Consider the following 227,077-nt stretch of genomic DNA (forward strand, 5'->3'; position numbering starts at 1 on the left):
ACACTTCCCCACCCCCCCGCACTCCCTACCTGGCCCCGCGACCACGGTCGCGGGGCCCTTCTGAGCGGGAAGGCCGTCATGACGCCCTCATGGGCCCGTCATGAGGGCATCATGACGGGCCCATGAGGGCCGTCACGACGGCGCCGCGTGGTCGGCCGGGACGGGACGGCGGGACGTCAGCGCCTTACGCGCCCGGGTGGCCAGCGCGGCCAGCCCTCTGGGCTCGTAGAACAGGATGACCACGATCAGCCCGCCGTACATGATCTGCGCGACGTAGGCGGGCCCGAAGTCGGACACCGCGCCGCCCATGCCCGGGATCGCGTCGCTGTAGCGCTGCAGGAGCAGCGGCAGCGAGGACACGAACGCCGCGCCCGCGATGGCTCCCGCCACCGACGCCTGCCCGCCGATCACGACCATCGCCAGGTACTCCAGCGACAGGAACAGGTCCCAGTACTCGGGCACCACCCGCTGGAACAGCAGGGCCAGCAGCACGCCGGCGAGTCCCGCGTACACACTCGACAGGGTGAAGGCGACCGACCGGTACCACGCCACCCGCACGCCGAGCGCCGCCGCGTGCACCTCGCCGTCGCGGACCGCGGCGAACGCCCTGCCCACCCGGCTGCGCAGTACCAGCACGGCGAACACCGTGGTCAGCACCAGGATGATCAGGGTGACGTACCACCCGCGCTCGGCCTGGCGCAGCGGCACCCCGAGCAGCGAGAGCTCGGGCTCGGCGCCGAGCACCTGGAACGAGCCGACGGTCAGCTCGGGCACGTTACGCCCGTTGTAACCACCGGTGAGCGGCTCGGCGGTGAACAGCACGTGCTGGCCGATGAACACCAGCGCCAGCGACGCGACCCCCAGGTAGATGCCCTTCAGCCGGCCGGCCAGCGGGCTGAAGGCCAGCCCCGCCAGTCCTGCCAGCGCCACCGCGATCACCGCGGCGGGCAGGCTGGGCAGGCCGAGCCCCCAGGAGCCCTCCTTCGCCGGTGAGCCGAGCCAGATGTACCCGTAGGCGCCCACGGCCAGGAAGAACGAGTGCGCGAGGGAGAGCTGACCGACCCGGCCGACCAGGATCATCAGCCCGACCGCGCCGATGGCGGCGGCGAAGGCGAAGGAGCCCAGATTGAGCCAGAACCGGTCGGCGTACAGCGGGATGGCGAGCAGGACGACGCCCGCCACGACCGCGACCGGAGCCCGCCACCGGACCCCCGCGAGCGCACCGCGCCGTGTCTCCTCTGATGTGTTCGCCGGCTTAAACACGGACGGCCTCCCGTATCCCGAACAGCCCGGCGGGCCTGATCAGCAGCACCACCAGCATCAACACGTACGGCGCGGCCTCCTCGAACCCCTGGCCGAGGAACGTCAGGTACTCTCCGTACCCGCGGACCAGGACCTCGCTCAGCCCGACCAGCAGCCCTCCGGCGATGGCGCCGGTGGTGGAGTCCAGGCCGCCGATGATCGCGGCGGGCAGCGCGCGCAGCGCCACGGCCTCGACCGAGGTGTCCAGACCCGGGCTCGGATAGGCCACGATGAACAGCCCCGCGCACACGGCCAGGGCACCGGCCACGGCCCACGCCGTGGCCGAGACCCGGCCGAGCCGGATGCCCATCAGGGACGCCGTCTCCGGGTCCTCGGCGGTGGCCCGCATCGCCACGCCGAAGTCGCTGCGGTGCAGCCACAGCTGGAAGAGCACCAGCAGCAGCGCGCCGACGACCAGCGCGGCGATCCGCGCCTCGGCGACGCCGATGCCCAGGAACCGCACCACGGCGTTGCCCCACGGGTCACCGGTGGTGAGGATCTGCGAGCCGATCCGCCGGTCGGTCTCGGTCAGCAGCACCACGTCGAGGCCGATGGTCATGATGCTCGCCGCGACCACCGCGTGCGTCTTGCGGAACCTGCTGACCAGCAGGCGGTCGATCAGCACGGCCAGGACCGCGGCCGCGGCCACGCCCAGCGGGAGCGCCACCCAGAACGACAGCCCGTGCAGGGTGTACGCGCTGGCCAGCACGTACGTGCCGAACATCAGCAGGCTCGGCTGGGCGAAGTTGACCACGCTGGAGGACTTGTAGACGACGACGATGCCCAGGGCGACGAGCGCGTACACGGCACCGAGTGACGCGCCCTCCACCAGCATCGAGAGAAGTTGTGCCATGAAACCGGCTCCTAGGATGGCGGCTCGGACTCGGAACGTTCCTTTTCTGCGGCCCTGCCGAGGTAGGCGGCGATGACCGCCTCGTGCGCGGTCACCTGGTCGGGCGGCCCGGTGAGCACGACCTGACCGAAGTCGAGCACGGTGACCTGCTCGGAGATGCCCATCACCAGCCCCATGTCGTGCTCGACCAGCAGGACCGTGATCCGCTGTTCGGCGGCGATCCTGCGGATGGTGTCGCGGACGGCGATCTTCTCGTGCGTGTGCATGCCGGCCGCCGGTTCGTCGAGCAGCAGCAGCCGCGGCTCGGTGGCCAGGGCGCGTGCGATGTCCACCCGCTTGGCCTCGCCGTAGGGGAGTTCGGCCGCGGGCAGCGCGAGCAGGTGGTCGACCCCGAGGAACTCGGCGACCTCGCGTACCTTGGCCCTGGCCTCCCGCTCGGAGCGGCGGGCATGGGGAAGGCGCAGCCCGGCGCCGAACACCCCGCCCCTGCCCAGCCGGTGCCGGCCGAGCAGCAGGTTCTCCTCCACGGTCAGCCCCGCGAACATGGACGCGTTCTGGAACGCCCGGCCGACTCCCAGGCCGGTGACCCGATGCGGGGCGAGCCCGACCAGTTCGCCGCCGTCCACGAGCACGCTGCCCCGGGCGGGTTTGTAGATCCCGGACAGCACGTTGAACAGGGACGACTTGCCCGCTCCGTTCGGACCGATCACCGCGTGGATCGTGCCGGGTTCGGCGGTGAAGGTGACCCCGTCGAGCGCCGTCACCCCGGCGAACCTGATGGTGACGTCGCTGACCTGCAGGCGGGCTCCGGGTGCCGTCATGCCGTCCCTCCCTGTGCTTCGGCGGGAATCGTGGCCGCGTCCTCCTCGTCGGGCTCTCCTCCCAGGTACAGGCGGCGCACCCGGTCGTCGCCGCGCAGGCGTTCGGCCGGGCCCTCGATCGCCACCTCGCCCACGGCGAGCACGTACGCGTGGTCGGCGAGCTCCAGTGCCACCGCCGCGTTCTGCTCGACGACGAGCATCGCCGTGCCCTGCCTGTGGATCTCGCGCAGCAGGTCCACGATCCTGTCGATGATCTTGGGCGCGAGTCCCAGGGACGGCTCGTCCAGGAGCAGCAGCCGGGGCTCGGCCATCAGGGCCCGCCCGATGGCCAGCATCTGCTGCTCGCCGCCGGACAGCAGGCCCGCGGTCTGCCCCCTGCGCTCGCCGAGCACGGGGAACAGCTCGTACACCCGTTCCAGGTCGCCGGGCCGCCTGCCCTTCGGGTTGCCGTACCTGCCCGCCCGCAGGTTCTCCTCGACGGTCAGGCGGCCGAACACACGACGTCCTTCGGGGACCTGCACGATGCCGGACTTGACCCGGCGCTCGGCGCCCACACCGTCGATGCGGGCGCCGGCGAACGTGATCTCACCGCCGGTCATCCGGCCTGCCTGGCCTGCCAGCACTCCGGAGACGGCGCGCAGCAGCGTGGACTTTCCCGCGCCGTTGCTGCCGAGCACCGCCACGATGCCGCCGTGCGGGACGTCCACGCTGACGTCCCGCAGGGCGGTCACCGCGTCCCCGTAGCGGACCCCGAGGCCGCGCACCGAGAGCAGCGGATCGTCTGTGGCCCGAGCGGTCATCGCGCCTGGAACTTCGCCGTGTCCGGACCGGTGTAGCCGCTCTGGACCAGTTCCAGCCCGCCCTCGGCGCTCTTGGACGGCTTCATGACGAAGGTCTTGGTGGACGGCGAGACGCCCGGCTTGGAGAAGTCCAGCGGCACGGTGGTCTGCTGGGTGTCGTAGACGCCCTTCTGCCGGAAGGCCTTGGCCAGGCCCTCCCTGGTGAGGTCCTTGTTCTCGCACGCCTGGGTGATGGCCTGGTCCATCACGCTCGACGCCGCGTAGCCGAGCGTCACCCACAGGCTGGGCGTGATCGACTTCTCGCCGGACTTCGCGTACAGGTTCCTGACCTGCTCGGGGCCGGTGCCCTCGCCGGCGAACGGCGCGGCGGAGCTGACCACGAGCATGTTCTTCTCCATGGCCGCTCCCGCACCGGTGGTCAGCGACTCGGGGGAGAAGCCGGGGGAGGCCGCCACGATCGGCACGTCCAGGCCCTCCACGTCGGCGACGGCCACCGCGGAGGAGACCTGCCGTCCTGACGCGCTCAGGAACAGCGCCTTGACACCCTCCCCGGCCATCTGCTTGACCTGCCCGGAGAGGTCGCTGACCGTCGGGTCGATCTGCTGGCTGACCACGGAGATGCCGTTGGCCTCGGCGGCGAAGGTGGCCCCCGCCAGGCCGGGCTCGCCGTAGTCGCCCTTGAGGTGGATGTAACCGATCTTGTCGCCCTTGGCGAGCTTCTTCTGCTCGATCAGGTAGTCGACCGCGTTCACCATCTCGATGTCGTACGTGGTGCCGGGGATGATGATCGATTCGCTGTCCTTGACGCTGGGGGACCAGCCCATGGACACCGCGAGCATGCGGTCCTGCTCCAGCTTGGGCAGTACGGCGAGCGTGGTGGGCGAGCCGACGGTGATCTGCAGGGCGAGGACCTGCTGCGACAGGTCGGAGTACAGGGACACCGCCTTCTGCGGGTCGTATCCGTGGTCCCGGGTCACCAGGTTGACCTTGCGGCCGTCACAGACGCCGCCCGCGGCGTTCTTGGCGTCCCAGTAGAGTTTCACGCCCAGGTTCTGCTGCTTGTCGATCGCGGCGAACGGGCCGGTGACGTCGGTGAGCAGACCCAGGTTGATCGTGGAGCCGTCCACACCAGGCCCCGTGGGCATGCCACCGGAGGTGTCGGAACTGGTCTGCGCCTTGGTGGAACAGGCGGTCACGGTGGTGATGGCGAGAGCCGCGGCGCCCAGCGCGGCGGCCATGCGGAGCGTGTGGGATGGCATGCGTCCCCTTTCGTGCCGGTACGGGTCCGCGTCCGTCGGAAACGCGTGGCCGCAGGCAGTAGAGATCACGTTGTGGTCGATGGGGAGAGAACGGCCCGCAACCGATATTCGGTTAAACCGTTCGACTATCGTGCTGTGGCCCATCTGGTGTGTCAAGAGGGTGGCCGAACGGCAACAGGAATGATGCGGGGCGGTGAAACGGCCGTCTCACCGCCCCGGGGGAGGGGAGGTGATCAGCCGGCGGACGCGCGGATCTCGCGCACGGCCCGCAGGGCGTCGGCGGGCTCCATCCGTGTCCGGTAGTTCATCGTCACGTGCCGGGCCCGCACCACGCCGGAGGGGTCGAGCACGAACGTCGCGGGCACGGGAAGGCTCCAGCGGCCGTCGGGCTGCTGACGGGCCAGTGCCGCCGCGGTGACGTCCAGCAGATGCGGTTTGATCTCCTCGGGCAGCTCGAACCGCACCCGGTAGGCGGCCATGACCTCCTGGTCGGCGTCGGAGAGCACGTCGTAGGCCAGGTCGTGCCTCTCCTGCATCGACAGCGCGTCGTCGGGCAGCTGCGGGCTCACCGCCACCAGCCGTGCCCCCGCCTCACGGAACTCGGGCAGGGCCGCCTGGTAGGCGGCCAGCTCAAGGTTGCAGTACGGGCACCATGAACCGCGATAGAAGATCAGGACGACCGGTCCCTCGGCGAGCCGGTCGCGGAGTCGTACCTTGGCTCCCACCGCGTTGGGCAGCGTGAAGTCGGGCGCCTGCTCTCCGACCTTCACCCCGGGGACGAGGCCGGCGGCCTCGATCTCGGCGAACGCCTCGTTGATGGCGCGTTTGGCCTCCTCGGGCCGTTGGACCGATGCGGCCTTGGCCGCGAGGATCTCGTTGAGCGATTGCACCGGCGCCAACTCCTTGACCGTTATTCGGTTGCGATGTTCGTTTTTTGTGCACTTCGGTTACGTGCATCCTCGGAACCCGGTCGCGCCCCTGTCAAGACGTGAGGGTGTGCGCTAGGGTGAGCGATACCGATATATGGTGACAGTAACCGTTAATCGAACGCGGGTGAGGTGGTCAGGACATGGCTGAGCGGGAGCTGCTCACCGTTCCCATCGGGACGGCGGCCGCGGCCTCGGAGGTCTACTCGGGCGTGGCCCGGATGGCGGGAGTGCTGTGGTGCTCCCGGGTCCGCGCGAACCCCGGCCGGCGCGCCGACACCGCCGTGGTGGTGGTCCACCCCTCCTCCAACTTCCTCGGGCACTACGCGCTCGGGGCGTGGGCCGAGCGCGGGGTCGACGCGGTGGCCATGACGACCCGCTACCTCGGCAACGACTCGGTGCTGCTGCTGGAGAACTGCGTACTCGACATCGCCTCCGTCGTCGGCCACCTGCGCGCCGAGGGGTACGAGAAGGTCGTCCTCGTCGGCAACTCCGGCGGCGGCGGGCTCGTCGCCCTCTACCAGGAGCAGGCGCGCAACGCCACCATCACCTCCGCGCCCTACGGCGGCGGCCCCGACCTGACCAAGGCCCACCTGCCGCCCGCCGACGCCCTGGTCATGCTGATGGCCCACCCCGGCCGGGCCAACCTTCTCGTCGAATGGCTCGACCCCGCGGTACGCGACGAGGACGACCCCTTCGACCGCGACCCCGAACTCGACATGTTCGCCGCGCACAACGGCCCGCCGTACCGGGAGGAGTGGCTGGCCCGCTACCGCGAGGCGCAGCGGGCACGCAACGAGCGGATCACCGACGCGGTCGTCGCCCGGCTCGGCGCACTCACCGAGCGAGCCGGAGGCAGGGTCACCGACCTGCCCATCAGGATCCACGCCACCTGCGCCGACCCGCGTAACGTGGACCTGTCCATCGACCCGTCCGACCGCGCGCCGGGCACCCTGTGGGGGGAGCCCTACGAGGCGAACCTGCGGCCCACCACCCTCGGCCACCTGACCAGCCTGCGCTCATGGCTGTCGCAGTGGTCCATCCGCACCTCCAACGGCGACGGCCCCGCCCGGCTCGCCACCGTGGACGTCCCCGTGCACGTCATCTACGGCACCGCCGACCAGGCGTGCTTCCCCTCCCACGCCCGCCAGCTGTACGAGGCGGTGCCGCACGACAACAAGACACTCACCGCGGTGGAGGGCGGCCGTCACTACCTCAACGGCCAGCCCGAGCTCACCGCGGTCATGGCCGACGCCCTGATCGGCTGGATTGGAAAGGTCCTGTGAACCGTCCGACGATCGCCGACCTGAGCACGGCCTGGGTGCGCGTCCCGCTCGGCGCGGGACGCGGCGGCTCCGGCGCCACCCGGGTCGACCTGCTCCACGTCACCCTCACCGACGACGAGGGCGCCACGGGCACCGGCTTCACCTACGCGCTGACCGGCGGCGCCGAAGCCCTGTACGCCCTGCTCACCGGCCTGGTCAAGGAGATGGCCGAGGGCACCCCCCTCGACGCCTGGCCGCGCCGCTGGCACGAGATCACCGCCGCGACCCGCAGACTGGGCAGGGGCGTCGCGCTGCCCGCGCTTTCGGCCGCCGACATCGCCGTGTGGGACCTGCGCGCCCGCCGCGCCGAGCTGCCCCTCTACCGTTACATCGGCGCGCACACCGACACCGTCCCGGTGTACGGCAGCGGCCGCTCAACCCACGCGATGACGGTGGACGAGCTGATCGAGGGCTCCCGCCGGTACGTCGCCGAAGGTTACGACGCGGTGAAGCTGCGCGTGGGCGCCCGCCGCGCCGAGGAGGACGTGGCGCGGGTGCGCGCCGTACGCGAGGCGCTCGGCGACGACCTGCGGATCATGGTCGACTGCAACGAGCGGCTCGACCTGCCCACCGCGGTGTGGCTCGGCCGCCGCCTCGACGACCTCGGCGTCTACTGGATCGAGGAGCCGCTGCCCTCCGACGACCTGGCGGGGCACGCCCAGCTCGCCGCCCGTCAGGGCGTCCCCGTCGCGGTCGGCGAGCACCTGCACGGCCGGCACGAGTTCGCGAACTACCTGCGCGAGGGCGCCGCGTCCGTGCTCCAGCCCGACGTGCCGCTGTGCGGGGGCGTCACCGAATGGCTGCGGATCAGCGCGGTGGCCGAGGTGTTCGGCGCCGTGCTCACCCCCCACTTCCTGCCGGAGCTGCACATCAACCTGGCGGCGGCCGTACCCAACTGCGCCTACGTCGAGCACTTCCCGCTGATCGACGAGGTGCTCGCCGAGACCCTGCCGGTCAGCGGTGGTGTGGCGGCTCCGCCGGACCGTCCCGGCCACGGGATGTTGTGGGACGGCGCCGCGCTGGACCGCCTCCGGCACGCCTGACGAACCACCACGACAAGAAGGAGCACACCGTGTCCAAGCCATTCGCCTCCACCGGCGACACCGAGGAGAAGCCCGAGATCCTGGAGGTCCTCGCCGACGGCGTGTACGCCCTGACCACGGGCGGCGACCCGAACGTGGGCGCCATCGAGGGCGAGGACTTCCTGGTCTGTTTCGAGGCCCGTGCCACCCCCGTGATGGCCAGGCGCTGGCTCGCGCAGCTGCGTCAGCACACCGACAAGCCGGTCAGGTACCTGGTCCTGTCGCACTACCACGCGGTACGCGTGCTCGGTGCCGCCGGGTTCGACGCGCAGGAGATCATCACGCACACCGAGACCAGGCGGCTCATCGTCGAGCGCGGCAAGGAGGACTGGGACGTCGAGTTCGGCCGGATGCCGAGGCTGTTCGCCGGTCACGAGACCATCCCCGGCCTGACCTGGCCGACCCTCACCTTCGACGACCACATGTCGATCGAACTGGGCGGCGATCGCGGCACCGTCGAACTGGCCTGGGCGGGCAACGCGCACACCTCCGGTGACATCTACGCCTACGTGCCCAAGTCGAAGGTCCTTTTCGCGGGTGACCTGGTGGAGAACGGCTCGGCCGTCTACACCGGCGACGCCTACCACCGGGAGTGGATGACCACCACGCTCGACCGGGTCAAGGCGCTCGACGTGGAGATCCTGGTGGGCGGACGCGGCGAGATCGCCCATGACCGTGCCGCCTCCCAGCGTGCCGTCGAGCTGACCCGTGACTTCCTCAGCACGCTGATGACCGCCGTGGAGAAGGTCAAGGAGGGTGGCGGCACGGTCGAACAGGCGTACGTGGCGGCCCGCGAGGCCCTGCTGCCCGTATACGGCGGCATGCCGGTCTTCGAGCACGCCATGGTCTTCGACACCTGGCGCGCCTGGGAGGAGCTCGACGGACAGGCCCCCGGCATCTGGACCCCGGAGCGTGACCGCCAGGTCTGGGACCGCCTCACGGGCTGAGCGCCGCCCGGCCGGTCGGACTCCGGCACCCCGCCCGGTCACGACCTGGGACGTGGCCCGTGAGGGTGCCGGTACGCCCGGTCTCAGGAGACGGCGGTCCGCCGCGGACCGCCGTCTGAAGAAGCACACCGCGTGGCCGGGTTCCGGAGGTTTCAGGAGGCGACGGCGGGTAGGGGCGGAACCGGTTGAGGCGATCAAGAAAGCCGATCGCCGGGTGTCCGCCAGGGCCCGTTCCTGAGACCGAGGAGACGAACATGCCCCAGAACGTCATCGAGCTGATCATGGCCGACCACCGCGACGTCGAGACGATCTTCGAGAGGCTGAGGAGCCAGCCGGAGAACCGGCCCGCCCTGGTGGCGGAGCTGGCCGCGAAGTTCGTCGCGCACGCCCGAGCCGAGGAGACCCGGGTCTACCCCGAACTGGCCAAGGCAGATCCCGGTGAGCGCGGCGAGGTCCGCCACGGGATCGGGGAACACCACGAGGCCGAGGAACTCCTGGCCGCCCTCATGGAGGCCGACCCCGACCGGCCGGAGTTCACGACCGCGCTGGAGCGGCTGGTCAAGGCGGTCGAGCACCACGTCGAGGAGGAGGAGAGCGACATCCTCCCCGCCATGGCCAAGGCCCTCTCCGCCGACAGGCTGGCCGCGATGGGCCGGGCCTTCAGCCAGGCCAAGGCCGAGGAACTCGCCAAGCCGCCCAGGCCGAAGGGCCGCACCAAGGAGGAACTGGTCGAACAGGCCAGGAAGAAGGGCGTCGAGGGCTACGGCTCCATGACCAAGGACGAACTGCTCGCCGCCCTCGGAGGCTGAGGCGTCGGCGAACGGTCCGTGCCCCCTACGGCTTCCCGACGGCCGCGGGCCGTACGGCGCGCGGACGTCCTCGTGGGTCCGGTCCCGGGAGGCCGCCTCAGGGGGTGAGCTGGAGGAAGTGGGAGAGCACGAGCCCGGCGGCGCCGAGGAGGGTGGAGTCGTCGTGCAGGGCGGAGAACGCGATCTGCGGCTGGCTGCCCGGATGGGCGGCGGTGCGCTGACGTACCTGCCGCTCGATCTTGCCGCGCAGCGCCTCGCCGCCCGCGACCACGTCGCCGTGCAGGATGAACAGGCCGGGGGCGAGGATCTGCTGGATGTTCGTGATACCGACGGCGAGGTTGTCGACGTACCGGTCGAACAGCTGCGCCGCCCCGGGGTGGCCCTTGGCGGCGAGGCGGGTCAGCGGCCCGACCGTCAACGTGGGCGCCGAGGGCAGATTGAGCCGGGCCGCCTCCTCGCGTAACCAGCGGTGTGTGGCGATGGTCTCCCAGCAGCCGCGCTGACCGCAGTGGCAGGGGAGGCCGTCGACCTGCACGATGCTGTGCCCGATCTCGCCGCCCGCGCCGCCGGGCCCGCGGTGTACCGAACCGTTCAGCACCAGTCCCACGCCGAGCGCCTCTCCGGCGTAGAGCGAGGCGAAGGTGGACAGGCCGCGTCCCTGCCCGAACCAGCGGTCACCGAGAGCCTGGACGCGCGGGTGCAGGTCGACGTAGACGGGCAGGCCGGTGCGGTCGGCGATGAGCGGGCCGAGCGGCAGGCCCGCCAGACCGGGAGCCAGGTTGACCTGCACGATGGTGCCGCTGTCGGTGTTGACCATGCCGCCGACCGCGATGCCCACGCCGAGGGCGGCCGGCCGGTTCGGGGCGAACAGTTCCTCCAGCGCGTCGGCGACCGCGCCGACGACCAGGCCGGTGTCGTGGGTGTCCGCCGGATACTCGCGTCTCGCCGTGGTCAGGATCGTGCCGCCCGCGCTGACGAGCGCGGTCTCGACGTGTCCGGGCAGCAGGTGGACGGCGGCGATGGGCGGGCTGTTGGGAGAGAACCACAGCGGGCGCGACGGTTTGCCGCCGGCCGCGCTGCTGGGCTGGGGGTCGCCCTCGGCCAGCATCTCGCTGTCGATCATCGGCTGCACGATGGAGCCGATCGTCGCCCGGCTGACCTCGGTGAGCCGCGCCAGGTCGGCGCGGGACAGCGGGCCGACGTCGTAGAGCGCCTGCAGTACCCGGGCGCGGTTCACCTGGCTGACCGTGTTCGGGGAGATCAGTGGTGAGTAAGGCCGGGGCGGCGGAGCAGGTGTCTCCGGGCGCGTCCAATCCGACGGCACGCTACAGCCCCTCTCGATCCAGACGGAATACCCAATGCGGCGCGCCCAGGCAGGGCGTGGTCGTGCGTGATCTTTCCCCCGCCTCAATATACGGCTCGCGCCGGTGACCGTTGTGACGCGTGATCGCTGACATGTGCTCCTCCTCCGGGCGCGGGTTCAGCCGACGAGCGGGAAGGATCGGGACAGCACCAGACCGGCTGCGCCGAGCAGGGTGGTGCGGTCATGAGCGGGGCCGAAGGTGATCTGCGGTCCGGCCGCCGACCGCGCGGGAAGGCGGCTGCGTGCCTGCCGCTCGACGCGGCCGCGCAGCGCCTCGCCACCGGCGGTCACGTCGCCGTGCAGGATGAACAGGCCCGGGGCGAGGATCTGCTGCAGGTTCACCACACCGAGGGCGATGTTGTGGGCGTACCGCTCGAACAACTCCCTGGCGTCGGCGTCGCCCGCGGCCGACAGGCCGGCCAGCAGCGCCGTGGTCATCGCCCGCGCGGCCGGTAGGCGCAGCCGGGCGGCCTCTTCACGCAGCCAGTCGCGTGTGGCGACGGTCTCCCAGCAGCCGCGCTGGCCGCATCGGCAGGTTCGTCCACGGATGTCCACGACGGTGTGCCCGACCTCGCCGCCGGCCCCGGCGGGTCCGCAGTGGATGGCGCCGTTGAGGAACAGGCCCGCGCCGATCGCCTCACCGATGTAGATGGAGGCGAAGGACTGTTCGCCTCGGCCTGGACCGGACCAGCGGTCGCCTATGGCCTGGGCCCGGGGGTGCAGATCGAGGTGGACCGGCAGGCCGATCCGCTCGGAGACCAGAGGACCGAGCGGAAGGCCGGAGAGCTCCGGCATCAGGTTGCAGGCGACGATGGTTCCGCTGGTCGACTCGACGATGCCGCCGACCGCGATGCCCACGCCGAGGGCCCGGGCCGTGCTCCCCGCGAGGACCGCGTTGAGCTGGTCGACCACGCAGTCGACCACCGTGGCGGCGGGGGCGGTGGCCCGGAAGCGCCCGCTGGCGACGGCCAGGATCCCGCCGTCCGCCCTCACCAGCGCGGCCTCCACCCAGCCGGGCACCAGGTGCACCGCGGCCAGGGGCGGGCTGTCCGGAGCGAACCACAGCGGACGGGCAGGCTTGCCGCCGGGGGCGGCGCCGCGTTGTGGTTCGCCCTCCACGAGCAGCCCTCCCTCAAGGAGGGGCTGCACGATCGATCCGATGGTGGCCCGGCTGACTCCGGTCAACCGGGCCAGATCGGCCCGGGACAGCGGACCGAGGTCGTGAAGCGCCTGCAGTACCCGGCCCTGGTTGACGCGCCCGGCCTTGACCGCGGTCATCAGGACGGTCGGCTGCCCGAACCGGGGGGTCTCGCTAGGTGGCCACACCGCACTACCGCTCTCACTAGGTATGTACGGGATTCTGACATACCGGTTCGGGTGAGGGCGACATGGATCCGTAACTCAAACGATCTACCTGATGTGTTGACACCTAAACCATCTAATACGGCAGACCGAAACCTATTGACAGGGGTGGGTATGTAGTTACCCTTAACTAACCTCGCGACTCTGATCCACCCCCGGCGAGGTAGAGCTTCAAGCAGGAAACGGTGTGACATGAGAGTAAGGCGCAGGGCTCAGCTGTTCTCGCTGGTGAGTGCGTGCACGGTGCTGGCAGCCACGGGTTGTGCGGCGGGTGGCCCCTCCGCCTCGGGGGCCGCCCTCGACCAGGCGAGCTGCGACAAGATCACGAGTGGGGCGGCGGCCGGCGCCGGCGCGTCGCCGAAGCGGCCGGGCGGAGACGGCCGGAGCCTCCACGTCCAGCAGGCCTCGCTCAGAACCGGGCTGCCCAAGACCGCGGCGAGCGGCAAGACCATCAACTTCGTCGGCGGCGCCTACACCGGGACCACCGAGGCGTACTGGAAGGACCTCGCGGGCAAGTTCGAGGCGGCCAACCCGGGATACAAGGTCAACATCCGGATCATCGACTGGAACAACATCGACCAGCAGGTCAGCACGATGATCCAGACCAAGCAGTATCCGGACGTCCTCAACCAGAACAAGTTCTCCGGATGGGCCGCGAACGGACTGCTCCAGCCGATCGACTCACTGGTCTCCCCGGAGGTCGGGAACGACTTCATCCCGTCGTTCAAGGAGAACAGCTTCTACAAGGGCAGCCAGTACGGCCTGCCTCTGATCGCCAGCACCCGCGCGCTGTTCTACAACAAGGACATCTTCGCCAAGGCCGGGATCGACAAGCCCCCGGCCACCTGGGCCGAGTTGGTGGTCGCGGCGCAGAAGATCAAGGCGGCCGGGTACACCGGGTACGGCCTGCCACTGGGCGGCGAGGAGAACCAGGGCGAGTGGTCCCTGTGGATGTGGTCCAACGGCGGCGACTGGAAGTCGAACGACCAGTGGAGCGTCAGCAGCGATCGGAACGTCGAGAGCCTGAACTTCCTCAGCTGCCTCGCCAACGTCTACCAGGTGACACAGCCGAACCCGGGTCAGACGAACCGCACCGACGGGGTCTTCCGGCCGTTCGCCAACGGCCAGACGGGCATGATCATGGGTGCGAGCTTCGCCCCCAGCCTGTTCAAGCAGTGGAACTCCACCGTCGACTACGGCATCGCCCCCATCCCGGTGAACAAGGGCACCAAGCCGTTCACCCTGGGGGTGCAGGACTATCTGGTGTCGTTCAAGAACCCGGGCAACACGGAGGCCGTGTCGAAGTTCCTGAACTTCTTCTACCAGACCGACAACTACGTGCGCTTCCTGACGAGCCAGGGCTTCCTGCCGACCACAAAGACGGCGTCCGCCGCCCTGAAGGACGAGCCCGATTTCGCGCCGTACCTGGATCTGCTGCCGATCGCGAAGTTCTACCCGTCGACCGACCCCGGTTTCCCGAAGGCGCAGGGCACCCTTGAGGCGCAGCTCGGCACCGCGCTGACCCCCGGTGCGGACACCAAGTCGGTTCTGGACCAGGTCCAGACCGCGGCGACGCAGGGCAACGGCGGCTGAGCCGTGACACCGAGGATGCGGCACCGCACATGGCGGTCGCTGGCCTGGATCTCGCCGAGCGTTCTGCTCATCATCGCGGTGATCACGCTGCCCGCACTGCGCATGGTGTGGACGTCGCTGCAGCTCACCGACGAGACCGGGGTGAGCCACGGGTTCGCCGGGCTGGCCAACTACCGCCGCCTGCTCGCCGAACCGGCGCTGGTCAACGTCCTGAGCAACACGGTGGTGTGGGTGCTGCTCGTGGTCGGCGTGTCCATCGTCGCCGCGCTCGGCCTGGCACAGCTGCTGAACAAGCGGTTCTTCGGGCGGCGCCTGGTGCGCTGGGCGCTGATCGTGCCGTGGGCGACCTCGCTGGTGATGACCTCGACGGTGTGGCGGTACATGCTCGAAGGCGGCAACGGGATCGTCAACCGGTTCCTGATGGACCTCGGCGTGATCAGCGCGCCGATCGGCTGGTACCAGGATCCCCGGTACGCCTTCTGGTCGGTGGTCGGGGTGGGAATCGTGGTGACCATCCCGTTCACCACCTATGTTCTGCTGGCCGGGTTGCAGGCGATCGATCCGCAGGTGTACGAGGCCGGAAAGCTGGACGGCGCGGGGCCGTGGAAGACATACCGATACATCACCCTGCCGCTGCTCCGCCCGGCCCTGGTGATCGCCACGATCCTGGTCACCATCTACGTGTTCAACTCGTTCCCGGTGATCTGGGTCATCACCGGGAGCAACCCGGGGAACTTCTCGGACATCACCCTCACCTGGGCGTACAAGATCGCTTTCCGGCAGCAGCTGAACACCGGAGAGGGAGCCGCGCTTTCGGTGTTCAACGTCCTGATACTCATCGTCGTGGTGCTGCTGTACCTGCGTGCGGTCAACGGTGACAAGGAACGGCAGACGTGGCTGGGCCGCGCCTGGGCGGCGCTGACCGAACGGCTGGGCCGGCGATGGAGCCGGCGGCCTCCGGCGGGCCCCGTCCCGGTGGTGGCCTCCGGCCGGGCGGACCGGGGGGTGTGGCGGCGGGTGCGCCCGGTGGCGCTGCCGCTTGCCGGGCTGGTCGTCGCGGCGTTCTTCCTGGCCCCGTACGCGGTGATGTTCCTGGCCTCGTTCAAGGACGGCGCCGACCTCTACGCGGTGCCCGCCACCTACCTGCCGCAGCACTGGGAGTGGAGCAACTGGGTGAAGGTGTGGGACGTGCTGCCGCTCACCATGTTGCTGCGCAACAGCCTGATCATCGCGGCCGCCTCGACCGCGCTGGTCATGGTGATCGCGGTGCCGGCCGCGTACTACACCGCTCGCAACCGGTTCACCGGCAGGACCGGTTTCCTGAACCTTGTGCTGATCACGCAGGTCCTCGCCCCGGTCGCCCTGGTCGTCGGCATCTACCAGGAGGTCGTCTACGTCGACGGGGTCAACCAGTACTGGGCGATCGTCGTGGTCAACGCGGCGTTCAACCTCGCCTTCGTCACCTGGATCATGAACGGCCAGTTCGCCGGCGTCGACTTCGCGATCGAGGAGGCGGCCATGATGGAGGGGCTCGGGCCGATGCGCCGGATGCTGCGCATCATGCTGCCGGTGGTGCGCCCGGGGCTGGTGACCGCGCTGGTCTTCACCTTCATCCAGGTGTGGAACGAGTTCGTCATCTCGCTGACCGTCTTCAACGACCCGACCCATGAGCGGGTCACCCTGCCGGTCGGCATCCAGCAACTGGTCGGCCTCAACCAGACCAACTACCAATACCTCTTCGTCGCCTCGCTGATAGCGACGGTGCCCGTCGTGGTGCTGTTCATCACCGTCGAGCGGCATCTGGTGGGAGGACTGACCGCGGGGAGCGTCAAATGATCGAACTGACCGCCGGGGCCGCCGCCGTCCGGATGGACCCCGAAGACGGCGGCCGCCTGACCTCCCTGCGAGTGGGCGGCGCGGAGCTGCTGGGCGCCGGTGGCGCGGGCCCCGCCGGCCTGGACCGGATCATGTACGGCAGTTTCCTGATGGCGCCGTTCGTCGGCCGGTTGGAAGGGGCCCGGTTCACCTTCGCCGGGCGGGAGTGGACGGTACCGGCGAACCTCGCCCCGCACGCCCTGCACGGTCTCGTCTTCGACCGCCCCTGGACCGTCGACGGCACCGCGACCCTCGGCGCGGCCGTCGGCGCGGCCATCGGCATCGAGCTGGACGGGCGATGGCCGTTCGGCGGCGCCGTACGGCAGGAGTTCGAGCTGACGCCGGACGCGCTGACGGTACGCGCCACGGTGACCAACGAACGCCGCGCCATGCCGGCGATCGTCGGTTTCCACCCGTGGTTCGCGCGCAGGATCGACGGCGGGCCGGAGCTCGCCTACCGCTTCGAACCCGGTCTGCGCTATGTCTGTGACGAGGACGGCATCCCGCGGCATCTGTCCGCCTCCACCGGTCCGCGGCCGTGGGACGACTCCTTCACCGCCGTCGCGAGCCCGCCGGTCCTTCGCTGGCCCACGCTTGACCTGACCGTCGCCAGTGCGGCCGGTCACTGGATCGTCTGTGAGACCAAAGCCGACGCCGTCTGCGTCGAACCACTGTCCGGGCCGGTCAACGGCCTGAACACCAACCACTACCAGATCGTCGAGCCCGGAGCACCGTTGCGTTTCTCGATGACGCTGCACTGGGCCGCACGACAGCCAACCGACAGGAAGACGACATGACCGTCTTGGATTCGTTCTCGTTGCAGGGCAAGGTGGCCGTGGTCACCGGAGCCAGCCGTGGCATCGGCCGAGCCCTGGCCCAGGCACTGGGTGAGGCGGGGGCGGCGGTCGCGGTGACCGCCCGCACCGTCGAGGCCGCCGAGCGAGCGGCCGGTGAGCTTCAGGCGTCCGGGATCACCGCGTTGCCCGTCGGCCTTGAGGTGACCGATCCGGTCCAGGTCGATCGGATGGTCGAGCTGGTCGGCGAGCGGCTCGGCCCGATCGACGTACTGGTCAACAACGCCGGCATCAGCATCGGCCGGGCGGCCCTGGACACCCCCGACGAGCTCTGGCGCGAGGTGCTGGCCACCAACCTGGACGGGGTCTGGTACTGCAGCAAGGCGGTCGGCGCGCGGATGGCCGAGCGGGGCGGCGGGAGCATCGTCAACATCGGCTCCATGTCGGCCATGATCGTCAACCGGCCCCGGTGGCAGCCCGCGTATCTGGCCTCCAAGGCGGCGGTGCACCAGCTGACCAAGGCCCTGGCCGCCGAGTGGGCACCGTACGGGATACGGGTCAACGCGCTCGCCCCCGGTTACATCCTCACCGAGGCGTCCCCCGTGGACCAGCCGGAGTACCGCGAGTGGTGCGTCGAGCCCGCCGCGATGAAGCGGTACGGCCTGCCTGAGGAACTCGGCCCGGCGGTGGTCTTCCTGGCAGGCCAGGCCTCCAGCTTCATGACGGGCTCGGTGGTGGTGATCGACGGCGGATTCACCCTCTTCTAGGAGCGGCGGAGGCTTTCCAGGAGCGGCGGAGGCGAGCGGACAACGAGAGGCATGGCGCAGGCGGCGCCGGGGACGCGGATCCGGGAGCCACGGGCGCCGCGTACGCCCCCGGCGGCGCGGCGTCACCGCGACGGAAGACGCAGGGCGAACGTCGTGCGGACGCCCGGCACGCTGGCGACCGTGGCCGTGCCGCCGTGCGCCTCGGCCAGGTTGCGCACGATGGCCAGTCCGAGCCCGCTGCCGCCGGTCTGGCGGTTACGGGACTTCTCCGCCCGCCAGAACCGGTCGAAGACATGGGGGAGGTGCTCGGCGCCGATCCCGATCCCCGTGTCGGTCACCTCGACGACGACCTGGTCGCCGTCCTGACGGGCGCCCAGCGTGATGTGCCCGCCGCGTGGGGTGTAGCGCAGGGAGTTGGTCACCAGGTTGCCGACGGCCTGGCGGAGCCGTACCGGATCCGCCGTCAGCGGGGGGTCGCCGGTGACCGTCGTGGTCAGCGTGAGCCCGGCGGCCTCGGCCCGGCCACGGTGGGCGGTGGCCACCTGGTCGAGAAGGTCGCCGAGGTGGACGGGTTCGACGTGCAGACGGAGTTTGCCCGCGTCGGCGAGGGCGAGCTCCTGGAGGTCGTCGACGATGTGCTGCAACAGCAGGGTCTCCTCGACCAGTGAGGCGATCAGCGCGGGGTCCAGCTCGGCGACGCCGTCCTGGGCGGCCTCCAGCCAGCCTCTGAGGTTGCTCAGCGGTGTGCGCAACTCGTGGGAGACGTCGCTGACCATGGCCTTGCGCTGCTCCTCCATGCGCTGGAGGTGTTCCGACATCTCGTTGAACGCCGTGGCGAGCTCGCTGATCTCGCCGGTGGTCCTGACCGTGACGCGGGCGGAGCTGTCCCCGTCGCGCATCCGCTGCGCGGCGTGGGTGAGCGCGTTGACCGGTCTGACCAGGCGTCTGGCAGCCATGACGCTCACGCCCACGGTCAGCACGAGCACGAGGAGGGCGGCACCGGCGATCGAGGGCAGCGGGATGCGCTGGCCGGAGCCCTCGGCGGGGGAGCCGATGTACAGGTACGCCGCGGGGGCGACGTAGGGATCGAGCTGTTGCCTGCGGGCGGTGACGACGCAGGAGGAGATCGTCTGGTCGGGTTCGGCGGCCGGCTGTCTCTCCTGGGAGACCCAGGTGAGGTCGAGGCCGACCGAGCCCTTTTCCCCGCTCTTGCCCTTGAGACACCTGCCGACCAGGAGGTTGAGCTGTTTCAGCGCGGCCTTCTCGCTGCGCGTCGGCCTGCTGAGGGCGGTGGCGTCGCAGGGGCCCATCACGGTGGGGGCCTCGGTCGGGGCCGGTCTCGGCGCCGGGGTCGGCTCCCGACCGCCCCCCTGGCCGAGCGGCGTGACGACGGGCCTGCCGGAGTTCGAGACGTCCACCCGTACGGCCTGCCCGGTGCGGCCCGCGCAGGCGGCGTAGGCGTCGGCGGCCTTCCTCAGCCGGGCGCGATCACGGGCCGACAGCAGGAAAGGACCCACCGCGCGTGGATCGATACGGTCCCCGGCCGCCCCCGGGACCAGGGTCACGTCCACGGCCAGCGGGTCGACGACGGCCGACACCCTGGTGGGCAGCGGGGTCCCGGTGGCCGCCGAGTCCGCGATGAGGGTGCCGTTCTCGGCGACCAGCGCGATGCGGCGGCCGTTCCCGGCGGCGAGGTCGCGCACGGTCGAGGCGACGCCCGACCAGTCCGAGTGACGGGAGGCGTAACCGAGCAGGCTGTTGTTGATCCGGGCGTCGCTGGCCAGCGTCTGGCCCTGTTCCTGCCGGATGGCCCCGGAGGTGCTGTTGGCGGCCAGCCACGCGGTCGCCGTGATCGAGCAGACCGCGACGACGGCCGAACTCGTGAGCAGCCTGGCGAACAACGACCTCATACGCGGGTCAGTTTGTAGCCGACGCCGTACACGGTCAGCAGCCGGACCGGGCGGCGCGGATCAGGCTCGATCTTCTTGCGCAGGTTCATCACGTGCACGTCGACCGTGCGTTCGGTGATGAACCCGTCGAAGCCGTGGACGCGCTCAAGCAGCTGCTTCCTGGTGAACACCCGCTCCGGCTCGGCGGCCAGCGTCTCGATGATCCGGAACTCGACGGGTGTGCAGTCCACCGGCGTGTCCGCCGAGGTGACGACGTGCCTGACCGGGTCCACGAGGAGGTCGCCCGCCTGGAACACCTGCCGGTCGGCGCCGTGGGACCTCCCGGTGCGGCGCAGCAGGGTCCGCACGCGGGCCATCAGCTCACGCGGGCTGTACGGCTTGGCGACGTAGTCGTCGGCGCCGAGGTCGAGTCCCAGCAGCAGGTCGTCCTCGGTCGACCTGGCGGTCAGCATCAGGATCGGCAGGTCGGACTCGGCACGCAGCACCCGGCAGACGTCCAGCCCGTCGACCTTCGGCATCATCACGTCGAGCACCACGAGGCCGGGATCCGTCCGCCGTGCCTCGTCGATGGCGGAACGACCGTCGTGCACGACGAGGACCTCGTGGCCCTCCTGCTCCAGATACCGGCTGAGCAGTTCGGCCTGCTTGGGGTCGTCCTCGGCGACCAGCACGTACGCGCACATGGGCTGAGGTTATGCCCCTGCCGGGGGTGCATATGGGATTCGCATGACAACCAAACAGGTTTCACACATTCTCTCGCCAAGCTGCGGCAGGTGAGAAACAACCTGCTTCGCACGGCCGCCGCGGCGGCACTCGCCTTCCTGCTGACCGGCTGCGCGGGCGACACGAGCAGCGCCGTACGGCCGGAAACGGCGGGCGGAGTGAACCGTGCCACACGGTCCGAGCCGATGGGCGACGTGAGCCGTGCCACACGGCCCGGACCGGCGGGCGGCGTCAGCTCGAAGATCGCGAGCGTCAGGGGATCCCGGATCACGGTCTACGGAGCCAAGGAGGGGGCGCGGAAGAGGACGATCACGAGCCCCAACGACTACGGCGCGACGCGTGTCTTCCTGGTGGAACGTGACGAGGGCGAGTGGCTCCAGGTACTGCTGCCGATCCGGCCGAACGGCAGCAAGGGCTGGATCAGGGCCGCCGACGTGACGCTCGCGGAGACCGCCCACCGGGTGGAGATCGATCGCGGGACGTTCAGGTTCACGGTCTACGACGGGGACAGGGCCGTCAGGACGGGCAGGGTCGCGACGGGCGAAGCGGGCACACCGACGCCGCCGGGCCGGTACTTCCTCACCGAACTGGTGAGGCCCGTCGACCAGGACGGGGCCTACGGCGCCTACGCCTTCGGGCTGAGCGGCTTCTCACCGGTGCTGAGGAGCTTCGCGGGCGGCCCGGGGCAGCTCGCGATCCACGGGACGAACAAGCCTTCGGCCATCGGCACGCGGGCCAGTCACGGCTGCGTCCGGGTCAGCGACGACGACATCACCTGGATGGCGAAGAACCTGGCGATCGGTACTCCGGTCGTCGTACGGGGCTGAGGCCCGACTCGAAATGAACAGGGGAAACCTATGAAGATCAAAGCCATGCTCGTCGGCATCAGCGCGGCGCTGGCCCTGACCGCGGGTCTCGGGGGCCTCGCGGGCACGGCCGCGGCCGACCAGAAGCCGTCCGTCACGTCCGCCCCGGCACCGGCCGAGGACCGGCCCACGGCGGCTCCGGTGCCCGCCGACGGACGGCCCTCGGTCAAGAAGGCCGGCCCGCAGGAGCCCGTCGTCGTCAGGCCGTCCTACACCGGCTGACCGAAGCGCGGCGCCGCGGCCACCGGGCCGGCGGCGCCGCGCCCCGGCGTCCGCGGGTCCCGCCGCTGACCCGGCGGCGCCGCCGTACCCTCCCCGGCAGGCCCGGCGCGGGCCCTCGCCGTCCGGTCATGCCCCGCCGGCATGCAACTTTTCTCCAGGAATGCGCGTCTCACCCTTATGGGATTGTTGTTTCGCGGCACCGCTGCAGTCGTCGCCCTCTTCGTCGCCGCGGAGTCGGCCGCCGCCCACGCCGTGGCGCCGGCCGGACAGTGGAGTGTCGTCCACGACGACCGCCGCGCCTCCTACGACGCGGTGACGGTGACGCCGGGCGGGGCGGTCTGGGTCGCCGGGACGAGGGGCTCGGAGCAGCTCCTGCTGAAGGGCGGCCGGTCCGCCTTCAAACGTGTCACCGGGCCGGGCTTCCGGGTGAAGCGGCTGGCGTCGGCCTCCGACACCAGGGTCTGGGCGTTCGGCGCGTCGCGATACGCCCGGTGGGACGGCAGGCGCTGGCAGGTCAGGCCATGGAGCCACGGCCGGGTGGACCGGGCCTACTCCATCGGGGAGAACCTGTGGGTCGTCGAGAACGCCAACGTGTTCCCGAAGGCCGGCGCCGCCGGGTGGAAGGCGCGGTCCACACTGCGGCGCCTGGCCGGGTCGGTGTGGCGTAAGGTCCCCACGCCGATCGTGGTCAAGGGACTCGACGGCTCGTGGGCGGCGGGCTCGGCGCGGGGCACGGCGGCTCTGGCCCACTGGACCGGTAAGACCTGGCGCGCGGTCGAGCTTCCTGCGCTCCCGTCCGCGCGTCCGGGCCAGATCTCGGAGCTGACGGATGTCGCGATGGACGGCGAGACCGGCCGGGTGATGGCCGTCGGCTGGGCCGCCTGGCCGTGCGGCGGTGCGAAGTTCTGCGGGGAGACCCTGCTGCTGTCCGGCTATCCGGGCAGCTGGAACTTCGAGGTCCGTGGCGAACCGGGTATCCAGCCGCGCGCCCAGGCGGAGCCCGACGGCAGAGGCGGGGCCTGGGTTGTCTACGACGACAAGGGCGGAGGCAGCGCGTTCCTGCACATCGGCGTCGACGGCGTCGAGCCGGGCGTCTTCCCGGCGCCGCCGAACCGGAACGCGTCCGTCCGCGACCTCGCGATCCAACTGGAGAGCGGCGGTTCCGGCTGGGCGGTCGGCGCGGCGCCCTCCGGCCGTGACGGCCTGATCTGGGCCTACCGCCGCTGAGCTTCTCGTACCGGCCGATGGCCCGGAGGGGACTCCGGGCCATCGGTCACCTCGCCGACTCCGCCGCGAGCAGGGCCGCCCCGAGCTGTACGGCGACCAGCGCGCGGATCGGAATCGGGGTGGCCGTCGCGTCGGCTTCGGCCTCGGTGAACCAGGCGTCGAAGAGCGCCTTCACGCGGGCGCGCTCGGCCCGGATGGCAGGGGTCACGTTTCCCGCGGCGATCTCGGCGTCCAGCAGGCGCAGGCATGTTCCGCCGTACCTCAGCCGCATGCTGTGCGCGACCTGCCGGTTGCCGACCACCTCGGCCACCGTGGCGGGCCGGTCCGCGCCGGGCAAGGAGTCCCACTCGGAGAGGAAGTCGTCGTAGGTGTCGAGGAAGTCCTGCAGGGCGCGGCGGAACGGTGAGTGCACCGTCAGGTCCGCCCTGACCGCCGACATGGACCGCGCCAGCTCGGTGATCAGTGCGCGCTGCGCGGTGAGACCGGCCTGGATCGTCTCGCCGTACCTCTGGCCGGCCGGGGTCTCGTCGGCGACGCGAGGGTCGGCCCAGTAGGGCAGCTCGGTCACCAGGTGCAGGGCGCCGAAGCGTTCGGCGTAGTCGACGCTTCCGCCGCCGATGCCGTAGACCGGCCCCAGCTCGGCGCCTCTGGGGGTCCGGTAGGCGGCGGGGCCGATCGGGACGGCACTCGGCACCTCGGGCGGCCCCATGTGCAGGGGCAGTCCCTGGGCGGTCGCGATGGCGGTCAGGCGGGCGGCGAGCGCGGGGTCGTCCTTGCTGAGGTAGTAGAACGCGCCCTGGAGCTCACCGTTGTGCAGGGAGTAGACGAAGGTGGGCCTGACCTCGTCCATCAGCCGCATCAGCGCCTCGGTCTCGGGCAGCGTGCGGTCGAAGAAGTAGTCCTCGCCGGTCAGCGGGAAGGTCCACTCGACCTGGTCGGCCTCGGCGGGGCGGTAGAAGTGCTCGGCGTAGGCGCGGCGGTCGCTCGGCCGGGTGTACCAGCCCTCGTTGAGCCGGGCCCCGTCGGGGTCGACGCACGGGATGAGGTGCCAGCGGTAGCCGAGGCCCTCGCGCAGTGAGGCGTCCTCGACGAGCTGGCGCAGCAGGTTGCTGACGGTGAGCGAGCCGATGGGCTCGTTGGGGTGGGGGCCGCCGATGATCACGGCATCGTGGGGGCCGGAGCCGACGGTCGCCACACGCAGCGGTTCACCCAGGCGGGAGGTGCCGATGCGGCGCAGCCGTACCAGGTCGGGGTGGGCGGCGGCGAGCTCGTCGAGTTCGGCGTGCATCCGGTCCACGGTCGGGAACGCGGTGTAGTCGGGCACCCGGCTCATGTACAGGTCGACGTTCATCTTCGGCCTCCTGATAATCTGGATTATTCTAGTAAACCAGATTATTGTTTGCCGGACAGCAGACGAGGAGAGGTCGACGCCATGCGGCTGACCAGGGCGGAGAGCAAGGCGGCAAACAGGCGCGCGCTGATCGACGCGGCGCGTGAGGTCGTCGGGAAGGAGGGCTCACAGGCGAAGCTGGAGCACATCGCCGAGCTGGCCGGCCTGACGACGGGGGCGGTCTACTCGCTGTTCGGCGGCAAGAACGACCTGATGGTCGCCATGGTCGAGGACTACACCGGCCCGCTCGACCTGCGGCAGATCGAGGCCTGCGGCCCGGGGCTGTCACTGGAGGAGGTCGTGGCGGAGGTCGCCCGCCGGTTCCAGCGGATGTCGGCCGATCCGGACGCCGTGGGAAAGCTGCTGTTCGAGACGCGCGTGCTCGACCTCGTGCTCAACGATCCGGAGCTGCTGGGCAAACTCAACGCCTCGATCAGGTCGACCGAGGTCGGCCTCGCCGCGCTGTTCACCGGCCGCGGGCACGACGGGGCACCTGTCACGGAGAAGCAGGCCGTGCGCCTGGCCCGTGCGCTCAAGGGCCTGCTGTCCGGGCTCGGGCAGAGCGTCGTGCTCGGTGTCCACGAAGGCTCCGAGGAGTTCTTCGTCGACGTCGCGCACGCCCTGATCACGCCGAAGGTGCTCGGGCCCGCCTAGCCGGGCCGCGGGTCGGGGAGCGCGCGGCCGTACACCAACCCCCCCCACCCGAAAGGCACGAGCATGTCCCGATCCGGCTTTGGCATCATCGGCGCGCCGGTGTTGTTCATCGGCGTCTTCCAGTTGCTGGAGATGATGCTGTCGCCGGCCCTCCCGCTCATCCAGCGGGAGCTGGCCGCCTCACCCACCGAGATCGCGTGGATCTTCACGGGCGGGCTGATCAGCTCGGCGATCAGCACCCCGATCGTCGGCCGCCTGGCCGACACCTACGACAAACGCGCCCTGCTGCTCACCCTGATGGCGGTCACCGGTGCCGGAGCCCTCATCTCCGCGCTGGCGCCCAACGCGCTCGTGCTGATCTGCGGCCAGGCGGTGCAGGGCGTCTGGCTCGGCGTGCTGCCGCTGACCGTCGGCCTGTTCCGCGACACCCTCGCACCCGAGCAGGGCGCCACCGGCAACGGCCTGGTCATCGGCGTCGGAGCCCTGGCCAGCGCGCTCGGCCTCGTCCTCGCCGGGCCGCTCACCTCGGCACTGGGCTACCGGTGGCTGTTCCTGCTGACCCTGGCCGGTGCGCTGGTGGCGGTGCTGTGGGCCTGGCGTACGGTACCCGCCACACCCCGCGCGGCCTCCGGGGGCGTCGACTGGGCGGGCGGGTTGCTGCTCGGCGGCGGGCTCGCCCTGCTCATGCTGGGCCTCACCACCTCCGCGAGCTGGGGCTGGGCGGCCCCCGCCACCATTGCCCTGCTCGCGGCCGCGGTGCTGACGCTGGGCCTGTGGGCGGCCGTCGAGCTCCGCTCCGGCGACCCGCTCGTGGATCTGAGGCTGCTGGCCGGGCGTTCCCCGGCCGGGGTGACCGCGATGGGGTTCGTGTTCGGCTTCTCCTCCTTCGGGCTGGCGGTCGCGCTGCCGATGATGTTGTCGCTGCCCGTGGAGACCGGCTACGGCCTGGGCGCCGACACCCTGCGGATCGGTCTGTACATGTTCCCGCTGGGCGTCGCGGGCACCCTGGTCGCGCCGCTGGTCGGGCCGATGACCAGGTTGCTCGGGCGGCGCGCCGTGCTGGTGCTCGGAAGCGGGCTCGTCCCGGCGGGCACCGCCATGCTCGCCTTCTGGCACGCCTCCCCGTGGCAGATCGTGGCCGGGGTGACGGTCGTGGGACTGGGCGTCTCCATCGGTCTCACCTCCGCGCTCAACGTCGTGGCCGCCGACGTGCCCGCCGACCGGGCGGCCGGGGTCAGCGGCGTGGTCTTCGTCGCCAAGAGCGTCGGCGGCACCTTCGGGGCGCAGCTCGGCGGCATGGTGCTGGCGTCAGGCGCCGTCGCGGGGGTCCCCGCGGAGAGCGGCTTCCTCAAGACCTACCTGCTCTCCGCGGTGCTCGGCCTGCTCGCCGTCGGCGCGGCCCTGGTGATCCCCGCCGCCGCGCGGCACACCCGGGACGGCCACCCGGATCCGGGTCCGACGGCGAAGGCCGCCGCCCCCCGGGGATGAGAACCTCGCAACGGCCGCCTGCGGGCTGACGAAGACGAAGACGGCGCCCGGGACTCGGATGGTGAGTCCCGGGCGCCGTCTCGCGTGAAAGGTCAGCCCTGGTGCGGGTAACGGTGGTCGGTCGGGGGGACGAAGGTCTCCTTGATCGTGCGGGCGTTCACCCAGCGGATCAGGTTGAAGATCGACCCGGCCTTGTCGTTGGTGCCCGAGGCGCGGGCGCCGCCGAAGGGCTGCTGGCCGACGACCGCCCCGGTCGGCTTGTCGTTGACGTAGAAGTTGCCCGCCGCGAAGCGCAGGCGCTCGGAGGCCGAGGCGATCGCGTAGCGGTCCTGGGCGATGACCGAACCGGTCAGCGCGTACGGCGAGACGCTCTCCATCTGGTCGAGGACCGTGTCGAAGTCGGCGTCGTCGTAGACGTGCACGCCGAGGATCGGCCCGAAGTACTCCTTGACGAAGATCTCGTCGGTCGGGTCACCGGAGACCAGGACGGTCGGCTTGACGAAGTAGCCGGTCGAGTCGTCGTAGGAGCCGGTCAGCACCTCGATCGAGTCGAGTTCGCGGGCCCGGTCGATCGCGGCCTTGTGCTTGGCGAAGGCCCGCTCGTCGATGACCGCGCCCATGAAGGTGGACAGGTCGGCGGCCACGTCGCCGATGGTCAGCGACTCGGCCCTGCCGACGAGGTCGTCACGGATCGCCGCCCAGACGGACCGGGGGACGTAGGCGCGCGAGGCCGCCGAGCACTTCTGCCCCTGATACTCGAAGGCGCCCCTGACCAGCGCGGTGGTCAGCACCGCCGGGTCGGCGGAGGGGTGCGCGAGCACGAAGTCCTTGCCGCCGGTCTCGCCGACCAGCCGGGGGTAGGACCGGTAGGAGGCGATGTTGGTGCCGACCGTCGCCCACAGGTGCTGGAAGGTCGCGGTCGAGCCGGTGAAGTGGATGCCCGCCAGCTGCGGGTGGGTGGTCGCGACCTCGGAGACGGCGGAGCCGTTGCCGGTCACCATGTTGATGACACCGGGCGGCAGGCCCGCCTCCTCCAGCAGGCGCATGGTGAAGTGCGCGGCGAACTGCTGGGTGGGGGAGGGCTTCCAGACGACGACGTTGCCCATCAGGGCGGCCGACGTCGGCAGGTTCCCGGCGATGGCGGTGAAGTTGAACGGCGTGATGGCCAGGACGAAGCCCTCAAGCGGGCGGTACTCCATCCGGTTCCACACCCCGGGCGAGGAGGCGGGCTGGTCGCTGTAGAGCTGACGCGCGTAGGCCACGTTGAAGCGCAGGAAGTCGATCAGCTCGCACGCCGAGTCGATCTCGGCCTGCTGGACCGACTTCGACTGGCCGAGGATCGTGGCGCCGTTGAGCGTCTTGCGGTACGGCCCGGCCAGCAGGTCGGCCGCCTTGAGGAAGATCGCGGCCCGCTCGTCGAACGACAGGGCCCGCCAGGCGGGAGCGGCGGCCAGCGCGGCGTCGATCGCGGCCCGCACGTCGTCGGCGGTCGCCTCAGCCGTACGGCCGAGCACCGAGGCGTGGTTGTGCGGCTGGACCACGTCGAGGAGGGCGCCACCGCCCATCCGCTGCTCGCCGCCGATCGTCATGGTCAGGTCGAGCTGGGCCCCGGTCAGCTCCTTGAGGCGGTTCTCCAGTGCGGAGCGTTCCGGGCTGCCCGGGGCGTAGCCCAGGACGGGCTCGTTGACCGGTGCCGGGACGTTGGAGATGGCATCCATCATTTGCCTCCAAGGGCGCGAAGGAAGAAGGCGATGTTGGCCGGGCGTTCGGCGAGGCGGCGCATGAAGTAGCCGTACCAGTCGTCGCCGTAGGGAACGTAGACGCGCATGGTGTGACCGGCGCCGGCCAGGGCCTGCTGCTTGTCGGTGCGGATGCCGTAGAGCATCTGGTACTCGTAGCCGCCCCGTGAGCGGCCGAAGCGGTCGGCGAGCGTCTCGGTGATCGAGATCAGCCGGTCGTCGTGCGTGGCCACCATGGGGTATCCCTGCCCGGCCATCAGGATCCGAAGACAGCGGACGTAGGCCTTGTCGACCTCGCCCTTGTCCTGGTGGGCCACCGAGGCGGGCTCGGCGTAGGCGCCCTTGACCAGACGGACCCGCGACCCCTCGTGGGACAGGTCGCGGCAGTCGTCCTCGGTGCGGAACAGGTAGGCCTGCAGGGCGACCCCCGTGGACGGGAAGTCCCCGCGCACCGCCCGCAGGATGGAGAGGGTCGAGTCGACCGTGGTGTGGTCCTCCATGTCGAAGGTCACGCTCGACCCCACGCCCGCCGCGGCCTCACAGATGCGGCGGGCGTTCTCCAGGGCGATCTTGTCACCGTCGGCGCCGAGCGCCTGGCCGACGGCGGAGAGTTTCACGGAGACCTCGGCGCGGGAGCCGAGATCGAGTTCACGCAGCGCGTCGAGCAGCACGACATAGGCGTTGGCGGTCGCGGCCGCGGCGTCGGCGTCCCGGGTCTCCTCGCCGAGATGGTCGATGGTGACGGCGAGATCGGCGTCGGTCAGCCGCCGGATGGCCTTGACGGCCTGCTGGACGTCCTCACCCGCCACGAAGCGGTCGACGACCTTGCGGGTCAGCGGAACGCCGGAGACCGCGCGCCGTACCAGCGGCATCCGCGACCCGGCGAGAAGAAGGGAACCGAGCATGCTTCTAGACTAAAACGGACGTTCCGTCAACCCCATGTGCATCTGCCACGACCGGTGTGATCGTATTTCATACAGATGTACAACAATGGGGGAGTGCTACAGGAGACAGTCGACGAGATCGCCGACCGGGTCGGGGCCTCGGCCACCATCGAGGACCGCTCGCTGCAGCTTCTCGCCTACGCCGCGCAGAGCGGTGACATCGACACGGTCCGCCAGGAGTCGATCCTGCGCCGCCGCGCGACCTCGGAGGTGCGTGCCTACTTCGAGGGGTACGGCATCGCGGGCGCGAAGGGGCCGGTGCGCATCCCCGCCGACGCCGAGCTCGGCGTGCTGGCCAGGGTCTGCGTGCCGCTGCGCTACCACGGTGTGACCTACGGCTACCTGTGGCTGCTCGACGACGGCACCCTCGACGACGGCACGCTCGCCTCGATCTCCGGCCTCGTGGCACAGGCCGCCGCCACGCTCGCCCAGGACGCCCGCCGCCGTCAGCACCTGGGCAGGAGTCTGCGGGAGCTGTTCTCCTCCGACGCCGAGGAGCGCGCGCAGGCGCTGGCGCGGCTCGACGTGACGGGCCCGGTGACGGCGGTCGCGGTCAGGACCTCGCCCGACCGGGTGGCCGCCCTCTGGACGCTGCCGAGGACCGTGCTCGCCGACCCGGGGCCGCTCACCTCGGGGGAACCCGCCGCCGCCCTGCTCGTCCCCTCGGGCCAGGCGATCGAGCTGGCGTCGAGGGTCCAGGGCATGTACGGCACGGCCGCCGGGGTGGGCGGTTCGCGGGAGGACCCGGCCCAGGCCTGGCGGAGCTGGCAGGAGGCCGTACGGGCGCTCAGGGTCGCCGGGCGGGTGCCCGAGTTCGCCCCGGTCGCGGCCTGGTCCGGGCTGGGCGTCTACCGGATGCTCACCCGCCTGTCCCGGGCCGAACTGGGGGAGCTGGCGGGGGAGGTCGCCGGGCTGCTCGGTGATGCGGACGCGGCCAGGACCGTCGAGGGGTACCTCGACCGGGCCGGCCACGTCCAGGAGTCCGCCGCCGCGCTCGGCGTGCACCGCCAGACGCTCTACTACCGTCTGGGCAAGGCCGAGCGGCTCACGGGCCGTGACCTGGCCGACGGGCAGGAACGGCTGCTGGTCCACCTCGCCCTCAAGGCCGCCCACCTGCTCTGAGCCCCGGACCCCGCCCACGGGAGGGCGTCGAGCCGCGACCCCGGACGGCCCGCCCCGCCACCGGGCCGGGCCCCGCTCACAGGAGGGCGTCGAGGGAGCCCGAGCGCACGTGGCCGTGGAGCAGGCGCAGCAGTGAGCCCCACCGCTCCCGGTCCTCCTCGCCGAGCGGTGCCAGCAGGGCCTCGCGCACCCGCAGTTCCTCCCGGCGGGCGCGTTCGAACACCTCCCGCCCCTCGGGCGTCACGGTGAGCAGGTAGCGGCGGCGGTCGGAGGGGTCGCGTTCCCGTCCGGCCCATCCGGCCGCCACGAGCCGTTCGGCCATGTCCACCATGTCGCTGGGATCGACGCCCAGGAGGGCGCCCGCGGCCCGCTGCACGATGGGTCCGTGGTCGGTCAGGACCGCGAGCACGGCCACGTCCCAGCGGTTCAGGCCCAGCTCGGCGAAGCGTTCCGTCAGCCGTCTGCGCACGGCGAGGGCGAGGTTGGACAGGACGAAGACGTCCTGCTCCAGGAGGCTCTGGGAGAAGGGTGGAACTGTCATGCCCATACCGTAGGATAGTTCCAATCATTGGTAGTTACCAACGAATGAGGCACGACCATGGACGCACTCCATCCGCGACTGCTCGTGGATGACTTCCCCGGGACCTTCCGCTTCTACCGGGGCCTTCTTGAGGGGGTCGCCGGGGCGGCCCCGGCCAGGGGCGCGGAGGAGGGTCCCTACGCCAGCTGGGACCTGGACGGGCAGACCCTCCTTTCGCTGTACGACCGCGCGGCGATGGCGGCCGACGTCGGCGCCCCCGCCCCCGCGCCGCGATCCCCGGGGCAGGACGTGACGGTCCTGGTGCTGCGGGTGCCCGCGGGCGAGGGTGTCCTGGAGGCCGCCGCCGAGACCGGTGAGCGCCACGGCGGCACCCTCGTGGCGGCCGCGCGCGCCCTCCCCGGCTGGGGGCCGACACTGCGCGCCGCCCACCTGCGTGACCCCGAGGGCAACCTGGTCGAGCTCCAGTCGTACTGACCGGAGAGGGTCACCCGAGTCCGCGCAGGAGGCGGGCGCGAGCGGGGGCGTCACCGGGGCCGCCCCGCTCGGCCAGCCGCTCGGCGACGTGGCGGCGGTGCGCCTCGTCCACGTTGCCGCCGTACTTGAACTTGCCGACGACCTCCCTGATCCTCAGCCGCAGGCCGAGGATGCCCCTGAGGCGGCGCCCGTGCACGGACGGGTCCACGAGCGCGCCGTCCGCCTCAAGGCGGGCGAGCTGGGCCCTGAGGATCTCCGCCTTCTCCTCCGCGCCGGAGACGATCTCGGCGTCGCAGACGAGCTGGACGGCGGCGTAGTAGGTGGTGGGGACGCCCATGCGGGGGTCCTCCCCGTCCTCGGGCAGGATCTTCCACGCTCCGGGGACGTAGGCCCAGTCGCCGGCGACGGAGAGCACCACGGCGGGGTTCTCCTCGACGGCGGCCCAGATCGGGTTGGGCCTGGCCAGATGGAGCAGGACCGTGCGCTCGCCGGTGAGCAGGAACTGGGTCGGCACGACCACCGGGACCTCACGCCCCCGCCCGGCGGCGATCAGATGGCCGAACTCGTTGGCCCTGACGAACTCCAGCGCCTCGTGCTCGGTCGCCGCGTCCCATGGATGAATCAACATGCGGATAAACGTATGCCTATCCAATGGGCGGGGCAAGAAGGGCCGGGACCCTCCCCCTCCGGAGGTTCCCGGCCCGTGCCGTACGGCGGCGGCCTCAGCGCTGGACGGCCATCGCGTTCTCGTAGACCTGGACCAGCTCCTGACCGATCCGCTCCCAGGAGTAACGCGAGCGCGCCCGGTCCGCCCCCGCGAAACCGATCGCGGTGCGGCGGGTCGAGTCGGCGAGCAGCTCACGGGTGAGGCGGGCGGCCTGCGCGGGCCGGTCGGCGGGCACCAGCAGCCCGGTCACCCCGTCCACGACCGAGTCCAGGTGGGCGCCGACCGCGGAGGCGACCACCGGGACGCCGCACGCCATGGCCTCGATCGCCACGACCCCGGACGGTGCCTCCCGGGGCAGCGAGACGACCACGTCGGCGCTGCGCATCAGCTTGGGGATCGAGGAGTGCGGCACCTGGCCCAGCAGGGTGACACGGTCCTCGACGCCGACCTCCTTGGCCAGCAGCATCACCCGGTGCGCGTCGGCGTCGTGCTCCAGGTCACCGGCCGGGGACCCGCCCGCGACGACCAGCTCGGCGTCGGGGATCCCCGCCAGCGCGCGCACCGCGGTGTGCACGCCCTTGTACGGGCTCAGCGGCCCCACGTGCAGCAGCCGGGGCCGGGTGCCCCTGGCCGCCGCCGGGCCCTGGCGCCGGAAGCGCTCGACGTCGACGCCGCAGGGGATCACCGCGATGTTGCGGCGCGGCACGCCCATGCGGATCAGCGTCGACTCCTCGTCGCCGCACCCGGCGATCACCACGCTCGCCCGGCGGCCGATCGCCCGCCGCAGCTTGACCTTCCTGGCGTCCTGGCCGTCCTCGCCGCCGAAGGTCTGGGTGAACGGCACGCCGAGGCCGCTGGCCCCGGCGATGGCGGCCAGCCCGCCGGTCCAGGAGTGCGCGTGGATGACGTCGGGGCGGTCCTGGCCCCAGCGCCGCATGAGCTGCTCGCCCAGGTCGGACAGGTAGGGCAGCAGGCCGTCCTCGGGGAGGTCCTGCGCGGGGCCCGCGGGAAGGCACTCCAGCGTGACGCCGGGGGAGAGGCGGACCTTCGGCCTGTCGGCGTCGGAGTGCCTGCGGGTGTAGATCGTGACCTTGTGCTCGCGGCCGAGCTCACGGGCGACGGCCATCAGGTAGGCCCGCTGCGAGGCGAGGTCGTCCTTGCCCTGGGGGGCGGAGGGAGTGTCCGAGGAGACGAATGCGATGTTCACGGCACACCTCTGGGAGGAGATAGGCATGGAAAAGCCTGGAATCCTTCAGGGGTGCCTGCTTCTTAGGCACTCATCTGCGACGCCCATCACCATACCCAACTCCCAGACTCGGGCAAACCTCTGAATTGCCCTGAATTCCATGGGGTTGTCATACGACGCGCAGCGCGAGGATCACGATCTCGTCCCACACCCGGCCGCCGGAGAAGGCGTGCCGGTCCTCCTCGACCGCCTTGACCACGGTCGCGGGCGCCTGACCCGCGCAGCGCGCCAGCACGTCCGCCAGACGGGTCTCACCGTAGGCCTCCCCCTGGTCGTTCTGTGAGGCGACCAGCCCGTCGGAGTAGAACACCAGGGTCTGGCCCGAGGTCAGCGTGATCTCCTCGGTGAGGATCTCCGCCTCCGGGGCGATGCCGAGCGGCACGCCTCCTCCCGCGGTGAAACGCACCCCGCCGTCCGCCTGGAGCAACGCCGCCGGGTGGTGCCCCGCCCCGGCCAGCATGATCCTGCGGGCCCTGACGAACCCCGCGACGGCCATCACGAACATCCCGCTGTTCTGCGCGACCAGCGCGTGGTTCAGCCTGCGCATGGCCTCGACGGGGTCGGACTCCCACACGCTCAGCACCCGCAGCCCGTTGCGCACCATGGCGGTGACGGAGGCGGCCTCCTCACCCTTGCCCGCGGCGCCCCCGAGCGCGAAGCCCCACCCGTCCCGCACCGGGAAGACGTCGTAGAACTCGGCGCCGACCGGGCTCGACCCCGCGTGGTAGATCGCCGCCGCCTCGACCCCCGGGATGTCCGGCAGGCTCCTGGGCACCACGCTGGTGCGCAGCGCGTCGGCCGCCTGGGAACGGGTCTGGAAACTGCGCCTGGCGCGCAGCGCGAGCCCCAGGTGAGCGCCGATCTCCTCCATCAGCCCCAGGTCGGCCAGGGAGAACGGCTCGCGGTCGCGCAGCCGTACCAGGGTGAGGGCGCCCAGCGCGCCCGCCTCGCCCTGGATCGGCACGACCAGCAGCGAGGCCGCGCCCATGACCCGCAGCAGCGGCGGTCCGCCGGGGACCTCGCCGAGCAGCGACTCGTCCTCAAGCATCTCGTGGACCACGCCCGAACCCCCGGTCAGCACGTGGGCCACGGTGGGCGCGGTCAGCGGCGTCAGTCCCTCGACGAGGCGGACCAGCTCGGTCACCGGCTTGTCGCTCGGCCCCAGCACGACCGCGCGCCTGGGCACCCCGTCACGGACCACGTCGGCGATCACCCAGTCGGCGGTCTCCGCGGCCAGCAGCCGCGCCGCCCTGGTGACGGTCACCGGCTGACGCAGGCTCTCCTCGTCGAGCAGCAGGCGGGTCATCCTGGCCAGCAGCTCCTGGCGGCGCGCGGCGGCCATGACCAGGGACGCGTCCGAACGGTCGACCGGCCCCGGGGGGTCGCCCGCGACGTGCGCCTCCAGCGGCAGGATCACGACCGCGGTCATCTCCTGCGGCTCGCCGGGCATGGTCAGCCGGATGACCGCCAGCTGCACTGTGTGCGCGCGGCCCTGGTGGGTCAGCCGGGTCTGGAACGTCGCGCTCTGCCCTCCCTGCTGCACGGCCGTCAGGTGCGAGCGGAAGGCCGCCCGCCGAGAGACGTCGACCAGCAGCGGGAAGGACCGGCCGATCAGGTAGCCCGCCGGGCTGCCCAGCATCCGCGAGGTCTCCGCGCTGATCCGCCTGACCACCCCCGAGGCGTCGAGCACCACGACCGGCACCGGGAAGGAACGGAAGACCTGCCGCAGCAGCTTGAGCTCCCGCTGCGAGCCGCTCTCCCGGTCGCCGGAGCGTCTGGGCGCCTTGCGCAGCTCACGCAGGGCCGACTCCAGCAGCTCACGGGCGGTGTCGAGCTCCGCCAGGGCCGCGTCGAGTGTGGACCGGGGGTCGGCGGGGTAGGCGGACCTAGCCTCGCGCAGGGAGGAAACCCTGGAGGCGAGCGCGCTCAGCGCCTGCTCCAGCGTGTTGAGGCCAATGGCGTCGGTCAATGCTCGTCCTCGTCGGCGGCCGGGGACCGGGCGGTCCCGTCGTAGACGGTACGTCACCCGGCGGGGTCGGATCGATGCGCGGTCGGATAGTGATTAAGTTAGCGAAACAGATAGGGGGACCCGCACCATGGACATGGTCACTCCCATTCTCGCCCGTGACCTCGCCGCCCTCGGCAGGGTCAGCGAGGAGACGTCGAGTGAGAGCGTGCTGCGCGGGCTGACCACCACGCTCGCGGGCGGGGTCCCCGGATGCGCGGGCGGCTCAGCCGAGCTGTGGCGGGGGGAACGCGTGGTCGTCTCCGCCTCGCACAGCGAGCTCATCCTGCTGGTCGACAGCGAGGCCGACCTGGGGGAGGGGCCCTCCGCGGAGGTCCGTGAGACCGGCCGCCCGGTGATCGTCCAGGACGTGCTGCGCGACTCCCGCTGGCCCGCCTACGCCGGGATGGCGGTCCGCTGCGGCGTCCGCACCGTGCTGTCCATGCCGATCACCGTCGAGCGCTCCGTCCTGGTCCTCGGCCTGTACGGCGTGCTCCCCGGGGTGTTCGCGGCCAGGAACGTCCCCCCGCTGGCGGACATGCTCGCCGAGCAGGTGACCGTGGCGCTGGCCAACATGTGGGACTACGACGAGGTCAGGACCGACGCGGCGCAGATGCAGGAGGCGCTGGCGGGCCGGGCGGTCATCGACCAGGCCAAGGGCATCATCATGAAGTCCAGTGGCTGCTCGGCCGAGGCCGCCTTCGACGAGCTGCGCAGGATCTCCCAGCACCACCAGGTGAAGGTGGCCGACCTGGCCAGGCTGCTGGTCGAGGAGCACCAGCGCAACCAGCGCTCCTCATGAGGCCCCAGGATCCGCGACGGCGGGGAACCCTCAGCCGAACGCGGCCAGCGCGTCGTCGACCGTGTCGTAGAGCGGCAGCCGCTGGGCCAGCCCGGTGATCCACATCACCTTGGTCTTGGCGTACTCGACGCCGATGAGCGCGAACCTGACCTCGGCGTTCGTGCTGAGCTGCCAGTGATGGACGATCAGGCCGAGGGCGCGGGAGTCCATGAAGGTCACCCCGCTCAGATCAAGCGCCATCTCGGGGCCGTGCTCGCTCACCTCGGCGGCCAGGTAGTCGGCGAACTGGTCCCTGGTCGTCGCGTCGAGCAGGCCGGTCACCCGGATCACGTTGATTCCGCCGACAAGCGCCGACGTCAGGGTCAGCGCCGCCGCTCTCTCACCGTTCTCCGACACCGTCACTCAGGTCCTCCTAGCCCGTTCGATTAGCAACCTTACTGTTACCTGCGGGCGAGCAATACTCCCGGAATCGGGGTAATACTAGAACCGAGGTCCAGCAGAGGGCCTCGCCTTGAGAAACGTCGAGGCGATGCCGTCTGCCCGGACGCTGTTCCGCGTGTGGCGTCGCTCGACAGTCCCACCAGGGAGCAGCGATGTCTGTCCAGGCCCTCGAAATCACCGAGATGACCGCCGAGGATCTCCTCGCCGAGATGGCGCTTCCGGAGGTCTCCGGCTACCGCGCCGAGCGGCTGCGCGAACGCCTCGTCGAGATGCACCGGCCGCTCGCCATGGAGATCGCCCGCCGCTACCGCTACCGCGGCGAACCGCTCGAAGACCTTCTGCAGGCCGCCTACGTCGGGCTGATGAAGGCGATCAACGGATTCGACCCCACCCTCGGCCACGCCTTCCGCGGCTACGCGGTGGTCACGATGACCGGCGAGGTCAAGCGTCACTTCCGCGACCGCACCTGGGCGATCCGGGTGCCGCGCGTCTACCAGGAGCGCAGGGCCGAGCTGAACCGGCTGGTCGCCGACCTCAGCCAGGACCTCGGCCGTTCCCCGACGGTCGCCGAACTCGCGGCGAAGATGAACATCTCCGAGGAGGACGTCCTGCTCACCCTGGACGCCTCCGCCGCCTACAGCGCGCTGTCGCTGGACGCGCCGCTCGGGGCGGACGACGACGCCGCCGCGCTCGGTGACGTCATCCCCGACCAGGACGACGCCGTGGGCATGCTCGTCGACCGCGAGGCGGTCATGCCGCTGATCGACAAGCTGCCGCCGCGGGAGAAGAACATCCTGCTGCTGCGCTTCTTCGGGAACATGACCCAGGCGGAGATCGCGGCCGAGTTCGGAATCTCCCAGATGCACGTTTCCCGTATCCTGCGGAAGGTTCTGGACCGGCTTCGCGCCGACCTGGTCGCCGAATGCTGAATACACCGGCCCTCATCGGGCACCCAAACCGGCGACGGAGCGATGTGGCATAGGGTGCGGTTGAAATGATCCCCAGGTGCTGAGAAAGACGGCGCGGTGGGACAGGGGAGGCGGATCTCGCGTGAACGAGGACGGTGTTCGTCCGGCTCGCTTTCTGGCGAGCGGCGACCGTTCCCGGCTTCCCCCCGCCGGAGCCCCCGTGGCGGAACTGGCCTTCTGCCTGCCCGACCTGCCCGACGTGCGGGACTTCGCCGCCGTGCAGGCCGTACAGGGCGGGATGGCCCGCGAGAGACTGGCCGACTTCCTCGTGGCGGTGAACGAGGTGGCCACCAACGCCGTCACACACGGTCACCCCACCGCCAAGGCCGTGATGCGGATATGGTCCACGGGCCGCACCCTCGTCGTCGAGGTGCACGACGAGGGGCGGTGGACCCCCGAGACGCCCCCCGGCGAGACGGCCCCCGCCCCCTACGCCACCAGCGGCATGGGCCTGTGGGTGGCCCGGATGGTCAGCTCCGACATCAAGTTCGAGACCGGGGCCGCGGGCACGTTCATCACGATGTCCTTCAAGGTCTGAGACGGCTTTCCGGCCGCGCCCGGTTCAAGGACTGACTTCCTCCGCGCTCATCCCGGCCCTGCTCGTTCAGGGCCCTTAAGGGGCCCGTCCAGAGGCCGCCCCCGGGTACGGCGTCGGCTTCGAGAACCCCCGCAAAGGCCGTTCACCCGCGCGACCGTGCGAGGGGCCGGAGGGGAGGACAAGCCCGAGCCCGTGGCCCTCGGACGACCGGGGACCACGGGCTCGGGCATTCGGCGGGTCAGCGCCTGCGGCGCCAGGTTCCGCCCGCCGTTCCCACCCCGCCCTGATGGAGCGCGAGAAGCAGCAGGCCGCCAAGGATGAACGTGGTGCCGGTGATGCCGCCGATCCTGGTGTTGATCAGGTCGAGCAGCAGGCCGAGACCGAAGACGACGGCGGCGGCGATCGCCAACATACGTCACCTCCTCCCGGCGGGCAGGCCTTCGGGGCTTCCCGCGGACGACATGTCGAGCAGCCGGTCAAGCAGCGCGCGGTAGTCACGCAGGGCCGTGCGCAGGTCCTCGGTGTCGCTTCCCCGTGCCCCCTCGGTGTTCTTCCAGCGTTCCCGCAGGCCGGCGGAGCGGGCCTCCAGCGCGGCGCGCAGGCGGTCGCCGACCTCGGCGACAAGGGAGTCGGCACGCTCGACCGAGTCACGGGGGTCGTCGACGAAGCCCGCCTGGACCTCCTGCCAGCGACGCCGTACCTCGTCGGGGTCCTGGTCGAGCAGCGCGCCCTCCCGAGGGGCCCCTTCGGCCCGGGTCCGGGGTGCCTCCGAGGCGGGGCGGCCGGCCTCCGGTGAGAGATCGGCCGGGTGGGCCGGGTCGGGCGTGTCACCGGTGAGGGGACGGCCGTCCGTGCCGGGGAGTCCTTCGGGCGTCCGGAACACGGAGGTCACCTCCTCGGCGCGCTGGGAGGGGACGCCCGCCGTCTCACCGGCGCCTCCGTGGACGAGACGGTCCTGGTCGTTTCCTGATCGGTTCTTCATCTCAGATCACTGTCCTCGCACGTCGCGTCGGGCGGTCTGGTCCTGGGGAGTGCGCACGGCCGGTCGCGTCGAACGGCCGCCGGGGGTTTCGAGCAGCTCCTCGAACAGGACGCGGTAGTGCACCATCGCCTGCCTGAGCTCCTCGGTCGAGGCCTCCTGGTGCGCGGCCCTGCCGCTGATCGCGTGGGCCTGCCGGTAGTGGTCGAGGGTACGGCCGTGCGCGACCGACAGGTCGGACAGCCGCTGCTCGAAGTCCTCGGTCGGGTATCCCCGCTCCGCCATCACCGAGGTCACCAGGTGGTCGGCCTCTGTCACGGCGAATCCGGGGGCGTCGACGAAGCGCTCCTGGACCTCCATCCACTTCCTGGCGTAGCCGTCGCGGGCCTGAGGGGCGAGCGGGCGGATCTCAAGGCCGCTGAAACGCTGCTCACGCGCCAGAAGCTCCTGCTCGGCCTCGCGCCGGTTGTCGCGTTCCCGTACGGTTCTGTCGTATTCGGGGCCGAATCGATCACGAAGTCGGTGCCGGCGCCGCTGCTGCAGTACGGCGGAGCCGACTGCGATGACCGCCACCACCGCGACCACGATCACGACCACCCAGATCACGGTGGACATGTCTGCCTCCGGTTGTGTAAGCGTCTGTCCCCGTGCGCTGCCCCAGGGATTCACTCCAAAACCGGCCACTGTCGCTAGTGATTCGTCGCAGAAAACACGTTTTATATGGATTTATCGGGCAGGTAGGACTGTTCCGTGCCGGTCGCCGGGAGAGCGGTGATCCGGGCGTCGTCAGGTGTCGAGGGCCGCGCGCGCCTCGGCGGAGAGCCGTCCGACGAGCGAGCCCTCCGGGGACGCGGGCACCTCGGTGAAGCCCGTCTCGGGGTCGTAATCGACGTCCAGCCCCGCCGCGACCAGCCGGTCCGCCCAGCGCAACGCCGTGTTGCGCTTCTCCACGGGGATCGCGCGCCCCTGCGCGATCGACGAGAGGTTGCGCAGGTTCGTCGCGGGCCCGGACTGGCCGTGCGCGCGCTCCAGCTTCCACGGGATGGCCCGCGAGTGGTCGAGCATCGGCTTCGACAGGCCCGCGGCCCGTTTGGCCTGCAGGACCCCCGATTCGCTCACCCCGAAGTGGGCCGCGAGCTCGGCGTTGGACAACCCCTGCCCGGCCAGCCGCCGCAGTTCCTCATGGTCGATCAGCGCCTTTCGCCCCACCCGTAGTCAGCCCCTCACCCGTCCACGCTCGCTTTGAGTGCGCGATCCCGTCTGATCTCAGGTAAGCTACCTGATGTTCAGCCCACAGGGCCGACAAACCGGGACGTAGCGCAGCTTGGTAGCGCACTTGACTGGGGGTCAAGGGGTCGCAGGTTCAAATCCTGTCGTCCCGACCAGGTTTTCGCTGGTCAGCGAGGGTGTCTCTCACATGGGAGGCACCCTTTTCGCGTACTGAGGTACAAACTGGGGGCTGGCCGGGAGGGCACAACAGTATTCACTGTCTGCTGTCGAACGGCTACTCATTGCTATGAAGGGTGGCGTCTGCATCCCGCCGACACCCCCCAGCAAGGAGTGACCATGAACAGGTTCACCCGATGGGCGGCGCTCACGGCCGCCGCCGTCACCGTCAGCACCGGACTGGCCATGCCCGTGTCCGCCGCGACGGCCCCCGCCACCCAGGCCACCACCGCCCGGGACGGCTTCGTCTGCCCGCTGATCGCCGCGGTCTGCGCCTTCTCCCAGCCCGGAGGCGTAGGCCGGCGCGTCATACTCGTCAACGGCCGCGCACGCATCGTCCCGCCCCTGCGCAGTGCGGCCAACAACTCCTCGGAGTTCTGGTGCTTCTACTCCGAGCCCGGCTTCAGGGGCGAGCGGCGCGAGGTCTCCGCCGGGGAGACGGTTGAGGACTTCGGCTTCGCCGTCAACTCCGCCAAGCCCGGGCTGTGCTCCGAGCAGTAGATCCACCTTCTCCGGCGCGGCGCCACAGACCGGACAGGCCGTGGCGCCGCGCCCCGGGGAACGACCGGGGAGGAACCGCCGAATCCGCCGAGGCGTCGCCGAGTCGTTCTCATGAGTGCCCGGATGATCCCCGGCTACATCGTGCGATGGATCGGCCGGGGGTCGGAGGCCCGAGGGCGCCCTGCGTCCACGGCACCGCGCTCGTGGAGGACCGTGCGACGTTGCGGATCCCGGGCTGACTGCGGGCGTACCGGCTGGCACACGGCGCGATCCACGCGGACGAGACCGGCGTCGGGCTGCGCCGTCTCGCCGTGCACGGCGGCCCGCGGAACGCCGGGGCCGCCGGGGCCGCCGGGGCCACGGTCTGATAGCCGCTCATGTTCGTCGTCGCCCACCGGTTCGTCCTCCGGCGTACCGCCCGGCCGGGAGGGCGCACCGTGCGATTCCACGCGCGCCGAAGCGGGAGGGGAGGGGCTCGGCCGCGGAGCGAGGCGGCCGGGTGGCTCTCGTCCGGCCGTCGTCCGGCTCGCGACGATCTCCGCGGCGAGAAGGCCGGCGTGGACCTCCAGACGGCCCGCGCCGCTGAACAGGTCCACCCCCAGCCTCGCCTCGACCTTCCTGATCCGGTGGTAGACGGTCGCACGGTGGAGATACAGGTCCGCCGCGACCTGCTTGACGTTCCCCGCCGTGGTCAGGAACGCCCTGAGGGTCCGGACGAGGTCCTCCGCCGACTCGTCTTCGAGAAGCCGTCGCAGGGACGGGCTGATGAAGTGGCACATGAGGACGTCCGTGGGCACCGCGGCGAGCCCGCGCATGTGCGCGGTTCTCTCCCAGTGGACGACCTGGTGCTTCCAGCCCATGCCCTCGGCCAGGTCCAGGCTCTGCCTGGCCTGCCAGACGGCGACGCTCGCGCGATCGGTCACGATCGTGCTGACGGCGACGAGCCACGGGAGGTCGGCGCCGTTGCGCCGGGACCGGAAGATCAGGTCGACGGTCTTCGTCGCGAGCCGCCCCGGCAGGGTCGTCTGGACGTCGCGCGGGTGAGGCGCCAGCAGCGCGAAGCTGACGGAGCCGCTGAACGCGATGAGGCACCGGTCACGGAGATGGTCCTCGGCGAAGCGGTTCATGACGGCGGTCAGCCGTCGTTGCGCCGCCGATCCCGACGAGTCCGGGTCAAGCACCGCGGGCATCGAGAGCGCGAGGCAGACGAAGGTACCGTCGTGCAGCAGCCTTCCGCCGCCGATGGCCTGGCCCAGCAGTGAGTCCAGCCCGTCCAGGTCTCCCGAGGCGAAGGCCCGGCCGACGTGGTCGTCCGCCCATTCGGGCGACACGAGCAGCCCGGCCGCCTCCAGCGAGCAGACGGTGGCCTCCGCGATCCGTCCCACGCTCTCGATCCGCTCGGGGGAAAGCGGCCCTCTCACGCAGGTGATCCAGAGCAGCAGCGACGGCGCCGAACCAGGTGATCGCACCGGGATCACCAGCATCAGGGGCATCCCGAGGTCGGCGCCCCCGCCGATGTAGACGGGTTCGGAGATCAGGGCCACCGAGCGCGCGCTCAGCCCGAGATGCCGAGGCGAAACCGCCTCGGCGAGGTGCTCGTCCGCGGAGGAACTCGGCATCGACCGGGCGATCCGGTTCAACTGCACGTCGGTGACCTCGACCGGCACGTCCAGTGACGCGCCGAGAGAATGCACCAGCTCGTGGAGGTGCTGAGTGAGGACGCCGTTCACGCCGCCCCCTTCCGCCGGAGAGCCTTCCGTTCCGCTCTGACCGCCGGCACAGCGATCAGCTCCCGCCGGTCGCGGGCGGGGTACCGGACGCCGATCTCGACGACGCGGCCACACCGGCGGACAGGGTGGCGTCGACGCGGGTCGACCGCGTCGGCCGGATCGCACCGTCGTGGATGCCCTCCGCCCAGTGGCAGGCGACTCGATGGGCGGCGGTCGTCCCCGGAACCCCGATGGTCCGCAGCTGCGGGCGCTCGGTGTCGCAGCGGGTCTGCTGCCTCCACGGGCAACGGGTGCTGAACCGGCATCCGGGCGGCGGGTCCGCCGGGCTGGGCAGATCACCGTGGAGCAGGATCTGCTCGCGAGAGTCCTCATACCGGGGGTCGGGCTGTGGCACGGCGGACAGCAGCGCCCGCGTGTAGGGGTGCAGCGGCTCGGCGAACAGCTCCGCGGTGGGAGCCTCCTCCACCATCCCGCCGAGGTACATCACCCCGATCCGGTCGCTCACGTGCCTGATCACGGCGAGGTCGTGCGCGATGATCAGGTAGGTCAGTCCGTACGCGGCCTGGACGTCCTCAAGGAGGTTGATGACCTGCGCCTGGACCGACACGTCCAAGGCGCTGACGGGCTCGTCCGCGACGATCAGCTGCGGCTCGACCGAGAGCGCTCTGGCGATGCCGATGCGCTGACGCTGCCCTCCGGAGAACTCGTGCGGGTACTTGCGCAGCGCCGTCCGCGGCAGTCCGACCGAGTCGAGCAGCTCGTCGAGACGCCCGGAGACGTCTCCCTTCGCCAGCCCGTGCGCGGCCATCCCCTCACGGAACATCTGCTCGACGCTCTGCCGGGGGTCCAGGCTCCCCAGCGGATCCTGGAAGACCATCTGCATGTGGCGGCGCTGGCGGCGCAGCGCCTCACCGCGCAGCGACCGCAGGTCGACCCCGCCGAAACGGATCTCTCCCGAGGTCACGGGGGTCAGCTGGAGCACGGCGCGCCCGAACGTCGACTTGCCGCACCCCGACTCCCCGACCAGGCCGTAGGTCTCCCCGCGCGTGATCCTCAGGTCGACGCCGTCGACCGCGTGGACGTGGCCGACGGTCCGGTCGACGAACGTCCCCCGGCGGATCGGGAAGTGGACCTTGAGGTCGCGGACGTCGAGGAGAGGCTGCTCCTCGACGTCCGGTCGGATCGGAACGGCGGCCGACGTCATGGAGTCTTCTCCTTCGCCACGATGATCGGATCGGGCAGCGGGTGGTGGCAGCGCGATCGCCGCTCGCCGTCGGCCGACCAGGCCGGCTCCTCCCGGAAGCAGAGGTCGGTGGCGACGCGACAGCGCGGCGCGAAGGCGCACCCCTGCGACCAGGGTATGTTGTCGGCGACAGAACCCGGGATTGGGCGCAGCCGATTCTCCCCGTCGTCCAACGACGGCACGGACTCCAGCAGCCCCCCGGTGTAGGGATGCCGGGGGGCGTCGAACAGCGAATAGCGGTCCGCCCGCTCGACGATGCGTCCGCCGTAGAGCACGTTGACCGTGTCGCACAGGCCGGCGACGACGCCGAGGTCGTGGGTGATCATGATCAACGAGGTGCCCGAGCCGATGACGAGCTCCTTCAGGAGCGCGAGGATCTGGGCCTGGATCGTGACGTCCAGCGCCGTGGTCGGCTCGTCCGCGATCAGCAGCCGCGGTTCGCAGGCCAGGGCGATGGCGATCAGCACGCGCTGACGCATGCCGCCGGAGATCTGGTGCGGATACTCGTGCATCCGCCGGGCGGGATCGGGGATGCCGACGCGTTCCAGCATCTCCTGCGCCCGCCGCGTCGCCTGGGACCGGTTCGTCCGGCGGTGGCGCCGGATGACCTCCGTCACCTGCACTCCCAGCGGCACGACGGGGTTCAGCGAGGACAACGGGTCCTGGAAGATCATCGCAACGTCGGTGCCACGACGGTCGCGCAGCTCCCGGTCGGGCAGTGAGAGCAGGTCCACGCCGTCGAAGAACGCCCTGCCGCTGACGCGGGTCCCCCGGCGGGGCAGGAGCCCCATGACGGCGAGCGAGGTCACGGACTTGCCGCAGCCCGACTCGCCGACCAGGCCGACGACCTCGCCGGGACGGACCTCGAACCCGACCCCGTCCACGGCGGTGAAGGGCTCCTGGCCGGGCCGTGAGAAGGTGACCGACAGGTCTTCGACCACCAGCAGCGGGTCCGCTCCGTGCCGGGCCCCGTGTGCACGCGCGTTCATCTCCGTCACCTCCGGGTACGGGGGTCGAGGGTCTCGCGAAGCGACTCTCCCATCAGCGTGAAGCCCAGGGCGACGACGATGATGCACAGCGCCGGGTAGATCGCGAGGTGCGGGAACGAGTTGAAGTACTGCTGCGCGCCGCCCAGCATCTGCCCCCACTCCGGCCGGCCGTCGTCGGGGTTGCCCAGCCCGAGGAAGGACAGGGCGGCGGCGTCGAGGATGGACACGGCCAGGCTGAGGGTCGCCTGCACGATCACCGGCCCGAGCGCGTTGGGGACCATGTGCCGGAACACGATGGCCCCCGGCTTCACGCCCAGCGCCCGCGCGGCCAGTACGTGGTCGGTGTCGCGCTGCACCAGCATCGATCCGCGCATGAGCCGGGCGAAGACCGGCACCTGCACGATCGCGATGGTGAGGATCAGGGTCCACTCGCTGGGGTGGGCGAACAGCGCCGCGATCGAGAAGGCCATCAGCAGCGACGGGATCGCCAGCATCACGTCCACCGCCCGCATCACGAGCATGTCGACCTTGCCGGCGAACACGCCCGCGACGAGGCCGAGCGCGATGCCGCCGACGAAACCGCCGAGTGTCGCCATCACCCCGACGACGAGGGTCTGCTGGGCCCCGGCGACCAGCCGGGACAGCAGATCACGACCGGCGGGGTCCCCGCCCAGCGGGAACCCCTCCTGCGGGAGTGGAACGGGGTTCGACTGGGCGCGTACCTGGTCGAGCAGCAGCGGGGCGGCCGGGTCGTGCGGCGCCAGCACCGGCGCGGCGATCGCGACAAGGACGAACACGAATGTGATCACCGAGCCGATCAGGAACGCCGGCTGGCGCAGCAGCCGCCTCAGGGTCTGCGCGCCCGGTCGGGCGGTCGCGGTACGGCGGCGCGGAACGGCCGGGGCGGTGGTCACGGCGTCCTCACTCTCGGGTCGCACAGCGCGTAGGCGATGTCGACGACGATGTTGATGACCAGGTACAGGACGGCGGCGATCATGATGAGGGCCTGCAGCACCGCGTAGTCGCGTGTGGAGAAGGCCAGTGCCATCGACTGTCCCAGCCCGCGGTAGTTGAAGACGGTCTCGGTGAGCACGGCTCCGGCGAACAGGCCGCCGGCCTGCAGCCCGATCACCGTGATCACCGGCAGCAGCGAGTTGCGCAGCACATGGCGCCCGGCGACCGTCGGGTTCCGCAGGCCCTTGGAGTTCGCCGTGCGGACGAAGTCCTGCTGGAGCGTCTCGGCGACGGACGCCCGGGTCAGCCGGAAGATCACGGCGAAGGGGATGATCGTCAGGGCGATCGTCGGCAGCGTGAGGTAGCGGAGGCTCTCGACGAACGCGGCCCCGCTCCCGGCGAGCAGCGAGTCCAGGAGCGTCAGCCCCGTCGGCGTCGGTATGGATCCGCTCAGGTCGGCCCGTCCTGACGGCGGCAGCCATCCCGCGCGGACGGCGAAGACGTACTTGAGGACGAACCCGGTGAAGAAGACCGGTACGGCGAGGCCGAGCACGGAGAAGCCGAGAAAGGCGACGTCGAACACGCCGCGTCTCGTCGCCGCCCAGTAACCGGCGGCGACGCCGAGCACGGCGCCGACGACCAGTGCGCACAGGGCGAGCTCGATCGTGGCGGGCGCCCGGGTGAGGAGCACCTCGGTGACCGGCGCGCCGCGCCAGACGCCCGTCGACACGCCGAGGTCACCGGTCCAGAACCGCCCCAGGTAGCGCAGGTACTGCGTCCACAGCGGCGCGTCCAGGCCGAGTGACTCGACGAGCTTCGCGCGGTCCTGCGGGCTGGCGTTCTCACCGAGCAGCGCGTCGAGCGGTCCGCCGGGGAGACTGCGCAGCCAGGCGAACAGGATCGCCGTGAGGGCGACGAAGGTCACGACCGCCTGGAGTGTCCTTCGGAGGATGAACCGGAACATGTCTATCCAATCGGTGCGGGCGCGCGCCTGCTCGCGCCTGCGCGCGGCCCGCACCCGGGTGGAGCTATTCGCCGAAGGTGGCCGTGGCCAGGGGCTCGCCGCCGACCGGGCTGGTGACGATGCCGCGCACGCTGCCGTGGAGAACCAGGGCGGAGGGACTGCTGGCGATCGGGATCGACGGCAGCCAGTCCTCGGACATCTTGCGGTTGATCTCGAGGTACATGCCGACGCGCTTCTGCGGATCCGGCTCGCTGTCCGCCTCCTTGAGGTCGTCGACGAGTTCCTGGCCGAAGCCGAGAAGGCCGGTGTCGAAGGCGTTGTCGGTGGCGCCGAACAGGATGCCCAGGAAGTTCTGGGCGCTGTTGTAGTGGCCCGTGGTGCCGAGCAGGTAGACCGGAGCCTCGCCCGCCTCACGACCGCTGAGGTAACCACCGGCCCACGGCTTCGCGACCGGTTCGATCTGGATGCCGACCGCTTCGAGATCGGCCTTGATCAGGTCGAAGAAGCGCTTCGGCTCGGGCATGTACGGGCGCGTGACCTCGGTCGGGTACCACAGCTGGATCTTGAGGTTCGGCACACCGGCCTCGGCGAGCAGGGCGCGCGCCTTGTCCGGGTTGTACGGGTATCCCTCGACGGCGGTGTCGTAGCCCTCGACGGAGCGGGGGACGAACTGCGTCACGGTCTCGGAGCCCTCGGGCAGCAGCGTGTCGACGATCTGCTGCTTGTTGATCGCCCAGGCGATGGCCTGACGGACGCGGAGATCCTTGAGCTCGGGCACGGTGGTCGCGTTCAGGCCGAGGTACATGACGTTGAACGGCGGCCGGGTGACGACCTGGAACCCCTGGTCCTTCAGGCTCTGCCAGTCACGAGGGGCCGGCAGGTCGTAGGCGTGGATGGTGCCGGCCTCTAGCTCCTGCCGGCGCGCCGTCTCATCCGGGATCGTCCGGAACTCGACACCAGCGATCTTCGGCGCCTCGCCCCAGTACTTGTCGTTGCGCGCGAGTTTGACCGTACCGGTCGAGTCGTCGTACGAGACGAAGGCGAACGGGCCGGTTCCCGTCGGGTGCAGGCGGCCGTACTCCGGGAAGGCGAAGCCCTCGCCCTTGGCCTCGACCCCGTTGGCGTTGTACTTCTCCATCGCCGCCGGGCTCGACATGGCGTAGGTGCCGTGCGCGAGGATGGTGGGGAACTTCGAGCTCGGATTGGTCAGGCGCAGCACCACCTTGGACTTGTCCTGCGCCTCGCATCCGGCGTACAGCGAGGGAGTCTTGTCGCCCTCGAAGCCTCCGAAGTCGTTCACCCAGGTGTGGCTGACCGCCGAGGTGCGCGCGATCTTGGGCTGCCGGTACCACCGTTCGAAGTTCGCGCAGACGGCGGCGGCGTCGAAGGCCGTGCCGTCATGGAAGCTGACGCCCTCGCGGAGCTGGAACGTCCACTGCTTTCCGTCCTTGCTCTGCTCCCATGAGACCGCCAGGCCGGGCGCGGGGTCGGCCGTGCCCGGCTTGAGGCTGAGCAGCCCTTCGAACATCTGGTTGTTCACCCGGGCGGACTCCCCGTCCGAGGTGTAGAACGGGTCGAAGAGCGACGGAGCGCCCGCGGCGCCGAACACGAGGACCTTGGAGCCCGATCCGTCACCGGTGCCCTTGGCCGGAGCGCCGCTCTCCGATGAGCACGATGTCAGGAGCATCACGCCGGCGACCGCGATGACCCCGGTCTTCTTGAACTTCATTGTCACTCCTGGCCTTGGGGGTGGGGGAGGGGGAGCTGAGCGCCGTAGAACCAGAGGCGGGAGAAGCCGCCGTCGGGCAGGGCGCGTACGCGGACCCGCCGCGCGTCGGTTGAGGGGAGCTCGACGGCGGTCGTCGCCCCGGAGGTGATCTCGAAGGTTCCCAGCGCCGCCCAGCCGGACGCGTCGTCCGCCCGCGCCTCGACGGTGATCCGAGCCGCGCAGTTGCCGCGGAACGGCGTGGCGACGACCTCCAGCGTCCGCAGCCGGACGGGGTCCGGCCAGGAGAGCTCGACGAAATGCCGGTCGGCGTCGGACCGCCGGGGGGTCTCCCAGCCGTCGTGCGTGTTCCTCGGCATCGCGTGAGAGATCACCGACCACGGGTCCCCGAAGGAGCCCTCGGAGGCGCGCACCCGGCATCCGAGCCGGATGTCCGACAGGCGTACACCCTCCGGCGGGCGGCTGCGGGAGACGTCGACGACGCCGTGCGCGCGGAAACGGGCGACTCCTCCGTCGGGGAAGATGCGCAGCCGGACGAAGGAGGCCGAGCGTCCGGTGTCGGCGACCGGGTACTCGTTCACGGAGTTCGGCCGCACCTCGGCGTCGGCGAGGATCTCCTGCCACGGGCCTTCGGCGGAGTCGGAGACGTCGACGCCGATGCTCCGCGGGGCGTTGAAACGGAACCCGGTGGTCTCCAGTTCGACCTGCTCGATCCGGCCCGGATGGGCGGCGCGGATCACGACCCAGTCGTGGCCGGGGTTGTGCCTGCGGCTCTCCCATCCGTCGACGTCCGCTCCGCGCAGTCCGTAGGTGCCGGGGCGTTGCGGCGGGGTGGACAGGAGCAGGGCGTCGGCCGCGCCGAAGAACTCGTCCGAGCAGTCCACCACGGATGCCCCGAGCTCACGGGCCAGCAGGTTGAGGGTCATCGCCGGTCTCCTTCTTCGTGCCGTGCCTCGCCGTCCAGGTGCGCGACGACATCCGTGCCGCGCGCCCACCACAGGCCGTCCATGCCGCGCAGGGCGCGCAGCGTCTCGCGCAGGTGCGCGAACCGGAACGGCTGGCCGATGAGCCAGGGGTGCAGCCCCAGCACCAGCGTCCGGGTGCGCGGCGCGTCCTCCTCGAGCAGCCGCCGTGCGGACACGGTGACGTCGTCGGCCCACCTGCCGATCGGCGTGCCGCGCTTGAGGTGGGAGAACACGTCGTCGAGGTGGATGTTCACCGGGATGTCGACGATGTCGCCGCGGGACGTGGCCAGGATGTTCGGCGCCTCGTCGTTGGGCCAGTCGGCGGTCCAGCGGATGCCGAGGCCGGCGAGGTCCTCCAGGGTCGTGGTGGACTGCGCGTAGTCCAGGCCGCTCCAGCCGGTCGGCCGGACGCCGCAGGCCTCGGCCACGGCGTCGATCGACTCGGCGAGGTAGGCGCGCTGCTCCTGGGCGCCCATCCCGTCGTGCAGGATGCCGGCGCCGTCAAGCCCGTGCGCCGCGAACTCCGCGCCGGACTCGGCGACGCGCTCCACCAGGCGGGTACGGTGCCGGGCGGAGAAGGCGTCGATCGCGACCGTCGGGGCGATCTCCAGCTCGTCGAGGAGGTCGAGGACGCGGAACGCGCCGACCCGCAGCCCGTACTCGTGCTGCGAGGTGGAGTGCACGTCCATGATCTGCGGGTACGGGCCGCGCATCGCCACGCTAGACGGTGGGAGGCCGGGTGCGGAGCCGGGGAGCGCGGGCACGTGGTCGAGGTGCATCAGCACGACCACGGCCAGGCGCGCGCCGCCGGGCCAGCCGCGGTTCGGAGCGAGGCGGGACCCGCCCTCGGCCTCGTGCAACGGTCTCACGAGCTGCATGTCAGCACCATCCGATCGCGTCGACGTGGGCGGCGATCCGCTCCGGGGTGGTCCACCAGATGTCGTCCTGCGAGCCCAGCCGCTCGAACATCTGCGCCAGGTGGCCGATCCGGTGTGGAATGCCCATGTACAGGGGGTGAAGCGCGATCGTCATGACGTACGCGGTGTCGCGTTCGCGGGCCTCGGCGGAGAGCACCTCGTACTGGGACTGGACGATCTCGGCGAAGTAGTCGCTGTCCAGACCGAACATCGGCGACCCGGGGAAGAGCAGCGCGTCGTTGACCTCGCGGGAGTAGGGAACGCCGACCAGCCCCCCGCCGCTCGGCCCGTCGAGCCGGAACGGCTGGTCGTCGACGAACCAGTCGGTCGTGTAGGTCATCCCCGCCTCGGCCATCAGCCGGTAGGTGGCCGGGGTCGCGCTGAACGAGGGCCCCAGCATCCCTCGCATGCGGTAGCCGGTGAGCTCCCGCACGGTGGAGACGGTGTAGTCGTAGAACTCGCGCTCCGCGCTCTCGGACTCGCCGAACAGGAGACGGCTGTTGTAGGTGCCGTGGCTCATGAAGCTCCACCGCCGGTCGACCATCGCCTCCGCGATGTCGGGGTACAGGCGCAGCACCTCGCAGTTGAGCGAGCAGGTGACCTGCACGGGGGAGTCGTCGAGCACCGGCAGCATCCGCCAGAAGCCGACACGGTTGCCGAAGTCACGGAACGCGTAGCCGACGATGTCCGGCTTCGCCGGCACGCGGTAGAAGTAGTCCCGGTGCGGGTTCGTCGGCGGAAGATACTCGTAGTGCTCGATGTTCATGACCACGTTCACGGCGACGCGCTTGCCGTCGGGCAGGGGCAGGCTCTTCCGCCGGTCAAGGGGCCGATAGCTGAGGAACTCGTCCATCTTGGTTCTTTCCGTATTCGCTTCAGGGCACGGTCGCGGGCTGAGGGGCCAGCGCCTCGACGACCTCGTCCAGGCCGCGGACACGGCCGAGCTGCGGGAAGACCGCACGCACCGAGTGATGGTGCTGCTCGGCGGTGTAGGCCGACATCGCCTCGGGGACGAAGACGACGTTGTAGGCGTGGTCGTAGGCCGCGCGGGCGGTCCCCTCGACGCCGAATCCGGTGGAGATCCCCGCCATGATCACGGTGGTGACGCCGCGCCGGCGCAGCTGCAGGTCGAGGTCGGAGCCGTGGAAGGCGTTCCAGCTGCGCTTCACGATCACCGGCTCGGTGGGCAGCGGATCGACGCCGGAGAGGAAGTGGTCCCAGCCGGGCCGCCGTACCGGGCGTGCGGGACGTTCGACGTCGGTGAGCAGCTTGCCGCCGAGTGAGTCACCCTCGTCCGGCAGGAAGCTGGTGCGCACGTGCACGACAAGGCCGCCCGCGTTCCGGGTCGCGTCGATCAGCCGAATGCAACGTTCCAAGACGTCCTCAACGGGGTGCGGGTGCACGGGGTGGTCGGCGTTGGAGCCCTGCAGGTCGATGAGGACGAGCGCGGTGCGCAGCGGGTCGAGGTGGGTCACACGATGTCCTTTCATGGGATGTGAGCGGGATCAGGCCCCGAGGATCTGCCGGGTCATGCGAAGCAGGGTCTCCTCGGATCCGGTCCCGGTGGCCTTGCAGAGCAGTCGCAGGTCGTCGAAGTCGCCCCCGGTGATACGGGCGGTCGGGCACAGCGGCTCAAGTTCGAGCCCGGCGCTCAGGCTCGTGCCACCGAGCTGCTGGACCAGTGCCGTGGTCGTCAGGCCACCGCTGACGACCACGCCGAGGCACTTGTTCTTGCCGTGGGCCGAGGCGTCGAGCAGGCCGCGTACCGCCCTGGCGAGTTGTTCGGCGACGACCCAGCGGTCGGGGTCGTCACGGTCGGTCTCGTGCAGGGCGAGGATCCGATGCGAGGCGAGCACCTCGTGCGCGGCGGCCGTCCCCCAGCTCGCGGCTTCGGCGGCGGTGGTGATCAGCGCACGGGAGCCGTAGGCCGCTCCGAGCCTGCGCAACTGCGCGAGGTCGGTTTCGTGGTTGCCGGGGGTGACGACGACGACGAAACCGTCGCGGCCGAGGTCTGGGTAGAACCTCAGCCAGCCGCCGGTGCTCGCGGTCGCGACGGCGTGCCCCTCCTCGCGAAGCCGGGTCGCGGCCTGCGCGGCGGTGCCGAGGTGCGCCTCGACCGTGCCGTCGAGGACGAACCGCCGGATGCCGCGGGCGCAGGCCTCAAGAATGTGCGTGGTGACGGCGTCGGCGCCCTGGTCAAGGGTCGTGAGCCCGATCAGTTCGGCGTTCTCGGTGCGGATCGCGGACCGCACGTCGACGTCGAGCCCGGCGCCCACCGGCATGGGGGCGAGCAGGTGGCCGTCGACGCAGACACGGCCGGCGGTCGGATAGGCCGGGACGACGAGAAGGATGCCGTTCTCGTCCTGCCCCGCGTCGATCCCGGCGACCAGCGCGTCCGGAGAGCCGCGCAGTTCGGCGTTGAGCTTCGCCTCGACCCGCTCGCAGCCGTGGTCGTCGAGCCAGGCCGCCCACTCGCGGATACGCGCCTCCGCGGCACCTGCGGCGTGGTGCAGGTCGAGGTCGACGACGATGGCGTCCGCGTCGGAGACGACAGCTGCGGGGTGACGCACGATCACCGGGTCGAGCCCGCGCTGGCGCAGCCGGCAGGCGACCGCGACGGACCCCTGCAGGTCCTCCGCGAGGATGCCCATGGCCGGTGCACGAGGGGGACGCGGCAGCTTTGAGGGGGCCATCGATGGGGGTTCCGTTCTCGACGTCGGCAACTCCCCCGAGAGTATTGAGCCGATGACCGGCAGTCATTCGACGAATGTCGCACGTTCCCCGGCAGGGTCGGGGCGGGGAGCGGAGCCGCTCCGACCCGGCCGGTGACGCCCCGGCGACGCGGGCCGGTCCGCGTCGTTCCTCCGAGGTCTCGTGCGCTACGCCGTACGGCCGAGAGCCCGGCGGCGGCGAGGCCGTCCGTGTGGTCGCGGACATGGACGAACGGACCGCGCCTCGACGCGCGGGCGCGGTCCCGTCGAAGGTCAGGACTCGCGGGTGGTGATGCCCTCCAGCGCCAGGCGGAGCAGGCGTGCGCTGGCGTCCCCTCGGGAGACGGTCTGCTCGCGCACCCAGGCGACGCCGCTGAGAAGGTCGAACAGCTCCCCGGGGGTGAGGTCGGCACGCACGTCACCCGCCGTCTGGGCGGCGCGCAACAGGTCGGCGCCACTGCGGTGCATCGCGGCGCACATGGCGTGCGAGGGGGTTCCCTCGTCGTACATGCTCCGGGTGAGGATGCCGACGAGGCCGCGGAAGGTACTGAAGTGCACGACGGCCTCGCTCATCCACCCGGTCAGCGCGTCGAGCGGGTCCCGCTCCGAGGCCAGCCGTCCGGCCTGGGCGACGAGGTTCTCCAGGCCGTCGCGGGTGGTGGCCTCGACGAGCGCGGCGCGGGTGGGGAAGTGGCGGTACAGCGTGCCGATCGCCACTCCGGCCTGGCTCGCGATCTCCTCCAGGGAGGCGTCGGAGCCGGAGGCCTCGAACGCCTTGCGCGCCGCGGCGAGGATGGCGTCGTAGTTACGCTGCCCGTCGGCCCTCCTCGGGCGCTGGGCGATGTATGGCCTGTCGTCCACCGGCTACCTCCCGCTTGACAACCTGAGGAACCCTCAGTTTGAATGCTGCCGCCTAACCTGAGATCGCCTCAGTATAGGCATGCCCATTAACCTGAGGGTGCCTCACTGTGCGCCCCGCCGGTGAAACGTGGAGGTTTCATGACCCAGGAAAGCGTCCCGGCCGGTCTCCCGCGGAGCGACAGGGCGTGGGCCCTCGTGCTCACGGCGATCGTCGGCGCCGAGTTCATGCTCCAGCTCGACGGCACGATCGTGAACATCGCGCTTCCCGCCCTGCAGTCCGATCTCCACCTGTCGGTGCCCGGAGGGTCGTGGGTGCCCAACGGCTTCCTCCTCGCCTTCGGCGGCCTGCTGCTTTTCGCCGGCCGCCTCGGCGACGTGCTGGGACACCGCAAGGTCTTCCTCGCGGGGATCGCGCTGGTCGTGGTGGCCTCGCTGGTCGCCGGTCTCGCGCCGAACCTGGAGGTGCTGCTCGCCGGCCGGGTCCTGCAGGGCGCGGGCGCGGCCATCGCCGGTCCCACCGGCCTGGCGCTGCTCGCGATCGTCTTCCAGGGGGAACGGCAGCAACGGGCCCTCGGCCTCTACTCCACCGTGACCGGCCTCGGAGCCTCAGCCGGGATGGTGCTGGGCGGAGTGCTGACCTGGGCGGGGGACTGGCGCTGGAGCCTGCTGGTGAACGTGCCGATCGGGCTGGTTCTCATCGTGATCACCGCCAGGGCGCTGGGCCTGCGCGACGAGCCGACCCGCTCCCGCCCGCTCGGGCTGCCCAGTGCGCTGCTGAGCACCACGGTCCTCGTCACCGCCGTGTACGGCCTCGTGCACGCCGCCGAGAGCGGCTGGGGTGACCGCTGGACCCTGACGGCCCTCGGCGCCGCAGCCGTGCTGGTCGTCGTCCTGCTCCTGGTGGACCGGCGGGCCGCGGAGCCGCTGCTGCCCGTCGCGGTCCTCACCGGGCGGGACCGGGCCGGAGCCTTCCTGAGCCTGCTGCTGCTCGCGGCGGTCCTCACCGGCTTCCTGATCTATCTGGTCCAGTATCTGCAGGGGGCGCTCGGCTTCGACGCGCTGCGCAGCGGCCTGGCCATCCTGCCCTTCGGCCTGGCGCTGCTGGCCACGACCCAGCTCCTCACCGGGCGCATCGCCGCGTTCGGCCTCAAGACGCGGGCGCTCGCCGGTCTCGCGGTCGTGCTGGCCGGGGTGGCCTGGCTGACCCGCCTCGACGGCGGCGGCGCCTACGCGAGCGACGTGCTCCCGGCCCTCGTGGTCACGGGACTCGGCGTCGGCGTGGCGATCGTCCCGCTCAACATGATCGTGCTGAGCACGGCTCCGAGCGAGTACGCCGGGGTCACGGCGGGGGTGCTGCAGACCGCGCTCACCGTCGGCGGCTCACTCGGCCTGGCCACCCTGCTGATCCCGCTGACCCAGGGGACCGGAGACGTCGCCCGGACCATCTCGTCGGTGTTCGTCTGGGCCTGCGGCGCGCTGGCCGTCGCGCTGCTTCTCGCCCTGACTCTCTGGGGCCGCCCGAAGGACTGAGGGACACCGTCAGGCGGAGGTAAGGGGAAGCCGGGCGAAGGGTAAAACTCGTGGAACGTCCTTGGTTTGGAAAAGGTCGTTCCTCGGTGGTGGGCATAACCCGTGGAGGAGACGAAGGGTGGCCGTCATGGCGGAGCGGGTGTTCGAGGACCGGCGGGACGCGGGCCGTGTCCTGGCCAGGCTCCTGGAAAACTACCGGGGCAGGCCCGACGTCGTCGTCCTGGGCCTTCCCCGGGGTGGTGTGCCCGTGGCCTACGAGATCGCCGTGGCCCTCGGGGCGCCGCTCGACGTCTTCGTCGTCCGCAAGCTGGGGCTCCCCGGCCACGAGGAGCTGGCGATGGGGGCGATCGCCGGGGGCGGGGTCGTCGTGCTCAACGAGGACGTCGTCCGGAGGGCGGGCGTCTCGCCCGAGACGTTGCGGGAGGTGGCGGCCGGGGAGCGCAGGGAACTCGTCAGGCGGGAACGGGCCTACCGGGAGGGCGGCGCCCCGCTCGACCTCATGGGCAGGACCGTCGTCGTGGTCGACGACGGGCTGGCGACGGGGGCGACCATGCGCGCCGCCGTGGCGGCGCTGCGCCGCCACGAGCCCGCCGGGATCGTCGTCGCCGTCCCGACCGCGCCGGAGCCGGCCGTCGGAGAGCTGCGTGAGTCGGCCGACCAGGTGGTCTGCGCCTCGACTCCGCCTCTCTTCTCGGCCGTCGGGTTCTCCTACCGGGACTTCGAGCAGACGACGGACGAGGAGGTGCGGGACCTCCTGCGCGCCGCGGCCGCCAGGCGGGTGCGGGCGTGACGGGGCGGTCGAGGAGGACAAGAGCGGGCAAGGGGGAACGGTGAACGCGGTCAGGATGAACCTGGAGCGGTTGGAGATCCCGGCCGCGGACGTCGTGCTTGAGGCCGACGTCGTGGTGCCCAGGCCCGCGAGCGGGGTCGTGCTCTTCGCGCACGGCAGCGGCAGCAGCCGCCACAGTCCCCGCAACCGCTACGTGGCGGGCGAGCTCAGGAGGGCGGGGCTGGCGACGGTTCTGGTCGACCTGCTCACCCCCCTTGAGGAGGAGGCCGACCTCAGAACGGGGGAGTTCCGCTTCGATGTCGGCAGGCTGGCCGTACGGCTGGCCGCGCTGGCGGGGTGGCTGGCGCGGCACGAGCCGACGGCGGGCCTGCGCGTCGGGCTCTTCGGCGCGAGCACGGGGGCGGCGGCCGCGCTCGCCGCGGCCGCCGCCAAGCCCGGCCTGGTGAGGGCGGTCGTGTCCCGGGGCGGGCGGCCGGACCTGGCCGGTGAGGCGCTCGCGGCGGTCCGCGCGCCCACGCTGCTCATCGTCGGGGAACGCGACCAGGCCGTCATCGAGCTCAACCGCGACGCTCTGGCGCGGCTGCCGGGGCGGACGGGGCTTGAGATCGTGCCGGGGGCCACGCACCTCTTCGAGGAGCCGGGGGCACTGGAGAGGGTCGCGGCCCTGGCGGGGGACTGGTTCCTGCGTCACCTGCAGGGGAGCCCGCAGGACCCGCAGGCCGGGGGCTGAGAGACGGGGATCAGGCGGGGAAGGTCGAGGTCGCCAGGCCGCCGAAGTCGAGGACGTGCGCGGTGCCGTTGACGCCCCTGGCCGCGGGGGAGGCCAGGTAGAGGATCGCGCGGGCGACGTCCTCGGGCCGCAGCACGGGACAGTCGAGCTCGTCGAAGGCCTCGCCGAGGTCGCCCCTGGCCATCGGGGTGTCGACGATGCTCGGGCAGACGCAGTTGACCCGGATGCCGTCGGACGCGAAGTCGACGGCCAGCGCCTTGGTGAGCATCAGGACGCCGCCCTTGGAGGCGCAGTAGGCGGCCATGCCGGGGGCGGCGACGAAGCTGGAGTCGGAGGCCACGAACACGATCGAGGGACAGGAGCTTCCGGCGAGAGCGGCCGCGGCGTGCTTGGCCAGCAGGAACTGCCCGGTGAGGTTGACCTCCAGGGTCCTGGCGAAGTCGTCGCGGGCCGTCAGCCGCGCGTCGGTGCCCATGGGGCCGGAGATCCCCGCGCAGCCGACGACGACGTCCAGGCGCGACGGGACCGCGGACCGTACGGCCTCCTCGTCGGTGACGTCCCCCTGGATCCAGGTGACGTCCAGGCCGTCCGGCCGGGGCGCCCGGTCCAGGACCGTCACGGCCGCCCCCTCGGCGAGGAGGGCGTCCACGGTCGCGCGGCCTATCCCGCTGGCTCCGCCGGTGACCAGGGCGGAAAGACCGGACAGTCCGAGATCCATCAAGGACTCCTTGCTATGTGCCGAAATTTCGGATATCTCGCCCGGCAGTGGACGGCGGGCAATTCATTTGCTTCCGTACGATAGATGGGGGGCGGGTGAGGCACAAGCCATGCGTCCGGGGTAACCGTGGGACGACGTGGTGATTTACCGGAAAATCAGGCCTGTGATGCCTTGTTCCCCGTGACCTCCCTGAAATATGGTTCGGGACCAAACCCTTGTTGTCCGGATATTTCCGGCGGTTGGTCTCCCGCTCGGGTGCCCCCGGAAAGAAGCCGCGGCGAGCATGATCGTAGGGTGGAGCGGAACAGTGAGGGAGCGCCGCACCGAGATGACGGGACACCACACCCTGCGCAGCACGGAAGAGGCCGTCGGCGACCGGCTGGGCGGCCTCGACCTCGACTTCGAGGCGATGTGGGCCGTCTCCAACATCTACCGGGCCTCGACCGCGATCCGTAACCATCTCGAACAGACGGTGCTCCGCGACACCGGCCTCACCTGGACCGGGTTCGTCGTCATGTGGGTCGTGTGGATCTGGGGGGAGAGCGAGACCCGGTACGTCGCCAAGGAGGCCGGCATCGCCAAGGGCACCCTCACCGGCGTCCTGAAGACCCTGGAGTCCCACCGTTACGTACGGCGCGCGCCCAACCCCGCCGACAGGCGCCGGGTGATGGTCACCCTGACCCCTTCGGGCGAACGCCTGATGCGGTCCCTCTTCCCGCAGTTCAACCGGGAGGAGGCCTTCGTCGTCAAGGAGCTCGACAGTCAGCGGCGCCGCGCCCTGGCCGCGAGCCTGCGAGTGGTGGTCCAGCATCTGGAGGGAACCGCGCGCCCCTGACCCCGCCCGGCCGGGGCGCATGAGGCCGGGCGGGGAGCCCCACCGCCCCGGGGCACCGGAGCGGTGGGACGCCGGGGGCGTCAGGAGCCGGACGGAGGCGGCTCCCCGAGGTAGGCCGCGTGCAGCCGTTCGGGCGCCGAGCGCAGCCCGGCGGCCGGGCCCGAGTAGGTCAGCGTGCCGCCGGCGAGCACGTGCGCGGTGTCGGCGATCTTCAGGGCCAGCGTCGCGAACTGCTCGACGAGCAGCACCGCCACCCCGGAGGCGGCCAGGTCCCGCACCACGGGCAGCAGCCGCTGGACGATCACCGGGGCGAGGCCGAGCGACATCTCGTCGATCAGCAACGCCGACGGCCTTGCCGCCAGAGCCCTGGCCAGCACGAGCATCTGCTGCTCGCCTCCGGACAGCAGCGAGGCGGCCACGTCGAGTCTCTTGTGCAGTTCGGGGAACAGCTCAAGGGCCTCGTCGATCACGCGGGGGCCGCGCCGTACCACCAGGATGTTCTCCGCGACCGTCAGGTCGGGGAAGACCGTACGGCCCTGCTCGACGTGGGCGACGCCCGCCCTGGCCCGGGCCACCCGGTCCAGGGCGTTGAGGCGCCCGCCGTTGAGGGAGACGGTGCCGCCGGTGATCGGGATCACGCCGGAGATCGACTCCAGGAGCGTGGTCTTGCCCGCGCCGTTCGGCCCGAGCAGCGCCGTCACCTCTCCGGCGGGCGCGGTGAGCGAGACACCTCTGACGATCGGGGCGCCGCCGCGCGCGACGGTCACGTCGTCGAGAACCAGGCTGGAGGTCATGCCAGCGCCACCTCGTCTCCCAGATACGCGCGGGCGACCTCGGGCCTGGCCAGCGTCGTCGCGGGCGGCCCGGCCGCGATCACCTCGCCGAAGTCGAGCACCACGACCTCCGCGCAGGCCCGCCGTACCATCTCCAGGTCGTGTTCGATCAGCAGGACCGAGGCGCCGAACCTGCCGGGCACCTCCGTGAGGCGTTCGGCGAGCTCCATGGACTCGGCGTGGGCCAGGCCCGCGGCCGGTTCGTCGAGGATGATCACCTTGGGCCGGGAGAGCAACGCCCCGGCGACCTCCAGCAGCCGCCTGCTGCCCACGTCCAGCTCGCTGACGTGCCGGTTCAGGGCGCCCAGGTTCAGGAAGCCGGCCATCTCGTCGAGTTCGGCCGCGCTCACCCGGCGGTGCGCGGAGAAGCGCAGGAAACCCGCGACGGTGAGACCGGGCGGGACCCGGTCCTGCTGGAACGTACGGCGCAGCCCCGCGGCCGCCCTGCGGTGCACGGGCAGGCCGTCAAGGCGCCGCCCGTCGAGCGTGACCGAGCCGGTCGCGCCGCGGACGAAGCCGGTCACCGCGTCGGTGAACGTCGACTTGCCCGCGCCGTTCGGGCCGATCAGTCCCATCACGGTCCGCTCGGGCACGACCAGGTCGACCCCGGAGAGCGCGGTGACCCGGCCGTAGGAGACCGAAAGGCCCTCGACCACCAGGACGGGCCGCTCGCCCCGCTCGGGTGTGACGCCAGAGGCCCGGTGGGACGTACGCTCGCCGGGTTCCCCGGACACGGCGGCGGCCCTGCGGCGCCGGAAGCGGCGCACCAGGTCCTCGCTCATGCTGAGGCCGGTGGACAGCGTCTGCACGGCGCCGACGGCGAACAGCAGGCTGCCCCAGTCCTGCGGGACGCCCAGGCCACGGAGGATCTCCGGGACGAACACCATCAGGACGCCTCCCGCGATGGCGCCGCCCGCGTACTCGCTGCCCGCCATGACGGCCACGACCAGCAGGATGAGGGAGTCCACGGTGTCGAAGTTCTGCGCGGTGACCACGCCGATCTGCCCGGCCAGCACGCCTCCCGCGATGCCGCCGAAGAAGGCGCTCAGCGCGAACGCGGCCAGCTTGGCGCGCGGCACGCTCATGGCCGCCGCGGCCGTGGCGCGCTCGGAGAAGCGCAGCGCCCGCCACGCTGTGCCGTACCGGGTGCGGCCGAGCAGCCGCACCGCGACCGCGCCCGCCACGAAGAGCAGGGCGGCGAACACGAAGTAGGCGGTGTCGGTGGCGATGAAGGCGGGCCTGAGCACCTGCTGGAAGGTCGTCGCGCCGGGGAAGCCGGCCGCCGCGATGATCACGTCGGCCGCGGCGGAGAAGCCGAGCGTCACCACGGCCAGGTGCACCCCGCGCAGCCGCAGCGCGGGCAGGCCGAGCAGGACGCCCAGCGGTACGGCGGCGACACCGCCCAGCAGGATCCACAGGACCAGGCCGCCGGGCGCCGCCAGGACGTTCAGCTCGCAGACGACCCAGGCGCCCAGCGCCATGAACGACATCTGGCACAGCGAGATCATGCCCGCGCGGCCGGTGACGATCCCGAGCCCGCTCAGCGAGATCGCCGTCACCAGGGCCGTCGTGCCCAGGAAGAGCCAGTACTGCGGAACGAGGGCGGCCAGCACGGCGATCGCGGCGAGCGCGCCGGCGAGCTGGGCCGCGGGCCCGGTCATCTCAACGCGCCGCATCCCACACCTCCCCACGCTGGGACCACAGCAGGATCGCGAGGATCGCCACGAAGGGGACCACGTCGCGGAACTCCTGAAGCTGACTGACGTGCGCGAGCGCCCCCTGCAGGGCGCCCAGCGCCAGACCGCCGACGGCGGTGCCGACCAGGCTCCTGAACCCGCCGACCAGGGCCGCGGCGCACGCCGGGATCACCATCAGGCCCAGGGAGAGCTGGTCGCTGTTCTGCTGCGGGGCGACCACCAGCAGGACGGCGGTGGCCAGCAGGCCGGTCACCGCCCACAGCCCGACGCCGAGCCGCCTGCTCGGGATGCCCATCAGCTCGGCCGTGGTCGGCCGCTGCGACAGCGCCCGCAGCCGCAGGCCGACCGCGGTCCTGGCCAGGAACACCGACACGCCCGCGGTGATGAGCACCGCCGCCGCCACGCAGACCGTGGCCGCCTGGGTGATGGTGACACCGCCGACGGTGGCCAGTGGGCCGCCCAGGACACCGGGGATCTGCCGGGGGTCGGTGCCGAAGACGAGGTACTCCGCGGCGAGCAGGCCCACGAGGTAGGCGATGGCGATCGCGGAGCGCTGGTCGGTTCCGGCCTCGGCGAACCAGCGCCCCATCATGTAGCCGAGCGCGGCGGCGACCAGCGCCGACCCCGCCAGGCCGATGAGGACCGCCACGGCGTACGGCACGCCGCCGTCGGCCAGAACGGACATCGTGTAGACCCCGACGACGCCGATCGCCGCCTGGGCCAGGTTGACCACCCGGCCCAGGCGGTACATCAGGGTCAGGCACAGACCGAGGACGGCGTAGGCGCCGCCCGCGGTCAGGCCCGCGATGGCGCCCTCAAGCATTGGGCAGCCGGATCCAGTCCGGGGTCATGACCTTCCAGGAGCCGTTGTCCGGCTGGACGAACTTGGCCGCCCGGTTGGAGGAGTGCGCCTGGTCGGGCCCGAAGGCGTACGGAGTGCCGACCATGGGCGACTCGATCGGCGTGAGCGCCTTCAGCGCCGCGGTCACCGACTCGCGGGTGATGTCGCCCTTGATGCCCTTGAGCGCGGTCACCAGGTTCGTCGCCGCCAGGTAGCCGCCCTCGGCGAAGGAGGTGAGCGGCACCTTGTTCTGGGTCATGAGCTCCCGCCAGTCCTTGGTGGCCTCGGAGGAGGTGTCGGAGTAGGGCTCGAACTCCGACAGGGCCACGACGTCCTTGCCCGCGTCGCCGAAGGCCTTGACCGCGGCGTCGGTGTAGGTCGAGGTGAGCACCAGCCACTTGATGCCGGAGACACCCTGCGCCTGGGCGGCCTTCACCCAGCCGACCGACATGGGCTCGGTGCCGTTGAAGACGACGCCCTTACAGCCCGCGTCCCGCGCCCGCAGGATGTAGGGGGTGTAGTCGGTGGTGTTGCCCGACAGGCTCCGGTCGTTGATGAGCAGCTGCTTGCCGGTGATCTTCGACCACTGCTCGACGGCGCCCTTGTAGGCGTCGGAGGTGCCGCCGAGGATCACGAAGAAGCCGCACAGCTTGTCGATCTTCAGGACCTCGGAGGCGTGGTAGAGGGTGACGGTCGTGCCGAGGAAGGGGCCGGTGTTGACCGGGGAGATGGCGGGGGAGGTGAAGCAGCCGGGGTCGATGCCGGTCCCGGAGATCGAGGAGATCCCGGACTGGGCGTAGAAGGCGCCGTTGACCTGGCAGTCGAGGAGGCTGGCGCCACCCGCGAGCGCCACGGCGCCCTTGTTCTGGATGAGGTCCCTGGAGGCCTGGGCGGCCGTGCTCGGGTCTCCCTTGTCGTCCACGCTGACGTAGGAGATCTTGCGGCCGTTGACGCCGCCCTCGGCGTTGACGCGGTCGAAGACGGCCTTGGCGGCCTGGGAGGCCTCGGGGAAGGCGGCGGGGCCACTCAGCGAGCTGATCGCTCCGACGACGATGGGGTCGGTGGACGTGGCGCCCTTGGCGTCACCGGGACTCCCCGTGTCGCCCGAACCGCACGCGGCGGCGCTGACGGTCAGGAGCGCGATCGCTCCCGCCGCGAGGCCCTTGGAGATCTTTCCCATGGGACGGTGCCTTTCATGAGGTGGGGGGTCTTGCGATCGGCGGCGGCGTCGGGGGCCCGCCGTCCGGGATCGTTGGGACGGTGGGCACGTCGGACGGTCCGGCGGGTCCGCCCGGATCGGCATCCGGTCGTGGGCGTGGGACGCCGGTCCCCCTGGTTCGCCACGGGTCTCACACGGTTCAAGGCAGGATCGGCTGCCGGCGTCGTGGTTTCCGGCACCCCGGGATCAGGGGTGAGGCGCATCGAGACCTCCTGCGGCGAGGAACACTCAATGTTTGGTCCCAAAACATATGGCGCTCACCCCCGGTGAACAAGTCACATCAATGTAAAGAGTGAGGATTTACTTTGGCTCCGTATGATCTTGGGGGAGTGGGGCGCTTTCGAGTCGTTCGTCCCCTTCGGCGGCCGGGTGAGGATCTACGACGCCAGGTAGCATCGGACGATCCGCGGACGGAGCGGATAGAGGGGAGCCGCACGCGATGCGCGGTCTGGGGGACCTGGAGTCCGTGATCATGGAACGCCTGTGGTCGTCCCGCAGGCCCGCGCCGGTCAGGGACGTGCTTGAGGACCTCCGCGCGGAACGGGAGATCGCCTACACCACGGTCATGACCGTGATGGACAAGCTGCACACCAAGGGCCTGCTCCGCAGGCGGATGGTCGGCAGGGCCTACGTCTACGAGACGGTCGCCAGCAGGGAGGCCTACGTCGCCGACCTCATGCGCGACGCCCTGGCCTCGGGCGGTAACCGTACGGCCACGCTGGTGCACTTCCTTGAGCGGCTCACCCCGGAGGAGTCGGCGGCGCTGGGCGCGGCGCTCAGGGTGTGCCCCCTGGAGTAGCGGGGCGGACCTACTACCTCAGGTAGGAGAATATCCCGATTTCGGGGCGCGAGAGCGCTGGAACGGTCCTCGGAAGAGGGGTTGGGCGCCTGATTTGGCATGCCCGGCCTGTTCGGTGCACCATCTCCTACTATCGTCCATCGGATGGGAGGCGACGCCTCCGAAACCCCTCCACATCCGTGGGAAGGGGCCCTGGACGCCCCTCCCGGCGGGAGGGCCGGTGCGAAGGAGAGACGTGGCGGCGCTGTCCCGTTCAGGCCGATGGCGGGGCGCGTTCAGGGGGCTGACCGCCTCGGCCGCCGTCCTCGTGCTGTGCGCCGTACCCCAGGCCGAGGGCCACGCCGCGCCGAAACCCACCGCCAAGCAGCTCCGTGCGGAGCTGGCACGGCTCCAGAAGCGGTCCGAGTCCATGATCGCCGAGTACTACACGGGGCGGGTCGCGCTGCAGAAGGCCGAGAAGGCGGAGAAAGCCGCCGCGGGCGAGCTGCGGCGGGCGCAGACGGACTTCGACCAGGCCGCACGGGAGGTCCGCACACTGGCCGCCCAGCGCTACCGCACCGGCATCCCCGGGACGCTCCCGGTCCTGATGAGCGCGGGCGATCCGGCGGACCTGCTCAACCAGATGGCCCTCATGCAGCAGATCATGGAGGGCCGGGACGCCAGGCTCAACGGGTTCGCCCAGGTCAAGGACACCTACCAGCGGACGAAGGCCTCGGCGGAGCAGCGCGCGAAGGAGCTGCGCGACTCGCTGAGGAAGCTCGGAGAGCAGAAGAAGCGGACCCTGGAGCTGATCGACACGATCAAGGACAGGATCGACCGGCTCTACCCGACCCCGGGCACCAGGAGGGCCGACGGAAGCTGGGTCCCCCAGCTTCCCTCCGGCCCCGACAACATCACTCCCCGGATGCGCCTGGTCCGCCAGCTGGTCGCGCAGCGCTTCAGCCCGCACTTCGGCATCGGCTGTTACCGGGTGGACGGGGGCATCGCCGGAGGCGGGGAGCACCCGCTCGGCCGCGCCTGCGACTTCATGATGAGCTCGGGCGGCTCCATGCCCAGCGCGGGCAACGTCAAGCTCGGTGACGAGGTGGCCGCCTGGGCCATCGAGAACAAGGACCGCCTCGGAGTCAAGTACGTCATCTGGCGCCAGCGCATCAACACCGGCTCCGGCTGGCGCGGCATGTCCAACCGGGGCGGCGTCACCGCCAACCACTACGACCATGTCCACATCTCGGTCTACTGACCGCTCGCCCCCGGCCGGGGCGTCAGGTCAGGTCGAGCACCGCCTTGCCGTGCAGGCGGCGCCGCCGTACGGCGTGCCCGTAAAACGGGTTGCCGCGGCCGTGACCGGGTGACCAGCATGGGGGACGTGCTCACCGACGTTCAGGTGGAGGCCTTCGTCGAGGACGGTTTCGTCCGGATCGAGGGCGCCTTCCCCCGCGAGACCGCCGAGAGATGCCGTGAGATCGTGTGGCGGGACCTCGGGGCCGACCCCGCCGCCCCGGCCACGTGGCCGGGGCCGGTCGTGGCCCGCCCGGACTACGCGCAGCCACCGTTCAGGGACGCGGCCAACACGCCGCGCCTGCACGCCGCCTTCGACGCGCTCGTGGGCAGGGGGCGCTGGGTCCCCCGCGCCACCCTGGGAGGCTTCGTGATCCGTTTCCCCGGGGGCGAACCGGCCGTCGTGGACGGATGGCACGTCGACGTGAGCTTCCCCGGCCCCGGCTCCGTCCCGGGCGACTACCTGACCTGGCGGGCGAACGCGGCCTCCAGGGACCGCGCGCTGCTGACGCTCTTCCTGTTCTCGGACGTCGGGGAGACGGACGCGCCGACCCGGCTGCGCGCCGGTTCCCATCTGGACGTGGCGCGGCTGCTCGCCTCCGAGGGCGAGGACGGCCTCGACGCCGTGGAACTGGCCCGGCGGGCCGAGGCGGTGAGCCGCGACCGCCCGGTCGTCCAGGCCACCGGCGGCGCCGGTGACGTCTACCTGTGCCACCCGTTCCTCGTGCACGCCGGGCAGCCGAACCGCGGCCGGAGCCCGCGCTTTCTGGCCCAGCCGGGGCTCAGCCCGGCCGGGCCGCTCCGCGGGGGCGGGGCGGAGAGCGGCCTCTCACCCGTCGAGACCGCCATCAGGCGGGGCCTCGAACGGGGACACGGCACGGGGGCGTCAGGGACCGCCGGGAGCTGAGACCACACCGCCCGCGGCGTCCAGGTTCGTGACCGCGTGCGGGTGGGGCGGAGAGCCCTGACGGCAGGGCCCTCCGCGTGACGTTCGCCGCCCCTGGGACCAGGGGACGGAGTGGCGACCCGCTCGGGTGTCTCGTCCCCGCGCGGGCCGTACCGGTTCCTGTGGGCGGGGAAGGTGGTCCAGACCACCCCGAAACGTGAAGACCGCCTCCAGGTCGCAGGCGGGGAACGGCGCACGTGGAAAACGGTTCTCCCGGCGGGAACGGCGGCCGATGCCGGTTCCGGCTCGGCGGAAAGGGACGCGTGAGCGGCCGGCACTTCCAGGCCGGTACGCCCGGCGGACCAGACATGGTGGCCCACGGTTCCACGGATCTCTCCAGCCGACTTACTAAGGTTCGTAGTTCGTCATCGAACCGTCGGCAACGTAACCCCAGGTGAACCGCCGCTTCTTAAGCGGAGACGCCTCCTACCGGTAATAGTGAACCCGGTCGACGCCGGGAGAATCCGGTACGGACCGGTGGCGCGCTCTCTCGATCGGCGTTGTCAAACCGATATCAACCGGTATAGACCAGTCCCATAGGACGAACCTACTCTGGTCCGCACCACGGGAAAGCCCGGAGCTCCGCGACCCACAGGCCGCCACCGGCTCTCTTTCGAGCATTCCAACCCGCCGGGTGAACTCCGGCGGCCCCCCAGCTGGTACGGACCGGCTCCGATCGTCTGAATATCAAGGTGGTAATTCACGTGAACAAGAGGCTCGTCGGTGCGCTGACGCTCGGTCTGTCCGCGGCACTGGTCATGACCGGCTGCGGTTCGACGCAGAGCGGGAGCGACGGCGGTGACAAGGCGGCCGGTGGCGACGTGACGCTGAAGCTGGTCGCCGCCGACTACGGCGACGGCCCCACCGCCGACAACAGCGGTGAGAAGTTCTGGAAGGGCGTCGTCGACGGCTTCCAGAAGGCCAACCCCGGCATCAAGGTCGACGTCCAGGTCATCAACTGGAACGACATCGACAAGCAGGTCGCGACCATGGTCCAGAACGGCCAGGTGCCCGACATCCTGCAGACCGGCGACTACTCCGGCTTCGTCAAGGACGGCCTGCTGTACAAGACCGACGAGGTCCTGTCCCCGGCCACCTCGGCCGACCTGCTGCCCAAGTTCGCCGACTTCGGCAAGGTGGACGGCACCGGCTACGGCATCCCGTTCGTCTCCTCGGCCCGCGCCCTGTTCTACAACAAGGACCTGTTCACCAAGGCCGGGATCGCCGAGGCGCCCAAGACCTGGGACGAGCTCAAGGCCGCGGCGGAGAAGCTGAAGAAGGCCGGCGTCAGCCAGCCGTTCGGCCTGCCGCTGGGCAACGAGGAGGCCCAGGCCGAGTCGTTCCTGTGGTTCATGGGCAACGGCGGCGGCTACAAGGACTCCTCCGGGGCGTGGGCGGTCGACTCCGCCGCCAACGTCGAGGCCCTCCAGTACGTCAAGGGCCTGGTCGACGCGGGCCTGACCAGCCCCAACCCCGGCACCAAGAACCGCAAGGACGTCTGGGCGGACTTCGCCGCGGGCAAGGTCGGCATGGTCAACGGCGGCCCCATGTCCATCCCGATCTTCGAGAAGGGCGGACTGACCAACTTCGGCGTCGCCCCGATCGCGGGCAAGACCGCGGCCCTGGACACCACGCTCGGCGTCGAGGACTGGATCATGGCCTTCAACAAGAACGGCCACCAGGAGCAGATCAAGAAGTTCTTCGACTACTTCTACTCCGGTGACGCGGCGCAGAAGATCAGCGACACCTACAAGCTGCTGCCGGTGACGAAGTCCGGCATCGAGAAGCTCTCCTCGGACGAGAGGCTCAAGCCGTTCCTGGACGCGCTGCCCAACGCGACGTTCTACCCCTTCCAGGACCCCAAGTGGTCCGAGGTGAACACCCAGGTCAAGCAGACCATCGGCGGCGCCGTCAGCGGTGACCCGAAGGCCGTGCTCGGCGCGATCCAGAAGGTCGCGACCGCGGGCTGACCCTCACCCCCGGGTACGGCGCGCCCGCCCGTCCTGCCGCGTGGCGGGCGCGCCGTACCAGTCCATCCGAAAGCAGGACTCATGCAGCAAACATCCGCGCGAGGCGGAGCGCTGCGCGCGCTCGCCCCGCTGGCCTGGGTCGGCCCCGCCGTGGCGCTGATCGCCGTGGTGGTCGTCTGGCCTGTCGTGGTGATGGTCCAGTCGTCCTTCCTGAAGATCAGCCGCTTCGGCGTCGTCCAGGGCGGAAACGGGACGGGCAACTACGACAAGCTGTTCGCCGAGCCCGACTTCGGCGGGGTCATGGCCAGGAGCCTGGTGTGGGTGGTCGCGGTGGTCGCGCTGACCGTGCTCGTCTCCCTGGCGCTGGCCCAGCTGTTCAACCAGCGCTTCCCCGGACGCCGCTTCGCCCGCTGGGCGCTGATCGCGCCGTGGGCCGCCTCCGTCCTGATGACGTCGATCATCTTCAAGTGGATGCTCGACCCCGAGGTCGGCCTGATCAACATGCTCAGGCGTGACCTGGGGCTGCTGGACGCCCTCGGCGGCGCGGACGCCGACCCGCTCGGCAGCGCGTCGGGCGCGATGCCGTGGCTCATCTTCGTCGCGGTCTTCGTCTCCGTCCCGTTCACCACCTACGCGCTGCTCGCGGGACTGTCGGCGATCCCGGCCGACGTCTACGAGGCGGCCAAGATCGACGGCGCCTCGAAGCTGCGGACCTACTGGTCGATCACGCTGCCGCTGCTGCGGCCCGCCCTCACGGTCGCGGCGCTCATCAACGTGATGAACGTCTTCAACAGCTTCCCGATCATCTGGGCCATGACCCACGGGCAGCCGGGCTACTCGACGGCGACCTCGACCATCTTCATGTACATCCTCAAGGGATCCGACATCGGCGAGTCGGCGGCCATGTCCGTCGTCAACTTCGGCATGGTGATCGTCCTGACGATCGTCTTCCTGAAGGTCAGCAAGTGGAGGACGGCACCCGCATGACCCTCACCCAGAACGCGCCCACGGTCGCGGAGAAGACGACGGCCCCTGTCGCGGCGCCGCGCTCGCTCCCGTCCGTCAAGACCGTCGTCATCGCGGCGAGCGCCTACCTGATCGCCTTCGTCTTCCTCTTCCCCTACCTGGTGATGGTCCTGACGGCGCTGCGCCCGCAGGGGGAGCTGCGCCAGGCGACCTACCTGCCGCAGCGGTTCGAGTGGTCGAACTTCACGAACTTCTGGACCGGCGGCCTCGCCCAGAACCTGGGCGTCACCCTGCAGGTCGCCGCGGGCTCGACCGTGCTGGTGCTGCTGGTGGCGCTGCCCGCGGCCTACTACACCGCGCGGCACGACTTCAGGGGCCGTACCGCGTTCATGATCCTGGTGCTGATCACCCAGATGTTCCAGCCGACCGCGATGCTGGTCGGCATCTACCGCGAGTTCTTCCAGTTCGGGCTGGTCGACTCGGTCTGGGCGCTGATCCTGGTCAACGGCGGATTCAACCTCGCCTTCGCGGTGTGGATCCTCAACGCCTACTTCTCCTCGATCCCGCGTGAGCTGGAGGAGGCCGCGTTCATCGACGGCAACGGCCGCTTCGGCGCGCTGTTCCGGGTCACCCTCCCGCTGGCCATGCCCGGTGTGGTGACCGCGCTGATCTTCACCTTCATCGCGGCCTGGAACGAGTTCGTCGTCGCCCTCACCCTGACCACCACCCCGGGCAACCAGCCCCTCACGGTCGCCCTGAACTCCTTCATCGGCCAGTACCAGGTGGACTGGCAGAACCTGTTCGCGGGTTCGGTCATCGCGACGATCCCGGTCATCATCCTGTTCGCGCTCATCGAACGGAAGGTGGTCGGCGGTCTCACCGCCGGTTCCATCAAGTGACCCGCCCGGGCCCAAGCGGTGGGGGCCCGGTGGGCGGCGGTCCCGTGTCGAGTCGCTCCGGCACGGGACCGCCCGGGACGCTCAGGGGGCGGTGACGCCCAGGACCAGCTTGCCCGAGGTACGGCCCGCCGCCAGCCGTTCGTGGGCCTCTGCCGCCCGGTCGAGGGGGAAGACCTCCTCGACCTCGACGGTGAGAAGGCCCGAGTCGGCCAGCTCGCCGATGCGCGCCAGCGCCGTGCCGTCCGGCTCGACCAGGAACCCCGTCGCGCGCACACCGCGCGCCGCGGCCGACTCGGCCAGCTCGGGCGAGACCCCGGAGGGCACCGCGACCAGCAGCCCGCCGGGACGCAGGACGCCGAGGGAACGGGTGCTCGTGGCGTCGTACCCGTCGCCGACCAGGTCCACCACCAGGTCCACCTCGCGCACCACCTCCTCGAACCGGACGGCCGTGTAGTCGACGAGTTCGTCGGCGCCGAGCCCGCGCAGCCAGTCGTGCTTGGCCGCACGGGCCGTGCCGATCACGTACGCCCCCAGGTGTTTGGCGATCTGGACGGCGAAGTGGCCCACCCCGCCCCCCGCCGCGTGGACGAGCACCCGCTGCCTGGGCCGCAGGTCGGCGGTGTCCACCAGGACCTGCCAGGCGGTCAGCGCCGCCAGCGGTACGGCCGCCGCCTCCTCGTGCCCCAGGGAGCGGGGCCTGCGGGCGAACTGCCGCGAGGGGGCCGTGACGTACTCGGCGTAGGCGCCCGCCTGGCGGGGGAACCACGGCATGCCGTACACCTCGTCGCCGACGGCCAGGGTGTGCACGCCGTACCCGATCTCCTCGACGACGCCGCAGACGTCCCAGCCGAGGACGAAGGGCGGGGCACCCAGGACACCCGCCATGCCGCCGCCCGCCCTGGTCTTGGCGTCGACGGGGTTCACCCCGGCGGCGACGACCCGGACCAGCACCTCGGTCGGCAGCGGCCGTGGCCTGTCCAGCAGGACGGGGTGCAGCACCTCGGGGCCGCCGAAGACGTCCTGGCTTACGGCGCGCATGGAAGTCATGTTCTGTCTCCTCCTCGGTCGTGGCCGCGGGGCGGCGCGGCGCGGCAGAGGGTAACCCCGCCCGCCGGGCCCGCGCGGGCGCCTTGTCCTTTCCGGGAAACCTCCGGCACCTTTCGTTCACGGACTGTTCAGGAGAGCGTTCCCGGGAACCGGGGTAGACCGGATCTTCCGGTTATGGAGGGGTAGTAACTTCGACGCATGCGACTGGGCGTTCTCGACATCGGTTCCAACACGGTTCATCTCCTGGTGATGGACGCGCACCGGGGCGCCCGGCCGCTCCCCGCCTACTCCCACAAGGTGGACCTCCGGCTCGCCGAGTACATGGAGGACGGCGAGCGGCTCTCCGAGGAGGGCGCGGCGCTGCTGCGCGGACACGTCGAGGAGGCGCTGCGGCTGGCCGAGGACAAGGGCGTCGAGGACCTCATGGCGTTCGCGACCTCGGCGGTCAGGGAGGCGGTCAACGGCGAGGAGGTGCTCGCCGACCTCAACGCGCGGGCCGAGGTGAACATCCAGGTCCTCTCCGGTCAGGACGAGGCGCGGCTGACCTTCCTGGCCGTGCGGCGGTGGTTCGGCTGGTCGTCGGGGCGGCTGCTGGTGCTGGACATCGGCGGGGGCTCGCTGGAGATCGCCTCGGGCATCGACGAGCAGCCGGACGTCGCGATCTCGCTGCCGCTCGGGGCGGGCAGGCTCACCCGCGACCGCCTCAGCGCCGACCCGCCCTCCCAGGAGGAGATCAGGGCCCTGCGCAGGCACGTGCGGGCGGAGATCGCCCGCAAGGTCGGCGACGTCGCCAGGTACGGCAGGGCGGACCACGCGGTGGCGACCTCGAAGACCTTCAGGCAGCTGGCGAGGATAACCGGGGCGGCCCCGTCGAGTGAGGGGAACGTCCGCCGGGTGCTCAGGCACACCGAGCTGGTGGAGTGGACCGGAAGGCTGGCCGGGATGGACCCGCGCGCGCGGGCGGGCCTGCCGGGGGTCTCCGAGGGGCGGGCGCCACAGCTGCCCGCGGGGGCGATCGTCGCCGACGCCGCGATGGACCTGCTGGGGGTGGGGGAGCTTGAGGTGTGCCCCTGGGCGCTGCGCGAGGGCGTCATCCTGCGCAGACTCGACACGATGCCCGAGATCTGAGGTTTACCGGCTCTTCGTCGGGTAGGGGCGCGCCTTCATGAACAGCGCTCAGGTACAAGGCGCCGCCCGCAGAGCGGCCGGCAGCCGGACTCTGGAGAGACTGACCCGCCTCGGGCTCGCCTGCCGTGGCGTCCTGTACGGCCTCATCGGCTTCCTGGCCCTGCGGATCGCCTTCGGCGGCGGAAGCGGGGGCAAGGAGGCCGACAAGACCGGGGCGGTCGAGACGGTCGCCGAGCAGCCGTTCGGCACCGTGCTGTTGTGGCTGATGGTCGCCGGCTTCGTGGCCCTGACCCTCTGGCAGATCTCCGAGGCGGTCCTCGACCGGGGCGGGAAGGTCAAGGACCGGGCCGAGGCGGTCGCGCGGGCGGTCACCTACGGGCTGCTGGTGGCGACGCTGCTCGGCCTGCTGCTGAGGGGCGACCCGGGCAGCTCGTCCGACGACAGCTCCAAGGACCTGACCGCCATGGCGATGGACCTGCCCGGCGGGCGGGTCCTGGTCGGCGTGGTGGGACTCGGGGTGGTCGCGCTCGGGGCCCACTGGATCCACAGCGGATGGAAGAGAAAGTTCCTCGATGACCTGAGCACCGGGGAGGTGCCGCCGGGCGCGCGGCGCCTGGCCGAGCGGCTCGGCACGGCCGGATACCTCGCCCGCGGCGTGATCGCGGTGGCGGCCGGGGTCTTCGTCGTCCAGGCCGCGGTCACCTACGACCCGGAAAGGGCCAGGGGCGTCGACTCGACGCTGCGCGCGCTGGCGGACACTCCGGCCGGGCCGTGGCTGCTGGGCGTCGTGGCCTTCGGCCTGCTGCTTTTCGCGGCCTACTGTTTTCTCCAGGCGCGCTGGCACCGGCTGTGACGTACGGCCACGCGCCTCGGCGCCGCCGTGGCAAGCCCCACCTACCTATCCGGTAAGTCACCCTATTGGTGCTTTTCCATGACATCGCCCTGTCCGGGTCCCGCGTCCTTCCATGGAGGCGGATGGCATCGGGAGGGCCATATGGATTTGTCGGAGCGCGACGGCGGTGAACGGATTCTCCACCTGGAAGGGTCCCCCGACCAGGTGGGGAGGGCCAGAAAACTGATCTCGGCGGCTCTCGGCAGGGACCACCCCCTCCACGACGACTGCGTGCTGCTCACCAGTGAGATAGCCACCAACGCGGTCGTCCACTCCAGGTCGGGGGACGGCGGCATGTTCACCGTCACCGTCACCCACTGGGCGGGCGGCGTGCGGGTCTCCGTCCAGGACGACGGCTCGGCCGAGGTCCCCTGCCTGTGCCACACCCCCGCCGACGCCACCGGGGGGCGCGGCCTGCCGCTGCTTGAGGCGCTGTCCCACAGCTGGGGATTCACCCGGGAGGCGGGGACCAACCTGGTCTGGTTCGAGCTCGTCCTGGAGACCGCCGGGGTGCCGGGGGACAGGCTGGCCGCCGTACGGTGAGCCCTCAGGCGGCGGGGGAGGCCAGTAGCCGGTCCAGCACCCGGACGCCGAACTCAAGCCCCTCGACCGGGACGCGCTCGTCCACCCCGTGGAACATGCCGAAGTAGTCAAGGTCGGGGGAGAGCCGCAACGGCGCGAAGCCGTACCCCCTGATGCCGATCTCGGCGAAGGACTTGGCGTCGGTGCCCCCCGACATCACGTACGGCACCGGCCGCGCCTGTCCGTCCTCGGCGAGGATCGCCGCGCGGAGCAGCTCGAAGAAGGGCGCGGCCGGCGACGCGTCCGGCGCCTCCTCCAGGCTGAGGAACTCACGGGTGATCCTCGGCCCGAGCAGCCGGTCGATCGTCTCCAGGAACTCCTCCCGGTATCCGGGCAGGAACCGCCCGTCCACGTGGGCGGTGGCGGTGCCGGGGATCACGTTGACCTTGTAACCCGCCTGGAGCATCGTCGGGTTGGCCGAGTTGCGGATCTGCGCCGCGAACAGCGTGCCCGCCCGGCCGAGCCGCTCGGCCTCCTGTTCGAGCCGGTCGCGGTCGATGCGTTCCCCCAGGATCTCCTCAAGGCTCGTGAGCAGGGCGGCGACGCCGGGCGTCAGCCGTACCGGCCAGCGGTGGGCGGCGAGCCTGGACAGGGCGTGGCACAGCTCGGCGACCGCGTTGTCCGCCGGAGGGCGGGAGCCGTGGCCCGTCACGCCGTCCGCGGTCAGCCTCATCCACGCGGTGCCGCGCTCGCCGACCGCGATCGGGTAGACGCGCCGCCCCCGCACCTCGACGCTGTAGCCACCCGACTCACCGATCGCCTCGGTGCAGCCGTCGAACAGCTCCCTGCGCCGCCGCACCGCGTACCGCGCGCCGTACTCGCCGGTCGCCTCCTCGTCGGCGAGGAAGGCCAGCACCATGTCCCTGGCCGGACGCACGCCGCGTCTGGCCCAGTCGCGGACCAGGGCGAGCGTCATGGACAGTGTGCCCTTCATGTCGACCGCGCCCCTGCCCCAGACGCAGCCGCCGGTGATCTCCCCGGAGAACGGGTGGATCCGCCAGTCGGCGGGCTCGGCGGGCACCACGTCCAGGTGGCCGTGGACCAGCAGGGCCTCGGGCGAGTCGCCGGGAATCCTGGCGACCACGCTGGTCCTGCGGCTGGCCGACTCGAAGACCACCGGCTCGATGCCCACCTCGGCCAGCAGTTCCGCGACGTACTCGGCCGCGGGCCGTTCCCCTGCGCCCGGATTGGTGGTGTCGAACCTGATCAGGTTCGAGCAGATCGACGAGACCTCGCCAGTCATGGAACACGCCCCCCGCAAACCGACTGATCATGGGTGCATACCCACGGTGACGTCTTTGCATCTTGTTATCCACACGTATAAATTTATCCGCATGGATAACAAAGTGTGGAGTCTGGTCAGGGCGCTCTTCGTCGCCGTGCTCGTCATCTCCGTCGCGGCACTCGGGACGGCCGCCGTCGTCGGCGGCAACTGGGTGGTGTGGCTGCGCGGCGCCGCCGTCGCGGTCGCCTCCGCCTGGCTCGTCGTCCTCGCCGGGCAGGCCGCGCACGGCAGGCGGTCGGCCTACGTGCGCATCCGCTTCGTCACCGCCGCCGCGCCCGTCGGAATCGTGCTCATCATCCTCGCGCCGGACAGCGGCTACCCCGGCTGGATGAAGGTGGAGCAGGGCGTGATCGGCGTCCTGGTCGCCGTCGTCGCGTTCACGATCAACCGCCGCGCCGTGCGCGAGGCGTTTCCGAAGCGTGGCAGGCTGAGGTGACATGGAGATCGCCAGAACCCGCCGGGCCGCGGCCACCGAGGCACGCAGGGCCCAGATCGCCTCCGCCACCATCGCGGTGCTCGCCGAGCGCGGCTACGCGGAGACCACCTTCGAGGCCATCTGTGAGCACGCCGGGCTGAGCAGCAAGAGACTGATCTCCTACCACTTCTCCACCAAGGAACAGCTCTTCGAGGCCGTCGTCGGCCAGGTCACCGCCGACGCCGCCGCCTTCATGCGCCCGCGGCTCGACGCCGCCACCGGGGCCCGCGCGCTGCTTGAGGCCTACATCAGGGCGAACATCGCCTTCGTCGCCGCACACCCCGGGCACGTGCGCGCGATACAGCAGATCGTGTACAACCACGTGCCCGTCGGCGGCCGGGAGCACGACGCCGCGATCGGCAGACTGGTCGCGCTGTTCGAGGACGGGCAGCGCGCGGGAACGTTCAGGGCGTTCGACGGCGAGCTGATGGGCACGGCGCTGCGGTCGGCCATCGACGCGACGGCCGACCGCGTCGTCAACGGCCACGACGCGGACCACTGCGCCGACGAACTCGTCGAGATCTTCGACAGGGCGACACGGGCCGAACCCTCGTGAACCCCTGTTCCCGGGCGGCAGCCCGGGCCTCGGCCGCGCGTGGAGCCGGTGCGCGCCGCCGTGACGGCAACCGTTCAGGTGCGGCCTCCCGTGACGCGAAGAAGGTCGAGTTTCCCCGCGTCGGTGCTTCCGGCCGCCGCCGTGTAGGCGACCACGCGCAGGTCGGCGCCGGGAGCGACGAGGACGTCACAGTCGAGCAGGATGTCGCCGACCTGGGGGTGCCGGATCGTCTTCGCGTCGGTCGTGTGCGGGGCGGTGGCCGTCCGCGTGGCCCAGTGATGAGCGAAGGCGCCAGACGTTTCGCGTAGTTCTCGCACGAGACGGCCGAGCCGGGCGTCGGTGGGATAGCGGGAGACGGCGTCCCCGAGGTCGGCGACGATCGACGCCGCGAAGGCGTCCGGTCCACGTTCTGACCGGACGGGGAGCATCTGGGCGCTCGCGGCTCCGTCGCCGAAGAGCGCACGGGCGAGATTGCGTTCGGCGGCGGGAAGGGCGGCGGGGTCGCCGTGCAGCGCGCTCCACATGGTGTTCCACCACACCAGGGTCCAGTCCGCGGCGAACACGCCGATCGGAACGTCACCGAGGCGCGAGACGAGCCGTTGGACGCCCGGGGGCACGTGGGTGTCGACCGTCCCGTCCTGCGGTGGCAGGAGCCCGGCGCTCCGGTACAGCCGGTCGCGTTCGGCGCGGGTGAGCTGAAGGGCCCGGGCGAGCGCGCCGACGACCTGGGCCGAAGGGTTCCTGGCACGTGCCTGCTCCAGGCGCAGAACGTAGTCGACGGACAGTCCCGCCAGTTGGGCCAGCTCCTCGCGGCGCAGTCCCGGGGCGCGACGGCCGCCTGTCGCCGTGAAGCCGGCGTCGTCCGGGGAGAGGCGGTCACGCCAGGCGCGCAGGATCGCGGCGAAGTCGGAGCGGGAGGCGGTCATGGACCCATTCTCGCCACGTGGCGGGAGACGAGCCTGGGTACCGCCGGTCCCAGGGACGGGCGGTGCGCTGGCCGGCGGCGGCCCTTGAGGCGAACGTGGACACGCGTCCGAGGCGGGCGTCACAGGCCGGACATCCAGGGAGTCCCTGATGAAGCACACCATCGTGATGACGGGCGCGAGCCGCGGAATCGGCCGCTTCGCCGCACGGCACATCCTGCGCCGGTCACCGGACGCGCACCTCCTCGTCGTCGCCCGCGCGTCCCGCGGCGCACGGCTCGCCGCGGAACTCGCCTCGGGCGGGTACACGGTCTCGCACGTCCCGGCGGACCTCGGCTCGCTGGACAGCGCCCGCGCGGCCGCCGTCGGGATCCGCGACCGGCTCGACCGCGGCGACCTGCCGCCACTGCGCGGCTTCGTGGGCAACGCCGGTGTTCAGTACACCAACGCGCTCACCGAGGGGCCCGAGGGACTGGAGGTCACCTTCACGGTCAACGTGCTCGCCAACCACCTGTTCGTGCGCCTGCTCCAGGACCGCTTCGCCATCCCCGCCCGGATCGTGATCACTGTCAGCGACACGCACTTCGGCGACCTCAGGCACAACCTGGGCATGGTGCCGGGCCCGGTCTGGAGGTCCCCGGACGCCCTGGCCCGCACGGGTGCCTTCGCCAGGCCGGACACCGCGGCCGGCGGGCGCACCGCGTACTCGACGAGCAAGCTGGCCGCGATCCACCTGGTTCACGAGTACGCGCGCCGCCTGCCGTCCGGGATCGACGCCGTCGCCTACAACCCGGGATTCGTCCCCGGCACCGGTCTGGCCCGCGACGCCGGCCCTGTCTCCCGGTTCGCGATGCGGCGCGTCATGCCGGCGATGACCTTCACCCCCTTCGCCACGAGCCCTGACACCGCGGGCCGCCGCCTCGCCGACGTCGTCCTCGGCACGATCCGGGCGCCGACCGGTTCCTACGTCGACCGCGACCGTGTGGGCCGCTCGTCGGAGGAGTCCTACGACCCGCGGCGAGAGGGCGACCTCTGGGAGGCCGCCGAACGGTTCCTGTAGCGTCACCGCGCTCACGGCCGGACCCGCGCCCGGTGTCACGCCGGGCCGCGCGGGTTCAGGCGTGGGAGCCGGAGTGTTCCATCGGCGGCGCGATCGCCTGGGCGTCCACCCCCTCGCCGACCCAGAGCCCGATCAGGAAGGCCGCGGTCGCCTCAAGCAGGCCCGCCCGTTCCAGCCCCCCGCCGTCGAACGGCTCGCAGCCCAGGTCACGTACCAGGCTCCGTACGGTCTCCAGCGCCTGCGCGTCGTCACCGCAGAGCGGGACCGCCAGCGGACGGCCGCCGAAGACCGGCGGGTCCAGGTGCCACACGCTCCGGTGGCAGAGGTTGAACGCCTTGACGACGCGCGCGCCGGGCGCCGCCGCGGCCACACGCTCGGCGGCGGAGGGGCCGCCCGCGGTCTCCAGCAGGAAGCCGGGGGCGACCGGGTTGGTGCAGTCGATCAGCGTGCGGCCGTCCAGGACGCCGGCCAGGGCGGAGACCACCCCGGTGGCCGCGCCGTACGGCACCGCAAGCAGCACCGCGTCCACGCCGTGCCGGCCCGCCCGCCGGGGGTCTCCCGCGCGTGCGCCGATCCTGTCCGCGAGGGCCACCGCACGGCCCTCGTCCCGCCCGCCGACCAGCACGTCGTGCCCGGCGCGCGCCCACCTTCCGCCCAGGGCCTCCGCCATGCCGCCGGTGCCCACGATTCCGATCCTCATCATGTTCGTCCCTTCCTGTGGTCGGACCCGGGTACGACGTTAGGCAGCCGATTGGGCACCATTTGGTGCGTGTCCGCCGACCAGGGGTTCCTCGCCGACTGCCGGGCCAGGCTCGCCTTCGACCTGCTGGCCAACACCTGGAACGCCGTGGTCGTCTGGGCGCTGCGCGAGGGCCCGGTACGGCCCGGCAGGCTGCGCGAACGAATCGGCGGGATCAGCCCCAAGGTGCTCACCGAGACCCTGCGCAGGCTGGAGTTCAACGGCCTGGTCGAACGCCGGGTCCACCCCGGCGCGCCGCCCCACGTCGACTACGGTCTCACCGACCTCGGCCGGAGCCTGCTGCCGCCGATAGAGGCGTTCGGCCTGTGGGCCGCCGAACACGGCGACGAGGTCATGCGCGCCCAGGAACGCGTGGAGACCCGCGACGGGTCCTGAAACGGAACCGCGGCTCATGGTCGCCGGTCTCGCGGCGCAATCCCCTTGAGTTTGGATCGCAAGCTGGTTTACAGTTCAAACCAGAGGTTTACGGTTCAAACTAGTTTGAGGAGCAGGGGGATGGATCGGCTCGACGACGACGACCGGCCACTGAGTCCGGAGGAGATGCTCCGCCTGATCGAGGAGCAGCAGGCCACGACGACCAGGCGGCTCGGCGGCGACCCGCTGCTGACCCACACGCCATGGGGGATCACCTGGTTCGCCGGGTTCGGCGCCCTGTTCCTGAACTACGCCTACGGCCTGCTCTCCCGGAGCACGGCACTGGCGGTGCTGTTCGCGCTGATGGTCCTCTCCATGGCGACCACCCTTTTCGCGCAGCGGACGGTCAGCGGCCAGGTGAGGGGAGAGGCGGCCGACCGGGGCATGATGTACGGCATCTCCTGGTCGTTCGGCTTCGCCTGCGTGGTCGCGATCTGCGTCAGGCTCTCGCTCCTGCTGCCCTCCGAGGAGTCCGGCCTGCTGTGGGCGGTGACGTCCATGACGGTCGTCGCCGTCCTCTACGCCGTGGGGGGCGCGCTGTGGCGGGTGCGGACGATGTTCTTCCTCGGCGCCTGGCTCGCCGCGCTCAACGTGGCGGGTGCCATCGCGGGACCGACCGTCCACGCCCTGCTCATGTCCGTCGGAGCCGGTGGAGTGTTCACCGTCGTCGGAGTGGTGCAGTGGGCGCGGCAGCGGGGCGGGGCATGACGGGACCGCGCGAGCTCGACCCGGTCATCCACGCCCAGGCCAGGCTCCGGGTGGTCGCCACGCTCAACACGCTGGGCGAGGCCAACCAGATCACCTTCCCGGGGCTGCGGGAGCTGCTCGGGATGACCGCGGGAAACCTGTCCGTACACCTGGGGAAGCTGGAGGAAGCCGGTTACGTGGAGATCGTCAAGACCCACCGGGGGCGCACCCCGACGACCTACGTCGCTCTGACCCGGCGGGGGCGCCGGGCCTTCGAGGACTACACCGCCGCCATCCGTGAACTTCTCGACCTGTCCTAGGAGGGGACCCCAATGACAGAGATCCTGGCCCGCGCCGTCGAGGTCACCCGTGCCTACGGGGCCGTCACGGCGCTCGACCGCGTCAGCCTGGACATCCGGGCCGGTGAACTGGTCGGGCTGCTCGGTCCGAACGGCGCGGGCAAGTCCACGCTGGTCAACCTGTTCGCCGGGCTCAGAAGGCCGACCTCGGGAACCGTCGAACTGCTCGGCGGCTCACCACTCGACCCGGCCAGGCGCCGCGGCATCGGCGTCACCCCGCAGGAGACCGGCCTGCCGCCCGCGCTGCGGGTCGGCGAGTGCGTCGACTTCGTGGCCGCCCACTTCCCCGGCGCGGTGAGCAGAGGGGAACTGCTCGAACGCTTCGGCCTCGTCGACCTGGCCAGGCGCCAGATCGGCGGCCTGTCCGGCGGGCAGAAGCGGCGTCTGGCGGTCGCGCTCGCCTTCACCGGAAACCCCCGCCTGGTCTTCCTCGACGAGCCGACCACCGGTCTCGACGTCGAGGCCCGCCACGCCCTCTGGGGCGCGGTCAGGGACTTCCACGCCGGAGGTGGGACCGTGGTCCTGACCAGCCACTACCTGGAGGAGATCGAAGCTCTGGCCCAGCGGGTCGTCGTGATCGGCGAGGGCCGGGTGCTCACCGACGACACCGTTGGGGCGGTGCGCGGCCTGGTGGGCGTCCACCGTGTCACGCTGACCGTCTCCGAACCGCCCGCCCTCGCCGGAGTCATCGGTGTCGAGCGAGAGGGCGACCGTACGCACCTGCTCACCGCCGACGCCGACGCCCTGGTCCGCGAGCTGGTGCTGAGCGGCGTCCCCTTCTCCGGCCTTGAGGTCAGGCCGACCTCCCTTGAGGAGGCCTTCCTCTCCATCACCGGCCGTGAGCCCCAGGCCGCCTGAGGCCGCCCCTCGCGGCCCGACCCCCAACGGACCCCTCCCACCGGACCCCGACAGGAGCCCGTGATGTCCCTCGTCCTCACCCACACCCGCTACCAGTTCCTCGAAACCGTCCGCGTGCCCATGACGGTGATCGGAAGCTCCGTCTTCCCCGCGCTGTCGATGCTGTTCTTCGTGGTGCCCTTCGCCGGGGACGACCCGGTCGCGGCGACCTACGCGACCGGCGCGATGCTGGTCTTCGCGGTCATGTCCTCCTGCCTGTTCACCTACGGCATCGGTGTCGCCGAGGACAGGGCCCAGCCGTGGGACCCCTACCTGCGCACCCTGCCCGCCGGGCCGCTGCCCCGCTTCACCGGGCGCATCCTCACCGTCATGGGCATCATGACGATCGCGGTCATCCCCGTCCTGCTCATCGCGGCCTTCCTCACGGAGGCGACGGTGACCCTCGGGCAGCTGCTGCTCGGCCTGGCCGCGCTGCTCCTGGGGTCGCTTCCCTTCACCCTGATGGGCCTGTTCATCGGCTACGCGCTGCCGTCGAAGGCCGCCATCGTCGTGGCCCAGGTGGTGTTCTTCCCGATGGCCGTCGGCGGCGGTCTGCTCACCGGTCCTCCCAGCACCGCCCCGGCGTTCATCCAGGCCGTCGCCCCCTACCTGCCGACCAGGGGCGCGGTCGAGCTGGTCTGGGCCGCCAGCACGGGCTTCTCGCCCGCCCCGCTCTCCCTGGCGATGCTGGCGCTGTGGGTCGCGGTCTTCGCCGGCCTGGCCGTGTGGGCCTACCGCCGCGACGAGGGGCGCCGCTTCTCCTGAGCGCACCCGAGAGACCTTGGAAGGAGCCCTCACCCGCCTCACAGGGGCAGGCGGGGACGGCGACACCGGAGAAAGTCCCCGGTCTCGCGTAACACGATGTCAGCGAGGGCGGAACGGCCCGGGCCAGGTGGCCCGGGCCGTTCCCGTGTCCGGGAAAAGGAGTGTTTCCTCAGGTCAGCTCGTGGCGCTCCTCGGTCGCCGCCACCACCCGAGCGCTTGCGCTCCACCTTCTCAAAGGTGGAGTCCCTGGTTTTGTCCTGTTGTGCCGACTTTTCGGGACCTGTCCGGTACATCAGGCGCTGTCGCTCGTTTCCTGGGCCCCGTGTATTTCCCCCCACGCGAAGGTAGCTCTGTGTAGCCGACGGTTACGGTTCGTGTTTAATGGGGTGGCTACCACTTGAGGTGGATCGACAACTCCAGGAAAGAGGAGAAAGCATCGTGCGCCGCATCGTCATCGGGTTCGCTGCCGCTGGGATGGCCGTCTTCGGCATGCTGGCGACCACGGCGGCACCGTCAGCCGCCGACCCCGCACCGTCCAATGGGCTCGGCGTTCTTGAGTCCAACTCAAACCCATGCGTAACGGCTAGTAATACCGGAATCCTCACCGCCATCTTGAAGAAGTGCTGACCGTGTCAGCTTGACCGTGGGTCCGGCAGCCGTAGCCGGTGACTGAGATCGATGGTGTCGTTGGGAAGCCGGATCGCCCGGGGTGGTCTGCCCTGGGCGACCCGGCTTCTGAGCGCTGTCCCAGGCGGTTCTGCACGGCTGTCGATGAACCCGGGTTCCGATGTCGCCGGCCGGCGCGTGTCCGGCTCAGGTGACGATGCGGCCTGCGAAGCTCTTGGCCTGGGATTTCCTGCCTTACCTCCGCGCTTCCCCCTGGCCGGTCCTCCCCGGCCGCCGCCGTTACCCGCACGCCTTTCGCCTCTCTGGCGAAGCCGGGCTGCCTGCGAGTGCCCACCTCGCTGCTCGCCCTCATCTCGGGGTGCCGGCCGGGCCGGTGCCGCTGGCCGTGCTCGGGGCCGGGTCCGGCGGCCTGGTGCTCGGCGTCCGCGCGATGCGGCGCGGGATCTGCCCCCCGACCGGCATATCGGACGATATTCAACGCCTTATTTCACCATTTTTAGGCATATAACATAATCGCATGTTTCAGGCTTTTCTTGTCTCTTTCCTAGGTCAAAGATAACTTTTGTCGCGCACCTCTGTGCGGGCGTCCCGCCCGCGGTCCACCCCTCGCTTCCCATCGGAGGTACCAGCGCGTGATCACCAGAAAGGCGGCCGTCGCCGCCGCGGGCGTTCTGGCCCTGGGAGGACTGGTGTACGGCCATCCCCCCGCCCAGGCCGGGACCTCCGGTCTGTCCGCCCCCCTGGCGACCTGCCGTTCCTACACCAACGACGCCAGGACCATCGGGTACGGCGGCTGCACCGTCATGGACGGCTGGGAGCGCTGGCGGCTCGGCGTACGGTGCACGACCGGCGGCGCCGACTACCACTCGCCCTGGCAGTACACCTCGCACACGAAGAGCTATCGGTGCCCGGGAGGCGGCAGGGTGACCGGTGTCTGGACCGACAGCGAGTCCTGAGCCCGGAATTCTCCCCGAACGGTCCGAGGTGATTAACGGCATATTTCATGACATATGCAATATGACGTGAAATCTCAGGGTGCGCAGAGCGTTCTCTCGATGGCCGTCAGGACGCGCTCCGCCTTCCGGGAACCGGTCACGACCGTTTCGCCGAAGCGGGCGCGTATCCGCCGTCTCGCCTCCGCGCGATCCGTTCCCTCCGCCAGGTCCCGGCACGAGGCCAGCGCCCGGCCGACCGGCTCCCCCCGGCCGGGCGCGGCGCCGAGCGCGGGGTCGATCTCCCGCAGGGCGCCCAGCAGCGCCCGGACCCGGCGCGCGTCGGGGGACACGCCGACGGACGTCCCCGCGGACGGCGGGCCGGGCGCGGGGGTGGTGGGGGCCGGAGTGCTCGCCTTGACGGCGTTGTGCGCCCTGCTGATCCGGTCACCGACGGCGCCGATCCCGGCGACCAGGGCAAAGCCTGTCACGGCCGTCAGCACCAGCGCCTTCAGCGGGCTGTGCCGCTTCGGCCCCCGGTCACGGCCGGGGGAACGTTTGCCGAGAGTGCCCATCCACCGGACAATAACGGCGCGTCCCTCGTGGAGCGACATCCTGTCACATGCGGGGAACGACCCGGGAGACCACACGATCTCCCGGGTGCGACGCCCGCGGACACAGCCCTCAGAGGTACAGGCCGATGCTCTCCGGCTCGGCCGGGGCCTCGCCCACCCCGTCACGCAGGGCGAACAGCTCGGCGAGGGTCGCGCCCGACACCGGGACGCCCTCCGCGGTGCCCAGCCACCCGACCGCCTCGTCGTGCGGAAGGGCGCCGACCTCAAGCTGGGCGAGGCAGCGGCCCGGGCGGACCACCGCAGGGTGGAGCCGGGACAGGCTCTCGTTGGTCGTGATCGCGACCAGCACGTCACGGCCGTGACCGAGCAGGCCGTCGGTCAGGTTGAGCAGCCGGGAGAGACCCTGCCCCGTCACCTCCTTGGCTCCGGCCCTGATCAGCTCGTCACAGTCCTCAAGCACGAGGAGACGCCACTTCTTGCCGCCCTCGTCGTCGGAGTCAGAGCCGACCGCGACCTCCATCAGATAGCCGGGGGAGTTGAACAGCCGCTCCGGGTCGAGCACGCAGTCGACCTGACACCAGGAGCGCCACTCGCGGGCGAGCGTGCGCAGCAGCGTCGTCTTCCCGGTGCCGGGCGGTCCGTGCAGCAGGACCAGGCGGCCACGCACGTCGGCGGGGGTCAGGGCCATCAGCCGGTCGAGCGGGCCGCGCAGGGACCGGGAGTAGTTGCCGCCGATCTCCGCCCAGGGGACGGCGGTGATGGGCTTGCCGGAACGGCGGGCGCCGTGCGGGCCCTGCCACCAGAAGCCCATCTCGACGTGGTCGCTCTCCGGTACGGCCTCCCGCGCGTCCTTGACCGTCTCCTCGATCACCGAGCGGGCCAGCCCCTCGTCGACCGCGGTGACGCTGACCAGCGCGGAGCGGTTGCGGTAGCGGACGACCCGCAGCGTCCAGCCCTCCCCGCGGATCAGCCGGGACTCCCGCCCGTCGTCCTCCCGCGCGACCCGCACCAGCGTCCCCGTCGCTGGGGCGAGCGGGGCGTCGGCGCGGATCCGTTCCAGTTCGGTGGTGCGCGACCACGGCTGGGTGCCCGTCGCGAACGGCGACAGCGCCAGGGCGTCGATCACGTCGACCGCCGAGTCGCCGTCGTCGAGCCAGATGTTCATCGGTACTTCCGCCGGGTGCGGCTCCGGAGTGATACTGACCTCCCTGAGAACGGACATGTCGGCAATGATCCCCTTCGCGGCCATCCGGGTCGAGGGATTTACCTCACTTCCTGGACAGCACGCCGTCGTAGGTGGTGCCGAAGCCCATGCCGTCGGTCCAGTGGTAGGCCAGCCGTCCGCCCTTGCCGGTGAGGGTGAGGTCGCCCGGGACGCACTGGAGGACGTCGTGGACCTTCAGCTCGAAACCGAGGGTCTTCCCACTGGTTCTGGTGAGCGCGAGGGTGCCCGAGCACCCCGAGGTCGGCTCGGTCCACGAGCCCGACTTCTCCCCCTGGGCCAGGACGATCGTCACGTCGTGCTCACGAAGGGTGGAGAACAGGCCGGTGGGGTCGGTCGGCTTGATGTGCCCGGACCAGGTCCCGGCGAACGCGGCGGGGACTCCGGCGCCTCCTGGACCCGCCGAGGACTCGGGGACCGGCTCCCCGGTGTCGTAGACGTCGCCGGGCAGGTCGTCGTACTCCCCCCGGGACTCCTCCGGAGGGGAGACGGTGGCTCCCGCGGGCGTGCCCGTCACGTGGGGGCCGCCCGTCGAGGCGGGGACCGAACCCGGCCCGCCGGTCAGGTACCAGACCGTGACACCCCCGGCGGCCACGAGCGCAACGGCGGCCAGACCGGCGCCGAGCACGGTCCCGGAACGCCGCCGGGACGCCTGGGTGCGCAGGTCCGCGCCGCCCTCACCGGTGCTCTCCCCGGCCTTCGCCCCTCCGGTGGCCTCTCCGGTCACCGTTCCGCCCACCGGCTTCCCGGACGGCGGAGCCTGCCCGCCCGGATCGACGAGGCTCACCATCAGGGAACGGGCGGTGGGCCTGCGCGCCGGGTCCTTGTCCAGGCACGCACCGATCAGCCCGGCCAGCCTGGCGGGCAGTACGGAAAGGTCGGGCCGGTGGTTGAGGATCCGGTTCAGCACGGCGGGCAGTGTGTCGGCCCCGAACGGCGAACGCCCGCTCGCCGCGCACAGCATGGTGGCCGCCCAGGCGAACACGTCGGAGGCGGGCGAGGCCGGGGAACCGCCGATCTGCTCGGGCGCCATGTAGGCCGGGGTGCCGACGATGCCCGAGGTCATCGTCGCCGCGCCGTCCGCCCTGGCGATGCCGAAGTCCACGACCCGGGGGCCGTCGGGACCGAGCAGCACGTTGGCCGGCTTGAAGTCCCGGTGCACGACCCCGGCCGCGTGGATCGCCGCCAGCGCGGTCGCCGTGCCGACCACGAGCCGCTCCAGCTCACCGCCCCGCAGCGGCCCGCGCTCCCTGATCCGCTGCTGCAGGGACGGCCCGTCGACGAACTCGCTCACCACGTACGGCCGGGGCCCGTCGACCGAGGCGGCCAGCACGCGGGCCGTGCAGAAGGGGGCGACGCTCTCCAGCGCCGACAGCTCCCTGGCCAGTCGCGCGCGGGTCTCGGCGTCGGCGCCGAACAGCAGCTTGACGGCGACCTGCTCCCCGCCGGGCGTCTGCCCCAGGTAGACGACGCCCTGGCCGCCCTCGCCCAGCCTTCCGGTCAGCCGGAAGGCGCCCAGGCTGCGGGGGTCGTCCTGGGACAGGGGGGTGGTGCTCACGGGGCAAGGCTAGCGATGCCCGCCTGATATAGGCATATTTTGAGACATGCGGACGATCGACTGGGTGGACGACGCCATCGAACTCGTGGACCAGACGGCGCTTCCCGACAGGTGCGACATGCTCAGGATCGGCACGGTGGACGAGCTCATCGGGGCCATCCGGCGGCTGGCCGTACGGGGCGCGCCCGCGCTGGGGGTCGCCGGGGCGCTCGGGGTGGCGCTCGCCGTACGCGACGAACCCGACCCCGTGGCGGTCGCGGCCAGGCTGCGCGCGGCCAGGCCGACCGCGGTCAACCTCGCCTGGGCCGTCGACGCCGCGCTCGGCCATCTGGACGGCGGCTTCGAGGCGGTCCTCGCCCACGCCCTGCGGATCAGGGACGACGACATCGCGGCCTGCCGCGCGATGGGGGAGCGGGGCGCCGACCTGGTGCGCGAGCTCACCGGGCGTGACCGGGTGCGGATCATGACCGTCTGCAACACCGGAGGCCTGGCCGCGGTCGAGCGCGGCACCGCCCTCGGCGTCGTGCAGACCCTGCACGAGCGGGGACGGCTGGCCGAGGCGCTGGCCATGGAGACCAGGCCGCTGCTGCAGGGCGCCAGGCTGACGGCCTGGGAGCTGGACCGGATGGGCGCGCCGTACCGGCTGATCGCCGACTCGGCGGGACCGTTCCTGCTGGCCAGGGGGTACGCGGACGCGGTGCTCATCGGTGCCGACCGGATCGCCGCGGACGGCGACACGGCGAACAAGGTCGGCTCGTACGCCCTGGCCCTGGGAGCCCGCCGGGCGGGTGTGCCGTTCGTCGTCGTCGCCCCGGAGAGCACCGTCGACCCCGCCACCCCGACCGGCGCCGGGATCGAGATCGAGGAACGCGACCAGGACGAGGTGCTCGGCGTGCGCGGGACACGGCTCGCGCCCGCGGGGGCCCGCGCGGCCAACCCGGCCTTCGACGTCACCCCGCACGATCTGGTCACGGCCATCGTCACCGAGCGCAGGGTCATCCGCCCTGACCTGGGAGAACGACCCTGAATGGGTTTGGGGGGCTTTCTATGGGTAGGCGAGGGTGATCGGTCGCCAGAGTCCCGTTTCTTCAGGAGATCAGTTCGTAAACCACGGGATCAGGCGAAGCGTCAACGACTACGCTCCGATTAACCCCCTGTACCCAAACCGTGGAGAACCCTCGTGGCCATCGATCTTGTTACCCGTCGAGAGTGGGGTGCCCGGGAGCCGCGCGGTTCCTACGGCAGGCTCACCTCGACCAAAGGAGTCAAGGTCCACTACACCGGCGGCCAGGTGAGCCCGGGCATCGTCGACGACCACGCCAAGTGCGTCGCGATGGTCAGGTCGATCCAGAACTTCCACATGGACGGCAACGGCTGGATCGACATCGGCTACTCGATGATCGCCTGCCCGCACCGCAAGGTGTTCGAGGGCCGTGGCCCCGGTCACCTGCCCGCGGCCAACGGCGCCGGTCTCAACAGCGCCCACTACGCCGTGCTCGGCCTGGTCGGCAACGCCGGTCTGGTCCAGCCGACCGACGACACCCTGAACGCCATCCTCGACGCCGTCGACTACCTGCGCCTCAAGGGCGGCGCCGGCAGAGAGATCAAGGGCCACCGCGACGGCTACTCGACCGACTGCCCGGGAGACGCGCTGTACGCCTGGGTCAGGAGGGGCGCCCCCCGCCCCGGCGGCGGCCAGACCCCCGGCGAGCCCCAGGAGCCGTCCCCGCCCGCCTTCCCCGGCCGCGTCCTGAAGTACCCGCCCCTCCTGGAGGGGGAGGACGTGCGCACCTGGCAGGCCAAGATGAAGGCCCGAGGCTGGGACATCGACGTCGACGGCCTGTACGGCGAGCGCTCCCGTGAGGTGTGCCGCGCCTTCCAGACGGAGAAGAGCCTGCCGGTCACCGGCGCCGTCGACCGCGCGACCTGGGACGCCACCTGGAAGGCCCCGGTCACCTGATCCGCCCTGGCGGGCATCCGGCCCACCAGAAGGCCCCGCCCTCCCGGCCCCTCCGCCGGAAGGGCGGGGCCTTTCCTCGTGTGACCCCGGGTAATCCCAGGCCGGCGAGACCGTACGCCTCGGCCGTGAGCGGGAGCCCGCCGTTCGGGACCGGGGGGAGGGAAGGCGGTTTGGCGGGTGGGCTTACTATCCGGTTCATGACGGTGCCGCCTGAGGAACTTCGAACGGCCGACGGTTTCCCGCCGACCACGCGGGAGCGGTGGCGTGAGCTCGCGCTCGGCGTCCTGCGCAAGTCCGGGATCGAGACGGACTCACCGGAGGAGGCGCTGTCCTCCACCACCTACGACGGCGTGACCATCGCGCCGCTCTACGACTCCTCCGACCTGCCCGGCGACCCGGGCCTGCCCGGTGCGGCGCCGTACGTCAGAGGGGCCCGCCCTGTGGGGGGCTGGGACGTCAGGCAGCGCCACGAGGTGGCCGACAGGGAGGCGGTCCTGGCCGATCTGGAGAACGGCGTCACCTCACTGTGGCTCACGCTGGAGCCGGAGGACCTGCCGCGTGTCCTCGGCGAGGAGATCTACCTGGACCTGGTCCCGATCGTCCTGGACGCCGGGGAACGCACCGCGGAGGCGGCCGGGACACTGTTCGCGCTGGCCGAACGGCGCGGCGTCGCCCGGGGCGGCCTGACCGGGAACCTGGGGGCCGACCCGGTCCGCGACCCCGCGACCGCGGCCGAACTGGCCCGGCGCTGCGCGGCCGACTTCCCCGGGCTGCGCGCGGTCGTGGTCGACGGCACGCCGTACCACGACATGGGGGCAAGCGACGCCGAGGAGCTCGGCTGCGCGACGGCGGCGGGGGTGGCGGCCCTGCGGACGCTGACCGGCGCGGGACTGCCGGTCGAGGAGGCGTTCGGTCAGCTGGAGTTCCGCTACGCGGCGACCGCCGACCAGTTCCTCACCATCGCCAAGCTCCGCGCCGCGCGCCGGGTCTGGGCGCGCGTCGCCGAGGTGTGCGGGGCAGGGGAGAACGCGGGGCAGCGCCAGCACGCGGTGACCGGCTCGGCGATGATGACGGCCCGCGACCCCTGGGTGAACATGCTCCGCACCACACTGGCCTGCTTCGCGGCCGGGGCGGGCGGAGCGGACGCGGTGACCGTGCAGCCGTTCGATGCCTGCCTGGGGCTGCCCGACGCCTTCGCCCGAAGGATCGCCCGCAACACCCACGCGCTGCTCGTCGAGGAGGCGGGGACGGCCAGGGTGACGGACCCCGCGGGCGGGTCGTGGTACGTCGAGCGGCTCACCGAGGACCTGGCGGGCAAGGCCTGGGAGTGGTTCCAGGAGATCGAACGCGCCGGGGGCATGGCCGCGGCCGTGGAGTCGGGGCTCGTCTCCGGCCGGATCGCCGCCACCTGGCGTGAGCGCTCCGGCAACATCGCGCACCGCCGCGACCCGATCACCGGGGTGAGCGAGTTCCCCGACCTCGGTGAGCGCCCGCTGAGCAGGCCGCCCAGACCGCGTCCCCGGGCCGGTGTCCGTTACGCCCAGGAGTTCGAGGCGCTGCGCGACCTGGCGGACGCCCAGGAGGTCAGGCCCGCGGTGTTCCTGGCCGTCATCGGCCCGGTCGCCGCGCACACCGCCAGGGCCTCCTTCGCGGCCAACCTGTTCAACGCCGGGGGCGTCGCGGCCCTCACCGCCCCCGTGCCGCCGGGAGGCACGGTCGATCCGGCCGCGATCGCCGCGGCCTTCGCCGCGAGCGGCGCCAGGATCGCCTGCCTGTGCTCAAGCGACCGGCTGTACGGCGAGCACGCCGAGGCCGTGGCCGCCGCGCTGCGCGAGGCCGGGGCGGTGAAGGTGTGGCTGGCGGGCAGGGGGGACCACGTGGGCGTGGACGCCACCGTCCACGCCGGGTGCGACGCGCTCGGCGTGCTCCGCACGATCTTCGACGACCTGGAGGTGGCTCGTTGATTCCCGACTTCTCCGGAATCGGGCTGACCGGAGAGCCCGCGGCGCCCCCCGACCGGGAGGGCTGGGCGCGGGCCGTACGGCGGGCGACCGGTCAGAACCCGGACGAGCTGACGTGGCGGACGCCGGAGGGCATCGACGTCAAGCCGCTGTACACGGCCGACGACCTCGACGGGCTCGGCTTCCTGGAGACCTACCCGGGGGCGGTGCCGTACCTGCGCGGGCCGTACCCGACCATGTACGTCAACCAGCCGTGGACCGTCAGGCAGTACGCCGGGTTCTCCACGGCCGAGGAGTCCAACGCCTTCTACCGCCGCAACCTGGCGGCCGGGCAGAAGGGACTGTCGGTCGCCTTCGACCTGGCCACCCACCGGGGCTACGACTCCGACCATCCGAGGGTGGCCGGGGACGTGGGCATGGCGGGGGTCGCCATCGACTCCATCTACGACATGCGGCAGCTGTTCGACGGCATCCCCCTCGACCGGATGAGCGTGTCGATGACCATGAACGGCGCGGTGCTCCCGGTGCTCGCGCTCTACATCGTGGCCGCCGAGGAGCAGGGGGTGGCGCCGGAGCAGCTGGCCGGGACCATCCAGAACGACATCCTCAAGGAGTTCATGGTCCGCAACACCTACATCTATCCGCCCGCTCCGTCGATGCGGATCATCTCCGACATCTTCTCCTACACCAGCGAGCGGATGCCGAAGTTCAACTCCATCTCGATCTCCGGGTACCACATCCAGGAGGCCGGGGCCACGTGCGACCTGGAGCTGGCCTACACCCTGGCCGACGGCGTCGAGTACCTCAGGGCGGGCACCGCGGCCGGGCTCGACGTCGACAGGTTCGCGCCCCGCCTGTCGTTCTTCTGGTGCATCGGCATGAACTTCTTCATGGAGGTCGCCAAGCTCCGCGCCGCCCGGCTGCTGTGGGCGCGCCTGGTCTCCGGGTTCGGCGCGGAGAACCCCAGGTCGCTGTCGCTGCGGACCCACTCGCAGACCTCCGGCTGGTCGCTGACCGCCCAGGACGTCTTCAACAACGTGGTGCGAACCTGCGTCGAGGCGATGGCCGCGACCCAGGGGCACACCCAGTCGCTGCACACCAACGCCCTGGACGAGGCGCTGGCGCTGCCGACCGACTTCTCCGCGAGGATCGCCCGCAACACCCAGCTGCTGCTGCAGCAGGAGTCGGGCACCTGCCGGGTGATCGACCCGTGGGGCGGCTCCTACTACGTCGAGCGGCTCACCCACGAGCTGGCGTTCAGGGCCTGGGGGCACATCCAGGAGGTCGAGGCGGCGGGCGGCATGGCCAGGGCGATCGACCAGGGCCTGCCCAAGCTGCGCATCGAGGAGGCCGCGGCCCGGACCCAGGCCCGTATCGACTCCGGGCGCCAGCCGGTGATCGGCGTCAACAAGTACCGGCCCGACGCCGAGGAGCCCATCGAGGTCCTCAAGGTCGACAACAGCGCGGTGCGCGCCCAGCAGCTCGGCAAACTCCGCAGGCTGCGCCAGGAGCGCGACCCGGCGCGGGTCGAACGGGCCCTTGAGGCGCTGACCAAGGGCGCGGCCGGGGACGGCAACCTGCTGGCGCTGTCCATCGAGGCGGCGCGGGCCATGGCGACGGTCGGGGAGATCTCCGACGCGCTGGAGAAGGTCTTCGGCAGGCACGCGGGCCAGATCCGCACGATCTCCGGTGTCTACCGGCAGGAGGTGGGTCCGGGAGTGGACGAGGTCCGTACGGCCTGCGCCGAGTTCGAGCGGCTTGAGGGGCGCCGCCCCCGCATCCTGGTCGCCAAGATGGGCCAGGACGGCCACGACCGGGGGCAGAAGGTGATCGCGACGGCCTTCGCCGACCTCGGGTTCGACGTGGACGTCGGCCCGCTGTTCCAGACGCCCGAGGAGGTCGCCCGCCAGGCGGTCGAGGCCGACGTCCACGTGGTCGGGGTCTCCTCGCTGGCCGCCGGGCACCTGACGCTGGTGCCCGCGCTGCGGGCGGCGCTGGCCGAGCTGGGCGCGGAGGACGTCATGATCGTGGTCGGCGGGGTGATCCCACCGGGAGACTTCGAGGCGCTGCGCGCCGCGGGGGCCTCGGCGATCTTCCCGCCCGGGACCGTGATCGCCGGGGCCGCCGGGGAGCTGCTGGCCGAACTGCGTACCCGGCTCGGCCATGTCCAGGACGGTTGAGGACTACGCCCGGGGGGTCAAGGAGGGCTCCCGGGTCTGGATCGCCAGGGCGATCACGCTGGTCGAGTCGAGCAGGCCCGACCACCGGGCCATGGCCCAGCGGCTGCTGGTCGAGCTGGCCCCGCTGGCGGGCAGGGCCCGCCGGGTCGGGGTGACCGGGGTGCCCGGCGTGGGCAAGTCCACCTTCGTCGACACGCTCGGCACCCTCCTGACCGGGAGGGGACACCGGGTCGCGGTGCTCGCCGTCGATCCGTCGTCGACCAGGACCGGCGGCAGCATCCTGGGCGACAAGACCAGGATGTCCAGACTGGCGGCCGACCCGGCCGCCTTCATCCGCCCGTCCCCGACCTCGGGCACGCTCGGCGGGGTGGCCAAGGCGACCCGTGAGGCGATGGTCGTGGTCGAGGCGGCGGGCTACGACGTCGTACTCGTCGAGACGGTGGGGGTCGGCCAGTCGGAGACCGCGGTCGCCGACATGGTGGACACCTTCCTGCTGCTCGCGCTGGCCAGGACCGGCGACCAGCTCCAGGGCATCAAGAAGGGCGTGCTGGAGCTGGCGGACGTGATCGCGGTCAACAAGGCCGACGGGCCGCACGAACAGGACGCCAGGAGGGCGGCCAGGGAGCTGGCCGGGGCGCTGCGGCTGTTGCGCTCCGAGCGCACGGTGCCCGTGCTGACCTGCAGCGGGCTCGAAGGCGCGGGGATGGAGGAGCTGTGGCGTCAGGTCGTGGCGCACCAGGAGGCCATGGAGGTCTCGGGCGAGCTGTCCGCCCGCCGCCGCGCGCAGCAGGTCGGCTGGACCTGGGCGCTGGTGACCGAACGCCTGCTGGCCGGGCTCCGCGGGCATCCGGAGGTGGCCGCGATCGCCCCGGAGGTCGAGCGGCTGGTGCAGACGGGGGAGCTGACGCCGTCCCTGGCCGCCGACCGCATCCTGGACGCCTTCGGGCACCGGCCCGCGTGACCGCGCGAGGTCATGTGATCCCGGTCACGCTGAGCGACCACAGGTGGGAACTGATTTGCGAATTCTGCCCACATTACATGAATCCTTGCTTAAGAAACTGATTCATTACAGTTATGGTAAAACGATTATTTGGCTGCGACCTTGATCGCCCACTGCCAATCATGTGATACTTCGCCCAAAGGGTTGTGAAAGGCGTATTAAAGCCCTTTAGTCATGTGAGCGTGAGAAGGCGCATGGTGAGGCGCGGGAAGGACACAGAGGGGCCGCCGGTCGACCGGCCCTGACTGTTTCCCGTGTGGGACGGGTCACACCGGAGTGGCCGCGGTCCCTGATTGCGTTCGACCGCCCCGGCATCGCCGCGGGCGGCGGTCACGCTGCGTGTGTTCGCGTCAGGCGAGGTGGGAGAGCGTAGCAATGTCGATCGACGCGACCGCGGGAACATTCCGGCGGAGCAGGACCGTCCCCGTTCACCGTGCCCTTCCCGGGCTGATGAGGGACCCGGTGAACGCCCTGGCCGAGATGGGCAGACGGGCGAAGGGCGAGGTCGTCCGGCTTGACCTCGGGCTCTTCCGCCCCTATCTGGTCACCCATCCCGACCACGTCCAGCGGGTGCTGAGAGCCGAGTGGACCGGCTACCGCCGCGACGGCATGTTCTGGCGCCCCCTGCGCCGCATGACCGGTGCCAGCGTCCTGGGCGAGGACGAGCCCTGGGAGTCGAGCAGGAAGGTCCTGCAGCCCCTCTTCACCAGACGCTACATCGCCACGCTCGCCGGGGAGATGGCGAAGGTGATCACCGGCTGTGTCTCCCGCCTCGACGCGTACGTCACGTCGGGACGGCCCGTCGACATCATGGAGGAGATGTCCAGGATCGTGAACAGGGCCGTGATCCGGGTGCTGTTCGGCGACCGGATCACCCCCGAGGAGGGCGAGCTCCTGGCCCCCGCCTACGACACGGCCGCGACCTCGATCAACTTCCGGCTGCTCATGCCGTTCATGCCCTACTCGGTACGGGTCCCCGGCGACCGGGCCTTCATGAGGGCCGTCAAGACGGTGGACGACGTGGTGTTCCCGGTGATCCGCCAGGCGCGGGCCGAACACGGCGACGGCCACGACGTCATCTCCGCGCTCTGCCGGGTCGGCCAGGAGGACGGCGGCGCGCCGCTCGACGACCAGCAGATCCGCGACAACCTCGTCAGCGTCTACGGCGCGGCCTCGGAGTCGACGGCCATGACCCTGACCTGGCTGTGGCCGCTGCTGGAGGCCCACCCGCACGTCGCGGCCAGGCTCCAGGAGGAGATCGACCGGGTCGTCGGCGCCGGCCCCGTGACGCCGGAGCACCTGCCCGAGCTGCGCTACACCGGCATGGTCCTGCAGGAACTGCTGCGCCTGTACCCGGCCGGCTGGATCTTCCCCAGGATGGCCGCCAGGACCGCCGAGCTGGGCGGGACGCGGATCAAGGCGGGCGCCCAGGTGCTGATCAGCCCCTACGCCACCCACCGGCTCGACGAGTTCTGGGAGCGTCCGCTCGACTTCGACCCGGAGCGCTTCGCGCCCGGCGCGCGGGACGGCGCGCACCGCTACTCCTACTTCCCCTTCGGCGGCGGGCCGCACCAGTGCCTGGGCAAGCACCTGTTCCACGTCGAGGCGCCCCTCATCGTGGCCGCCGTGCTGAGCCGCTTCCGCCTCCAGGTCGCGGCGGGGCCGTACACCCCCTTCCCCGCGGCCTCGCTCAGACCCAGGGAGAGAGTGATGATGAACCTTCTCCCGCTCAGGCACGCCCCCGGCGCGGCGGCGTGACCCGCACGGACGCCGCACCCCGGCCCGAGGCCGCGGAGTGCGGGACGATCTGCGCCGTCGCGGGCCGGGCCCAGCGGGACATGCGCGAGTGGGCCGAGGCCTACCCCGGCCTGTTCTCCGCCAAGCCGTTCGACGCGGCCCTCTACAGCACCCTGTCGCTGGCCATGGCCTTCAGCGGGCCCTGGTTCACCGCCGAGCAGCTGCGCATGGCCAACAAGGTCTGCCTGTGGGCCTTCGGCCTCGACTGGCTCGTCGACTACGTCGCGACCTCCCCCGAGGAGGTGGAGGGCGTCGTACGGCGCTGCCTGGAGGTGGCAGACGGCGCGGCGCCGGAGGACGGCGACGACCTCACCCTGATGCTCGCCGGGATCCGCGACGAGCTGGCCGCCTCGCCCGCCCACCCCGTGCTGGGCCCGTTCTGGCGCGCGGAGCTGGGGCGGATGCTGGAGGCGATGCTGCGCGAGGCCCGCTGGAAGGCCGACAAGGTCACCCCCGGGTTCGACGACTACCTCGGCAACGCCGACAACCTCGGCTTCTGCTTCGCCTTCGCCGCCCACTGGCTGTACACCGCGGGCTCGGCCGAGAGCCCCGCCGAAGGTCTCGGTGAGATCCTCGACGAGGTCGCGGAGGCGTCGAGATCGGTGCAGCGGGTGATCCGCCTCATCAACGACCTGGGCACCTACGAGCGCGACGTCGTCTGGGGCGACCTCAACGCCCTGCTGCTCGGGCCGGAGCGCGCCGAGGTCGAACGGCGGGTCGTCGAACTGGCCGCGCGCAGCCGCGAGCTGATCGCCCCGCTGCGGGACAGGGCCCCCGAACTCGCGGGCTACCTGGAGCGGCAGATGGACTTCTGCGCGGGCTTCTACCAGGTCACCGACTACTGGGGTGCGCTGTGACCGTCGAGGACCTGCGGGTGCCCGGTGCCGTACCGCGGGGCCGGAACACGACGCCGGAGCCGGGCGCTCCCCGCGAGGAGAGCCGGGTGGCCGCGGCCGCGGCCGAGCTGGTCGCGAGCCTGACGGCCGAGCCGTGGGGCCAGGTCTCCGTCTCGGTCTACGAGACGGGACGGCTGGTGAGCCTGGCCCCCTGGCTCACGGGCCACGCCGAACGCGTGCGGTTCCTGCTCGCCGCCCAGCGTCCCGACGGCGGCTGGGGCGCCCCCGGCGGCTACGCGCTGGTGCCCACCCTCGCCGCGGTCGAGGCGCTGGCCGCCGAACTCGGGCGTGTCCCCGGCGCCTCGGGGACTCCCTTCGCGGACGAGGCGGCGGTCGGCGGAGCCGTACGGCGTGGCCTGGCCGCGCTGCGCCGCTGGGCCGGTACGGAGACGGGAGCGGGCCGGGGCGGTGATCCACGCGTCCCCTACGACCTGCGGGAACTGCCGGACATGCCGGCGGTCGAGCTCATCGTGCCCGACCTGCTCGCCCGCCTCAACGGGCACCTGGCGGCACTGGGGGAGGGGGAGCCGCTGCCGCCTCCCCGGGGCATGAACGGCGGGAAGCTGGCGCTGGTCAGGACCGGGCTGGCCGCGGGTGCCGCGGTCCCGCAGAAGATGCTGCACGCGCTGGAGGTCGCCGCGGAGGCGGCGTCGAAGGCCCCGGGAGTCGTCCCGACGCCCCTTCGCGAGGGGCGGGCCGCCGCGATCGGCGCCTCGCCCGCCGCGGGCGCCGCGTGGCTCGGCGGCCCGGGGGAGGACTCACCCGTGCGCCACTACCTGGAGGCGGTCGTGGACCGCTACGCGGGCCCGGTGCCCTGCGCGGCCCCCGTGACGGTCTTCGAGCGGGGCTGGACGCTGAGCTGGCTGCGGCGCGCGGGCGTCCCGGTGACCGTGCCGGAGGAGCTGACGGCCGGGCTGGCCGCCGCCATCGGCCCCGGCGGCGTCGCCGCGGGCCCGGGGCTGCCGCCGGACGCCGACACCACCTCTGTCGGCCTGTACACGCTGGCGCTGCTGCGCGCGCCCCGGGAGCCCGACGCCCTGTGGGCCTACGAGACCGAGACCCACTTCTGCACCTGGCAGGGGGAGGAGGGGGCGTCGCCGACGGTCAACGCGCACGTGCTGGACGCCTTCGGCGAGTATCTGCGGCTGGCGGGCACCGGCGGGCGGAACGCGCGTTACGCGGCGGCGACGGGCAAGCTGTCGGCCTGGCTGCGCGGGCGCCAGCTACCCGACGGCAGCTGGCTGGACCGCTGGCACGTCTCGCCGTACTACGCGACCGCCTGCTGCGCCCTGGCCCTCGGCGAGTACGGCGGCGCGGAGTCGGCCGACGCGGTGCGCGGCGCCACGCGCTGGCTGCTGGACACCCAGCGTGAGGACGGCTCATGGGGCCGCTGGACGGGAACGGCGGAGGAGACCGCCTACGCCCTGCAGACCCTGCTGCTGACGCCTGCCGCCCTGCCGGCCACGGAAGAGGCCCCAGCAGAAGCCACGACAGGGGCCACAGCAGGGGCCACAGCAGGGGCCACAGCGGGGGCCGCGGAGGAGGCCGTCGAGCAGGAGCGCCGCGCGGCGGCCGTCGAGCGCGGGCACCGCAGGCTGCTGACCATGGTGACCGGGTTCGGGGAACCGCTGGACAGACCCGCTCTCTGGCACGACAAAGACCTTTACTACCCGGCGGCGATCGTCAGGGCGGCCGTCCTGGGCGCCCTTCACCTGGCGCGTCGCCACCGTCCGTGACCTGCCGTGGCACACCGGTCACGGCAGGGCGGCCCGGCCGGCGCGTCCCTGACAGCGGACGGTGACCGGAATTCAACGCAGAATATTGATCTGCGAAAAGGACAGAAGCCCACATCTGGTCAATGTTGCCTTGAGTGTAATTGGCTATATTGCTAAGGTTCTCCGGGTGCCATGGCCGGATGCCGTCGTCCGGCGCAATGTGGCGTCTATTCCTTCACACGTATTTATCGTCGTGAAACGATAATGTGACTTTCTCTCACTTTTGCCGGGATGGGTGCTATGCGCTTGCGCAATGCGCGTTTGCGGACCAAGGTCACGGCACTGCTGGTGTCACTTATCGCGCTGTGGGCCTTCACCGCATGGGTCACCGTACGTGAGGGCTTCAACATGCTGGGCGTGGCCAGGCTCGACGCGAGCGTCGCGGAACCGAGCGAGAAGCTGCTGGTCGAGCTGCAGAACGAGCGCAGACTCAGCCTGATCTACCTCGGCACCTCGGGCTCGGCCCGCCAGCAGCGCGAGACCCTCAGCGCCCAGCGCAGACGCACCGAGGACGCGGTGGCCAACTTCAGGGCCCTCGCCCAGGGCGGCGACGTCCAGTGGCTCGGCGGCGACGCCCTCAACCGGCGCATCACGGAGACCGTCCAGAGACTCGACGGCCTGCGGCAGGGCCGCAAGGCCATCGACGCGGGCACCATCGACCGGCTCAAGGCGGCCGACGTCTTCACCGACGTCGTCGACTCCCTCTACCGGATCTACGACTCCATGGCGACGCTCGACGACGCCGCCATCGCCAAGGACACCCGGACGGTCATCGAGCTGAGCAGGGCAAGGGACCTTCTGGCCCTGGAGGACGCCGTCGCGGCGGGCGGCCTGACCGCGGGCCGCCTGACCGACGCCGAACGCGCCCTGTTCGCGCAGACCGTCGGCACCCGGCGCTTCCTCTTCCAGGACGCCCTCACCGAGCTGCCCGCAGCGGACCGGGCCATCTGCGACAGCCTGATCGGCAGCGAGCCCTTCACCCGCATGCGCGTCATGGAGGAGCAGCTCATGCGGGGCGGCGCGCCCGCCCCCACCGAGCCCGTCGACGCCCGGCAGTGGGCCGCCTCGACCCAGGTCGTGCTGGCCAGGTTCCAGGAGGTGGTGCTGAGCGCGGGAGACGGCGTCGTCCAGCGGGCCACCCCCGTCGCCACCGGCGTGATCGTACGGCTCTCGCTCGCGGGCGGACTCGGCCTGCTGGCCGTCATCGCCTCGATCGTCCTGTCCATCACCACCGCACGAACCCTGGTCCAGCAGCTCGACAAGCTCAGGGTCGCCGCCTGGGACCTGGCCAACGAGCGGCTGCCCTCAGTGGTCGAGCGCATCGGCCACGGCGAGGACGTCGACCTCGCGGCGGAGGCGCCGCCGCTGGAGTTCGGCAACGACCAGATCGGCCACGTCGGCCAGGCCTTCAACGCCGTACAGCGCACCGCCGTCAAGGTCGCGGCCGAGCAGGCGCAGCTACGGCGTGACATCGCGGACATCCTGCGCAACCTCGCCCGCCGTACCCAGTCGCTGGTCCACCGGCAGCTGAGTGTCCTGGACATCATGGAACGGCGGGAGGACGACCCGCAGGAACTGCGTGACCTGTTCCGCCTCGACCACCTGGCGACCCGCATGCGGAGATACGCCGAGAACCTCCTGGTGCTGTCCGGGGCCGCCCCCGGACGCGCCTGGCGCGACTCGGTGCCGATGATCGACGTGGTCCGCGGCGCGCTGGCCGAGATCGAGGACTACACCCGGGTCGACGTGCTGCCGCTCGGCGAGGTCGCGCTGGACGGACGGGCCGTCGGCGACGTCATCCACCTGGTCGCCGAGCTGGTGGAGAACGCCGCCGCCTTCTCCCCGCCCTACACGACGGTGCAGGTCAGCGGATACTCCGTGGCCCACGGGCACGCCCTGGAGATCGAGGACCGGGGCCTGGGCATGAGCCAGGAGGACATCGACGCCGCCAACGAGCGGATCGCGAACCCGCCGGAGCTCAAGCTGTCGGGCAACGCCCGCCTGGGCCTCTACGTGGTCAGCCGCCTGGCCGAACGGCACGAGATCCGGGTGACGTTCAAGGCCTCGCCGTACGGCGGCACGACCGTGGTGGTCCTGCTGCCCCAGGAGCTCATCAAGGAACAGGCGGAGCGGGAGCCGGAACCCGCCGTCGCGGTGCCGCAGCCCCGCACGGTCGGCGTGGGAGGCCTGGGAGGGCCGCTGGCCCAGCCGGCACCGCACGCCGGACCCCGTGCGGCGACCCAGGGAGGGCACCAGGCGGGGCCTCAGCCGCCGCAGGGGCCACGGAACCGGGGCGCTGATCCGCTGACGGGCACCGGCCAGGACGGCGCCGGGCGGCGCGAGACGCGCCCGGCCACCCACAGGAGGATTCCGGGAGGAGTGCAGGAGCCCCAGGTGGGCGAGGGCGGTCCCGGTACGGCGCTGCCCCCCGTCCTGCCTCCCCCCGACACCAGCCACACGCCCGGCGGCCTGCCGCGGCGCGTGCCGCAGACGCACCTCGCCGCACCGCTGCAGGAGGACGAGCCCGCGCCGCGGGGGCCGGGCACCGAAGATCCGGACGAGCGTTCCCCGGAGATGATCCGCACGGCCATGGCGTCCTTCCAGGACGGCACCCGCCGGGGGCGTTCGGACGCGGCACAGCTGCTCGACAAGGAGGATGACCGCGCCGACGGGGGCGGATCCCGCGGGTGAGAACCGGGACCGTCCCGGATCTCCGCCGCGCCGATCCGGTGCAGACGGGCCGCCAGAGACACACGATCGAACGCCCACCGGCAGAAAGAGGACTACGAGTGGTGCAGGGAACAGGATCTTCCACCGACCTGGCCTGGTTGCTGGACGATCTCATCGAGCGGGTCGGAGAGGCCGAACACGGCATCGTCTTCTCCACCGACGGTCTGTTGCTGGCGACCTCGGCGGAGTTCGACCGGTCGGACGCCGAACACCTGGCAGCCGTAGGATCGGCGATCCAGAGCCTTGGCAAGGGCGTCAGCGACCGGGTCAACGGCGGCGCGGTACGCCAGACCATCATCGAGATGCGTTCCGCCTACCTGATCGTGACCGCGGCGGGCCAGGGCGCCTGCCTGGCGGTGCTCTGCACGAACGAGGCCGACGTGGGCCTGGTGGCCTACGAGATGGCCATGCTCGTCGCGCGGGTCGGCCAGTACCTCATCTCGCCCGCCAGAACGGCGGAGCCGGTCAAGGACGACGTACCACGATGAACGACCCCTTCGAGGAGCTGCCCGACACGCAGTGGGTGGGTGACGATGCCGGGGCGATCGTCCGGCCGTACATCCTGACCCGCGGCAGGACGGAACCGGCCAGCGGCAGATTCGACCTCGTCACACTGGCGGTGGCCGTCAGGGCCCTGTCGCAGCGGGACACCGGGCTCGATCCTGAGTGCCTGGCCATCGTGCGGCTCTGCCTGCAGCCGCAGTCGGTCGCAGAGATCGCCGCGCACATCAACCTTCCGGCGGGCACGGTCCGTGTCCTGCTGGGCGACCTGCTCGACCAGGGTTACATCGCCCTGCAAGAGCCGCATTCGGAGACCGACATGCAAGACGAGAGGCTGTACAGGGCGGTGCTCGATGGACTCCGTGCGCTCTAGCCGCGACGCGGGCCGGATCAAGCTGCCCAGGGCGATCAAGATCCTGGTCGCGGGAGGCTTCGGCGCGGGGAAGACGACCCTGGTCGGCTCCGTCTCCGAGATAGCGCCGCTGAGCACCGAGGAGACGCTGACCAACAGGGGCGTCGGCATCGACGACCTGTCCGGCGTCGAGAGCAAGCGGACGACCACGGTCGCGATGGACTTCGGCCGCATCACGATCGGCGACGCCTACCGGCTCTACCTCTTCGGCACCCCCGGCCAGGAGCGGTTCTGGTTCCTCTGGGACGAGCTGGCGCTCGGCGCGCTCGGCGCGGTCGTCATCGCCGACACCCGCAGGCTGGCCGACTGCTTCCCCTCCCTCGACTACTTCGAGCGGCGCCAGACGCCCTTCATCGTCGCGGTGAACTGCTTCGACGACTCCCGCCGCTACGACCTGGAGGAGGTACGGCTCGGCCTCACCCTCCACGAGGACATCCCGATCGTGATGTGCGACGCCAGGCAGCGGGAGTCGGGCAAGGAGGTGCTGATCGCCCTGGTCGAGCACGCGATGCGGACGCGTCTCGGCGCGACGGTCGGAGGGGACCTTCACGGGGGCGCGGTCTCCCAGTGAGGGATCCCGCCGGGCGCGCCGTACGGCCAGGTGCGGCACCGGCGGTCCCGGTCGCTAGTGTGGCCTGCGTGGTTCACCGAACGCGGGCCGTCGCGGCCGTACTGACGGTTCTGCTGACAGGCCTGGCGGGTCTGGTCACCGGCTGCGGTGCCGGAGGCGCCGTCTACAACTTCGGCACCGTCGTGCGCGGGGAGGCGGGCAGGACCGTCGAGGTCGGCCTCCCCCTCGGCAGGCGCTTCTCCCTCGCCGTGACCGACGGCGCCGCGGGCTGGCGGCTCGCGGCCCTGCCGGACGCCAGGGTCGCCTCCTTCATCAGTCAGGAGCGGCGGACCGAGGACGGGCGCGCGACCCGCTACTTCGTGTTCAACGCCAAGTATCGCGGCACGGCCACCATCACCCTCCTCGCCTGCGCCGACTGCGCGGACGGCGGGCGGGAGCAGGTGACCTTCAAGATCACCGTCACCTGAGCCGGTGGCGGTCCCGCCGCCTTCGGTGTCAGGCTTGGGGTCATGAACCACCGTTTGTCCGATGTCGATCTCTCCCAGAAGCTCTCCAAGAAGGAGGCCACGGAACGGCTCGACGCCGCCCTCGAACGGCTGCTGCGGCTGAGGCTCATGCTGGGCGGGCAGATCGGCGAGCGCCGCATCGGCCCGCCGGTGTGCGTGGTGTTCGAAGGCTGGGACGCCTCAGGCAAGGGCGGGGCCATCAAACGCCTCGTGCGTCCCCTCGACCCCCGGCACGTACGGGTCGCCCAGTTCGCCGCGCCGACCTACGACGAGAAACGGCACCACTTCCTGTGGCGGTTCTGGCCGGTGCTGCCCGGCTGGGGCGGGATGACCGTGCTCGACCGCTCCTGGTACGGGCGGGTGCTGGTCGAGCGGGTCGAGGGGTTCGCCACCGAGGAACAGTGGTCGCGGGCCTACGACGAGATCGTGGAGTTCGAGCGGTCCCTCGTCGCCGAGGGCATGATCATGGTCAAGTTCTGGATGCACGTCTCGCCGGAGGAACAGCTACGGCGCTTCGAGGACCGGGCGGGTGACCCGCTGCGGGTCTGGAAGCTGACCGACGAGGACTGGCGCAACCGCGAGAAGCGCCCGCAGTACGAGGCCGCCGTCGAGGAGATGCTCGCCCGCACCGACCGGCCCCGCGCGCCCTGGCACGTCGTCCCCGGCGACGACAAACGACTGGCCCGCGTCGTGGTGGCGGAAACGGTCTGCGCCGCGATGGAGGAGAAGATGCTGTGACATCCGCCCCGCCTGGCGGCGTCGCGGGCCTGGGCGCTTTCGGGCCGGTGCTTTCCCCCGTCGCTCATCCGCTTCGCTCCTTCGCTCCTCGGTTCAGGCACCGACGCGCCCAAGCCGAAGCGCCTGGTCGGAGGACTAGAGATCCAGCTCTGAGGAGGTGAAGCGGTCGCGGAGGAAGCGGCCGTGGTCTCTCAGGGCCTGGTCGTCGCCCCTGTGCACGGCCTGGGCCACCTCGCCCAGTTTGGTCTCCAGCAGGCCGAGCTGGGCGAGCAGTTCCTCGTGGGCGCTGCGTTCGCGTTCCGAGCGGCGGCTCAGCGCGTAGGAACGGGGCAGGTTGGCGTAGGCCTCCAGGCTGGAGGGCAGATAGTCGCGGATCGTCTGGGAGACGACGTGCAGGTGGTCGGGGGAGGTGGTCAGCGCCTCCGCCCGGCCGAGGACGCCGTCGAGCACCTCGGCCAGGGCGCCGACCCTGGCCTGCACGTCCTCGGGAAAACGCGCCGAGCCGCGCACCTTCCGCCGCAGCGACTCCAGGTCGGTCCTGAGCAGGCCCGCCTCGACCTCGGCGTTGGAGACGGCCAGCCTGATCCGCTCCGGCGGGGCCAGCAGCGCGCCGACGCCGTACAGACCGGCGACGACCAGCGGCCAGAACACGCCCGCCAGGCCGAGCAGGTGGGCGCCGAGACCGGCCAGGGCCAGGACGCATCCGGTGATGTTCCTGGTCGAGCCGAGATACCTCAGCACCCGCTCACTGGTAGCCACGGATCTCCTTGAACGCCGCGGCCAGTGACCCGTCGCGGGCGTCGAAGACGGCGCCGCCGGTCAGCGTGGCGATCTGCCTCATCTCCTCGACGTCGCTGTCGCCGAACAGCACCACGAACGTCCTGGTCCGCCGCTGCTCGCCGGGCAGCGCCCGGTAGAAGGCGGCGAAGTCGTCGTAGGAGATGCCGTCGGTGTTCTCGCCGTCGGTCATCAGCACCACCGACGTGTAGTGCCCGTCACCGGCCGTCGCCGCCTGCTGGTACGCGGTGCGCAGCCCGTCGAAGATCGCCGTCCCGCCCTCGATCCGCAGGCCCTGCGCGTAGGACTTGATCTCGTTGAGGACCGGCTGCGGATTCCCCTCCGGGAGGGTGAACGACTTCGGCTGCCCGACCGAGCCGCTGAACGGGATCATGATCACGTTCTCCCGGTCGCGGAAGCGGGAGAACGTGCCGGAGGCCGAGGTGTCGGCGCCGGTGAGGGTGACCAGCGCCCGGCGCAGGTTCTCGATCCTGCCGCCCTCCATCGACCCCGAGACGTCCAGCACGAACAGGGCCCGGGAGGGGACCCGCGCCTCGTCGAGGTAGGCGGTGATCAGCCCGTCCGCGGTGCTCCTGCGGTTGGGGAAGGGCAGTTCGAGCAGCGGCGCGGTGCCGAACTCGGGGCCGGGCCGTACCTGTGGCACGGCGGGCCGCCTGTGGGTGGTGGTCATGATCTGCCGCTGGGTGTCCGGGGTGCGCAGCCAGGAGGTCAGCCTGCCGTACAGCTCCCGCTTCTCCTGGGTGGCCGAGGCCAGCAGGGTCAGCGGGTAGTCCGCGGTGACCACCCCGTCGCTCGGGTAGATCAGGCTCATCCCCTTGACGCCCAGCAGCACCGACTCGTAGTTCACCAGGCCGTCGACCCCGCCGTCCCTGGCGTAGGCCTCGGCCAGCCAGCCGGAGGAGCCCGAGGTCAGCCGCTGGGCGGAGAAGAACTGCTTCAGCTTGGGCGTGACCGCCGTGACCTGCTCCGGGCTCAGCGCCTCCCCGGCGTCCGACAGCGCCGCGGCCACCCCGACAAGCGCGGAGAATCCGGAGTTGGACGAGGCCGGGTTGGTCATGCCGAAGGTGAAGCGTCCCTGCTGGGCGGCGTCCGCGATCTGCTGCCAGCTGACCGGTCTGCCCTCCCAGCCGAGTTCGCGTGCCTTGGCCGTCCTGAGGCCGAGCAGCACGGGGGAGGACATGATCCTGGTCTCGGTGGACAGGCGGCCCTTGGCGCCGTCGATCAGCGACAGGTAGCGGTTGGAGGAGAACCAGATCGCGTCGTAGGAGCCGTCCGCGTCGCCCCTGGCCACCTGCTCGGCGCCGTCCAGGGTGCCGGCGTAGGAGATCCGCACCTTCACCCCCGAGTTCCGCAGCATCGGTTCGAGGTCCTTGACCTCGCTTCCCGCCAGCACCCTGAGGACGTCGGGGCCGTCCTCGACCTCGTCGCCCGTTCCGTTCGAGCACGCCGCGAGCGCGGTCACGCAGAGCAGCGCGAGCGCCACCGTCAACCGGGCCGTACGACGGCCTGCGAGACGCCTCATCGGGCCCCCTCGGCGCGCTCAAGGTAGGTCCTGGCGTGCGCCAGCTCGGTGTTCAGGCTCTCCACGGTGGTCGCCATGCTCTCCACGGCCTGCGACCTGAAGCCGTCGATCATGTCCATGGTCGCGTAGACGTTGTCGAAGGCCCTGCGCAGCACGTCCATGTCGACGACCGTCGAGGCCGCCTGGTTCTGGATCGCCCCCGCCTGGGTGCGCAGCATCTCACTGGTGGCCAGGATCAGGTCGCCGGTCGTCGCGTTGAGCGCGGTGATCTGGTCGAGCACCAGCTTCTGGTTGGTCAGCGCCTGGGCGACGGTGACCGCGGTGCGCAGCGCGGCGACCGTCGTGGTCGTGGCGCGGTCGACGCCCTTGCTGAGTTCGAGGTTGTTCTTGCGGACCAGGTCGAGGGCCAGATACCCCTGAACGGAGACCGCGAGCTGGGTGAGGATGTCCTGGTGCCGCTGCCGTACGGTGAACAGGGCGTCAGAGCGCAGCGCGGTGGCCTTCTCCGGGTCGGAGGCCTCCAGGACGAGGACGCGCCCCTCAAGCTCGCGGTCGAGCTCGGCGGCCATCACGGCGTACTCCTGCAGGCGGGTCATCGTCTCCCACAGGTTGGCCTTCTCGCCCTCGATGGCGGCGTTGTCCTTCAGCAGCTCGTCCTGGCCGGACTTCAACGCCCTGATGATGTCGTCCAGGTGCTGCTGCGCGGAGCGGTACCTGGCGAAGTAGTCGCGCAGCCGGTCGCCGAACGGGATGAGCCCGAGCAGCTTGCGCGGGCCGCTCGCCGCCTGCCTGGGGTCGAGGTCGACCACCGTACGGCGCAGCGCGACCAGCCGGTCGGCCACCCGGCCCTGGGCGTCCGCGCTCTCGCCCTTGGCCGAGGCCAGGGCGGTCACCGGGCGCTTGAGCATCCGGTTGGCCGTCTGGGAGGCGGAGCGGATCTCGCCGTCCCCCATGGAGGAGATGTCGTTCACCTTGCGGGTGAAGTCAGGGGCCCTGTGGTCGAGCGCGGCCAGTTCGTCGGCGAACCGCCGCGCCTTGGCGGCGAGCTCGTCCGCGCGGCCCTCGGCCAGCGGCAGCATGGTCGCCGCCGCGGACGGGGAGACGGCCGTGACCGGGGCCGGGGGGGTGAGCACCAGTTCGTTCTCGGCCACCTTCAGCGCACTCCTTCCGGCGCTTTTTCCAGCGCTTTTTCCGGGGCTTCCTGACGTCCCGGGCTGCCCGGGTTTCCCTGCTGGGGCACGGCGCCGCTGGCGTACAGCCGGTCGATGTTCGTGATGAGCCCCTCCAGGTGCTCGTAGGTGGGGGGTTCGACCACGTCGACCAGGTCACGCGCCGCCGGGGCGCCGGACCTGGCGACCAGAGCGGTGAAGGCCGCGGGGTCCGCGGTGCGGAAGCCGTACCTGGCGGCCAGGCCCCGCAGTCCGGGGTCCTCGGTCAGCAGCTTGCCGACCCGCGAGCCGTCGGCGGTGAGGGGCACCAGCGTGTGCTTGCTCAGCACGGTCGGCGACGGGTAGAGCAGCCGCATCCCGGGCTTGATCGAGCCGTCCCCCGCGAAGACGTGGGAGAGGTACTGGGCTTCGTAGATCATGACCATCGGCGTCTTGCCCGACCCCATGACCAGGTAGTCGTCGAAGGGGGCCTCGGAGGAGGCCTGGGAGTAACCCTGGTCGAGGAAGATCGGCGCCACGGTCCTCGCCACCCCGGTCACCTGCGCGGTGCTGTTGACCACGTCCTCGCCGTTGGCGACGTAGCTGGTGATGGCCAGGTACATGGCCGCCGAGTTGGAGGTCCTGACGTCGGTCGTGGTCAGCAGCACCCGTTTGCGCGCCGGATAGGCGGTGTTGCCGGGCAGCTTGTCCCAGCGGGTGCCCTTGGCGGCCAGGTCGAGATACTTGGCGACGTCGAACACCGGGTAGCCGTGCCCCGAGTCACGCGCCAGGCCCGCCTTCGTCAGCAGGTCGGCGATCGGCTGGAAGGTCGCGATGGCCATGGGGGAGTAGAAGGGGGAGAAGACGGCGGAGACCCCGCGGTCCTTTCTGATCTTCTCGGCGGCGGGAAGGCTTGAGGGAAAGGCGAACGCGTAGCCGTCGAGTTTGACCTCGGTGGCGATCTGCCGGGAGCCCGCGGTGTCCACCTCGACCCGCAGGCCGTGTTTGGCGAACGCGGCACGGACCTGAGGATCCTCGAAGAAGGGCTTCTTCTCCGAGCCGATCACCCCGCGCACCGTCACCAGGCCGCCACCTGGGCCTTCGTCGTTCCTGTTGCCCAGGACGACGGCCACGACGACCGCGGCGCCGAGCAGCAGCGCGAGGACGACACCGATCGACCGTTTCATTCCACCCCATTTCTACAAATAGCATCTCTTGTTGGAATTATCGGAGGAGGGGAAACGAACGCGCGCCGGATGCCGGGGTATGCATGAGAATTAAGAGGCCGTTCATTCTTTCGTCATCTGGAAAGGCCGTCATGCGACTGAGATCCCGGCTGGGCGCACTGGACCGGCGGGTGTTCGCGGCGGTCGCGGAGGCCAGGCTCCCCGGCCTCGAACGCCTCCTGCCCGCCCTGTCGCGGGCGGCCGACCACTCGCTGCTGTGGGCGGGGGTCGCCGGGGGATGCGCGCTCAGCGGCCGTGCGCCGCTGCGCCGCGCGGCCACCCGGGGGCTGCTCGCGATCGGGGTGGCCAGCCCGACGGTGAACCTGGTCTGCAAGCGGTTCTTCGGCCGCTCCAGGCCCTCCCTGGAGGGCTTCCCGCTGGCCCGGCTGATCAGGGTGCCCGCCTCGACCTCGTTCCCGTCCGGGCACTCGGCCTCGGCCGCCGCCTTCGCCACCGCCGTGGCGATGGAGGCTCCGCTGCCCGTCGCCGCCCCCGTCACGCTTCTCGCGGCGGCGGTCTGCTTCTCGCGGGTCTACACCGGCGTGCACTACCCGGGCGACGTGTTCGCCGGGGCCGGGGTCGGTGTGGCGGCCGGGGTGCTGACCCGGCGGCTGTGGCCGGCCCTACGTCTGCTGAGGGCCGCGCGCATCAGGGGAATGGCCCCAGGAAACGCCGTAAACGAGGCGGAGGATGACTGATCGGGTTTTTCACGTTTGACGGGTCGTGACAGGCCCGGCGATAGTTGGGCAGGTGACTGCCCCCCGACTGATCTCATGCGCCGTGGTCACCACGATGGCCCTGAGCGCCTGCACCACCGTAAGCTCGAACGATCCCGTGGTCGGCGGCCCGACCGCCGGCGGTGTGGTCGGAGAGGGAACCGGACCCGTCGTGGGATCGGACCCGGCCACCGCGCCGACGGTCGTCGAGCTCACGGCCGACGCCTACCGCGCCGAACTGAACAAGGCGCGCGGCCCCATCAGGGACGCCATCAGGAAACTGAACGACACCGGAGGCAAGGGCCTCGGCGAACGGCTCGAACGGACGGTCTCCACGATGGAGAGCGCCGTCTCGGGCCTGGAGGCCCTCGTCCCGCCGTCCGACGTCAAGGTCCAGCACGGCAACTACGTGGGCGCGCTCAGAAGTCTCACGAGCGCGCTGTCCGACGCCAAGGAGGACGTCGAGGCGCAGGACGTGTGCACCGGGCCCGCGGTGCTGACGGGGGCCGACGAGAGCGGACGCCTCTCGCCGGTGCGCGACAGCGGCCGCGCGCTGACCGGCTATCCGGCCGACGTCGTCTCCGTGAAGGTCAGCGGCGAGCGGTCGCGCCGCCTGGGCAACGGCTCCTACATCTCCTCCGAGAGCCGCCCGGGACGCGCCTACCTGGAGCTGAAGAACGGCAACAACAGGGACGCGGTCGTCGTGCTGACACGCGGCAAGAAGAAGGTGATCTCGGTCTACGTCCGCAAGAAGTCGTCGTTCAAGATCAAGGGGGTGCGGGACGGCACGTACAAGGTCTACTACACCCTCGGCGTCGACTGGGACTCCAGGGCCCGCGCCTTCAGCCGCTCGTGCACCTTCGAGCAGTTCGGCAAGTCCGTCAAGTTCAGGACCACCCGCACCTGGTCGCAGATCCGCTGGACCAACTGGACGCTGACCCTCAACGCCGTCGTCGGCGGCACCGTACGGCCCAGGCACATCAAACCGAGCGAGTTCCCCAGCTGACCCTCCGGGGGCCGGGAACGACGAGACCGCGACCTCCGTCGCGAGATCGCGGTCCCGGCCTCTCCGGTGGCCCGTAGGGCGTCAGCTGGAGAACAGCATGCCCACCCAACTGCGGCGGTGGTGACCGTAGTGACCGTGGTGCGGCGCGCCCCAGCCCGGAGCCCCGTGCTGCATGGGCGGCGGCGGGGGAGGCGGGGGAGCGGAGTGGTACTGGCTCTCGATCCGGGTCAGCGTCTCCAGCTCGCCGTAGTCCAGGAAGATGCCGCGACAACTGTCGCACTGGTCGATGTGGACACCGTTGCGCTCATAGGTGCGCATGTTGCCCCGACACTTCGGGCACTGCATCTGGCCGATCTCCTTGTCCTAGGGTTGCTTTTGGCGTAACCACAACCTACTGCGTGGGCACACTATGGCAGGCGGTTCGGAACTGGACAATCCTCTGACAGGTGTCGACGAGTGTCTGTTCGACCTCGTCCAGTGGCCGCCCCTCCCGCTCCGCCGCGATCACGGCCGCCGCGGTGAGCTGCACGGTCATCGCCTGAGCCGGGAGGTTCAGCCGTTCCCACGGGTCGCCGTCCGCACCCGCGGCGAGCCCGCCGGCCGCCCGGTAGGCGGTCAGGAAACGGTGCCAGACGGCCGGGTCGAGCAGTCCGGCGGCGAACCACGCCGCGGGCCTGGCCAGGTCCCAGGCCTGGTCGCCGACCCCCAGGTCGTCGACGTCGATGAGGATCCACCCCTCCCCGGTCCTGACGAGCTGGCCCATGTGCCAGTCACCGTGGGTGAGCCCCGTCACCTCGGGGGCGGGGGCGGCGTCCAGGGCCGGAAGGCAGGCCAGCGCGACCAGGGCGGCCCGCGCCGCGGCCGAGGGGTTGCCCCGCAGCCGGGCGGCCATGGCGGCCACCTTGCCCGGTCCGCCCGCGGCGGGCAGCGGCGGCAGCGCCCCGGCCGGTACGGCGTGCAGCCGGGCCAGCAGCCGCGCCGACTCCTCCCAGGGGGCCGCCTCGGGGGCGGCGGGATCGACCGGGGTGCCCGCGGGCCACACGGTGACCAGCCTGCCGCCCACCGAAAGCACCTCCTCGGTCACGGGCCCGAGCATGCTCCCGCGCAGCGCCGGGTGCGCCACGGCCCGCATCCGCCGTTCGAGCGGCTCGCGCGGGGCGCCGGGGGCGTGCGCCTTCACCACGACGCCGCCCGCCCGGACGATGACCACGTCCGGCCTGGTCGGCACCACCTCGGCGGGGGCGGTGCCGTACCGGGCGGCGACACGGCCGAGCCCGGCCATGAGATCGTCGTCGGGGCCGTCGTGAAAGTCCTCACTGTCGCTCACCCGGCAAGTGAACCACCGATCCGGGCCCGCGTAGGGTGCTGGCATGAGGATCGGATTCGCGGCGCCGCTGTCCGGGGCCTGGGCCTCACCGGCCAACATGGTGCGGATCGCCCGCAGGGCCGAGGAGCTCGGCTACCACGAGCTGTGGACCTTCCAGCGGCTGCTGTACCCGCGGGGCCACGGGACGGACCTGGTCTACCGCAGCGTGCACGACCCGGTGGTGACGCTGGCCTACCTGGCGGGGGTCACCGAGCGGATACGGCTCGGCGTCGCGGTGCTCAACATGCCCTTCGCCTCGCCGCCGCTGCTGGCCAAGCAACTGGCCAGCCTGCAGGCGGTCTCCGGCGGGCGACTTGACGCCGGGCTCGGGCTCGGCTGGATGCCGGAGGAGTTCGCCGCCTCCGGGGTGCCCCTCGAACGGCGGGGGCGGCGCGCCGAGGAGTACATCGGCCTGCTGCGGCGGCTGTGGTCGGAGGAGACGGTCGAACACCGGGGCGAGTTCTACGAGTTGCCGCCCGCGCACCAGGACCCCAAGCCGCCCACGCCGCCGCCCATCCTGCTCGGCGGGAGCGCCGAGGTGGCGCTGCGGCGGGCGGGCCGGCTCGCGGACGGCTGGATCGGTTCGAGCCGTGAGGACCTGGGCCGCGTCGACAAAAAAATCTACATTGTAAAGGAGGCGGCGCGTGCGGCGGACAGGGACGCCGAGGCGCTGCGCTTCGTCACCCGGGGCGTCACCCGGGTCAGGCCGGGGGGAGAGGCCGAGCGCGCCCCGCTGACCGGATCGTTCGAGGAGATCAGACGGGACGTGGCCGCCCTTGAGGCCAAGGGCGTCACCGAGGTCTTCCACGACCTCAACTTCGATCCGGAGATCGGTTCGCCCGACGCCGACCCCCGTGAGTCGATGCGCAGGGCGGAGGCCGCGCTGGAGGCCCTCGCACCCTGACCTGGTGTTGGGTTGGATGGGGACATGAGGGAACGGGAGATCGCGGACCGGCTGGAGATCGCCGACCTGCTCGCCAGATACGCCCACGTCCTGGACGCCGGAGACTGGGCACGCCTCGACCTCGTGTTCACCGCGGGCGCGGTGCTCGACCACACCTCGGCGGGCGGCGTCCGGGGCACCCGCGAGGAGGTCAGGCGGTGGCTGGCCGAGACGCTGTCGCGCTGGCCGGTGCGGCACCACCTGATCGGCCTGCCGGTCGTCAGGTTCGAGGGGGACGAGGCCGAGGTGACCGTCCCCTACACCGGCACGCTCGTCCCTCCCGGAGGCGTCCTGGACGCCGGCCTCGTCCGGCACGGCGGCTGGCACCACCACCGCCTGGTCCGCACGCCGTACGGCTGGCGCAGCGGGGAGCTGGTCGAGGAACAGGCCTGGCGTGTGACGGGGGACGGCGGCGTGTGAAGCATGCCGGACCTGTCATTCTTAGTTGCGTGATGTCGTATCTGTCGGGCCGTAACGCGGGGGAACGGTGAAAGAAAGCAAGCCGATCGAGTGCTGGCTGTCGGACATGGACGGGGTCCTCGTCCACGAAGGACACCCCGTTCCCGGCGCGGACGAGTTCGTCCGCCGCCTGCACCAGTCGGGCAGGCGTTTCCTCGTGCTCACGAACAACTCCATCTACACCCCCCGGGACCTGTCCGTACGGCTGCGCGCCGTCGGCCTGGAGATCCCGCCGGAGTCGATCTGGACCTCCGCGCTGGCCACGGCGCGGTTCCTGGACGGTCAGCGGCCCGGCGGCTCGGCCTACGTGATCGGTGAGGCGGGGCTGACGACCGCCCTGCACGAGGCCGGTTACGTGCTGACCGACATCGACCCCGACTACGTGGTGCTCGGCGAGACCCGCACCTACAGCTTCACCCAGATCACCCGGGCCATCCGGCTCATCGAGGGCGGCGCCCGCTTCATCGCGACCAACCCCGACCCGGTCGGCCCGTCGAGTGAGGGGTCGCTGCCCGCGTGCGGCGCGGTCGCGGCGATGATCACCAAGGCGACCGGCGTGCAGCCGTACTTCGTCGGCAAGCCGAACCCGATGATGATGCGCAGCGCGCTGCGGGCCATCGAGGGGCACAGCGAGACCACCGCCATGATCGGCGACCGGATGGACACCGACATCGTCTCCGGCATGGAGGCCGGGCTGCACACGATCCTGGTGCTCAGCGGTGTCACGTCCAAGGACGAGATCGAGCGTTACCCCTTCCGCCCGTCCCGGGTGGCCGACTCGGTCGCCGACCTGATCGATCTGATCGACGCCGACGTCTGACGCCGCCCGGGGTCAGCGCAGCGGCATCTCGGAGGCGGAGGCGCGGGCGGTCGGCGAGTCGGCGTCCGGGATGAACAGGCGCGGCGCGCCGCCGCTCAGGGACACCACCCAGACGTCGGCGTCGCGGCCGCCCGCGCCCCCCTTCGGCACCGCGTACATCACATGGTCGTCGTCGAGCCACGCCGCCTGGTCGTCCACGCTGCGGGTCTCCGCGAGCGGGGTCTCGGCGCCGGTCGCGAGGTCGAGGGAGTGGAAGCGCCAGACGTCGGTGTTGAGCCCGGTCCGTTTCTTGTAGACCAGACGCCCGCCGTCCGGCGACAGGGACGGGCACTCGGCGTTCTCCCGCAGGGCGGTCAGGGTGCGCCGCCCGATGTCGCCCTCGACGAGGTACCTGCGGTCCTGGGTGGCCACGGTGGCGAAGAAGCGCTCCCCGCCGGGGACGAACGTCACACCCCACACGTTGCGGTCGGCGTTGTCGTTCGGCCGCCCGTTCAGCAGGAACGTGAACCGTTCGACGTTGCCGACCGGGTCGCCGCCGACCCGGCCGATGAGGGTCTCGGTCGAGAAACCGTCGGAGAGGTAGGAGTGCCCCGTCACGAAGGTCGTCGTCGCGTAGTAGCGGCCGTCCTCGGAGATCCGGGCGCGGCTCGGGATCCCGGTGACCGGGGCCTCCCCTTCGGGCCGGAGCCGCTCGTCCAGCAGGGTGACGGCGAACGGCTGGATCGGGTTGCGCGTCTGGCGCAGGCAGAGGCCGCCCGCGGGGGAGGCGGCCGTGCGCTCGCAGCGGGGCGGCAGGACGACGCGCTCGCGCCGCACGTCGGCGGCCGGGAGCACGGCGAGGTGGCCGAACCCGGGTCCCGGGCGCAACGACCGGAACACGACCTGCCGACCCTTGGGCAGTTCGGCCCGGCCGTCGCCCGCGGCGCCGGTCGCCCCCGCGCGCAGCACCGAAAGGACGACGTAGCCCACGGCAACGGCGGCGACGAGGACCGCGGCCGTCTTGATGAGCCTGTCGTTCCCGGTCCCGCGTGCGCTGGGCTGGGTCATCGGGCCTCCGTACGGCGGTCGCGGGCTCGTGTGATCATCGGTACGGCGGTGAGCAGGGCGGCGGTGAGGGCGGCGGCGAAGATCCACACGGCGGTCTCGCCCTCGGCGACCGTCCAGATCGCGCCGAAGGCCACCGCGCCCAGGGCCCGCCCGCCCGCGACCGCCGTCTGGACGACGGAGATCCCGGTCGCCGTCAGCCCGGCGGGCAGCATGGGGGCGGCCGCGGCGGGCAGCACGCCGTCGGTCGCCGCGTAGTAGGCGCCGAGGAACGCCAGGCACAGCACGGCCCCGGCGACGCCTCCGGCCAGGATCGCGGCGAGGTAGGCGCACAGCAGCAGGCCGTACCCGGCGGCGAAGACGCGGTTCCTGCCGTGGCGGTCGGAGAGCCTGCCGAACGGCACGGCCAGGGCGAGGTAGACCAGGCTCGTGCCGACGAACAGCAGCGGGAACCAGCGGGTCGTGACCGACTCGCCGCGCAGCAGGACGAGGTAGAGGAAGCCGTCGCCGATCGTCGCCGCAGACAGCACGGCGGCGGCGCAGAGAAGCCGCAGGAACCCGCCGATCCGCAGCAGCGCCGCGACGTCGCGGGGCGAGAGCGGCCCGGCCGGGGACGGGGTGTGCTCCGGTACACGCTGCAGGAACAGCAGCACGCCGAGGACCGCGGCGCAGAACGAGACGACGAAGACCATGTCGAAGTCGCCCGGCGCGAGCGCGAGCAGCCCGAAGGCGGCGACGGGGCCGAGCAGCGCGCCGGTCGCGTCAAGGGCCCGGTGCACGCCGAAGGACCTGCCGAGCCGGTCGGGGGGAGCCGCGGTGGCGATGAGCAGGTCACGCGGCGCGGTCCGCAGCCCCTTGCCCGCGCGGTCGACCGCGACCGCGGCCGACAGCGCCCCCGCGCCGGCCACGGGCAGCAGCATCAGCTTGGCGGCGGCCCCGAGGGCGTACCCCGCGCCCGCCACGAGCTTGGGACGGCGCAACCGGTCGGCGAAGAAGCCGCCGAGCAGCCGGACCAGGACGGTCGCGCCCTGGTAGAGACCGTCCAGCATGCCGTACGCCAGAGGGGTGAGCCCCAGGGCGAGCGTCGCGAACAGCGGCAGGACGGCCGTCACCATCTCGGAGGAGACGTCGGTGATCAGGCTCACCAGGCCCAGGACCACGACGACCCGGGGCACGGGGGCTCTCGGCCCCGTGCCGCGCGGGATGTCGCGTACCGATACGTACACCTCAGCCGGTGCCCGGGAGCGGTCCGTCGGTGGAGAAGGCGTTCAGGACGTTGCCGGTGATGGTGGAGATGTCGTTGTCGTAGTGGTCGTAGAACAGGCTGCCCGCCCAGGAGATCGAACTGGCGGAGAAGACCGCGCCCCCCTTGGGGTAGAAGGTGAGGGCCACGTCGCCGCGGACCAGCCAGTTGACGGTGCCGCCCTCCATGAGGTTGGCCGTGTTGTTCTCCTCCTTGACGAACATGTACTCGTCGCCGAAGCCGGTGCCCGAGCCCAGGACGACGGTGTTGTCCGGGGTGCCGAGGGCGTAGTCGGCGCGGTCGAGCTCCTCGCCCATGGGGCCGCCCCTGCTCTGCAGGGAGTCGAAGTCGCCGATGGGGCCGGTGGCCTTGACGCCGTCGAAGACCCAGGCCGCCCTGGGGTCGTGGCTCTCGGGGGAGCGGTTGAGGGGGCGGCTGTACAGGCCGGTTCCCAGCCGTGAGCCGAAGCCCTGGGCGGTGAAGCCGACGCCGACCAGCTGCTGCGGGGGTCTGCCGCGGAAGCGCCACAGGCCGCCGAACTCGCCGGTGGTGTTGTGGTAGTACTCGCCGGGGGCGCTCTGCCAGGCCTCGGTGCCGTCGTGCCTGCGCAGTTCGGTGTAGGTGCCGGTGCGGTCGAGCGGGGTGACCCAGTAGAAGCCGTTGCCGCCCAGGTACATCAGCCTGCCGCCGTCGTTCAGCCAGCCCTCCAGGGCGTCGAGCATGGGTTCTGAGGTGTACTCGGGGTGGCTGCCGGTGACGACGACCTGGTAGTCGTCCAGCAGTTTCCTGCCCTCCCGGTGCAGGTCGTGGTCGGTGACGTAGTCCACGGTGCGGCCGGTGGACTCCAGCCAGTCGATGATGTGGGTGTCGGCCTCGAACTGCCACGGCCTGCCCTCACCCTTCGGGCCGGTGGAGAGCGGGCGCAGGTTGGTGATGGGCCGCAGCGCGGAGGAGTAGACCACGCCGCTGCCGTCGCTGTGCCGGGAGTACTGGCTCATCCCGCTCGTCAGGCCGCCCGTCATCCCGTAGGCCAGGTAACTGAAGGTCGGCACCAGCAGGGCGACCTTGGAGGTGGCCTTGCCCCGCTTGGGGCGCACCACGAAGGTCGCGTGGTAGACGCGTCCGTCGGCCTCCAGCTTGGCCGCGTACACGCCGCTGCGGGCGTCGGCGGGCACCCGCCAGGTGAAGGCGCTCTCCCAGGCGGCGTCGCCCAGGTCGTCGTCGTGGAAGTACAGTGCCCCGTACTGCCCGGGCGCCCGCCTGAAGTTCTGCTCGTCGGCCTGCCAGTTGTGCCCGGTGACGGCGCGGACCGGCAGGTTGACCGTACGGCCGCGCAGCCGGTTGGGGGAGACGTCCACGACCTGGTCGGTGTCCATCCGCTGGGAGAAGTCGAGGGCGAGCGCCGTCCGCCCGGCCGGGCCGCCGTCGCGCAGGGCCTGGACCTCCCGCTCCTCCAGCGCCCGGCCGTACACCCGGGGGGCGTCGACCTTGCCGTTGTAGAACCCGGTCGGCCGGTCCTGGGCTCCCTGGTAGGCGGCCACCAGCAGCGGGGCGGTGGCGTCTCTCAGCCCGCGGGCCTCGATCGTGCGGGTGACGACGGCCTGGGAGTCGTTGGGGTGGCCGGTCAGCGGGTACTGGTACAGCCTCACCTTCCCGGTCCCGGCGTCGTAGGAGACCGCGGCGAAGTACCAGCCGGAGGAGTTCACGTGCTGCGGCCGTACGGCGCCGCCGGGCTCGACCCCGCGCAGCGCCGGGGCCCACGGCTTGAGTCGCACGCCGGTGCTCACCGTGTGGGCCTGCCCGGACCGGTCGGTCAGCCGCAGGCCGAGCCCGCCGTCCCGGTCCACGAACATGCCGTATCCGGCCTGTTCCCTCTCCGACCACTTGGTCACGATCCCCTGCGCGGCCCCGGTGCCGACGGGGGTCCGCCGGTAGGCGACGGGGTTGAGCTCGGAGCCGGGGACGGTGGTCGGCGCGATCCACGCCGTGATGGTGAAGCTTCCGCCGAGCCGCAGGGCGGGGGCGTCCGGGACGCTCACGTACGAGCCGACGGGGAGGGTCTGGTGACGGCCGGGGTACTCCTTGTTGACGGCGGACTCGATGACCTGCTCCTTGAGGCCGGGTCCGCGCGGGTCCGCGTCGCCGTGCACCACCCGGACCATCGTCGCCCTGAAGGTGGGGCTCTTCGTGCTCACCATGAACTTCACGGACTCACCCGGCTGGACGCTCAGCCGGTCCGGATAGCCGCTGATCCCCAGGGCGTCCAGCGCCTCCTGGGGCGTGCCCGGATCGACGGGAAGCGGGAGAGGGTCGACCTTCGGGGTCTGGGGCCAGGCCGCCGCGGTCCCCACTCCCGTGGCCAGGGGGCCGGAGCCGCCGATCGCGACGGCCAGAGCCGTGACCAGCAGTGCCGTCCTCAGTCGTCTGCGCGCGATCACTCGATCACCTCTCTGCCGGCCCTGGAACCCCGGTCACACGGGACGACATGCCGTCTCACCGGCGAGGCGCCGGGGCGATCGAACGATGCGTGCTCTCGTCGCCTCGTGGAGAACGTGCGCTGTCTCCTCTCGCCAAAGGCTCCGCCTCAAGTTAAAACAAACAGCTAAGAACAAGCCATAGGGTGCGTATCGGCCTCCTGGCCGATAGCGGACAGCTCGCCGTACGTGGTTCCGCGACGCCGTCGAGCGCTTCGGCCTTCCCGCCGGTTGGCAGTTCGGCCTGTGCCCTAAAGGCCTCGACAGTGGTTTGAGGCGTGATCCGGCCTGCGGAACGAGGTGTCCTCACAGATCAGAGATCGGTGTTTCCCGCCCGGGCGTGATCTACATACGGAACAGGCCCAGCAGGTCGTCCATCGCGACGGTCAGTCCCGCGATGATCAACCCTGTGAGGATGGCGAGGGTCATGCCGCTGATATGCGCACGGTGGTCCGTACCGGCCGTTAACACTCCTGTGACGGCCATACCGGCCAGAAGTGAATTACGGACCACATGACGTAAGGAATACTCCGCCCCTGCTGTTCCGAAGCAGTTGCATCTCGCCCGCACACCGCGTTTGAGTGCCAGAACGATGACGCCGGTGAAACCGATCAGCAGGGTCAGGGCGCCGGAAAAGCCGACAACGGCTGCCTTCGGCCCCGCCACCGGTGAGGCGGCGAACGCAAGGACCACCAGCAACTCCATGGCCGCCACCGACCGCGCCACCGTCGGCACTACTCCGGGCGGGAACCAGTCCAGGTCTCTGATCGATTTCTCAAAACCTTTCCGGTCACGGGCTTTTCCCAGCCCGGCGTGACCGAACACCGCGGCCAGTGACACCGCACACGTCAGCGACACGTACATCATCGCGCACCACCGTCAAGATATCCGGCGGCCTGAGTCCTGAAGAGCCCGGCATAGATCCCTCCTGCCAGCATCAGGTCGGGATGCGGCCCCTCTTCGACTATTCTTCCCTCCTCAAGCACGACCAGGGAGTCGGCATCGCGGAGTGCGCTCAACCGGTGGGAGATAAGCAGGCCGGCACGTCCCCGACGGTATTCGCTGAGCTGTTTGTGGATCTCGTATTCGGCCTGCGCGTCCAGGCCGGAGCTCGGCTCGTCAAGGATCAGGAGATCCTTCTCCACCTGAAGCGCTCCTCGCGCAAGCGCGATGCGCTGCCACTGCCCGCCCGACAGAAACACACCCCTCTCCTGGTCGGCGCCGTTCTTCTCAAGATTTTCCCCGTCAATGAAAAGGCGCGTGAGCGGTGTCTCATAACCGCGTGGGAGAGCCAGTAGATCTTCGTGGATCTTGGCCCGCTGAGCAGCCGCCTCAAGCCGGGGGCGATCGCCCATGTACGGCATATGCCCTATCCCGATGTTTTCGAATGCGGGGAGGTCGTAGCTCATGAAGTCTTGGAAGACCGCTCCCATACGCTGCCGGAGCCGGGCCGGGTCGATGTCCCGGATATCGATCCCATCCCAGTAAATACCGCCACGCTCTACTTCGTAGAAACGGCAGAGGAGTTTGACCAAGGTGCTCTTTCCTGACCCGTTCCGTCCGACCAGCCCCACGGTCTTGCCTGCGGGGATCTCGAAGGTGACGCCACGAAGGGTCCACGGATGGTCAAGGCTGTAACGGAACCAGACGTCGTGGAAGACTATGCCGTGGCGGAGGGGGGCCAGCGTCCCGGTGCGGACCGGTACCGGGAGGTCGGGATCGTTCTCCTCGATGTCGCTGAGCTGCTGGAAGTACAGGGTCTGCTGATGGATGAAGGCGACCTGGGTCGTCAGTCCCCCCAAGGAGCCCTGAACACCCGCGACCGAGGCGATGAACATCGCTATGTCGCCGGCGCTCATATGGCCGTTTCCGGCCCCGATGATCGACCAGATCAAACCGGCTCCCACGGCAACGGCCGAGACCGTGCCCAGGCTGGACTGGAGGAACAGCTCCCGCCGATCGGTCGCGCGCTGTTCGGCGTCGGCCCGGCGCACCTCCGCGAGCATTCTGTCCTTTAGGAAACCTCCGATGCCGAACAGCCTGATCTCTTTCGCCGCCTCGACACCCGCGAGCAGGGTGCTGTAGAACAGCTCACGCCGCTGCATCGGGCTGATCTTCAGGGTCATCGACGCACGCCGTCTCGACAGCGCTATTTCGCCGGCCAGCGTCGTGACGGCTCCCAGGGCTATCACGAGTGCCATGACCGGGCTCAGTGCGATCAGCGACCCGAGGAATCCACCGACGAGAAGGGTGCCACCGAAGATGTCCAGACCGCTCCGTACGATGTGTCCGGGAGCACTTCCGCCTGAATGACCGGCCATCCTGAGTTTGTCGAGAAAGACGGGATCCTCGAAACGGGAGATACCCGGAAGCCGGTTCACCGCGTCGTAGACGCGTTCTTTGGCCAGAAGTCTGGTCTGTCTGTCCAGGTCGTTCTGGAGATATCTGCCCCACCCTCGCAGGACGATCGGGACCATTCCCAGGGAGGCCAGGGCGGTGGTCAGCCACACGATGTCGAACTCTCCCGCCGCGATCTGATCGATCACCAGTTTGGTGAGCCACGCGGTCGCGACGGGGACGATCGAGGACAGAAGAGAGACGAGCGCGAGCACGATCAGCCGGCCGGCGGCCGTGCGCCAGGCGAGGGCGATCGCCAGACCCAGCGTCCTCAGCGAGCGCCGCGCGGACGACCACCTCATGCCGGCCGTCACGAGCCCAGCTTTCTGATCATCTTTCCGGTGACCCAGGCGGCCGAGATGTAGCCGTATTTGCGTGAGTCCTCACTTGTGTTCGGATTGTCGCCGAGGAGCACGAGCTTTCCGGCCGGTACGACGGAGTCCCGGGGAATGGACCGTGTGACGCCGAGGTCGGCGCCGACCCGTTCGCCGGGCAACGCGGCGACCCGTTTGACGATGTGCGAGCGGAATCCGGACGACGGCAGTATCGGCCGGCCCGGGGGCCAGCCCAGTGGCTCATCCATCTCCAGGAAGACCACATCGCCTCTCCGTATACCGGAGGCCGTGCAACGCTTGACGAGAATCTTCTCACCGTTCAACAGACTTGGCTCCATGCTGCAACCTCGGACGGTGACAACGCGCAGTTTTCGCCGGACCGTCCATGTGGCCACGCAGAGCCCCAAGACGCATACGCTCGTGAACGCGAGCACTAAAGTGATCATCTACGCGCCCTATACCTGAATCGGGCTCAACAGGGATTCAAGGTCCATTCCTACGGCGGTGACGAAGCCGGCTTCGTCGAGCAGGCACATCACCGGGAAAGCCTTGACCTGAAAAGCCTTGACGAGCGATCCGTCCGTCGGCTCGACAACCACTTCTCCCGTTTTCTCCAGTGCCACGACCATGTCCGCGCAGGAGGCATAATCGCCGACCACGACGTTGATGACGGCCGGGGCCTCTCGCTCGTTCCGTGCGGCGTGTTCTCTTATCTCCTGCACCTGGCCGGTGAAGGAGGGTATTTTTTCCCGGCAGGCAGAGCAGGTGTCAGAGAAGAACGCCACGACGGTCCATGTCGCCCATGATTCGGAAGAGAATACGTTGCCACTCTCCAGAGTTGCTTTGAACGGTGCCGGCGACATGCCCTTGTCAAGGACAAGAGATGAGATCGGCGACATCTCCGAACCCATGGAGGCGGAAGGCCTTCGGATTCTTCTGATGACTGCGAGAGTGAGAAGAAGATTAAGAAGGGAAAGTCCTCCGATGAGGACAACACTCACTTCGAGGAGCATTGGACGGGCCTTTCGGTAACCGCTGCGCCGGACAGTCGAAGCGCGATGGCCGAGCCACCCCGCGCTCCGGCGGTTCCGCACAGAGAGGACGGGCCGGTACACCATCGATCACCGGAGGATCGAGAGTGGTTGGAGTGAGCAGGTCCGGCGATCACCGAGCCCTCTCGGCGCGGAGCGTCGAGCCTGCCGCCCTGGGCGGAACCGGGTGATGTGGCCGATGACGACCGTCAGGAATGAGGAGATTCTCGAAATGCCGGCCGTCATCGGCTTACCACGCGTCGCGCACAGGGCGTGTGTGCCCAGCGATCAAGGGGGGTCTCACCATGGAGCCCTCCTTCGATCGGAGAACCCGCGTGACGGGCGCCTTCTCTCACGCGGGGCGAAAGGCGGGCGGCAGGCCCGGATCGGTGATCGGGCCTGCTCTGCGACCTGCAACCGCCTTCCCGGCACTCAGGGTGAGGACGTCTTGACTACGCTCTCAGCAGTCGCCGCAGGAACTGCCGGGGGCCGGGACGTATCCGCATGTACTGGTGTCGGGGCCCGTGCAGTAGTACCAGGCCCGCCGGTACAGGTTCTGGGTCTGGGAGCAGGTTATGCACGCGGCGGCCGCTTCCGTGCGCGGCGCAAGGCGCTCCAATAGCGCGTCGCCGAACTTGTTGATGATCTTCATTCGCTCACCTCTTTCTGCTGTTTTCGAATCAGTCTCTGACTCGATTTCGAAACATGACATCACATGAGAACGTGAGTGTCGTTGACTGTGCGTGCGGGCCGACTTGTCAATTCTGGCACTCACTCAGTGTGGGGATGGTGGAACCAATGGTGACGGGATTGGCTTTGGGTTTGCGCAGGAAGACGAGCGCCGACGGCTCCTGCCGCCCACACCAGGTTGCCGATCGGTTGTTCATTCCTTACACCGGTCGGTTCCGGCAGACGTCCGTGCATTGAACATCCAGTGCAGAGCGTCTTTCTCTCTGCCGTTTCCTCGGTTACCATCACCGTGTTCGAGGGTTGCGGGCGGACGGGAACGGGGTGGATGCGCCTGAACCGCCGGCATTGGAAATTGGAATCTGCGGTGATAGATGTTGATGACGGAATTCAGTACCGACGGTCTTCCTGCGGGGGAAAGATTCGCCTGGTGGACGGAAAAGATGGCGGCCACCTTGTGCCCCTCCCAGATGTTCAGCGACGAAGAAGAATGTTTTCGCGGCCGGGCGCGCGTCCTGGAACTGGAGGGCATACAAGTATGCGCGCTCACTCATCCGTCCGTGTGGGTACGCAGGTCGGAGAGGATGGTACGGCAGGGCGGTCCGAAGCCCTACCAAGTCCACCTCGTCCTCAACGGCGAGGCCGTCGTCGATCATGTGGGGCGGAGGGCGCGGCTCGGCCAGGGGCAGTTCGTTCTGGTGGACACCTCCCACCCGTACGCCGCGTGGCGGAGTTGCACACCGGAGACCACGTCCGCGCTGGTGGTGCAGATCCCGCGCACGCTGCTGCCCCTGCCGCCGGACGCGGCCGGACGTCTGATAGCGGTACCCTTCTCGGCGAGCCGGGGCATGGGTGCGCTGTTCGCCCAGTGGCTTGTCGGCCTGGACCAGCGCGCCGAGCAGTTCGGCGAGGCAGACGCGTCGCCCCTGGCCTCGGTCACCGTTGACCTGCTCGCCGCCGTTCTGTCCTCCCGTCTGGACAGCCTCGTGGACGAAACGCCGGAGACGCGCAAAAAGATACTTGGTCTGCGGATACGTGAGTTCATCCGGCAGAACCTCGGCGACCCGGATTTGTGTCCCATGGGCGTCGCCGTCGCGCACCAGATCTCACTGCGCTATCTGTATGACATCTTCGACGCAGAGGGCATGGCGCCGGCGGCCTGGATCCGGAGGCTCCGCCTGGAACGCTGTCGCAGTGATCTGTCGGACCCCCGGTTCCGCACGCATCCCGTGCACACCATCGCCCGCCGCTGGGGCTTCACCGATCCCGCCCACTTCAGCCGGGCCTTCCGCGCTACCTACGGTGCGCCACCTCGGCACTATCGGCACATCTCTCTCCCCGCGGAGCCGGTCGACTGGCTCACCGACTCCAACTCCGCCGAGGCCTGAACGGACGGCAACGGAACGGCGGGCACATCCGGGATCCGAAGTCTTCGCAGGGTGTCGTTCAGGGAGCACCCGGACAGTGCGCGGCGCACAGTGGCGTGCCCGCGCGGAGGACGCCGCGACGTGCTCACGGACTGATCCCGTCGGGCCGATTCCACGAGGACGGCCCGGATTCCGGAACCCGGGCTACAGGAGCGGCCAGCGGGGATCGAGAAGAAGCGCGGAGGTTCGTGGGTCAGCGCAGCGTGGCCGCCAGGTGCTTGGCCAGGCCCTCCGAGGCGGCCCGCACCATCTCCAGCACCTCGGTGAAGCCCGTGCGGCCCCCGTAGTAGGGGTCGGGCACCTCGGCGTCCCGCGGCGCCGCCGGATCGAAGGAACGCAGCAGCCGTACGTCGGCCCCCGCCGGGGCCAGGCGGCGCAGCACCCGCAGGTTGTCCCGGTCCATCGCCAGCACCAGGTCCACCTCGCCGAACCAGCCCGCCAGGAACTGCCTCGCCCGGTGCGCGGAACCGTCGTAGCCGTGCTCGGCCAGCACCTCCGAGGCCCGCTGGTCCATCGGGTCGCCCTGGTGCCAGCCTCCCGTGCCCGCGCTGTCGACCGTCACCAGATCGCCGAGCCCGTGGTCGGCCAGGGTGTCCCTCAGGACGACCTCGGCCATGGGGGAGCGGCAGATGTTTCCCAGGCACACCAGACACACGCGATAACTCATGTCCCCAGCATGCCGCCCCGCCGGTTCCCCCGGAGCGGGAGCCCCCGAGGGAACGGCGGGGCCACATCGGGTGCCGGGTGGGCCGTGTGAGACGCCGAGGCGGTGCCGGGCCGTGTGGCCCGGCACCGCCTCGCGGTTCGGGGATCACCTCGCAAGAGGTGGGACGGGGTCAGCCGACGGTGAACTCGCCGTGGTAGCCGACGCTCTTGGCGCCGCCGAAGGGGCCGCCGACGGTGCACTTGAGGGTGCCCCGGAGCAGGTCGGCGCTGAGGTGGGCGGAGAACCTCTCCCCGTCGAGGGGGCCGCCGACGACCTGGCCGGACAGGGTCACCTCGCTGGCGATGTTGCTCTCGAAGTTCAGGTCGAGGTTGCTGCGGGCCCGCGTGCCGTCGTCCTGAATCCAGTCCAGGGTGCCGGTGCCGTGGCCGGTGCCGCCGCCGCCGAGTTCGCAGGTGAGCCAGACACCGCTGAAGTTCGCGGTGAGCCTGGCCTCGTCGATGCCGAGGCCGGTGGAGTCGCGGCAGGAGCCGTTGGCTCCGCGGATCTCGATGTCCTGCCTGAGGGGGACGATCTGCACCCCGGGCTTGAAGTACATCGTGCCCGCGGTGTCGCAGGTGACGCTCCCGGCGGCGTGGGCGGGTGAGGTGAGAGAGGTGAGACCGGTGAGACCGGTGGCGGCGACCAGGGCGGCCAGCAGGGCGGCGCCGCGGACGCGACGGGGCTGGGACATGGGAACTCCTCCAGGGGGCTGATCGGGCACGTCGTGGTCTTTGACGCGCCTGGATGTTCTCTCTCACCATGGCCATCACCGAAAGTGAATACAAGAATACTTTCCGTGACATCGGGTAAGGCGGTCCTTGCCGCGGGGCGCGGGCGGAGCCGATCAGGCGTGGATGAGCGCCCCGTGGCATTCGACAAGGGGCTCATGGGCGGGCCTCGGCGACGGGTTCGTGACGGGCACCGGAATCGGGCCCGCCCGCCGCTGGCTATCCTGTGGCACGTCGAGCCGGGCACGGCTCCCCACCACGAGCCCACCGGAAGGCGACGACCGTGACAGCCTCCCAGCGCCGGAGCGCATGGCCGGTGGTGGCGCACGTGGTCCTGTTCCTCCTGACGACGGTCATCCTGGCGGGCGCCCTGTGGTACCTCGGCGCGGGCCTGTGGCAGACCCTCGCCGTGGCGGGTGCCGCCGTCCTGCTCCATGTGGGAGCGGTGACGGCCCGCCGACGGCCGTGGGAGGGATACGCGATCGGCGCGCTGGCGATGCTCGTCCTGGTGCTGACACCCCTGCTGGGCTGGTCACCGACCATGCTGCCCTCGGCTGTGTGCTTCCCCCTCGCGTTGTGGCGGCTGACCGGCCTGGTCCCGGTCAGGTCCTCGGTGGCCGCGCTGGCCGTCGCCCTGCTCGGGATCGTCCTCAACGAGCTGGTGACATGGGCCCGGCTGCCCTCCGGTGTCTCCGCGTGGACCCACCTGGTCGAGGGTGGGCTGCTGATGTCCGTGGTCGGCGGCGTGTGGCTCGCGGCCCTGCTGGTGCGCCGCAGGCACGAGGCCCGCCGAAGGGCGGAGAGCGAACGACTGGCCGCGGCGGTCGCGGAGGAACGGGCCGGTATCCGCCGCGACCTGCATGACGTGATCGCCCACACGGTCACCGTCATGGTCGCGCGGATCGAGGCCGCGGCGGTGACGACGGCGGACCCGGCGACCCGACGCGAACTCGGTGACATCGCCGAGACCGGCCGGGACGCCCACCAGGGCCTGCGCGCGATGCTGGCCACCGTGGCACCGCGCGCCGACTCCCGGCCGGGAAAGGTCCCGATCTCGCTCGACGTCCTCCCCGACCTCGTGGCCTCGGCGGCCAGCCCGCTCCACACGGTGACGTTCGCCGAGGTGGGGGAGCGACGGCCGTTGAGCCTGAGCGCGGAGGTCGCGGTGGTCCGGACCGTGCAGGAGGGCGTCACCAACGCGCTGCGTCACCTCGAACCACCGGTCGAGGTGACCGTTCACCTGCGCTGGACCCCGGCCGAGGTGGTGGTCGAGGTGCGCGACGACGGCGGCAGGGCGCCTCGCGGCGGCAGCGGCCAGGGGACCGGCCTGATGGGGATCGGGGAACGCGTGAGTACCGCGGGTGGCACCCTGTCGATCGACGACGGGGACGACGGATGGGTGCTGCGGGCGCGGCTCCCCACGAAGGAGGGGGCATGACCGCGATCCATGTCATGCTCGTCGACGATCAGGAACTGCTGCGGGCCTCGCTCCGTACGGTGCTGTCGGCCGACGAACGCATCGAGGTCACCCACGACGTCGCGAACGGCGGCGACGCGATCGAGGTCGTCCGGCGGCACCGGCTCGACGTGGTGCTGATGGACATCCGCATGCCGCGTGTGGACGGGGTCGCCGCCACGGCGGAGATCGTCAGGATCTCCCCGGCGACCCGGGTGCTCATGCTGACGACGTTCGACGACGACGAACTGGTCGTGGCCGCCATCCGGGCCGGCGCGAGCGGTTACCTGACCAAGGACGTCCGGCCCGCCGCCCTGGCCCAGGCCGTGTGCGACGTCGCCTCCGGGACGTCGGCGCTGGCCCCCGGGGTGGCGGCGACGGTCCTCGATTTCGTACGGCAGGTGCCGGTGCGCAGGACGGCGGCCCTGAACGGCCTCACCCCACGAGAGGTCGAGATCTTCGATCTGCTCGCCCGCGGCAGGTCCAACAGCGAGATCCGCGCGGAACTGGTGCTGAGCGAGAACACGGTGAAGTCGCACGTTCGGGCCGTCCTGCAGAAACTGAACCTGCGCGACCGTGTGCACGTGGTGATCCACGCCTACGAGAACGGGCTGGTGGGCCGCAACGATCTGCCTGTCTGAGATTCCACCCCGCCGGGCGGTGCCCTCTCACCCCTCGGGGTGATGTCGGCCGGTGGCGCCCGGCCTAGGTTCGACGTCGTGCGTTTCCTACGTGTGATTTCCCTCCTCGCGCTCGTCGCCGTACTGCTCGGCTGGACGGCACCGGCCACCGCCACCGCCACCGTCACTGCCGTCGGCGGACGACTGGTCGACGAGTATCGCTCCGTCTTCGGCACGCCGGGGGTCGCGGCGGCCGTGATCGACGGGTCCTCGGTCGAGACGACCGTTCGCGGCCGGGACGGGGACGGCAACGCGGTGACGGCGCGAACCCGGTTCCGGGTCGCGTCGATGAGCAAGTCGATGACGGCCACGGCGATCATGCTGCTGGCCGACCGTGGACGCGTCTCCCTGGACGACCCGGTCGTCAAGGTCCTGCCCGACTTCAAGATGGCCGATCCACGTTTCACCGGGATCACCGTGCGCCAGATCCTCAGTCACACCTCGGGATTGTCGATCAGCACGAACAACGAGTACGTGTTCCCGCCCCCGCGCGGCGCACGGGAAGTCGTGGCCGGGCTGGCCGACAAGACCCTGGCCGCCGCTCCGGGCACCCACGCGGAGTACCACAACACCAACTACTCGATCGCGGCGCGGATCGTCGAGGTGGTGTCGGGGAAGTCCTTCGACGCCTTCCTGCGTACCGAGCTGTTCACACCGCTGGGCATGACCGACACCGGCTCGACGCTGGGATGTTCGGATCAGGCCGAGGGCCTGACGTCCGGGTACGAGGTCGTTCTCGGGGTCGCGGTCGCGGCACCGGAGATGCCGGGGTTCTGCGTCGGCAACGGCGGAGTGATCTCGACCCTGGACGACATGGTGCGGTGGCTGCGGTTCAACCAGGGCACCCTCGGTACGGGCCTGCTGAGCGCCGCTTCCCTGGCCGAGTTGCACACCGCCCAGCCGAACGCCGGTGGCTACGCCCTCGGCTGGCAGGTTCGCCCCGTCACGGCGGACGCGTCGCCGTTGTTGATCGGCCACGGCGGGACGCTGGCGACGTGGACCGGGGACATGGTCTTCTCTCCCAGGAGAGGGGTGGCCGCCCTCGTCCTCACCAACGGCGGCGGAGATCCCAGCCTGCTCTCGGGCAACCTCGTCGCCGAACGGATCGGGTCTCCGGAAACGCCGATGAGCAACCCGCTCACCATGGTGAACGCGATCCTGCTCGGGCTCACGGCGGGGATGGCCGCGCTGCTGGTCACCGTGGCCGTCCGAGCGCGCCGCTGGGCCGCGCGGCGTCGTGCGGCGCGCCGGCCGAGGCTGGTTCCGCGGCTCGTTCCCCTTGCCCTGGTGACGGTGCTGGGCGTGGTGCTGCCGACACCGATCTGGGGGGAGTTCAGCTTCCATTACTGGATCGTCACCGCCTGGCTGATGCCGCTGCTGGTGATCTTCTGCCTCACCTGCTCCGTGCTCGGGGCGGTCGCGCTCGGCCGTCGCCTCTGGTGCTTGCGCCGCGCGGGCCAGGCGGTCTCCGCCCCGGTCCCCGGCGGCGCCCCGTCGTGAGGCTCGCCGGATCGGCTGTGGAAGGTTGCTGATATCTTAACTCGCACCTACTGTGATCTCAGCCGAGCGTCACGCGAAGGAGACCCCGGTGCCCTGGTCGCGGTCCTCGACCGGCGGGGACGCAGGACGGAGCGGCCGGACGGGAGCTTTTCATGACCACCGCACTGATCATCGGCGACGTCCAACGGGGCATCACGGGCGGTTATCCGTTCGCCGGGCAGGTTCTGCCGCCGCTCACCGAGCTGCTCCCGCGCGCCCGCGCGGCCGGTGCGCTCGTCGTGTTCGTGCACTTCGCCTTCCGTGACAACGGGGCCGACCTGCCGCCGGGCAACGCGCTGTACCGGACGTTCTACGACGCCGGGGACGCCTTCCACGAGAGCTCGGCCGGGACCGAGATCGATCTGCCGGTCGCCGGCGAGGACGTCGTCGTGCTGAAGCGCCGTGCCAGCGCGTTCGCCGGTACGGACCTCGACCTCGTGCTGCGCGCCCGCGGCGTCGACGCGCTCGCCGTCGCCGGGGTCGCGACCAGCGCGATGGTGGCCGCGACGTGCTACGACGCCGCGGACCGCGGTTACCGGGTGACCGTGCTGCGCGACGGCTGCGCCGACGGCGACCAGGCGATGCACGACTTCTTCATGGACGCCGTCTTCCCCAGCCGGGGGTTCGAGGTCGTGTCCTGCGCCGGGTGGCACGAAGGGCGGGTGTGACGGCCGGGTCGCGTCGCGGCCTCGTGGTCCCGGCGGAGCGGGTCCCACGCCGGGACCGGGAACCGGGAGCGCTCGGCCGGATCGGAGACGGCCGGGCCCGTCCGTGGTGCCCCGGTCTTCGGGCCGGAGCGAGCAGGACAAGCCGATCCGTCATCCGGAGGCGCCGGGAGGCTTCCCGGCCGTGGCACCGGGCCGGGGACACGACGGTGCGGGCAGCTCGATGTGCGCCCTGCTCACGGAGGCGCTCTTCGCGAGGACCCGAAGCACGTCGCGGCGCACGCGTTCGCACCGTGCGCGCATCGCGTCCTGGGCACCGTCCGCGTCCCGCTCGCGCAGCCGTTCGAAGACGGTCCCAAGCTCTCCGGGCGGGCTCGCGATGCCGGGGTCGATCAACGCGGCCATCCGCAGGACACGCTCCAACTCGTCGAGCACGTCGACGATCGCCTTGCCCAGACGGCTGTTCCCGCTGAAGTTGGCGATGACGCCCTCGAACTCGATCCCGGCCCGGAGGGACTCCTCCTGCCCCGCCTCGCCCGCCGCAAGCGCGAAGGGCACCCTGGACAGCGCTTCGAGTCGTTCGAGTGCCGGTGCCGTGACTCCCAGGCGCGCCGCGGCGCCCGCGGCCTCACCGGAGAGCAGTGACCGCAGGGCGCAGAGATCGTCGGTGTCCTGGAGCGTGATCGGGCTGACGACGTAGCCCGCGCGCGGAAGCGCGGTCACGAGCCCGTCGCGCCTCAGCCGGGCGAGCGCCTCGCGCACGGGCGTCTTGCTGATGCCCCACTGCTGGGCGAGTGACGTCTCGGTGAAGCCGCTGCCGGGCGGCAGTGTCAGGTCGATGATCTGGCGCCTGATCGCCCGGTAGGCCTGGCTCGTGCGGTCGAGGCCGCTCTCGTCCCCGCCGACCAGCAACAGCGCGGGGACGTGCGGCGTTCCGGCGACCACGTCATGGATGTCGGGCACCGGCCAAGGATATCAACGTGAAACGTTGATACATCAGAGCGCGGATGAGGCCTCAGGCCGTCTCGCCGGGGGCCGGGGAGAGACCGGAACGGATGTCGCGGAAGTAGGCGTTGGCCGCGGGACTGAACATGAGGGCCATCGCGGCCAGCACCGCCGTCAGGTGCACCACCCGGCTGAGGACGAAGGCGAGGGTCATGAGGTCGGCGTCGGCGAAGAACCCGAGGATCGAGTTCCCGGCCATCAGCCACCGGACCGGCTCGACGACCAGCGACAACGTGCCGAAGATCCCCAGGGTCAGCGCCAGGGCGACACGTGCCCAGCCCCGGCCCTGACGCAGGCGCACCGCCAGGAGGATCGCTCCGGCGAAGACCGCGAGCCGGAGACCGAGACCGCCCGCCAAGCCGGTCGCGGAGGCCGTTCCCCTGGCGAGCAGATCGGCCACGGCCAGGGCGGACTCGAACGCGCCCGTGCCCACGGCGATGAACCAGAGCGACGCGGCGGACCTGACGGAGGCGGGCACGGAGGGGGAGCCGGCCAGGAGCTGGGTGGACATGAGGCCTCCTCGAAGTCGGGGGTGATCGATACGTGAAGAGTCTCCACCGCGAGGACGTGGCCGTTCATGCCCGCGCGCACCCGAGCCGGGGGTAGGGAGGGCCTTACCGCGAACCGGCCGCCGAGGGGCCTCGTCGTTAAGGATTCCTTCACCGGCAGGTGTGGGAACTGTGGGGTACTCACGATCGCGGAGCCTTGCGGGAGGGAAAGAGGCCGTCCTAGCCTCGATTGTCGACGATCGACAATCGAGGAGGCGTGGTGGCAGACAAGCTCCGCGTGCTGGTGGCGTCACCGTTGGAACCCGAGCATGTGGAGGCCGTCAGGGCCGTCGATCCACGTGTCGAGGTCCTCTACGAGCCGGATCTGCTGCCCCGTCCGCGTTATTCCGCCGACCACACCGGGATCAGGCCCGAGCTGTCTGCGGCCGACCTCGGCCGCTGGCGGGACCTGCGGGCCGGAGCGCACGTCAGCTTCGACTTCGACTGGCTCGACCCGGCGGCCATGCCGGTCAACTGCCCCGAACTGCGCTGGGTGCAGGCCACCAGCGCGGGCATCGGGCAGTTCGCCCGCAGGACCGGGCTGGCGGACAGCGACCTCGTGCTCACCACCGCCGCGGGCGTCCACGCCGTTCCCCTGGCGGAGTTCGCGCTCACCGGGGTGCTGCACTTCGTCAAGGGTGTGCCCGACCTGGCACGACGGCAGGCGCGGAGGAACTGGGAGCGCTACACCACCCGGGGGCTGACGGGCCTGCGGCTGGCCGTGGTCGGTCTCGGCGGCATCGGGCGCCAGGTCGTCAAGGTGTTCTCGGCCCTCGGGGTCGAGGTCGTCGGCGTCGGCAGACCGGGGCGGGCCTACGACATCCCCGGGCTGTCCGAGCTGTGGCCGTTCACCGAGATCGACGACGCCCTCGCCGGGGCGGGGGCGCTGGTGCTCGCCTGCCCGCTCACCGACGAGACGGAGGGCCTCGTCGGGGAACGGCAACTGGCCGCGCTGGCTCCGGGGGCCGTGCTGGTCAACATCTCGCGCGGCCAGGTGGTCGACGAGCGGGCGCTGACGGAGGCGCTCGCCGCCCGCCGGCTCGGCGGCGCCTTCCTGGACGTCTTCTCGACCGAGCCGCTGCCACCCGAATCGCCGCTGTGGGACATGGACAACGTCGTCGTCTCCCCGCACTCCGCCTCGACCGTCGACACGGAGAACCGGGCGATCACCGAGTTGTTCACCGACAACCTGAGGCGCTGGCTCGACGGGCGTCCGCTGCGCAACGTCTTCGACAGGGAGAAGGGTTACTGACCGCACGAGGGATGTCCTGACGCCCGTCCCGGAGTTCCGGCGGGCCGCCGTGGGCGGCTCGCCGTACGGCGTGTCCCCAAGGGGGCCGCGGTGGGGCGGGCGATCGGGCGTGCCCGCGTTTCGGCAGCTCACAGCCCTGCAAGGTATGTTGAACGCGGATTTATAACGGGCTGAATCAGCTATTGACGGTAGCCCGAATCTCGTTCCATATTGTCGATTGTCGACGATCGACAGCGGAGGCAGCGAGCAGGACGGCGGGCCAGTCCCTCCACCAGGTCCTCGGGGGATCGAGGACTCCGCATTGCTCTTCCAGAGGAGGGAACCGATGGCGAAAACACGCCGCTCCCGCATCATGTTCGCCACGGCGACGACCGTGGTCGCGCTCGGAGCCGCCGCGGCCTGCGGCGGGGTCCAGCGAAACGCGGACACCCCCGGCACGGGCCCGGCCGACGGCACGCCCAGGGCCGGCGGGACCATGACCGTCGCCTACAAGTCCGACCCCAAGACATTCGACCCGGCCGTCTGCTACGACGCGACGTGCTGGAACAACATGCGGATGCTGTACGACCGTCTCTACGACTACAAGGGCTCGACCAGCGAACTCGTCCCGCAGGGCGCCGAGGCGCCGCCCGCGGTCTCGCCCGACGGTAAGACCTACACGATCAGGATCAGGCCGGGGATGACCTTCTCCGACGGCTCGCCCGTCACGGCCAAGGACTTCGCCTACTCCTTCGCCCGCATCCTCGACCCCGCGACCAAGTCACCGGTGCGCGGCTTCTGGACCGGCGTCGCGGGCGCCGAGGAGTACGGAAACAAGCCCGAGGGCACCCCCAAGGGCATCCAGGCCGTCTCCGACAGCGAGCTGCGGATCGAGCTGACCCAGCCGAACTCCGCCTTCAAGTACATCCTGGCCATGCCGCACGCCTCGGTCATCCCCGAGGGCTCCGGCGCGGAGGCGGCCACCAAACCGCTCGGCTCCGGCCCGTTCGTCTTCAAGGAGTTCTCCCCCGGCCGTCAGATCGTGCTGGAGAAGAACGCCAAGTACTGGGACAAGCCCCGCCCCTACGTGGACAAGGTCGTCGAGCTGCTCGGGGTCAACCCCGACGTGGCGCTGCTGCAGCTGGAGAAGGGCCAGATCGACCTGATGGGCGACCCGATCCCGCCCGCCCAGTACCTGTCGGTGACGGCCAACGCGGCGCTGAAGGACCGCACCGTCACCATCGCCAAGCCCAGCACCTACTTCCTGACGCTGAACGTCAAGATGAAGCCGTTCGACGACCCGAAGGTCCGTGAGGCCGTCTCCTACGCCGTCGACCGCGCCTTCCTGCTCAAGCTGGTCAACGGCCAGGGCCAGGTGGCCAACGAGTTCCTGCCGCCCGGCGTGCTCGGCCACACCGACGAGAAGCTGGTCCACGACCAGGACATCGCCAAGGCCAAGCAGCTGCTCGCCGAGGCGGGCTACCCCGACGGCTTCTCCACCACGCTCTACTCCTGGAACACCCCGCCGTGGACCAACCTGCTGCCCCAGCTCCAGCAGGACCTCGCCAAGATCGGCGTGAAGGCCGAGCCCCGCCCGCTCCAGCAGAGCACGTTCTTCGAACTGGCGGGCACCCCGGGCAAGGCGCCGATGGCGCTCAGCTTCTGGGTGGCCGACTACCCCGAGGGCAGCAACTTCTTCCAGGCCCTCACCGCCTGCGCCGCGGCCGTCCAGGGCGGCCAGAACTACGCCTTCTCCTGTGACAAGGAGACCGACGACCTGGTCGCGAAGGCCCTGGCCACCGACTCGGAGCAGGAGGCCCAGCGGCTCTACACGCAGGCCAGCACCAGGCTGCTGGCGGGCAACTCGCTGGTGCCCCTCTACTACGGCTCCAAGACCGAGGTCTTCGGCAAGAACGTGGGCGGTTACTTCCCGCAGCCCGTCTGGGCCTGGGACATGACCAACTACTGGAAGACCGACGGCAAGCCGCTCGGCTGACCCCCTGTGACGATCCCCGATGCTCCCGCTGCCCCCGGTGAAAGGCTGACCATGGACGCGCTGCTCGACGTGGACGACCTCGTCGTCCGCTTCGCGACGCCCAACGGCGACCACACGGCCGTTCGCGGGGTCTCCTTCTCCGTCGCCGCGGGCGAACGCCTCGGCATCGTCGGCGAGTCCGGTTCGGGCAAGTCCGTCACGGCCCAGGCCGTGATGCGGCTGCTCGGGCCCGCCGCGACCGTCGAGTCGGGCGCCGTGCGCTTCGAGGGACGCGACGTGCTCGCCTTCCCCAGGGACGAACTGCGCCGCTGGCGGGGCGCGCAGGCGGCCATGGTGTTCCAGGACCCGCTCTCCAGCCTCAACCCGCTGGTGCGGATCGGACGCCAGGTCACCGAGACGCTCCGTGAGCACCTGGGCATGGACCGCGGGGCCGCCGCCGTACGGGCCGCGGAGCTGCTGGCCGAGGTGGGCATCCCGGACGCGGCGGCCCGGCTGCGCGACTACCCGATGACGTTCTCCGGCGGCATGCGGCAGCGGGTCGCCGTCGCCATCGCCGTGTCCTGCTCGCCCAGGCTGCTCATCGCCGACGAGCCGACCACGGCGCTCGACGTCACCGTGCAGGCCCAGGTGCTCGACCTGATGGACAGGATGACCGCCGAACTCGGCACGGCCGTCATCCTGATCAGCCACGACCTGGGCGTCGTCTCGACGTTCTGCGACCGCGTCCTGGTCATGTACGGCGGGCGCGTCGTCGAGAGCGGCACGACCGAGGAGATCGTCGGCGCCCCCCGCCACCCCTACACCCGCGCCCTGCTCGGCTCGATCCCCGCCATGACGGGGCCGCTGCCGCGCAGGCTGCCGTCCATCCCGGGCAGCCCGCCCCAGGCGGGCGCCCGCCCGCCCGGCTGCTCGTTCGCCTCACGCTGCCCGCTCGCCGAGGACGTCTGCCACGAGATCGAACCGCGGATGGAGGACGGCGTCGCCTGCCACGTCGCCACCGGGGCCGGGGAGCGCCCGTGAGCACCGGGACCGCACACCAGAGAGGAGAACGCGAGGTGAACGTCGTCGAGGTCGAGGACCTGCGCGTGCACTTCTCCCGCCGCCGCGGCGTGACCGTGCGGGCCGTCGACGGCGTCTCGTTCACGGTCGCGCCGGGGGAGACCCTCGGCCTGGCCGGTGAGTCGGGCTCGGGCAAGAGCACGGTCGCCCGCGCCCTGCTGCGCATCACCGACCCCGCCGGTGGGCGCGTCCGCATCGGCGGGCGCGACATCGCGGGGCTGCGGGGCGCGGCCCTGAAGACCTTCCGCCGTCAGATGCAGATGGTCTACCAGGATCCCTACGACTCCCTCGACCCGCGCATGAGGATCGGCGCGACCGTCGAGGAGGCGCTGATCGTCAGGGGCCTGCCCGCCGGGCAACGGCCCGCGCGGGTGCGGGAGCTGCTGGAGCGGGTCGGGCTGCCGGCCGCCCTGGCCACCCGCTACCCGCACGAGTTGTCCGGCGGCCAGCGCCAGCGGGTCTCCATCGCCCGCGCGCTCGGCGTCGACCCGGCCGTGATCGCCTGCGACGAGGCGGTCTCCGCCCTCGACGTCTCGGTACGGGCCCAGATCCTCAACCTGCTCAAGGACCTGCAGGAGGACAGCGGGCTGGCCTACCTGTTCATCTCCCACGACCTGTCCACGATGCGGTTCGCCGCCGACCGGATCGCGATCATGTATCTCGGCAGGCTGGTGGAGATCGGCACCAGGGACCAGGTCTTCGGCGCCCCGCGGCACCCCTACACCCAGGCGCTGCTCGCGGCGGTCCCGGTGCCCGGCGCGCGCCGTACCGGGCCGAGGGTCAGGCTCGCCGGGGAGCCGCCGAGCCCCGCCGACCCGCCCGCGGGCTGCGCCTTCCATCCGCGCTGCCCGCTCGCCGAGGAGATCTGCCGCACCGTCAGGCCCGAACTCGCGGTCAAACGGGGCGGCCAGCTCACCGCCTGCCACCTCGCGCCCGAACCGGAGCGCGATCCCGAGGTGACACCGTGACCGCCGCACAGCCCATCGAGCCCACCGAGCCCATCGAGCCCCGCGTGCGCGACGGCCTGCGCAGGGCGGGACGCAGTCTCCTGCGGGACATCCCCGCCCTCGTCTCGGTCGCCGTGCTCGTGCTGCTGGTGCTCGCCGCGATCCTGGCGCCGCTGCTGGCCCCGCACGACCCGATGCGCACCTACGCCGAGGGGCTGACCGCCAGGGGCGCGCCCGTGCCGCCCGGCGGGGAGTTCCCGCTCGGCACCGACCCCAACGGCCGCGACGTGCTGTCCAGGCTCCTGTACGGCGCCCGCGTCTCGCTGACCATCGGCGTCGTCGCCAACGGCCTGGCCACCGTCGTCGGGGTCGTGGCCGGGGTGACCGCCGGTTACTTCGGCGGCCTGGTGGACACCGTGATCAGCCGGATCACCGACATGGTCATGTCGTTCCCGATCCTGCTCTTCTGCGTCGCGCTGATCTCCGTCACCGGGCCCAGCCAGCGCAACGTGGTGCTGGTCATCGCGCTGGTCTACTGGACCTACCTGGCCCGTGTCATCCGGGGGATGGTGCTCTCGCTGCGCGAGCGGGAGTTCGTCACCGCGACCCGCACGCTCGGCGTGAGCGACACGCGGATCATGGTCAGGCACATCCTCCCGCACCTCGTCCCGGCGATCATCGTCTACGCGACGCTGGGCGTGGCCAGTTCGATCCTCATCGAGAGCTCGCTGTCGTTCATCGGCGTCGGCGTGCCGGTGCCCGAGGCCTCCTGGGGCCAGATGGTCGACGACGGCCGCAGATACTACGAGGTCGCGCCGTGGCTGCTGTTCGCCCCCGGTCTCTGCCTGATCGCCACCGTCCTGGCCTTCAACCTGGCGGGCGACTGGCTGCGCGACCTGCTCGACCCGACCGCACCGGAACGGAGGTGACGGCGTGACGGGATGGGTTCTGCGCCGGATCGGGCAGATGGTCCTGGTCCTGCTCGGCGTGGTCACACTCGCCTTCCTCATGGCCTACGCCGTACCCGGCGACCCGGCCAGGCTGATCGCGGGCCCCAACGCCGACGCGGCGACCGTGGCCTCGATCCGGCACCAGCTCGGGCTCGACGCCCCCCTGTGGTCGCAGTACACCGCCTTCCTCGGCAGGCTCCTGCACGGCGACCTCGGCACCTCCTACGCGCTGCACGGCGCGCCGGTCGCCGGACAGCTCGCCCAGGCCCTGCCGACCTCGGCGCTCATCGCGGTCGGCGGGATCGTCTGGCAGCTCCTCCTGGGCGTCCCCGCCGGGATCGTGGCCGCCTACCGGCCCAAGAGCGCCGCCGACAGGCTCGCCACGCTCGGCGCGCTCATCGGCCTGTCCGCCCCGCCGTTCTGGGTCGGGCTGCTGCTGCTGTACTACCTGGCCTACCGGTTCTCGATCTTCCCGCTCAACGGGCTCGGCGACCCGCTCTGGTGGTACCTGGCGCTGCCGACCTTCACCCTCGGCCTGGCGGGCGCGGCGTGGTACGCCAGAATGACCCGCGCCCAGATGCTGGAGGTGCTGCGCTCGCCGTACATCCAGATGGCGCGGTCGAAGGGGCTGCGTGAGCGGACCGTCCTGACCAGGCACGCGCTGCGCAACGCGCTCACCCCGCTGATCACCATGATCGGGATGGACTTCGGCTACTTCCTCGGCGGAGTCCTGATCATCGAGTCGGTCTTCGGGCTGCCGGGCGTCGGCAAGCTGACCTACGACGCCATCGACCAGCTCGACGTCCCGATCGTCACGGGCGCGGTGCTGCTGGCCGCCTTCTTCGTCGTCGTCATGAACTTCCTCGTGGACCTCACGTACGCGGTCGTCGACCCTCGCGTGCGCAACCGCCGCTGACCGGGTCGGCACAACCCCCGAAGGGATCTCTCACAATGGGACAGGACAAGGTGCGGGTCGCCGTCGTCGGCGCGGGCCGGTGGGCACAGGTCGCCCACATCCCCGGCTGGCAGCGTGACCCCCGCGTCGAGGTGGTCGCCCTCGCCGACTCCGACGCGGACGTGGCCGGGGAGGCCGGCAGGCGCTTCGGCGTCGGGCGCGTCGTCACCGACTACCGCGAGCTGCTCGACGACCCCGGCATCGACGTCGTCGACGTGGCCACCGGGAACCGGGCGCACTTCGAGATCTCCTGGGCCGCCCTTGAGGCGGGCAAGCACGTCCTGTGCGAGAAGCCGGTGCACCACGACTACCGGCAGACGCGCAGGGCCGCGGAACTGGCCAGGTCGAAGGGGCTGAAGACCAAGCTGGGCTTCACCTTCAGATACGCCCCCGCCGTGCTGTACGCCAAGGAGCTCATCGACGCGGGCTTCGTCGGCGAGCCGTACATCTTCAACGGCTACGAGCAGAACAGCCAGTGGCTCGACCCCTCGACCCCGCTGCGCCAGGTGGACGCCGACGCCGACCCGGACGTCATCCAGGTGTCGTCCATCGAGGGGTACGGCGCGCCGATCATCGACATCATGCACTGGTGGGTCGACTCCCCGATGACCTCGGCGGTCGGCACGATGCGGAACTTCGTCCCCGAACGCGTCGTACGCGACACCGGCCTGATGACCAGGATGAACATCGACGACGGCGACATGTGGATCGCCGAGTTCGAGAGCGGCGCGCTGGCCTCCATCCAGTCGTCGTTCGTCACGGTCGGCAACTTCCCCGGCATCGAGGCCCGCGTCTACGGTTCCGAGGGCGCGATCGTCGTCAGGCTGGTCGAGGAGGCGGGCGTCTGCCAGACGATCAGGACGGCCAGCAAGGGCTCCGTCGAGTTCGTCGAACGGGAGATCCCGCAGCGTTTCTTCCCCGAGGGCGGCCGTTCGACCGAGCCCTGGCCGCTGCTGTTCTACTCCAACCTGTGCCGGGACTTCGCCGACGAGATCCTCTCCGGCGGCCCGGCCAACCAGGGCGACTTCGGGCAGGGCGCGCTGGTCCAGGAGACGATCAACACCTTCGAACGGTCCTTCCGCGAGCGCAGCTGGGTCACCTTTCCCCTTGAGGGCCCCCTGGAGAGCCCTCTTGAGGGCCCGCTCGAATCGCTTGAGGAGGCCAGGTGACGGGCCAGGAGGCGCACACCTGGGGGAACGCCCACGACGACGCGGCGGCACGGGCCCTGTGTGAGACGGCGCTCGGCGCGGCCTCGGGTCCCGGCGTCGAGTACGCCGACGTCCGGCTCGTCGAGTGCGAGGAGACCCGCCTGTACGGCAGGCACGGCGGGGCGCGCGACGAGCGCTCCGAGCTGAACATGGGTGTCGGGGTGCGGGTCCTGCGCGAGGGGGTCTGGGGGTTCGCCGCGGCGCCGCTCGGTGACGAGGCCGACGTCCGCGCCGTCGCGGGACGGGCCGTCGCCGCCGCACGCGCCGCCGCCTTCGAGGGCGCCGAACGCGTCGCCCTCCCGCCGCGCCCGCCCTCAAGCGGGCGCCACACCACCGAGGTCACGACCGACCCCTTCTCCTTCCCCGGCAGGTACGGCCTGCTCGACCAGGCCCTCGCCGCCGCCGGGGCACCGGAGAAGGTCGTCTCCGCCGAGGTCGGGCTGAACGCCAAACGGCAGCACCGGCACTTCGCCGACAGCGAGGGCTCCCGCCAGCACCAGCACCTGGTCGAGTCGGGCGCCATGGTGCTGGTCTTCGCCGCCGACGAGCACGACGTGCAGCGCCGCTCCTACCCCAACTCCTTCCACGGCAACACCGCCGCGGCCGGATGGGAGTACGTGGAGTCGCTGCGGCTGGCCGAACAGGCCGCGCGGGTCGGTGAGGAGGCCGTCGCCCTGCTCACCGCGCCGGTCGCCCCCTCGGGCACCGCGGACCTGGTGATCGGCCCCGCCCAGATGGCGCTGCAGATCCACGAGTCATGCGGCCACGCCCTCGAACTGGACCGCATCCTCGGCGACGAGTCCAACTTCGCCGGGACGTCCTTCATCACCCCGGACGCGCTCGGCGCGCTGCGCTACGGCTCACCCGCGGTCAACGTCACCGCCGACCCGTCCGTGCCCGGCACCCGGGGCTCCTTCGGCTGGGACGACGAGGGCACCCCGGCCGCGCGCCGGGAGCTGATCCGCGAGGGCGTCGTGGTCGACTTCCTGTCCAGCAGGGACAGCGCCGCCAGGCTCGGCCTCACCCCGATCGGCGCCGCGAGGGCCGACGGCTGGGCCTACCCGCCGGTCTGCTTCGCCACCAACGTCTTCCTCGAACCCGGCTCGGGAAGCCTCGACGAACTGCTCGACCGCCTCGGCGACGGCTACTACGTCGACGACAACCGCAGCTGGTCCATCGACGAGCGCCGCTGGAACTTCCAGTTCGGCACCGAGGTCGCCTACGAGGTACGGCGTGGCAGGCGCGGGCGGCTGCTCAAGAACCTCTCCTACGGCGGTGTGACGCCGCGCTTCTGGGGCTCGGTCGAGGCCGTCGCGGGCCCGGAGGAGTTCAGGGCGTTCGGCATGCCCTGCGGCAAGGGCGAGCCGAAACAGTGGGGCTTCCTCGGGCACGGCGCCTCCCCGGCGCTCGTACGCGGCGTGCGAATCGGGGTCGCGTGATGACGGGCCCGAACGGAATCCCGGACAGAGGCCGGGACGGAAACCTGGACGGGGGAGACGGGATGAGGCCCTACACCGGCGGGGACCGCGCGCTTGAGGCGGTCGAACGGGCGCTCGCGGGCGCCGCGGGGGCCGACGAGGCGGAGGCCTTCCTCGCCGTGCGCTCGGGGGAGTACACCCGCTTCGCCGGGGAGCGCATCCACCAGGCGCAGGACATCGTGGAACGGCAGCTCATGGTGCGGGTCGTCGTGGACGGCCGTACCGCGCGGGCCGCGACCTCCAGGATCGAGGAGCCGGAGACGGCCGCGCGGGCCGCGCTCGAACTGGCGCGCGGCGGCGCCCGGGGGGCCTGCGGCGTCGCCCGGGCGCGGCCGTACCCGGAACCGGACCTGTGGCACGCCGACGTCGAGGGGTGGGACGCCGCCGCCCGCTCGGCGGAGGCCGCCCACGTCATCGGTGAGGCCAGGGCCGCGGGCGCCGGGGCCTACGGCATGTTCGGCCGCGCCGTCACCGAGCTCGCGGTCGCCGGGACCGGCGGCGTGCGGGCCTACGCCGCCGCGACCGAGGCCTCGGGCGCCCTCACCGTCAAGGCGGGCGAGGGCTCCTCCTACTGGTGTGACCTGGGCAGGTCGGCGCGGGCGCTGGGCCTGCGGGAGGCGGCGAGCCGTACCGTGGCCGAGGCGGCGCGGGCCAGGCGGCCGGTCGAGCTGCCCGACGGCGTGCACGACGTCGTCCTCGGCCCGATCGCCGCCGGTGAGCTGCTGCACTTCTTCGGCGCCTTCGGGTTCACCGGGCAGGCGCTCGCCGCCGGGGTCGGCGCCGTCGCCCGCACCCCGGGCGAGCCGGTCGCCGCGCCGTGCGTCACGGTCGCCGACGACGCGCTCGCCGGGGTCGGGCTGCCGTTCCCGTTCGACATCGAGGGGACACCGAAACGACGGGTCGGGTTCCTCACCGCGGGACGGGTCGGGGAGGCGGTGACCGATCTGGCCACGGCCGCAGAACTCGGCGTCCCCTCGACCGGGCACGCCCACATCGCCCGAGAGGAGTCGCCCCTGGCGATCCCGGCCAACCTGGTCATGGCCCCCGGCGCGACGCCGTACGAGGAGCTCGTCGCCGGGGTCGAACGCGGCGTCTACGTGCAGCGCTTCTGGTACACCCGGGTCGTCGACCCCGGGCGGACCACCATCACGGGGGTGAGCAGGGACGGCTGCTTCCTGATCGAGAACGGCAGGATCACCCGCCCCGTGGCGGGCAAGCGGTTCACCGAGAGCGTCTTCGGGCTGCTGTCCCGGGTGGACGCGGTCGGCGACACACTCGCCACCCAGCCGCTGATGAACGTGTGGAACGGCGCCGCGACCGCCCCCGCCCTGCGGGTGCGCGGCTTCAGGTTCGGACCCAGGCCATGAGGGCGGAGACCAACGCCGCCCGCCTGGTCACCCAGATCCTGACCGGCGAGGTCTGGCCGCCGCTGGCCGACAGGAACGGCCCCAGGCCCGACGCCGACGGCCGCGCCTTCCTGCTGCCCGGCATGGGCGGTGTCACGCTCGGCGTGCACTGCGGCGACCCGGCCACCGGCTACGCCGCCGACCACCTGGAACCCGGCCTGTCCATCCGGCACCGCGACCCCGGGGCCAACATGGCGCTGCAGTTCCTCACCTGCGTCGGCAACACGGTGCGCACCGCCTCGGGGGCGGAGGGGCTCGTGATCGGCCAGCACGCCTACGTGCTCGCCGACCTGCCGGAGGAGGCGCTCGCCGAGGTCACCGTCGGCGACCCCGTCACGGTCGTGGCCAGGGGGCAGGGGCTGCGGCTCACCGACCACCCCGCCCTCACCGTGAAGAACTGCTCTCCCGAGCTGGTCGAACGGATGCCGGGCGGCACCCGCGCAGACGGAAGGCTTGAGGTGCACGTGGCGGCGACAGTGCCGGCCGAGGCCGTCGGGGCGGGCGCGGGCATGGCCTCCGAGTTCGCCAACACCGACCTCATGGGCGCCTACGCGGGCCTGTCCCCCGACCTGTCGCTGGGCCTTGAGGGGCTGCGGATCGGTGACTTCGTGGCGATCGAGGACGCCGACCACCGCTTCGGTCGCGGCTACCGGTCCGGATATGTCACTATCGGCGTGATCTCCACCGGGCACTGCATGCTGCACGGTCACGGACCGGGGCCGTCGTCCCTGATCACCGGCCCCGCCGAGGCCTTCCACATCGTCCGCAGTCCCGACGCCAACCTGGAGGTGATCCGATGAGCACGCTGGCCGTGAACCTGCTCGGGATCGTCGAACACCCGGAGATCGACGGCATGACGCCCTACCGGATCGACGCCGACGGCAGGCCGTACGTCCCGGCCGGCGACGGCGGTGTCGTGCTCGGCGTACGGCTCGGCGACTCGGCGTTCGGCTTCGACGCCGACCACGTGGCACCGGGGGTCTGCCTGGTCCACCCCGACCCGGCGGCCCGGCACGCGCTGACCGCCTACGCCTGCGTGGGCAACGAGGTCGTGGTCCGTACCGGGGCGGCGCGGGGCGCGCGGGGCTGGGTGGTCGGCAAACGCGGCGAGGCGGGCCGGGTGATCGTCAGCATGGCGCAGGAGCACCTGGCGGCGCTGCGCCCGGGGGACGGGATCTCCGTGCGCGGGCACGGCCAGGGCGCCTCCCTCGGCGTGCCCGGCGTCGAGGTGCTCAACCTCGACCCGCGCCTGCTCGGCCCGCTGCCGCTGCGCGTGGAGGACGGGAAGGTCACGGTGACCGTGCGCGGGACGGTCCCCAGCCGCCTGGTGGGCAACGGCCTGGGCCGTCCCGCGCAGATGTGGGACCTGGACGTGCAGGTCACGCCCTCCACCCCGGGCCTGGCCGGGCTGCGCCTGGGCGACCTGGTCGCGCTCGACGACGTCGACGTGCGGCACAACATGGGTTACCGGCGTGACTGGCGCACCGTCGGCGTCGTCGCGCACGGCGACAGCCCGCTGCCGGGCCACGGCCCCGGCGTCACCCCCGTCCTGACGGGCCCGGCGGACCTGCTGCCCGTCACGGTCGACCCCGGCGGGGAACCCGCGCTGTCGGAGACCGTGCTGAGCGGCGCTCCATACTGAACCAGACAGGCGTCAACGCGAGCGACGCGAGAGAGGACACCAGGGGAAGTGCTCGAACACCTATCCCTACCCGAGACGGTACGGCTGGCGCTGCGACGCAAGATCCTCAACGACGAGCTGCCCGCCGGGACCAGGCTCGTCGAGGCGGGCATCGCCGAGGAGTACGGCGTGAGCCGGGCGACCGTGCGTCAGGCACTGCGCGACCTGTCCAACGAGGGACTGGTCGACATCAACCCGCGCAGGTACAGCATGGTCACCCGCATGTCCACCGAGGACATCCAGGACATCTGCTACGCCCGCTGTGTCCTTGAGTCCGCCGCCGCCCGAGACGCCGTGACCAACCTGCCCTCCGGCTTCTTCGAACGTCTCGAACAGCTCGTCCAGGAGATGGACGGCGCGGCCAGGGCGGGTGACATGCAGGAGCTGGTGGACATCGACACCCGCTTCCACCGCGAGATCGTCCTGGCCTCCGGGCGCCGCCGCCTGGCCGAGCTGTGGGAGACCATGAACGGCCACATGTACGCCCTCATGCGTTCCTCGCTCGACCGCCAGCAGCTGGAGATGGCCGAGGCGGCGGGCCGCCACCGTCTCGTCATCAGCGGTCTGGCCTCCGGCGACCCGGAACGGATCGAGTCGGTCATCCACGCCCACTACCTCGAACCCACGCTGCCCGCGGACACCGGGGGCTGACTTTTCTCAGCCGGCACGTTCGAAGGTCTCCCCTTGGGGGAGCGGAGGGCTTGCCGTGTGAGACAAGCAGGGTAGGGGGAGGGACATGGCAGAGTTTCTGACCGACATCACGGAGATCCGGGACAGGGCCCGGCAGGAGATCGACAAGGGGCCGATCACCCCCGCGTACGGCGCCGACCTGGAGCGCGTGATCCAGGTGTGCAACGAGGCGCTGGCCACCGAGCTGGTCTGCGTGCTGCGCTACAAGCGGCACTACTACACCGCGACCGGCATCTACGCCGAGCCGGTCGCCGCCGAGTTCCTCGAACACGCGGGCGAGGAGCAGGAGCACGCCGACATGCTCGCCCGGCGCATCGTGCAGCTCGGCGGTGATCCCGATCTCAGCCCCGAGGCGCTGGCGACCCGGTCCCACACCGAGTACGACGCCAGCCTCGACCTGGTGGAGATGATCAAGGAAGACCTGATCGCGGAGCGGATCGTCATCGTCTCCTACACCGAGATCATCCAGTGGCTCGGCGACCATGACGTCACCACCCGCAGGGTCTTCGAGCACATCCTCGCCCAGGAGGAGGACCACGCCGACGACCTCAGGGGACTGCTCGAACGACTTCCCGCCGCGCTGAAGGGCTGAGGGCGCCGGGCACCGGTTGGAGGACGGCACAACGGGACCGGCCCGGTTCGTCGTGGCGGCCGAAGAAGCGGGGCGGACGGGCGCCTAGCGTTCGGACATGCCCCGCCTCTCCCTCAGCGACCTCTACCGCATAGCGGTTCCGGGAGACCCCCGGCTCCGCCCCGACGGAGGCGCCGTCGCCTACACGGTGACGACGGCCGACCGGGAAACCGACGCCAACCACTCCGAGATCTGGCTCGCCGCCCCCGGCGCCGAGCCGCGCCGCCTGACGGGCGGGCCGCACGACTCCTCCCCCCGCTGGTCTCCGGCGGGCCGTACGCTCGCCTTCCTGCGCCCCGTCGAAGGCAGGGCTCAGATCCACCTGCTGCCGATGGACGGCGGCGAGCCGCGCGTCCTGACGGACGCCCCGCTGGGAGCGGGTGCGGCGGTCTGGTCGCCCGACGGGACCAGGATCGCCTACGCGGCGCCGTACGGGGAGGCCGACCCGGTGGCGCCGGTGGTGACCGACCTGCTCGGCTACAAGGCCGACGGCGCCGGTCTGCTGCGCGGCCTGACGACGCAGCTGTTCGTCGTGGACGTCGAGACGGGACGGACCGTCCGGGTCACCTCGGGAGACGCCTTCGCCGGTGAGCCGTCCTGGACGTCGGACGGCCTGCGCCTGACCTTCGTCACCGACACGGGGCAGGACCGCGACCTGGTCATCGGTGGGGCCGCCTACTCGATCGACGTGCCCGATCCCGGCCCCGAGGACGAATCAGGGGGCGACCCCGAGGGCGTGCCGGAGCGGCTCACCGGCGAGGAGCTGATCTGCGCCGGGGCGTGGTGGACCGGCGGACGGCTGCTGGTCGCCGGGATGACCGGCGGGCCCGTCGGCCACACCCGCCTGTTCCACCTGGACGACGGCGACCTCACCGAGGTGACCGAGGGCCTGGACCGCAACCTCATGGTCGGCGCCCCCGGCTACCCCGGGGCGATTCCCCAGCAGGCCGGGGACGAACTGGTCTTCTGCGCCCGCGACGGCGGCTGCACGCACCTCTACCGCGCCGGCGGGGAAAAGCTCGTCGGCGGGGACCAGGTGGTCTCCGGTGTCAGCGCCGCCGCGGGCAGGATCGCCTACGTCGCGGCCACGCCGCACAGCGCGGGGGAGGTCTACCTCCTGGACCTGCCGGGCGGCCGGGAGGCGGGACAGCCAGCGGCGATGCGGCTGACCTCGTACGCGCTGGACGACGTCGAGCTGTTCACGCCGCGCAGCCGTACCTTCACCGCGCCGGACGGCACACCGGTCGAGGGATTCGTGCTGCGCGACGAGACGCTCACCGGGCCCGGCCCGCTGCTGCTGGACGTGCACGGCGGCCCGCACAACACGTGGGCCCCGATCTTCGACGGGGTGCACCTCTACCACCAGGTGCTCGCGGCCAAGGGGTGGACCGTGCTCACCCTCAACCCCAGGGGCAGCGACGGGTACGGCGAGGCGTTCTACACCGCGACCGTCGGCGCGTGGGGGATCGCCGACACCGACGACTTCCTCAGCCCGATCGACGACCTGGTCGCCGAGGGGGTGGCCGACCCGGACCGGCTCGGGCTGACCGGCTACAGCTACGGCGGCTACGTCTCCTGCTGGCTGCCGACCAGGACGGACCGTTTCAAGGCGGCCATCCCCGGCGGCTGCGTCAGCGACCTGAACAGCATGGCCGGGACCTCCGACCTCGGGTACCTCCTGAAGGTCCACGAGTGCGGCGGGGACGTCACGGGCCAGTCGCCCATGGAGAACGTCGGGAAGGTCACCACGCCGACCCTCCTCCTGCACGGGGAGGACGACGACCGCTGCCCCGTCGGCCAGGCCGAGCAGTGGTTCGCCGCGCTGCGCGAGCGGGGCGTCCCGGTCAGGCTCGTCCGCTACCCCGGCGGCTCCCACCTGTTCATCCTCAACGGCAGGCCCTCCCACCGAACGGACTACAACGAAAGGATCGTCGCATGGCTGGAACAGTGGATCCCCAGCGCTGGCACGGCCGTCTCGCCGAGCTGATCGCCGAGTACGAGGTTCCCGGCGCGAACCTGGCCTTCCTGCACGAGGGGGAGGTCCACGAGTTCGCCGCGGGGCTGCTCAACGTGGACACCGGGGTCGAGGCGACCACGGACTCGCTCTTCCAGATCGGGTCGGTCACCAAGGTGTGGACCGCGACCCAGATCATGGTCCTGGTCGAGCAGGGCGCGCTGACGCTGGACACGCCGGTCTGTGAGGTCCTGCCCGAGTTCCGGGTCGCCGACCCCGAGGTGACCAAGACCGTCACGGTCAGGCACCTGCTCTCCCACACCTCGGGCATCGACGGCGACCTCTTCCTCGACACCGGCCGTGGCGACGACTGCGTGGAGAAGTACGTCGCGGCCTGCGCCGACCTCGCGCAGAACCACCCCCTCGGTGTGACCCAGTCCTACTGCAACTCGGGCTTCGTCGTCGCCGGGCGTGTCATCGAGCGGCTCACCGGCAAGACCTGGGACGCCGCGCTGCGCGAGCAGATCATCGAGCCGCTCGGGCTGACCCACACCTGGACGCTGCCCGAGGACGTGCTGCGCTTCCGCGCCGCCATGGGACACCTCGACGGCAAGCCCGCCCCCGTCTCCAGCCTCATGCGTTCGGCCGGCCCCGCCGGGCTGATCTCCGCCCGCCCCGCCGACGTCGTCGCCTTCGGCCGCGCCCACCTGGGCACCGGGCTGCTGGCCGACCCGAAGGCGATGTGGGAGCCGCAGGTCGACATCCCCAACCCGTACACCCTCGGCAGGCAGTGGGGCATCGGCTGGATCCTGGACGAGTGGCAGGGCCACCGGGTGATCTCCCACGGCGGCAACACCATCGGCCAGGCCGCCATGTTCTGGGTGCTGCCCGACACCGAGACGGTCGTGTGCTCGCTGGCCAACGGCGGCCACACCGCGGCCTTCCACCAGGCGGTGGCCACCGAGCTGTTCGCCGAGCTGGCCGGGATCACGGTCCCGCCCGTGCTGGGCCCGCCCGCCGAGCCGTTCCAGGCCGACCGGGAGCGTTACACCGGCGTGTACCAGCGGGCGGGCAGCCGGATGACGGTGAGCCTGCGCGAGGACAGGATGTTCCTGCTCATCGAGCCCACCGGGGCCCTCGCCGCGCTGCAGCCGCCCGTGGAGATCGAGCTCGTCGCCGTGAACGAGACCACCTTCGTCGGCCGCCCCGAGGGGGACCCCCAGTGGCTCTCGGCCGTCTTCTACGAGCTCCCCGACGGCTCGCCGTACGTCCACCTCGGCGTCCGCGCCACCCCGAAGATCGCCTGAGGAGTGAGAATGCTGGAGAACCTTCAGGAACGTCTCGACGGGATCGCCCGTGAGCACGACGTGCCCGGCGCCTCGCTCGCGCTCTGGGCAGGCGGTGAGCTGATCCAGGTCGCCACCGGCGTGGTCAACCGGGACACCGGCGTGGAGACCACGCCGGACAGCGTCTTCCAGGTCGGCTCGACCACCAAGGTCTGGACCGCCACGCTGGTCATGCAGCTCGTGGACGAGGGCCTGGTCGACCTGGACCGTCCGGTTCGGGACTATCTGCCGGAGTTCGCCGTCGCCGACGGCTCGGAGAAGGTCATCACCGTCAGGCACCTGCTCACCCACAGCGGCGGCTTCGACGGCGACCTGTTCGAGGACACCGGGCGCGGCGACGACTGCCTGGACAAGTACATCGGCTTCCTGCACGACGCGGGGCACGTCCACGAGCCCGGAGCCCTGTTCTCCTACTGCAACTCCGGCTACTGCGTGCTCGGCGCCCTGGTCGCCAGGCTGCGCGGCACCACCTGGGAGCAGGCCATGCGCGAGCACCTGCTCGGGCCGCTCGGCGCGACGCACTGGGCGCTGCTGCCCGAGGAGGCCATCCTGTTCCGGGCGGCGGCCGGGCACCTCGGCCCCGACGGCGCCGTCCACCGGTCGTGGGCGATGCCGCGCTCCAACGCCCCCGCGGGCTCGACCATGTGCCTGGCCCTGCGCGAGCTGGTCCGCTTCGGCCGCATGTTCGTCGCGGGTGGCGTGGCGCAGGACGGCACCCGGCTGCTGTCGGAGGAGGCCGTCGCCGCCATGCGGACCGGGCAGATCGACGTGCCCGGCGTTCCCGGGCTGCTCGCCGACCGCTGGGGCCTGGGGTTCGAGCTGTTCGACTGGGGCGGCGAGGTCTACGGGCACGACGGCGGCACGATCGGGCAGAGCACGTTCTGGCGGGTCGTGCCCGGGTCGGACTTCGTGATCGCGATGAGCGTCAACGGCGGCTCCGTCGCCGGGATGATCTCCGACCTGGCGCTGCCGCTGATCCGCGAGGTCACCGGCCTGCCCGTGCCCGACCTGCCCGTCCCGGCTCCCGCGCCGGGAGAGGCCGACCCGTCGCCCTACCTCGGTGAGTACTCCGGGCCGATGTACAGCTGGGAGGTGGCCGGGGCCCCCGGCGGCCTGGACGTCACCCTGGTCCCCGGCGAGTTCATGCGGCAGACCGGCCAGACGCGGACCACCACCCGCTTCGTGCACCACGAGGGCCACTCCTTCATCGCGGCCGAGCCCAGGGGCGGCATGCACGAGACGGTCACCTTCGTGGTCGGCGAGGACGGGCGGATCACCCACCTGCACTCGGGCGCCAGGACGCTGCGTCGTGTCTGAGATATCCGGCGCGCTGCGCGCGGTGTTCGAGGAGGCGGAGACCGAGGGCTTCGTCCACGTCCGGGAGATCGACGGCGACGCCGAGGTCTGCCTCGGCGCCGACGACCCGGTGGTGCTCGCCTCGGTGTTCAAACTTCCGATCCTGCTGGAGTACGCCAGGCAGGCGGCGGACGGGAGGCTGGAGCGCACCGAGCGGCTGACGGTGACCGCGGCCGACAAGGACGGCGGCATCGGCACCTCCGGGTGCGTGGACGACGTCTCGCTCACCCTGCGCGACCTGGCCCACTTCATGATGACCATGAGTGACAACGCGGCGACCGACGTGCTGCTGCGCCGGGTCGGGCTCGGCAACGTGCACGCCACGCTGCGCGAGCTGGGCCTGGAGCGGACCCGGCTGATCGGCGGCTGCGCCGAGCTGCTGGGCAGCGTGGTCACCGAACTCGGCCTGTCCGGCCTGGACGACGAGGAGGGGCTCGCCGCGGTCACCGAGGAGCGGATCAGGTCGCTCGCCGTGCGCGACCCCGAGCGGACGACCTCCGGTACGCCCCGGGAGATCACCACCCTACTGGGCCTGATCTGGCGGGACGAGGCCGGTCCGGCCGAGGCGTGCGCCGAGGCGCGCAGGATCCTGGGCAACCAGATCTGGCCGCACCGCCTGTCCTCCGCGTTCGGCGACGAGGTGAAGATCTCCGGGAAGACCGGAACGCTCTGGGGCATCCGCAACGAGGCGGGCGTGCTGGAGTATCCGGACGGGCGGCGGTACGCGGCGGCGGTCTTCCTGCGGACCCGCTCGTTCGGGCTCAGGCTGCCCAAGGCGGACGCGGCCATCGGCCGTGCGGTTCGTGTGGCGATAGACCATCTGCGCACCTAATGTCACTTTATGTCCATTATCGTGAGCGGATGAGCAATCGGCCACGTTCCAGCCTCCGGCGCATCCTGGAAGACCTGGGAAGCACGGTGCTGGACGTGGCCGCCTCGCCCGGCGAGCTCGACGCCGAGGTCACCGGCGTGCACATCTACGACCCCCTCGACGAGCTGCTGCTCGCCGAGGGGAACATCCTGCTGGCCGTCGGGGTCGACCGCGCCGAGCAGATCTGCGCCCTGCTCGACGCGGCGGGCCCGGCGGCGGGCGTCGTCGTCAAGCAGCCCGTCGACGTCGACGAACTCGTCCGCGCCAAGGTGCTGGAGACCGGGGTCGCGGTCCTCGGGCTGACCAGGGCCGCCTCCTGGGCGCAGGTGGCGGCCCTGCTGCGCTCCCTGCTGGCCGAGGGCGACCTGGCAGAGCCGGGGGAGGCCCCTGCCGACGACCTGTTCTCGCTGGCCAACGCCGTGTGCGCGCTGCTGGACGCCCCGGTGACCATCGAGGACCGCTCCTCCAGGGTGCTGGCCTACTCGGGACGGCAGGACGAGGCCGACCCGGGCCGCGTCGAGACGGTGCTCGGCCGCCAGGTGCCCATGCGCTACCGGCGGATGCTGGAGGAACGCGGCTTCTTCAGGAAGCTCTACCAGAGTCACGAGCCGATCTACCTGGAACTGGACGGCGACAGCATCCACCGGGCCGCGGTCGCCGTACGATCGGGCGACGAGATCCTCGGCTCCATCTGGGCCGCGGTGCGCGAACCGCTGAGCGACCAGCGACAGCGCGCCCTCGCCGACGCCGCCAAGATCGTCGCCCTGCAGCTGCTGCGGCAGCGGGCCGGGGCCGACACCCGCCGCAGGCTCCGCGCCGACCTGCTGTCGACCGTGCTGGCCGGGGGTAAGGACGCCGCGGAGGCCGCGGGACGGCTCGGCGTCGCCAGCGAACGGCTGTGCGTGCTCGCCGCCCAGCTCAGCGGCAGGTCCGACGGCGACGCCGCGCGCAGGGAGAGCGACAGGCAGCGCTTCTGCGACGCGCTCGCCCTGCACGTCGGGGCCATCCACCCCAAGGCGGCGGCCGCGCTGGTCGGCTCGGTCGCCTACGCCGTCCTGCCGCTGCACGCGGGCAGCGGCGGCGAGGAGGAGTCGCGGGCCGTACGGGTCGCCGAGAGCTTCCTGGCCCGCGTCGGCCCGAGACACCCCGCCAACATCGGGGTCGGGCGCCTGGCGGGAAACCTCTCCGAGGTGGCCAGGTCCAGGGCCGACGCCGACAGGGCGCTGCGCGTGCTGCGCGCCAGGGAGGCCTCCGGCGCCGTCGCCGGCTACACCGGCGTGCACTTCGAGGCGCTGCTGCTGCAGCTGGCCGACCTGGCCGAGGCGGAGGAGCAGGCGCCGACCGGCCCCTACGAACGGCTGCTGGCCTACGACGCCGAGCACGGCAGCGAGCTCGTCCCCACCCTGCGGGCCTACCTCGACGCCTTCGGCGACGTCAACGCCGCCGCGGCCAGGGTCCACGTGCACGCCAACACCTTCCGTTACCGGCTGAAGCGGCTCACCGAGATCGGCGGCCTGGACCTGGGCGACTCCGAGGCCAGGCTGACCGTGATGCTGCAGATGCGGATCTTCGGCAGATAACACGACGGGCGACCCGCTTTTTGTGATTGAGCACGAAGAACGAGCCGCGCGAAAGAGCGATTGTGGGGCATCGCCCTCCACCTTCCTGGAGTTCCGTTGACATCCTCCTCTCCCTGAAGGGAGGGGATTCCCGCGGTCGCCCGTGGGGGTTCCTGCTTCACGGCCAGTTGCCCGCCCGAGAGGACTCTCGTTGAGGTCTTACACCAGCTCAGCAGGCGTTTTACCTCTCCGCCAGCCCGGCGGCGAGGATGTTCTTCGCGGCGTTGACGTCCCGGTCGTGGACCGCGCCGCATGGGCAGGCCCACTCCCGGACGTTCAGCGGCATCCTGCCTTGCAGGGTCCCGCACGCCGAGCACAGCTTCGAACTCGGGAACCAGCGGTCCACCGCCACCAGTTCCCGCCCGTACCACCGGGCTTTGTACTCCAGCATCAAGCGCAGTTCCCGCCAGGAGGCATCCGAGATGGCGCGGGCCAGCGAGCGGTTCCTCATCATGTTGCGGACGGTCAGGTCCTCCACGGCGATCACTTGGTTCTCGCGAACAAGCCGTGTGGTGACCTTGTGCAGGTGATCCCTCCTGCGGTCGGCGATCCGGGCGTACACCTTGGCCACCTTCAGCTTGGCTTTGGCCCGGTTCGCACTGCCCTTCTCCTTGCGGGCGAGCGCCCGCTGAGTCTTGGCCAGTTTGCGCCGGTCGACCCGCTCGTGACGCGGGTTGGCGATCTTCTCTCCGGTCGAGAGGACGAGCAGGTGGTTCAGGCCCGCGTCGATTCCCACGTTCGCTTCGACGGACGGAAGCGGAGCGATCTTTTCCTCGACCAGCAGGGACACGAACCAGCGGCCCGCGGCGTCTTTCGACACGGTCACCGTGGACGGCTCCGCGTCCTGCGGGAGCGGGCGCGACCACACGATGTTCAGCGGCGCGTCCATCTTCGCCAGCGTCAACCGGCCGTCCCTCCAGCGGAACGCCGAGCGGGTGTACTCCGCCGACGGCCGCGACTTCTTCTTGCTCTTGAACGTCGGGTACTTCGCGCGCTTGGCGAAGAAGTTCGCGAACCCCGCCTGAAGGTGGCGGAGTGCCTGCTGAAGCGGGACGGACGACACCTCGGACAGGAAGTCGTGGTCGCCGTCGCGCTTCCACTCGGTCAGGCGCGCGGACGACTCCACGTAGGAGACGCGGCGCCCTTCCAAGGTGTAGGCGCGGGTCCGCTCCTCAAGCGCTTTGTTGTAGACGAGGCGGACGCAGCCGAACGTCCGGGCGAGATCTTCGGCCTGCTCGGGGGCCGGATGGAAGCGGTACTTGTAGGCCCGCTTCACGATCTGCGCCATGCCTCACATTCTAACAACGATCAGCCAAGGCTCGTCCGTGCGTTCGATACAGCGGCGCCGTGCCACGTTTCCTCCCTGCCCTGAAGGACGGGGTATCCACGCTCAAGGAGCTTCGATGAAAAAGACAGGAGCGGTGGCCGCTCTCGCCACCCTGAGCCTGCTCGCGACCGCCTGCGGCGGCACCCCCGACGGCCCCTCGGGCAAGGCCGCGGCGGGAGGCACCTTCTCCTTCGCGCTCAGCGCCGATCCCGGAGCGCTCGACCCGGCCATGGGCATCCTCGGGGTCACCAACACCACGCTGTCGCTGGCCTACGACACCCTGGTCGCCTACACCCCCGAGGGGAAGCTCCTGCCCAGGCTCGCCGAGAAGTGGGACGTCAAGCCGGACTCGGTGACCTTCACCCTGCGCAAGGACGTCACCTGCTCCGACGGCTCCAAGCTGACCCCGTCCGACGTGGCCGAGAACGTCAAGCACATCGCCGACCCCGCGACGAAGTCCCCCGTGTACGGCGTGCTCGTCCCCGCAGGGATGAAGGCCGAGGCGGACGACGCGGCGGGCACCGTGACGCTCTCCACGCCCCAGCCGTTCAGCTTCATCCTGGAGAGCACCACGCTGATGTTCGTGGTCTGCGGCAAGGGGCTCAAGGACCGTTCCTCGATCACGCACGCCACCTCGGGCTCGGGGCCGTACACGCTGACCGAGGCGGTGCCCAGCGACCACTACACCTTCAAGCTGCGTGAGGACTACGCCTGGGGGCCGGGCGGCGCGGCGACGAAGGGGTCCGGCATGCCGGAGAAGGTCGTGCTGAAGGTCGTGCCGAACGAGCAGACCGCCGCCAACATGCTGATCTCCGGCGACCTCAACGGGGCGATCGTCTACGGCGCCGACCGCAAGCGCCTTGAGGCCACCCCGGGCATGGGCAAGACGATCGCGTCGGCGGGCAACGGGCAGTTCTTCTACCACCAGGGCGACGACCGGCCCGCCAAGGACCCGGCGGTGCGCAAGGCGCTCACCCAGGCGATCAACCTCCCCGAACTGGCGGGGATCGCCTCAAGCGGCACGGGGCGGCCGGCGACCGGGCTGGTCGGCGACCCCAAGCCCTGCCAGGGCGACAGCGTCACCGGTCACGTCCCGGCGTTCGACCCGGCGGCCTCCGCCGCGGCGCTGGACGCCGCCGGTTGGAAGGCCGGGACCGACGGCGTCCGCGTCAAGGACGGCAAGCGGCTGAGCCTGCGCCTGCTGTACGTGACCACGAAGGGAGCGGGAATCCAGGCCGCCAACGAGTACCTCGCCCAGTCCTGGAAGAAGGCCGGTGTCGAGGTCACGCTGAACGGCGTCATCGACACCAAGCTGTCGGAGTCGCTCAACGCGGCCCAGGACTGGGACGTGGTCTGGCTGCCCATCGGGGTCACGCTTCCCACCCAGCTGGTCGGGTTCCTGTCCGGCCCGTCGGCCCCCAAGGGCGCCAACTTCGCCCACCTGAGCAACCAGCGCTACAGCGAACTCGTCGCCGAGGCCGTGACCAAGCCCGGCGAGGAGGGCTGCAAGCTCTGGACCCAGGCCGAGTCGGCCCTGTTCGAGGCCTCCGACCTGGTGCCCGCCGTGGACACCACCATGCTCATCGCCAAGCGGAACGCCACGTTCGACATGGTGGCGGGCACGTTCGTGCCGACCTCCATCCGGATGACCGAGGCGGGCTGAGTGGCCGTCATCCCTCGTCTGCGGGGCCGCCGCCCGTCCACGGACGGCGGCTCCCGGGGCCGTGCGCGAGGGGCGTTCGTGCTGCGGCACCTCGTCCGTTTCGTGATCTCGCTGGCCGTGCTGCTCGTCGCGTCGTTCGCGATGATCCACCTCATCCCGGGCGACCCGGTGCGCGCCTCGCTCGGCCCGGCGGCCCCGGTCGAACTGGTGGAGGCCAGGCGCGCGGCCCTCGGTCTCGACCAGCCGATCCTCACCCAGCTCGCCTCCTACGTCGGCCACGTGCTCTCCGGCGACTTCGGCACCTCCTTCCTCAGCGGGGAGCCGGTCGGCGAGGTCATCGCCTCCCGGCTGCCGAACACCCTGGCGCTGGCCCTGCTCGCGACCGTCGTCGCCCTGCTGGTGGCGGTCCCGCTCGGCATGTGGGCGGGGGTCCGTACGGAGAACGGCCGCAACCGGGGCACCGAGGCGGCCTTCACCTCGGCCACCGGCACGGCCGTCGCGATACCGGAGTTCCTCTACGCCATCGCCGCGGTGGCCCTGTTCGCCATCGGGCTCGGCTGGTTCCCGCCCGCGGGCAAGGGCGGCCCCGAGTCCTACGTGCTGCCCGTCCTGGCCCTGGCCATCGCCCCCGCCGCGATGATCGCCCGCATCTCCCGGGTGGAGACGCTGCGCGAACTCGGCAGCGACTACGTACGGCTGGCACGTGCCAAACGGCTGCCCTCCGCCCGGATCCACCTGCGGCACGTCCTGCCCAACACGCTCACCGCGACCCTCACCATCGGCGGCCTGCTGCTCACCGGCCTGATCGCCGGGAGTGTGCTGGTCGAGTACGTCTTCGCCTGGCCCGGTCTCGGCCTGCGGATCGTGGAGTCGATCACCCAGAAGGACTATCCCGTCGCCCAGGGCGTGATCCTCGTCTACGGCGCGATCGTGCTCGTGGTGAACCTGCTCGTCGACGTGCTGCTCGGCCTGCTCGACCCGACCTCCGCCCTGAAGGAGACCTGATGCGGCACCTGCTGCGGACCCCGGCCGGGCTCGCCGGGACCATACTGGTCACGCTCATGGTGGTCCTTGCCGTCATCGGGCCGCCGATCTGGGGGGCGGAGGCCGAGCGCATCAACCCGGCGGCCATCCTCCAGGGGGTCTCGGGCGAACACCTCCTCGGCACCGACAACCTGGGCCGGGACATCCTGGCCAGGGTGCTCGTCGCCGGACGGCTCTCCCTCGTCCTGGCCCTGCTGACCACGCTCATCGGCGCGGCCGCGGGCGTCGTGCTCGGCGCGCTGCCCTCGGTGCTGCCCCGCAGGGGCGCCCGCCTGGTCACCGGCACGGTCAACGCCCTGGTCGCCTTCCCCAGCCTGCTGCTGGCCATGTTCACCGCGGTGATCTCCGGGCTGGGCGCCAAGGGGGCCGTGCTCGGCATCGGCGTGGCCCTCGCGCCCGGCTTCGCGCGGCTCACCCAGACGCTCGCCGCCTCCGTCGCGAGCGCCGACTACGTGGCGGCCTCCAGGATGCTCGGCGTGCCCCGGATGCGGGTCATGACCCGCCACGTCCTGCCCAACATCGCCGAGCCGCTGATCCTCAACCTCACCCAGGCGCTGGGCAACGCCCTGCTCGCGCTGGCCGGGATGTCCTTCCTCGGGCTCGGCGTGCAGCCGCCGTCGTTCGACTGGGGCCGTCTGTTGTTCGACGGGTTCGGCCGCATCTACGACACCCCGGCCGTCGCCCTCGGCCCCGCCGTGGCGGTCGCGCTCGCGGGCATCGGGTTCAACCTGCTCGGAGACGCCCTGGCCAGGGCGGCGGCACGCGGCGGCGCGGCGGTCAAGGCCGCCCCCGCGGGCGCGGCCGTACCCCGGCAGGAGACCGAGCCCGACCCCGAGGCCGTCCTAGAGGTGCGCGACCTCACCGTCACCTTCCCCGGCGGCGTGACCCCGGTCCGCGGCCTGTCGCTGACCATCGCGCCCGGTGAGATCGTCGGCCTGGTCGGCGAGTCGGGCAGCGGCAAGAGCCTGACCGCCTCGGCCGTCGGCGGCCTGGTGCCCTACCCGGGCGAGGTGACGGCGAGCAGGCTGCGGCTGTGCGGCTCCGACCTCGACGACCTGACCGAGCAGCAGCGCCGCAAGCTGCTCGGCACCTCGCTCGCCATGGTCTTCCAGGACCCGATGGCCTCCCTCAACCCCGCCCTGCGGATCGGCGGCCAGCTCGCCGAGGTGTCCACCGTGCACCAGGGGGCGGGGCGCGCCCAGGCCTGGGAACGGGCGGTCGACCGCCTCGACCACGTGCGCATCCCCGAACCCGCCAGGCGGGCCCGCCAGCACCCCCACGAGCTGTCCGGCGGCATGCGCCAGCGCGTGGTGATCGCGATGGGCCTGATGGGCACGCCACGGCTCATCGTCGCCGACGAGCCGACCACCGCGCTCGACGTGACGGTGCAGCGGCAGATCCTGCGCCTGCTGCGCCAGGTGACCGCGGAGACCGGCGCCGCGACCCTGTTCATCTCCCACGACATCGCCGTGGTCGGGGAGCTGTGCCACCGGGTCGTCGTCATGTACGCGGGCAGGGTGGTCGAGGAACTGCCCGTCGAGCAGCTCGCCACGGGCGCCGCGCACCCCTACACCCGCGCCCTGGTCGCCTCGCTGCCCGACATGGACACCGACAGGTCCCTGCCGCTGGCCAGCATCCCCGGCCGTCAGCCCGCCCCGGCCGAGGTCGGCTCCGGCTGCGCCTTCGCCGACCGCTGCGAGCTGGCCGGCGACCGCTGCGCAGAACTGCCGCCCCTCGTCCCGTACGGCAAGGCGCACCGCGTCGCCTGCTGGGAGGCCTCATGATCATCAAGAACCTGACGGTGCGGTTCGGTGCCTTCACCGCCGTCGACGACGTCACGCTGGAGATCCCACCGGGTGCGATCGTCGGGCTGGTCGGGGAGTCCGGCTCGGGCAAGTCGACCCTGGCCAAGGCGGTGACCGGGCTGGTGCCGTACCGGGGGGAGATCACCGGGGCCGATCCGCGGCGCATCCAGATGGTCTTCCAGAACCCCTACGCCTCCCTCGACCCCAGGATGACCGTCGGCGCCTCGGTCGGCGAGGGGCTCCGCCTGCCCCGCGCGGAACGCCGGGCCGAGGTCGAGCGGCTGCTCTCGCTGGTCTCGCTGCCCGCGGCCCTGGCCGGTCGCTACCCGCGCGAGCTGTCGGGCGGCATGCGGCAGCGGGTGGCCGTCGCCAGGGCGCTGGGCGCCAGGCCCGAGCTGCTGGTCGCCGACGAGATCACCTCCGCCCTGGACGTCTCCGTGCAGGGCGCGGTGCTCAACCTCGTCCGCTCGCTGCGCGAGGAACTCGGCCTGTCGATGCTGTTCATCTCGCACAACCTCGCCGTGGTCCGCTACGTCTCCGACGTCGTCGCGGTGATGCACCAGGGCAGGCTGGTGGAGACGGGGCCGACCGAGGAGGTCGTCGGCGCCCCGCGGCACGACTACACCCGCTCCCTGCTCGAAGCCGTCCCCCGCCTGGGCCGTACCTCCTGAGACGTCACGGCCTGGGGGCGCCGATCGGGTTGGGCACCGGGACGACACCGGTGTCGACGAGGTGCCTGCCGAGCGGGGCGGCCAGCGCGACGACCTCCTTGAGGCCGGACTCCCCGAGGGCGGTGACCGGGTCGGCGGCCAGCCGGTCGGTGGCGTCCTCGATCTCGCGCCGCAGCCGCTCACCGGACCCGGTCAGCCGCCCGGCGCGGTCGAGCAGCCCCCTGGCGGTGAGCCCGTCGTGGCTCTCCCGCCACTCCTCGTCGCTCCAGCCCCGGTTGATCTGGATGGACTCCCTGGTGATCGCCCCGGTGGCCACGTGGGTGAGGATGGCGTCCAGCCCCCGCAGCCCGGCGTGCACCGACGCGATGACGTGCCCGTCCCCCCGGTGCTCACGGAGCACCGTCGCCGCCAGCCACAGGCGCCCCACGGGGTCAGGGGGAGCCGGGACGCCGGACCACCCGGCCGCCAGCGGCCTGCCGTCGAAACGGCACGCCCCGGCCGCCGTCTCCAGCAGCGACGCCAGCCGTTCCAGACCGTCCCGGCCGGGTGGCAGCGCCCGTTCCAGCACGGCGCGTACGGCGTCGAGCCGGGCGGCGAGCACGTCCCCCGGAGAGGCGTGGGCCCAGGCGCCGGGAAGCGCCCTGGCGACCCTGCCGGGGGCGAAGCCGTACAGCACGGCCGTGGCGGCGGGGGCGTCGAGCGGGCCGAGCGGCGCGACCCGCCCGGTGAGGTAACCCGCCCACCACCCCGGCAGTCCCAGCGCCCTGGCCGCCTCGGCGGGCTCGGGCGTGAAGTACACCGCGGCGTGCAACGGCTCGACGGACCGCCAGAGACGTCTGGCCGATGTGGGGTCCACGGGCGTCCTCCTCTCGGATCCTCTCGGCCCCAGTGTGCTGGCCGGTCCGGACGGAGAACAGCGCCGTTTTCGGAAACGGGACCGGAATCCGGCGCCCCGGCCTCTTCGGCGACGTCGTGGTGAACCGAAACCATCCGGAAGGGAAACTCGACCGGGGACCGGAAAAGGAGCATCCTCGTGTGGAGAGTAAGGTTGCCCTGCCCTAAATTAGGTAAGCCTTCGTAGTTTTCCCGGGAGTCCAGGTGTTCGCCAGCTACCTCATCGGACTGCGAGAGGGCCTCGAAGCGACCCTCGTCGTCTCCGTCCTCGTCGCCTTCCTCGTCAAGAGCGACAGGAAGAACCGGCTTCCCCAGGTCTGGGCGGGCGTCGGCGTGGCCGTCGCCCTCTCCATCGGGTTCGGCGCCCTGCTGACCTTCACCGCGGCGCACCTCAGCCACGGCCAGCAGGAGATGTTCGACGCCGTCACCTCGCTGCTGGCGACGGTCTTCGTCACCTGGATGATCTTCTGGATGCGCCGGGCCGCCCGCTCCCTCTCCGGTGAGCTGCGGGCCAGGCTGGACGAGGCCATCCAGGTGGGCACCGGCGCCGTCGTGGTCATGTCCTTCCTGGCCGTGGCCCGCGAGGGGCTGGAGACCGCCCTGCTGTTCTTCGCCTCCGTGCAGGGCGCGACGACGTCGGCGAGCCCGCTGATCGGCATCACCCTGGGCATCCTCACCGCCGTCGCCCTCGGCTGGGGCCTGTACCGCAGCGCACTGCGGATCAACCTGACCGTCTTCTTCACCTGGACGGGCCTGCTGCTGATCCTGGTCGCCGGGGGCATCTTCAAGTACGGCGTGCACGACCTGCAGGAGGCCAACATCCTGCCCGGCCTGTCCACCTACGCCTTCGACATCAGCTCCGTCATGCCCGCCGACTCCTGGTACGGCGCGCTGATGTCCGGGATGTTCAACATCACCCCGCAGCCGAGCGTGCTGGAGACCGCCGCCTGGCTCCTCTACGTCGTGCCCACCCTCTTCCTCTTCCTGCGGCCCCAGCGCAAGCGGCCCGCCTCCCCGCCCCTCTCCGTCTCCGACCCGCGTCCCGCGGCATGAAACCAGGGTTCAACATGCGTACTCCCATCGTCGTCGCCATCGGATTCCTCGCCATGGCGGGCCTGACCGCCTGCTCAGGCGGCGGCACCCCCGCCGCGAGCCCGCAGGCGGCGAGCAGCTCGGCGGGCGGCCCCATCGCCGTCGCCGCGAACGACACCGAGTGCAAGGTCGCGGTCACCGAGGTCACCGCGGGCACCTCGACCTTCACGATCACCAACGCCGGCAGCAAGGTGACCGAGTTCTACGTCTACGCCCCCGGTGACCGGGTGATGGGCGAGGTGGAGAACATCGTGCCCGGCCTGACCCGTGAGGTGATCGTCGAGCTGCCCGCGGGCGCCTACGAGACCGCCTGCAAGCCGGGCATGACCGGCAAGGGCATCAGGGGCCCGCTGAAGGTGACCGGCGAGCACAAGCCGCTCAGCGACGACGCCAAGCTGGCCGAGGCGACGGCGGGCTACAAGCGCTACATCAAGACCCAGAGCGACACCCTGCTGACCAAGACCCAGGAGTTCGTCGACGCGGTCAAGGCCGGTGACATCGACAAGGCCAAGGCGCTCTTCCCGGTCGCGCGGACCTACTGGGAGCGGATCGAGCCGGTCGCGGAGATCTTCGGCGACCTCGACCCGGCCATCGACGCCAGGGAGAACGACCTGGCCGAGGGCGAGAAGTGGACCGGCTTCCACAAGATCGAGAAGGACCTCTGGGTCACCAAGGACGTCAGCAAGGACGGCCCGGTCGCCGACAAGCTGATGGCCGACATCAAGACCATCGTGGACAAGGCCAACGGCGCCGAGATCTCCCCGGTTCTGCTGGGCAACGGCGCCAAGGGCTTGCTGGACGAGGTGGCCTCCGGCAAGATCACCGGTGAGGAGGACCGTTACTCGCACACCGACCTGTGGGACTTCGACGCCAACCTGCAGGGTTCGAAGGCCGCCGTGCAGGCGCTCAGGCCGGTGCTTGAGGAGCGGGCTCCCGACCTGGTCAAGACTCTTGACGAGAGGTTCGCCGCGACCGAGGCGGAGCTCGGCACGCACCGCGCGGGCGACGGATGGAAGCTCCACACCGAGCTGTCCAAGGACGAACTGAAGAAGCTGTCAGACTCGATCAACGCGCTGGCCGAACCGATCAGCAAGATCGCCGCGATCGTCGCGAAGTAACCGGGACCGTCGCCTGCGGCGCGGGCCGGACTGAGGAGAAGGCATGAGTGAGCGGATCAGCCGCAGGAAGCTGTTCGGCCTGGGCGCGGCGGGGGTCGCGGCGGCCGGGGCGGGTGTGGTCGCGCTGCGGGCGGGCGAGGGCGGGCAGGGCCCGACCGCGGCCCGTGTCGCCTCCGCCACCGACGCGGTGCCCTTCTACGGCGAGCACCAGGCGGGCATCGTCACCCCGGCCCAGGACCGGCTGCACTTCGTCGCCTTCGACGTCATCACCGACAAGAAGGCCGAGCTCGACGAGCTGATGCAGGAGTGGACGGCCGCCGCGGCACGGATGACCCAGGGCAGGGAGGCGGGCACCTTCGGCGCCGTCGGCGGCCTGCCCGAGGCGCCTCCCGACGACACGGGGGAGGCGCTCGGGCTGCCGGCCTCCGGGCTCACCCTGACGGTCGGCTTCGGCGCCTCGCTGTTCGACGACAGGTTCGGCCTGGCGGCCCGCAGACCGGCCGCCATGGCCCCGCTGCCGAAGTTCCCCGGCGACGCCCTGCTGCCGGAGATCTCCGGCGGCGACATCTGCGTCCAGGCGTGCGCGCACGACCCCCAGGTCGCCGTGCACGCCGTGCGCAACCTGGCCCGCATCGGCTTCGGGCGGGTCTCGGTGCGCTGGTCGCAGCTCGGCTTCGGCCGTACCTCCTCGACCTCACGGGCCCAGGCGACGCCCCGCAACCTGATGGGGTTCAAGGACGGCACCAACAACCTCAAGCTGGAGGACGAGGCGCTGCTCGCCGAGCAGCTGTGGGTCGCCCCCGGCGACGGCCAGGACTGGATGACGGGCGGCAGCTACCTGGTCACCAGGAAGATCCGGATGATGGTCGAGACCTGGGACCGGGCCCCGCTGGACGAACAGCAGCAGATCTTCGGCCGTGACAAGGGCGAGGGCGCCCCGCTGGGGAGGAAGGCCGAGTTCGACCCGGTCGACTTCAACGCCAGGGACGCGGCGGGACAGCCGTTCATCAAGGCCGACGCCCACGTACGGCTGGCCCACCCCAGCAGCAACGGCAACGCCCACCTGCTGCGCAGGGGCTACAACTACGTGGACGGCTCGGACGGGCTCGGCCGCCTGGACGCGGGCCTGTTCTTCATGGCCTACCAGCGCGACCCGCACCGCCAGTTCGTCCCGATCCAGCTCTCCCTGGCCAGGCACGACGCGCTCAACGAGTACATCAAGCACGTGTCGAGCGGCCTGTTCGCCTGCCCGGGCGGGGTCCGCGACGCCGGAGACTACTGGGGCAGGACCCTGCTCACCTGAGCCGGGCCCGGCCGTGACGTACGGAGACGGCCCGCGCGGAGGTTGCGCGCGGGCCGTACGGCGTGCTCAGAAGGGGATCCACTCGGTGGAGACCGTGACCTCGTCGAGCAGCTCGGGGATGGGCTCGACGCCGATGCCCGGGCCGGTGGGAACCGGCAGGTGACCGTCCTGGAGGACGAACGGGGCGGTGATGTCGGTGGTGTAGTAACGGCTTGAGGCCGAGGTGTCACCGGGCAGGGTGAAGCCGGGCAGGGCCGCCAGGGCGACGTTGGCGGCGCGGCCGATGCCGGTTTCGAGCATGCCGCCACACCAGACGGCCACGCCGTGGGCACTGGCGAGGTCGTGGATGCGGCGGGCTTCGAGGTAACCGCCGACCCGGCCGGGCTTGATGTTGATGATCGAGCAGGAGCCCAGGGTGATGGCGGCGGCGGCGTGCTCGGCGGAGTGGATGGACTCGTCGAGGCAGACGGGGGTGCTCATCCGCTTGGCGAGCTGGGCGTGCTGGACGAGGTCGTCGTCGGCCAGGGGCTGTTCGATCAGCAGCAGGTCGAAGGCGTCGAGCTTGGCCAGGTGGGGGGCGTCGGCGAGGGTGTAGGCGGCGTTGGCGTCGGCCTGCAGGAGCAGGTCGGGGCCGAAGCGCTCCCGGACGGCGCGGACCGGGGCCAGGTCCCAGCCCGGCTCGATCTTGAGCTTGATGCGCCGGTAACCCTGGCCGACGTAGTCGTCGACGGCGTCGAGCAGGGCCTCGACGGAGTTCATGATGCCGACCGAGACGCCGCAGGGGACGGACGGGACGGCGGCGCCGAGATAGGAGCCGAGGGACTGGCCCGCGGTGCGCAGCCCGGCGTCGAGAACCGCGGTCTCCAGGGCGGACTTGGCCATCTGGTGGCCCCGGTAGCGGCGCAGGGCCCGGTGGACGGCGTTGATGTCGAAGGGGCCGGGCTGGGCCAGGTGGGGGACCAGCGCGGGGACGAGGTAGCGGCGCAGGACGTCGATGGCCGTCTCGGTGTACTCGGGGGAGTAGAGCGGGGCGGTCATCGCGGAGCACTCGCCCCACCCCTCGGTGTCCGGGGTCACCGCGCGCACGAGGAGGGTGTCGCGGTGGTGCTCGGTGCCGAAGGAGGTACGGAAGGGGGCGATGAGGGGCATCGTGATGCGACGGAGTTCGATTCCGGTGATCTTCATGATGTGTGCGGCCGGTGCCGCGTCTCCTTTGCGATGTGCCTGCTGTGGTGTGCCTGCGGTCTTCGGAGCGTCCTGAGGGATCAGGCGGGGAGCCGGACGACGTAGCTGCTCTTGCGGTGGAAGCCGACGACCTGGGCGCCCCGCGCCATCAGGCCGCCGAGGACCTCGCGCAGGGCCTCGCGCCAGGCGCGGGCCGCGGACGGGTCGGTGTGGCGCAGCGTCTCGATGTCGGCGGGCAGGTCGATCAGCACGATCTCCGCGTCGGTACGGCCGAGCACGGGGCGGCCGTCCCTGTCGCGCAGCCCGACGACGGCGTCCACCGGGACGTCCACCGCGTACGGCGTGCCCGCCGCCGCGGCGACGACGTGCGGGACGGTCAGCGGCCAGGTCGCCAGGACACGGTCGGACTCGTCACCGGCGTTGATCGCGTCGCCCATGACGCCGTAGAAGGACGGCAGGTACTCGGTGGGGAAGGCGCCGAGCTTGGCCAGGTTGAAGTGGGCGTTGCGGCGCACGAGCGGATCGTAGGTCCAGGTGATGGTGTCCAGGCCGCGGTCGAGGGCCCACAGACGCTGGTGCTGTTTGAGGGCGAAGCCGACGCCGTTGCCCAGGGTGGTCCCGGTGATGTGGGAGTGCAGCGCCCGTCCGGCGGGGGCGGCGAGGAAGCCGACCGAGGCCCCGACCATGCGCCCGTCCAGGTAGGCCCCGGTGATGTAGTTGCCCGCGTGCGACAGCGCCCGCATCAGTTCGACGCTGATCGGCGCGTTGCCCGGCTCCGACTGCCAGATCTCGACGAGCAGCCGGTACACCTCCTCCAGCTCCTCAAGGCGGTGGAGCTCACGGAGACTGACCCCGGTCGCGGTCGCGTCGAGCCCGACCCCGCTCATCGCAGTTCCCGCTGGAACAGACGCCGCACGTTGCCGCCCAGGATCTTGAGGACGTCCTCTTCGGGCAGCCCGCGCCGCAGGAGCGCCTCGGTGACCATGGGCAGGCCACGCGGCCCGTCGAGGCCGGGGATGGCGGCTGTGGCGTCGAGTCCGTCGGGGGCGGTGTCCTCGCAGCAGGGTGGGGTGGTGTCGTGGATGACCTCGCGGACGAAGTCGGGGCCGAGGCCGACGTGGTCGATGCCGGCGATGGCGGCGATGTGGGCGATGTGGTCGATGAGGCGGTCGAGGGTGTGGTGTTCGGGGGTGTCGGCGAGGAAGGGGGCGAAGAAGTTGACGCAGATGACGCCGCCGGTGGCGGCGATGGCGCGGAGTTGGTCGTCGGTGAGGTTGCGGTGGTGGTCGCGCAGGGCGCGGGCGCTGGAGTGGGTGGCGATGAGGGGGCGGGTGGCCAGTTCCAGGACGTGGGAGAGGCCGGTGGCGCTGAGGTGGGAGACGTCGAAGAGGATGCCGAGGCGTTCCATCTCGTGGAGGGTTTCGATGCCTGCGGTGGTGAGGCGGCTGGCGGTGGCGTCTTCGCCGCTGCCGTCGGCCAGGGGGGTGCGGCCCCAGTGGGCGATGGAGGCGATGCGGACGCCGAGGCGGTGCAGGGTGGGCAGGAGTTCGGTGTTGGTGTCGAGGCCGGGGGCGCTTTCGAGGGCGAGGACGAGGGCGATCTTGTTTTCGGTGAGGGTGTGGTCGATGTGTTGTCCGGTGAGGCAGAGGCGGACGTGGTCGGGGTTGCCCTCGGCGAGGGTGTGGGCGCATTCGATCATGCGGAGGGTTTCGCGCAGGGCGCCTTCGGGGCGGTGGCGGTCGTCGATGAAGACGGGCAGGACCTGGATGTTCACGCCGCCTTCGTGGAGTTGGGGCAGCCATCGGTCGCGGAAGAAGGAGGCCCATCGGTGGGGCGGCCGCGCGGTGACCGCCATCAACAGGTCGTTGTGGGTATCCGCGACGACGGCGCGGTGATGTAGATCAGCGGACACGTGCCAACCCTTCGATGCGTGGTTATCGCGACGGTATGACAGGTCGGGGTCAGCGGAATTCGTCAGGTTTACCGAAGAGCGGAAGGTTGTTCGTGCGTCCGGACAGGGAGGCGCGGGCCGTACCGCACGGCCGGACCGGGCGCTACGGCCCCGCGCTTCGTATGATCGACGCAGGTCATCGGGCCCGCCGTACGAGCGGCGGGAGCGGTGCGAGGCGGGGGAGGGGCCGGTGGGAGAATGGGGAGTCCGGGAGATGACCGCGGCGGACGCGGTGGCCGTCGGCGAGGTCGCGCGGGCCTCGCTCACACTGGACGCCCGGGAGGCGCCCCTGCTCGTCGCCAGGCTGCTGCGTCCGCCGAGGCAGCGCAGATGGACGGCGCTGGTGACCGAGGACCTCGACGGGGTGCTGTTCGCCTCGATGTCCGCGACCACCTCCGACGGGCACATCGACCTGCTGGCCGTCGCCCCCGGCGCCAGGAGGCGGGGCAGGGGCAGGGCGCTGGTCGGGGCGGCGGAGGAGTGGCTGCGCGGTCAGGGCGCGACCGAGGCGAGGTTCGCGGGCAACCCGCCCTGCTACGCCTGGCCCGGCGTGGACGTGCGCTACACCCCCGCCGCCTGCCTGGCCGAGCGTCTCGGCTACGAACGGTACGACACCGCCTGGAACATGACCGCCGACCTCACCGGGGACCTGTCGGTCGAGGCCGACCTCGAAAGACTGGCGGCGGCGGGCGTCACCGTGCGCAGGGCCACCCGGCAGGACGCCGGAGCCGTGACCGCCTTCGTCGAAACGCACTGGGGCGGCGACTGGGCCTGGGAGACGGCACAGGCGTCCGGCTGCCACTACGCCTCCCGCGACGGCGAGATCATCGGCTTCGCCGCGTGGGGCACCAGGCCCGCCTGGTTCGGTCCGACGGGCGTCGCGGAGGCCGCCAGAGGACTCGGCGTCGGCCAGGTGCTGCTGCGCCGCTGCCTGGCCGAGCAGCGGGACGCGGGCCTGACCGAGGCGCAGATCTCCTGGGTCGGGCCGCTGCGCTTCTACTCCAGGGCGGTCGGGGCACGCGCCGAACGCGTCTTCTGGCTCTACCGCAGGAAGCTGGGGCGGCCGTGACCGGTGATGCGCCGACCGAGCGGCGCGACCCGCGCTACGACCGGATCGACCGGCTCGGCACCGAGGAACTCGCCCGGCTGATGAACGCCGCCGACGCGACCGTGCCCGCCGCGGTGGCCGGGGCGATCCCGGCGATCTCCGCGGCGATCGACGCCGTGGTCGCCAGGATGCGCGCGGGAGGCCGTCTGCTCTACGTCGGCGCGGGCACCTCGGGCAGGCTCGCCGTGCTCGACGCCGCCGAGTGCCCGCCGACCTTCGGCACCGACCCCGGACTTGTCCAGGGCGTCATCGCGGGCGGCGAGCCCGCGCTGAGCCGCGCCGTCGAGGGCGCCGAGGACGACGCGGAGGCGGGGACCGGGGCGATCGCGGACCGGCGGGTCGGCGCGCTCGACGCGGTGGTCGGCGTCTCCGCCGGGGGAGGGGCCCCGTTCGTCCTGGCCGCGCTCACCGAGGCGGGCCGCAGGGGCGCCCTGACCGTCGCGCTGACCTGCAACACGGGCACCGCGCTCTCCCGGGCGGCCCGGCACCCGATAGAGGTGGTCGTCGGTCCCGAGGTGGTCGCGGGCTCGACCAGGCTCAGGGCGGGCACCGCGCAGAAGCTGGTCCTCAACATGATCTCCACCATCACGATGGTCAGGCTCGGCCGCACCCACGGCGGCAGCATGGTGGAGATGACGGTGACGAACGCCAAACTCGCCGGCAGGGCGGTGCGGATGGTCGGCGACCTCACCGGCGTGAGCCCGCAGGAGGCCCGCACCGCGCTGGAGGCGTCCGGATGGCGGGTGAAGACGGCGGTTCTGGTGGCCGAGCGGGGCGTCGGCCCCGGCGAGGCCGACGCCCTGCTGGACCGCCACGGGGGCGACCTCACCGCCGCCCGCGAGGCCTGAGCCCCTGCGTGATCTTCCTTACCGAACATGGGATGATCGGGAAACCGTCGCCCGGCCGTACGCGGGCGCGGACGGGGTCCGGAGCGGATCCCGCGCGTTCCACGGGGTTGATCGGAGAAGAACATGGGCATCGGCCAGGTCGGCGTGTGGCATCCGCTGTTCGGCAGGGGCGAGGCGGCGGCCGTGCGCCGGACGGCGGCGGCGATCGAGGGGCTGGGCTACGGCGCCCTCTGGTTCGGCGAGGCGCCGGGGACCAGGGACGCGTTCGCCACCTCGGGAATCCTGCTGGCGGCGACGGAACGTGTGGTGGTCGGCACCGGCATCGCCAACATCTGGGTCCGGGACGCGACCGCCATGGCGGCCGGGGCCGTGGCGTACGGCGAGGCCTACCCGGGCAGGTTCGCCCTGGGCATCGGGGTCAGCCACGCTCCCCTGGTCTCCCAGCGGGGACACGACTACGCGCGCCCGCTGGCCGCGATGAGCGCCTACCTCGACGCGATGGACGCCGTGACGGGTGAGCTGCCCTTCGCCGCCGAGCCGCCCACCCCCCGCCTGCTGGCCGCGCTGCGGCCCAGGATGCTCGAACTCGCCAGGGACAAGGCCGACGGCGCCCACCCCTACTTCGTGCCGCCGGAGCACACCGTGCTCGCCAGGAAGATCCTCGGGGACGGCCCCCTGCTCGCCCCCGAGCAGGCCGTGGTCCTGGAGACCGACCCCGCCGAGGCCAGGCGGATCGCCCGTGAGCACATGGCGGGCTATCTCAAGCTGCCCAACTACGTCAACAACCTGCTGCACCTCGGTTACGGAGAGGACGACCTGACCGACGGCGGCAGCGACCGTCTGGTCGACGCGATCGTGGCCTGGGGTGACGTGGAGACCGTCGCCGCGCGGGTCAGGGCGCACCTGGACGCCGGAGCCGACCACGTCGCCCTTCAGCCGCTTCCCGTCGACCTGGACGGCGCGGTCGTCCAGCTCGCCGAACTCGCCCCCGCCCTGGGCGTCCGGCCCGCCGGGTAGGGGTCCCATGTGACTCCGGTGCCACCGTTCCGTGGCTGAATGATCGTATTTCTTGGAAAACATTCGGTTCAGGGCTGTGAGCTGGGAACAAACCGTGTGAGAGGTCACGCGAAGGGAGTTCCCGCGGGTGGAGGACCCTGATGAGGAACGGGCGCTGCGAGCCCTGGGGACGGCGCTCGACGCGAACGCGCCCGTGATCCGGCATCGGCTCAGGCGTTTCCCCGAGGGCACGCCGTTCCTGCGGCTGCGCCTTCCCGGGGCCAGTGACGCCGCGCTCTTCCTCGACGGGCGCCAGTGGATCTACCTGAGCGAACCGGGACGGGGCGCGCCCGTCACCGAGTTCGCCGCGGGCCAGCTCGACGACGACCCCGAGGTCGTCGTCGAGCGCCTGATGTCGGTGATGGGGCGTTCGCAGGGTCGTACCTGGCGGCCGGGGCGCCTGTTGCGGGCCCTGGCGTTCGGGTTCGGCGCCGCGGCGCTGGTCTGCGTGCTGAGCGGACTGATCATGGCGGTCCTGGTCGGGGGGAGCGGTTACGTCTCCGAGGCCTCGACCAGGGGCGTCTACGTCCTGGCGGTCCTGTTCGGCCTGATCGCCGGGGTGTGGGTCGGCGTCCGCCGCTGGCGGCGCCTCCCCTGACCCCGTCCTCTCCGGCGGCTCAGCCGAGCGTCTCCGAGACCAGTTCCCTGGCCGCCTCCTGGACCAGCGCGAGGTGCTCCGGCCCCTTGAACGACTCGGCGTAGATCTTGTAGACGTCCTCGGTGCCCGAGGGGCGGGCGGCGAACCAGGCGCTGTCCGTCGAGACCTTGACACCGCCGAGGGCGGCCCCGTTGCCGGGCGCCGAGGTGAGGATCCCGGTGATCGGCTCCCCGGCGAGCGTCGTGGCGGTCACCCGGTCGGCGGAGAGCCCGGCGAGCACCGTCTTCTGCTCCCTGGTCGCCGGGGCGTCCACCCTGGCGTAGGCCGGGTCGCCGAAGCGGGACACCAGGCCGGCGTAGTGCTCGCTCGGCGAGCGTCCCGTGGTCGCGATGATCTCCGCGGCCAGCAGCGCCAGGATCAGGCCGTCCTTGTCGGTGGTCCACACCGAGCCGTCGCGGCGCAGGAACGACGCCCCGGCGCTCTCCTCGCCTCCGAAGCCGAGGGAGCCGTCGAGCAGCCCGGGGACGAACCACTTGAACCCGACGGGCACCTCGTACAACCGCCTGCCCAGGTCCGCGGCGACGCGGTCGATCATTCCGCTGCTCACCATGGTCTTGCCGACGCCCGCGCCCGCGGGCCAGTGCGGCCGGTGGGAGTACAGGTAGGAGATCGCCACGGCGAGGTAGTGGTTGGGGTTCATCAGACCGCCGTCCGGGGTGACGACGCCGTGCCGGTCGGCGTCGGCGTCGTTGCCCGTCGAGACGTCGAAGGCGTCCCGGCCCGCGATGAGGGAGGCCATCGCGTACGGCGACGAGCAGTCCATCCGGATCCTGCCGTCCCAGTCCAGCGTCATGAAACGCCAGGTCGGGTCGGTCAGCGGGTTGACCACCGTCAGGTCGAGGCGGTGCCGCTGCGCGATCTCGGCCCAGTAGGCCACGCTCGCCCCGCCCAGCGGGTCGGCGCCGACGCGCACCCCCGCCTCCCTGATCGCGTCGAGGTCGAGCACGGAGGGCAGGTCGTCGACGTAGGCTGCCAGGAAGTCGTGGCGGCCGGTGGTGTCGGCGGCCAGCGCCCTGGCGTAGGGCAGCCGCCTGACCTCCTTCAGCCCGTCGGCGATCAGCGCGTTGGCCCTGTCCTGGATCCACGAGGTGGCGTCGGTGTCCGCGGGGCCGCCGTTGGGCGGGTTGTACTTGAAGCCGCCGTCCGTCGGCGGGTTGTGCGAGGGGGTGACGACCACGCCGTCCGCGGTGCCCGCCGTACCCGACCGGTTGTGGGTGAGGATGGCGTGTGAGACCGCCGGGGTCGGCGTGTAGCCGTCCCGGCTGTCCACCAGGACCCGCACCCCGTTGGCCGCGAAGACCTCAAGCGCCGACACCCGCGCGGGCTCGGAGAGCGCGTGACTGTCCGCACCGAGGAACAAAGGGCCGTCGATCCCCCGGGCCGCGCGGTACTCCACGATGGCCTGGCTGGTGGCCAGGATGTGGTCCTCGTTGAAGGCGGCGTTCAGCGACGAGCCGCGGTGGCCCGAGGTGCCGAAGGACACCCGCTGGCCCGCCTCCCCGGGGTCGGGGTGCAGCGCGTAGTAGGCGGTCACCAGGCGGGCCACGTCGACCAGGTCGGACGGCTGGGCCGGCTGCCCCGCGCGATCGTGCGTCATCGTCATCTCCTCATGTCATTTCTGGCAAATGCTTATTTACCCCGACCATGGGAGATGTCGCATGGCAGGGGCCGTCACCGCAGCCAGGGAGGCGGAGCGGGAAGCGGTCCCGCGGGGCTGACCGTGAGCCCGGCGCCGTCGCTCCTGCCGATCAGCCAGGCGAGCAGCGCCCGGCTCCTGCCGGTCACGAGCGGTCCGGGGCCGAAGTCGTGCCTGATCTCCCCGTCGGTCGCCACGATCCGCATACCGGGAACGTCGCGCCTGGCCGCCAGGTCGGCGACCACCCTGCGGCACTCGTCGGCGGCGAACCAGCCGGGCCAGTCGTCGGGCGTGTAGGCGGTGCCCAGGTCCACGTGATGGATCTCCAGTTCCTGCAGCAGGCTGGAGACCGTCTCGTGCACGGGGCGCCCCGACTCGTCCGGCCAGCGGACCGGGCGGCGCCAGGCGGCCCTGGGATGCTCGCGGATGGCGGTCAGCACCCTGGTGACCGAGGAGCGCAGCCGCTCCATGAGGTCGGCCGCGGGGCCCCTGGCGTCCCGTTCGACCTGTTCGGCCCGGTCGCGCTCTCCGGGGTAGCGCGGGATGGGCAGGCCGGTCCGCGCGGCGACCAGCAGCCTGAAACGGGATTCGGCGCCCGCCGTGAGGTGGGCGACCACGTGTGCCCGGGTCCAGCCGGGCAGTCGTGACGGGGCGCGCAGTTCGGCCTCGGGCAGGCCCGCGGCGTCCTGGAGCAGTCTGTCGGCGCTCTCACGCAGGTACGGCAGGAGCGTGAGCGGCACCCCGTCGGCGATCTCCAGAGTCATGGTTCCCCGCTTGCCGCCGGGTACCTCTGGTGTCACGTCTTCCTCCACATCTCATCGGGGATCAGGCCGATTCCGTCCACCCTCTCTCTCCGGCGTCGTCCGTGACGGCTTTATGCAGCGGTCGTGCACGGAAAAGTCATGATTTACGCCCTGAGCATGGCGGACGGCACCCACCCCGTGACCCCGTGGGCAGGCGTCACCGGCGGTCCTCCCGCGGCCTTCAGACCGGTCAGGCCTGGTCCTCCGCGGGCACGCCGCCCTCGGCGTCGCCCGAACCCTCGGCGAGGCGGGTGCGGAGGCGGTCCCGGATCTCCTCGGGGGTGTAGGCGCGCCGCCGCCGCTCGGCTCTGGCGATCACCACGCCGGTCGCCGCGACGCCCGCCACCCCGGCGAGACCGAGTATCTTCCACCACCGCATATGCCTAGGCTACAGAAATGTCCGGCAAGAGCATCAGCCTCGATGAGGCGGTCGATCTGACCCGTACCGGCGACGTATGGCTGTTCCGCGGCCGTACCGTCCCCGACAGAGCCATTCAGACCATGACGAACAGCCCGGTCAACCATGTCGGAATGTCCGTCGTCATCGACGACATGCCCCCGTTGATGTGGCACGCGGAACTCGGCCGGTCGCTGCCCGACATGTGGTCAGGGACCAACCAGCGCGGGGTCCAGCTGCACGACCTGCGGGACGCGGTCGGCGTCTGGGCCACCCGGTACGGCCAGCGCGCGTGGCTGCGCCAGCTCGAACCGCAGGCCACCAGGGAGATGGAGGACGCGGCGCTGCGCACGGTCGCCCTTCTGGACGGCACGCCGTTCCCCTCGACGGCCAGGCTCGCGGGCCGCTGGATTCGCGGCAGGGTGCCGAGGATCTTCAAGAGGGGCGTCTCGCAGGACGCGCTGGAGAGCGCCTACTGTGCCGAGGTCGTCGCCGTGACCTACGAGGCCATGGGCCTGCTGCCCGCGGACCGCAGGCCCAACTGGTACGACCCGGGACGTTTCTGGAGCGGTGACGACCTCAGGCTCGCCGAGGGCTTCCGGCTCGGCGGGGAGATCAGGGTGAACACCGGAGTCGTACGGCGGAGATGACCGCATTTAGAGAATGATCTCCGGATTATTCGTGATCTACGGGCTTAAGCGTGCTCTGTAGGGGTGTGTCAGGTTTCTGTGACTATTGGAGGTACATGGGAGATATGTAGTCAAGATTCACTCAGTGGGGCATTTGTCGCGAAAGGAGGGGGCATTGATCTACGACAGAGCGATGAGGCATCGGGACCCGTCCGGTGGGCCCGGGCGGCCCATCCGTCCAACCAAGGAGATCAACGTGAAGTCCTCTCTTCTCGCAGCCGCTCTCGCCGCGGTGGCCCTGGCGGCCCTCCCGGTGGCCGCCCAGGCGAGCGCCGCCGGTTCCGTCCTCACCTTCACGCCCGCGCCGGAACCGGAACCGTCCGAGATGGTTCCCGTCGAGCCTTCGGGCGCGCCCTCCGAGGGCCCGTCCGAGGGGGCCTCGGAAGGCCCCTCAGAGGGCCCCTCGGAAGGCCCGTCCGAGGGGGCCGTGGCCGTGCCCTTCGGGCCGGGCTGCAGGAAGCTCCCCGAGAGCGGTCCCGGCAGTCCGGCCGAGATCGCCAGGGAGAAGGTCGCGACCGCCGTCGAGCAGAGCCCCCTGCTGTCCCAGCTCGCCGAGGCCCTCAAGAAGTCGGAGCTGGTCGAGCAGCTGAACTCCTCCGAGGGCGTCACGGTGTTCGCGCCGACCAACGAGGCGTTCTCCGTCCTGCCGCAGGACGTCAAGGACAAGCTCAAGGCTGACCCCGCCCAGCTCAAGAAGGTCCTCACCTACCACGTCGTCTCCGGCAAGGTGAAGCCCTCGGAGCTGCAGAGCGGCTCGCTTGAGACGCTTGAGGGCGGCAAGCTCACCGTGAAGCAGGAGAACGGGGAGTACACGGTCAACGACGCCAAGGTCGTCTGCGGCAACCTGCCCACGGCGAACGCCGTCATCTACCTCATCGACAAGGTGCTCACCCCGCCGCAGTGACCGGCGGCCGTACGGCTGAGGGGCATCCGCCGCCGGTGCCCCTCACCGGGCTGTCCGGGTCTTTCAGGTGGTGGGTTTACGGCCGACGCCGCCGACCGCCCACGTCCTGTCCGGTCCCCGTGTGGTGAGCGGATTGTCCGGGCGCCAGTGCCGCAGGTGGACGAGGCCGGGATCGACCAGGTCCAGCCCGTCGAAGAAGCGCAGCACCTGTCCCCGGGTGCGCCTGGTGTCCTCGCTCCTGCCCAGGGCCCGCTGGTAGACGGCGACGATCGGCCCCGCGACCTCGGGACGGGTGTCGAAGACCACGTGGGCGAGGACGAGGTGGCTTCCCGGGGCGAGCGAGTCACGCAGCAGCGCCACGCTCTTGAAGGGGTCGTCCTCGTCCGGGGTGAACTGCAGCGTGTGCGGGATCAGTGCGGCCACGGGGCGGCCCGGATCGATCAGGCACCGCAGGTCGGGATCGGCGAGCACCTCCTCCGGCCTGAGCGCGTCCCCCATGACGACGGCGGTCCTGGGGTCGGTCGCCAGCAGCGCCCTGGCGTGGGAGAGCACGACCGGGTCGTCGGCGACGTAGACCACGCGGGCGCCGGGCAACCGGGACTGGGCGACCTCGTGGACGTTGCGTCGCGTGGGAAGCCCGGCGCCCAGCACGAGGAACTGGTCCACGCCCTGCCCGGTGAGGTAGCCGACCGCGCGGGCGATGAAGGCCTGCCGCTCCCTGGCCATCGTCCTGATCTCCGGGGCCACGGCCAGTACCTGTTCCGCGGCCCTGCGGTCGGCGGCGAAGTTGTCCTTGCCGCCGAGGAAGTAGTCGTTCATCCGCGCGACGTTCGGCACGCTCGTGTCCAGAGCCGCCGGGAACCGCCTGACCGAGTCGCTCATGCGTCACCTCCCCGGTTGCCTGTGAGACTAAGGAATCAGGCCGTCCATTGGTAGACGCCTACTCCCTGGCAATGGGGAAAAGTGATAACTATTCAGTATTTATCGCATGGCATTCGTGATTTGACGCACTTAAAGGGTGTTTTCGGATATGCCACACCGACGTCCCGGTCCGCCGGGGCCGATGTCAGTGGCAGGGCTCCAGGCGCCGTCCCTCTCCTGAGGGGAGGGCGAAGGCGGCCCACACGGCCTTGCCGCGGCTGGCCAGCGGGGCCCAGCCCCAGGTCTGGCTGATCCCCTGGATCACCTGAAGCCCCCGCCCGCTCTCGGCCTCGTAGTCGGGCTCGCGCAGGCTCGGGCCCTGGTCACTGGGGTCGGTGACCGCGCACAGCACCGTGTTCTCCGTGCAGCAGAGGATCACCCGGACCTCCTGCACCCGGTGGGTGCCGACCACCCCGCGGACGCCGTGCCGTACGGCGTTGGTGACCAGTTCGGAGACGACCACGCCGGTGTCGTCGATGAGCGGGTCGAGCTGCCAGGCGCGCAGGGCGGTCGAGGTGAACTCCCTGGCGGTCCTGGCCGCGTAGGGGTCGTGAAGAAGGCTGCGGGCGGCCATCTGGAGATGGGCCGACTGACCTTCGCCCTCCGTCCACGGCGGCAGGCCGCTCGGCGGGAGCACGTGATCAAGCATTGACAACCACCGTTCCCACCCACCGATCTCTGTCCGGATGGATGTGGCTTGATGTCTTTGGCGAGCAGTCATCTGCGACCTTGGGGAGGCGTGGCGATCGCGTTGCGAGGGCAATCCGTCTAGTCATCTTGCACGGCGTGATGTGCATAGGCAAGTACAGATGCACGTGCATCTGCACAAAGAAGTATGATCGTACGAGAGTTTCCCTCCCTGGACAGGTGAGAGGCGAGGATGAGTCAGTTGCACAACGGCATGTCGGCGGCCCTGCTGGACGGAGTCGTCTGGCGCAAGAGCCGGTTCAGCAATCCCAGCGGCAACTGTGTTGAGCTGGCCGTACTTCCAGGCGGCGGGGTGGCGATCCGCAACTCGCGCGATCCCCTCGGGCCCGCCCTGATCTACACCTCCCGGGAACTCGGCGCCTTCGTCCGGGGGATCAAGGGAGGCGACTTCGACGACCTGATCGCCGCGGCCGACTGAAAGAACAAAATTCTGGGTGGCCGGGAGGGCTTGACGGGGGTACCGTGAAGGCTCGCGATCGCCACAAAGAGTGGGCGGGGGCTCGCGTTCCGCGCTTGAAGGACTACCAGATGATCACACCTCACGCAGAGGGCGAGCCGGTCCCTCCGACCTCGATGGCCGTGCCGCGAGGCAGCTCGACGGTGCTCAGGATCGTGCTCGGTGCCCAGCTCCGCCGCCTGCGCGAGGAGCGCCACATCACCCTGGAGGCGGCCGGGCGGACCATCCGCGCCTCGCACTCCAAGGTCAGCCGCATGGAGCTGGGCAGGGTCAGCTTCCGCGTGAGAGACGTCGCCGACCTGCTCACCCTGTACGGCGTGACCGCCCCCGACGAGCGCCAGGCGCTGCTCGGCCTGGTCGAGCGGGCCAACGTGGCCGGGTGGTGGCACAACTACAACGACGTCCTGCCCTCCTGGTTCGAGACGTACGTCGGCCTTGAGGAGTCGGCCTCCGTCATCCGTAACTACGAGGTCCAGTTCGTGCCCGGCCTGCTGCAGACCGAGGACTACGCCAGGGCGGTCGTCCTGCTCGGCTACCCCAGCGCCTCGGAGGACGAGGTCGAGCGGCGCGTACGGCTGCGCATGGCGCGCCAGCGCATCCTGCACGCCCAGGATCCGCCCCGCCTGTGGGCCGTGGTCGACGAGGCGGTGCTGCGCCGTCCCCTCGGCGGTCCCGAGGTGATGCGCGGCCAGATCGACCACATCCTGAACTCGCTCGAACTGCCCAACGTGACCGTCCAGATCGTGCCGTTCAGCGTGGGCGGTCACGCCGCGGCGGGCGGGCCCTTCAGCATCCTGCGCTTCTCCCAGCCCGACCTGCCCGACGTGGTCTACATGGAGCAGCTCACCAGCGCGGTCTACCTGGAGAAGCGCGACGACGTCGACAGCTATCTGGAGGTCATGGAGCGCCTGTGCATCGAGGCCGAACCGGTCGGGCGCACCAGGCAACTGCTCCTCGAACTCCGCGAAGAGCTGTAACACACGGCGCGGGGTCGCAACCGCGCGCGCCCCGCCGTACGAACATGGTCGAGTGAAGTGCCTTGTCACCGGTGCGACCGGATACGTCGGCGGGCGGCTCGTGCCCGAACTGCTGGAGGCGGGTCACGAGGTGCGCTGCATGGCGCGCTCGGCGGCCCGGCTGCGTGACCACCCGTGGGCGGGCCGGGTCGAGACGGTCCAGGCCGACGCCACGGACGAGGAGAGCACGGCCAGGGCCCTCGACGGCGTCGAGGTCGCCTACTATCTCATCCACGCCATGGGCGGAGGCAGGGACTTCGCCGCCTCCGACCGCCGCGCCGCCACGGTCTTCGCCTCCGCCGCCGCGCGGGCCGGGGTGCGCCGCGTCGTCTACCTCGGCGGGCTGACCCCCGAGAGCGGGCCGATTCCCGAGGGAGGACCGATTCCCGAGGACGGGCCGGCCTCCGGGCGTGAGCCGGCGCCCGGGCAGGGGCTGTCGCCCCACATGCGCTCCCGCGCCGAGGTCGGGCGCATCCTCCTCGACGCCCCGGTGCCCGCCGTGGTGCTGCGGGCGGCGGTCGTCATCGGCTCCGGCTCGGTGTCGTTCGAGATGCTGCGCTACCTCACCGAGCGGCTGCCGGTGATGACGACGCCGAGCTGGGTGCGGACCAGGACGCAGCCCATCGCGATCCGTGACGTCCTGCGCTACCTCGTGGGATGGGCGTCGGTCGAGGAGGAGGTGAACCGCTCCTTCGACATCGGTGGCCCGGACGTGCTCACCTACGCCGACATGATGCGCGTCTACGCCCGCGTCGCCGGGCTGCCCCGCCGCGTCATCATCCCGGTGCCGCTGCTCAGCCCCGGCCTGTCGAGCCACTGGGTGGGGCTGGTCACCCCCGTCCCCGCGGGCATCGCCAGGCCCCTGGTCGAGTCGCTGCGCAACGAGACCGTCTGCCGCGAGCACGACATCGCCCGTCACATCCCCGACCCGCCCGAAGGGCTCGTCGGCTTCGGTGACTCCGTCGCGCTCGCCCTGCGGCGGATCAGGGAGGCGAAGGTCACCACCCGCTGGTCCTCGGCCTCGACGCCGGGCGCGCCGAGCGACCCGCTGCCGACCGACCCCGACTGGGCGGGCGGCAGCCTCTACACCGACCGGCGGGCCCGCCGCGTCCAGGTGCCGCCGGAGGCCCTCTGGGCGGTGATCGAGTCGGTCGGCGGGGAGAGCGGCTGGTACTCCCTGCCGGTCGCCTGGCGTGCCCGCGGTTTCCTCGACCGTCTCGTCGGCGGGGTCGGGCTGCGCCGGGGCCGCCGCGACCCACGGCACCTGCGCGTCGGCGACGCGGTCGACTTCTGGCGGGTCGAGGAGGTCGAGCCGGGACGGCTGCTGCGGCTGCGGGCGGAGATGCGCCTGCCCGGCCTGGCCTGGCTCGAACTCGGCGTCGGCCGCGCCGGGGAGGAGACCGTGTACCTGCAGCGGGCGATCTTCCACCCCCACGGGCTGGCCGGTCACCTCTACTGGCACGCCCTGTCGCCCTTCCACGGCCTGATCTTCGGCAGGATGCCGCGCAACGTCGCCGCCGCGGCGCGACGCAAGGTACGCGAGTGGCGAAGAAGTCCGGTGGGAACCGGGTCGGGAAACGATTCCAGCGGGCACAACCGGCAGGACATCGTTTCCAGCTGAACCACAGGAGGGGCCCCGACCATGGCCAAGATCCTGCTCGTCACCGGCGACGCCGCGGAGGACCTGGAGGTCTTCTATCCCTACCAGCGTCTGCAGGAGGAGGGCTACGAGGTGACGATCGCCGCCCCGGGCGTCAAGCGGCTGCAGTTCGTCGTGCACGACTTCGTCGAGGGCTTCGACACCTACACCGAGAAGCCGGGCCACACCTGGACGGCCGACGCGGCCTTCGCCGACGTCGACCCGCAGGAGTACGCCGCCCTGGTGGTGCCCGGCGGCAGGGCGCCCGAGTACATCCGCTCCGACGCCGACCTCCAGCGGATCGTCAGGCACTTCGACGAGGCGGGCAAGCCGATCGCGGCGCTCTGCCACGGCCCGCTCGTGCTGGCCGCGGCCGGGGTGCTGCGGGGACGGTCGAGCAGCGCCTACCCCGCCTGCGCGACCGACGTCGAGGTAGCGGGAGGCACCTGGGTCGACAGCGCCGCGCACATCGACGGCAACCTGGTCACCGGGCGCGCCTGGCCGGACCACCCGGCCTGGATGCGGGAGTTCGTGAAGATCCTCAGGGTCGAGGCGCCGATCTGACCGTCGCACGGGACCGCCCCCGTGTGACCGCCGTACGGGGGCAGGTTCTCTTTCCGCTTCCTTCGCGGGAAAAACCTCAAGAGATATCCCTTCATGGGTTCTTCCGGGGATGTTGAGAAATATGTCAGGCATCCCGAATTATCTTTGCGAAATCTCCGATTGTCGTTTTCTCCCGCCCAGGTCGCCCCGCCGTACGGTCATTAGGACAGGGATGACGTCCGGCGCGAGGGGGGAGAACCGGTCGTGGACCAGACGCCTTTGGCCCGTGCCCAGGACGCGTTCGCTCGCCGGGTCGAGCCTGCACTCGCGCTGGCGGAGGACGCGGGCCGGGTGGCCGGGGCCTGCCACGCCATGGCGGAACGCTTCCACGGCGGAGGCAGGCTCGTCGTCTTCGGCAGCGGGGAGGCCGCGACCGACGCCCAGCACATCGCCGTCGAGTTCGTCCACCCGGTGATCGTGGGCAAACGCGCCCTGCCTGCCTTCTCCCTGACGAACGACGTGGCGACCATCACCGGCATCACCGCGGTCGCGGGGGCCGAGGAGGTCTTCGCCCACCAGCTCCGCCACCTGGCCGTCCCCGGCGACATGGCACTCGGCGTGTCCGCGACCGGGAACTGCGCCGACGTGCTCAGGGCACTGGAGACCGCCAGGGCCCTCGGCCTGCTCACGCTGGCGCTGGTCGGCGGAGACGGCGGGGCGATCCGGGAGAGCGGTGCGGCCGACCACGTGCTCGCCGCCCGCTCCCACGACCCCCGGGTGGTCAAGGAGACGCACGTCACGATGTACCACGTCCTGTGGGAGCTGGTGCACGTGTTCCTCGAACAGCCCGGCGTGCTCGCCCCGAGGGTGGTCGCGTGACCGGCCGGGAGCGGGCGGACGGCACGGCGGGCGGCGCTGCCGGGGGCCGGACCCCGCCTGAGCCGTGCCACGAGGAGGTGTGCCTGACCTGCTCCGACGAGGCGGTGCCGGCCAGGGTGGTACGGCTGCTCGACGCGGGCCTGGCCGTGGCGGAGGCCGGGCGGGGCGCCGGGCGGGAAACGGTGGAGATCAGCGTCGCCCTGGTCGACGCCCAGGTCGGCGACGTCGTGCTCGTGCACGCCAGGGAGGCCATCGCCGTACTCAGGGGAGTGGACACATGAGCGCGCCGGACACCTCGGTCGAGTCGCTGTACCCGTTCCTCTACGCGGGCCCGACGGACCTGGAGGCGGTGCTGGCGGCGGTGCGCCGCTCGACGGAGGAGAAGGCCGGTGAGATCGTCGCCCTGCGCCGGGAGGTGCTCGACCGCGACGGCGCCGGGATCGCCGCCTGCGCCGAGGCTCTGGCCGAGGCCTTCGCCGGCGGCGCGAGACTGTTCGCCTTCGGCAACGGAGGCAGCGCGACCGACGCGCAGGACGTGGCCGCCCTGTTCCTCAGCCCCGGATTCCTGCCGGACGGCGGGGCCACGAAACCGCTGCCCGCCTTCGCCCTCACCGGGGACGTCGCGGTGGTGACGGCGCTGTCGAACGACGTCGGCTTCGAGGTCGTGTTCGCCCGCCAGCTCGCCGCCTCGGGACGCGCAGGGGACATCGCGTTCGGGCTCTCGACGAGCGGCAACTCACGCAACCTCGTCGCCGCCTTCGAGGAGGCGGACCGGCGGGGGATGACCACGGTGGGACTGGCGGGCTACGACGGCGGTCAGATGGCCGAGCTCGGCACCGTCGACCACCTGTTCGTGGTGCCGTCGAGCTCGGTGCACCGCATCCAGGAGGCCCAGACGACCATCTACCACGTGCTGTGGGAGCTCACCCAGCACGCGCTCTCCCGGCACGGGACTCCGGCCGGGAGCGGCCCAGGCTGACAAGCACTCGTCCGACGGCGGGCAGGAGCCCGCGAAGGTGGTGAGGCGCATGACCACGCAGAGCGGGTCGAAGGCGACCAACGCGGAGACAACACAAGAGCCGGTCGTTCACATTCTGTGGATCAACGCGGGCCTGAGCTGCGACGGCGACTCGGTCTCGCTGACCGCGGCGACCCAGCCGAGCATCGAGGAGATCGTGCTCGGCGCGCTGCCCGGCCTGCCGAAGGTCGCGGTGCACTGGCCGTTGATCGACTTCGAGTCCGGCCCCGTGCAGGGGGCGGACGTGTTCATCGACTGGTTCTTCAAGGCCGAACGGGGCGAACTCGACCCGTTCGTGCTGGTGGTCGAGGGCTCCATCCCCAACGAGGGGATCAAGCAGGAGGGTTACTGGTGCGGTTTCGGCAACGACCCGGAGACCGGGCAGCCGATGACGACGAGCCAGTGGCTCGACCGGCTGGCCCCGAAGGCCACCGCGGTGCTGGCCGCCGGCACGTGCGCCACCTACGGCGGAGTCCACGCCATGGAGGGCAACCCGACCGGCGCCATGGGGGTCGCCGACTACCTGGGCTGGGACTGGCGCTCCAAGGCGGGGCTGCCGATCGTGAACGTGCCGGGCTGCCCGGTCCAGCCGGACAACCTGTCCGAGACGATCGTGTACCTGCTCTACCAGGTCGCGGGCCAGGCCCCGATGATCCCGCTGGACGAGGCCCTGCGGCCGACCTGGCTGTTCGGGGCCACCGTGCACGAGGGATGCGACCGGGCGGGCTACTACGAACAGGGGCAGTTCGCGACCGAGTACGGCTCGCCACGATGCCTGGTGAAGATCGGGTGCTGGGGGCCGGTCGTCAAGTGCAACGTGCCCAAGCGCGGCTGGCTGAACGGGGTCGGCGGCTGCCCGAACGTGGGCGGCATCTGCATCGCCTGCACGATGCCGGGCTTCCCCGACAAGTTCATGCCGTTCATGGACGAGCCGCCGGGGGCGCTCATCTCCTCGACGGCCAGTGCCGCCTACGGCGGGGTGATCCGCAGGCTGCGCGCCATCACCCTCAAGACGGCGGACAAGGAACCGAAGTGGCGCAGGCGGGGGCACGAGCTGCTGACCGGCTACCGGGCGCCCTGGTGAACGGCACCGGGGTGACCGGCCCGCGATGTCCGGCAGGACACGGGCGTAACGAACACGGCGAGGGCAGGCCCGCGCGCACGCGGGCGGGACGGGGCTGACATGACGACGACACCGCACCAGGGTGGCGCGAAACCCGGGAAATCCGCGGCGGGACCGGGTCCGGGGGACAGCGAACTGGTGGAGATGGCCTGGGACCCGATCACCAGGATCGTGGGCAGCCTGGGCATCTACGCCAAGGTCGACTTCAAGCAACGCCGGGTCGCCGAGTGCTACAGCACCTCGTCGATCTTCCGCGGCTACAGCATCTTCATGAAGGGCAAGGACCCCAGGGACGCGCACTTCATCACCAGCAGGATCTGCGGGATCTGCGGCGACAACCACGCCACCTGCTCGGTCTACGCGCAGAACATGGCCTACGGCATCCGCCCGCCCGCGCTGGGGGAGTGGATCGTCAACCTCGGCGAGGCCGCCGAGTACATGTTCGACCACAACATCTACCAGGAGAACCTGGTGGGGGTCGACTACTGCGAGAAGATGATCGCCGAGACCAACCCCGGCGTGCTGGCGACGGCCGAACGCACCGAGGCCCCGCACGCGGGCGAGCACGGCTACGCCACGATCGCCGACATCATGCGCTCGCTCAACCCGCTCGAAGGGGAGTTCTACCGCGAGGCGCTGCAGATGAGCAGGCTGACCAGGGAGATGTTCTGCCTGATGGAGGGCAGGCACGTACACCCCTCGACGCTGTACCCCGGCGGGGTCGGCACGGTGGCGACCGTGCAGCTGTTCACCGACTACCTGTCGCGGCTCATGCGGTACGTGGAGTTCATGAAGAAGGTCGTGCCGATGCACGACGACCTGTTCGACTTCTTCTACACGGCGCTGCCCGGCTACGAGGAGGTCGGCAGGCGCCGGGTCCTGCTGGGCTGCTGGGGCAGCTTCCAGGACCCCGGGTACTGCGACTACGACTACCGCACGATGAGCGACTGGGGGCGGCGGGCCTTCGTCACCCCGGGCGTCGTGGTCGACGGCAGGCTGCTGACCACCGACCTGGTGGACATCAACCTGGGCATCAGGATCCTGCTGGGCAGCTCCTTCTACGACGACTGGGAGGGGCAGGAGAAGTTCGTCACCCACGACCCGCTGGGCAACCCGGTCGACGCCCGCCATCCGTGGAACCAGCACACCATCCCGCACCCGCAGAAACGGGACTTCGCCGACAAGTACAGCTGGGTGATGTCGCCGCGCTGGCACGACGGGGAGAACCTGCTGGCCCTGGACACCGGCGGCGGCCCCATCGCCAGGCTGTGGGCCACGGCGCTCGCCGGGCTCGTCGACATCGGCTACGTCAAGGCCACCGGGCACAGCGTGCAGATCAACCTGCCCAAGAGCGCGACGAAGCCGGAGAGGAGCTTCGAGTGGAGGATCCCCGAGCACAACGGGCAGCCGCTGTCGAACGCCCTTGAACGCAACCGGGCGCGCACCTACTTCCAGGCCTACGCCGCGGCCTGCGCGCTGTACTTCGTCGAGCAGGGGCTGGCGGAGGTGCGCGCGGGCCGCAGCGACACCTGGACGCCGTTCACGGTGCCCGAGGAGGCGGTCAGCTGCGGCTTCACCGAGGCGGTCCGCGGGGTGCTCTCGCACCACATGGTGATCCGCGACGGGAAGATCGCCAACTACCACCCGTATCCGCCGACGCCGTGGAACGCCAGCGTGCGCGACAGCCACGGCACGCCGGGGCCGTACGAGGACGCCGTGCAGAACACGCCGATCTTCGAGGAGAACCCGCCCGAGCGCTTCAAGGGCATCGACATCATGAGGGCGGTGCGCAGCTTCGACCCCTGCCTGCCGTGCGGGGTCCACATGTACCTCGGCGGCGGTGGCGAGTTGCGCAGGCTGCACACCCCGCACGCGTTCGGCGCCTGAGACGGGGGCGGGCGGATGTCGGAGACCACCGGCGCGCAGGCGACGGGTGAGCGGGTCGAGGAGCTGCTGGCCGAACTGGCCGCGCTCGGCGACCCCCTCGCCCGCGCCAGGGCCGAGGAACTGGTGCGGGCGCTGGTCGGCCTGTACGGCGCGGGCCTCGAACGCGTCATGGAGATCGTGACGGAGGAGGAGGCCACGGGGGTGCTGCGCCGGGTGACCTGCGACCCCCTGCTGTGCGGGCTGCTGGCGGTGCACGACCTGCACCCGCTGGACACCGGCGAGCGGGTACGGCTCGCCCTTGAGGAGGTCAGGCCCCACCTGGGCGGCCACTCGGGGGACGTGGAACTCGTCTCCGTCGAGGAGGACACCGGCGTGGTACGGCTGCGCCTGCGCGGCGCCTGCGACGGCTGCCCCTCCTCCAGGATCACGGTGCGGCACGCGATCGAGCGGGCGGTGACCGGGGCGGCCCCCGAGGTGGTCCGCGTCGAGGTCGAGGGCATGGTCGAGGTCGCGGCCGAGGGCGCAGCCGGGGACGGCTCGCTGCTGCAGATAGGCACCAGGCCGCCTCCCGGGCCGTGCCCGGTCCCGGAACCGGGAGCACAGCCGGGCGCGCGGTCAGGGGCGGGGACGGTGGCGCGGTGAGCACGGGACTGCGGCGCTTCAGGGAGCCGGCCGTCCCCGGGCCGCCGGTAAGCCCGGGGGCGCGGTGCTGCGAGCTGTGCGCCGAACCGATCGGCGAACGGCACGCCCACGTGGTGGACGTCGGCGGCCGCGCCCTGATGTGCGCCTGCCGCGGCTGCCACCTGCTCTTCACCACCGAGGGGGCGGCCATGGGCAGGTTCCTCGCGGTGCCGGGCCGTCACCTGTACGCACCCCGTCTCGCCCTGTCGGAGGCCGACTGGCAGGAGCTGCGGATCCCCGTGCGGATGGCGTTCTTCTTCCGCAACTCGGCACTCGGTCGTACGGTCGCCCTCTATCCGAGCCCCGCAGGGGCGACCGAGTCCGAACTGCCCGCGGAGACCTGGGAACGGGTCCTGGCGGCCAACCCCGCCCTCGCCGGCGTCAGTCCGGACGTCGAGGCGCTGCTCGTCGACCGGGGGCCGGACGGCTTCGCGGGCCATCTGGTGCCGATCGACGCCTGCTACGAGCTGGTCGGCCTGGTCAGGACCCTGTGGAAGGGCTTCGGCGGCGGACAGGAGGCGTGGGAGGCCATCGACTCCTTCTTCGCGGACCTGCGTGAACGCGGCCGGGTCGTCGGTGGGCCCGCCGGTGAAGGGGGCGGGGACCGTGACTGACCTCGGCTTCTCCTGCCTGGACGCCCGCCCCGACCCCTTCGCGGCCGCCCCGACGCTGCTCTTCCGGCTGCGCCTGACCGAGCCGGACGGCGGCAGGGTGCAGGCCGCCGTGCTGCGCTGCCAGATCCGCGTCGAGCCGCGCCGCCGCCGCCACACGCCGCGGGAGGCCGAACTGCTCGGCGACCTGTTCGGCGACCCCTCCCGCTGGGGCACCACGCTCACGGCGCTGCAGTTCGCCAACGTCTCGGCCACGGTGCCCGGCTTCACCGGCGAGACCGAGATCGACCTGCCGGTGCCCGTCACCTACGACCTGGAGGTCGCGGCGGCCAGGTACTTCGCAGCCCTCGACGACGGCGAGATCCCGCTGATCCTGCTGTTCAGCGGCACCGTGTTCACCCGCACCCCGCAGGGCCTGTCCGCCGGGCAGGTGCCCTGGGACCGGGAGGCGCGCCACCGGCTGCCGGTGGCCGTGTGGCGTGAGCTGATGGACCGCCACTTCCCCGGGCAGGGGTGGCTGCGGCTCGACCGGGAGACCCTGCGCGAGCTCGGCCGCTTCAAGTCCGCCAGGGCGCTGACCACCTGGGACGAGACCGTGCGGGCGCTGCTCGCGCAGACGAGGGAGGCCGCCGGATGAGCACCCCGATGGAGACCGCCCGGCAGGTCGCCGACACCGTGCTGTACGAGGGGTACCTGCTCTACCCCTACCGGGCGTCGGCCGCGAAGAACCGGACACGCTGGCAGTTCGGGGTGCTCGTGCCGCCCGGCTACACCGCGACCGCCGAACCGTCCCGCTGCCAGACCGAGTGTCTCCTCCAGGCGGGAGAGGAGGCGACGGTCCACGTCAGGCTGCGCTTCCTGCACCTGGTCGCCAGGACCGTCGAACGGCTCGAAGCCGACGGCGCCCACCGGCCGGTCCCCTCCCTGCGGATCGGCGAGGAGACCCACCTGAGCTTCGACGAGGCCGTCGAGCGGGAGTGCGAGGCCGTCCTGCCGCTGGCGGAGCTGCTCGGGGCCGGACGGACCCTGGAGGCGGGCTTTCCCGGGGGCCGTACGGCCGAGCCGCTCCTGGCCCCCTCGGGGCGGGCCGCAGGCCGTGTCGTGCGCGAGCACCTGCCGGTCGAGGCGGTGGCGCGGATCGGCGCCGAACGGCTCGCCGGGCCGTACGGGCCGGTCAGGCTGCGGGTGCGGGTGGAGAACACCTGCGGCTGGGAGCCGGGGCCGGAGGCGGGCCGCGACGACGCGCTGCGCAGGTCGCCGATCGCCGCCCACACGCTGCTCGCGGTCACGGGCGGGGAGTTCCTGTCCCTGCTCGACCCGCCGGAATGGGCGGGAGAGGCGGCGCGCGCCTGCCGGAACCTGCACACCTGGCCGGTGCTCGTCGGCGAGCCGGGACGGCGCGACGCCGTGCTCTCGGCGCCGATCATCCTGTACGACCACCCGGCCGTCGCCCCGGAGAGCCCCGGCGACCTCTTCGACGCCACCGAGATCGACGAGATCCTCAGCCTCAGGACGATGACCCTGACCGAGGAGGAGAAGCGGGAGGCGAGGGCCACCGACCCGCGGGCCGCCCGCATCGTCGAGCGGACCGGGGACATGCCGGGCGAGATGCTCGAACGGCTGCACGGCGCCATCCGCTACCTGCGCTCCTGCGGGCCTGAGCCCGTACGGCAGGAACAGGGGCGACAGCCGGTGCCGTGGTGGGACCCCGGCGCGGACACCTCGGTCTCCCCGGGGAGCGACGGCGTCGTCGTCGCGGGGGTGACCCTCGCCCGAGGCAGCAGGGTCCGGCTGCTGCCCGGCGGGGGCGCCTGCCCGGGGGCGCCCGGCGGGCGCCGCGCGGACGCCCACGACATGTTCCTGACCGGGCGGGCCGCGACGGTCGAGGCCGTCCTGCTCGACGTGGACGGCGTCCACCACCTGGCCGTGACCCTGGAGGACGACCCGGGAGCCGACCTGCAACGCGCCCAGGGCCGCTTCCTGTACTTCTCGCCGGACGAGGTCGAGCCGCTCGACGGCGCCCCGGCGGAGGGGGAGGGCCGATGAGCGGCGGGATCCTGGTGGCGGGCGTCGGCAACGTCTTCTTCGGCGACGACGGGTTCGGCGTCGAGGTCGTCAGGCTGCTCGGCGAGCAGGGGCCGCCGGAGGGCGCCGTGGTGGCCGACTTCGGCATCCGCGGAGTCCACCTGGCCTACGAGCTGCTGGCCGGGTACGACGGCCTGATCCTCCTCGACGCCGTCCCCAGGGGGGAGCGGCCGGGGACGCTGTCGGTCATCGAACCCGGCATCGACCGGGGGACCCGGGACGAGGCGCCGCTCCTCATGGGGGCGCTCGGCGACTCCCACGGCATGACGCCGGACGCGCTGTTCGCGCTGTTCGGCCCGCTCGGCGTCACCACCGAGCCGGTCCTGCTCGTCGGCTGCGAGCCCGCCGACACCTCGCCGGGCATGGGACTCAGCGAACCGGTCGCCCACGCGGTCCCCGTGGCCGCGGGGCTCGTCCGGGAGCTGGTCGCGGAACAGGTCGCGGCGTCAGGCGCCGCGCGTATCGAGAGGGGAAGGACATGATCGGGAAAGTGCTGCTGCTGACGGCCGCCGCGGGGGTGGCGGTCGTGATCGCCGTCTCCCTGCCCGACATCCTGCGCTACAAGCGGATGAGGGAGATGTGACCGGCCGGTACGGCCCCGCGCGGGCCACCCGGGGTGAAGGACCGACACGAGAGGCGGCGGGGCCGTGCACGAGTTCGGAATAGCCGAGGCGGTGCTCGACGCGGTCGAGCGAAGGGCCCGGGGACGCAAGGTGGCGCGCCTGCGCGTGCGGGCCGGGGCGATGCTGCGGATCACCGGGCCCGCGTTCGACCAGGCGTTCTCCCTGGTCGCGCCGGGCAGCGTGGCGGAGGGCGCCACGGCGGACCTGGTCGTGGTGCCCGCCAGGCTCACCTGCCGCTCCTGCGGCGAGGACCGGGAGACCTACGACGCGCTGGCCGTGTGCGGTGGCTGCGCGAGCACCGACGTCGACCTGCTGGGCGGCGACGAGCTGACCCTCGAATCCATCGAGCTTGAGGAGGTGGTGAGCCATGTGTCTGGGGATTCCGGGGGAGATCGTGGAGATCCTGGCGGATCACACTGACCTCGCGAGGGTCGACGTGAGCGGGGTACGGCGGGCGATCAACGTCGGCCTGCTCGAAGGCGAGGAGCTCAGGCCGGGCGACTGGATCCTCATCCACGTCGGCTTCGCCCTATCGAAGATCGACGAGGACGAGGCGAAGGCCGCGATGGAGTTCCTGGAGAGCATCGGCCAGGCGTACGACGACGAACTCGCCGCACTCAAGGAGTCCTCGCTGGACCCCTTCGATCCGATCGGCCGGGGTGAGGCGTGATGCGTTTCGTCGACGAGTACCGTGACGCGGAGAAGGCGCGGGCCCTCGCCGCGAAGATCGCGAACCTGTGCGAACCGGGGCGGCGCTACAAGTTCATGGAGGTCTGCGGCGGCCACACGCACACCATCTACAAGCACGGGCTTGAGGACCACCTGCCGGAGAACATCACCCTGGTGCACGGCCCCGGCTGCCCGGTCTGCGTCATCCCGATGGGACGGGTCGACGACGCCATCCACATCGCCGAGCGGCCAGATGTGATCATGACCTCCTTCGGCGACATGATGCGGGTCCCCGGCGGGCGGGGCTCGTTCTTCGACTCCATGGCCCAGGGCGCCGAGATCCGCATGGTCTACTCACCGCTGGACGCCCTCAAGATCGCCCGGCAGAACCCGGACAGACGTGTCGTCTTCATGGCGATCGGCTTCGAGACCACGGCTCCCTCGACCGCCATGACGGTCATGCGCGCCGAGGCCGAGCGGATCACCAACTTCTCCGTCTTCTGCAACCACGTGACGATCATCCCCGCGATCAAGGCCATCCTGGACTCCCCGGACCTGCGCCTTGACGGGTTCATCGGCCCCGGCCACGTCTCGACGGTCATCGGCTGCGGGCCGTACGAGTTCATCGCCCGTGACTACGGCAAACCGCTCGTCGTCGCGGGGTTCGAGCCGCTCGACCTCCTGCAGTCGATCTACATGCTGCTGCTGCAACTGGCCGAGGGGCGCTCCGAGGTGGAGAACCAGTACGCCCGCGTCGTGCCGTGGGAGGGCAACCCCAGGGCGCTCGCCGCCGTCAACCAGGTGATGCGGCTGCGGCCCTACTTCGAGTGGCGCGGCCTGGGGTTCATCTCCCACTCCGCGCTCGGCATGCGGGAACGCTACGCCGTCCACGACGCGGAACAGATCTTCGGCATCCCCGGCGTCCGGGTGGCCGACCCCAAGGCCTGCCAGTGCGGCGAGGTGCTCAAGGGCGTGCTCAAACCGTGGGAGTGCAAGGTGTTCGGCACCGCCTGCACCCCGGAGACCCCGATCGGCACCTGCATGGTCTCCTCGGAGGGGGCCTGCGCGGCCTACTACAACTTCGGCCGTTTCTCCCGGGAACGGGTGCGGGAGGCGACACGGTGACCGGCGCCGAGGGAACCGCGGCCTGGGCCGAGGCCCTGGTCCGCGAACACGAGAACCAGACCGTACGGCCGGGCCGCGAGGAACAGGTCCTCGAACGCGTCGACCGGGCACGCCGCCGCAAGGCCACGGTGCGGGAGGAACACATCACCATGGCCCACGGGGCAGGGGGCAAGGCGACCCAGTCCCTGGTCGAGGCGGTCTTCCTTGAGTCCTTCCGCAACCCGCTGCTCGAACCGCTCGAAGACGGCGCCGTGTTCGACGCCGGCACCCAGCGCCTGGCCCTGACCACCGACTCCTACGTTGTCTCCCCGTTGTTCTTCCCCGGGGGGAACATCGGCGACCTCGCGGTCAACGGGACCGTCAACGACCTGGCGATGTGCGGCGCCCGCCCGCTGTACCTCTCGGCGGGCTTCATCCTGGAGGAGGGGTTCCCCGTCGGCGACCTCAGGCGCGTCGTCGCGTCGATGGCCGAGGCGGCGCAGGCGGCCGGGGTCCGGATCGTCACCGGCGACACCAAGGTGGTGCAGCGCGGCAAGGCCGACGGGTGCTACGTCAACACGGCCGGGGTCGGGCTGCTCGACCGGCCCGGCGCCCTGGGTGTGGCGGGGGCACGCCCCGGCGACGCCGTCATCGTCTCCGGGCCGGTCGGCGAGCACGGCGTCACCATCATGCTCGCCCGGGGCGAACTGGACATCGAGGCCGACCTGGTCTCCGACACGGCGCCGCTGAACGGGCCGGCCGCCGCGCTCCTTGACGCCTGCCCCGGCGCCGTGCGCTGCATGCGCGACGCGACCAGGGGCGGGGTCGCCACGATCCTGAACGAGATCGCGCGGGCCTCCGGCGTCGCCGTGGTCGTCGAGGAGGACGCGGTCCCGGTACGGCGGGCCGTACGCGGCGCGTGCGAACTGCTCGGCATCGACCCGCTCTACGTGGCCTGCGAGGGACGTCTGGTCGCCGTGGTCGACGGCGCGGTGGCGGACGCCGCGCTGGCGGCCCTGCGCGCGCACCCCCTCGGCGAGGGCGCCGCGCTCGTCGGCCGCGTCGGGCAGGACCCCCCGGGGCTGGTGCTGCTGAAGACCGGTTTCGGCGGCACCCGCATCGTGGACCTGCTGGTCGGCGACCCGCTGCCCCGCATCTGCTGAGGGAGCCGCCCACAGCCGCCCACAGACGTGCCCAGGCGCCCACGGACACACGGGCCAGCGCCGGACGTCGCGGGCGCCCGGGTCAGTGCCGGACGTCGCGGGCGCCCGCGACGACGGCCTGGCCCAGGCTGACGCCGCCGTCGTTGGGCGGCACCCGCCCGTGCGTCAGCACGTGGAAGCCGTCCTCCTCCAGGAGGGCGGCGGCCCGCACGAGCAACAGCGCGTTCTGGAACACGCCCCCGGAGAGCGCGACCGTGGACGGCCCGCCCGCCCGCCTGACCCGGGCGCAGCCCTCGGCGACGATCCGCGCGACCGTGTTGTGGAACCTGGCGGAGACCACCCCGGTCTCCGTGCCCGCCCGGACGTCCTCGGCGACCGCCGCGACCAGGTCGGTCCCGTGGACGACGAAGGGGGCAGAACCCGTCAGGCGGAAGCCGTAACGGCCCGTCTCCGCCGGGTCGGCGAGCCGTTCCCACTCGATCGCCGCCTGCCCCTCGTAGCCGATGACGTCCCGGACGCCCGCGACCGAGGCCACCGCGTCGAACAGCCTGCCCGCGCTCGACGTCAGGGGGGCGTTCACCCCGCGCCTGCCGAGCGCCAGGACCCCCTCCCAGGCCTCGGCGTTGCGCCGTACGACGTCCAGGTCACCGGGTACGGCACCGCCGTATGCCGCGTCGAGGTAGGCGGCGGCCATCCGCCACGGCTGCCTGACCGCCGCCGCCCCGCCGGGCATCGGCACCGTGGCCAGATGACCCGCCCGCTCGAAGGAGACCAGGTCGGCCACCAGGAACTCCCCGCCCCACAGCGTCGCGTCCGGACCGTAGCCGAGCCCGTCGAAGGCCACCCCGATCACCGGCCCCGCGACCCCGTTGTCGGCCAGGCACGAGGCCACGTGCGCGTGATGGTGCTGCACCGCCACCGGGCGGGCCCCCGCGAGAGGCCCCTCAAGGGCGAGCGCGTACTTGGTCGACAGGTACTCCGGGTGCAGGTCGTGGGCCACCACCTCGGGGACGATGTCGAACAGCCGCAGGAAGTGGCCGACCCCCTCGGTGAAGGACCGGAACGTCTCGTAGTTCTCCAGGTCGCCGATGTGGTGGGAGACGAAGGCGTGGGCGCCCCTGGCCACGCAGAAGGTGTGCTTCAGCTCCGCGCCGCAGGCCAGCACGGGCCCGGGCAGGGCGCGGGCGAGCGGCAGCGGGCGCGGGGCGTACCCCCGGGAGCGCCGCAGCGGCAGCTCACGACCCCGCAGGACCCGCACGACCGAGTCGTCGGTACGCGTGTGGATCGGCCGGTCGTGGACGAGGAAGGCGTCGGCGACCCCGCCCAGGCGGGCCAGCGCGTCCTCGTCGCGGTAGGCGATCGGCTCGTCGGAGACGTTGCCGCTGGTGAGCACCATGGGCGCGTCCAGGCCGCGCAGCAGCAGGTGGTGCAGCGGGGTGTAGGGCAGCATCACCCCGAGCCACCGGTCCCCGGGCCTCTCACCGGAAGGGCCGCCGGAGGGGGCCACGGAGGGGGCGACGAGACGGGCGCTCTCCTCGCGCCCGCGCAGCAGCACGATCGGGCGCGCCCCCGAGATGAGCAACCGCTCCTCCGCCTCGTCCACCTCGCACAGCACCCGCGCCGCCGCCAGGTCGGCCACCATCACCGCGAAGGGCTTCTCCATCCGGTGCTTCCTGGAACGCAGCGCCGCGACGGCGGGCTCGCGGGAGGCGACGGCGGCCAGGTGGTAACCGCCAAGCCCCTTGACCGCGAGCACCCCGCCGCCGCGCAGCAGCCGTACGGCCTCCTCGACCGGGTCGCCCGGCAGCGGGCCGCCCGCGGGGCCGAGCAGCCGCAGCCGGGGGCCGCAGGCCGGGCAGCACACCGGCTGGGCGTGGAAGCGCCGGTCCGCCGGGTCGTGGTACTCCCGCGCGCAGTCCGCGCACATGGCGAAGCCCGCCATCGTGGTGTTCGGCCTGTCGTAGGGGACGTCCCGCACGATCGTGAACCGTGGCCCGCAGTTGGTGCAGTTGACGAAGGCGTAGCCGTACCGCCGGTCCGCCGGGTCGTCCATCTCGCGCAGGCAGTCGTCGCAGGTGGCCACGTCGGGGGAGACGAGCGTCCGCCGCGGCCCGCCCCCGGAGCTGCCCGCGATGGCGAAGCGCGTCTCACCCGTCGCCGTCGCGGGCCGCGCGCTGACCCGTTCGACCGTGGCCAGCGGCGGCGGGCTCGCGCTGAGCGCCGCGGTGAACTCCGCCACGAGGGCAGGGGCCCCCTCGACCTCGATGAACACCCCGCGTTCGTCGTTGCCGACCAGCCCGCCGAGGCCGAGCCGCACCGCCAGGCCGTACACGAAGGGGCGGAAGCCGACTCCCTGCACGACACCCTCGACCCTGATCACGGAACGCACACGGGTGATCACCCGATCATTGTCGGCCGGGCGCGCGGGAGGCCGCAACGAGGCGCGCCCCGCGCACCCGCCCCGGTACGGACTCCCGCACGGCCGTCCGGCTCACAGTGTGTCGTCGCGGACCTTCGCGAACAGGCGCGACGCGGCGGCGCGGTCCCAGTCGAGCCTCATGGGATCCACGGCGGACGGGCGGACGGGCACCGTGAGGAACTCGACGGAGCCGGGGGCCGTCCCGTCCAGGCTCCCGGCGATCGCCCGCAGCGTCGTCAGGTCGAGCCCGCGATCCGCCTTGACCCATTTCGCGGCCTCGCCGAGGAAGGCGGCGAGGCGGACGGGGTCCGACGTCAGGCCCGCGGCCTTGCGCGCCAGGGACTTCATGAACCGCTGCTGACGGCCGATCCGCTCAAGGTCGGAGCCGTCGCCCAGGCTGTAGCGCATCCGCACGTAGCCGAGCGCCTGGTCGCCGTTGAGCACCTGTCTGCCCTTGGGGAGCCGTACCTTCGCCTGCCGGTCCTCGACCGGGGCGGGCAGGGTGACCTCGATCCCTCCGATGGCGTCGACCATGCCCTTGAAGCCGGAGAAGTCCACCTCGACCGCGTGGTCGACGCGGACCCCGGTCAGGGTCTCGACCCGCTTCCAGAGGCAGGCCATGCCGCCTTCGGCGAAGGAGGCGTTGATCATTTCGATCCTCGCGGGAACGGTCCTGCCCGCCGGACTCGAACAGGGGGGAACCAGGACCATCGAGTCCCTGGGGATGCTGATGACGGAGACCCGCTCGCGGTCGGCGGACAGGTGCACCAGGAGCAGTGTGTCGGCGCGCGCGGCGTTCGCCCTGGGGTCCCCGACGTCCTCCCCGCGGCTCCTCCTGGCCCCCGCCTGGCCGTCGGTCCCGGCGACCAGCACGTTGATCGCCTCATTCGCCTTGACCGGGCGCGCCCCCACCGGGGAGGGCACCTCGTGGCCCCGCAGCAGCAGGTTCGGGACGACGAGCACGGCGGCGGTGGCCGCGGCGGCCAGGGCGAGCATCACCGCGCCGCGTGCACCGGGCCTGCGCGGCCATCGGCGTCCACGTCTCCCGCCGTCCAGGGCGCCGAGCAGGCGTCGCCGCTGGCCGTCGAGCGCGGCGGCGGACGGTTCGTGCTCCAGTTCGCCGCCGAGTGCGCGGAGCGTCGTCAGGTCGTCCATGGTCACTCCTCCTCGTGCATCGGGTTGGTCTCGCCGAGCGCCGCGCGTATCTTCCTGCGGGCCCTGTTCAGCCGGGAGCGCACGGTGCCGACCGGGACACCGAGGGAGCGGGCGGTCTCCTCGTACGACAGGTCGCCCCAGGCGATCAGCAACAGGACGTCACGGTCCCTGGGCGGCAGCCCCGCCAGCGCCTCCGCGAGCACGGGCCTGCAGGCCAGGGCGGTGACCTCGGCGGCCACCCGGTCGGCCGGGTTCTCGACCACGCCCTCCCCGGGGCTGCGCCGCAGCGCGCGGTACCTGGCGGCCTCGGTGCGGTGGTGCCTGGAGAGGAGTTTGGTCACGATGCCGAACAGCCAGGGACGGGCGTCGGCGTAGGCCAGGTCGTAGCGTCTCCTGCGGTCGAAGGCGACCAGGAACGTCTCACCGACCAGGTCCTCGGCCGTCTCGGGGCCGAGCCTGCGGGAGACGTACCGGTAGAGCATGCCGGCGTAGCGGTCGAACAGCGCGGCGAACGCCTCAGGACGTGTCCAGGACTCGCGTACCAGGTCGCGGTCACACGTGCCGGTCGTGGGCGGTGCGGTCATCGTCGGCACCATGGCATCGGGCCGGCCTTTCCGTAGGGGCAGGGGTCGGCGATGTCTCGCCACAACCCCCCGATCGGGTTCACGCCCCGCTCCCGGGCCTCGAAGCGGGACTCCTCTACAGTTCCGGCCATGACAACGCAGAAGTATCTGTCGGACCTGTTCTCACTGGACGGCAGGGTCGCCGTGGTGACCGGCGGGAGTTCCGGCATCGGCCGCTGCATCGCGGGGGCGCTGGCACGCGCCGGGGCGGCCGTCGTGGTCGTGGCGCGCAGGCCGGAGGAACTGGCCGCCACGACCGCCGAGCTTGAGGCCGACGGCTGCCGCGTCGCCTGGGTCAGCGCCGACCTGAGCACCCGCGAGGGCGTGCGCGCCGCGGCGGAGGAGGCGGTGAAGGCGTTCGGGGAGCCCGACATCCTCGTCAACAGCGCCGGGATCAACCAGCGTCCCCCCATGGGGGAGCTGGGCGAGGACGTGTGGGACGTCACCATGGCCGTCAACCTGGAGGCGCCCTACCTGCTGGGGCAGCGCTTCGGGCCGGGCATGGCGGAACGGGGGTTCGGCCGGATCATCCACATCAGCTCCCAGCAGGCGCACCGGGCCTTCGTGCAGAGCGGCGCCTACGGCGTCTCCAAGGGAGGGCTCGAATCGCTGTCACGCTCCCAGGCCGAGGCGTGGTCGCCGTACGGCGTCACCTGCAACACGCTCGTGCCCGGGTTCGTGATGACACCGCTCAACGCGCGGCTGTCGTCCGACCCCGAGCGGGTCGCCGCGCTGGCCGCGCGGACGATGATCGGCCGTAACGGCCTGGCGGAGGACTTCGCGGGCGCGGCGGTCTTCCTGGCGAGCCGCGCCTCGGCGTACGTCACCGGGCAGTCGATCTTCGTGGACGGCGGGCTCTCCGTCCACTGAGCGGGGCCTCAGGGGCCGACGAGGCAGAACTCGTTGCCCTCGGGGTCGAGCATCACCTGGAAGACGCCCGCCGCGTCGCGCACCGGCCCGCCGCAACGGCGGCCGCCGAGGCTCAGCGTGCCCTCCGCAGCCGCGACGACGTCCTCGACGGCGACGTCCAGGTGGAGCCGGTTCTTGCCCGCCTTGGCCTCGGGAACCCGCTGGAAGGCCATCCTGAGCCCGCCCGGGGGGTCGAGACTGGACCAGGCGGGGTCCCGGTGCACCGGGACCCCGCCGAGCAGACGGCTCCAGAACACGGCGAGCGTCTCGGGGCGGGCGCAGTCGACGACGAGCTGACTCTGACGGGCGGTCATCCGCCGATCGTACGGCCCGCCCGGGGCGGGCGGGCCGTACCCCGGGCCCCTATCCGGCGACGGCGGGGCCGGGGGCCTGGGCGTCCGCCCGGCCCAGGGGGCGCCAGGCGACGGCCAGGACGACGAGCATCGTCCCGGCAGCGATCCAGAACGGCGCCGTGATCCCCAGCGCGTGGGCGACGACGCCGCCGAGCAGCGAGCCGAGGGCGGCGCCGCTGACGTCGAGCAGCGCGTACGCGCTGGTGACCCGTCCGAGGAGGCCGCCGGGCACCGCCCGCTGGCGCAGCGTCACGACGATCACCCCCCACACCATCGCGTGTGTGCCGAAGACCACCAGGATGACCGCGGCCACCCACGGCCGCGTGGTCAGGGCGAGGACGAGATGGGTCGCCGCCTCGATGAGCAGCCCGGCGCGCAGCAGCGCGGTCGCGCCGAACCGCGACCACAACCGGCCCGCCGTCAGCGTGCCGAGCAGGCCGCCGGCGGCGAAGGCGGTCAGCAGCAGGCCGTACCCCACCTCCGACAGGCCCAGACGTTGCCGGGCGTACAGCACGAAGACCGCGAAGGCCCCGCAGAACATCAGGTTGCCCACCCCCATGCTCAGCGCCAGGGTCCGCAGTAACCGGTGCCGCCACAGCCGGCGCACCCCCTCGGAGATGTCGGCGCGCAGACCACCGCTCGGCCCGGGAGGGGCGGCGAGAGGCAGGGGCCGCATGGCGGACACCAGGGCGGCGGCCACCACGAAGGTCAGCGCGTCGAAACCGAACGGCAGCGCGGCCGAGACGGTGAACAGCCATCCGCCGAGCGGTTTGGCCGCGAACTGGTTGCCGACGGTGAAGGTGGCCATCAGCCGTGTGTTCGCCCCGGCCAGCAGCTCCGGCGCGACGACGGCGGGAAGCAGGGCGGCCGAGGCGGTGTCGGCGACGGTCTCCGCCGTGCCGAGCAGGAAGAAGACGACGTAGACGAGGGGAACGGTCAGCGCCCCCGCCGCGATGACGGCGCAGAGCGTCCCCAGGGCGAGGGCGCGGACCAGGTTGACGGCGACGATCAGCCGCCGCCGGTCGAGCCGGTCCACATAGGCGCCGCTGACCAGGGAGAACAGCACCCACGGGAGCTGCTGGGCCAGGACGGCGCCCGCGACGAGGACGGGGTCGTCGCTCAGTGAGGCGACAAGGAGGGGACCGGCCGTCAGGGTGACCCCGTCGCCGACGTTGGAGACGGCGGAGGCGGTCCAGAGTTTGCCGAAGTCCGCGCCGAGACGCGCGGACGTGCGAGCACGCAAAAGAGCTCCTCGGAAGGAAGGAACGATCGGGGAAAAGGTGATCGTTCCGGGGCGAGGAGCACGGACCGCCGCGACCGGGACCGCGCGCGGGCGGCCTCAGGTCAGGGCGACGGGACGGGTCCCCGCGCCGGAACCTGGAAGGCGGCCTCGTCGAAGCTCATGCGGAACCTCCGTCGTGTGGGCGGTCTCTGGGCGGATGTTACCTCTCGGCGGGGGGCGGTGGAATTGATCGATTACCCGTGATGTTCGATGGGTCGACAGGCACATCACGCGACTGCGGAGGTTCCCGTGGGAAAGCTGAACGACGACGCCAAGGCACTGCTCAGCCAGCCCATTCACGGCTGGGTGACCACCCTGCGCCCTGACGGCTCGCTGCACAGCACCGTCGTCTGGGTGGACGTCGACGGAGACGACGTCATCTTCAACACCGCCGTCGGCCGCGCCAAGGAGCGCCACCTGCGCGACAACCCGCAGGTCTCGGTGAGCGTGCTCGACCCGAAGGACGCCTTCCACCTGGTGAGCGTCTCCGGTGTCGCCCAGTTCGAGCTCGACGGCGCCGACGAGGTCATCGACGGCCTGGCCAACAAGTACCTCGGGGTGGAGACCTACCCCTACCGCCAGCCGGGCGAGCAGCGCGTCACCGTCAGGATCAGGCCCGAGCAGGTCGTCTACAGCGGGGGCAGCTGACGCCCGTCACGGGGAGCGCGCGGCCGTCGGTAGTCTGCTGCGAACCACACACCGCGACCCTGGAGGCATGACGGATGGAAGCAAGCGGCGAGGGCACGGCGAGGCAGATCACGTTCGTGGGTGAGCCGGTGCTGCACCGCCCGTGCCAGGACGTGACCGGCTTCGACGAGGAGCTGGCCGCGCTCGTGGCCGACATGTTCGCCAGCATGTACGCCGCAGAGGGAGTCGGCCTGGCCGCCAACCAGATCGGCGTGCCGCTGCGGGTGTTCGTCTACGACTGCCCGGACGAGACCGAGGAGTACCGCAAGGGCGTCGTGGTCAACCCGACCCTGGTGCTGCCCGGTCACGGTGAGCGGAACCTGGACGACTACGACGAGGGCTGCCTGTCCGTTCCCGGGCAGCGGGCCAGCCTGGCCAGGCCGGACCGGGCGGTGGTGCACGGGTTCGACGTCACCGGCGCCCCGATCACGGTCGAGGGCACCGGCCTGCTCGCCCGCTGCCTGCAGCACGAGACCGACCACCTGGACGGCATGCTGTACATCGACCGGCTCCCCGCCGAGCGTCGTCAGCAGCTCCTCGCGGCCTACGAGGCGTCCAAGGAGACGGCCGACGAGACGGCGGGGGAGCAGGCGTCCGCGGCGGAGTGAGCCCCGGGCCCGGTGGAGCCGGTCCTCCGCCGGGCCGGCCTCCCGGCTAGCATGTCGCCCCGTAGACAGCAGCCATGGGGAGGGACAGCCGGTGTTGACGGATCGCGAGGACGGTTTCCACGCCTTCTGGCGGGAGTACCACCTGTGCACGCTGACCACGCTGCGGGCCGACGGCACGCCGCACGTCATCCCGGTCGGCGTGACGCTGGACGCCGAGGCCGGGATCGCCCGGGTGATCACCTCGGACGGCTCGCGCAAGGTCCGCCACATCGAGGCCGCCGGGGACGGCGGCGCGCGCGTCGCCGTCTGCCAGGTCGACGGCGGGCGCTGGTCGACGCTGGAGGGCAGCGCGGTCATCCGCAGGGACCCCGGCTCGATCGCCGAGGGCGTGCGCCGCTACGCCGAGCGCTACCGGCAGCCCAGGGAGAACCCCTCCCGCGTCGTGATCGAGATCCGCGTCACCCGAGTTCTCGGAAATGTCTGACCGGATAACCGTCGTCGGCGTCGGAGCCGACGGCTGGGCCGGTCTGTCCCCGGAGGCACGCGAGGAGCTGCTCGCCGCCGAGGTGCTGATGGGCAGCGCCAGGCAACTCGCCCTGATCCCCGCCGGTACGGCCGAGCGCGTCACCTGGCCGTCGCCGCTGCTGCCCGCGCTGCCCGGCCTGATCGAGGCCGGTCGCGGGCGCGCGGTGTGCGTGCTGGCCAGCGGCGACCCCATGTTCCACGGCATCGGCACGACGCTGGTGCGGCTGCTCGGCGCCGGACGGGTCAGGGTGCTGCCGTCCCCCTCCTCGGTCTCGCTGGCCTGCGCCAGGCTCGGCTGGGCCGCCGACCGCGTCGAGGTGGTCAGCCTCGTGAGGCGTCCCGCCGAGGCCGTGCACACCGCCGTCCACGACGGGCGCAGGGTGCTCGTCCTCAGCGCCGACGGCCGCACCCCGGCCCGGGTCGCCGCGCTGCTCACCGCCCGTGGCTACGGCGCGAGCCCGATGACCGTCCTGGAACGGCTCGGCGGTGAGGCCGAACGCCTGGTCTCCGGTACGGCGGGCGGCTGGTCCCTGACCGAGGCCGACGACCTCAACGTCGTGGCCGTCGAGTGCGTGGCCGCGCCGGGGACCGTCCCGTTGCCGGTCCTGCCCGGCCTGCCCGACGAGGCGTTCGAGCACGACGGCCAGCTCACCAAGCGCGAGGTGCGGGCGGTCACCATGTCCCGGCTCGCGCCCGTCCCCGGCGAACTGCTGTGGGACGTCGGCGCCGGGGCGGGCAGCCTCGCGATCGAGTGGATGCGCGCCCACCCGGAGAACCGGGCGATCGCCGTCGAGAGGGACGGCGACCGGGCCGGGCGGCTCACCCGCAACGCCTTCGCCCTCGGCGTGCCCGGCCTGAACGTGGTGACCGGCGCCGCCCCCGGCGCGCTCGGCGGGCTCACGGCCCCGGACGCCGTCTTCGTCGGCGGCGCGGTGAGCGTCCCCGGCGTGATCGAGGCCTGCTGGCGGGCGCTGCGGCCCGGCGGCAGGCTGGTGGCCAACGCGGTGACCGTCGAGTCGGAGACCACGGTCGCCGCCTGGCACGCCAGGATCGGCGGCTCCCACAGCGAGATGGTCAGGCTCGCGGTCAGCAGGGCCGCCCCGGTCGGTGGTTTCACCGGCTGGCGGCCCATGATGCCGGTGACGATCTGGACGGCGGTCAAACCCGCCGGGACACAGGAGGAACGGTGACGGTGCGGTTCGTCGGGGCGGGGCCGGGGGCCGCCGACCTCATCACCCTGCGGGGACAGCGGGTGATCGCCTCCTCACCGGTGTGCCTGTACGCGGGCTCCCTGGTCCCGGAGGCCCTGCTGGAGTGCTGCCCGCCGGGCGCGCGCCTCGTCGACACCGCGAGGATGGCCCTCGACGAGATCGTGGCCGAGATGCTCGCCGCCCACGAGGCGGGGCACGACGTGGCCAGGCTGCACTCGGGGGACCCCTCGGTCTACAGCGCGATGGCCGAGCAGATGCGGCGCCTGGACGCCGCGGGCGTGCCGTACGAGGTGGTTCCCGGGGTGCCCGCCTTCGCCGCCGCGGCGGCCTCGCTGAAGCGGGAGCTGACCGTGCCCGGCGTCGGCCAGACGGTGGTGCTCACCCGCACCTCGGCGCGGGCGACCCCCATGCCGGAGGGGGAGGACCTGGACACCCTCGGCAGGTCGGGGGCGACGATGGTCCTGCACCTGGCCGTGCAGCGCGCCGAGGAGGTCGTGGCGGAGCTGGTCCCCAGGTACGGCCTCGACTGCCCGGTGGCCGTGGTGGCCAGGGCCAGCAGGGACGACGAGGTGATCCTGCGCGGCACGCTCGCCGACATCGCCGGGCAGGTCCGCGCCGCGGGCGTCGTGCGCACCGCGGTGATCGTGGTCGGCAGGGTGCTGACCGCCTCGGAGTTCCCCGACAGCCACCTGTACTCCGCGGCCCGCTGCCGTGACTGACCCGGGCACGCTGAACGTCCTGGTGCTCGGCGGCACCGACGAGGCGAGAAGACTGGCCGCCGCGCTCGCCGACCGGCCGGGGACACGTGTGATCTCCTCCCTGGCCGGGCGGGTCCGCGACCCCAGGCTGCCGGTCGGGGAGGTGCGCGAGGGCGGCTTCGGCGGACCCGCCGGACTCAGGGCCTGGATCGAGGAGAACGGGATCGGCGTCGTCGTCGACGCCACCCACCCCTTCGCCGCCAGGATGACCGCGTCCGCGGCCGAGGCGGCGGGCCTGGCCGGGGTGCCGCTGCTGATCCTGCGGCGGCCCGGCTGGCGGCAGGGGCCGGGAGACGACTGGCGCTGGACGCCCTCCCTTGAGGCCGCCGCCGAGTCGCTGCCCGGTCTGGGCCGCCGGGTCTTCCTGACCACGGGCCGGCGCAGCCTGCCGGTCTTCGCGGGCCTGGACGACCTGTGGTTCCTGGCCCGTTCCGTCGACCCGCCCCAGCCGCCGCTGCCGCGCAACCTCCAGGTGCTGCTCAGCCGGGGGCCGTTCACCGTCGAGGGGGAACTCGACCTCATGCGGGACAACCGCGTCGAGGTGGTGGTCACCAAGGACAGCGGCGGCCGGATGACGACCGCCAAACTGTTCGCCGCCCGCGAGCTCGGGCTGCCCGTCGTCGTCGTGCGCCGCCCCGCCGTACCCGGCGGGGTCCCGGCGGCCGAGACGGTCGAACAGGCCACGGCGTGGCTGGACGCCGTGGCGGGCGGTCAGGCGGGATAGCGGCGGGGGGTGAAGACCACCCGCCTCCCGTCCTTCCTTTCGGCGACCCTGGTGGTCGAGGAGCCGACCAGCAGCAGGCAGCGCATGTCGACCGTGGCCGGGTCGAGGTCGCCGAGGGTGGTGACGGTCAGGTTCTCCCCGGCGCCGCCGACGTCACGGCCGACGACCACGGGCGTGTCCGGCGAGCGGTGTTCGAGCAGCAGGTCCCTGGCCGCCGCGACCTGCCAGGTGCGGCTCCTGGAGGCCGGGTTGTAGATCGCCAGGACCAGGTCGGCCCGCGCGGCGGCGCTGATCCTGTCCGCGACGACCTCCCACGGCTTGAGCAGGTCGGACAGCGACAGCACGCAGTAGTCGTGGCCGAGCGGCGCCCCGACCCGGCTGGCCACCGCGTGCGCCGCGGTCAGGCCGGGCAGCACCCGCACCGCAACGTCGGCGAACCGCGGCTCGCAGGAGACCTCAAGCACCGCGCTGGCCATCGCGAACACCCCGGGGTCGCCGGAGGAGACCACCGCGACCCGCGCCCCGGCCGCGGCCAGTTCGAGGGCGTGCGCCGCCCGTTCGGCCTCCACCCGGTTGTCCGTCGGGTGACGGCGCTGGCGCGGGTTCGGCGGGACGCGGTCCAGGTAGGGGCCGTACCCGACGAGGTCGTCGGCGGCGGCCAGCGCCTCCTGAGCCTCCGGTGTCAGCCAGGGCCGCCCGGCGGGCCCGAGCCCGACCACGACGACCTCGCCGCCCTGGACGCGCTCCGGGGCCCGGCTCTCACCGTGGGTGCCGGGAAGGCCGGAGTTGACCGGGCTCGGCACCAGCGCCAGCGAGAAGTACGGCACACTGTCCGGGTCCACCTCGGCGAGCGGGGCCAGGCGCTGCGCGCCGGTGGTCGCGCGCTCCACGTACCACGCCTCGTCGAGACGGCCCGCCTCGGCCAGCGCGTCGCGAACCTTGGTGAAGGTACGGCCGAGCTTGAGGATCGCCGCGGAGTCGGTCGCGGCCAGGCGTTCGGCGATGACCTCGGCGGGCAACGTGCCGGGAAGCACCGTCAGGACCTCGTCCCGCTCGACCAGCGGCCTGCCGAGCACGGCCGCGGCGCCGCTCACCGACGTCACCCCGGGCACGACCTCGGTGACGTAGCGGTGGGCCAGCCGCTTGTGCATGTGCATGTAGGAGCCGTAGAAGAGCGGGTCGCCCTCGCACAGCACGACCACGTCGCGGCCCGCGTCCAGGTGGGCGGCCAGCCGCAGCGCGCAGTCGGCGTAGAAGTCGTCGATGGCGCCCTGGTAGCCGCCGGGGTGGTCGGTGGTCTCCGTGGTGAGCGGGTAGATCAGCGCCTCCTCGATCTGCCCCTCCCGCAGGTACGGCGCCGCCACCGAGCGGGCGATGCTCCTGCCGTGGCGGGCGCTGTGGTAGGCGATGACGTCCGCCTCCCCGATGAGCCTGGCCGCCTTGACGGTCACCAGTTCCGGGTCTCCCGGGCCGAGCCCGACGCCCCTGAGCCGTCCCGCTGACGTGTCGTTCACTCGACCTCACTCGCGATCGCGTTGACCGCGGCGGCGGCCATCGCACTCCCACCCCGGCGCCCGTGCACGACCAGGTACTCCAGACCCGCCGGATGCCCGGCGAGCGCCTGCTTCGACTCGGCGGCGCCGATGAAACCCACCGGCACGCCGAGCACGGCGGCGGGCCGTCCCGCCCCCTCCTCGACCATCTCCAGCAGCCTGAACAGCGCGGTCGGCGCGTTGCCGATCGCGACGACCGCCCCTTCGAGACGGTCGCGCCACAGTTCGAGGGCGGCCGCGCTGCGGGTGGTGCCGAGCCGTACGGCCAGCTCGGGCACGCCGGGCTCACCCAGCGTGCAGAGCACCTCGTTGCCCGCGGGCAGGCGGCGCCGGGTCACCCCCGAGGCGACCATCATCGCGTCGCACAGCACGGGCGCCCCCGCGCGCAGGGCCGCCCTGGCCGAGGCGACCACGCCCGGCGACCAGCCGAGGTCGGCGACCAGGTCCACCATCCCGCAGGCGTGGATCATGCGGACCGCCACCTGGGCGACGTCCGGCGGCAGGCCGTCCAGGTCGCTCTCGGCGCGGATGGTGGCGAAGGAACGCCGGTAGATCTCCGCGCCGTCCCGGACGTAGTCGGTCACGTTTCCCCTCTCAGAGCCGCCACGGCGGCCGTGGTCTCCTTGATGTCCGCGCAGTTCAGGCCGCTTTCCGGGCCACTGTTCAAGCCGCTGTCCTCCAGGAGGACCCGGTAGCCGGTCGTGGTCGCGACCACGTCGACGGCCCGTCCTCGCGGGCGGCCGCAACGTCGTTCGCAGCCCGCCCAGTGCACCGGGAGCGTACCGGGGCGGGCGGGGACGGCCGAGGGCGGGTCGCTCTCGGCCGCGATCCAGCGGGCGGCGTCGGCCCGCACGTCGGCCAGTGACTTCGCGCAGCCGGGCCGTCCCGCGCAGGCCGTCACGCCCGTCCACGGCGAGGCCGGGTCGAGGACCAGCCCGGCGGCGACGAGCCGCCCGGCGACCTCGGAGAGAGCGGCCGGGGACAGGCCGGGCAGGACGACGCCGCGCCACGGCGTCAGCCGTACCTCCTCGACGGCCAGGTCGGCCAGCAGGGCGGCCTGGGCGGAGGTCAGCCGCCCCAGCGGCACCGTGACGCCGAGCGTGTTCAGGCCTGAGGGCTGTTCGACGGTCCCGGCGGGACCGTGGGAGGGCGCCGGGACGGGGGCCCGCCGTACGGGGGCGGAGGTCGTCTCCAGGGTGGCCGCGACCCGGGCGGCGACGCGCTCCGCGCAGCCGGGCAGTTCGCCGATCCGCCACACACGGCCCTCCCGCACCCCGGGCTCGGCCAGGAACGCCTCGGCGGCGGTCAGCAGCGCGGCGACCGCCGACCCCGGCGGCATCCGCAGGCCGCTGTCGGTCTCGGCCAGCAGCAACGCCACCTCGCCGGGGCCGGTCGGCAGGATCGCGGCGTCCGCCCCGAGCCAGGCCACGTCGCCCCGGCCGTCGTCGAGCGCGAACAGGAACCGCCCCGGCAGGCCGGCGAGCGCGGGCGTGCCGCACAGGCGCAGGTCGAGCTCACGGGTCAGCGGTCCCACGTCGAGAATCCCCCGGCCGTCGAGGCCGCTCAGCGGTGAGGCCAGGACGTTGCGGACCCGTTCGTGGGTGGCCGAAGGCAGCAGCCCCGCCTGTGCCATGCGGGCCGCGAAATCGTCCCCGGCGCCCAGTCCGCGCACCTGGACGTTCGCCCGGGAGGTCAGCTCGACGACGCCGTTGCCGCAGGTCTCGGCGGCCGAGGCCAGCTCGCGCAGCTGCGGGGCCGTCAGGCGCCCTCCGGGCACCCTGACGCGCGCCAGGCCGCCGTCGGCCGCGGAATGCACCTGGAGCGCCCCCGGGCACGCGTCGGGATGAGATCGTCCGGAGAAGTGACCTTTTGACACGCTGAGGATGGTAACTCCAGTTTCTTGCGGGGACCTCGCTGCCGTAGTCTCATCGTTGGCGACGGCAAAAGGGAGGAAGCCGGTGTGAATCCGGCGCGGTCCCGCCACTGTAACCGGGGAGCGAACCCCATCCAGCCACGGTCCGGCAACGGGCGGGAAGGCCGGGGGGAGCATCGATCCGGGAGCCAGGAGACTCCAGCCGTCGTAGCCGACGACGACCCGGGGCGAGGACCCCGAGGGAGGAAAGCCCTGTGCGCTGTTCGCCGTTCCCCAGCCGCAAGCCCGCACCGCCGTTCACGGCCGCGCCGCTCCCCGCCGGGGAGCGTGGCGAATGATCCTCCTGCTCTCCACCTCCGACACCGACCTGCTCAGCGCCCGCGCCAGCGGCGCGGACTACCGGCTCGGCAATCCCGCCAGGCTCACCGCGGGGGACCTGCCTCCCCTCGTCGAGGGCGCCGACCTGGTCGTCGTACGGCTGCTCGGCGGGCGCCGCGCCTGGGAGGAGGGCCTGGACGCCCTGCTCGCCGGGCCGCTGCCCGTCGTCGTGCTCGGCGGCGAGCAGGCGCCGGACGCCGAGCTGATGGAACTGTCGACCGTGCCCGGCGGGGTCTGCGCCGAGGCGCACGCCTACCTCGCCCATGGCGGGGCCGCCAACCTCGCCGAACTGGGCCGCTTCCTGTCGGACACGCTGCTGCTGACCGGCCACGGCTTCGCCCCGCCCGCCCCGACGCCCGCCTGGGGCGTGCTCGAACGCCGGGCGCGCCGCGAGGAGGGCCCGGTCGTCGGCGTGCTCTACTACCGCGCCCACCACGTCGCGGGCAACACCGCCTTCGTCGAGACGCTCTGCGCCGCGATCGAGGACGCGGGCGCCCGCGCGCTGCCCGTCTACTGCGCCTCCCTGCGCAGCGCCGAGCAGGGCCTGCTCGACACCCTGGGCACGGTCGACGCCCTGGTGGTGACCGTGCTGGCCGCGGGCGGCACCCGCCCGGCCACCGCGTCCGCGGGCGGCGACGACGAGGCCTGGGACGTCGGCGCGCTCGCCGAACTCGACGTGCCGATCCTGCAGGGCCTGTGCCTGACCGGCGGCAGGGCCGCCTGGGAGGCCAACGACGACGGCCTCTCCCCGCTCGACGCGGCGACCCAGGTGGCGATCCCCGAGTTCGACGGGCGGATCATCACGGTGCCGTTCTCCTTCAAGGAGATCGACGGGGACGGCCTGACCGTCTACGTCGCCGACCCCGAGCGGGCCTCCCGCGTGGCGGGCATCGCCGTACGGCACGCCGTCCTGCGGCACGTCCCGCCCGCCGAGCGGCGGATCGTGCTGATGCTGTCGGCCTACCCGACCAAGCACTCCAGGATCGGCAACGCCGTCGGCCTCGACACCCCGGCGAGCCTGGTGCGGCTGCTTGCCGCGATGCGCGAGCACGGCTACGACATCGGCGCCGAGGACGAACTGCCCGGCGTCACCGGGCAGGACGGCGACGCGCTGATCCACGCCCTCATCGCCGCCGGAGGCCAGGACCCCGACTGGCTCACCGAGGAACGGCTCGCGGGCAACCCGGTGCGGATCAAGGCCTCCCGGTACGCCGCGTGGTTCGCCACGCTGCCCGAGGACCTGCGGACCTCGGTCGAGGAGCACTGGGGACCCCCGCCCGGCGAACTGTTCGTCGACACCTCCGCCGACCCGGACGGTGAGATCGTGCTGGCCGCGCTGCGCGCGGGCAACGTCGTCGTCATGGTGCAGCCGCCCCGGGGGTTCGGCGAGAACCCCATCGCCATCTACCACGACCCCGACCTGCCGCCCAGCCACCACTACCTGGCCGCCTACCGCTGGCTGTCCGACGGCTTCGGCGCGCACGCCGTGGTGCACGTCGGCAAGCACGGCAACCTGGAGTGGCTGCCCGGCAAGTCGGCGGGCCTGTCGGCCTCCTGCGGCCCCGACGCCGCCCTCGGGGACCTGCCGCTGATCTACCCGTTCCTGGTCAACGACCCCGGCGAGGGCACCCAGGCCAAGCGCCGCGCCCACGCCACGCTGGTCGACCACCTCGTCCCGCCGATGGCCCGCGCCGACACCTACGGCGACATGGCCAGGCTTGAGCAGCTCCTCGACGAGCACGCCTCCATCGCCGCGATGGACCCGGCCAAGCTGCCCGCGATCCGGGCGCAGATCTGGACGCTGATCCAGGCCGCCAGGCTCGACCACGACCTCGGCATCGAGGACCGTCCGCACGACGCCGAGTTCGACGACTTCCTGCTGCACGTGGACGGCTGGCTGTGCGAGGTCAAGGACGTCCAGATCCGCGACGGCCTGCACGTGCTCGGCGCGGCCCCGCAGGGCGCCGTCCGCGTCGACCTGGTGCTGGCCATCCTGCGCGCCCGCCAGATGTGGGCGGGCGGCATGGCACTGCCCGGCCTGCGCGAGGCGCTCGGCCTGCGTGAGGACGGCACCGCCGGGCGCCTGGGCGTCGACGAGGCGGAGGCCGAGGCCAGGTCACTGGTCGAGGCGATGGAGGAACGCGGCTGGGACCCGGCCGCCGCGGCCGAGGCCGCCGCGTCCGTGACGGGCGGCGACCGGGAGCAGGTCGGGCGTGTCCTGCGGTTCGCGGCCGAGGAGGTCGTCCCCAGGCTGGCGCGCACCGTGGACGAGATCGGCGCGATCCTGCACGCCCTCGACGGCGGCTACGTCCCGGCGGGACCGAGCGGGTCGCCGCTGCGCGGGCTGGTCAACGTGCTGCCGACCGGCCGTAACTTCTACTCGGTCGACCCGAAGGCCGTGCCGAGCAGGCTGGCCTGGGAGACCGGGCAGGCGATGGCCGAATCACTCCTCGAACGCTACCGCTCCGAGCACGGCGACTGGCCGCGCTCGGTCGGCCTGTCGGTGTGGGGCACCAGCGCCATGCGCACCGCAGGGGACGACGTGGCCGAGGTGCTGGCGCTGCTGGGCGTGCGCCCGGTGTGGGACGAGGCGTCGCGGCGGGTCACCGGCCTTGAGGCGATCCCCGCCGGGGAACTGGGCAGGCCCAGGATCGACGTGACCGTCCGCATCAGCGGCTTCTTCAGGGACGCCTTCCCGCACGTGGTCGCCCTGCTCGACGACGCCGTACGGCTGGCCGCCGGGCTGGACGAACCGGACGAGGACAACTACGTCAGGGCGCACGTGCTGGCCGACACCCGTGAGCACGGCGACGAGCGCAGGGCGACCATGCGCATCTTCGGCTCCCGTCCCGGGGCGTACGGCGCCGGGCTGCTGCCGCTGATCGACAGCCGCAACTGGCGCGACGACGCCGACCTGGCCGAGGTGTACGCCGTGTGGGGCGGCTTCGCCTACGGAAGAGGCGTCGAGGGGGTCCCGGCCAGGCAGGACATGGAGGCCGCCTACCGGCGGATCGCGGTCGCGGCCAAGAACGTCGACACCCGCGAGCACGACATCGCCGACTCCGACGACTACTTCCAGTACCACGGCGGCATGGTCGCCACCGTCAGGGCGCTCACCGGCAGGGCACCCGCCGCCTACGTCGGCGACAGCACCCGCCCCGACGCGGTCCGCACCAGGACCCTGTCCGAGGAGACCTCCAGGATCTTCCGCGCCCGGGTGGTCAACCCGCGCTGGCTGGCCGCCATGCGCAGGCACGGCTACAAGGGCGCCTTCGAGCTGGCCGCGACCGTCGACTACCTGTTCGGCTACGACGCCACCACCGGGGTCGTGGCCGACTGGATGTACGACAAGCTCGCCGCGACCTACGTGCTCGACCCGGAGAACCAGGCGTTCCTGTCCGAGTCCAACCCGTGGGCGTTGCACGGCATCGCCGAACGCCTGCTTGAGGCAGCGGGCCGGGGTATGTGGGAACACCCCGACCCGGACGTCCTGCGCGAGCTGCGGGAGGTCTACCTCACATCGGAGGGGGACCTGGAGGACGGCGCCTGACCGGTCCCCTCCCGAGGAGTCAGGAACGGCGGCCGAACCAGCGGCGTCTCTTCGCCGGTCCGGCCGCCGGGGCCGCGAAGCCGCCCAGCGGCGGGACCGTCGGCGCGCAGTCGTCCAGGGCGACCGGGTCACCCATCGCGACCACGATCCTGCGGCCGCCCCGGAACGCCTCACGGGCGTGCGCCGACAGGATGTTGTCCACGATCAGGACGTCACCCGGCCGCCACGTCTCCCTGACCGTCGCCCGCCGGTAGGCCTCGTCGATCGTCTCCACGTCCTGCCTGGAGATCGGCTCGCCGTCGCCGTAGGCCGTGTTGAAGGGCAGGTTGTCGTGTCCGAGGTCCTCAAGGAACACCTCACGCACCTCCGGGTCGAGCGCCCACTCGTTCCAGAAGACCGTGTGGTTGAACCACACCTCCTCCCCGGTCCCCGGGTGGCGGATGGTCGCCGAGCGGCGCTGCGTCGTACGCAGCCTGTCGCCGTCCAGCCACTCGTGGGCGATGTGGTTGGCCGCGCAGTACGCGGCGACCTCGTCCCTGTCCTCGGTGCCGAAGGCGGTGCGCCAGCCGAGGCTGATGTGGTCGCCGTAGTTGCGCACCAGGGACCAGCCGTGCGCGCGGAACCGGTCGGCGAGCGGCGCCGGGATGTCCCCGAGCACCTTGCGCACGTCGGTCACCGGGGTCGCGCCCCCCTGGTCGGGGGCGACCAGGCAGCCGAACATCAGCAGCCCGGGGAAGCTGAGCGCGTAGCTGTTCTCGTTGTGCGGGCGGATCGCCTGGGACGGCGGCAGGTCCGTCGAGGAGTAGACGTCCTTGCCGAAGTGGCTGCGCGGGGTGGCCTTCTCCACATACCCGGCGGGCCTGGAGACCAGGGCGTCACGCACCTCGGCGAAGTCCTCGACCCCCGTGAGCGGCAGCCCCCGCAGGTAGAGGGCGCCGTGGACGTCCAGGCCCGCCCTGAGGGCCTGACGGTTCTCCCGCAGCCACTCGCAGGTCTCCCTCAGACCGGCCCCCTGGGCGTCGGCCGCGGCGGGGCGGCCGTCCTCGACCTCCCAGGCGATGGTGGTGTTCACGATGCGCGCGTCCTTTCGAGTTCTTCGATGCCGACGAGGTCGTCGGGCCTGGCGTCGGGCACGTCGTCGTCGAAACGCGCCAGGGTCCTGATCCGGAGGCCCGCGACCGTCAGCAGGGCGATGCCGAGCCCGCACAGCAGGTAGAGCAGCCCGATGCCGCGTCCCGGCCCGGTGCCGATCACCACGCCGAGGGTGCCGGCGAGCGGGCCGCCCGCGGCGAGCAGCGGGTCGAGGAGGGGGGCGGCGAGCGGGGCGATGACGCCGAAGCCGATCGGTGTGGTCGCCGCGGCGATCATGGTGTTGACCGCGATGACGCGCCCCTGGAAGCGGTAGGGCACCTTCACCTGGATGATCGTCATGATGACGCCGTTGATCAGCGCCAGCGCGTAGGACATGCCGAAGGCCCCGGCTCCGATCAGCCAGAGGTTGGGCCGCAGCCCGATCAGCAGTCCCGAGACCGCCATCAGCGTCGTGGTGAGGATCACGCCGCGCAGCCTGCGGTGGGTCGGGCCGCCCCACAGGCTCATGGTGACGCCGCCGGCGACCGCGCCCGCTCCGGCCGCGACCGCCATGGCACCGGCGGCGGTCAGCGAGGAGAAGGACAGCACGAGCGGCGAGACCATGACGAACATGGGCGCCAGGAACAGGTTCACCCCGGCGAAGAGGGCGAGCATGGCCCGGAAGCTCCGGTGCCCCAGCGAGAACCGGAAACCGTTGGCGATCTCCGCGGACATCGGCTCACGGCGGCGCAGCCCCAGCGTGGTGGGGAACCTGACGAACAGCACCACGACGACGGCGAAGACGTAGGCCGCCACCTGGATGGTCAGGATGCCCTCAAGGCCGATGGCGGCCAGCAGGCCGACCGCGACGAGCGGGACGAGGAACTGGGCGGTGCCGATCGCCAGCTGCACGATGCCGTTGGCGTGCCCGAGGTAGCGTTTCGGCACCAGCTGCGGGATCGACGCCTGGTAGGCGAGCCGCTGGAAGGTCGCGGAGACCGAGACGACCGCTATCAGCACGTACAGCGGGGCGACCGTGAGCCCGCCGGTGAGCAGCAGGGCGAGCATCGCCGCCTGGGCCAGCCCCGAGCACAGGTCACCGGCGATCATCACCCGCCGCCGGTCGTGACGGTCGACCACGGCGCCCGCCAGCGGCGCGACGCAGATTCCCGGCACCAGGGCGAGCAGGGCGATGAGCCCGAAGTGGACCAGGGACCCGGTGACCGTGTAGATCCAGATCGGCACCGCGAACTCGGTCAGCGCCGACCCGGTCAGCGAGACCAGCTGCCCGAGCGCGACGGCCAGGAAGCGGCGCACGTCCGGCTCCCGCTCCCGCCGTACGGCGGCCCGCCGCGTCACGGAGTCCTGCAGCCACCAGGTGCCGCCCGCCTCCCGCGAGTGCTCCCGCCGCCAGGCCTCGTCGGCGGTGTGGGTGCCCGTCAGGATCTGGGCCAGCTCACCGGCGCGGTACTTGGGGAAGAAGTGGCCCGCCTCGTCGATGACGACCAGCGAGGCCGACTCGGACACGAAGCACCACTCCTTGAAGCGCTCCTGGTAGAACTCGGTGCCCGGGTCGCGTTCGCCGACGACCGAGATGACCGGCGCCCGCAGCCGCGGCTGCTCGGCGGCCAGGATCCGCGTGTAGTACTCCTCGGCCATCCGGCCGTCCTCACGCATCAGCTCGACGGTGAAGGCCACCTGCTCCTCGTCGAGTCCGGACACGTCGCCGCCGATGGCGCGCAGTTCGGCCGCGACCCTCCTGGTGCCCTGCAGCCGGTCGTTGATGAGGCTGCTGAGCGGGCCGAGGAGACGGCCCCTCGGCTTGGCGAAGGGGAAGATGCCGCCCAGGTAGAGGGCGTCGAGCTCACGGCCGGACGCCTCGACGTGGCGGGCCAGTTCGATGGCCAGGGCGCTGCCGGGCGCGCAGTGCCCGTAGATCACGACGGGGCCCCGGACGCGTTCGGCGATCTCCTCGGCGCAGAGCCTGGCCACCTCCTCGAAGGGCAGCTGCCCCTCCTCGCCCGGCTCACGCCCCGGCGCGGCGACCGCGTAGAGGGAGTAACCGGCGGGCATCGCGTCGGCGAGCGTCTGGTAGACGACCGCGTTCGCGCCGCCGTACGGCACGCAGATGACGGAGCCGACCCGGTCCTCGGGGGCGACCGGGCGGGTCAGCTCGGCCAGGACGCGGCGCGGCGCGGCGGCCCCGGCCCGGCGTTCGGTGACGAGCGTGGCGAGGGCGGCGACCGTGGGGTGGGTGAACATCTCCAGCACGCCGATCGGCGGCCTGCTCTCCGGGAAGGCCTTGCGCATCCTGGCCACGACCTGGGTGGCCAGCAACGAGTGGCCGCCGAGCTCGAAGAAGTCGTCGCCGGTGCCGACCCGTTCGAGGTCGAGGACGCCCGCCCAGATGGCGGCGACGGCCTCCTCCGTCGGATCGGCCGGGGCGGTGTAGCCGGGCCGCAGGTCGGGCCGTTCCGGCTCCGGGTCGGGCAGCGCCGCGCGGTCCACCTTGCCGTGCGCCTGGAGCGGGAGCCGGTCGAGCCAGACGAACCGGCCGGGGACCATGTACTCGGGGAGCCGGTCGAGCAGGAACGCCCGCAACTCGGCGGCGCCGGTCTCCGGCGCGTCCGGTTCCCGTTCGAGCCACGCGACGAGACGGTCGCCGCGCAGCCCGGCCACACCCTGGACGACGCCGGGCAGGGCGCCAAGCGCCGCCTCGACCTCGCCGGGCTCGACCCGGTAGCCGCGGATCTTCATCTGGTGGTCGGCCCGGCCGAGGAAGTCGAGGCGCCCGCCGGGGAGCCACCGGACGAGGTCGCCGGTGCGGTACATGCGCGCGCCCGGCTCGCCGTACGGGTCGGCGACGAAGCGTTCCGCGGTGAGGCCGGGCCTGCCGAGATAACCCCTGGCCAGGGTGTCGCCGCCGACGTAGAGCTCACCGGCGGCCCCCGGCGGCACCGGGCGCAGCGCCCGGTCGAGCACGTAGACGCGGGCGTCGGGGAACGGGCGGCCGACGGGCCAGGCCGTACCGCCGGACAGGGCCGACGGGTCCACCCGCTCGCCGGTCACCGCGACGACCGTCTCGGTCGGGCCGTAGCTGTTGAAGATCGCGCAGCCCGCGCGGGAGGCCAGGTCACGGACCCAGGAGGCCGGGGACGCCTCACCCGCCAGGACGAGCGCCCGGCGCGGCAGCAGCCGTTCCGGCTCGACCTCCGCGCCGAGCGCGGCCAGGTGGGAGGGCGTCATCTTCAGATAGTCGAGGCCCCGCACGGCCTCGGCCAGTTCGGGCCCGGAACCGCGGCGGGGCAGCTGGTGCAGGGTTCCGCCGCCGGTGAGCGGCAGGTGGAACATCAGCATGCTGAAGTCGAAGGCGAGCGACTGGAGCAGGCCGAAGGTGGCGCCGGGCACGATGTCGTACTCCTGGCGGATGTACTCCAGGTAGGCCACGATGTGCCGGTGCTGGACGCCGACCCCCTTGGGCCGCCCGGTCGTGCCGGAGGTGTAGATCACGTAGGCGAGGTCGCCGGGGCCCGCCACCGGTTCGAGCGGCGTGTCGTCGCCCGGGCCGTCCAGCCGGTCCATTTCGACGACCGGGCCGGTGAAACCGCTCGCCCGCTCGCGCAGCGCCGAGTCGGTGACCAGCAGCACGGCCGAGGCGTCGGCGAGCAGAAGGTCCATCCGTTCACGCGGCTGCTCGGGGTCGAGCGGCAGGTAGGCGCCGCCCGCCTTGAGCACCGCGAGGATCGCGACGGCGGCCTCCACGGTCTCGTCGAGACAGATCGCCACCCGCGTGTCGGGGCCGGTACCGAGCTCCCGCAGCCGCCTGGCCAGCCGGTTGGCCCGGCTGTGCAGTTCGGCGAAGGTCAGCGACCGTTCCCCGGCGACGAGGGCGAGCGCGTCCGGGGTCCGCGCCGCCTGAGCCTCGGCCATCTCGCCGAGCGTGCGATGCTGCGGCCGCCAGGTACGGGTGCCCGCCCACTCGCCGAGCAGCGTGCGCCGCTCCCGCTCGCCGAGCAGGTCCACCTCGGACAGGCGCAGCGCGGGATCGGCCGCGGCCTGCCGCAGGAAGCGCCGCATCGAGTGTTCGACACGCTCGACGGTCACGGCCTCGAACAGGTCGGTCCGGTAGGTGATGAAACCGCTCAGCCCCTCGGGGGTCTCGCTGACGTACAGCGCCAGGTCGAACTGGGTGGCGCGCAGCCGCAGGTCGAACGGGCTCACCTCAAGCCCCGCGACGGTCGTCTCACGGACCGCCCGGTCGACCAGCGTGAACGTCGCCTGGAAGACCGCGGACCGGCCGGGGTCCCGCTCGACCCGCAGGTCGTTGACCAGCCGGTGGAAGGGGTAGTCCTGGTGCGCCAGCGCGCCCAGCACGGTCTGCCTGGTCTCGCGCAGGTGCTCGGCCACGGTCGGGTCCGCCCCGGTACGGCCGCGCAGGGTCACCATGTTGACGAAGGCGCCGACCACCCCCTCAAGCTCCCGGTAGGGCCGTCCGGCCACCGGCGAGCCGATCGCGAAGTCGTCCTGGCCCGCGTGCCGGGCGAGCACCGCGTGGTAGGCCGCCAGCAGGGTCATGTAGAGCGTGACGGAGTGAGCCCTGCCCAGCTCGCGTACGGTCTCGGTCAGCTCGGCGTCCCAGGTGAAGGAGTGGGCCGCGCCCTCGAACCGCTGCTCGGGAGGCCGGGGACGGTCGGTCGGCAGCTCCAGGTCGGGCAGCCCGGCCAGTTCCGCGCGCCAGAAGGCGCCGTCGGCCTCGGCCGCGGGCCCGGCCAGCCGCTCCCGCTCCCAGACGGCGAAGTCGCCGAACTGCACGGCCGGGCCCGGCGGCGGACCGGGGGTGCCCTCGCGCAGCCCGCCGTACAGGGCGAGCAGCTCACCCGTCATGATCTCCAGCGACCGGCCGTCGCTCACGATGTGGTGGACGAGGAGCATGAGCACGTGGTCGCCGGGCCCGACGCGGACCAGCGACGTCCGCAGCGGCGCGTCGCTCGTCAGGTCGAACGGCCGGGCCGCCTCCGCGCCGAGGATCTCGGCCGCCCGCTCCACGTCCTCCGCCTCGGTGACCTCAAGCGTGACGGGCCACGGCTCGTCGACGACGACCCTCGGCCGCCCGTCCTGGGTGGCGGGGAAACGCATCCGCAACGCCTCGTGCCCGGCCACCAGCGTGGTCAGCGCCTCGGCGAGCAGCGCGACGTCCAGCTCCCCCTTCAGGCGCATGGCGACGGGAAGCGTGTAGGCGACGTTCCCCGGGGCGAGCTGCTCCATGAACCACAGCCGCTCCTGCCCGCTGGACGGCGGCGGTTCGGTCCCCGGAGGACGGGGCAGAACGGTCGCGCTCCCCGCCCGCCCGCGCAGTCGCTGTGACAGCAGGGCGCGTTTGTCGGCGGTGAGGGCGCCGGCACGCTCCGACAGCTGGTCGGTCATCAGGCGGTTCTTCCTTCTATGTCGTTGATGAGCAGCGCCTCGACGGTGTCGGCCAGCCGTTCGACCGTGGGGTCGGTGAAGACCGCGTTGACCGGTATCTCCAGGTCCACGGCCGCCCTGATCCTGGCGGCGACCCGGATGGCCAGCAGCGAGTTGCCGCCGAGGGCGAAGAAGTCGTCGCGCACGCCGATCCACTCGACCCCGAGCACCTCGGCCCAGACCTCCGCGACCAGTTCCTCGGCCTCGGTCCTCGGCCCCTGTTTCTCCTCGGCCGCCTCCCCCCGCACGGGGGCGGGCAGGGCGTCGCGGTCGACTTTGCCGTTGTGGTTGAGGGGGAGGGTGTCGAGGATGACGAGGGCGGTGGGGACCATGTAGGCGGGCAGGGTTCGCCGGGCGTGTTGGAGCAGGTGGCCGGGGTCGACGGGGTTCCGGGTGGTGAGGTAGGTGACGAGGCGTTTGTCGCCGGGGTTGTCCTCGCGTAGCAGGGTCACGCTCTGGACGACGTCGGGGTGACGCAGAAGAACGGCGTCGATCTCCCCCGGCTCCACCCGGAATCCACGGATCTTCACCTGCCCGTCGGCCCGGCCGACGAACTCGACGTTCCCGTCGGTGCGGCGCCGTACCAGGTCGCCGGTGCGGTACATGCGGGTGCCGGGCGGGCCGTAGGGGTCGGCGACGAAGCGTTCTGCGGTGAGGCCGGGCCTGCCGAGGTAGCCGCGGGCCAGGTGGTCTCCGGCGATGTACAGCTCCCCCGGCACCCCCACCGGCACCGGCCGCAGCGCGGCGTCCAGGACGTAGGCGCGCGTGTTGTCGAGCGGCCCGCCGATCGGGACGGTGTCCGCGGGCGTCTTCGCCGTCCGGTGGGACAGCGCGAACGTCGTCGTCTCGGTCGGGCCGTAGACGTTGGTGACGACGCCGCCCGCGTCCAGCACACGTTCGACCGCCGTGGGGGAGGCCGCCTCACCTCCCGTCCACAGTTCGGGTACGGCCGCCAGCACCTCGGGTGAGCCCTCGGCCAGGACGTTGAACAGCCCCGTGGTCAGGAACACCCCGGTGACGCGTTCCTCGTGGAGCATCCGTTCGAGGGTGGGCGCGTCGAGTACGCCGGGCGGGGCGACGACCACCGTCCCGCCGTTGAGCAGCGGCACCCACACCTCGTAGGTCGAGGCGTCGAAGGCGAACGCGGAGTGCGAAAGCACCCGGTCGTGCCCGGCGAAGCGACGGTCGGCCGCCAGCGCCACCACGTTGTGGTGGGTGACGGCGACGCCCTTGGGGGTTCCGGTGGAGCCGGAGGTGAACATGACGTAGGCGAGCCGCCGGGGGTCGGTTTCACGGGCCGGGTTGCCGGGGTGGGTCTCGCCGGTGACCTGGATGGTGGTGAGGCCGTGCCCGGCGTGGGTTGTGTCGGTCACGGCCAGCCTGGCGCCGGTCTCCCGCCTGATCCAGTCCATGCGCTCCGGTGGGTAGGCCGGGTGCAGGGGGACGTAGACGGCGCCCGCCTTGGCGACGGCCAGCAGGGCGACGACGACGTCGGCGGATCGTTCCAGCAGGACCAGGACGGGGGTCTCCGCGCCGGCCCCCGCCGCGATCAACCGGTGGGCCAGGGCGTTGGCACGCTCGTTGAGGCGGGCCGCGGTCAGGCGGGTGGTGCCGCAGACCACGGCTTCGGCGCCGGGGTCCGCCGCGACCCGTGCCTCGAACAACCGGGCCAGGTCACCGTACGGCAGCGCCGCCGCGGTGGCGTTGCCCTCCTCCACCAGGGCACGCCGCTCCCCGGCGGTGAGCAGCTCGACCTGCCCGATCCGGACGTCGGGGTCCGCCGCCACCGCCTCCAGCAGCCTCGTCAGCCACCCGGCGATCGACTCGGCCGTGCCGCGGTCGAACAGGTCGGTGGCGTACTGCAGCACCCCGTGGATTCCCGACGGCCCCTCGCTGAGACCGAACAGCAGGTCGCACTTGGCGCCGCTGAGGCCGTACAACGAGTAGTCCGGGTCCGGCGTCACCGTCAGACCGGGCACCTCGGTCCTGTCGTCGGGGGTGTTCTCCAGGGCCAGCATCACCTGGAAGAGCGGGTTGCGGCCGGGCAGCCGCACCGGGTTGAGCGCCTCGACCAGATGCTCGAACGGCACGTCCTGGTGCGCGTACGCCGCCAGATCCGCCTCCCTGACCCGGGCCAGCAGCTCACGGAAACTCGGATCGCCCGAGGTGTCGGTGCGCAGCACCAGCGTGTTGACGAAGAAGCCGACCAGGTCGTCCAGCGCCTCGTCCGCACGGCCCGCCACGGGAGAGCCGACCGGTATGTCGCCGCCCGCCCCGAGCCTGGTCAGCAGCGCCGCCAGCCCCGCCTGCAGGACCATGAACAACGTGGCCTGACCGGTCCTGGCCAGGGTGAGCAGCCGCCCGTGCAGCTCGGGCGGGATCCGCAGCGGCACGGCACCGCCCCCGTGCCCCGGGACCGTCGGCCGGGGCCGGTCGGCGGGCAGCGGCAGTTCCTCGGGCAGCCCCGCCAGGGCCCGCCGCCAGAAACCGGTCTGCGCGCTCATGAGACTGTCCGGGTCGGCCGCGTCCCCGAGCAGCTCGCGCTGCCACAGGGTGTAGTCGCGGTAACGCACGGGCAGCGGCTCCCACTCCGGGGCCTCACCCCGCGTGCGGGCCGCGTAGGCCGTCGCCAGGTCGCGCCTGAGCGGCGCCATCGACCAGCCGTCCGCGGCGATGTGGTGCAGCAGCACGACCAGCACGTGCTCGTCGGGGTCGCCCTGCCCGAGGGCGAACAGGCACGCCCGCACCGGCGGTTCGGCCGACAGGTCGAAGGGGCGCGCGGCCTCCCGCTCGATGGCGGGACCGAGCTCCGCCTCGCCGATCTCCGTGACCGTCAGGCCGGGGACGACGTCGAGCACCCGCTGGCCGTCCGGCGAGGGGAAGACCGTCCGCAGCGTCTCGTGCCGCAAGGCCACATCACGCAGCGCCGCCGCGAGCGCCGCCCGGTCCAGCCGCCCGGACAGGCGCAGGACCAGCGGAATGGTGTAGAGCCCGGCGGACTCGGCGAGCCGGTCGACGATCCAGATCCGGTGCTGGGCGTAGGAGAACAACGGCTCCCCGGAGTCCTCCGAGCGGACCAGCGGCGGCCTGGTCCCGCGTCCTCTCGCCCTCTCGACCGCCGTGGCGAGCGCGGCGACGGTCGGCGCCTCGAAGACCTCCCGCACCTGCACCTCGACGGAGAGCGCCGACCTGATTCCGGCCACCACCCGCATGGCCAGCAGCGAGTGCCCGCCGAGCGCGAAGAAGTCGTCGTCGACCCCGATCCCCGGTACGGCGAGCACCTGCGCGAACAGGTCACGGAGGATCCCCTCGACCGGAGTGCGCGGCGCCGTGCCCGACGTCGTCGTCTCCGGGGCGGGCAGGGCGTCGCGGTCGACTTTGCCGTTGTGGTTGAGGGGGAGGGTGTCGAGGATGACGAGGGCGGTGGGGACCATGTAGGCGGGCAGGGTTCGCCGGGCGTGTTGGAGCAGGTGGCCGGGGTCGGTGGGGTTCCGGGTGGTGAGGTAGGTGACGAGGCGTTTGTCGCCGGGGTTGTCCTCGCGTAGCAGGGTCACGCTCTGGACGACGTCGGGATGACGCAGAAGAACGGCGTCGATCTCCCCCGGCTCCACCCGGATACCGCGGACCTTCACCTGCCCGTCGATCCGGCCGACATAGTCGAGAAGGCCGTCGGGAAGCCTGCGGACGAGGTCGCCGGTGCGGTACATGCGGGTGCCGGGCGGGCCGTAGGGGTCGGCGACGAAGCGTTCTGCGGTGAGGCCGGGCCTGCCGAGGTAGCCGCGGGCCAGGTGGTCTCCGGCGACGTACAGCTCCCCCGGCACCCCCACCGGCACCGGCCGCAGCGCGGCGTCCAGGACGTAGGCGGCCGTGCCGTCGAGCGGCCCGCCGATCGGGACCACGTCGCCGGGCTCGGTCACGTGGTGGGCGGTGGCGTAGACCGTGGTCTCGGTCGGGCCGTAGCCGTTGTGGACGTCACCCCCGGCCGCCAGCACCCGTCCGACCGCGGCGGCGGAGGCGGCCTCGCCCGCGATCCACAGTTCGGGTACGGCCGCCAGCACCTCGGGTGAGTCCTCGGCCAGGACGTTGAACAGTCCGGTGGTCAGGAACACCCCGGTGAGGCGTTCCTCGTGGAGCATCCGTTCGAGGGTGGGCGCGTCGAGTACGCCGGGCGGGGCGACGACCACCGTCCCGCCGTTGAGCAGCGGAACCCACAGTTCGTACATCGACACGTCGAAGGAGGGCGCCGTGTGGTGCAGCACCCGCCGGTGGCCGGGCCCCTGCCAGAGGCGGTCGGAGGCGAAGGCCGCGATGTTGTGGTGGGTGACGGCGACGCCCTTGGGGGTTCCGGTGGAGCCGGAGGTGAACATGACGTAGGCGAGTTGCCGGGGGTCGGTGTCGTGCCGAGGGTCGCCGGGGTGGGTCTCGCCGGTGACCTGGATGGTGGTGAGGCCGGGCCCGGCGTGGGTTGTGTCGGTCACGGCCAGCCTGGCGCCGGTCTGCCGCCTGATCCAGTCCATGCGCTCCGGTGGGTAGGCCGGGTGCAGGGGGACGTAGACGGCGCCTGCCTTGGCGACGGCCAGCAGGGCGACGACGGTTTCCGCGGATCGTTCCAGCAGGACCAGGACGGGGGTCTCGGGTCCGGCTCCGGCCGCGGTGAGGCGGCAGGCCAGGGCGTTGGCGCGGGCGTTGAGCTCCGCGGCGGTCAGGCGGGTGGTGCCGCAGACCACGGCTTCGGCGCCGGGGTTCGCCGCGGCCCGCGCCTCGAACAACCGGGCGAGACTCTCACGGCGGGAAAGCGGGTTCATCGGGCCTCCTGGTTCATGACACGGCGACCAGGGAGCCGCCCGGCCGCCGACGGGACGGAACACGCCGGGCACGACCGGGAGCGGGGGCTCTTCTCATAAGGCCGGGAGACCTTCCCGCGACGCCGAGAGGCCGCGGGGCCGCATGTCGGTCCAGTTCGCCTCGACGAATTCAAGACAGTCCCGGCGGCTGCTTTCCCCGAGCGCCACCTCCCATCCCCTGGGAATTTCCTGGGAAAAAGGCCACAGGGAGTGCTGGCCCTCACCGTTGACCAGGACGAGGTAGCGCCCGTCTTCGTCCTCGAATGGATTGCTCATGGAAACTCCGTACTCTGGTGTGGTCCTTGGCGCCGACGCCGGGAGAACGCCGGAAGGACATCGGTGGAACGCCGGGAGGGCATGAACCACACCGCCCCCGGTAAGCTCGCGTTTGAATTCGGATTCGCCCGCGAGAGGAAAGTCAGAGAAGTCCGTCCCGTGTCCGCCCGGACGGTCACCCCTGGTAACCGGGCGTACGGCCGCCCGATACGAGCGGCGTGGGGCCGGAAGGAGAAGACCGGGGAGTCGCTCAGGAGGGCGGCGAGGCCGTACGGCACCTGCGACGCGCGGAATTTCTGAGGACAGGGCCGGGAAGAGCGCGGAACCGCGCCGAGGGCCGGGGGGAGGAAATGCCGTTTCCATCCTCGAATGGATTGCTCATGGAAACTCCGCGCTGTCGGATGCGGGTTTGTGAATCGTCTGGTCGGCCGGGCGCAGGATCGTCGCGTGACGCCGGGTGCCGACTGGCAACCCCGCTTTGCCATTGATGCTCCAAAAGCGGAGTATGCCCTCAGGTCCCATACAATTGTCAACCCTTGACAAAGGTTCCGGGCGGAGAAACAATCCACTGCCGGATGACGTCCGGCGGGAGGCCGGCGCTTCCCGAGGAGAAACGGAAGAACGATGGCCGAGCGTGCGCCGCTGCCCTATGCCCATCTGCGCCGGGTTCCGGCGTTCGATGTCGTCAGCGACGACCTCGTGGACGGCGGGGTCCTGCCCGACGCGCACGTCTACGAGTCCGGCAACCTCTCCCCGCACCTGCGCTGGTCCGGCGCCCCCGAGGGGACGGTGAGCTACGCGGTCACCTGCTTCGACCCCGACGCGCCCACCTGCAGCGGCTGGTGGCACTGGCTGCTGGTCGACATCCCGGCGGAGGTGACCGAGCTGCCGCGCGGAGCGGGCAGCGGCGACATGAAGGGTCTGCCGGGCGGCGCGATCCACGGACGAAACGACTACGGCACCTTCGACTTCGGCGGGGCCGCCCCGCCTCCCGGGCCACCGCACCGCTACGTCTTCGCCGTCCACGCCCTCGGCGTGCGGAGCGCCGAGGTCACCTCTGACCAGACGGCCGCGATCTTCTCCGGCACGATCAACCACCACGCCCTGGCCCGCGCGGTGCTCACCGTCGAGTACGGGATCTGAGACCCTCCCCGCGGAGGGCGGTCACCGGCCTGACGGCTCCGTCCGCCACGGCAGGACCGCGCAGTCGCCGTCGGTCCCGGCCATGATGCGCCTCAGATGGGGGGCCGACGGGCTGATCGCGAACCGGCGCCGGGCGGCGAGCAGCAGCGGCAGGTCGGCCGCGCTGTCGGAGTAGGCGTAGCCGAAGGGCACCGGTACCCCCGCCGCCCGCAGCATGAGCACCTTTCCCTCACCGAGGCAGCGCTCGCCGACCACGAGCCCGCCGAGCCGCCGCCTCTCCCGGGTGGCGACGATCTCCACGCCGTCCAGCCCGAGCTCGGCGCAGACCGCCCTGACGACGCGCGCCCCCGAGCCGCTGGCGATCACGACCCGGTCGCCCCGGGAGAGGTGTTCACGCAGCCGGTCCAGTCCCGCGCGCATCGGGTTGGCCGAACCCGCTCCCGCGTGCCCCGTCGCGAAGACGCCGGCCAGCCGGTCGAGTTCCGCGTCGTCGCTGCCGACGGTGGCGAACCAGCAGAGCCCCGACAGGGCGGCCCTGCGCGTCCTGACGTTGGGCAGCGCCCGCAACGCGGCGATCACCGGGAGGGCGGGAAGCAGGAGCGCGAGCCGCCACGGCCGCCGCCGCATCAGCCAGCGCAGGAACCACTCGCCGCACTCGCCCCTGACCAGGGTGCCGTCCAGGTCGAAGACGGCGATCACCGGCGCCTGCCCCGGGATGTCCCCGGACGCGGGGGAGAGGCTGTGGTCCACGGTCGGTTCCTTCGCGGGTCGTGGGGGAGGTCCGGAACGCTCCACACCGCCGGGGAGATCGCCGGGCCGGTGGAAGGTCCGTGACATGGACGGCCCGGGACACGCGTGGATGCGCGCGGGCACGCCGTCGGCCGGTCCGCCCTCGGTTCACCCTCGGTTCGCCCTCAAGGGGCCCGGCGCGCGATCAGTGTGCCATGCCGGAAGCCCGTTGACCATGGGGAAAACGCTTTGTTCCCTCCCTTGGACCGTTCTCATTAGTGACGCGAATAAATTATTAAAGTCCTGTCCGAAACCGGCGGCCCAGGTGGCGGTACGGGATGCCGTGAGGGGTGGGGACGCAGTTCCGGGCCGACTGGAACACCTCGGTCGTATCGTGTCCGGAATTGAGAGAGCGTTATCTGGAGAGTTCTCCGCTTGCGTCCGTAACCCAAAAACATGAGTTCCCCTCGCGTACGGCACATCCGAGTTGGTCTGCGGTCATTTAGGTGCGTAGCGAAGTCGCAACTTTGGGTGACTTTAATCTGAAAATTCACCATTTATTTGCTTTGATCACCTCCTATACACTCGCTCGCGGCGCTGGTCGGGAGACCAGTGACCGACGGCCGCGCGATCGCGCTCTGCCTGGCATTTGCCACCGCCAAACCTTCGTACGACGGGGGACATCCTCGAAATGCCACACAAGACCCTTGACTACGCTCGAGAACTACTCGGGGTCGGCTATGCGCGCATAACGCTGGGCGCGAAGGAGGCCGCTCTCCTGGCCACCGCCCTGGACGAGTGCCGGCGCTTCTTCTCCCTGCCCGACGCGACCAAGGCGCGCTACTCAAGCGCCGACTGCAACTTCGGCTACCGCCCGCTCGGCATGGAGTACTCGATCACCGCGGACCGGCCGGACCTGAACGACTGCTTCACGCTGTGGTCGGACCGGCTCGACCTCGTGCCGAACTCCGCGGAGCTGACCTCCCTGACGGACGCGCTCCTGGCCTGGCGGAACCACCTGTCCGCGCTGGTCTCCGACGTCGTCGGCCACGTCGCGGGAATCATCGGGGACGCGCAGGCGCCCTCCTTCGAGGCGGCCTCCTACCTGCAGGTCAACAACTACACCCACGCGGACGGGGAGCGCGACCTGCTCCAGGACCGGCACGAGGACGGCCACCTGGTCACCGTCATCCACACCACCGCCCCCGGCCTTGAGATCTGGCCGGACGGGGAGTGCCTGCCGGTCGAGATGGCCCCCGACGAGGTCGTCCTGATGCCGGGCTCGGTCTTCGCCGAGCTCACCGGGGGAAAGGTCGGCGCGCTGGACCACCAGGTGCGCAACCTCGGCCTCGACCGGCGCATGTCCCTGATGTACTTCGTCAACCCCGAGCTGACCGAGCCCCTCTACCCCTGGGTGCGCACCGAGGGCGAGGCCCCCGCCGACCTGCGTGACAAGATCCGCAGCCACCCGGCGACCTTTGGACTCCCCCATGTCCCCGTCCTCTGACCTCCGTACCGTCCTCATCGTCGGCTCCGGCGACGGCACGGGACTGAACTTCTCCCGCTCGCTCGCCCTGGCCGGGGGATACCGGACCGTCGGCGTCGACACCACCCTTGAGGACTTCCACGCCAGCGAGGCGGACGCCCGCTACCTCGTCTCCTGGAACGACCCCGCCGACCTGGTGAAACAGGTCAACGACATCGCCGGGCGGGAGTCGGCCGACCTGATCTACGCCGCCGACACCAGCCCCGAACTGCTCGCCGTCGCCGAGTCCCGAGACGACCTCGTCGCGCCCACCCTCCTTCCCGACCGGGACGACCACCACAGGATGGAGGACAAGTGGGCCACCTGGCAGGCCCTCAGGCAGGCGGAGCTGCCCGTTCCCGACACCGTCCTGGTCGACTCACCGGCCGACCTGGAGGAGATCATGGCGCGCCACCCCAAGGTGTGGCTGCGCCGCCGCAGCGGCAGCGGGGGAGCGGGCTCCATCGCGACCGGGTCGATGCAGCTGGCCACGGCCTGGCTCGACGAGCACTCCGGCTGGGGCCACTTCACCGCGGCCGAGCACCTGTCCAAGAGGACCGCCACGCTCAGCGGGCTCTGGAACGACGGTGAGCTGGTCTGCTCCCAGCTCAGGGAACGGGTCTCCTGGAAGTACGCGACGCTGTCGGTCTCCGGCGTCACCGGCATCACCGGGGCGCAGCGCACCTTCTGGGACGAGGAGCTGCACGAGCTGGCGCTGCGGTGCGTGCGGGCGGTCTGCGCGCGGCCGCACGGCATCATCGGCGTCGACTTCACCTACGGCCACGACGGCACGGCGCTGCCCACCGAGGTACAGCCCGCCAGGTTCTACTCGTCGATCTACTTCCTGGCCACGCTCGGCGTCAACATGCCCGACCTGTACTGCAGGCTCGCCCTCGACGGCGGCCACGGCCTGCCCGGCCCCGCGGCGAACCCCATCAGGGAGAGCCACTACTGGGTGAAGTCGGTCGACAAGCTCCCCCGGCTGCTCTCGCCCGAGGAGTTCGCCCGTGGGTGAGTGGACGCATCACGACCTGCGGCGGCTCTGCGCGGCCGGGCGGCCCATCACCAAGGGGCCGCTGAACGACACCTACGCCGCGACCCTCGGCGGAAGAGCGGTGTTCGTCAGGCACCGGGTCCTG

The 227,077-nt window shown here is 71.5% G+C and carries 214 protein-coding genes, 1 tRNA gene and 1 riboswitch (1 of these 216 cut by a window edge); of the genes, 128 read left to right on the top strand and 87 right to left on the bottom strand.

The window, feature by feature from the left end:
- Positions 1-132: 132 nt before the first annotated feature.
- The 6 genes from ABZ470_RS15020 to ABZ470_RS15045 all read right to left on the bottom strand — a co-directional run bounded on the left by ABZ470_RS15020 (position 133) and on the right by ABZ470_RS15045 (position 5,925).
- Positions 133-1,182 carry a branched-chain amino acid ABC transporter permease gene (locus tag ABZ470_RS15020; RefSeq protein WP_362776130.1) on the bottom strand — a complete coding sequence of 350 codons (1,050 nt, stop codon included), beginning with the start codon at positions 1,180-1,182 and terminating at the stop codon, positions 133-135.
- Positions 1,183-1,255: 73 nt separating this feature from the next.
- Positions 1,256-2,155 carry a branched-chain amino acid ABC transporter permease gene (locus ABZ470_RS15025; RefSeq protein WP_352011918.1) on the bottom strand — a complete coding sequence of 300 codons (900 nt, stop codon included), beginning with the start codon at positions 2,153-2,155 and terminating at the stop codon, positions 1,256-1,258.
- A gap of 11 nt (positions 2,156-2,166) precedes the next feature.
- The gene (locus ABZ470_RS15030; RefSeq protein WP_362911699.1) at positions 2,167-2,976 is read right to left on the bottom strand and encodes an ABC transporter ATP-binding protein; all 810 of its coding nucleotides are present in this window, start codon (positions 2,974-2,976) and stop codon (positions 2,167-2,169) included.
- Complete coding sequence (locus ABZ470_RS15035) at positions 2,973-3,776, bottom strand: ABC transporter ATP-binding protein (RefSeq protein ID WP_352011920.1); 804 nt, start codon at positions 3,774-3,776, stop codon at positions 2,973-2,975. Before ABZ470_RS15035 ends, ABZ470_RS15030 begins: the two co-directional genes overlap by 4 nt.
- Positions 3,773-5,035 (bottom strand): ABC transporter substrate-binding protein, encoded by a 1,263-nt coding sequence (locus tag ABZ470_RS15040; protein ID WP_362911700.1) that lies wholly within the window; start codon positions 5,033-5,035, stop codon positions 3,773-3,775. The genes ABZ470_RS15035 and ABZ470_RS15040 overlap by 4 nt, the downstream gene beginning before the upstream one ends.
- Before the next feature lie 233 nt (positions 5,036-5,268).
- A complete protein-coding gene (locus tag ABZ470_RS15045; RefSeq protein WP_352011922.1) occupies positions 5,269-5,925 on the bottom strand; it encodes a peroxiredoxin-like family protein in 657 nt (218 codons plus the stop codon).
- Between the two features lie 179 nt (positions 5,926-6,104).
- Here ABZ470_RS15045 and ABZ470_RS15050 point away from each other — a divergent pair, with 179 nt between their 5' ends.
- The 4 genes from ABZ470_RS15050 (at position 6,105) to ABZ470_RS15065 (ending at position 10,124) form a co-directional block, all read left to right on the top strand.
- Entirely contained in the window at positions 6,105-7,247 is a 1,143-nt protein-coding gene (locus tag ABZ470_RS15050) for an alpha/beta fold hydrolase (protein ID WP_362911701.1), read from the top strand.
- Positions 7,244-8,329: a mandelate racemase/muconate lactonizing enzyme family protein gene (locus ABZ470_RS15055; RefSeq protein WP_352011924.1), complete on the top strand. Its 1,086-nt coding sequence runs from the start codon at positions 7,244-7,246 to the stop codon at positions 8,327-8,329. Before ABZ470_RS15050 ends, ABZ470_RS15055 begins: the two co-directional genes overlap by 4 nt.
- 29 nt (positions 8,330-8,358) lie before the next feature.
- A complete protein-coding gene (locus tag ABZ470_RS15060) occupies positions 8,359-9,315 on the top strand; it encodes an MBL fold metallo-hydrolase (RefSeq protein ID WP_352011925.1) in 957 nt (318 codons plus the stop codon).
- A 254-nt stretch (positions 9,316-9,569) separates the two neighbouring features.
- Positions 9,570-10,124, top strand: a complete 555-nt coding sequence (locus ABZ470_RS15065; RefSeq protein ID WP_362911702.1) for a hemerythrin domain-containing protein — start codon at positions 9,570-9,572, stop codon at positions 10,122-10,124.
- A gap of 97 nt (positions 10,125-10,221) precedes the next feature.
- On the opposite strand, the gene ABZ470_RS15070 is transcribed toward ABZ470_RS15065, so the two are convergent.
- Together ABZ470_RS15070 and ABZ470_RS15075 are read right to left on the bottom strand one after the other, a co-directional pair.
- Positions 10,222-11,361: an ROK family protein gene (locus tag ABZ470_RS15070; RefSeq protein WP_352011927.1), complete on the bottom strand. Its 1,140-nt coding sequence runs from the start codon at positions 11,359-11,361 to the stop codon at positions 10,222-10,224.
- A gap of 243 nt (positions 11,362-11,604) precedes the next feature.
- Positions 11,605-12,765 (bottom strand): ROK family transcriptional regulator, encoded by a 1,161-nt coding sequence (locus ABZ470_RS15075; protein WP_352011928.1) that lies wholly within the window; start codon positions 12,763-12,765, stop codon positions 11,605-11,607.
- A gap of 276 nt (positions 12,766-13,041) precedes the next feature.
- Between ABZ470_RS15075 and ABZ470_RS15080 the strand changes: the two genes are divergently transcribed.
- The 4 genes from ABZ470_RS15080 to ABZ470_RS15095 are packed head-to-tail and all read left to right on the top strand — an operon-like array spanning position 13,042 to position 17,878.
- Positions 13,042-14,442 carry an extracellular solute-binding protein gene (locus ABZ470_RS15080; protein ID WP_362911703.1) on the top strand — a complete coding sequence of 467 codons (1,401 nt, stop codon included), beginning with the start codon at positions 13,042-13,044 and terminating at the stop codon, positions 14,440-14,442.
- 15 nt (positions 14,443-14,457) lie between these two features.
- On the top strand, positions 14,458-16,278 hold the full coding sequence (locus ABZ470_RS15085; protein ID WP_362911704.1) for an ABC transporter permease subunit: 1,821 nt from the start codon (positions 14,458-14,460) through the stop codon (positions 16,276-16,278).
- Entirely contained in the window at positions 16,275-17,114 is an 840-nt protein-coding gene (locus tag ABZ470_RS15090) for a hypothetical protein (protein ID WP_362911705.1), read from the top strand. The genes ABZ470_RS15085 and ABZ470_RS15090 overlap by 4 nt, the downstream gene beginning before the upstream one ends.
- Complete coding sequence (locus ABZ470_RS15095) at positions 17,111-17,878, top strand: 3-oxoacyl-ACP reductase family protein (RefSeq protein WP_352011932.1); 768 nt, start codon at positions 17,111-17,113, stop codon at positions 17,876-17,878. Before ABZ470_RS15090 ends, ABZ470_RS15095 begins: the two co-directional genes overlap by 4 nt.
- Before the next feature lie 122 nt (positions 17,879-18,000).
- On the opposite strand, the gene ABZ470_RS15100 is transcribed toward ABZ470_RS15095, so the two are convergent.
- The gene (locus ABZ470_RS15100; RefSeq protein ID WP_362911706.1) at positions 18,001-19,788 is read right to left on the bottom strand and encodes an ATP-binding protein; all 1,788 of its coding nucleotides are present in this window, start codon (positions 19,786-19,788) and stop codon (positions 18,001-18,003) included.
- Entirely contained in the window at positions 19,785-20,471 is a 687-nt protein-coding gene (locus tag ABZ470_RS15105) for a response regulator transcription factor (RefSeq protein WP_362911707.1), read from the bottom strand. The genes ABZ470_RS15100 and ABZ470_RS15105 overlap by 4 nt, the downstream gene beginning before the upstream one ends.
- A 90-nt stretch (positions 20,472-20,561) precedes the next feature.
- On the opposite strand from ABZ470_RS15105, the gene ABZ470_RS15110 reads away from it, so the two are divergent.
- The 3 genes from ABZ470_RS15110 to ABZ470_RS15120 all read left to right on the top strand — a co-directional run bounded on the left by ABZ470_RS15110 (position 20,562) and on the right by ABZ470_RS15120 (position 22,826).
- The gene (locus tag ABZ470_RS15110; protein WP_362911708.1) at positions 20,562-21,338 is read left to right on the top strand and encodes a L,D-transpeptidase; all 777 of its coding nucleotides are present in this window, start codon (positions 20,562-20,564) and stop codon (positions 21,336-21,338) included.
- 30 nt (positions 21,339-21,368) lie between these two features.
- Positions 21,369-21,599: a hypothetical protein gene (locus tag ABZ470_RS15115; RefSeq protein WP_362911709.1), complete on the top strand. Its 231-nt coding sequence runs from the start codon at positions 21,369-21,371 to the stop codon at positions 21,597-21,599.
- Between the two features lie 183 nt (positions 21,600-21,782).
- Positions 21,783-22,826 (top strand): hypothetical protein, encoded by a 1,044-nt coding sequence (locus ABZ470_RS15120; protein ID WP_362911710.1) that lies wholly within the window; start codon positions 21,783-21,785, stop codon positions 22,824-22,826.
- A 46-nt stretch (positions 22,827-22,872) separates the two neighbouring features.
- Here the strand turns inward: ABZ470_RS15120 and ABZ470_RS15125 are convergent, their stop codons facing one another.
- Complete coding sequence (locus tag ABZ470_RS15125) at positions 22,873-24,177, bottom strand: M14 family zinc carboxypeptidase (RefSeq protein ID WP_362911711.1); 1,305 nt, start codon at positions 24,175-24,177, stop codon at positions 22,873-22,875.
- An 81-nt stretch (positions 24,178-24,258) separates the two neighbouring features.
- On the opposite strand from ABZ470_RS15125, the gene ABZ470_RS15130 reads away from it, so the two are divergent.
- Complete coding sequence (locus ABZ470_RS15130; protein WP_362911712.1) at positions 24,259-24,870, top strand: TetR/AcrR family transcriptional regulator; 612 nt, start codon at positions 24,259-24,261, stop codon at positions 24,868-24,870.
- A gap of 63 nt (positions 24,871-24,933) precedes the next feature.
- Positions 24,934-26,358, top strand: a complete 1,425-nt coding sequence (locus tag ABZ470_RS15135) for an MFS transporter (RefSeq protein WP_362911713.1) — start codon at positions 24,934-24,936, stop codon at positions 26,356-26,358.
- Positions 26,359-26,450: 92 nt separating this feature from the next.
- Here the strand turns inward: ABZ470_RS15135 and pruA are convergent, their stop codons facing one another.
- Both pruA and ABZ470_RS15145 read right to left on the bottom strand, forming a co-directional pair.
- The gene (pruA, locus tag ABZ470_RS15140) at positions 26,451-28,076 is read right to left on the bottom strand and encodes an L-glutamate gamma-semialdehyde dehydrogenase (RefSeq protein WP_362912139.1); all 1,626 of its coding nucleotides are present in this window, start codon (positions 28,074-28,076) and stop codon (positions 26,451-26,453) included.
- Positions 28,076-29,002, bottom strand: coding sequence for a proline dehydrogenase family protein (locus tag ABZ470_RS15145; protein WP_352011942.1), 927 nt, complete (start codon positions 29,000-29,002; stop codon positions 28,076-28,078). Before ABZ470_RS15145 ends, pruA begins: the two co-directional genes overlap by 1 nt.
- 93 nt (positions 29,003-29,095) lie before the next feature.
- On the opposite strand from ABZ470_RS15145, the gene ABZ470_RS15150 reads away from it, so the two are divergent.
- Positions 29,096-30,163, top strand: coding sequence for a helix-turn-helix domain-containing protein (locus tag ABZ470_RS15150; protein WP_362911714.1), 1,068 nt, complete (start codon positions 29,096-29,098; stop codon positions 30,161-30,163).
- A gap of 76 nt (positions 30,164-30,239) precedes the next feature.
- Here the strand turns inward: ABZ470_RS15150 and ABZ470_RS15155 are convergent, their stop codons facing one another.
- The gene (locus tag ABZ470_RS15155) at positions 30,240-30,704 is read right to left on the bottom strand and encodes a MarR family transcriptional regulator (protein WP_362911715.1); all 465 of its coding nucleotides are present in this window, start codon (positions 30,702-30,704) and stop codon (positions 30,240-30,242) included.
- A gap of 57 nt (positions 30,705-30,761) precedes the next feature.
- On the opposite strand from ABZ470_RS15155, the gene ABZ470_RS15160 reads away from it, so the two are divergent.
- Positions 30,762-31,178, top strand: coding sequence for a glyoxalase/bleomycin resistance/extradiol dioxygenase family protein (locus ABZ470_RS15160; protein ID WP_362911716.1), 417 nt, complete (start codon positions 30,762-30,764; stop codon positions 31,176-31,178).
- Between the two features lie 10 nt (positions 31,179-31,188).
- On the opposite strand, the gene ABZ470_RS15165 is transcribed toward ABZ470_RS15160, so the two are convergent.
- From ABZ470_RS15165 to ABZ470_RS15175, 3 genes are all read right to left on the bottom strand, one after another.
- Complete coding sequence (locus tag ABZ470_RS15165) at positions 31,189-31,806, bottom strand: FMN-binding negative transcriptional regulator (protein ID WP_362911717.1); 618 nt, start codon at positions 31,804-31,806, stop codon at positions 31,189-31,191.
- Positions 31,807-31,900: 94 nt separating this feature from the next.
- Positions 31,901-33,052: a glycosyltransferase gene (locus ABZ470_RS15170; protein ID WP_352011947.1), complete on the bottom strand. Its 1,152-nt coding sequence runs from the start codon at positions 33,050-33,052 to the stop codon at positions 31,901-31,903.
- A gap of 148 nt (positions 33,053-33,200) precedes the next feature.
- The gene (locus ABZ470_RS15175; RefSeq protein WP_362911718.1) at positions 33,201-35,060 is read right to left on the bottom strand and encodes a SpoIIE family protein phosphatase; all 1,860 of its coding nucleotides are present in this window, start codon (positions 35,058-35,060) and stop codon (positions 33,201-33,203) included.
- Positions 35,061-35,193: 133 nt separating this feature from the next.
- Between ABZ470_RS15175 and ABZ470_RS15180 the strand changes: the two genes are divergently transcribed.
- On the top strand, positions 35,194-35,898 hold the full coding sequence (locus ABZ470_RS15180) for a GAF and ANTAR domain-containing protein (RefSeq protein WP_352011949.1): 705 nt from the start codon (positions 35,194-35,196) through the stop codon (positions 35,896-35,898).
- 30 nt (positions 35,899-35,928) lie between these two features.
- Here ABZ470_RS15180 and ABZ470_RS15185 read toward each other — a convergent pair whose 3' ends face one another.
- Entirely contained in the window at positions 35,929-36,300 is a 372-nt protein-coding gene (locus ABZ470_RS15185) for an STAS domain-containing protein (RefSeq protein WP_352011950.1), read from the bottom strand.
- 191 nt (positions 36,301-36,491) lie between these two features.
- Here ABZ470_RS15185 and ABZ470_RS15190 point away from each other — a divergent pair, with 191 nt between their 5' ends.
- Both ABZ470_RS15190 and ABZ470_RS15195 read left to right on the top strand, forming a co-directional pair.
- Positions 36,492-37,268 carry a SigB/SigF/SigG family RNA polymerase sigma factor gene (locus tag ABZ470_RS15190; RefSeq protein ID WP_352011951.1) on the top strand — a complete coding sequence of 259 codons (777 nt, stop codon included), beginning with the start codon at positions 36,492-36,494 and terminating at the stop codon, positions 37,266-37,268.
- A gap of 121 nt (positions 37,269-37,389) precedes the next feature.
- Positions 37,390-37,845 carry an ATP-binding protein gene (locus ABZ470_RS15195; protein WP_352011952.1) on the top strand — a complete coding sequence of 152 codons (456 nt, stop codon included), beginning with the start codon at positions 37,390-37,392 and terminating at the stop codon, positions 37,843-37,845.
- A gap of 238 nt (positions 37,846-38,083) precedes the next feature.
- Here ABZ470_RS15195 and ABZ470_RS15200 read toward each other — a convergent pair whose 3' ends face one another.
- The 4 genes from ABZ470_RS15200 to ABZ470_RS15215 form a co-directional block, all read right to left on the bottom strand.
- A complete protein-coding gene (locus ABZ470_RS15200) occupies positions 38,084-38,257 on the bottom strand; it encodes a hypothetical protein (protein WP_352011953.1) in 174 nt (57 codons plus the stop codon).
- Positions 38,258-38,260: 3 nt separating this feature from the next.
- Positions 38,261-38,827: a hypothetical protein gene (locus ABZ470_RS15205; RefSeq protein WP_362911719.1), complete on the bottom strand. Its 567-nt coding sequence runs from the start codon at positions 38,825-38,827 to the stop codon at positions 38,261-38,263.
- A 6-nt stretch (positions 38,828-38,833) separates the two neighbouring features.
- Positions 38,834-39,439 (bottom strand): hypothetical protein, encoded by a 606-nt coding sequence (locus ABZ470_RS15210; RefSeq protein ID WP_362911720.1) that lies wholly within the window; start codon positions 39,437-39,439, stop codon positions 38,834-38,836.
- Between the two features lie 171 nt (positions 39,440-39,610).
- On the bottom strand, positions 39,611-40,033 hold the full coding sequence (locus ABZ470_RS15215; protein ID WP_352011956.1) for a hypothetical protein: 423 nt from the start codon (positions 40,031-40,033) through the stop codon (positions 39,611-39,613).
- A gap of 99 nt (positions 40,034-40,132) precedes the next feature.
- Between ABZ470_RS15215 and ABZ470_RS15220 the strand changes: the two genes are divergently transcribed.
- A tRNA-Pro gene (locus ABZ470_RS15220) sits at positions 40,133-40,209 on the top strand.
- A gap of 181 nt (positions 40,210-40,390) precedes the next feature.
- On the top strand, positions 40,391-40,771 hold the full coding sequence (locus ABZ470_RS15225; protein ID WP_362911721.1) for a peptidase inhibitor family I36 protein: 381 nt from the start codon (positions 40,391-40,393) through the stop codon (positions 40,769-40,771).
- A 134-nt stretch (positions 40,772-40,905) separates the two neighbouring features.
- Here ABZ470_RS15225 and ABZ470_RS15230 read toward each other — a convergent pair whose 3' ends face one another.
- From ABZ470_RS15230 to ABZ470_RS15285, 12 genes are all read right to left on the bottom strand, one after another.
- Entirely contained in the window at positions 40,906-42,501 is a 1,596-nt protein-coding gene (locus ABZ470_RS15230) for a helix-turn-helix domain-containing protein (RefSeq protein WP_362911722.1), read from the bottom strand.
- A 55-nt stretch (positions 42,502-42,556) separates the two neighbouring features.
- Positions 42,557-43,705, bottom strand: a complete 1,149-nt coding sequence (locus ABZ470_RS15235) for an ABC transporter ATP-binding protein (RefSeq protein WP_362911723.1) — start codon at positions 43,703-43,705, stop codon at positions 42,557-42,559.
- The gene (locus ABZ470_RS15240; protein ID WP_362911724.1) at positions 43,702-44,733 is read right to left on the bottom strand and encodes an ABC transporter ATP-binding protein; all 1,032 of its coding nucleotides are present in this window, start codon (positions 44,731-44,733) and stop codon (positions 43,702-43,704) included. The genes ABZ470_RS15235 and ABZ470_RS15240 overlap by 4 nt, the downstream gene beginning before the upstream one ends.
- Positions 44,734-44,738: 5 nt before the next feature.
- Entirely contained in the window at positions 44,739-45,671 is a 933-nt protein-coding gene (locus ABZ470_RS15245; RefSeq protein ID WP_352011961.1) for an ABC transporter permease, read from the bottom strand.
- Positions 45,644-46,651 carry an ABC transporter permease gene (locus ABZ470_RS15250; RefSeq protein WP_352011962.1) on the bottom strand — a complete coding sequence of 336 codons (1,008 nt, stop codon included), beginning with the start codon at positions 46,649-46,651 and terminating at the stop codon, positions 45,644-45,646. The genes ABZ470_RS15245 and ABZ470_RS15250 overlap by 28 nt, the downstream gene beginning before the upstream one ends.
- 64 nt (positions 46,652-46,715) lie before the next feature.
- Positions 46,716-48,380, bottom strand: coding sequence for an ABC transporter substrate-binding protein (locus ABZ470_RS15255; protein ID WP_362911725.1), 1,665 nt, complete (start codon positions 48,378-48,380; stop codon positions 46,716-46,718).
- 2 nt (positions 48,381-48,382) lie between these two features.
- Positions 48,383-49,303: a hypothetical protein gene (locus ABZ470_RS15260; RefSeq protein ID WP_362911727.1), complete on the bottom strand. Its 921-nt coding sequence runs from the start codon at positions 49,301-49,303 to the stop codon at positions 48,383-48,385.
- Positions 49,300-50,220: a hypothetical protein gene (locus tag ABZ470_RS15265; RefSeq protein ID WP_362776066.1), complete on the bottom strand. Its 921-nt coding sequence runs from the start codon at positions 50,218-50,220 to the stop codon at positions 49,300-49,302. Before ABZ470_RS15265 ends, ABZ470_RS15260 begins: the two co-directional genes overlap by 4 nt.
- Before the next feature lies 1 nt (position 50,221).
- Positions 50,222-51,112 carry a polysaccharide deacetylase family protein gene (locus tag ABZ470_RS15270; protein WP_352011966.1) on the bottom strand — a complete coding sequence of 297 codons (891 nt, stop codon included), beginning with the start codon at positions 51,110-51,112 and terminating at the stop codon, positions 50,222-50,224.
- Between the two features lie 22 nt (positions 51,113-51,134).
- The gene (locus tag ABZ470_RS15275) at positions 51,135-51,734 is read right to left on the bottom strand and encodes an isochorismatase family protein (protein WP_352011967.1); all 600 of its coding nucleotides are present in this window, start codon (positions 51,732-51,734) and stop codon (positions 51,135-51,137) included.
- A 30-nt stretch (positions 51,735-51,764) separates the two neighbouring features.
- Positions 51,765-52,952: a four-carbon acid sugar kinase family protein gene (locus ABZ470_RS15280; RefSeq protein ID WP_352011968.1), complete on the bottom strand. Its 1,188-nt coding sequence runs from the start codon at positions 52,950-52,952 to the stop codon at positions 51,765-51,767.
- 291 nt (positions 52,953-53,243) lie between these two features.
- Positions 53,244-53,831 carry a helix-turn-helix domain-containing protein gene (locus ABZ470_RS15285; RefSeq protein WP_352011969.1) on the bottom strand — a complete coding sequence of 196 codons (588 nt, stop codon included), beginning with the start codon at positions 53,829-53,831 and terminating at the stop codon, positions 53,244-53,246.
- 138 nt (positions 53,832-53,969) lie between these two features.
- Between ABZ470_RS15285 and ABZ470_RS15290 the strand changes: the two genes are divergently transcribed.
- From ABZ470_RS15290 to ABZ470_RS15300, 3 genes are all read left to right on the top strand, one after another.
- The gene (locus ABZ470_RS15290) at positions 53,970-55,361 is read left to right on the top strand and encodes an MFS transporter (protein WP_362911729.1); all 1,392 of its coding nucleotides are present in this window, start codon (positions 53,970-53,972) and stop codon (positions 55,359-55,361) included.
- Positions 55,362-55,488: 127 nt separating this feature from the next.
- Positions 55,489-56,151, top strand: coding sequence for a phosphoribosyltransferase (locus ABZ470_RS15295; RefSeq protein WP_362912141.1), 663 nt, complete (start codon positions 55,489-55,491; stop codon positions 56,149-56,151).
- Positions 56,152-56,191: 40 nt separating this feature from the next.
- On the top strand, positions 56,192-56,881 hold the full coding sequence (locus tag ABZ470_RS15300; protein WP_362911730.1) for a dienelactone hydrolase family protein: 690 nt from the start codon (positions 56,192-56,194) through the stop codon (positions 56,879-56,881).
- A 10-nt stretch (positions 56,882-56,891) separates the two neighbouring features.
- Here the strand turns inward: ABZ470_RS15300 and ABZ470_RS15305 are convergent, their stop codons facing one another.
- Complete coding sequence (locus ABZ470_RS15305) at positions 56,892-57,599, bottom strand: SDR family oxidoreductase (RefSeq protein ID WP_362776047.1); 708 nt, start codon at positions 57,597-57,599, stop codon at positions 56,892-56,894.
- A 328-nt stretch (positions 57,600-57,927) separates the two neighbouring features.
- Between ABZ470_RS15305 and ABZ470_RS15310 the strand changes: the two genes are divergently transcribed.
- A complete protein-coding gene (locus ABZ470_RS15310; RefSeq protein ID WP_362911731.1) occupies positions 57,928-58,434 on the top strand; it encodes a MarR family winged helix-turn-helix transcriptional regulator in 507 nt (168 codons plus the stop codon).
- Between the two features lie 80 nt (positions 58,435-58,514).
- Here the strand turns inward: ABZ470_RS15310 and ABZ470_RS15315 are convergent, their stop codons facing one another.
- The 4 genes from ABZ470_RS15315 to ABZ470_RS15330 are packed head-to-tail and all read right to left on the bottom strand — an operon-like array spanning position 58,515 to position 62,985.
- Positions 58,515-59,228 (bottom strand): ABC transporter ATP-binding protein, encoded by a 714-nt coding sequence (locus ABZ470_RS15315; RefSeq protein WP_352011979.1) that lies wholly within the window; start codon positions 59,226-59,228, stop codon positions 58,515-58,517.
- Positions 59,225-60,943 carry an ATP-binding cassette domain-containing protein gene (locus ABZ470_RS15320; protein ID WP_362911732.1) on the bottom strand — a complete coding sequence of 573 codons (1,719 nt, stop codon included), beginning with the start codon at positions 60,941-60,943 and terminating at the stop codon, positions 59,225-59,227. The genes ABZ470_RS15315 and ABZ470_RS15320 overlap by 4 nt, the downstream gene beginning before the upstream one ends.
- Positions 60,930-61,787 carry a branched-chain amino acid ABC transporter permease gene (locus tag ABZ470_RS15325; protein WP_352011981.1) on the bottom strand — a complete coding sequence of 286 codons (858 nt, stop codon included), beginning with the start codon at positions 61,785-61,787 and terminating at the stop codon, positions 60,930-60,932. The genes ABZ470_RS15320 and ABZ470_RS15325 overlap by 14 nt, the downstream gene beginning before the upstream one ends.
- Complete coding sequence (locus ABZ470_RS15330; protein ID WP_352011982.1) at positions 61,780-62,985, bottom strand: ABC transporter substrate-binding protein; 1,206 nt, start codon at positions 62,983-62,985, stop codon at positions 61,780-61,782. The genes ABZ470_RS15325 and ABZ470_RS15330 overlap by 8 nt, the downstream gene beginning before the upstream one ends.
- A 478-nt stretch (positions 62,986-63,463) precedes the next feature.
- On the opposite strand from ABZ470_RS15330, the gene ABZ470_RS15335 reads away from it, so the two are divergent.
- The 6 genes from ABZ470_RS15335 to ABZ470_RS15360 all read left to right on the top strand — a co-directional run bounded on the left by ABZ470_RS15335 (position 63,464) and on the right by ABZ470_RS15360 (position 69,882).
- The gene (locus ABZ470_RS15335) at positions 63,464-63,823 is read left to right on the top strand and encodes a BlaI/MecI/CopY family transcriptional regulator (protein ID WP_352011983.1); all 360 of its coding nucleotides are present in this window, start codon (positions 63,464-63,466) and stop codon (positions 63,821-63,823) included.
- Positions 63,824-64,043: 220 nt separating this feature from the next.
- Complete coding sequence (locus ABZ470_RS15340) at positions 64,044-65,063, top strand: hypothetical protein (RefSeq protein WP_362911733.1); 1,020 nt, start codon at positions 64,044-64,046, stop codon at positions 65,061-65,063.
- 126 nt (positions 65,064-65,189) lie between these two features.
- Positions 65,190-66,008 carry a phytanoyl-CoA dioxygenase family protein gene (locus ABZ470_RS15345; protein ID WP_362911734.1) on the top strand — a complete coding sequence of 273 codons (819 nt, stop codon included), beginning with the start codon at positions 65,190-65,192 and terminating at the stop codon, positions 66,006-66,008.
- Between the two features lie 743 nt (positions 66,009-66,751).
- On the top strand, positions 66,752-68,017 hold the full coding sequence (locus tag ABZ470_RS15350; protein WP_352011986.1) for an extracellular solute-binding protein: 1,266 nt from the start codon (positions 66,752-66,754) through the stop codon (positions 68,015-68,017).
- Positions 68,018-68,098: 81 nt separating this feature from the next.
- A complete protein-coding gene (locus tag ABZ470_RS15355) occupies positions 68,099-69,004 on the top strand; it encodes a sugar ABC transporter permease (RefSeq protein ID WP_352011987.1) in 906 nt (301 codons plus the stop codon).
- Positions 69,001-69,882, top strand: coding sequence for a carbohydrate ABC transporter permease (locus ABZ470_RS15360; protein WP_362911735.1), 882 nt, complete (start codon positions 69,001-69,003; stop codon positions 69,880-69,882). The genes ABZ470_RS15355 and ABZ470_RS15360 overlap by 4 nt, the downstream gene beginning before the upstream one ends.
- Before the next feature lie 81 nt (positions 69,883-69,963).
- Here ABZ470_RS15360 and ABZ470_RS15365 read toward each other — a convergent pair whose 3' ends face one another.
- Positions 69,964-70,920, bottom strand: a complete 957-nt coding sequence (locus ABZ470_RS15365) for an NADP-dependent oxidoreductase (protein ID WP_362911736.1) — start codon at positions 70,918-70,920, stop codon at positions 69,964-69,966.
- Positions 70,921-71,127: 207 nt separating this feature from the next.
- Here ABZ470_RS15365 and ABZ470_RS15370 point away from each other — a divergent pair, with 207 nt between their 5' ends.
- From ABZ470_RS15370 to ABZ470_RS15380, 3 genes are all read left to right on the top strand, one after another.
- The gene (locus tag ABZ470_RS15370) at positions 71,128-72,057 is read left to right on the top strand and encodes a Ppx/GppA phosphatase family protein (protein ID WP_352011990.1); all 930 of its coding nucleotides are present in this window, start codon (positions 71,128-71,130) and stop codon (positions 72,055-72,057) included.
- 37 nt (positions 72,058-72,094) lie between these two features.
- The gene (locus ABZ470_RS15375) at positions 72,095-72,910 is read left to right on the top strand and encodes a DUF1206 domain-containing protein (protein WP_352011991.1); all 816 of its coding nucleotides are present in this window, start codon (positions 72,095-72,097) and stop codon (positions 72,908-72,910) included.
- A 141-nt stretch (positions 72,911-73,051) separates the two neighbouring features.
- The gene (locus ABZ470_RS15380; protein ID WP_352011992.1) at positions 73,052-73,492 is read left to right on the top strand and encodes an ATP-binding protein; all 441 of its coding nucleotides are present in this window, start codon (positions 73,052-73,054) and stop codon (positions 73,490-73,492) included.
- A gap of 4 nt (positions 73,493-73,496) precedes the next feature.
- Here ABZ470_RS15380 and ABZ470_RS15385 read toward each other — a convergent pair whose 3' ends face one another.
- Positions 73,497-74,774: a M20/M25/M40 family metallo-hydrolase gene (locus ABZ470_RS15385; RefSeq protein WP_362911737.1), complete on the bottom strand. Its 1,278-nt coding sequence runs from the start codon at positions 74,772-74,774 to the stop codon at positions 73,497-73,499.
- A 91-nt stretch (positions 74,775-74,865) separates the two neighbouring features.
- Here ABZ470_RS15385 and ABZ470_RS15390 point away from each other — a divergent pair, with 91 nt between their 5' ends.
- Together ABZ470_RS15390 and ABZ470_RS15395 are read left to right on the top strand one after the other, a co-directional pair.
- Positions 74,866-75,252: a hypothetical protein gene (locus tag ABZ470_RS15390; RefSeq protein WP_352011994.1), complete on the top strand. Its 387-nt coding sequence runs from the start codon at positions 74,866-74,868 to the stop codon at positions 75,250-75,252.
- Between the two features lies 1 nt (position 75,253).
- Complete coding sequence (locus ABZ470_RS15395; RefSeq protein WP_352011995.1) at positions 75,254-75,847, top strand: helix-turn-helix domain-containing protein; 594 nt, start codon at positions 75,254-75,256, stop codon at positions 75,845-75,847.
- 74 nt (positions 75,848-75,921) lie between these two features.
- Here the strand turns inward: ABZ470_RS15395 and ABZ470_RS15400 are convergent, their stop codons facing one another.
- The gene (locus ABZ470_RS15400; RefSeq protein ID WP_362911738.1) at positions 75,922-76,773 is read right to left on the bottom strand and encodes a helix-turn-helix transcriptional regulator; all 852 of its coding nucleotides are present in this window, start codon (positions 76,771-76,773) and stop codon (positions 75,922-75,924) included.
- Between the two features lie 148 nt (positions 76,774-76,921).
- On the opposite strand from ABZ470_RS15400, the gene ABZ470_RS15405 reads away from it, so the two are divergent.
- Positions 76,922-77,830: an SDR family NAD(P)-dependent oxidoreductase gene (locus ABZ470_RS15405; RefSeq protein WP_362911739.1), complete on the top strand. Its 909-nt coding sequence runs from the start codon at positions 76,922-76,924 to the stop codon at positions 77,828-77,830.
- A 55-nt stretch (positions 77,831-77,885) separates the two neighbouring features.
- Here the strand turns inward: ABZ470_RS15405 and ABZ470_RS15410 are convergent, their stop codons facing one another.
- Positions 77,886-78,533: an NAD(P)-binding domain-containing protein gene (locus tag ABZ470_RS15410; protein WP_362911740.1), complete on the bottom strand. Its 648-nt coding sequence runs from the start codon at positions 78,531-78,533 to the stop codon at positions 77,886-77,888.
- Positions 78,534-78,599: 66 nt separating this feature from the next.
- Here ABZ470_RS15410 and ABZ470_RS15415 point away from each other — a divergent pair, with 66 nt between their 5' ends.
- The 7 genes from ABZ470_RS15415 to ABZ470_RS15445 all read left to right on the top strand — a co-directional run bounded on the left by ABZ470_RS15415 (position 78,600) and on the right by ABZ470_RS15445 (position 83,295).
- A complete protein-coding gene (locus tag ABZ470_RS15415; protein ID WP_352011997.1) occupies positions 78,600-78,965 on the top strand; it encodes a helix-turn-helix domain-containing protein in 366 nt (121 codons plus the stop codon).
- Positions 78,966-79,085: 120 nt separating this feature from the next.
- The gene (locus tag ABZ470_RS15420; protein ID WP_362911741.1) at positions 79,086-79,712 is read left to right on the top strand and encodes a hypothetical protein; all 627 of its coding nucleotides are present in this window, start codon (positions 79,086-79,088) and stop codon (positions 79,710-79,712) included.
- On the top strand, positions 79,709-80,011 hold the full coding sequence (locus ABZ470_RS15425) for a transcriptional regulator (protein ID WP_352011999.1): 303 nt from the start codon (positions 79,709-79,711) through the stop codon (positions 80,009-80,011). Before ABZ470_RS15420 ends, ABZ470_RS15425 begins: the two co-directional genes overlap by 4 nt.
- A 12-nt stretch (positions 80,012-80,023) precedes the next feature.
- Positions 80,024-80,908, top strand: coding sequence for an ABC transporter ATP-binding protein (locus ABZ470_RS15430; protein WP_362911742.1), 885 nt, complete (start codon positions 80,024-80,026; stop codon positions 80,906-80,908).
- 63 nt (positions 80,909-80,971) lie between these two features.
- On the top strand, positions 80,972-81,712 hold the full coding sequence (locus ABZ470_RS15435) for an ABC transporter permease (RefSeq protein WP_362911744.1): 741 nt from the start codon (positions 80,972-80,974) through the stop codon (positions 81,710-81,712).
- Positions 81,713-82,150: 438 nt separating this feature from the next.
- On the top strand, positions 82,151-82,339 hold the full coding sequence (locus tag ABZ470_RS15440) for a hypothetical protein (RefSeq protein ID WP_362911746.1): 189 nt from the start codon (positions 82,151-82,153) through the stop codon (positions 82,337-82,339).
- A 632-nt stretch (positions 82,340-82,971) separates the two neighbouring features.
- Positions 82,972-83,295, top strand: coding sequence for a hypothetical protein (locus tag ABZ470_RS15445; RefSeq protein ID WP_362911747.1), 324 nt, complete (start codon positions 82,972-82,974; stop codon positions 83,293-83,295).
- A 74-nt stretch (positions 83,296-83,369) separates the two neighbouring features.
- Here ABZ470_RS15445 and ABZ470_RS15450 read toward each other — a convergent pair whose 3' ends face one another.
- From ABZ470_RS15450 to ABZ470_RS15460, 3 genes are all read right to left on the bottom strand, one after another.
- A complete protein-coding gene (locus ABZ470_RS15450; RefSeq protein ID WP_362911749.1) occupies positions 83,370-83,846 on the bottom strand; it encodes a hypothetical protein in 477 nt (158 codons plus the stop codon).
- Between the two features lie 109 nt (positions 83,847-83,955).
- Positions 83,956-85,068, bottom strand: coding sequence for a DUF5925 domain-containing protein (locus ABZ470_RS15455; RefSeq protein WP_362911750.1), 1,113 nt, complete (start codon positions 85,066-85,068; stop codon positions 83,956-83,958).
- Between the two features lie 46 nt (positions 85,069-85,114).
- Positions 85,115-86,626: a serine/threonine-protein kinase gene (locus ABZ470_RS15460; protein WP_362911751.1), complete on the bottom strand. Its 1,512-nt coding sequence runs from the start codon at positions 86,624-86,626 to the stop codon at positions 85,115-85,117.
- A gap of 46 nt (positions 86,627-86,672) precedes the next feature.
- Between ABZ470_RS15460 and mtnA the strand changes: the two genes are divergently transcribed.
- The 14 genes from mtnA (at position 86,673) to ABZ470_RS15530 (ending at position 103,653) form a co-directional block, all read left to right on the top strand.
- Complete coding sequence (gene mtnA, locus ABZ470_RS15465; protein ID WP_362911752.1) at positions 86,673-87,653, top strand: S-methyl-5-thioribose-1-phosphate isomerase; 981 nt, start codon at positions 86,673-86,675, stop codon at positions 87,651-87,653.
- 153 nt (positions 87,654-87,806) lie between these two features.
- Positions 87,807-88,586, top strand: a complete 780-nt coding sequence (locus ABZ470_RS15470; protein ID WP_352012008.1) for an N-acetylmuramoyl-L-alanine amidase — start codon at positions 87,807-87,809, stop codon at positions 88,584-88,586.
- Positions 88,587-88,783: 197 nt separating this feature from the next.
- Positions 88,784-90,550: a methylmalonyl-CoA mutase family protein gene (locus tag ABZ470_RS15475; RefSeq protein ID WP_362911753.1), complete on the top strand. Its 1,767-nt coding sequence runs from the start codon at positions 88,784-88,786 to the stop codon at positions 90,548-90,550.
- A complete protein-coding gene (gene scpA, locus ABZ470_RS15480; protein WP_362911754.1) occupies positions 90,547-92,727 on the top strand; it encodes a methylmalonyl-CoA mutase in 2,181 nt (726 codons plus the stop codon). Before ABZ470_RS15475 ends, scpA begins: the two co-directional genes overlap by 4 nt.
- Positions 92,711-93,688 carry a methylmalonyl Co-A mutase-associated GTPase MeaB gene (meaB, locus tag ABZ470_RS15485; protein WP_362911755.1) on the top strand — a complete coding sequence of 326 codons (978 nt, stop codon included), beginning with the start codon at positions 92,711-92,713 and terminating at the stop codon, positions 93,686-93,688. The genes scpA and meaB overlap by 17 nt, the downstream gene beginning before the upstream one ends.
- A 414-nt stretch (positions 93,689-94,102) precedes the next feature.
- On the top strand, positions 94,103-95,485 hold the full coding sequence (locus tag ABZ470_RS15490; protein WP_362911757.1) for a cytochrome P450: 1,383 nt from the start codon (positions 94,103-94,105) through the stop codon (positions 95,483-95,485).
- On the top strand, positions 95,482-96,381 hold the full coding sequence (locus ABZ470_RS15495; RefSeq protein ID WP_362911759.1) for a terpene synthase family protein: 900 nt from the start codon (positions 95,482-95,484) through the stop codon (positions 96,379-96,381). The genes ABZ470_RS15490 and ABZ470_RS15495 overlap by 4 nt, the downstream gene beginning before the upstream one ends.
- Positions 96,378-98,156 (top strand): prenyltransferase/squalene oxidase repeat-containing protein, encoded by a 1,779-nt coding sequence (locus ABZ470_RS15500; protein WP_362911760.1) that lies wholly within the window; start codon positions 96,378-96,380, stop codon positions 98,154-98,156. The genes ABZ470_RS15495 and ABZ470_RS15500 overlap by 4 nt, the downstream gene beginning before the upstream one ends.
- A 279-nt stretch (positions 98,157-98,435) precedes the next feature.
- A complete protein-coding gene (locus ABZ470_RS15505) occupies positions 98,436-100,886 on the top strand; it encodes a nitrate- and nitrite sensing domain-containing protein (protein ID WP_362911761.1) in 2,451 nt (816 codons plus the stop codon).
- A gap of 98 nt (positions 100,887-100,984) precedes the next feature.
- Positions 100,985-101,413, top strand: coding sequence for a roadblock/LC7 domain-containing protein (locus tag ABZ470_RS15510; protein ID WP_352012016.1), 429 nt, complete (start codon positions 100,985-100,987; stop codon positions 101,411-101,413).
- Positions 101,410-101,799, top strand: coding sequence for a DUF742 domain-containing protein (locus ABZ470_RS15515; protein ID WP_352012017.1), 390 nt, complete (start codon positions 101,410-101,412; stop codon positions 101,797-101,799). The genes ABZ470_RS15510 and ABZ470_RS15515 overlap by 4 nt, the downstream gene beginning before the upstream one ends.
- Positions 101,780-102,409, top strand: coding sequence for an ATP/GTP-binding protein (locus tag ABZ470_RS15520; protein ID WP_352012018.1), 630 nt, complete (start codon positions 101,780-101,782; stop codon positions 102,407-102,409). The genes ABZ470_RS15515 and ABZ470_RS15520 overlap by 20 nt, the downstream gene beginning before the upstream one ends.
- Before the next feature lie 68 nt (positions 102,410-102,477).
- Positions 102,478-102,876, top strand: coding sequence for a hypothetical protein (locus ABZ470_RS15525; RefSeq protein WP_362911762.1), 399 nt, complete (start codon positions 102,478-102,480; stop codon positions 102,874-102,876).
- Positions 102,877-102,918: 42 nt separating this feature from the next.
- Positions 102,919-103,653 carry a UDP-galactose-lipid carrier transferase gene (locus ABZ470_RS15530; protein WP_362911763.1) on the top strand — a complete coding sequence of 245 codons (735 nt, stop codon included), beginning with the start codon at positions 102,919-102,921 and terminating at the stop codon, positions 103,651-103,653.
- A gap of 135 nt (positions 103,654-103,788) precedes the next feature.
- Here the strand turns inward: ABZ470_RS15530 and ABZ470_RS15535 are convergent, their stop codons facing one another.
- Genes ABZ470_RS15535 through ABZ470_RS15550 form a run of 4 tightly spaced genes read right to left on the bottom strand, consistent with a single transcriptional unit; the run spans position 103,789 to position 108,308 of the window.
- Complete coding sequence (locus ABZ470_RS15535) at positions 103,789-104,412, bottom strand: hypothetical protein (protein ID WP_362911764.1); 624 nt, start codon at positions 104,410-104,412, stop codon at positions 103,789-103,791.
- On the bottom strand, positions 104,399-105,973 hold the full coding sequence (locus ABZ470_RS15540; protein ID WP_362911765.1) for a VWA domain-containing protein: 1,575 nt from the start codon (positions 105,971-105,973) through the stop codon (positions 104,399-104,401). Before ABZ470_RS15540 ends, ABZ470_RS15535 begins: the two co-directional genes overlap by 14 nt.
- Positions 105,970-107,124 (bottom strand): toxic anion resistance protein, encoded by a 1,155-nt coding sequence (locus tag ABZ470_RS15545; RefSeq protein WP_362911766.1) that lies wholly within the window; start codon positions 107,122-107,124, stop codon positions 105,970-105,972. Before ABZ470_RS15545 ends, ABZ470_RS15540 begins: the two co-directional genes overlap by 4 nt.
- Positions 107,125-107,126: 2 nt before the next feature.
- On the bottom strand, positions 107,127-108,308 hold the full coding sequence (locus tag ABZ470_RS15550) for a hypothetical protein (protein WP_362911767.1): 1,182 nt from the start codon (positions 108,306-108,308) through the stop codon (positions 107,127-107,129).
- Between the two features lie 131 nt (positions 108,309-108,439).
- Here ABZ470_RS15550 and ABZ470_RS15555 point away from each other — a divergent pair, with 131 nt between their 5' ends.
- The gene (locus ABZ470_RS15555) at positions 108,440-109,045 is read left to right on the top strand and encodes a phosphatase PAP2 family protein (RefSeq protein WP_362911768.1); all 606 of its coding nucleotides are present in this window, start codon (positions 108,440-108,442) and stop codon (positions 109,043-109,045) included.
- Positions 109,046-109,097: 52 nt separating this feature from the next.
- A complete protein-coding gene (locus ABZ470_RS15560; protein ID WP_352012026.1) occupies positions 109,098-110,069 on the top strand; it encodes a hypothetical protein in 972 nt (323 codons plus the stop codon).
- An 81-nt stretch (positions 110,070-110,150) separates the two neighbouring features.
- On the opposite strand, the gene ABZ470_RS15565 is transcribed toward ABZ470_RS15560, so the two are convergent.
- Together ABZ470_RS15565 and ABZ470_RS15570 are read right to left on the bottom strand one after the other, a co-directional pair.
- The gene (locus tag ABZ470_RS15565) at positions 110,151-110,414 is read right to left on the bottom strand and encodes a zf-TFIIB domain-containing protein (RefSeq protein ID WP_352012027.1); all 264 of its coding nucleotides are present in this window, start codon (positions 110,412-110,414) and stop codon (positions 110,151-110,153) included.
- A 46-nt stretch (positions 110,415-110,460) separates the two neighbouring features.
- Positions 110,461-111,396 (bottom strand): phosphotransferase, encoded by a 936-nt coding sequence (locus ABZ470_RS15570; RefSeq protein WP_362911769.1) that lies wholly within the window; start codon positions 111,394-111,396, stop codon positions 110,461-110,463.
- A 43-nt stretch (positions 111,397-111,439) separates the two neighbouring features.
- Here ABZ470_RS15570 and ABZ470_RS15575 point away from each other — a divergent pair, with 43 nt between their 5' ends.
- The 3 genes from ABZ470_RS15575 (at position 111,440) to ABZ470_RS15585 (ending at position 113,657) form a co-directional block, all read left to right on the top strand.
- On the top strand, positions 111,440-112,339 hold the full coding sequence (locus ABZ470_RS15575) for a TIGR03619 family F420-dependent LLM class oxidoreductase (protein ID WP_362911770.1): 900 nt from the start codon (positions 111,440-111,442) through the stop codon (positions 112,337-112,339).
- 24 nt (positions 112,340-112,363) lie between these two features.
- Positions 112,364-112,798 (top strand): nuclear transport factor 2 family protein, encoded by a 435-nt coding sequence (locus tag ABZ470_RS15580; RefSeq protein WP_352012030.1) that lies wholly within the window; start codon positions 112,364-112,366, stop codon positions 112,796-112,798.
- 67 nt (positions 112,799-112,865) lie between these two features.
- Positions 112,866-113,657, top strand: a complete 792-nt coding sequence (locus ABZ470_RS15585; RefSeq protein ID WP_352012031.1) for an HAD-IIA family hydrolase — start codon at positions 112,866-112,868, stop codon at positions 113,655-113,657.
- A 12-nt stretch (positions 113,658-113,669) separates the two neighbouring features.
- Here the strand turns inward: ABZ470_RS15585 and ABZ470_RS15590 are convergent, their stop codons facing one another.
- From ABZ470_RS15590 to ABZ470_RS15625, 8 genes are all read right to left on the bottom strand, one after another.
- Positions 113,670-114,704: a hypothetical protein gene (locus ABZ470_RS15590; protein WP_362911771.1), complete on the bottom strand. Its 1,035-nt coding sequence runs from the start codon at positions 114,702-114,704 to the stop codon at positions 113,670-113,672.
- Positions 114,701-115,876: an MFS transporter gene (locus ABZ470_RS15595; RefSeq protein ID WP_362911772.1), complete on the bottom strand. Its 1,176-nt coding sequence runs from the start codon at positions 115,874-115,876 to the stop codon at positions 114,701-114,703. The genes ABZ470_RS15590 and ABZ470_RS15595 overlap by 4 nt, the downstream gene beginning before the upstream one ends.
- Positions 115,877-115,928: 52 nt before the next feature.
- On the bottom strand, positions 115,929-118,382 hold the full coding sequence (locus tag ABZ470_RS15600) for a N,N-dimethylformamidase beta subunit family domain-containing protein (RefSeq protein ID WP_362911773.1): 2,454 nt from the start codon (positions 118,380-118,382) through the stop codon (positions 115,929-115,931).
- 381 nt (positions 118,383-118,763) lie between these two features.
- Complete coding sequence (locus ABZ470_RS15605; protein WP_352012035.1) at positions 118,764-119,285, bottom strand: MauE/DoxX family redox-associated membrane protein; 522 nt, start codon at positions 119,283-119,285, stop codon at positions 118,764-118,766.
- A complete protein-coding gene (locus ABZ470_RS15610; RefSeq protein ID WP_362911774.1) occupies positions 119,282-121,129 on the bottom strand; it encodes an ABC transporter ATP-binding protein in 1,848 nt (615 codons plus the stop codon). The genes ABZ470_RS15605 and ABZ470_RS15610 overlap by 4 nt, the downstream gene beginning before the upstream one ends.
- Positions 121,126-121,596, bottom strand: a complete 471-nt coding sequence (locus ABZ470_RS15615; RefSeq protein ID WP_362911775.1) for a S26 family signal peptidase — start codon at positions 121,594-121,596, stop codon at positions 121,126-121,128. The genes ABZ470_RS15610 and ABZ470_RS15615 overlap by 4 nt, the downstream gene beginning before the upstream one ends.
- Positions 121,597-121,605: 9 nt before the next feature.
- Positions 121,606-122,163 carry a hypothetical protein gene (locus ABZ470_RS15620; protein WP_362911776.1) on the bottom strand — a complete coding sequence of 186 codons (558 nt, stop codon included), beginning with the start codon at positions 122,161-122,163 and terminating at the stop codon, positions 121,606-121,608.
- 478 nt (positions 122,164-122,641) lie between these two features.
- On the bottom strand, positions 122,642-122,833 hold the full coding sequence (locus tag ABZ470_RS15625; protein WP_352012039.1) for a hypothetical protein: 192 nt from the start codon (positions 122,831-122,833) through the stop codon (positions 122,642-122,644).
- A gap of 409 nt (positions 122,834-123,242) precedes the next feature.
- On the opposite strand from ABZ470_RS15625, the gene ABZ470_RS15630 reads away from it, so the two are divergent.
- Entirely contained in the window at positions 123,243-124,256 is a 1,014-nt protein-coding gene (locus ABZ470_RS15630; RefSeq protein WP_362911777.1) for a helix-turn-helix domain-containing protein, read from the top strand.
- Between the two features lie 232 nt (positions 124,257-124,488).
- On the opposite strand, the gene ABZ470_RS15635 is transcribed toward ABZ470_RS15630, so the two are convergent.
- Positions 124,489-124,962: a low molecular weight protein-tyrosine-phosphatase gene (locus ABZ470_RS15635; protein ID WP_352012041.1), complete on the bottom strand. Its 474-nt coding sequence runs from the start codon at positions 124,960-124,962 to the stop codon at positions 124,489-124,491.
- A gap of 169 nt (positions 124,963-125,131) precedes the next feature.
- On the bottom strand, positions 125,132-125,692 hold the full coding sequence (locus ABZ470_RS15640) for a hypothetical protein (protein WP_362911778.1): 561 nt from the start codon (positions 125,690-125,692) through the stop codon (positions 125,132-125,134).
- Positions 125,693-126,012: 320 nt separating this feature from the next.
- On the opposite strand from ABZ470_RS15640, the gene ABZ470_RS15645 reads away from it, so the two are divergent.
- The 4 genes from ABZ470_RS15645 to ABZ470_RS15660 all read left to right on the top strand — a co-directional run bounded on the left by ABZ470_RS15645 (position 126,013) and on the right by ABZ470_RS15660 (position 130,072).
- A complete protein-coding gene (locus tag ABZ470_RS15645) occupies positions 126,013-127,167 on the top strand; it encodes a histidine kinase (RefSeq protein ID WP_362911779.1) in 1,155 nt (384 codons plus the stop codon).
- Positions 127,164-127,826 carry a response regulator transcription factor gene (locus ABZ470_RS15650; RefSeq protein ID WP_352012044.1) on the top strand — a complete coding sequence of 221 codons (663 nt, stop codon included), beginning with the start codon at positions 127,164-127,166 and terminating at the stop codon, positions 127,824-127,826. Before ABZ470_RS15645 ends, ABZ470_RS15650 begins: the two co-directional genes overlap by 4 nt.
- 78 nt (positions 127,827-127,904) lie before the next feature.
- On the top strand, positions 127,905-129,365 hold the full coding sequence (locus tag ABZ470_RS15655; RefSeq protein ID WP_362911780.1) for a serine hydrolase domain-containing protein: 1,461 nt from the start codon (positions 127,905-127,907) through the stop codon (positions 129,363-129,365).
- Between the two features lie 152 nt (positions 129,366-129,517).
- A complete protein-coding gene (locus tag ABZ470_RS15660; RefSeq protein WP_352012046.1) occupies positions 129,518-130,072 on the top strand; it encodes an isochorismatase family cysteine hydrolase in 555 nt (184 codons plus the stop codon).
- A gap of 150 nt (positions 130,073-130,222) precedes the next feature.
- Here ABZ470_RS15660 and ABZ470_RS15665 read toward each other — a convergent pair whose 3' ends face one another.
- Together ABZ470_RS15665 and ABZ470_RS15670 are read right to left on the bottom strand one after the other, a co-directional pair.
- Positions 130,223-131,032, bottom strand: coding sequence for a GntR family transcriptional regulator (locus tag ABZ470_RS15665; protein ID WP_362911781.1), 810 nt, complete (start codon positions 131,030-131,032; stop codon positions 130,223-130,225).
- A 52-nt stretch (positions 131,033-131,084) separates the two neighbouring features.
- The gene (locus ABZ470_RS15670) at positions 131,085-131,585 is read right to left on the bottom strand and encodes a hypothetical protein (protein WP_362911782.1); all 501 of its coding nucleotides are present in this window, start codon (positions 131,583-131,585) and stop codon (positions 131,085-131,087) included.
- A 257-nt stretch (positions 131,586-131,842) separates the two neighbouring features.
- Between ABZ470_RS15670 and ABZ470_RS15675 the strand changes: the two genes are divergently transcribed.
- From ABZ470_RS15675 to ABZ470_RS15760, 18 genes are all read left to right on the top strand, one after another.
- A complete protein-coding gene (locus ABZ470_RS15675) occupies positions 131,843-132,874 on the top strand; it encodes a D-2-hydroxyacid dehydrogenase (RefSeq protein ID WP_362911783.1) in 1,032 nt (343 codons plus the stop codon).
- 325 nt (positions 132,875-133,199) lie between these two features.
- Positions 133,200-134,849: an ABC transporter substrate-binding protein gene (locus ABZ470_RS15680; protein WP_352012050.1), complete on the top strand. Its 1,650-nt coding sequence runs from the start codon at positions 133,200-133,202 to the stop codon at positions 134,847-134,849.
- A gap of 6 nt (positions 134,850-134,855) precedes the next feature.
- On the top strand, positions 134,856-135,869 hold the full coding sequence (locus ABZ470_RS15685; protein WP_362911784.1) for an ABC transporter ATP-binding protein: 1,014 nt from the start codon (positions 134,856-134,858) through the stop codon (positions 135,867-135,869).
- Positions 135,870-135,904: 35 nt separating this feature from the next.
- Complete coding sequence (locus ABZ470_RS15690; protein WP_362911785.1) at positions 135,905-136,876, top strand: ABC transporter ATP-binding protein; 972 nt, start codon at positions 135,905-135,907, stop codon at positions 136,874-136,876.
- A complete protein-coding gene (locus ABZ470_RS15695; RefSeq protein WP_362911786.1) occupies positions 136,873-137,784 on the top strand; it encodes an ABC transporter permease in 912 nt (303 codons plus the stop codon). The genes ABZ470_RS15690 and ABZ470_RS15695 overlap by 4 nt, the downstream gene beginning before the upstream one ends.
- Before the next feature lie 4 nt (positions 137,785-137,788).
- Positions 137,789-138,721 carry an ABC transporter permease gene (locus ABZ470_RS15700; protein WP_352012054.1) on the top strand — a complete coding sequence of 311 codons (933 nt, stop codon included), beginning with the start codon at positions 137,789-137,791 and terminating at the stop codon, positions 138,719-138,721.
- 35 nt (positions 138,722-138,756) lie between these two features.
- Positions 138,757-139,929 (top strand): Gfo/Idh/MocA family oxidoreductase, encoded by a 1,173-nt coding sequence (locus ABZ470_RS15705; protein ID WP_362911787.1) that lies wholly within the window; start codon positions 138,757-138,759, stop codon positions 139,927-139,929.
- A complete protein-coding gene (locus tag ABZ470_RS15710) occupies positions 139,926-141,407 on the top strand; it encodes a TldD/PmbA family protein (protein WP_362911788.1) in 1,482 nt (493 codons plus the stop codon). Before ABZ470_RS15705 ends, ABZ470_RS15710 begins: the two co-directional genes overlap by 4 nt.
- Positions 141,408-141,469: 62 nt before the next feature.
- Positions 141,470-142,813, top strand: a complete 1,344-nt coding sequence (locus tag ABZ470_RS15715) for a TldD/PmbA family protein (protein WP_362775950.1) — start codon at positions 141,470-141,472, stop codon at positions 142,811-142,813.
- The gene (locus ABZ470_RS15720) at positions 142,810-143,652 is read left to right on the top strand and encodes a DUF4438 domain-containing protein (RefSeq protein ID WP_362911789.1); all 843 of its coding nucleotides are present in this window, start codon (positions 142,810-142,812) and stop codon (positions 143,650-143,652) included. The genes ABZ470_RS15715 and ABZ470_RS15720 overlap by 4 nt, the downstream gene beginning before the upstream one ends.
- Positions 143,649-144,494 (top strand): DUF4438 domain-containing protein, encoded by an 846-nt coding sequence (locus ABZ470_RS15725; RefSeq protein ID WP_362911790.1) that lies wholly within the window; start codon positions 143,649-143,651, stop codon positions 144,492-144,494. Before ABZ470_RS15720 ends, ABZ470_RS15725 begins: the two co-directional genes overlap by 4 nt.
- Before the next feature lie 48 nt (positions 144,495-144,542).
- Positions 144,543-145,184, top strand: coding sequence for a GntR family transcriptional regulator (locus ABZ470_RS15730; protein WP_352012060.1), 642 nt, complete (start codon positions 144,543-144,545; stop codon positions 145,182-145,184).
- An 85-nt stretch (positions 145,185-145,269) separates the two neighbouring features.
- Positions 145,270-145,815, top strand: a complete 546-nt coding sequence (locus ABZ470_RS15735; protein ID WP_352012061.1) for a ferritin-like domain-containing protein — start codon at positions 145,270-145,272, stop codon at positions 145,813-145,815.
- Positions 145,816-145,912: 97 nt separating this feature from the next.
- A complete protein-coding gene (locus tag ABZ470_RS15740) occupies positions 145,913-147,841 on the top strand; it encodes a S9 family peptidase (protein ID WP_362911791.1) in 1,929 nt (642 codons plus the stop codon).
- Positions 147,790-149,115, top strand: coding sequence for a serine hydrolase domain-containing protein (locus ABZ470_RS15745; RefSeq protein ID WP_362911792.1), 1,326 nt, complete (start codon positions 147,790-147,792; stop codon positions 149,113-149,115). Before ABZ470_RS15740 ends, ABZ470_RS15745 begins: the two co-directional genes overlap by 52 nt.
- 9 nt (positions 149,116-149,124) lie before the next feature.
- Positions 149,125-150,471, top strand: a complete 1,347-nt coding sequence (locus ABZ470_RS15750; protein ID WP_362911793.1) for a serine hydrolase domain-containing protein — start codon at positions 149,125-149,127, stop codon at positions 150,469-150,471.
- Positions 150,464-151,342 carry a serine hydrolase gene (locus tag ABZ470_RS15755; RefSeq protein WP_362775940.1) on the top strand — a complete coding sequence of 293 codons (879 nt, stop codon included), beginning with the start codon at positions 150,464-150,466 and terminating at the stop codon, positions 151,340-151,342. Before ABZ470_RS15750 ends, ABZ470_RS15755 begins: the two co-directional genes overlap by 8 nt.
- A 29-nt stretch (positions 151,343-151,371) precedes the next feature.
- A complete protein-coding gene (locus tag ABZ470_RS15760) occupies positions 151,372-152,961 on the top strand; it encodes a helix-turn-helix domain-containing protein (RefSeq protein WP_352012066.1) in 1,590 nt (529 codons plus the stop codon).
- 220 nt (positions 152,962-153,181) lie between these two features.
- Here the strand turns inward: ABZ470_RS15760 and ABZ470_RS15765 are convergent, their stop codons facing one another.
- Positions 153,182-154,288: an RNA-guided endonuclease TnpB family protein gene (locus tag ABZ470_RS15765; RefSeq protein ID WP_362911794.1), complete on the bottom strand. Its 1,107-nt coding sequence runs from the start codon at positions 154,286-154,288 to the stop codon at positions 153,182-153,184.
- Positions 154,289-154,403: 115 nt separating this feature from the next.
- On the opposite strand from ABZ470_RS15765, the gene ABZ470_RS15770 reads away from it, so the two are divergent.
- The 4 genes from ABZ470_RS15770 to ABZ470_RS15785 are packed head-to-tail and all read left to right on the top strand — an operon-like array spanning position 154,404 to position 159,510.
- Positions 154,404-155,990, top strand: a complete 1,587-nt coding sequence (locus tag ABZ470_RS15770) for an ABC transporter substrate-binding protein (RefSeq protein ID WP_362911795.1) — start codon at positions 154,404-154,406, stop codon at positions 155,988-155,990.
- Positions 155,991-156,995 carry an ABC transporter permease gene (locus ABZ470_RS15775; RefSeq protein ID WP_362911796.1) on the top strand — a complete coding sequence of 335 codons (1,005 nt, stop codon included), beginning with the start codon at positions 155,991-155,993 and terminating at the stop codon, positions 156,993-156,995.
- Positions 156,995-158,818: a dipeptide/oligopeptide/nickel ABC transporter permease/ATP-binding protein gene (locus tag ABZ470_RS15780; RefSeq protein ID WP_362911797.1), complete on the top strand. Its 1,824-nt coding sequence runs from the start codon at positions 156,995-156,997 to the stop codon at positions 158,816-158,818. Before ABZ470_RS15775 ends, ABZ470_RS15780 begins: the two co-directional genes overlap by 1 nt.
- Positions 158,815-159,510: an ATP-binding cassette domain-containing protein gene (locus ABZ470_RS15785; RefSeq protein ID WP_352012071.1), complete on the top strand. Its 696-nt coding sequence runs from the start codon at positions 158,815-158,817 to the stop codon at positions 159,508-159,510. Before ABZ470_RS15780 ends, ABZ470_RS15785 begins: the two co-directional genes overlap by 4 nt.
- Before the next feature lie 4 nt (positions 159,511-159,514).
- Here ABZ470_RS15785 and ABZ470_RS15790 read toward each other — a convergent pair whose 3' ends face one another.
- Positions 159,515-160,366 carry a hypothetical protein gene (locus tag ABZ470_RS15790; RefSeq protein WP_362911798.1) on the bottom strand — a complete coding sequence of 284 codons (852 nt, stop codon included), beginning with the start codon at positions 160,364-160,366 and terminating at the stop codon, positions 159,515-159,517.
- A gap of 242 nt (positions 160,367-160,608) precedes the next feature.
- On the opposite strand from ABZ470_RS15790, the gene efeU reads away from it, so the two are divergent.
- From efeU to efeB, 3 genes are read left to right on the top strand one after another with little or no spacing between them, the layout of a single operon-like run.
- A complete protein-coding gene (efeU, locus tag ABZ470_RS15795; protein ID WP_362911799.1) occupies positions 160,609-161,457 on the top strand; it encodes an iron uptake transporter permease EfeU in 849 nt (282 codons plus the stop codon).
- A gap of 14 nt (positions 161,458-161,471) precedes the next feature.
- Positions 161,472-162,614, top strand: coding sequence for an iron uptake system protein EfeO (gene efeO / locus ABZ470_RS15800; RefSeq protein WP_352012074.1), 1,143 nt, complete (start codon positions 161,472-161,474; stop codon positions 162,612-162,614).
- 43 nt (positions 162,615-162,657) lie between these two features.
- On the top strand, positions 162,658-163,917 hold the full coding sequence (gene efeB / locus ABZ470_RS15805; protein WP_362775927.1) for an iron uptake transporter deferrochelatase/peroxidase subunit: 1,260 nt from the start codon (positions 162,658-162,660) through the stop codon (positions 163,915-163,917).
- Positions 163,918-163,983: 66 nt separating this feature from the next.
- Here the strand turns inward: efeB and menC are convergent, their stop codons facing one another.
- The 3 genes from menC to ABZ470_RS15820 all read right to left on the bottom strand — a co-directional run bounded on the left by menC (position 163,984) and on the right by ABZ470_RS15820 (position 167,014).
- Positions 163,984-165,102 carry an o-succinylbenzoate synthase gene (gene menC / locus ABZ470_RS15810; RefSeq protein WP_362775925.1) on the bottom strand — a complete coding sequence of 373 codons (1,119 nt, stop codon included), beginning with the start codon at positions 165,100-165,102 and terminating at the stop codon, positions 163,984-163,986.
- Between the two features lie 80 nt (positions 165,103-165,182).
- On the bottom strand, positions 165,183-165,989 hold the full coding sequence (locus tag ABZ470_RS15815; RefSeq protein WP_362911800.1) for a GNAT family N-acetyltransferase: 807 nt from the start codon (positions 165,987-165,989) through the stop codon (positions 165,183-165,185).
- Complete coding sequence (locus tag ABZ470_RS15820) at positions 165,986-167,014, bottom strand: membrane dipeptidase (protein ID WP_362911801.1); 1,029 nt, start codon at positions 167,012-167,014, stop codon at positions 165,986-165,988. Before ABZ470_RS15820 ends, ABZ470_RS15815 begins: the two co-directional genes overlap by 4 nt.
- A gap of 253 nt (positions 167,015-167,267) precedes the next feature.
- Here ABZ470_RS15820 and ABZ470_RS15825 point away from each other — a divergent pair, with 253 nt between their 5' ends.
- From ABZ470_RS15825 to ABZ470_RS15840, 4 genes are all read left to right on the top strand, one after another.
- Positions 167,268-168,122, top strand: a complete 855-nt coding sequence (locus ABZ470_RS15825) for a GNAT family N-acetyltransferase (protein WP_362911802.1) — start codon at positions 167,268-167,270, stop codon at positions 168,120-168,122.
- Positions 168,119-169,009, top strand: a complete 891-nt coding sequence (gene murQ / locus ABZ470_RS15830; RefSeq protein WP_362911803.1) for an N-acetylmuramic acid 6-phosphate etherase — start codon at positions 168,119-168,121, stop codon at positions 169,007-169,009. Before ABZ470_RS15825 ends, murQ begins: the two co-directional genes overlap by 4 nt.
- 123 nt (positions 169,010-169,132) lie before the next feature.
- Positions 169,133-170,026, top strand: a complete 894-nt coding sequence (locus ABZ470_RS15835) for an LLM class F420-dependent oxidoreductase (RefSeq protein WP_362784749.1) — start codon at positions 169,133-169,135, stop codon at positions 170,024-170,026.
- A 127-nt stretch (positions 170,027-170,153) separates the two neighbouring features.
- Entirely contained in the window at positions 170,154-170,663 is a 510-nt protein-coding gene (locus tag ABZ470_RS15840; protein ID WP_352016521.1) for a hypothetical protein, read from the top strand.
- Positions 170,664-170,682: 19 nt separating this feature from the next.
- Here the strand turns inward: ABZ470_RS15840 and pgm are convergent, their stop codons facing one another.
- The 3 genes from pgm to ABZ470_RS15855 all read right to left on the bottom strand — a co-directional run bounded on the left by pgm (position 170,683) and on the right by ABZ470_RS15855 (position 173,541).
- Complete coding sequence (gene pgm, locus ABZ470_RS15845) at positions 170,683-172,320, bottom strand: phosphoglucomutase (alpha-D-glucose-1,6-bisphosphate-dependent) (protein WP_352016520.1); 1,638 nt, start codon at positions 172,318-172,320, stop codon at positions 170,683-170,685.
- A gap of 74 nt (positions 172,321-172,394) precedes the next feature.
- Positions 172,395-173,159: a maleylpyruvate isomerase family mycothiol-dependent enzyme gene (locus tag ABZ470_RS15850; RefSeq protein WP_352016519.1), complete on the bottom strand. Its 765-nt coding sequence runs from the start codon at positions 173,157-173,159 to the stop codon at positions 172,395-172,397.
- 193 nt (positions 173,160-173,352) lie between these two features.
- Positions 173,353-173,541: a hypothetical protein gene (locus ABZ470_RS15855; protein ID WP_352016518.1), complete on the bottom strand. Its 189-nt coding sequence runs from the start codon at positions 173,539-173,541 to the stop codon at positions 173,353-173,355.
- A 17-nt stretch (positions 173,542-173,558) separates the two neighbouring features.
- On the opposite strand from ABZ470_RS15855, the gene ABZ470_RS15860 reads away from it, so the two are divergent.
- Both ABZ470_RS15860 and ABZ470_RS15865 read left to right on the top strand, forming a co-directional pair.
- Positions 173,559-174,209, top strand: a complete 651-nt coding sequence (locus ABZ470_RS15860) for a hypothetical protein (protein ID WP_362911804.1) — start codon at positions 173,559-173,561, stop codon at positions 174,207-174,209.
- Positions 174,210-174,444: 235 nt separating this feature from the next.
- On the top strand, positions 174,445-175,152 hold the full coding sequence (locus ABZ470_RS15865) for a fasciclin domain-containing protein (RefSeq protein WP_362911806.1): 708 nt from the start codon (positions 174,445-174,447) through the stop codon (positions 175,150-175,152).
- Between the two features lie 63 nt (positions 175,153-175,215).
- On the opposite strand, the gene ABZ470_RS15870 is transcribed toward ABZ470_RS15865, so the two are convergent.
- Together ABZ470_RS15870 and ABZ470_RS15875 are read right to left on the bottom strand one after the other, a co-directional pair.
- Positions 175,216-176,034 carry an SAM-dependent methyltransferase gene (locus tag ABZ470_RS15870; RefSeq protein WP_362784741.1) on the bottom strand — a complete coding sequence of 273 codons (819 nt, stop codon included), beginning with the start codon at positions 176,032-176,034 and terminating at the stop codon, positions 175,216-175,218.
- Between the two features lie 184 nt (positions 176,035-176,218).
- Positions 176,219-176,722: an ATP-binding protein gene (locus tag ABZ470_RS15875; RefSeq protein ID WP_352016514.1), complete on the bottom strand. Its 504-nt coding sequence runs from the start codon at positions 176,720-176,722 to the stop codon at positions 176,219-176,221.
- Positions 176,723-176,953: 231 nt separating this feature from the next.
- Here ABZ470_RS15875 and ABZ470_RS15880 point away from each other — a divergent pair, with 231 nt between their 5' ends.
- From ABZ470_RS15880 to hypE, 18 genes are all read left to right on the top strand, one after another.
- The gene (locus ABZ470_RS15880; protein WP_352016513.1) at positions 176,954-177,199 is read left to right on the top strand and encodes a DUF397 domain-containing protein; all 246 of its coding nucleotides are present in this window, start codon (positions 176,954-176,956) and stop codon (positions 177,197-177,199) included.
- Positions 177,200-177,309: 110 nt separating this feature from the next.
- Positions 177,310-178,215 carry a helix-turn-helix transcriptional regulator gene (locus tag ABZ470_RS15885; RefSeq protein WP_362911807.1) on the top strand — a complete coding sequence of 302 codons (906 nt, stop codon included), beginning with the start codon at positions 177,310-177,312 and terminating at the stop codon, positions 178,213-178,215.
- A 52-nt stretch (positions 178,216-178,267) separates the two neighbouring features.
- Positions 178,268-179,875, top strand: a complete 1,608-nt coding sequence (locus ABZ470_RS15890) for an SDR family oxidoreductase (RefSeq protein WP_362911808.1) — start codon at positions 178,268-178,270, stop codon at positions 179,873-179,875.
- 21 nt (positions 179,876-179,896) lie between these two features.
- Positions 179,897-180,457 (top strand): DJ-1/PfpI family protein, encoded by a 561-nt coding sequence (locus ABZ470_RS15895; protein WP_362784731.1) that lies wholly within the window; start codon positions 179,897-179,899, stop codon positions 180,455-180,457.
- A 243-nt stretch (positions 180,458-180,700) separates the two neighbouring features.
- Positions 180,701-181,315 (top strand): SIS domain-containing protein, encoded by a 615-nt coding sequence (locus ABZ470_RS15900; RefSeq protein WP_352016509.1) that lies wholly within the window; start codon positions 180,701-180,703, stop codon positions 181,313-181,315.
- Positions 181,312-181,596, top strand: a complete 285-nt coding sequence (locus tag ABZ470_RS15905) for a HypC/HybG/HupF family hydrogenase formation chaperone (RefSeq protein WP_362911809.1) — start codon at positions 181,312-181,314, stop codon at positions 181,594-181,596. The genes ABZ470_RS15900 and ABZ470_RS15905 overlap by 4 nt, the downstream gene beginning before the upstream one ends.
- Entirely contained in the window at positions 181,593-182,294 is a 702-nt protein-coding gene (locus tag ABZ470_RS15910; RefSeq protein ID WP_362911810.1) for an SIS domain-containing protein, read from the top strand. The genes ABZ470_RS15905 and ABZ470_RS15910 overlap by 4 nt, the downstream gene beginning before the upstream one ends.
- Before the next feature lie 49 nt (positions 182,295-182,343).
- Positions 182,344-183,417, top strand: a complete 1,074-nt coding sequence (locus ABZ470_RS15915) for a hydrogenase expression protein HypE (RefSeq protein WP_362911811.1) — start codon at positions 182,344-182,346, stop codon at positions 183,415-183,417.
- Positions 183,418-183,516: 99 nt separating this feature from the next.
- Positions 183,517-185,343, top strand: a complete 1,827-nt coding sequence (locus ABZ470_RS15920) for a nickel-dependent hydrogenase large subunit (protein WP_352016505.1) — start codon at positions 183,517-183,519, stop codon at positions 185,341-185,343.
- A gap of 15 nt (positions 185,344-185,358) precedes the next feature.
- On the top strand, positions 185,359-185,985 hold the full coding sequence (locus tag ABZ470_RS15925) for a NifU family protein (protein ID WP_362911812.1): 627 nt from the start codon (positions 185,359-185,361) through the stop codon (positions 185,983-185,985).
- A complete protein-coding gene (locus tag ABZ470_RS15930) occupies positions 185,982-186,638 on the top strand; it encodes a DUF5947 family protein (RefSeq protein ID WP_362911813.1) in 657 nt (218 codons plus the stop codon). The genes ABZ470_RS15925 and ABZ470_RS15930 overlap by 4 nt, the downstream gene beginning before the upstream one ends.
- Positions 186,631-187,272 carry a DUF6084 family protein gene (locus ABZ470_RS15935; RefSeq protein ID WP_362911814.1) on the top strand — a complete coding sequence of 214 codons (642 nt, stop codon included), beginning with the start codon at positions 186,631-186,633 and terminating at the stop codon, positions 187,270-187,272. The genes ABZ470_RS15930 and ABZ470_RS15935 overlap by 8 nt, the downstream gene beginning before the upstream one ends.
- A complete protein-coding gene (locus ABZ470_RS15940) occupies positions 187,269-188,681 on the top strand; it encodes a hypothetical protein (RefSeq protein WP_362911815.1) in 1,413 nt (470 codons plus the stop codon). The genes ABZ470_RS15935 and ABZ470_RS15940 overlap by 4 nt, the downstream gene beginning before the upstream one ends.
- A complete protein-coding gene (locus ABZ470_RS15945) occupies positions 188,678-189,202 on the top strand; it encodes a hydrogenase maturation protease (RefSeq protein WP_362911816.1) in 525 nt (174 codons plus the stop codon). The genes ABZ470_RS15940 and ABZ470_RS15945 overlap by 4 nt, the downstream gene beginning before the upstream one ends.
- 165 nt (positions 189,203-189,367) lie before the next feature.
- The gene (locus ABZ470_RS15950) at positions 189,368-189,763 is read left to right on the top strand and encodes a hydrogenase maturation nickel metallochaperone HypA (protein ID WP_352016499.1); all 396 of its coding nucleotides are present in this window, start codon (positions 189,368-189,370) and stop codon (positions 189,761-189,763) included.
- Complete coding sequence (locus ABZ470_RS15955) at positions 189,738-190,013, top strand: HypC/HybG/HupF family hydrogenase formation chaperone (RefSeq protein WP_362911817.1); 276 nt, start codon at positions 189,738-189,740, stop codon at positions 190,011-190,013. The genes ABZ470_RS15950 and ABZ470_RS15955 overlap by 26 nt, the downstream gene beginning before the upstream one ends.
- Positions 190,013-191,137, top strand: a complete 1,125-nt coding sequence (gene hypD, locus ABZ470_RS15960; RefSeq protein WP_352016497.1) for a hydrogenase formation protein HypD — start codon at positions 190,013-190,015, stop codon at positions 191,135-191,137. The genes ABZ470_RS15955 and hypD overlap by 1 nt, the downstream gene beginning before the upstream one ends.
- On the top strand, positions 191,134-192,279 hold the full coding sequence (gene hypE, locus ABZ470_RS15965; protein WP_352016496.1) for a hydrogenase expression/formation protein HypE: 1,146 nt from the start codon (positions 191,134-191,136) through the stop codon (positions 192,277-192,279). The genes hypD and hypE overlap by 4 nt, the downstream gene beginning before the upstream one ends.
- Positions 192,280-192,361: 82 nt before the next feature.
- Here hypE and hypF read toward each other — a convergent pair whose 3' ends face one another.
- The 3 genes from hypF to ABZ470_RS15980 form a co-directional block, all read right to left on the bottom strand.
- Positions 192,362-194,680 carry a carbamoyltransferase HypF gene (gene hypF / locus ABZ470_RS15970; RefSeq protein ID WP_362911818.1) on the bottom strand — a complete coding sequence of 773 codons (2,319 nt, stop codon included), beginning with the start codon at positions 194,678-194,680 and terminating at the stop codon, positions 192,362-192,364.
- Positions 194,681-194,770: 90 nt separating this feature from the next.
- Complete coding sequence (locus ABZ470_RS15975) at positions 194,771-195,853, bottom strand: LCP family protein (protein WP_362911819.1); 1,083 nt, start codon at positions 195,851-195,853, stop codon at positions 194,771-194,773.
- A gap of 2 nt (positions 195,854-195,855) precedes the next feature.
- Complete coding sequence (locus tag ABZ470_RS15980) at positions 195,856-196,437, bottom strand: sigma-70 family RNA polymerase sigma factor (RefSeq protein WP_362911820.1); 582 nt, start codon at positions 196,435-196,437, stop codon at positions 195,856-195,858.
- 129 nt (positions 196,438-196,566) lie between these two features.
- Between ABZ470_RS15980 and ABZ470_RS15985 the strand changes: the two genes are divergently transcribed.
- Positions 196,567-197,346 (top strand): SDR family oxidoreductase, encoded by a 780-nt coding sequence (locus ABZ470_RS15985; RefSeq protein ID WP_362911821.1) that lies wholly within the window; start codon positions 196,567-196,569, stop codon positions 197,344-197,346.
- Between the two features lie 8 nt (positions 197,347-197,354).
- On the opposite strand, the gene ABZ470_RS15990 is transcribed toward ABZ470_RS15985, so the two are convergent.
- Together ABZ470_RS15990 and ABZ470_RS15995 are read right to left on the bottom strand one after the other, a co-directional pair.
- The gene (locus ABZ470_RS15990; protein WP_362911822.1) at positions 197,355-197,699 is read right to left on the bottom strand and encodes a VOC family protein; all 345 of its coding nucleotides are present in this window, start codon (positions 197,697-197,699) and stop codon (positions 197,355-197,357) included.
- Between the two features lie 49 nt (positions 197,700-197,748).
- Complete coding sequence (locus ABZ470_RS15995) at positions 197,749-198,981, bottom strand: MFS transporter (protein ID WP_362911823.1); 1,233 nt, start codon at positions 198,979-198,981, stop codon at positions 197,749-197,751.
- Positions 198,982-199,269: 288 nt separating this feature from the next.
- On the opposite strand from ABZ470_RS15995, the gene ABZ470_RS16000 reads away from it, so the two are divergent.
- From ABZ470_RS16000 to ABZ470_RS16025, 6 genes are all read left to right on the top strand, one after another.
- Positions 199,270-199,668, top strand: coding sequence for a TIGR03618 family F420-dependent PPOX class oxidoreductase (locus ABZ470_RS16000; RefSeq protein WP_362911824.1), 399 nt, complete (start codon positions 199,270-199,272; stop codon positions 199,666-199,668).
- Positions 199,669-199,742: 74 nt separating this feature from the next.
- Complete coding sequence (def, locus tag ABZ470_RS16005; RefSeq protein ID WP_362911825.1) at positions 199,743-200,315, top strand: peptide deformylase; 573 nt, start codon at positions 199,743-199,745, stop codon at positions 200,313-200,315.
- A gap of 91 nt (positions 200,316-200,406) precedes the next feature.
- A complete protein-coding gene (locus tag ABZ470_RS16010; RefSeq protein ID WP_352016487.1) occupies positions 200,407-200,799 on the top strand; it encodes a TIGR03618 family F420-dependent PPOX class oxidoreductase in 393 nt (130 codons plus the stop codon).
- On the top strand, positions 200,792-202,030 hold the full coding sequence (gene cbiE, locus ABZ470_RS16015; protein ID WP_362784687.1) for a precorrin-6y C5,15-methyltransferase (decarboxylating) subunit CbiE: 1,239 nt from the start codon (positions 200,792-200,794) through the stop codon (positions 202,028-202,030). Before ABZ470_RS16010 ends, cbiE begins: the two co-directional genes overlap by 8 nt.
- Entirely contained in the window at positions 202,027-202,770 is a 744-nt protein-coding gene (gene cobM / locus ABZ470_RS16020; RefSeq protein WP_362911826.1) for a precorrin-4 C(11)-methyltransferase, read from the top strand. The genes cbiE and cobM overlap by 4 nt, the downstream gene beginning before the upstream one ends.
- Complete coding sequence (locus ABZ470_RS16025; RefSeq protein ID WP_352016484.1) at positions 202,763-203,533, top strand: cobalt-precorrin-6A reductase; 771 nt, start codon at positions 202,763-202,765, stop codon at positions 203,531-203,533. The genes cobM and ABZ470_RS16025 overlap by 8 nt, the downstream gene beginning before the upstream one ends.
- Here the strand turns inward: ABZ470_RS16025 and ABZ470_RS16030 are convergent.
- From ABZ470_RS16030 to cobG, 3 genes are read right to left on the bottom strand one after another with little or no spacing between them, the layout of a single operon-like run.
- Entirely contained in the window at positions 203,521-205,047 is a 1,527-nt protein-coding gene (locus tag ABZ470_RS16030) for a precorrin-2 C(20)-methyltransferase (protein WP_362911827.1), read from the bottom strand. The two genes, ABZ470_RS16025 and ABZ470_RS16030, sit on opposite strands and share 13 nt — an antisense overlap.
- A complete protein-coding gene (locus tag ABZ470_RS16035; protein WP_352016482.1) occupies positions 205,044-205,670 on the bottom strand; it encodes a precorrin-8X methylmutase in 627 nt (208 codons plus the stop codon). Before ABZ470_RS16035 ends, ABZ470_RS16030 begins: the two co-directional genes overlap by 4 nt.
- Complete coding sequence (gene cobG, locus ABZ470_RS16040) at positions 205,667-206,962, bottom strand: precorrin-3B synthase (RefSeq protein ID WP_362911828.1); 1,296 nt, start codon at positions 206,960-206,962, stop codon at positions 205,667-205,669. Before cobG ends, ABZ470_RS16035 begins: the two co-directional genes overlap by 4 nt.
- A gap of 11 nt (positions 206,963-206,973) precedes the next feature.
- Positions 206,974-207,177: riboswitch (cobalamin riboswitch) on the top strand.
- Positions 207,178-207,293: 116 nt separating this feature from the next.
- Here cobG and cobN point away from each other — a divergent pair.
- Positions 207,294-210,887, top strand: a complete 3,594-nt coding sequence (cobN, locus tag ABZ470_RS16045; RefSeq protein ID WP_362911829.1) for a cobaltochelatase subunit CobN — start codon at positions 207,294-207,296, stop codon at positions 210,885-210,887.
- 19 nt (positions 210,888-210,906) lie between these two features.
- Here cobN and ABZ470_RS16050 read toward each other — a convergent pair whose 3' ends face one another.
- From ABZ470_RS16050 to ABZ470_RS16065, 4 genes are all read right to left on the bottom strand, one after another.
- Complete coding sequence (locus ABZ470_RS16050) at positions 210,907-211,959, bottom strand: TauD/TfdA family dioxygenase (protein WP_362911830.1); 1,053 nt, start codon at positions 211,957-211,959, stop codon at positions 210,907-210,909.
- Positions 211,956-217,382, bottom strand: a complete 5,427-nt coding sequence (locus ABZ470_RS16055) for an amino acid adenylation domain-containing protein (RefSeq protein ID WP_362911831.1) — start codon at positions 217,380-217,382, stop codon at positions 211,956-211,958. Before ABZ470_RS16055 ends, ABZ470_RS16050 begins: the two co-directional genes overlap by 4 nt.
- Positions 217,382-222,226: an amino acid adenylation domain-containing protein gene (locus ABZ470_RS16060; RefSeq protein WP_362911832.1), complete on the bottom strand. Its 4,845-nt coding sequence runs from the start codon at positions 222,224-222,226 to the stop codon at positions 217,382-217,384. Before ABZ470_RS16060 ends, ABZ470_RS16055 begins: the two co-directional genes overlap by 1 nt.
- 93 nt (positions 222,227-222,319) lie before the next feature.
- The gene (locus ABZ470_RS16065; protein ID WP_362911833.1) at positions 222,320-222,541 is read right to left on the bottom strand and encodes an MbtH family protein; all 222 of its coding nucleotides are present in this window, start codon (positions 222,539-222,541) and stop codon (positions 222,320-222,322) included.
- Positions 222,542-223,165: 624 nt separating this feature from the next.
- Between ABZ470_RS16065 and ABZ470_RS16070 the strand changes: the two genes are divergently transcribed.
- A complete protein-coding gene (locus tag ABZ470_RS16070) occupies positions 223,166-223,684 on the top strand; it encodes a YbhB/YbcL family Raf kinase inhibitor-like protein (protein ID WP_362911834.1) in 519 nt (172 codons plus the stop codon).
- A 21-nt stretch (positions 223,685-223,705) separates the two neighbouring features.
- On the opposite strand, the gene ABZ470_RS16075 is transcribed toward ABZ470_RS16070, so the two are convergent.
- Entirely contained in the window at positions 223,706-224,434 is a 729-nt protein-coding gene (locus tag ABZ470_RS16075) for a haloacid dehalogenase-like hydrolase (RefSeq protein WP_362911836.1), read from the bottom strand.
- Between the two features lie 670 nt (positions 224,435-225,104).
- Between ABZ470_RS16075 and ABZ470_RS16080 the strand changes: the two genes are divergently transcribed.
- The 3 genes in view from ABZ470_RS16080 to ABZ470_RS16090 are tightly spaced (each overlapping or abutting the next) and all read left to right on the top strand, a layout consistent with a single transcriptional unit that may run on beyond the window.
- Positions 225,105-225,920 carry a 2OG-Fe(II) oxygenase family protein gene (locus ABZ470_RS16080; RefSeq protein WP_352013246.1) on the top strand — a complete coding sequence of 272 codons (816 nt, stop codon included), beginning with the start codon at positions 225,105-225,107 and terminating at the stop codon, positions 225,918-225,920.
- Complete coding sequence (locus ABZ470_RS16085) at positions 225,904-226,953, top strand: hypothetical protein (protein ID WP_362911837.1); 1,050 nt, start codon at positions 225,904-225,906, stop codon at positions 226,951-226,953. Before ABZ470_RS16080 ends, ABZ470_RS16085 begins: the two co-directional genes overlap by 17 nt.
- Positions 226,946-227,077 carry the start of a phosphotransferase gene (locus ABZ470_RS16090; RefSeq protein WP_362911838.1) on the top strand. It continues 747 nt past the right edge of the window, so only the first 132 of its 879 coding nucleotides appear in the window; it begins with the start codon at positions 226,946-226,948; its stop codon lies beyond the right edge, outside the window. The genes ABZ470_RS16085 and ABZ470_RS16090 overlap by 8 nt, the downstream gene beginning before the upstream one ends.

This window comes from Streptosporangium sp. NPDC020072 (assembly GCF_040631445.1).
GTDB lineage: Bacteria > Actinomycetota > Actinomycetes > Streptosporangiales > Streptosporangiaceae > Streptosporangium.

Coding starts and splice junctions, on each gene's coding strand:
- ABZ470_RS15720 (WP_362911789.1), top strand. CDS start 142,810: ATGAGGGCGGAGACCAACGCCGCCCGCCTGGTCACCCAGATCCTGACC.
- ABZ470_RS15635 (WP_352012041.1), bottom strand. CDS start 124,962: ATGAGTTATCGCGTGTGTCTGGTGTGCCTGGGAAACATCTGCCGCTCC.
- ABZ470_RS15365 (WP_362911736.1), bottom strand. CDS start 70,920: ATGCGCGCCGTAAGCCAGGACGTCTTCGGCGGCCCCGAGGTGCTGCAC.
- ABZ470_RS15990 (WP_362911822.1), bottom strand. CDS start 197,699: ATGACCGCCCGTCAGAGTCAGCTCGTCGTCGACTGCGCCCGCCCCGAG.
- ABZ470_RS15030 (WP_362911699.1), bottom strand. CDS start 2,976: ATGACGGCACCCGGAGCCCGCCTGCAGGTCAGCGACGTCACCATCAGG.
- ABZ470_RS15250 (WP_352011962.1), bottom strand. CDS start 46,651: ATGTTCCGGTTCATCCTCCGAAGGACACTCCAGGCGGTCGTGACCTTC.
- ABZ470_RS15630 (WP_362911777.1), top strand. CDS start 123,243: ATGTTGATGACGGAATTCAGTACCGACGGTCTTCCTGCGGGGGAAAGA.
- ABZ470_RS15770 (WP_362911795.1), top strand. CDS start 154,404: ATGAAAAAGACAGGAGCGGTGGCCGCTCTCGCCACCCTGAGCCTGCTC.
- ABZ470_RS15885 (WP_362911807.1), top strand. CDS start 177,310: ATGATCACACCTCACGCAGAGGGCGAGCCGGTCCCTCCGACCTCGATG.
- ABZ470_RS15875 (WP_352016514.1), bottom strand. CDS start 176,722: ATGCTTGATCACGTGCTCCCGCCGAGCGGCCTGCCGCCGTGGACGGAG.
- ABZ470_RS15880 (WP_352016513.1), top strand. CDS start 176,954: ATGAGTCAGTTGCACAACGGCATGTCGGCGGCCCTGCTGGACGGAGTC.
- ABZ470_RS15375 (WP_352011991.1), top strand. CDS start 72,095: ATGAACAGCGCTCAGGTACAAGGCGCCGCCCGCAGAGCGGCCGGCAGC.
- ABZ470_RS15780 (WP_362911797.1), top strand. CDS start 156,995: ATGCGGCACCTGCTGCGGACCCCGGCCGGGCTCGCCGGGACCATACTG.
- ABZ470_RS15085 (WP_362911704.1), top strand. CDS start 14,458: ATGCGGCACCGCACATGGCGGTCGCTGGCCTGGATCTCGCCGAGCGTT.
- ABZ470_RS15400 (WP_362911738.1), bottom strand. CDS start 76,773: ATGACCGCCTCCCGCTCCGACTTCGCCGCGATCCTGCGCGCCTGGCGT.
- ABZ470_RS15425 (WP_352011999.1), top strand. CDS start 79,709: ATGACGGGACCGCGCGAGCTCGACCCGGTCATCCACGCCCAGGCCAGG.
- ABZ470_RS15815 (WP_362911800.1), bottom strand. CDS start 165,989: ATGAGCGGGGTCGGGCTCGACGCGACCGCGACCGGGGTCAGTCTCCGT.
- ABZ470_RS15745 (WP_362911792.1), top strand. CDS start 147,790: ATGGCTGGAACAGTGGATCCCCAGCGCTGGCACGGCCGTCTCGCCGAG.
- ABZ470_RS15235 (WP_362911723.1), bottom strand. CDS start 43,705: ATGACGTCGGCCGCCGTTCCGATCCGACCGGACGTCGAGGAGCAGCCT.
- ABZ470_RS15330 (WP_352011982.1), bottom strand. CDS start 62,985: ATGGGAAAGATCTCCAAGGGCCTCGCGGCGGGAGCGATCGCGCTCCTG.
- ABZ470_RS15315 (WP_352011979.1), bottom strand. CDS start 59,228: ATGACCTCCAGCCTGGTTCTCGACGACGTGACCGTCGCGCGCGGCGGC.
- meaB (WP_362911755.1), top strand. CDS start 92,711: ATGTCCAGGACGGTTGAGGACTACGCCCGGGGGGTCAAGGAGGGCTCC.
- ABZ470_RS15435 (WP_362911744.1), top strand. CDS start 80,972: ATGTCCCTCGTCCTCACCCACACCCGCTACCAGTTCCTCGAAACCGTC.
- ABZ470_RS15295 (WP_362912141.1), top strand. CDS start 55,489: ATGGCGGAGCGGGTGTTCGAGGACCGGCGGGACGCGGGCCGTGTCCTG.
- ABZ470_RS15360 (WP_362911735.1), top strand. CDS start 69,001: ATGACCCTCACCCAGAACGCGCCCACGGTCGCGGAGAAGACGACGGCC.
- ABZ470_RS15405 (WP_362911739.1), top strand. CDS start 76,922: ATGAAGCACACCATCGTGATGACGGGCGCGAGCCGCGGAATCGGCCGC.
- ABZ470_RS15310 (WP_362911731.1), top strand. CDS start 57,928: ATGACGGGACACCACACCCTGCGCAGCACGGAAGAGGCCGTCGGCGAC.
- ABZ470_RS15895 (WP_362784731.1), top strand. CDS start 179,897: ATGGCCAAGATCCTGCTCGTCACCGGCGACGCCGCGGAGGACCTGGAG.
- ABZ470_RS15190 (WP_352011951.1), top strand. CDS start 36,492: ATGTCTGTCCAGGCCCTCGAAATCACCGAGATGACCGCCGAGGATCTC.
- pgm (WP_352016520.1), bottom strand. CDS start 172,320: ATGACGCACGATCGCGCGGGGCAGCCGGCCCAGCCGTCCGACCTGGTC.
- ABZ470_RS15080 (WP_362911703.1), top strand. CDS start 13,042: ATGAGAGTAAGGCGCAGGGCTCAGCTGTTCTCGCTGGTGAGTGCGTGC.
- ABZ470_RS15180 (WP_352011949.1), top strand. CDS start 35,194: ATGGTCACTCCCATTCTCGCCCGTGACCTCGCCGCCCTCGGCAGGGTC.
- ABZ470_RS15265 (WP_362776066.1), bottom strand. CDS start 50,220: ATGCAGCTCGTGAGACCGTTGCACGAGGCCGAGGGCGGGTCCCGCCTC.
- ABZ470_RS15760 (WP_352012066.1), top strand. CDS start 151,372: ATGAGCAATCGGCCACGTTCCAGCCTCCGGCGCATCCTGGAAGACCTG.
- ABZ470_RS15380 (WP_352011992.1), top strand. CDS start 73,052: ATGGATTTGTCGGAGCGCGACGGCGGTGAACGGATTCTCCACCTGGAA.
- ABZ470_RS15515 (WP_352012017.1), top strand. CDS start 101,410: ATGAACGACCCCTTCGAGGAGCTGCCCGACACGCAGTGGGTGGGTGAC.
- ABZ470_RS16065 (WP_362911833.1), bottom strand. CDS start 222,541: ATGAGCAATCCATTCGAGGACGAAGACGGGCGCTACCTCGTCCTGGTC.
- ABZ470_RS15580 (WP_352012030.1), top strand. CDS start 112,364: ATGAGGGAACGGGAGATCGCGGACCGGCTGGAGATCGCCGACCTGCTC.
- ABZ470_RS15270 (WP_352011966.1), bottom strand. CDS start 51,112: ATGGACGAGTTCCTCAGCTATCGGCCCCTTGACCGGCGGAAGAGCCTG.
- ABZ470_RS15975 (WP_362911819.1), bottom strand. CDS start 195,853: ATGGACGACCTGACGACGCTCCGCGCACTCGGCGGCGAACTGGAGCAC.
- ABZ470_RS15335 (WP_352011983.1), top strand. CDS start 63,464: ATGCGCGGTCTGGGGGACCTGGAGTCCGTGATCATGGAACGCCTGTGG.
- ABZ470_RS15985 (WP_362911821.1), top strand. CDS start 196,567: ATGACAACGCAGAAGTATCTGTCGGACCTGTTCTCACTGGACGGCAGG.
- ABZ470_RS16070 (WP_362911834.1), top strand. CDS start 223,166: ATGGCCGAGCGTGCGCCGCTGCCCTATGCCCATCTGCGCCGGGTTCCG.
- ABZ470_RS15625 (WP_352012039.1), bottom strand. CDS start 122,833: ATGAAGATCATCAACAAGTTCGGCGACGCGCTATTGGAGCGCCTTGCG.
- ABZ470_RS15035 (WP_352011920.1), bottom strand. CDS start 3,776: ATGACCGCTCGGGCCACAGACGATCCGCTGCTCTCGGTGCGCGGCCTC.
- ABZ470_RS15105 (WP_362911707.1), bottom strand. CDS start 20,471: ATGTGCGCGTACGTGCTGGTCGCCGAGGACGACCCCAAGCAGGCCGAA.
- ABZ470_RS15160 (WP_362911716.1), top strand. CDS start 30,762: ATGGACGCACTCCATCCGCGACTGCTCGTGGATGACTTCCCCGGGACC.
- ABZ470_RS15725 (WP_362911790.1), top strand. CDS start 143,649: ATGAGCACGCTGGCCGTGAACCTGCTCGGGATCGTCGAACACCCGGAG.
- hypD (WP_352016497.1), top strand. CDS start 190,013: ATGCGTTTCGTCGACGAGTACCGTGACGCGGAGAAGGCGCGGGCCCTC.
- ABZ470_RS15835 (WP_362784749.1), top strand. CDS start 169,133: ATGGGCATCGGCCAGGTCGGCGTGTGGCATCCGCTGTTCGGCAGGGGC.
- ABZ470_RS15765 (WP_362911794.1), bottom strand. CDS start 154,288: ATGGCGCAGATCGTGAAGCGGGCCTACAAGTACCGCTTCCATCCGGCC.
- ABZ470_RS15225 (WP_362911721.1), top strand. CDS start 40,391: ATGAACAGGTTCACCCGATGGGCGGCGCTCACGGCCGCCGCCGTCACC.
- ABZ470_RS15550 (WP_362911767.1), bottom strand. CDS start 108,308: ATGAAACGGTCGATCGGTGTCGTCCTCGCGCTGCTGCTCGGCGCCGCG.
- ABZ470_RS15620 (WP_362911776.1), bottom strand. CDS start 122,163: ATGCTCCTCGAAGTGAGTGTTGTCCTCATCGGAGGACTTTCCCTTCTT.
- ABZ470_RS15135 (WP_362911713.1), top strand. CDS start 24,934: ATGTCCCGATCCGGCTTTGGCATCATCGGCGCGCCGGTGTTGTTCATC.
- cobN (WP_362911829.1), top strand. CDS start 207,294: ATGATCCTCCTGCTCTCCACCTCCGACACCGACCTGCTCAGCGCCCGC.
- ABZ470_RS15660 (WP_352012046.1), top strand. CDS start 129,518: ATGACCACCGCACTGATCATCGGCGACGTCCAACGGGGCATCACGGGC.
- ABZ470_RS15280 (WP_352011968.1), bottom strand. CDS start 52,952: ATGGCCCCCTCAAAGCTGCCGCGTCCCCCTCGTGCACCGGCCATGGGC.
- ABZ470_RS15145 (WP_352011942.1), bottom strand. CDS start 29,002: ATGCTCGGTTCCCTTCTTCTCGCCGGGTCGCGGATGCCGCTGGTACGG.
- ABZ470_RS15040 (WP_362911700.1), bottom strand. CDS start 5,035: ATGCCATCCCACACGCTCCGCATGGCCGCCGCGCTGGGCGCCGCGGCT.
- ABZ470_RS15490 (WP_362911757.1), top strand. CDS start 94,103: ATGTCGATCGACGCGACCGCGGGAACATTCCGGCGGAGCAGGACCGTC.
- ABZ470_RS15910 (WP_362911810.1), top strand. CDS start 181,593: ATGAGCGCGCCGGACACCTCGGTCGAGTCGCTGTACCCGTTCCTCTAC.
- ABZ470_RS15370 (WP_352011990.1), top strand. CDS start 71,128: ATGCGACTGGGCGTTCTCGACATCGGTTCCAACACGGTTCATCTCCTG.
- ABZ470_RS15505 (WP_362911761.1), top strand. CDS start 98,436: ATGCGCTTGCGCAATGCGCGTTTGCGGACCAAGGTCACGGCACTGCTG.
- ABZ470_RS15860 (WP_362911804.1), top strand. CDS start 173,559: ATGTCCGGCAAGAGCATCAGCCTCGATGAGGCGGTCGATCTGACCCGT.
- def (WP_362911825.1), top strand. CDS start 199,743: ATGGAAGCAAGCGGCGAGGGCACGGCGAGGCAGATCACGTTCGTGGGT.
- ABZ470_RS15255 (WP_362911725.1), bottom strand. CDS start 48,380: ATGAAGTTCAAGAAGACCGGGGTCATCGCGGTCGCCGGCGTGATGCTC.
- ABZ470_RS15680 (WP_352012050.1), top strand. CDS start 133,200: ATGGCGAAAACACGCCGCTCCCGCATCATGTTCGCCACGGCGACGACC.
- ABZ470_RS15855 (WP_352016518.1), bottom strand. CDS start 173,541: ATGCGGTGGTGGAAGATACTCGGTCTCGCCGGGGTGGCGGGCGTCGCG.
- ABZ470_RS15615 (WP_362911775.1), bottom strand. CDS start 121,596: ATGATCACTTTAGTGCTCGCGTTCACGAGCGTATGCGTCTTGGGGCTC.
- ABZ470_RS15420 (WP_362911741.1), top strand. CDS start 79,086: ATGGATCGGCTCGACGACGACGACCGGCCACTGAGTCCGGAGGAGATG.
- ABZ470_RS15555 (WP_362911768.1), top strand. CDS start 108,440: ATGCGACTGAGATCCCGGCTGGGCGCACTGGACCGGCGGGTGTTCGCG.
- ABZ470_RS15130 (WP_362911712.1), top strand. CDS start 24,259: ATGCGGCTGACCAGGGCGGAGAGCAAGGCGGCAAACAGGCGCGCGCTG.
- efeB (WP_362775927.1), top strand. CDS start 162,658: ATGAGTGAGCGGATCAGCCGCAGGAAGCTGTTCGGCCTGGGCGCGGCG.
- ABZ470_RS15925 (WP_362911812.1), top strand. CDS start 185,359: ATGTCGGAGACCACCGGCGCGCAGGCGACGGGTGAGCGGGTCGAGGAG.
- ABZ470_RS16085 (WP_362911837.1), top strand. CDS start 225,904: ATGTCCCCGTCCTCTGACCTCCGTACCGTCCTCATCGTCGGCTCCGGC.
- ABZ470_RS15750 (WP_362911793.1), top strand. CDS start 149,125: ATGCTGGAGAACCTTCAGGAACGTCTCGACGGGATCGCCCGTGAGCAC.
- ABZ470_RS15095 (WP_352011932.1), top strand. CDS start 17,111: ATGACCGTCTTGGATTCGTTCTCGTTGCAGGGCAAGGTGGCCGTGGTC.
- ABZ470_RS15590 (WP_362911771.1), bottom strand. CDS start 114,704: ATGACCCAGCCCAGCGCACGCGGGACCGGGAACGACAGGCTCATCAAG.
- ABZ470_RS15210 (WP_362911720.1), bottom strand. CDS start 39,439: ATGTCCACCGTGATCTGGGTGGTCGTGATCGTGGTCGCGGTGGTGGCG.
- ABZ470_RS15520 (WP_352012018.1), top strand. CDS start 101,780: ATGGACTCCGTGCGCTCTAGCCGCGACGCGGGCCGGATCAAGCTGCCC.
- ABZ470_RS15920 (WP_352016505.1), top strand. CDS start 183,517: ATGACGACGACACCGCACCAGGGTGGCGCGAAACCCGGGAAATCCGCG.
- ABZ470_RS15115 (WP_362911709.1), top strand. CDS start 21,369: ATGAAGATCAAAGCCATGCTCGTCGGCATCAGCGCGGCGCTGGCCCTG.
- ABZ470_RS15605 (WP_352012035.1), bottom strand. CDS start 119,285: ATGATGTACGTGTCGCTGACGTGTGCGGTGTCACTGGCCGCGGTGTTC.
- ABZ470_RS15915 (WP_362911811.1), top strand. CDS start 182,344: ATGACCACGCAGAGCGGGTCGAAGGCGACCAACGCGGAGACAACACAA.
- pruA (WP_362912139.1), bottom strand. CDS start 28,076: ATGGATGCCATCTCCAACGTCCCGGCACCGGTCAACGAGCCCGTCCTG.
- ABZ470_RS15870 (WP_362784741.1), bottom strand. CDS start 176,034: ATGAGCGACTCGGTCAGGCGGTTCCCGGCGGCTCTGGACACGAGCGTG.
- ABZ470_RS15530 (WP_362911763.1), top strand. CDS start 102,919: ATGAACCACCGTTTGTCCGATGTCGATCTCTCCCAGAAGCTCTCCAAG.
- ABZ470_RS15165 (WP_362911717.1), bottom strand. CDS start 31,806: ATGTTGATTCATCCATGGGACGCGGCGACCGAGCACGAGGCGCTGGAG.
- ABZ470_RS15240 (WP_362911724.1), bottom strand. CDS start 44,733: ATGAACGCGCGTGCACACGGGGCCCGGCACGGAGCGGACCCGCTGCTG.
- ABZ470_RS15305 (WP_362776047.1), bottom strand. CDS start 57,599: ATGGATCTCGGACTGTCCGGTCTTTCCGCCCTGGTCACCGGCGGAGCC.
- ABZ470_RS15065 (WP_362911702.1), top strand. CDS start 9,570: ATGCCCCAGAACGTCATCGAGCTGATCATGGCCGACCACCGCGACGTC.
- ABZ470_RS15395 (WP_352011995.1), top strand. CDS start 75,254: ATGGAGATCGCCAGAACCCGCCGGGCCGCGGCCACCGAGGCACGCAGG.
- ABZ470_RS15025 (WP_352011918.1), bottom strand. CDS start 2,155: ATGGCACAACTTCTCTCGATGCTGGTGGAGGGCGCGTCACTCGGTGCC.
- ABZ470_RS15670 (WP_362911782.1), bottom strand. CDS start 131,585: ATGTCCACCCAGCTCCTGGCCGGCTCCCCCTCCGTGCCCGCCTCCGTC.
- ABZ470_RS15325 (WP_352011981.1), bottom strand. CDS start 61,787: ATGCTTGAGGGCGCCATCGCGGGCCTGACCGCGGGCGGCGCCTACGCC.
- ABZ470_RS15980 (WP_362911820.1), bottom strand. CDS start 196,437: ATGACCGCACCGCCCACGACCGGCACGTGTGACCGCGACCTGGTACGC.
- ABZ470_RS15200 (WP_352011953.1), bottom strand. CDS start 38,257: ATGTTGGCGATCGCCGCCGCCGTCGTCTTCGGTCTCGGCCTGCTGCTC.
- ABZ470_RS15640 (WP_362911778.1), bottom strand. CDS start 125,692: ATGTCCCAGCCCCGTCGCGTCCGCGGCGCCGCCCTGCTGGCCGCCCTG.
- efeO (WP_352012074.1), top strand. CDS start 161,472: ATGCGTACTCCCATCGTCGTCGCCATCGGATTCCTCGCCATGGCGGGC.
- ABZ470_RS15455 (WP_362911750.1), bottom strand. CDS start 85,068: ATGTCCGTTCTCAGGGAGGTCAGTATCACTCCGGAGCCGCACCCGGCG.
- ABZ470_RS16060 (WP_362911832.1), bottom strand. CDS start 222,226: ATGAACCCGCTTTCCCGCCGTGAGAGTCTCGCCCGGTTGTTCGAGGCG.
- ABZ470_RS15155 (WP_362911715.1), bottom strand. CDS start 30,704: ATGACAGTTCCACCCTTCTCCCAGAGCCTCCTGGAGCAGGACGTCTTC.
- ABZ470_RS15390 (WP_352011994.1), top strand. CDS start 74,866: ATGGATAACAAAGTGTGGAGTCTGGTCAGGGCGCTCTTCGTCGCCGTG.
- ABZ470_RS15785 (WP_352012071.1), top strand. CDS start 158,815: ATGATCATCAAGAACCTGACGGTGCGGTTCGGTGCCTTCACCGCCGTC.
- cbiE (WP_362784687.1), top strand. CDS start 200,792: ATGTCTGACCGGATAACCGTCGTCGGCGTCGGAGCCGACGGCTGGGCC.
- ABZ470_RS15260 (WP_362911727.1), bottom strand. CDS start 49,303: ATGACCCTCAACCTGCTGGCCCGTGAGCTCGGGGCATCCGTGGTGGAC.
- ABZ470_RS15715 (WP_362775950.1), top strand. CDS start 141,470: ATGAGGCCCTACACCGGCGGGGACCGCGCGCTTGAGGCGGTCGAACGG.
- ABZ470_RS15735 (WP_352012061.1), top strand. CDS start 145,270: ATGGCAGAGTTTCTGACCGACATCACGGAGATCCGGGACAGGGCCCGG.
- ABZ470_RS16080 (WP_352013246.1), top strand. CDS start 225,105: ATGCCACACAAGACCCTTGACTACGCTCGAGAACTACTCGGGGTCGGC.
- ABZ470_RS15385 (WP_362911737.1), bottom strand. CDS start 74,774: ATGACTGGCGAGGTCTCGTCGATCTGCTCGAACCTGATCAGGTTCGAC.
- mtnA (WP_362911752.1), top strand. CDS start 86,673: ATGCGGACGATCGACTGGGTGGACGACGCCATCGAACTCGTGGACCAG.
- ABZ470_RS15540 (WP_362911765.1), bottom strand. CDS start 105,973: ATGAGGCGTCTCGCAGGCCGTCGTACGGCCCGGTTGACGGTGGCGCTC.
- ABZ470_RS15100 (WP_362911706.1), bottom strand. CDS start 19,788: ATGAGGTCGTTGTTCGCCAGGCTGCTCACGAGTTCGGCCGTCGTCGCG.
- ABZ470_RS16055 (WP_362911831.1), bottom strand. CDS start 217,382: ATGACCGACCAGCTGTCGGAGCGTGCCGGCGCCCTCACCGCCGACAAA.
- ABZ470_RS15410 (WP_362911740.1), bottom strand. CDS start 78,533: ATGATGAGGATCGGAATCGTGGGCACCGGCGGCATGGCGGAGGCCCTG.
- ABZ470_RS15320 (WP_362911732.1), bottom strand. CDS start 60,943: ATGCGGCGCGTTGAGATGACCGGGCCCGCGGCCCAGCTCGCCGGCGCG.
- ABZ470_RS15205 (WP_362911719.1), bottom strand. CDS start 38,827: ATGAAGAACCGATCAGGAAACGACCAGGACCGTCTCGTCCACGGAGGC.
- ABZ470_RS15050 (WP_362911701.1), top strand. CDS start 6,105: ATGGCTGAGCGGGAGCTGCTCACCGTTCCCATCGGGACGGCGGCCGCG.
- ABZ470_RS15575 (WP_362911770.1), top strand. CDS start 111,440: ATGAGGATCGGATTCGCGGCGCCGCTGTCCGGGGCCTGGGCCTCACCG.
- ABZ470_RS15075 (WP_352011928.1), bottom strand. CDS start 12,765: ATGACCGCGGTCAAGGCCGGGCGCGTCAACCAGGGCCGGGTACTGCAG.
- ABZ470_RS15940 (WP_362911815.1), top strand. CDS start 187,269: ATGAGCACCCCGATGGAGACCGCCCGGCAGGTCGCCGACACCGTGCTG.
- ABZ470_RS15740 (WP_362911791.1), top strand. CDS start 145,913: ATGCCCCGCCTCTCCCTCAGCGACCTCTACCGCATAGCGGTTCCGGGA.
- ABZ470_RS15355 (WP_352011987.1), top strand. CDS start 68,099: ATGCAGCAAACATCCGCGCGAGGCGGAGCGCTGCGCGCGCTCGCCCCG.
- ABZ470_RS15450 (WP_362911749.1), bottom strand. CDS start 83,846: ATGGGCACTCTCGGCAAACGTTCCCCCGGCCGTGACCGGGGGCCGAAG.
- ABZ470_RS15945 (WP_362911816.1), top strand. CDS start 188,678: ATGAGCGGCGGGATCCTGGTGGCGGGCGTCGGCAACGTCTTCTTCGGC.
- ABZ470_RS15090 (WP_362911705.1), top strand. CDS start 16,275: ATGATCGAACTGACCGCCGGGGCCGCCGCCGTCCGGATGGACCCCGAA.
- ABZ470_RS15650 (WP_352012044.1), top strand. CDS start 127,164: ATGACCGCGATCCATGTCATGCTCGTCGACGATCAGGAACTGCTGCGG.
- menC (WP_362775925.1), bottom strand. CDS start 165,102: ATGAAGATCACCGGAATCGAACTCCGTCGCATCACGATGCCCCTCATC.
- ABZ470_RS15125 (WP_362911711.1), bottom strand. CDS start 24,177: ATGAACGTCGACCTGTACATGAGCCGGGTGCCCGACTACACCGCGTTC.
- ABZ470_RS15475 (WP_362911753.1), top strand. CDS start 88,784: ATGACGGTGCCGCCTGAGGAACTTCGAACGGCCGACGGTTTCCCGCCG.
- ABZ470_RS15565 (WP_352012027.1), bottom strand. CDS start 110,414: ATGCAGTGCCCGAAGTGTCGGGGCAACATGCGCACCTATGAGCGCAAC.
- ABZ470_RS15290 (WP_362911729.1), top strand. CDS start 53,970: ATGACCCAGGAAAGCGTCCCGGCCGGTCTCCCGCGGAGCGACAGGGCG.
- ABZ470_RS15825 (WP_362911802.1), top strand. CDS start 167,268: ATGACCGCGGCGGACGCGGTGGCCGTCGGCGAGGTCGCGCGGGCCTCG.
- ABZ470_RS15430 (WP_362911742.1), top strand. CDS start 80,024: ATGACAGAGATCCTGGCCCGCGCCGTCGAGGTCACCCGTGCCTACGGG.
- ABZ470_RS15705 (WP_362911787.1), top strand. CDS start 138,757: ATGGGACAGGACAAGGTGCGGGTCGCCGTCGTCGGCGCGGGCCGGTGG.